The 220149-nt window shown below is 67.0% G+C and carries 206 protein-coding genes (1 of these 206 only partly in view); 89 read left to right on the forward strand and 117 right to left on the reverse strand.

The genetic code is table 11. The features are described from left to right. Positions 1-656: the 3' portion of an MFS transporter gene (locus tag IU448_RS08000; RefSeq protein WP_195054765.1), read on the forward strand. Its footprint begins 571 nt before the window's first position; only the last 656 of its 1227 coding nucleotides appear in the window; its start codon lies off the left edge, out of view; the stop codon is at positions 654-656. A gap of 316 nt (positions 657-972) precedes the next feature. On the opposite strand, the gene IU448_RS08005 is transcribed toward IU448_RS08000, so the two are convergent. The 4 genes from IU448_RS08005 to IU448_RS08020 all read right to left on the reverse strand — a co-directional run bounded on the left by IU448_RS08005 (position 973) and on the right by IU448_RS08020 (position 5160). Continuing rightward, a complete protein-coding gene (locus IU448_RS08005) occupies positions 973-1575 on the reverse strand; it encodes a Uma2 family endonuclease (RefSeq protein WP_195054766.1) in 603 nt (200 codons plus the stop codon). A 106-nt stretch (positions 1576-1681) separates the two neighbouring features. Beyond that, complete coding sequence (locus IU448_RS08010; RefSeq protein ID WP_195054767.1) at positions 1682-2689, reverse strand: 3-isopropylmalate dehydrogenase; 1008 nt, start codon at positions 2687-2689, stop codon at positions 1682-1684. 246 nt (positions 2690-2935) lie between these two features. Beyond that, complete coding sequence (gene serA / locus IU448_RS08015; protein ID WP_195054768.1) at positions 2936-4534, reverse strand: phosphoglycerate dehydrogenase; 1599 nt, start codon at positions 4532-4534, stop codon at positions 2936-2938. A 422-nt stretch (positions 4535-4956) separates the two neighbouring features. After that, positions 4957-5160, reverse strand: a complete 204-nt coding sequence (locus IU448_RS08020) for a cold-shock protein (protein ID WP_063059615.1) — start codon at positions 5158-5160, stop codon at positions 4957-4959. A 345-nt stretch (positions 5161-5505) separates the two neighbouring features. On the opposite strand from IU448_RS08020, the gene IU448_RS08025 reads away from it, so the two are divergent. Continuing rightward, the gene (locus tag IU448_RS08025; protein WP_195054769.1) at positions 5506-5832 is read left to right on the forward strand and encodes a hypothetical protein; all 327 of its coding nucleotides are present in this window, start codon (positions 5506-5508) and stop codon (positions 5830-5832) included. 324 nt (positions 5833-6156) lie between these two features. Continuing rightward, on the forward strand, positions 6157-6522 hold the full coding sequence (locus tag IU448_RS08030) for a helix-turn-helix domain-containing protein (protein WP_195054770.1): 366 nt from the start codon (positions 6157-6159) through the stop codon (positions 6520-6522). A gap of 253 nt (positions 6523-6775) precedes the next feature. Here the strand turns inward: IU448_RS08030 and IU448_RS08035 are convergent, their stop codons facing one another. The 3 genes from IU448_RS08035 to IU448_RS08045 all read right to left on the reverse strand — a co-directional run bounded on the left by IU448_RS08035 (position 6776) and on the right by IU448_RS08045 (position 9238). Further along, a complete protein-coding gene (locus IU448_RS08035) occupies positions 6776-7576 on the reverse strand; it encodes an alpha/beta fold hydrolase (protein ID WP_228812065.1) in 801 nt (266 codons plus the stop codon). 195 nt (positions 7577-7771) lie between these two features. Further along, complete coding sequence (locus IU448_RS08040) at positions 7772-8362, reverse strand: ClpP family protease (RefSeq protein ID WP_195054771.1); 591 nt, start codon at positions 8360-8362, stop codon at positions 7772-7774. A 270-nt stretch (positions 8363-8632) separates the two neighbouring features. Then, positions 8633-9238 (reverse strand): ClpP family protease, encoded by a 606-nt coding sequence (locus IU448_RS08045; RefSeq protein ID WP_195054772.1) that lies wholly within the window; start codon positions 9236-9238, stop codon positions 8633-8635. 304 nt (positions 9239-9542) lie between these two features. On the opposite strand from IU448_RS08045, the gene urtA reads away from it, so the two are divergent. The 9 genes from urtA to IU448_RS08090 all read left to right on the forward strand — a co-directional run bounded on the left by urtA (position 9543) and on the right by IU448_RS08090 (position 23201). Further along, the gene (gene urtA, locus IU448_RS08050) at positions 9543-10847 is read left to right on the forward strand and encodes an urea ABC transporter substrate-binding protein (RefSeq protein WP_195054773.1); all 1305 of its coding nucleotides are present in this window, start codon (positions 9543-9545) and stop codon (positions 10845-10847) included. A gap of 5 nt (positions 10848-10852) precedes the next feature. After that, positions 10853-11740: an urea ABC transporter permease subunit UrtB gene (gene urtB, locus IU448_RS08055; protein WP_195054774.1), complete on the forward strand. Its 888-nt coding sequence runs from the start codon at positions 10853-10855 to the stop codon at positions 11738-11740. Next, positions 11737-12855 (forward strand): urea ABC transporter permease subunit UrtC, encoded by a 1119-nt coding sequence (urtC, locus tag IU448_RS08060; RefSeq protein ID WP_195054775.1) that lies wholly within the window; start codon positions 11737-11739, stop codon positions 12853-12855. The genes urtB and urtC overlap by 4 nt, the downstream gene beginning before the upstream one ends. Next, positions 12852-13781 (forward strand): urea ABC transporter ATP-binding protein UrtD, encoded by a 930-nt coding sequence (gene urtD, locus IU448_RS08065; protein WP_195054776.1) that lies wholly within the window; start codon positions 12852-12854, stop codon positions 13779-13781. The genes urtC and urtD overlap by 4 nt, the downstream gene beginning before the upstream one ends. Positions 13782-13783: 2 nt before the next feature. Further along, on the forward strand, positions 13784-14476 hold the full coding sequence (gene urtE, locus IU448_RS08070) for an urea ABC transporter ATP-binding subunit UrtE (RefSeq protein ID WP_195055112.1): 693 nt from the start codon (positions 13784-13786) through the stop codon (positions 14474-14476). A 10-nt stretch (positions 14477-14486) separates the two neighbouring features. Then, positions 14487-15188 carry a GntR family transcriptional regulator gene (locus IU448_RS08075; protein WP_324188527.1) on the forward strand — a complete coding sequence of 234 codons (702 nt, stop codon included), beginning with the start codon at positions 14487-14489 and terminating at the stop codon, positions 15186-15188. A gap of 50 nt (positions 15189-15238) precedes the next feature. After that, positions 15239-18898, forward strand: a complete 3660-nt coding sequence (gene uca, locus IU448_RS08080) for an urea carboxylase (RefSeq protein WP_324188528.1) — start codon at positions 15239-15241, stop codon at positions 18896-18898. Continuing rightward, a complete protein-coding gene (atzF, locus tag IU448_RS08085) occupies positions 18895-20865 on the forward strand; it encodes an allophanate hydrolase (RefSeq protein ID WP_228812066.1) in 1971 nt (656 codons plus the stop codon). The genes uca and atzF overlap by 4 nt, the downstream gene beginning before the upstream one ends. A gap of 317 nt (positions 20866-21182) precedes the next feature. After that, complete coding sequence (locus tag IU448_RS08090; RefSeq protein WP_416382964.1) at positions 21183-23201, forward strand: serine/threonine-protein kinase; 2019 nt, start codon at positions 21183-21185, stop codon at positions 23199-23201. A 36-nt stretch (positions 23202-23237) separates the two neighbouring features. Here the strand turns inward: IU448_RS08090 and IU448_RS08095 are convergent, their stop codons facing one another. The 3 genes from IU448_RS08095 to IU448_RS08105 form a co-directional block, all read right to left on the reverse strand. Continuing rightward, positions 23238-24128 carry an alpha/beta fold hydrolase gene (locus IU448_RS08095; protein ID WP_195054778.1) on the reverse strand — a complete coding sequence of 297 codons (891 nt, stop codon included), beginning with the start codon at positions 24126-24128 and terminating at the stop codon, positions 23238-23240. Further along, a complete protein-coding gene (locus tag IU448_RS08100; RefSeq protein ID WP_195054779.1) occupies positions 24125-24808 on the reverse strand; it encodes a TetR/AcrR family transcriptional regulator in 684 nt (227 codons plus the stop codon). Before IU448_RS08100 ends, IU448_RS08095 begins: the two co-directional genes overlap by 4 nt. Positions 24809-24871: 63 nt before the next feature. Continuing rightward, positions 24872-25255, reverse strand: coding sequence for a VOC family protein (locus IU448_RS08105; RefSeq protein WP_195054780.1), 384 nt, complete (start codon positions 25253-25255; stop codon positions 24872-24874). Between the two features lie 73 nt (positions 25256-25328). Between IU448_RS08105 and IU448_RS08110 the strand changes: the two genes are divergently transcribed. The 12 genes from IU448_RS08110 to IU448_RS08165 all read left to right on the forward strand — a co-directional run bounded on the left by IU448_RS08110 (position 25329) and on the right by IU448_RS08165 (position 35214). Next, positions 25329-25793 (forward strand): MarR family winged helix-turn-helix transcriptional regulator, encoded by a 465-nt coding sequence (locus IU448_RS08110; protein WP_416382965.1) that lies wholly within the window; start codon positions 25329-25331, stop codon positions 25791-25793. A gap of 123 nt (positions 25794-25916) precedes the next feature. Next, on the forward strand, positions 25917-27464 hold the full coding sequence (locus tag IU448_RS08115) for an MFS transporter (RefSeq protein ID WP_195054782.1): 1548 nt from the start codon (positions 25917-25919) through the stop codon (positions 27462-27464). Positions 27465-27474: 10 nt separating this feature from the next. Beyond that, on the forward strand, positions 27475-28035 hold the full coding sequence (locus IU448_RS08120; protein WP_195054783.1) for a TetR/AcrR family transcriptional regulator: 561 nt from the start codon (positions 27475-27477) through the stop codon (positions 28033-28035). 167 nt (positions 28036-28202) lie between these two features. After that, entirely contained in the window at positions 28203-29081 is an 879-nt protein-coding gene (locus tag IU448_RS08125) for a CPBP family intramembrane glutamic endopeptidase (RefSeq protein WP_195054784.1), read from the forward strand. Positions 29082-29086: 5 nt separating this feature from the next. Then, complete coding sequence (locus IU448_RS08130) at positions 29087-30271, forward strand: sensor histidine kinase (RefSeq protein ID WP_195054785.1); 1185 nt, start codon at positions 29087-29089, stop codon at positions 30269-30271. Continuing rightward, a complete protein-coding gene (locus tag IU448_RS08135) occupies positions 30268-30948 on the forward strand; it encodes a response regulator transcription factor (RefSeq protein ID WP_195054786.1) in 681 nt (226 codons plus the stop codon). Before IU448_RS08130 ends, IU448_RS08135 begins: the two co-directional genes overlap by 4 nt. 79 nt (positions 30949-31027) lie before the next feature. Next, positions 31028-31393 (forward strand): type II toxin-antitoxin system RelE/ParE family toxin, encoded by a 366-nt coding sequence (locus IU448_RS08140; RefSeq protein ID WP_195054787.1) that lies wholly within the window; start codon positions 31028-31030, stop codon positions 31391-31393. Next, entirely contained in the window at positions 31393-31728 is a 336-nt protein-coding gene (locus tag IU448_RS08145) for a helix-turn-helix domain-containing protein (RefSeq protein WP_195054788.1), read from the forward strand. The genes IU448_RS08140 and IU448_RS08145 overlap by 1 nt, the downstream gene beginning before the upstream one ends. Before the next feature lie 198 nt (positions 31729-31926). Continuing rightward, complete coding sequence (locus IU448_RS29695) at positions 31927-32436, forward strand: Imm49 family immunity protein (RefSeq protein WP_228812528.1); 510 nt, start codon at positions 31927-31929, stop codon at positions 32434-32436. Between the two features lie 78 nt (positions 32437-32514). Next, the gene (gene sigJ, locus IU448_RS08155; protein ID WP_228812530.1) at positions 32515-33474 is read left to right on the forward strand and encodes an RNA polymerase sigma factor SigJ; all 960 of its coding nucleotides are present in this window, start codon (positions 32515-32517) and stop codon (positions 33472-33474) included. 81 nt (positions 33475-33555) lie between these two features. Then, positions 33556-34740, forward strand: coding sequence for an NAD(P)/FAD-dependent oxidoreductase (locus IU448_RS08160; RefSeq protein ID WP_195054790.1), 1185 nt, complete (start codon positions 33556-33558; stop codon positions 34738-34740). 201 nt (positions 34741-34941) lie between these two features. Further along, the gene (locus IU448_RS08165; RefSeq protein WP_195054791.1) at positions 34942-35214 is read left to right on the forward strand and encodes a hypothetical protein; all 273 of its coding nucleotides are present in this window, start codon (positions 34942-34944) and stop codon (positions 35212-35214) included. Positions 35215-35344: 130 nt separating this feature from the next. On the opposite strand, the gene IU448_RS28795 is transcribed toward IU448_RS08165, so the two are convergent. Then, a complete protein-coding gene (locus IU448_RS28795) occupies positions 35345-36277 on the reverse strand; it encodes an SGNH/GDSL hydrolase family protein (RefSeq protein WP_324188530.1) in 933 nt (310 codons plus the stop codon). A gap of 1577 nt (positions 36278-37854) precedes the next feature. Between IU448_RS28795 and IU448_RS08175 the strand changes: the two genes are divergently transcribed. The 7 genes from IU448_RS08175 (at position 37855) to IU448_RS08205 (ending at position 53205) form a co-directional block, all read left to right on the forward strand. Continuing rightward, on the forward strand, positions 37855-42564 hold the full coding sequence (locus IU448_RS08175) for a sacsin N-terminal ATP-binding-like domain-containing protein (RefSeq protein WP_195054793.1): 4710 nt from the start codon (positions 37855-37857) through the stop codon (positions 42562-42564). Further along, positions 42543-44081 (forward strand): NERD domain-containing protein/DEAD/DEAH box helicase, encoded by a 1539-nt coding sequence (locus tag IU448_RS08180; RefSeq protein ID WP_324188531.1) that lies wholly within the window; start codon positions 42543-42545, stop codon positions 44079-44081. The genes IU448_RS08175 and IU448_RS08180 overlap by 22 nt, the downstream gene beginning before the upstream one ends. Beyond that, positions 44078-47245, forward strand: coding sequence for a helicase-related protein (locus tag IU448_RS08185; RefSeq protein ID WP_195054794.1), 3168 nt, complete (start codon positions 44078-44080; stop codon positions 47243-47245). Before IU448_RS08180 ends, IU448_RS08185 begins: the two co-directional genes overlap by 4 nt. Then, entirely contained in the window at positions 47226-49064 is a 1839-nt protein-coding gene (drmB, locus tag IU448_RS08190) for a DrmB family protein (RefSeq protein ID WP_195054795.1), read from the forward strand. Before IU448_RS08185 ends, drmB begins: the two co-directional genes overlap by 20 nt. A 168-nt stretch (positions 49065-49232) precedes the next feature. Further along, complete coding sequence (locus IU448_RS08195; RefSeq protein ID WP_228812068.1) at positions 49233-51335, forward strand: helix-turn-helix domain-containing protein; 2103 nt, start codon at positions 49233-49235, stop codon at positions 51333-51335. Between the two features lie 110 nt (positions 51336-51445). Next, positions 51446-52321 (forward strand): hypothetical protein, encoded by an 876-nt coding sequence (locus tag IU448_RS08200; RefSeq protein WP_228812069.1) that lies wholly within the window; start codon positions 51446-51448, stop codon positions 52319-52321. Beyond that, complete coding sequence (locus IU448_RS08205) at positions 52318-53205, forward strand: DUF6339 family protein (protein WP_195054798.1); 888 nt, start codon at positions 52318-52320, stop codon at positions 53203-53205. Before IU448_RS08200 ends, IU448_RS08205 begins: the two co-directional genes overlap by 4 nt. Here IU448_RS08205 and IU448_RS08210 read toward each other — a convergent pair. From IU448_RS08210 to IU448_RS08240, 7 genes are all read right to left on the reverse strand, one after another. After that, on the reverse strand, positions 53174-54490 hold the full coding sequence (locus IU448_RS08210; protein ID WP_195054799.1) for a DNA cytosine methyltransferase: 1317 nt from the start codon (positions 54488-54490) through the stop codon (positions 53174-53176). The two genes, IU448_RS08205 and IU448_RS08210, sit on opposite strands and share 32 nt — an antisense overlap. An 11-nt stretch (positions 54491-54501) precedes the next feature. Further along, complete coding sequence (locus IU448_RS08215; protein ID WP_195054800.1) at positions 54502-55488, reverse strand: DNA cytosine methyltransferase; 987 nt, start codon at positions 55486-55488, stop codon at positions 54502-54504. 402 nt (positions 55489-55890) lie between these two features. Beyond that, complete coding sequence (locus tag IU448_RS08220) at positions 55891-56283, reverse strand: hypothetical protein (protein ID WP_195054801.1); 393 nt, start codon at positions 56281-56283, stop codon at positions 55891-55893. A gap of 9 nt (positions 56284-56292) precedes the next feature. After that, a complete protein-coding gene (locus tag IU448_RS08225; protein WP_195054802.1) occupies positions 56293-57786 on the reverse strand; it encodes a hypothetical protein in 1494 nt (497 codons plus the stop codon). Continuing rightward, a complete protein-coding gene (locus IU448_RS08230) occupies positions 57783-58118 on the reverse strand; it encodes a WXG100 family type VII secretion target (RefSeq protein ID WP_195054803.1) in 336 nt (111 codons plus the stop codon). The genes IU448_RS08225 and IU448_RS08230 overlap by 4 nt, the downstream gene beginning before the upstream one ends. 18 nt (positions 58119-58136) lie before the next feature. After that, complete coding sequence (locus tag IU448_RS08235) at positions 58137-58466, reverse strand: WXG100 family type VII secretion target (RefSeq protein ID WP_195054804.1); 330 nt, start codon at positions 58464-58466, stop codon at positions 58137-58139. Between the two features lie 377 nt (positions 58467-58843). Continuing rightward, positions 58844-59653 carry a hypothetical protein gene (locus IU448_RS08240; RefSeq protein ID WP_195054805.1) on the reverse strand — a complete coding sequence of 270 codons (810 nt, stop codon included), beginning with the start codon at positions 59651-59653 and terminating at the stop codon, positions 58844-58846. Between the two features lie 142 nt (positions 59654-59795). Here IU448_RS08240 and IU448_RS08245 point away from each other — a divergent pair, with 142 nt between their 5' ends. From IU448_RS08245 to IU448_RS08255, 3 genes are read left to right on the forward strand one after another with little or no spacing between them, the layout of a single operon-like run. Next, positions 59796-60689 (forward strand): helix-turn-helix domain-containing protein, encoded by an 894-nt coding sequence (locus IU448_RS08245; RefSeq protein ID WP_195054806.1) that lies wholly within the window; start codon positions 59796-59798, stop codon positions 60687-60689. After that, positions 60686-60877: a DUF397 domain-containing protein gene (locus IU448_RS08250; RefSeq protein ID WP_195054807.1), complete on the forward strand. Its 192-nt coding sequence runs from the start codon at positions 60686-60688 to the stop codon at positions 60875-60877. The genes IU448_RS08245 and IU448_RS08250 overlap by 4 nt, the downstream gene beginning before the upstream one ends. Before the next feature lie 51 nt (positions 60878-60928). Further along, entirely contained in the window at positions 60929-61120 is a 192-nt protein-coding gene (locus IU448_RS08255; protein WP_195054808.1) for a DUF397 domain-containing protein, read from the forward strand. A 39-nt stretch (positions 61121-61159) separates the two neighbouring features. Here the strand turns inward: IU448_RS08255 and IU448_RS08260 are convergent, their stop codons facing one another. The 7 genes from IU448_RS08260 to IU448_RS08290 all read right to left on the reverse strand — a co-directional run bounded on the left by IU448_RS08260 (position 61160) and on the right by IU448_RS08290 (position 66459). Next, positions 61160-62059, reverse strand: a complete 900-nt coding sequence (locus tag IU448_RS08260) for an SMP-30/gluconolactonase/LRE family protein (protein ID WP_195054809.1) — start codon at positions 62057-62059, stop codon at positions 61160-61162. 68 nt (positions 62060-62127) lie between these two features. After that, the gene (locus IU448_RS08265) at positions 62128-62790 is read right to left on the reverse strand and encodes a QsdR family transcriptional regulator (protein ID WP_324188532.1); all 663 of its coding nucleotides are present in this window, start codon (positions 62788-62790) and stop codon (positions 62128-62130) included. 155 nt (positions 62791-62945) lie between these two features. Beyond that, positions 62946-63785, reverse strand: a complete 840-nt coding sequence (locus tag IU448_RS08270) for an alpha/beta fold hydrolase (protein WP_195055119.1) — start codon at positions 63783-63785, stop codon at positions 62946-62948. 144 nt (positions 63786-63929) lie between these two features. Further along, the gene (locus IU448_RS08275) at positions 63930-64514 is read right to left on the reverse strand and encodes a DUF1214 domain-containing protein (RefSeq protein ID WP_195054810.1); all 585 of its coding nucleotides are present in this window, start codon (positions 64512-64514) and stop codon (positions 63930-63932) included. Positions 64515-64525: 11 nt separating this feature from the next. Continuing rightward, entirely contained in the window at positions 64526-64996 is a 471-nt protein-coding gene (locus IU448_RS08280) for an RDD family protein (RefSeq protein ID WP_195054811.1), read from the reverse strand. 235 nt (positions 64997-65231) lie between these two features. Then, complete coding sequence (locus IU448_RS08285; RefSeq protein WP_195054812.1) at positions 65232-65660, reverse strand: hypothetical protein; 429 nt, start codon at positions 65658-65660, stop codon at positions 65232-65234. Between the two features lie 76 nt (positions 65661-65736). Then, on the reverse strand, positions 65737-66459 hold the full coding sequence (locus IU448_RS08290; protein ID WP_195054813.1) for an alpha/beta fold hydrolase: 723 nt from the start codon (positions 66457-66459) through the stop codon (positions 65737-65739). An 84-nt stretch (positions 66460-66543) separates the two neighbouring features. Here IU448_RS08290 and IU448_RS08295 point away from each other — a divergent pair, with 84 nt between their 5' ends. Together IU448_RS08295 and IU448_RS08300 are read left to right on the forward strand one after the other, a co-directional pair. Then, positions 66544-67128: a TetR/AcrR family transcriptional regulator gene (locus IU448_RS08295; RefSeq protein ID WP_195054814.1), complete on the forward strand. Its 585-nt coding sequence runs from the start codon at positions 66544-66546 to the stop codon at positions 67126-67128. A 328-nt stretch (positions 67129-67456) separates the two neighbouring features. Further along, positions 67457-68869: an MFS transporter gene (locus IU448_RS08300; RefSeq protein ID WP_228812070.1), complete on the forward strand. Its 1413-nt coding sequence runs from the start codon at positions 67457-67459 to the stop codon at positions 68867-68869. Between the two features lie 108 nt (positions 68870-68977). Here the strand turns inward: IU448_RS08300 and IU448_RS08305 are convergent, their stop codons facing one another. Further along, on the reverse strand, positions 68978-70357 hold the full coding sequence (locus IU448_RS08305) for a caspase, EACC1-associated type (RefSeq protein WP_195054815.1): 1380 nt from the start codon (positions 70355-70357) through the stop codon (positions 68978-68980). Then, positions 70354-70731, reverse strand: a complete 378-nt coding sequence (locus IU448_RS08310) for an effector-associated constant component EACC1 (protein ID WP_195054816.1) — start codon at positions 70729-70731, stop codon at positions 70354-70356. Before IU448_RS08310 ends, IU448_RS08305 begins: the two co-directional genes overlap by 4 nt. Before the next feature lie 315 nt (positions 70732-71046). Between IU448_RS08310 and IU448_RS08315 the strand changes: the two genes are divergently transcribed. Further along, the gene (locus IU448_RS08315) at positions 71047-71925 is read left to right on the forward strand and encodes an ABC transporter ATP-binding protein (RefSeq protein ID WP_195054817.1); all 879 of its coding nucleotides are present in this window, start codon (positions 71047-71049) and stop codon (positions 71923-71925) included. Between the two features lie 53 nt (positions 71926-71978). Next, positions 71979-73190 (forward strand): ABC transporter permease, encoded by a 1212-nt coding sequence (locus tag IU448_RS08320; protein ID WP_195054818.1) that lies wholly within the window; start codon positions 71979-71981, stop codon positions 73188-73190. A 130-nt stretch (positions 73191-73320) separates the two neighbouring features. Here the strand turns inward: IU448_RS08320 and IU448_RS08325 are convergent, their stop codons facing one another. The 5 genes from IU448_RS08325 to IU448_RS08345 form a co-directional block, all read right to left on the reverse strand. Next, on the reverse strand, positions 73321-73668 hold the full coding sequence (locus IU448_RS08325; RefSeq protein WP_324188533.1) for a DNA-binding protein: 348 nt from the start codon (positions 73666-73668) through the stop codon (positions 73321-73323). Positions 73669-73745: 77 nt separating this feature from the next. Beyond that, positions 73746-74030 carry a hypothetical protein gene (locus IU448_RS08330; RefSeq protein WP_195054820.1) on the reverse strand — a complete coding sequence of 95 codons (285 nt, stop codon included), beginning with the start codon at positions 74028-74030 and terminating at the stop codon, positions 73746-73748. Between the two features lie 105 nt (positions 74031-74135). Then, positions 74136-75137 (reverse strand): ketol-acid reductoisomerase, encoded by a 1002-nt coding sequence (gene ilvC / locus IU448_RS08335; RefSeq protein WP_195055121.1) that lies wholly within the window; start codon positions 75135-75137, stop codon positions 74136-74138. A 111-nt stretch (positions 75138-75248) separates the two neighbouring features. Beyond that, positions 75249-75752 carry an acetolactate synthase small subunit gene (gene ilvN / locus IU448_RS08340; RefSeq protein ID WP_030521893.1) on the reverse strand — a complete coding sequence of 168 codons (504 nt, stop codon included), beginning with the start codon at positions 75750-75752 and terminating at the stop codon, positions 75249-75251. Further along, positions 75749-77674: an acetolactate synthase large subunit gene (locus IU448_RS08345; RefSeq protein WP_195054821.1), complete on the reverse strand. Its 1926-nt coding sequence runs from the start codon at positions 77672-77674 to the stop codon at positions 75749-75751. Before IU448_RS08345 ends, ilvN begins: the two co-directional genes overlap by 4 nt. 394 nt (positions 77675-78068) lie before the next feature. Between IU448_RS08345 and IU448_RS08350 the strand changes: the two genes are divergently transcribed. Together IU448_RS08350 and ilvD are read left to right on the forward strand one after the other, a co-directional pair. Then, complete coding sequence (locus tag IU448_RS08350) at positions 78069-78602, forward strand: PH domain-containing protein (protein WP_228812071.1); 534 nt, start codon at positions 78069-78071, stop codon at positions 78600-78602. A 411-nt stretch (positions 78603-79013) separates the two neighbouring features. Beyond that, positions 79014-80855 carry a dihydroxy-acid dehydratase gene (gene ilvD / locus IU448_RS08355; RefSeq protein WP_195054822.1) on the forward strand — a complete coding sequence of 614 codons (1842 nt, stop codon included), beginning with the start codon at positions 79014-79016 and terminating at the stop codon, positions 80853-80855. A 259-nt stretch (positions 80856-81114) separates the two neighbouring features. Here the strand turns inward: ilvD and IU448_RS08360 are convergent, their stop codons facing one another. Next, complete coding sequence (locus IU448_RS08360; protein ID WP_280456646.1) at positions 81115-81975, reverse strand: DoxX family protein; 861 nt, start codon at positions 81973-81975, stop codon at positions 81115-81117. A 473-nt stretch (positions 81976-82448) separates the two neighbouring features. Between IU448_RS08360 and IU448_RS08365 the strand changes: the two genes are divergently transcribed. Continuing rightward, on the forward strand, positions 82449-83558 hold the full coding sequence (locus IU448_RS08365) for a PQQ-dependent sugar dehydrogenase (RefSeq protein ID WP_195054823.1): 1110 nt from the start codon (positions 82449-82451) through the stop codon (positions 83556-83558). 269 nt (positions 83559-83827) lie between these two features. On the opposite strand, the gene gatB is transcribed toward IU448_RS08365, so the two are convergent. From gatB to IU448_RS08400, 7 genes are all read right to left on the reverse strand, one after another. Beyond that, entirely contained in the window at positions 83828-85336 is a 1509-nt protein-coding gene (gene gatB, locus IU448_RS08370; protein ID WP_195054824.1) for an Asp-tRNA(Asn)/Glu-tRNA(Gln) amidotransferase subunit GatB, read from the reverse strand. Between the two features lie 44 nt (positions 85337-85380). Continuing rightward, on the reverse strand, positions 85381-86763 hold the full coding sequence (locus IU448_RS08375; protein ID WP_195054825.1) for an alpha/beta hydrolase family protein: 1383 nt from the start codon (positions 86761-86763) through the stop codon (positions 85381-85383). A gap of 468 nt (positions 86764-87231) precedes the next feature. Next, a complete protein-coding gene (locus IU448_RS08380) occupies positions 87232-88266 on the reverse strand; it encodes an ATP-dependent 6-phosphofructokinase (RefSeq protein WP_195054826.1) in 1035 nt (344 codons plus the stop codon). Positions 88267-88357: 91 nt separating this feature from the next. Beyond that, complete coding sequence (locus IU448_RS08385; protein ID WP_324188534.1) at positions 88358-89263, reverse strand: hypothetical protein; 906 nt, start codon at positions 89261-89263, stop codon at positions 88358-88360. Positions 89264-89398: 135 nt separating this feature from the next. Next, positions 89399-91996 (reverse strand): serine/threonine-protein kinase, encoded by a 2598-nt coding sequence (locus IU448_RS29700; protein WP_416382966.1) that lies wholly within the window; start codon positions 91994-91996, stop codon positions 89399-89401. A gap of 72 nt (positions 91997-92068) precedes the next feature. Continuing rightward, positions 92069-92749 carry a response regulator transcription factor gene (locus IU448_RS08395; RefSeq protein WP_195054827.1) on the reverse strand — a complete coding sequence of 227 codons (681 nt, stop codon included), beginning with the start codon at positions 92747-92749 and terminating at the stop codon, positions 92069-92071. 54 nt (positions 92750-92803) lie between these two features. After that, on the reverse strand, positions 92804-94477 hold the full coding sequence (locus IU448_RS08400; RefSeq protein ID WP_324188535.1) for a sensor histidine kinase: 1674 nt from the start codon (positions 94475-94477) through the stop codon (positions 92804-92806). A gap of 196 nt (positions 94478-94673) precedes the next feature. On the opposite strand from IU448_RS08400, the gene IU448_RS08405 reads away from it, so the two are divergent. Both IU448_RS08405 and IU448_RS08410 read left to right on the forward strand, forming a co-directional pair. Next, on the forward strand, positions 94674-94979 hold the full coding sequence (locus tag IU448_RS08405; protein ID WP_195054828.1) for a hypothetical protein: 306 nt from the start codon (positions 94674-94676) through the stop codon (positions 94977-94979). Between the two features lie 38 nt (positions 94980-95017). Then, entirely contained in the window at positions 95018-95728 is a 711-nt protein-coding gene (locus IU448_RS08410) for an ABC transporter ATP-binding protein (RefSeq protein WP_195055126.1), read from the forward strand. 101 nt (positions 95729-95829) lie between these two features. Here IU448_RS08410 and IU448_RS28800 read toward each other — a convergent pair whose 3' ends face one another. The 3 genes from IU448_RS28800 to IU448_RS08425 form a co-directional block, all read right to left on the reverse strand. Further along, positions 95830-97968: a serine/threonine-protein kinase gene (locus IU448_RS28800; protein WP_280456652.1), complete on the reverse strand. Its 2139-nt coding sequence runs from the start codon at positions 97966-97968 to the stop codon at positions 95830-95832. Between the two features lie 106 nt (positions 97969-98074). After that, complete coding sequence (locus IU448_RS08420; protein ID WP_195054829.1) at positions 98075-98737, reverse strand: response regulator; 663 nt, start codon at positions 98735-98737, stop codon at positions 98075-98077. 118 nt (positions 98738-98855) lie between these two features. Next, a complete protein-coding gene (locus IU448_RS08425) occupies positions 98856-100124 on the reverse strand; it encodes a sensor histidine kinase (protein ID WP_228812072.1) in 1269 nt (422 codons plus the stop codon). Positions 100125-100265: 141 nt separating this feature from the next. Between IU448_RS08425 and IU448_RS08430 the strand changes: the two genes are divergently transcribed. The 4 genes from IU448_RS08430 (at position 100266) to IU448_RS08445 (ending at position 104404) form a co-directional block, all read left to right on the forward strand. Next, the gene (locus IU448_RS08430; RefSeq protein ID WP_195054830.1) at positions 100266-101171 is read left to right on the forward strand and encodes a hypothetical protein; all 906 of its coding nucleotides are present in this window, start codon (positions 100266-100268) and stop codon (positions 101169-101171) included. After that, complete coding sequence (locus IU448_RS08435) at positions 101168-102880, forward strand: alpha/beta-hydrolase family protein (RefSeq protein ID WP_228812073.1); 1713 nt, start codon at positions 101168-101170, stop codon at positions 102878-102880. Before IU448_RS08430 ends, IU448_RS08435 begins: the two co-directional genes overlap by 4 nt. A 124-nt stretch (positions 102881-103004) precedes the next feature. Beyond that, positions 103005-103928 carry a hypothetical protein gene (locus tag IU448_RS08440; RefSeq protein ID WP_195054831.1) on the forward strand — a complete coding sequence of 308 codons (924 nt, stop codon included), beginning with the start codon at positions 103005-103007 and terminating at the stop codon, positions 103926-103928. 32 nt (positions 103929-103960) lie between these two features. Then, positions 103961-104404, forward strand: coding sequence for an SRPBCC family protein (locus IU448_RS08445; RefSeq protein ID WP_195054832.1), 444 nt, complete (start codon positions 103961-103963; stop codon positions 104402-104404). Between the two features lie 536 nt (positions 104405-104940). Here the strand turns inward: IU448_RS08445 and gatA are convergent. After that, a complete protein-coding gene (gene gatA / locus IU448_RS08450; RefSeq protein WP_195054833.1) occupies positions 104941-106413 on the reverse strand; it encodes an Asp-tRNA(Asn)/Glu-tRNA(Gln) amidotransferase subunit GatA in 1473 nt (490 codons plus the stop codon). A gap of 26 nt (positions 106414-106439) precedes the next feature. Continuing rightward, a complete protein-coding gene (gatC, locus tag IU448_RS08455; protein WP_195054834.1) occupies positions 106440-106739 on the reverse strand; it encodes an Asp-tRNA(Asn)/Glu-tRNA(Gln) amidotransferase subunit GatC in 300 nt (99 codons plus the stop codon). Between the two features lie 248 nt (positions 106740-106987). On the opposite strand from gatC, the gene IU448_RS08460 reads away from it, so the two are divergent. After that, a complete protein-coding gene (locus IU448_RS08460; RefSeq protein WP_033241261.1) occupies positions 106988-107638 on the forward strand; it encodes an amino acid-binding protein in 651 nt (216 codons plus the stop codon). Positions 107639-107651: 13 nt separating this feature from the next. Here the strand turns inward: IU448_RS08460 and IU448_RS08465 are convergent, their stop codons facing one another. After that, a complete protein-coding gene (locus IU448_RS08465) occupies positions 107652-107981 on the reverse strand; it encodes a hypothetical protein (RefSeq protein WP_416382967.1) in 330 nt (109 codons plus the stop codon). A gap of 538 nt (positions 107982-108519) precedes the next feature. Between IU448_RS08465 and IU448_RS08470 the strand changes: the two genes are divergently transcribed. Next, positions 108520-108723 carry a hypothetical protein gene (locus tag IU448_RS08470; protein ID WP_228812076.1) on the forward strand — a complete coding sequence of 68 codons (204 nt, stop codon included), beginning with the start codon at positions 108520-108522 and terminating at the stop codon, positions 108721-108723. A 24-nt stretch (positions 108724-108747) separates the two neighbouring features. On the opposite strand, the gene IU448_RS08475 is transcribed toward IU448_RS08470, so the two are convergent. The 5 genes from IU448_RS08475 to IU448_RS08495 form a co-directional block, all read right to left on the reverse strand. Then, positions 108748-109992: an AAA family ATPase gene (locus IU448_RS08475; RefSeq protein WP_195054836.1), complete on the reverse strand. Its 1245-nt coding sequence runs from the start codon at positions 109990-109992 to the stop codon at positions 108748-108750. Positions 109993-110263: 271 nt separating this feature from the next. Further along, positions 110264-112408, reverse strand: a complete 2145-nt coding sequence (gene ligA / locus IU448_RS08480; protein WP_195055130.1) for an NAD-dependent DNA ligase LigA — start codon at positions 112406-112408, stop codon at positions 110264-110266. 179 nt (positions 112409-112587) lie between these two features. Beyond that, complete coding sequence (locus IU448_RS08485) at positions 112588-113622, reverse strand: methionine synthase (protein ID WP_195054837.1); 1035 nt, start codon at positions 113620-113622, stop codon at positions 112588-112590. After that, positions 113619-114719 (reverse strand): tRNA 2-thiouridine(34) synthase MnmA, encoded by a 1101-nt coding sequence (mnmA, locus tag IU448_RS08490; RefSeq protein WP_195054838.1) that lies wholly within the window; start codon positions 114717-114719, stop codon positions 113619-113621. Before mnmA ends, IU448_RS08485 begins: the two co-directional genes overlap by 4 nt. A 3-nt stretch (positions 114720-114722) precedes the next feature. Then, positions 114723-115949: a cysteine desulfurase family protein gene (locus tag IU448_RS08495; protein ID WP_195054839.1), complete on the reverse strand. Its 1227-nt coding sequence runs from the start codon at positions 115947-115949 to the stop codon at positions 114723-114725. Here IU448_RS08495 and IU448_RS08500 point away from each other — a divergent pair. Further along, on the forward strand, positions 115909-116049 hold the full coding sequence (locus IU448_RS08500) for a hypothetical protein (RefSeq protein ID WP_195055147.1): 141 nt from the start codon (positions 115909-115911) through the stop codon (positions 116047-116049). The genes IU448_RS08495 and IU448_RS08500 overlap by 41 nt on opposite strands. Before the next feature lie 75 nt (positions 116050-116124). Here the strand turns inward: IU448_RS08500 and IU448_RS08505 are convergent, their stop codons facing one another. Next, entirely contained in the window at positions 116125-116277 is a 153-nt protein-coding gene (locus IU448_RS08505; protein WP_195054840.1) for a hypothetical protein, read from the reverse strand. Between the two features lie 284 nt (positions 116278-116561). Beyond that, the gene (locus IU448_RS08510; protein ID WP_195055131.1) at positions 116562-117776 is read right to left on the reverse strand and encodes a fatty acid desaturase family protein; all 1215 of its coding nucleotides are present in this window, start codon (positions 117774-117776) and stop codon (positions 116562-116564) included. 473 nt (positions 117777-118249) lie between these two features. Here IU448_RS08510 and IU448_RS08515 point away from each other — a divergent pair, with 473 nt between their 5' ends. After that, positions 118250-118834 (forward strand): hypothetical protein, encoded by a 585-nt coding sequence (locus IU448_RS08515; RefSeq protein WP_195054841.1) that lies wholly within the window; start codon positions 118250-118252, stop codon positions 118832-118834. Positions 118835-118944: 110 nt separating this feature from the next. Here IU448_RS08515 and IU448_RS08520 read toward each other — a convergent pair whose 3' ends face one another. The 3 genes from IU448_RS08520 to IU448_RS08530 all read right to left on the reverse strand — a co-directional run bounded on the left by IU448_RS08520 (position 118945) and on the right by IU448_RS08530 (position 121847). Continuing rightward, a complete protein-coding gene (locus IU448_RS08520) occupies positions 118945-119808 on the reverse strand; it encodes a lysophospholipid acyltransferase family protein (RefSeq protein WP_195054842.1) in 864 nt (287 codons plus the stop codon). Positions 119809-119869: 61 nt separating this feature from the next. Further along, positions 119870-120697 carry a GNAT family N-acetyltransferase gene (locus IU448_RS08525; protein ID WP_195054843.1) on the reverse strand — a complete coding sequence of 276 codons (828 nt, stop codon included), beginning with the start codon at positions 120695-120697 and terminating at the stop codon, positions 119870-119872. A gap of 292 nt (positions 120698-120989) precedes the next feature. Then, positions 120990-121847 carry a LysR family transcriptional regulator gene (locus tag IU448_RS08530; protein WP_195055132.1) on the reverse strand — a complete coding sequence of 286 codons (858 nt, stop codon included), beginning with the start codon at positions 121845-121847 and terminating at the stop codon, positions 120990-120992. A 110-nt stretch (positions 121848-121957) separates the two neighbouring features. On the opposite strand from IU448_RS08530, the gene IU448_RS08535 reads away from it, so the two are divergent. After that, positions 121958-123262, forward strand: a complete 1305-nt coding sequence (locus IU448_RS08535; protein WP_195054844.1) for an NAD(P)/FAD-dependent oxidoreductase — start codon at positions 121958-121960, stop codon at positions 123260-123262. Between the two features lie 388 nt (positions 123263-123650). Further along, complete coding sequence (locus IU448_RS08540) at positions 123651-124268, forward strand: hypothetical protein (RefSeq protein WP_195054845.1); 618 nt, start codon at positions 123651-123653, stop codon at positions 124266-124268. 91 nt (positions 124269-124359) lie between these two features. Here the strand turns inward: IU448_RS08540 and IU448_RS08545 are convergent, their stop codons facing one another. Continuing rightward, positions 124360-124683, reverse strand: a complete 324-nt coding sequence (locus IU448_RS08545; protein WP_195054846.1) for a hypothetical protein — start codon at positions 124681-124683, stop codon at positions 124360-124362. 116 nt (positions 124684-124799) lie between these two features. Beyond that, positions 124800-126980 (reverse strand): putative bifunctional diguanylate cyclase/phosphodiesterase, encoded by a 2181-nt coding sequence (locus IU448_RS08550; RefSeq protein ID WP_195054847.1) that lies wholly within the window; start codon positions 126978-126980, stop codon positions 124800-124802. Between the two features lie 136 nt (positions 126981-127116). Here IU448_RS08550 and IU448_RS08555 point away from each other — a divergent pair, with 136 nt between their 5' ends. Beyond that, on the forward strand, positions 127117-127923 hold the full coding sequence (locus IU448_RS08555; RefSeq protein WP_195054848.1) for an SAM-dependent methyltransferase: 807 nt from the start codon (positions 127117-127119) through the stop codon (positions 127921-127923). Between the two features lie 247 nt (positions 127924-128170). Here IU448_RS08555 and IU448_RS08560 read toward each other — a convergent pair whose 3' ends face one another. Next, positions 128171-129370: a lipase family protein gene (locus IU448_RS08560; protein WP_195054849.1), complete on the reverse strand. Its 1200-nt coding sequence runs from the start codon at positions 129368-129370 to the stop codon at positions 128171-128173. Positions 129371-129705: 335 nt separating this feature from the next. Then, complete coding sequence (locus IU448_RS08565) at positions 129706-130101, reverse strand: RidA family protein (protein WP_324188549.1); 396 nt, start codon at positions 130099-130101, stop codon at positions 129706-129708. A gap of 103 nt (positions 130102-130204) precedes the next feature. Between IU448_RS08565 and IU448_RS08570 the strand changes: the two genes are divergently transcribed. Continuing rightward, complete coding sequence (locus tag IU448_RS08570; RefSeq protein ID WP_195054851.1) at positions 130205-131182, forward strand: helix-turn-helix transcriptional regulator; 978 nt, start codon at positions 130205-130207, stop codon at positions 131180-131182. A gap of 196 nt (positions 131183-131378) precedes the next feature. Further along, a complete protein-coding gene (locus IU448_RS08575; RefSeq protein WP_195054852.1) occupies positions 131379-133019 on the forward strand; it encodes an AMP-binding protein in 1641 nt (546 codons plus the stop codon). 81 nt (positions 133020-133100) lie between these two features. Here the strand turns inward: IU448_RS08575 and IU448_RS08580 are convergent, their stop codons facing one another. The 4 genes from IU448_RS08580 to IU448_RS08595 form a co-directional block, all read right to left on the reverse strand. Then, positions 133101-133943 carry an SDR family oxidoreductase gene (locus IU448_RS08580; RefSeq protein WP_195054853.1) on the reverse strand — a complete coding sequence of 281 codons (843 nt, stop codon included), beginning with the start codon at positions 133941-133943 and terminating at the stop codon, positions 133101-133103. Between the two features lie 292 nt (positions 133944-134235). Continuing rightward, on the reverse strand, positions 134236-135585 hold the full coding sequence (gene gdhA / locus IU448_RS08585; protein ID WP_195054854.1) for an NADP-specific glutamate dehydrogenase: 1350 nt from the start codon (positions 135583-135585) through the stop codon (positions 134236-134238). A 296-nt stretch (positions 135586-135881) separates the two neighbouring features. Next, positions 135882-136838 (reverse strand): electron transfer flavoprotein subunit alpha/FixB family protein, encoded by a 957-nt coding sequence (locus IU448_RS08590; RefSeq protein ID WP_195054855.1) that lies wholly within the window; start codon positions 136836-136838, stop codon positions 135882-135884. Positions 136839-136877: 39 nt separating this feature from the next. Beyond that, positions 136878-137663 carry an electron transfer flavoprotein subunit beta/FixA family protein gene (locus IU448_RS08595; protein WP_195054856.1) on the reverse strand — a complete coding sequence of 262 codons (786 nt, stop codon included), beginning with the start codon at positions 137661-137663 and terminating at the stop codon, positions 136878-136880. A gap of 195 nt (positions 137664-137858) precedes the next feature. On the opposite strand from IU448_RS08595, the gene IU448_RS08600 reads away from it, so the two are divergent. From IU448_RS08600 to IU448_RS08615, 4 genes are read left to right on the forward strand one after another with little or no spacing between them, the layout of a single operon-like run. Then, positions 137859-138644, forward strand: a complete 786-nt coding sequence (locus IU448_RS08600; RefSeq protein WP_195054857.1) for a class I SAM-dependent methyltransferase — start codon at positions 137859-137861, stop codon at positions 138642-138644. Further along, on the forward strand, positions 138641-140182 hold the full coding sequence (locus IU448_RS08605) for a 1,4-alpha-glucan branching protein domain-containing protein (RefSeq protein WP_195054858.1): 1542 nt from the start codon (positions 138641-138643) through the stop codon (positions 140180-140182). The genes IU448_RS08600 and IU448_RS08605 overlap by 4 nt, the downstream gene beginning before the upstream one ends. After that, positions 140179-141441 carry a glycosyltransferase family 4 protein gene (locus tag IU448_RS08610; protein ID WP_195054859.1) on the forward strand — a complete coding sequence of 421 codons (1263 nt, stop codon included), beginning with the start codon at positions 140179-140181 and terminating at the stop codon, positions 141439-141441. The genes IU448_RS08605 and IU448_RS08610 overlap by 4 nt, the downstream gene beginning before the upstream one ends. Beyond that, positions 141438-141683 carry a hypothetical protein gene (locus IU448_RS08615; RefSeq protein WP_195054860.1) on the forward strand — a complete coding sequence of 82 codons (246 nt, stop codon included), beginning with the start codon at positions 141438-141440 and terminating at the stop codon, positions 141681-141683. Before IU448_RS08610 ends, IU448_RS08615 begins: the two co-directional genes overlap by 4 nt. 33 nt (positions 141684-141716) lie before the next feature. Here IU448_RS08615 and IU448_RS08620 read toward each other — a convergent pair whose 3' ends face one another. Beyond that, positions 141717-143027, reverse strand: a complete 1311-nt coding sequence (locus IU448_RS08620) for a PQQ-binding-like beta-propeller repeat protein (RefSeq protein ID WP_324188536.1) — start codon at positions 143025-143027, stop codon at positions 141717-141719. 195 nt (positions 143028-143222) lie between these two features. On the opposite strand from IU448_RS08620, the gene IU448_RS08625 reads away from it, so the two are divergent. Continuing rightward, positions 143223-143972 (forward strand): acyltransferase, encoded by a 750-nt coding sequence (locus IU448_RS08625; protein ID WP_195054861.1) that lies wholly within the window; start codon positions 143223-143225, stop codon positions 143970-143972. A 43-nt stretch (positions 143973-144015) separates the two neighbouring features. Here IU448_RS08625 and IU448_RS08630 read toward each other — a convergent pair whose 3' ends face one another. Beyond that, the gene (locus tag IU448_RS08630; protein ID WP_195054862.1) at positions 144016-144564 is read right to left on the reverse strand and encodes a DUF1697 domain-containing protein; all 549 of its coding nucleotides are present in this window, start codon (positions 144562-144564) and stop codon (positions 144016-144018) included. A gap of 156 nt (positions 144565-144720) precedes the next feature. Here IU448_RS08630 and IU448_RS08635 point away from each other — a divergent pair, with 156 nt between their 5' ends. From IU448_RS08635 to IU448_RS08645, 3 genes are all read left to right on the forward strand, one after another. After that, entirely contained in the window at positions 144721-144951 is a 231-nt protein-coding gene (locus tag IU448_RS08635) for a hypothetical protein (RefSeq protein ID WP_195054863.1), read from the forward strand. A 265-nt stretch (positions 144952-145216) separates the two neighbouring features. Further along, positions 145217-147250, forward strand: coding sequence for an ATP-binding protein (locus tag IU448_RS08640; protein ID WP_195054864.1), 2034 nt, complete (start codon positions 145217-145219; stop codon positions 147248-147250). Then, positions 147247-148710 carry a hypothetical protein gene (locus tag IU448_RS08645; protein WP_195054865.1) on the forward strand — a complete coding sequence of 488 codons (1464 nt, stop codon included), beginning with the start codon at positions 147247-147249 and terminating at the stop codon, positions 148708-148710. The genes IU448_RS08640 and IU448_RS08645 overlap by 4 nt, the downstream gene beginning before the upstream one ends. Positions 148711-149020: 310 nt before the next feature. Here the strand turns inward: IU448_RS08645 and IU448_RS08650 are convergent, their stop codons facing one another. From IU448_RS08650 to ctaD, 11 genes are all read right to left on the reverse strand, one after another. Then, positions 149021-149638, reverse strand: coding sequence for a GNAT family N-acetyltransferase (locus IU448_RS08650; RefSeq protein ID WP_195054866.1), 618 nt, complete (start codon positions 149636-149638; stop codon positions 149021-149023). Between the two features lie 286 nt (positions 149639-149924). Further along, the gene (locus tag IU448_RS08655; RefSeq protein ID WP_195054867.1) at positions 149925-151328 is read right to left on the reverse strand and encodes a THUMP-like domain-containing protein; all 1404 of its coding nucleotides are present in this window, start codon (positions 151326-151328) and stop codon (positions 149925-149927) included. Then, entirely contained in the window at positions 151329-152303 is a 975-nt protein-coding gene (locus IU448_RS08660) for a class I SAM-dependent methyltransferase (protein WP_195054868.1), read from the reverse strand. It lies immediately after the preceding gene. Between the two features lie 141 nt (positions 152304-152444). Beyond that, entirely contained in the window at positions 152445-153233 is a 789-nt protein-coding gene (locus IU448_RS08665; protein ID WP_195054869.1) for an enoyl-CoA hydratase-related protein, read from the reverse strand. 11 nt (positions 153234-153244) lie between these two features. Then, positions 153245-154078 carry an NUDIX hydrolase gene (locus tag IU448_RS08670; protein ID WP_228812550.1) on the reverse strand — a complete coding sequence of 278 codons (834 nt, stop codon included), beginning with the start codon at positions 154076-154078 and terminating at the stop codon, positions 153245-153247. A 102-nt stretch (positions 154079-154180) separates the two neighbouring features. Beyond that, complete coding sequence (locus tag IU448_RS08675; RefSeq protein ID WP_324188537.1) at positions 154181-154489, reverse strand: type II toxin-antitoxin system PemK/MazF family toxin; 309 nt, start codon at positions 154487-154489, stop codon at positions 154181-154183. An 8-nt stretch (positions 154490-154497) separates the two neighbouring features. Next, the gene (locus tag IU448_RS08680) at positions 154498-154701 is read right to left on the reverse strand and encodes a hypothetical protein (protein ID WP_195054871.1); all 204 of its coding nucleotides are present in this window, start codon (positions 154699-154701) and stop codon (positions 154498-154500) included. A gap of 47 nt (positions 154702-154748) precedes the next feature. Continuing rightward, complete coding sequence (locus tag IU448_RS08685; protein WP_195054872.1) at positions 154749-155582, reverse strand: ABC transporter ATP-binding protein; 834 nt, start codon at positions 155580-155582, stop codon at positions 154749-154751. Between the two features lie 38 nt (positions 155583-155620). Beyond that, complete coding sequence (locus IU448_RS08690; protein WP_195054873.1) at positions 155621-156457, reverse strand: aminoacyl-tRNA hydrolase; 837 nt, start codon at positions 156455-156457, stop codon at positions 155621-155623. 246 nt (positions 156458-156703) lie between these two features. Continuing rightward, positions 156704-157921 carry a phosphoserine phosphatase SerB gene (serB, locus tag IU448_RS08695; protein ID WP_195054874.1) on the reverse strand — a complete coding sequence of 406 codons (1218 nt, stop codon included), beginning with the start codon at positions 157919-157921 and terminating at the stop codon, positions 156704-156706. Between the two features lie 426 nt (positions 157922-158347). Then, positions 158348-160096, reverse strand: coding sequence for a cytochrome c oxidase subunit I (gene ctaD / locus IU448_RS08700; protein ID WP_195054875.1), 1749 nt, complete (start codon positions 160094-160096; stop codon positions 158348-158350). A gap of 471 nt (positions 160097-160567) precedes the next feature. Here ctaD and IU448_RS08705 point away from each other — a divergent pair, with 471 nt between their 5' ends. From IU448_RS08705 to nrdF, 3 genes are all read left to right on the forward strand, one after another. Beyond that, positions 160568-161659 (forward strand): ABC transporter substrate-binding protein, encoded by a 1092-nt coding sequence (locus IU448_RS08705; protein ID WP_195054876.1) that lies wholly within the window; start codon positions 160568-160570, stop codon positions 161657-161659. 171 nt (positions 161660-161830) lie between these two features. Beyond that, entirely contained in the window at positions 161831-162052 is a 222-nt protein-coding gene (locus tag IU448_RS08710) for a hypothetical protein (protein WP_195054877.1), read from the forward strand. Between the two features lie 214 nt (positions 162053-162266). Beyond that, positions 162267-163229 (forward strand): class 1b ribonucleoside-diphosphate reductase subunit beta, encoded by a 963-nt coding sequence (gene nrdF / locus IU448_RS08715; protein ID WP_195054878.1) that lies wholly within the window; start codon positions 162267-162269, stop codon positions 163227-163229. Between the two features lie 66 nt (positions 163230-163295). On the opposite strand, the gene IU448_RS08720 is transcribed toward nrdF, so the two are convergent. Continuing rightward, positions 163296-163451, reverse strand: coding sequence for a methionine/alanine import family NSS transporter small subunit (locus IU448_RS08720; RefSeq protein WP_195054879.1), 156 nt, complete (start codon positions 163449-163451; stop codon positions 163296-163298). Next, a complete protein-coding gene (locus tag IU448_RS08725; protein ID WP_228812077.1) occupies positions 163451-165031 on the reverse strand; it encodes a sodium-dependent transporter in 1581 nt (526 codons plus the stop codon). Before IU448_RS08725 ends, IU448_RS08720 begins: the two co-directional genes overlap by 1 nt. Before the next feature lie 330 nt (positions 165032-165361). On the opposite strand from IU448_RS08725, the gene IU448_RS08730 reads away from it, so the two are divergent. Further along, complete coding sequence (locus tag IU448_RS08730; protein ID WP_195054880.1) at positions 165362-165805, forward strand: nitroreductase family deazaflavin-dependent oxidoreductase; 444 nt, start codon at positions 165362-165364, stop codon at positions 165803-165805. A gap of 39 nt (positions 165806-165844) precedes the next feature. On the opposite strand, the gene IU448_RS08735 is transcribed toward IU448_RS08730, so the two are convergent. Both IU448_RS08735 and IU448_RS08740 read right to left on the reverse strand, forming a co-directional pair. Further along, positions 165845-166351: a nuclear transport factor 2 family protein gene (locus IU448_RS08735; RefSeq protein WP_195054881.1), complete on the reverse strand. Its 507-nt coding sequence runs from the start codon at positions 166349-166351 to the stop codon at positions 165845-165847. A gap of 298 nt (positions 166352-166649) precedes the next feature. Further along, positions 166650-167606, reverse strand: coding sequence for a helix-turn-helix transcriptional regulator (locus tag IU448_RS08740; protein WP_195054882.1), 957 nt, complete (start codon positions 167604-167606; stop codon positions 166650-166652). Between the two features lie 62 nt (positions 167607-167668). Here IU448_RS08740 and IU448_RS08745 point away from each other — a divergent pair, with 62 nt between their 5' ends. Then, the gene (locus IU448_RS08745) at positions 167669-168256 is read left to right on the forward strand and encodes a TIGR03086 family metal-binding protein (protein WP_195054883.1); all 588 of its coding nucleotides are present in this window, start codon (positions 167669-167671) and stop codon (positions 168254-168256) included. A gap of 376 nt (positions 168257-168632) precedes the next feature. Continuing rightward, complete coding sequence (locus IU448_RS08750; protein ID WP_195054884.1) at positions 168633-169433, forward strand: MFS transporter; 801 nt, start codon at positions 168633-168635, stop codon at positions 169431-169433. Positions 169434-169950: 517 nt separating this feature from the next. Here the strand turns inward: IU448_RS08750 and IU448_RS08755 are convergent. Further along, complete coding sequence (locus IU448_RS08755; RefSeq protein WP_228812078.1) at positions 169951-171096, reverse strand: methyltransferase; 1146 nt, start codon at positions 171094-171096, stop codon at positions 169951-169953. 347 nt (positions 171097-171443) lie between these two features. Between IU448_RS08755 and IU448_RS29705 the strand changes: the two genes are divergently transcribed. After that, positions 171444-171797: a hypothetical protein gene (locus IU448_RS29705; RefSeq protein ID WP_416382976.1), complete on the forward strand. Its 354-nt coding sequence runs from the start codon at positions 171444-171446 to the stop codon at positions 171795-171797. On the opposite strand, the gene IU448_RS08760 is transcribed toward IU448_RS29705, so the two are convergent. Both IU448_RS08760 and IU448_RS08765 read right to left on the reverse strand, forming a co-directional pair. Then, positions 171689-172360 carry a hypothetical protein gene (locus IU448_RS08760; RefSeq protein ID WP_195054885.1) on the reverse strand — a complete coding sequence of 224 codons (672 nt, stop codon included), beginning with the start codon at positions 172358-172360 and terminating at the stop codon, positions 171689-171691. The two genes, IU448_RS29705 and IU448_RS08760, sit on opposite strands and share 109 nt — an antisense overlap. A 135-nt stretch (positions 172361-172495) precedes the next feature. Beyond that, positions 172496-173368, reverse strand: a complete 873-nt coding sequence (locus IU448_RS08765) for a LysR family transcriptional regulator (protein WP_195054886.1) — start codon at positions 173366-173368, stop codon at positions 172496-172498. 70 nt (positions 173369-173438) lie between these two features. Here IU448_RS08765 and IU448_RS08770 point away from each other — a divergent pair, with 70 nt between their 5' ends. After that, positions 173439-174674 (forward strand): YbfB/YjiJ family MFS transporter, encoded by a 1236-nt coding sequence (locus IU448_RS08770; RefSeq protein WP_324188538.1) that lies wholly within the window; start codon positions 173439-173441, stop codon positions 174672-174674. 49 nt (positions 174675-174723) lie between these two features. On the opposite strand, the gene IU448_RS08775 is transcribed toward IU448_RS08770, so the two are convergent. Both IU448_RS08775 and IU448_RS08780 read right to left on the reverse strand, forming a co-directional pair. Then, positions 174724-174942: a hypothetical protein gene (locus IU448_RS08775; protein ID WP_195055148.1), complete on the reverse strand. Its 219-nt coding sequence runs from the start codon at positions 174940-174942 to the stop codon at positions 174724-174726. Between the two features lie 120 nt (positions 174943-175062). Continuing rightward, on the reverse strand, positions 175063-176013 hold the full coding sequence (locus IU448_RS08780) for a GlxA family transcriptional regulator (protein ID WP_195054887.1): 951 nt from the start codon (positions 176011-176013) through the stop codon (positions 175063-175065). 135 nt (positions 176014-176148) lie between these two features. Between IU448_RS08780 and IU448_RS08785 the strand changes: the two genes are divergently transcribed. Beyond that, complete coding sequence (locus IU448_RS08785) at positions 176149-176796, forward strand: cysteine hydrolase family protein (protein ID WP_195054888.1); 648 nt, start codon at positions 176149-176151, stop codon at positions 176794-176796. 100 nt (positions 176797-176896) lie between these two features. Here IU448_RS08785 and IU448_RS08790 read toward each other — a convergent pair whose 3' ends face one another. Next, the gene (locus tag IU448_RS08790; RefSeq protein ID WP_195054889.1) at positions 176897-177790 is read right to left on the reverse strand and encodes an NADP-dependent oxidoreductase; all 894 of its coding nucleotides are present in this window, start codon (positions 177788-177790) and stop codon (positions 176897-176899) included. 70 nt (positions 177791-177860) lie between these two features. On the opposite strand from IU448_RS08790, the gene IU448_RS08795 reads away from it, so the two are divergent. Then, positions 177861-178502, forward strand: coding sequence for a TetR/AcrR family transcriptional regulator (locus IU448_RS08795; RefSeq protein WP_195054890.1), 642 nt, complete (start codon positions 177861-177863; stop codon positions 178500-178502). Positions 178503-178638: 136 nt separating this feature from the next. On the opposite strand, the gene IU448_RS08800 is transcribed toward IU448_RS08795, so the two are convergent. Continuing rightward, positions 178639-179364 carry a DUF6882 domain-containing protein gene (locus tag IU448_RS08800; RefSeq protein WP_228812079.1) on the reverse strand — a complete coding sequence of 242 codons (726 nt, stop codon included), beginning with the start codon at positions 179362-179364 and terminating at the stop codon, positions 178639-178641. 119 nt (positions 179365-179483) lie between these two features. On the opposite strand from IU448_RS08800, the gene IU448_RS08805 reads away from it, so the two are divergent. The 4 genes from IU448_RS08805 (at position 179484) to IU448_RS08820 (ending at position 182671) form a co-directional block, all read left to right on the forward strand. Continuing rightward, positions 179484-180305 (forward strand): SH3-like domain-containing protein, encoded by an 822-nt coding sequence (locus tag IU448_RS08805; protein WP_195054891.1) that lies wholly within the window; start codon positions 179484-179486, stop codon positions 180303-180305. A 30-nt stretch (positions 180306-180335) separates the two neighbouring features. Then, positions 180336-181058 (forward strand): thiocyanate hydrolase subunit gamma, encoded by a 723-nt coding sequence (gene scnC / locus IU448_RS08810; protein WP_195054892.1) that lies wholly within the window; start codon positions 180336-180338, stop codon positions 181056-181058. 19 nt (positions 181059-181077) lie between these two features. Then, positions 181078-181455 (forward strand): thiocyanate hydrolase, encoded by a 378-nt coding sequence (locus IU448_RS08815; protein ID WP_195054893.1) that lies wholly within the window; start codon positions 181078-181080, stop codon positions 181453-181455. Between the two features lie 91 nt (positions 181456-181546). Then, positions 181547-182671 (forward strand): serine hydrolase domain-containing protein, encoded by a 1125-nt coding sequence (locus tag IU448_RS08820; protein ID WP_228812080.1) that lies wholly within the window; start codon positions 181547-181549, stop codon positions 182669-182671. A gap of 271 nt (positions 182672-182942) precedes the next feature. Here the strand turns inward: IU448_RS08820 and IU448_RS08825 are convergent, their stop codons facing one another. Then, positions 182943-183365, reverse strand: coding sequence for a MerR family transcriptional regulator (locus IU448_RS08825; RefSeq protein ID WP_195054895.1), 423 nt, complete (start codon positions 183363-183365; stop codon positions 182943-182945). Positions 183366-183420: 55 nt separating this feature from the next. On the opposite strand from IU448_RS08825, the gene IU448_RS08830 reads away from it, so the two are divergent. Continuing rightward, positions 183421-184389 (forward strand): SDR family NAD(P)-dependent oxidoreductase, encoded by a 969-nt coding sequence (locus IU448_RS08830; protein WP_195054896.1) that lies wholly within the window; start codon positions 183421-183423, stop codon positions 184387-184389. A 109-nt stretch (positions 184390-184498) separates the two neighbouring features. Here the strand turns inward: IU448_RS08830 and IU448_RS08835 are convergent, their stop codons facing one another. After that, positions 184499-184711, reverse strand: a complete 213-nt coding sequence (locus IU448_RS08835; RefSeq protein ID WP_195054897.1) for a DUF397 domain-containing protein — start codon at positions 184709-184711, stop codon at positions 184499-184501. Beyond that, complete coding sequence (locus IU448_RS08840; protein ID WP_195054898.1) at positions 184708-185583, reverse strand: helix-turn-helix domain-containing protein; 876 nt, start codon at positions 185581-185583, stop codon at positions 184708-184710. The genes IU448_RS08835 and IU448_RS08840 overlap by 4 nt, the downstream gene beginning before the upstream one ends. Positions 185584-185787: 204 nt before the next feature. On the opposite strand from IU448_RS08840, the gene IU448_RS08845 reads away from it, so the two are divergent. Both IU448_RS08845 and IU448_RS08850 read left to right on the forward strand, forming a co-directional pair. After that, positions 185788-186171, forward strand: a complete 384-nt coding sequence (locus IU448_RS08845) for a hypothetical protein (RefSeq protein WP_195054899.1) — start codon at positions 185788-185790, stop codon at positions 186169-186171. Further along, on the forward strand, positions 186168-186755 hold the full coding sequence (locus tag IU448_RS08850) for a hypothetical protein (RefSeq protein WP_195054900.1): 588 nt from the start codon (positions 186168-186170) through the stop codon (positions 186753-186755). Before IU448_RS08845 ends, IU448_RS08850 begins: the two co-directional genes overlap by 4 nt. Before the next feature lie 92 nt (positions 186756-186847). Here IU448_RS08850 and IU448_RS08855 read toward each other — a convergent pair whose 3' ends face one another. The 14 genes from IU448_RS08855 to IU448_RS08920 all read right to left on the reverse strand — a co-directional run bounded on the left by IU448_RS08855 (position 186848) and on the right by IU448_RS08920 (position 199823). Continuing rightward, a complete protein-coding gene (locus IU448_RS08855; protein WP_195054901.1) occupies positions 186848-187621 on the reverse strand; it encodes an ESX secretion-associated protein EspG in 774 nt (257 codons plus the stop codon). Positions 187622-187747: 126 nt separating this feature from the next. Then, a complete protein-coding gene (locus IU448_RS08860) occupies positions 187748-188878 on the reverse strand; it encodes a hypothetical protein (protein ID WP_228812081.1) in 1131 nt (376 codons plus the stop codon). Beyond that, entirely contained in the window at positions 188875-189348 is a 474-nt protein-coding gene (locus tag IU448_RS08865) for a hypothetical protein (protein ID WP_228812082.1), read from the reverse strand. The genes IU448_RS08860 and IU448_RS08865 overlap by 4 nt, the downstream gene beginning before the upstream one ends. 37 nt (positions 189349-189385) lie before the next feature. After that, entirely contained in the window at positions 189386-189937 is a 552-nt protein-coding gene (locus tag IU448_RS08870) for a DUF3558 domain-containing protein (protein WP_324188550.1), read from the reverse strand. A gap of 337 nt (positions 189938-190274) precedes the next feature. Continuing rightward, positions 190275-191345 carry a hypothetical protein gene (locus IU448_RS08875; RefSeq protein ID WP_195054903.1) on the reverse strand — a complete coding sequence of 357 codons (1071 nt, stop codon included), beginning with the start codon at positions 191343-191345 and terminating at the stop codon, positions 190275-190277. Further along, the gene (locus IU448_RS08880) at positions 191342-191977 is read right to left on the reverse strand and encodes a hypothetical protein (RefSeq protein WP_195054904.1); all 636 of its coding nucleotides are present in this window, start codon (positions 191975-191977) and stop codon (positions 191342-191344) included. Before IU448_RS08880 ends, IU448_RS08875 begins: the two co-directional genes overlap by 4 nt. Continuing rightward, a complete protein-coding gene (locus tag IU448_RS08885) occupies positions 191974-193290 on the reverse strand; it encodes a hypothetical protein (RefSeq protein ID WP_195054905.1) in 1317 nt (438 codons plus the stop codon). The genes IU448_RS08880 and IU448_RS08885 overlap by 4 nt, the downstream gene beginning before the upstream one ends. Continuing rightward, positions 193226-193762, reverse strand: coding sequence for a hypothetical protein (locus tag IU448_RS08890; RefSeq protein WP_195054906.1), 537 nt, complete (start codon positions 193760-193762; stop codon positions 193226-193228). Before IU448_RS08890 ends, IU448_RS08885 begins: the two co-directional genes overlap by 65 nt. A gap of 51 nt (positions 193763-193813) precedes the next feature. Next, positions 193814-194686: an aldo/keto reductase family oxidoreductase gene (locus IU448_RS08895; RefSeq protein ID WP_195054907.1), complete on the reverse strand. Its 873-nt coding sequence runs from the start codon at positions 194684-194686 to the stop codon at positions 193814-193816. Between the two features lie 124 nt (positions 194687-194810). After that, positions 194811-195707 (reverse strand): DUF2268 domain-containing protein, encoded by an 897-nt coding sequence (locus IU448_RS08900; RefSeq protein ID WP_195054908.1) that lies wholly within the window; start codon positions 195705-195707, stop codon positions 194811-194813. Between the two features lie 388 nt (positions 195708-196095). After that, positions 196096-197460: a magnesium transporter gene (mgtE, locus tag IU448_RS08905; RefSeq protein WP_195054909.1), complete on the reverse strand. Its 1365-nt coding sequence runs from the start codon at positions 197458-197460 to the stop codon at positions 196096-196098. A 296-nt stretch (positions 197461-197756) separates the two neighbouring features. Beyond that, positions 197757-198290, reverse strand: coding sequence for a hypothetical protein (locus IU448_RS08910; RefSeq protein ID WP_195054910.1), 534 nt, complete (start codon positions 198288-198290; stop codon positions 197757-197759). A gap of 7 nt (positions 198291-198297) precedes the next feature. Next, the gene (locus IU448_RS08915) at positions 198298-199029 is read right to left on the reverse strand and encodes a hypothetical protein (RefSeq protein ID WP_195054911.1); all 732 of its coding nucleotides are present in this window, start codon (positions 199027-199029) and stop codon (positions 198298-198300) included. Next, complete coding sequence (locus tag IU448_RS08920; RefSeq protein ID WP_195054912.1) at positions 199026-199823, reverse strand: MerR family transcriptional regulator; 798 nt, start codon at positions 199821-199823, stop codon at positions 199026-199028. Before IU448_RS08920 ends, IU448_RS08915 begins: the two co-directional genes overlap by 4 nt. A 368-nt stretch (positions 199824-200191) precedes the next feature. Here IU448_RS08920 and IU448_RS08925 point away from each other — a divergent pair, with 368 nt between their 5' ends. Next, positions 200192-201217, forward strand: a complete 1026-nt coding sequence (locus tag IU448_RS08925; protein ID WP_195054913.1) for an LLM class F420-dependent oxidoreductase — start codon at positions 200192-200194, stop codon at positions 201215-201217. Here IU448_RS08925 and IU448_RS08930 read toward each other — a convergent pair. Next, the gene (locus IU448_RS08930) at positions 201204-201707 is read right to left on the reverse strand and encodes a carboxymuconolactone decarboxylase family protein (RefSeq protein WP_195054914.1); all 504 of its coding nucleotides are present in this window, start codon (positions 201705-201707) and stop codon (positions 201204-201206) included. The two genes, IU448_RS08925 and IU448_RS08930, sit on opposite strands and share 14 nt — an antisense overlap. Before the next feature lie 76 nt (positions 201708-201783). Here IU448_RS08930 and IU448_RS08935 point away from each other — a divergent pair, with 76 nt between their 5' ends. After that, positions 201784-202266, forward strand: a complete 483-nt coding sequence (locus tag IU448_RS08935) for a MarR family winged helix-turn-helix transcriptional regulator (protein WP_195054915.1) — start codon at positions 201784-201786, stop codon at positions 202264-202266. Positions 202267-202333: 67 nt separating this feature from the next. Here IU448_RS08935 and nrdE read toward each other — a convergent pair whose 3' ends face one another. From nrdE to IU448_RS08955, 4 genes are all read right to left on the reverse strand, one after another. Next, positions 202334-204493, reverse strand: a complete 2160-nt coding sequence (nrdE, locus tag IU448_RS08940; protein WP_195054916.1) for a class 1b ribonucleoside-diphosphate reductase subunit alpha — start codon at positions 204491-204493, stop codon at positions 202334-202336. Continuing rightward, the gene (gene nrdI / locus IU448_RS08945; protein WP_195054917.1) at positions 204490-204942 is read right to left on the reverse strand and encodes a class Ib ribonucleoside-diphosphate reductase assembly flavoprotein NrdI; all 453 of its coding nucleotides are present in this window, start codon (positions 204940-204942) and stop codon (positions 204490-204492) included. Before nrdI ends, nrdE begins: the two co-directional genes overlap by 4 nt. 43 nt (positions 204943-204985) lie before the next feature. Next, positions 204986-205216: a redoxin NrdH gene (locus tag IU448_RS08950; RefSeq protein WP_195054918.1), complete on the reverse strand. Its 231-nt coding sequence runs from the start codon at positions 205214-205216 to the stop codon at positions 204986-204988. A 606-nt stretch (positions 205217-205822) separates the two neighbouring features. Next, complete coding sequence (locus tag IU448_RS08955; RefSeq protein ID WP_195054919.1) at positions 205823-206392, reverse strand: NAD(P)H-dependent oxidoreductase; 570 nt, start codon at positions 206390-206392, stop codon at positions 205823-205825. A 208-nt stretch (positions 206393-206600) separates the two neighbouring features. Here IU448_RS08955 and IU448_RS08960 point away from each other — a divergent pair, with 208 nt between their 5' ends. The 3 genes from IU448_RS08960 to IU448_RS08970 all read left to right on the forward strand — a co-directional run bounded on the left by IU448_RS08960 (position 206601) and on the right by IU448_RS08970 (position 208735). Next, positions 206601-207206 carry a TetR/AcrR family transcriptional regulator gene (locus IU448_RS08960; RefSeq protein WP_195055140.1) on the forward strand — a complete coding sequence of 202 codons (606 nt, stop codon included), beginning with the start codon at positions 206601-206603 and terminating at the stop codon, positions 207204-207206. A gap of 11 nt (positions 207207-207217) precedes the next feature. Then, positions 207218-208042, forward strand: coding sequence for an ammonia-dependent NAD(+) synthetase (gene nadE / locus IU448_RS08965; protein WP_195054920.1), 825 nt, complete (start codon positions 207218-207220; stop codon positions 208040-208042). Between the two features lie 267 nt (positions 208043-208309). Next, positions 208310-208735, forward strand: coding sequence for a VOC family protein (locus IU448_RS08970; protein WP_195054921.1), 426 nt, complete (start codon positions 208310-208312; stop codon positions 208733-208735). A gap of 33 nt (positions 208736-208768) precedes the next feature. Here IU448_RS08970 and IU448_RS08975 read toward each other — a convergent pair whose 3' ends face one another. Next, positions 208769-209011, reverse strand: a complete 243-nt coding sequence (locus IU448_RS08975) for a MoaD/ThiS family protein (RefSeq protein ID WP_195054922.1) — start codon at positions 209009-209011, stop codon at positions 208769-208771. Continuing rightward, complete coding sequence (gene moaA / locus IU448_RS08980) at positions 209004-210062, reverse strand: GTP 3',8-cyclase MoaA (protein ID WP_195054923.1); 1059 nt, start codon at positions 210060-210062, stop codon at positions 209004-209006. The genes IU448_RS08975 and moaA overlap by 8 nt, the downstream gene beginning before the upstream one ends. Before the next feature lie 155 nt (positions 210063-210217). Here moaA and glp point away from each other — a divergent pair, with 155 nt between their 5' ends. The 3 genes from glp to IU448_RS08995 are packed head-to-tail and all read left to right on the forward strand — an operon-like array spanning position 210218 to position 213064. Then, positions 210218-211441 (forward strand): gephyrin-like molybdotransferase Glp, encoded by a 1224-nt coding sequence (gene glp / locus IU448_RS08985; protein WP_195054924.1) that lies wholly within the window; start codon positions 210218-210220, stop codon positions 211439-211441. Then, complete coding sequence (moaCB, locus tag IU448_RS08990) at positions 211438-212625, forward strand: bifunctional molybdenum cofactor biosynthesis protein MoaC/MoaB (RefSeq protein ID WP_195054925.1); 1188 nt, start codon at positions 211438-211440, stop codon at positions 212623-212625. The genes glp and moaCB overlap by 4 nt, the downstream gene beginning before the upstream one ends. Then, entirely contained in the window at positions 212618-213064 is a 447-nt protein-coding gene (locus IU448_RS08995) for a molybdenum cofactor biosynthesis protein MoaE (RefSeq protein ID WP_195054926.1), read from the forward strand. Before moaCB ends, IU448_RS08995 begins: the two co-directional genes overlap by 8 nt. Positions 213065-213071: 7 nt before the next feature. On the opposite strand, the gene IU448_RS09000 is transcribed toward IU448_RS08995, so the two are convergent. The 5 genes from IU448_RS09000 to IU448_RS09020 all read right to left on the reverse strand — a co-directional run bounded on the left by IU448_RS09000 (position 213072) and on the right by IU448_RS09020 (position 219849). Then, positions 213072-214112 (reverse strand): CobW family GTP-binding protein, encoded by a 1041-nt coding sequence (locus IU448_RS09000; RefSeq protein ID WP_195054927.1) that lies wholly within the window; start codon positions 214110-214112, stop codon positions 213072-213074. Between the two features lie 133 nt (positions 214113-214245). Continuing rightward, a complete protein-coding gene (locus IU448_RS09005; RefSeq protein WP_195054928.1) occupies positions 214246-214707 on the reverse strand; it encodes a PaaI family thioesterase in 462 nt (153 codons plus the stop codon). Between the two features lie 22 nt (positions 214708-214729). Beyond that, positions 214730-216001, reverse strand: a complete 1272-nt coding sequence (locus IU448_RS09010) for an MFS transporter (protein ID WP_195055141.1) — start codon at positions 215999-216001, stop codon at positions 214730-214732. A 304-nt stretch (positions 216002-216305) separates the two neighbouring features. After that, positions 216306-218105, reverse strand: coding sequence for a GMC family oxidoreductase N-terminal domain-containing protein (locus IU448_RS09015; protein ID WP_195054929.1), 1800 nt, complete (start codon positions 218103-218105; stop codon positions 216306-216308). An 85-nt stretch (positions 218106-218190) separates the two neighbouring features. Beyond that, entirely contained in the window at positions 218191-219849 is a 1659-nt protein-coding gene (locus IU448_RS09020; RefSeq protein WP_195054930.1) for an alkaline phosphatase D family protein, read from the reverse strand. Between the last annotated feature and the right edge of the window lie 300 nt (positions 219850-220149).

Genomic DNA, 220149 nt, shown 5'->3' on the forward strand with positions numbered 1-220149 from the left:
CAGGTCTGGCGGCCGTGGGCTGCCTGCTGGGCATAGTCGACCCGCCCCGCCCGTCACGTGCGGGATCCACCGGCGCCAACCCGTACCGCGCCGCCGGCACCCTCTGGCGTATCCACGGAGTGTCCATTCTGCTGGTCATTCCGCAGGGCACCGTCTGGACCTTCGCACTGCTGTGGTTGCACCGCGATATCGGGTGGTCCCTCGCCGCCGCCGGCGCCCTGGTCACCGGTAGCCAGGTACTCGGTGCACTGGGCCGGATCGGTGCGGGCGCCTGGTCCGATCGCGTCGGCAGCCGGATGCGCCCGCTGCGCCTGATCGCCGTCGCCGCGGTCACCACCATGGCACTACTGGCCTTGACCGCCTGGACCGAATGCTGGTGGGCCGCCATACCGTTGATGGTGATTGCTTCGGTGGTCTCGGTCTCCGACAACGGCCTGGCCTTCACCGCCATCGCCGAACTCGCCGGTCCCTACTGGAGCGGCCGTGGGCTCGGTATCCAGAACACCGGCCAGAACCTGATGATCGCCGCTGTCCCCCCGGTCTTCGGCGGACTGATCACCGCAACCGGTTTCCCGGCCGCCTATTTGGCGGCGGCCGCCTTGGCCGCGGTAGCCATCCCACTAGTCCCTCTCGGTTCAGAGAATCCTCGGGAATAACCCAGCCGCCGGGGCCATCGCGACGACGATGCGATAGCACCACGTTTCCTGCCCCCGGCCGGCCATCGGCGGTCTCGCGGATCGCCGTGGGCGCGGAGGTCCCGGACCGCCACAACGGCCGGTATCGGCTAGCCCGGCCCGGCTCTGCGGGCCGGGCTACTTATCCCGCGACGCGGACAGCTGCAGATGCGACTGCGCCGGACCACACAGGGGGCGATGTTCGTGAACGACCGAGTACGGCGGGTGTCCGGTCGAACGACCACTGCCGAACGGCCGGACCGCATATCGCGGGCCTGATCCGGCGACCGAAACCCGGTCAGATATCGATGAGGGCCGCGGGATCGAAGGACACCCGAACGGGGATATCGAGATCGAATTCGGCGGAAAATTCGCGACTTTCGCCCACCGGTGGCTCCCACCGATAGGCATCACCGTCGAGAAGGCCCCGGTGGATCCGGATCTTGGGCTGATGTTCGACGATCCAGTACTGCGGGATACCCAAACCGGCATACTCCCGGACCTTACGAACCCTGTCGGTACGTTCACTGCCGCTGCCCGGCGAGACCACCTCGACCACCAGCTGCACGTCCATGCCGGGGATCAGCTTCGGCGACTCGTCGACTATGGCGGCTCGGGCCACAGCCATGGGTATCACGAAAACATCGGGCTTACGGACACCCGACGGTGTACTGATCTCCCACCCCCCGCCATCGCAGACGAATGCGTCCGCGCCCTCCGCAGCGCTACCGATCCGCCGAGCCAGCGACCAGCCGATGTAGTTGTGTCGTGCCCCCGCGGCCACCTCGACCAACCACCCGTCTTCGAGTTCGAACCCTTTACCGTCTTCCGGCAGATCGTAGAGATCCAACACCGTGTACGGGCCGAAGCCTGCATCGCTGGTGGCGTGCCACGCGGTCATGCTGCCCTCCAAGCGCTCGGGCCGTCCATCGGGGATACGCCCAGGTATCCCCGATGGTAGCGGACAGACAACCCGGTTTCGTTGCCGAAAGTACGGAACGTCCAGGTCAGAGCGCGGACGCGATCCGGTCGCCGATTTCGGTGGTGGAGGCGGTACCGGTGCGGCTGGACAGGTCCTTGGCGACCGCGTCCTGGATGCGGGCGGCGGCCGCGGTTTCGCCCTTGTGCTCGAGCAGCAGGGAGACCGAGAGAATGGCGGCGGTCGGGTCGGCCTTGGACTGGCCGGCGATATCGGGGGCGCTGCCGTGGACCGGTTCGAACATGCTCGGGTTGGTGCCGGTGGCGTCGATATTGCCGCTGGCGGCCAGGCCGATACCACCGCTCACCGCGGCGGCGAGGTCGGTGATGATATCGCCGAAGAGGTTGTCGGTGACGATCACGTCGAAGCGGGCCGGATCGTTGACCATATGGATGGTGGCGGCGTCGATGTGCTGGTAGGCGACCTCGACATCGGCGAACTCGGCGCCTACCGCGTCCACCGTGCGCTGCCACAGCGAACCGGCGAAGGCCAGAACGTTGGTCTTGTGCACGAGGGTGAGGTGTTTACGGCGAGCCTGCGCCTTGGCGAAGGCGTAGCGGACCACGCGTTCGACACCGAAGCGGGTGTTGGTGCTGACCTCGGTGGCGACCTCGTGCGGGGTGTCGACGCGGATGGCGCCGCCGGTGCCGGTGTAGGGGCCCTCGGTGCCCTCACGGACGACCACGAAATCGATCTCCGGGCTACCGGCGAGCGGGCTGCCGACGCCCGGGTACAGCTTGGACGGCCGCAGGTTCACGTGATGGTCGAGCGCGAAACGGGTGCGCAGCAGCAGGCCGCGTTCCAGGATGCCGCTGGGCACCGACGGATCGCCGATCGCGCCGAGCAGGATCGCATCGTGCTGTTTCAATTCCGGCAGCACCGATTCCGGCAGGATCTCGCCGGTGGCGTGGTAGCGCTTGGCGCCGAGATCGTATTCGGTGCGTTCCACGCCGGGCAGTACCACATCGAGTACTTTGAGCGCCTCGGCGACGACCTCCGGGCCGATACCGTCACCGGGGATCACGGCGAGCTTCATGACACAACCACGCTTTCTGGATACGACGTGCCGCGAGCGGGCCGCGGCCGGGCGGTCCGGGTGCGGCCGCCGCTGGGACAGTGTTTGTGCGCGGGCCGCCCAGGCGCGGAACACCCGGGGGATTCGCACGGGCCGCGCGCCGCCCCGCCGGAACTCGGTGCGGGCGAGCCGGGCCCGGAGGAGCGTAGCGTAACCACGCGGGGCCCTCGCCCGCCCCGTCGAACGACGCGGCGGCGCACCGCTACATCAGAACAGGTCGACCAGCGCGACCTTGCCGGCGCCCACGGCGTCCGCGATTTCGGCGCGCACCGATTCGGGCACTTCCTTGTTGACCCGCAGTACCACGGTGGCGCCTTCCTTGTTGGCGTCCTGGGTGAGCTGGGCGGCGAGGATATCGATCTCGGCGGCCCCCAGGGCGGTGCCGACCTTGCCCAGTGCGCCCGGCTGGTCCGCGTAGTTGAGGACGGCCAGGTTGATGCCTTCGGCGCGCATATCGTAGTTGCGGCCGTTGATGTTGACGATCTTCTCGACCTGGGCCGGTTCGGTGAGCGCGCCGGCGACGTTGAGGGTGCGGCCGTCGCCGAAGACCGCGCGCAGATCCACCAGGCTGCGGTGGCTGGGACTTTCGGTGACCGTGGTGACCTCGGCGCTGATCCCGCGGTCCTGCGCGAGCGCCGGAGCGTTGACGAAGGTGACCTGATCGTCGACGTGGGCAGAGAAAACCCCGCGCAACGCGGCCAGTTGCAGCACCTCGACCTCGGAGGCGGCGAGCTCGCCGCGGACCTGCACCTCGAGGCTCACCGGCAGTTCGTCGGCCAGCGCACCCAGCAGCGCACCCTGTTTGCGGACCAGGTCCAGCCAGGGCGCGACTTCGTCGCCGACCACACCGCCGGTGACGTTCACCGCGCCGGGAACGAATTCGCCGGCCAGGGCCAGCAGCACCGATTTCGCCACATCGGTACCGGCCCGGTCCTGCGCTTCGCTGGTAGAGGCGCCCAGGTGCGGGGTCACCACGACCTGCGGCAGTTCGAACAGCGGGCTGTCGGTGCAGGGCTCGGTTTCGTAGACGTCGATACCGGCGGCGCGTACATGACCGGACTTGATGGCCTCGGCCAGTGCGGCCTCGTCCACCAGGCCACCGCGGGCGGCGTTGACGATGATCACGCCCGGCTTGGTCTTGGCGATGGCCTCCTTGCCCAGCAGACCCTTGGTTTCGGGGGTTTTCGGCAGGTGGATGGAGATGAGGTCGGCGCGTTCCAGCACCTCGTCCAGGCTCATCAGTTCGATACCGAGCTGGGCGGCGCGCGCCGGAGAGACGTAGGGGTCGTAGGCGATGACCTTGGTTTCGAACGCCGCGAGACGCGCGGCGAACAGCTGCCCGATCCGGCCGAGGCCGATCACGCCCACGGTTTTGCCGAAGATCTCCACGCCGTTGAAGCTGCTGCGCTTCCAGGTGTGCTCGCGCAGGGTGGCATCGGCGGCCGGGATCTGGCGGGCCGCGCTCAGCATCAGCGTGACGGCGTGCTCGGCGGCGGTGTGGATATTGGAGGTGGGCGCGTTGACGACCATGACACCGCGTTCGGTGGCGGCGGGGACGTCGACGTTGTCCAGGCCGACACCGGCCCGGGCGACGATCTTCAGGTTCTTGCCGGCCTCGAGGACTTCGGCGTCGACGGTGGTGGCGGACCGCACGAGCAGCGCGTCGGCCTCCGGCACCGCCGCGAGCAGGGCGGGCCTATCCGGGCCGTCGACCCAACGGACCTCGACACCGTCACCGAGCGCATCGACGGTCGACTGGGCGAGCTTGTCGGCGATCAGAACTACAGGACGGCCTGCTTGGCTCACGGTGGGGTTCTCCTGGATGAAGGGGACGGCCAGTTGACGCGGCCAAGCTTAGTTCCAGCGAATCCGGCTGTGGCCCGCCCCCTCACCGTCGGGCGTATCCGGACGTGGCGTCACCTGTGCGGACCCGGCCCGGCGGGTGGGCGGAATCACGCTCATGACCGGCCCCGGACGGTTGTGCGACCGCTCAGGACGGCGGATGTCCCGGCCACCGGCACAGTCGGAGATCGAGGCATCGGTTCGGCGGATCAGCCGAGACAATGGCCGCAAAGGATCTCGGGCGCGGGCTCCGTGGGCCGGTTCCGGCCGACTGGGCGGAACCCGACCGGAGAACCCCTGGACACGACGAGGGCGGCCGCATCTCCCCGGACACGGCGAGGGCCCCGCACCGTGCGGTGCGGGGCCCCGTCATTTCGTCACATCACTCAGATGGCGCGAACATCCTGAGCCTGCGGACCCTTCTGGCCCTGGCCGATCTCGAACTCCACCCGCTGTCCCTCTTCGAGGGTCCGGAAGCCGGAGCCGGCGACTGCCGAGTAATGCACGAAGACGTCAGGACCGCCCCCGTCTTGCGCGATGAAGCCGAAGCCCTTCTCGCTGTTGAACCACTTCACGCTGCCTTGAGCCATGATACTTACTTCATACTTTCTGTTGCGAGCCAGCCGGACCTCGGTCGATCCGACTGATCTCTCTGACAACGATGCCACGTCCCGGGAAGTTCCTGCACGTTCGAAACCGCTGTTTGTGAGGCAGAACGCGGTGATATCGCGCACGATATGACCAGCACAGAGCGCCACTTGCCGCGCATTTCCCGGTTCGCGGGGGTGAACCCAGGGATACCCCGTAGTTCAAAGGGATGATTTCCTCGAAAATCGGTGACATTCCGGCTTCGTTTGCGCGAGGGTTGAAGCCCAATCGCCGTATCGGCGCGGATACTCCTGCCGCGCCGCGGCCGGAGTTCGAGAGGATACGAAGTGTTCCGCACGAAACGCGCCTTCGCGACCCGCCGGGTCGTCGTCGCGGGCGCCATTGCCCTACTCCCCTTGGCGGCACTCGCCGCCCCCGCCGCGGCCGACCCCGCGGCCCCCGCTCCCGAGTACACGGCGGTCGACCGCGATCACCATCGCGATCGGGACCGGGGCTGGGACCGCGACCGCGGCTGGGACCGCGACCATCATCGCGACCGCGGCTGGGACCGCGATCACCATCGCGACCGCCACTGGGACCGCGGCCACCACGGCTGGGACGATCCGGCGGACTGGCTCCGCCATATTCTGCGCGGGGTATTCGGCAGCAGCTGATCGCGCACGGGCCCGCATTCCGTATTCGCCGGAATGCGGGCCCGAGCTTTTCCGCATTCGGAGCCGGCGGAAAGGCGGCAGCTTTTGGCCGTCCGATACCCGGTGAAGTACGTGACGCTCCGACATTCGAACGGTCCGCACAGCGCGCTCCGGTGCTCTCGGTGAGCTGAAACTTCCCTGACCCGAGGTCCTGCCGTTGTGCGCATGGCAATCGGCCGCCGAACAGCACGGACAAACAGCGCGGGACGGCAACAGTCGCGCAGCGATTTACGCCCAGAGCGGAATCGGCGCCGACCGCCCCGCCCCCGAACATAGGCTCGACACATGACCGAGCCGCGCAGATTGATCGCGATCCCCGGTGGCCGGGACGAGCCGCCGCGCCGCCGGCCGGCGGAGGAACCCGAGCCACTGTGGCGCGAGGTGCTCGGCGGCCGGCTACGCGCCCTGCGCAACGATCAGCGCGAAACCCTGGCCGAAACCGCGCAACGGGCCGGGATCTCGCCGCAGTACCTCTCCGAGGTCGAGCGCGGCCGCAAGGAACCGTCGAGCGAGATGATCGCCGCCTTGGCCGGCGCACTCGGCACTTCGCTCGGCGCACTCACCGAGCAGGTCGCCCACGAACTCCGCGTGCGCCGGTGCCCCGCCGAGCGTCCGGGCGCCGCGCAGGTTCCCATGCTGCGCGCCGCCTGATCCCGTCCACCACGGCCCGGCGAGCGAGCAGCAACAGCACGCGGCAGCGGCAGCGGCAGCGGCAGCGGCAGCGGCAGCGGCAGCGGCAGCGGCAGCGGCAGCGGCAGCGAGCACGGTGGCGACGACTGGGCCCCTAGCGAATGCGCGGTTCGACGAAAAGTGCTCAACTGCACGCGCGGTTCGGCGAAGAGCCTGAGCCGGCTGTGTCGATCCGGTTCGGTGACGGAACCGATCGACGGTGCCGGCCGGGTTTCTAACGGCCTGCGGTCTCGCGTACCACGTCGGCAACGGCAGCGAAATCTTTGCGCAGGATCTTGGAGTGGTTGCTGGCGACCTTGGCGCTGATCGTGACATTCGGATTGTGCGCGACGATCGGGTCGAGTACGGCCCGGCCCTGCTCCATTTCCCCATCCTTGCTCCCGAGGCTGTCTCCGGTGGCCACCACGAAGCGCATCGGGCGGGTAGCGCGTTCGAGGACCGGCACGCTGGCCGCGGCGATCTCGTTGAGTTCGATATTGGCCTCGGCATGCTCGGCGGCGCTCATTCGGGCTGCCATGCCGAACGGGCGGGCCAGCGGCAGCAGGAACCGCATCTTGTGGAACAGGGCCCGGATCCGCTCGGTGCCTTCCTCGCCGGTCAGTCCGTGGGGAAAGGCATCCACGGTTACCACTCCACGGACGCGATCCGGGTTGCGGTCGGCCCAGTGCCAGCTCAACACCCCGCCGTAGGACCAGCCCACCAGGACGATCGGGCCTTCCACACCCCTGGCGGCGAGCACGGCGTCGATATCGCGTAGGCATGCCTCGAAGGAGTAGTCCGCGGATTGCTTCGATTTGCCGCGGGCGCGCTCGTCGAAGGTGATGTGCCGGTATCCGGGGCCGAGTTCGGCGATCACCTTCTTCCAGTGCGATTGGTCGGCGTAGGCGCCGTTGAGGTAGACGACCGGCCGGCCGGTGCCGCCGGTATCGCTCACCGCCAGCGCGGTGTCGTCGACCGGCACCATGCCGCTCCAGGCCGAGGTGGTCGAGGTGGTGGTGGTTTCTGCGTTGCTCATGTGAATACTGTCGCCCGAACGGCTGATGCCGCCCTGACACCTGCCTGATACACCGCTCCCGGCTCGTCAGGGCAGGTGTCAGGGCGAGACCGTTCTGGCTCGGCGCACTGCGCCACCGTCACGGCAGCCGACCTCGCCTCGATCACCGAGTCCGGCCGGCCCGAAACCCCAGTGCCCCGGAAACTTCCGCGGTGTTCACGCCCGCGGTGCCAGAACGGTGTCCGCGAGGCCGTAGTCGACGGCGGCGGATGCGGTGAAAACCCGGTCGCGGTCGGTATCGCGTCGCAGTTGTTCGGCCGATTGCCCGGTATGCCTCGACAGGATCGATTCGATTTCGGCGCGCATCCGGACCAGTTCGTCGGCCTGCAGGATCAGGTCCGGGATGGCGCCCTGGCCGCGGGCGGCCGGTTGATGCAGCACCACCCGGGCGTGCGGGAGCATCGCGCGCTGTCCGGGGGCGCCACCGGCCAGCAGGACCGCGCCGACCGCGATGGCCTGCCCGACACAGGTGGTGTGCACGGGCGCCCCGATGTGCTGGATGGTGTCGTACACGGCCAGCATCGACGGCAGATCGCCACCTTCGCAGTTGATATAGAAGTCGATCTGCTGTCCGGGGCTTTCCGACTCGAGGTGCAGGAGCTGCGCGATCAGCGCATTGGCGACCCCGGAGTCGATGGGTGTGCCGAGGTAGACGATCCGCTCGGCCAGCAGATGTGAATAGATATCGGTGATGCGCTCGCCGCGCGGATGCTGGGCGATCACATTGGGAATTGTGTAGGTACTCATCGGTTATCCCCTTCGTATCCGGGTCGCCGGACTTTCAGGTGCTGCCTGCTCATACGTTCTCCACTGGGCCCGGCCGCGAACCGGTCTCACGATGACGAGGGTTGGCACCGCTCGCTGCCCACTCGTACCGCCACCACCCGGCACGACCGCGAACCGGCCTCGTGGTGGCATAAGCTGCTGCCGCCGGGCGGTAACCGATGGTGCTGCGCTGCCGCATCTGAAGGAGCCCTGAGTGGTTGCGCGCCGGTACCACCTCCGGACCCGACCCACTCATACGGAGATCCCCACGCGCCGGCGTTGCGGGACGATCTGTCCGAATTCGCCGACGATATGGTCGATGAAGCCGTATTCCTTGGCCTGAGTGGCGCTGAACCAGCGGTCGTGCAGCGAATCCTCGTAGATCTGGTCGTAGGGCCGGCCGGTGTCCTCGGCGATCAGGCCGAGCACGGTTTCCACAGTGTGGCGCAGATCGTCGGCCTGGACCTCGACATCGACCGCGGTACCGCCGATTCCGGCCGACCCCTGGTGCATCAGGATGCGCGCGTGCGGGAGCGCGAAGCGTTTTCCGGGGGTGCCGGAGGAGAGCAGGAACTGTCCTGCACTGCAGGCCAGCCCGAGTGCGAGCGTGGAGACGGGGCACGGCACCAGGCGCATGACATCGCGGATGGCGAGCATGGCCGGTACCGATCCGCCCGGTGAGTGGATCCACAGGGAGATTCCCGCGTCGGCGTCCTCGGCGGCGAGGGTGAGCAGTTGAGTGGCCAGCAGGGTGCCGTTGTCGTCGTCGAGCGGGCCGTCGAGCACGAGGATGCGGCGGGCCAGCAGTTGTTCGCGGGCGCGCCAGCTGAACAGCGGGGATTTATCGTCGTGAGCCATGGTTTCACGGTGCCCGGTGCGGGCGCGTTGCGGAACCGTCTGCTGCTGTGAGCGGATCTGCTCTCGGCAGCGAAGCCGGAACCGGTTCGGGCGCACGGTGTGAGCAGGCGGTGCCCGCCGGCGGACAGCGCCCGACGGTGGCGCATGGTCACGCCGAGAGGAAACCGATACTCGGGTTTCACGCTGGGATACGCCACCGAAACACCGCGTCTTTAGCGTCATTTCTCGTATACGCCGCTGTATACAGCGAGCCGATAGCGAGTCAGCGGGCCTGACTTTTTTCTGGAGTGGAGGCCGAACAGTCATGAATGCAGCCAGAACCGAAGAACCCACCGGCACTGCGGCGATCCGCCGGAATGGAGGGAGCCGGCGGCGCAAACTGCTCGCCTTGCCGGTCGCCCTCTGCGTTACCGCGCTGACCGCCGCCGCCTGCGGTAGCTCGGCCTCCGAACAGGCCGGTTCCCACGCCGAATCCTGTGTCGATACAGCAGGCCCCACGATCAAGGTGGGTTCGCTGAACTCGCTGTCGGGCACCATGGCCATCTCGGAGGTCACCGTCCGCGATTCCATCCGGCTCGCCGTCGATCAGATCAACGCGGCCGGTGGAGTGCTGGGCAAGCAGATCGAACTGGTGGGTGAGGACGGCGCCTCGGAACCGACGGTTTTCGCGGAGAAGGCCGAGAAACTGATCAGCAGTGACTGTGTCGCTGCAGTTTTCGGCGGCTGGACCTCGTCGAGCCGTAAGGCGATGCTGCCGGTTTTCGAGGACCGCAACGCGCTGCTGTACTACCCGGTGCAGTACGAGGGCCTGGAATCGTCGGCGAACATCTTCTACACGGGCGCCACCACCAACCAGCAGATCGTGCCGGCCTTGGACTATCTGACGGGCCGCGGCGTGAAATCGCTGTACCTGGTGGGTAGCGACTACGTGTTCCCGCAGACCGCGAATCGCATCATCAAGGCGTACGCGCAGGCCAACGGTATCGAGATCGAAGGCGAGGACTACACCCCGCTCGGGTCCACCGATTTCTCGACGGTCATCAACAAGGTCCGGGCCGCCGATGCCGACGCGGTGTTCAACACCCTCAACGGCGACTCCAATGTCGCGTTCTTCCGCGAGTACCGGAATGTCGGCCTGACAGCGCAGGATATGCCGGTGGTATCGGTGTCGATCGCCGAGGAGGAGATCGGCGGGATCGGCGTCGGGAACATCGCCGGCCAGCTGACCGCCTGGAACTACTACCAGACCGTCGACAGCCCGGCGAACAACTCTTTCGTCAAGGACTACAAGGCGAAATACGGTGCGGCCAAACCCACCTCCGATCCCATGGAAGCGGCCTACACCTCGGTCTACCTGTGGAAGAACACGGTGGAGAAGGCGCAGTCCTTCGCGGTCGAGGATGTGCAGAAGGCTGCCGGCGGTGTGAGCTTCGAGGCGCCCGAGGGCACGGTCACGATCAACGGCGAGAACAACCACATCACCAAGACCGCCAGGATCGGTGAGATCCGTCCCGACGGCCTGATCTACACGGTGTGGGATTCCGGCGAGGCCATCGAACCCGACCCGTACCTGGCCGGCTACCCGTGGGCCGAGGGACTCGGGGGCTGATCCGAATGGAAGCAGTTGTCGGGCAGCTGTTCACCGGCCTGAGCCTGGGTTCCATTCTGCTGCTGGCGGCCCTCGGGTTGTCGCTGACCTTCGGGCAGATGGGCGTGATCAACATGGCCCACGGCGCGTTCATCATGGCGGGGTCCTATACCGCCTACACGGTGCAGACCTACCTGGTGTCGAATACCGACGTATCGTTGATCGTCTCGCTGTTCGTCGGATTCCTGGCCGGCGGTCTCATGGGTGTCGTCCTCGAAGTGACGCTGATCAAACGGATGTACGACCGGCCGCTGGACACCCTGCTGGTGACCTTCGGTGTGGGCTTGATCCTGCAGCAGGCGGCCCGCGACATCTTCGGTGCACCCGCGGTCCGCGTGGTGACACCGGAATGGCTCGGTGGCGGGGTGGAGATCCTGGGGGCCGTGGTCCCCAGGACCCGGATCTTCATCATGCTGCTCGCGGTGCTGTGCGTGACGGCCATCGCGGTGACCATGAAATACACCGCAATGGGCCGGCGGATCCGGGCCGTGGTTCAGCATCGTGATCTCGCCGAAACGAGCGGTATCTCCAGCCGCGGCACCGATATCACGACATTCTTCATCGGTTCGGGTCTCGCCGGGGTGGCCGGTGTGGCGCTGACATTGATCGGCTCCACCAGTTCCAATACCGGTGCCAACTATCTGGTCGACGCCTTCCTGGTGGTGGTGATCGGCGGTCTCGGGCAGATCCGGGGCGCAGTACTGGCCGCGGTGGCGCTGGGGCTGCTCAATTCGTTCATCGAATACAGCACCACGGCCTCGGTGGCGAAGGTGATCGTATTCGTCGTCATCGTGATCTTCCTGCAGGTCCGGCCGCAGGGACTGTTCATGATCCGGTCGAGGAGTCTGGTATGAGGGAATTCCTGACCACCCGCTGGAAGGTCTATTCGGGGTTCGCGCTGGCCGCTGTGCTGTTGTTCGCGGTGGCGCCCGCGGTGCTCTCCGATTTCCGGCTCAACCTGCTCGGCAAGTTCCTCTGCTTCGCCATCGTGGCGGTCGGGATCGGTTTGGCCTGGGGCCGGGGCGGAATGCTCACCCTCGGTCAAGGTGTGTTCTTCGGGCTCGGCGCCTACATCATGGCGATGCATCTGAAGATCTCCGACGCCCAGCTGCGCGGTGACGAGGTACCCGATTTCATGCAGATCGCGGGAATCGGTGAGCTGCCGGCGTATTGGATTCCGTTCTCGTCGCCGGTGGTGACGATCCTGGGCATCCTGATCGTTCCCCCGCTGGTGGCGGTGCTGCTGGGACTCGGTGTATTCAAACGCAAGGTCAAGGGTGCCTATTTCGCGATCCTGTCACAGGCGTTGGCAGCGGCCTTCGCGATCCTGCTGGTGGGTCAGCAGTCCACCGGTGGCAGCAACGGGCTCAACCGGTTCCGCAGTTTCTTCGGGCTGGCGCTCAACGATCCGATCAACCGGCGGCTGCTGTTCTTCATCGCCGCGGGCACACTGCTGGTGATCGTCGCGCTGACCCGGCAGCTGATGTACAGCCGGTGCGGCGAACTGCTGGTCGCGGTGCGCGACCAGGAAGAGCGGGTGCGTTTCCTCGGCTACGACCCGGCCAACGTGAAGGTGGTCGCGTATGCGGTGGCCGCGCTGTTCGCCGGTATCGCGGGGGCGTTGTTCGTACCGATCGTGGGCATCATCTCCCCCGCCGATATCGGGATCGTGCCGTCCATCGCGTTCCTCACCGGGGTTGCGATCGGTGGCCGCACGACTCTGCTGGGCCCGGTACTGGGTGCGATCGCGGTGGCCTGGGCGCAGACCAGCCTCTCGGAAAGCTTCCCCTCGGGCTGGGTGTATGCGCAGGGCGTCCTGTTCATCGTCGTGGTCGGGTTCTGCCCGGCGGGCCTGGCGGGCCTGGTCACCTTGCTGCGACGGCGGAAACGGGGTGCGGACGAGGATCCGGCACCGCCCGGGCCGACGCCGCAGCTCGCAGCCGCCACCCCGGTAGGAGTGCCGTCATGACTCAGGAAACGACCACCGCACCGGTCGCCGGTGGTAACGCCGGAATGCACAGCGATTACCTGGAGGTCCGGGGGCTGAGCGTCGAATTCGACGGATTCAAGGCCGTATCGAATGTCGATCTGACCCTCTTCCAGGGTGATCTGCGGTTCCTCATCGGACCCAACGGCGCCGGAAAAACCACCATCATCGACGCGATCACCGGTTTGGTGCCGGCCACCGGGTCGGTGCAGAAATCCGGGGTCGAACTACTGGGCAAGAAGGTGCATCAGATCGCCCGGCTGGGTGTGGGGCGCACCTTCCAGACCGCCAGCGTGTTCGAGGAACTGTCGGTCCTGCAGAACCTGGATATCGCCGCCGGGGCGGGCCGATCGATGTGGACCATGCTGCGCCGCCGCCCGGCCGAGGTCTCGGAATCGATCGAGCGGGCGCTGGAAACGATCGGGCTCACCAAGTTGCGGAACAAACCCGCCGGAACGCTGGCCCACGGCCAGAAACAGTGGCTCGAAATCGGCATGCTGCTGGTTCAGGACGCCTCGGTGCTGCTGCTGGACGAACCCGTCGCCGGGATGAGCCAGGAGGAGCGGGAGGAAACCGGGAACCTGTTACGCCGCATCGGTGGTGAACGCACGGTCGTGGTGGTCGAACACGATATGGATTTCATGCGCAACTTCGCCACCTCGGTGACGGTGCTGGCGCGCGGCGCGATCCTCGCCGAGGGGTCGGTGGCCGAGGTCCAGGCCGATCCCGCCGTGCAGGAGGCGTACCTCGGCACCGCCGCTGCGCCGAGCCCGGAGGAAGCGAAACGCAACCGCACAGCACTCCCGACCGGAACCGGTGTGCAGCCCCCGGCAGAGCCGGACGCCGAAGCTGCGGCGAGACGCAACGGCGTCGCATCCTCGCGGGGGCACGAAGGACAAGGAGAGTGACGGTGCTGGAACTCATCGATGTCCATGCTGGTTACGGCCGCACCGAGGTGGTGCACGGGGTCGGGATCGAGGTCCCGGCCGATGGAGTCGCCGCGATCATGGGACACAACGGGGCCGGAAAGACCACCTTGCTGCGTGCCGCGGTGGGGCTGGTGCAAACTGGTCGGGGCCGGATCCGCTTCGACGGCGCCGATATCACCTCGTTGCGGCCCAGTGCGCGGGTAAAACGGGGAATCGCCTATGTCCCCCAGGGCCAGCAGTGCTTCGGTCATCTCACCACCGCCGAGAATCTGCGCGTGGTGGCCGACGGCCGTAAACGGGGCGCGGCGTTGATCGACGAGCAGCTGGATCTGTTTCCCGCGCTGAAGGATCTGCTCGGCCGCCGGGCCGGGTTGTTGTCCGGCGGGCAGCGCCAGCAGCTGGCCATCGCCCGCGCGCTCATCACCGAACCGCGCATGCTCATCCTCGATGAACCCACCGAGGGTATCCAGCCGTCGGTGGTGGCCGAGATCGAGAACACCATCACCGAACTGGTGGGTCGCGGTGGGCTCGGAGTGCTGCTGGTGGAACAGCACATCGGTTTCGCGTTGCGGGCGGCGAGCCGGTATTACGTGCTGGAAAGCGGCAGGGTCACCTCGACCGGGGAGGGTGGCGCCGGTGCCGTCGACACCGTTCGCGCCGCCATGACTCTTTAGGCTGCGCGTCGTGACCGAACCACGAAGCAAACGCGAATCCCGAAGCGACACTGTGTACAAGGCGTTGCGCGACGAACTCATGGGCGGTGCGCTGGCACCGGACGAACGGCTCGGTGAGGAACGGCTGGCCGACCGGCACGGCGTTTCCCGCACCCCGGTGCGGGAAGCGCTGGCCCGGTTGCAGGCCGACGGGCTCGTCGAACGCCGTGACGCCGGCCTGTTCCCGTACCGGCCGCGACTGGACACCCTGGGTGACTACTACGAGCTGCGGATCACCTTGGAAGTGCAAGGCATCGCCCGCGTGCTCGATGATCCGGATCTGGGCCACGACCGTGCCGTACTCGGCCCGGAGATCGACCGGTGGCGCGCCTTCCGCACCGCACCGCCGGACCCGGACGCCGGTTTCGTCGACGCCGACGAACAGTTTCACACCGTCCTGCTGGAATCGTCGGGCAATCACGCCCTCACCGAGGCCCTGCGCACGGTGAACGCCCGGATCCGCCCGGTTCGGATGTTCGACTATCTGACCCCCGACCGCATGCTCGCGACCATCGACGAACACATCGCCATCGGCGCGGCCGTCCTCGACCGCGACCTCACCGGTGCCCGCGAGCAACTCCTGGCCCATATCGACCAATCCCGCCGCGTGGTGGCCGACCGAGCCGGTCAGGTGCTCCAGCTGACCCGCCTGGCCCGCGCGACCAAAACCTGAATTTCCCGGCTACCCGGTAGCCGGCACTGTCCACGCCGAGAGGATCGACCGTGACCGAGACCGCACCGCAGTTGTATACACCACTGCATACACCACTGCCCGAATGTTTGCTTATCGCCAATCGCGGTGAGATCGCCTGCCGTATTCTGCGCACCGCGCGGCGGCTGGGGATCGATACGGTCGCGGTGTTCTCCGATGCCGACGAGGGTTCCCGGCATGTGCGGATGGCCGATCGCGCGGTCCGGCTGGGGCCCGCCCCGGCGGCGGAGTCCTATCTTCGCGCCGAGGCGGTGATCGAGGCGGCGCTGTCCAGTGGAGCGACAGCGATTCATCCCGGCTACGGGTTCCTTTCCGAGAATGCCGATTTCGCGGCGGAGGTGGAGGCAGCCGGGATCGCGTTCGTCGGTCCGGCAGCCGAACATCTGCGGCTTTTCGGCGATAAGCACAGTGCCCGGCAGGCCGCCGCGGCGGCGGGTGTGCCGCTGGTCGCCGGGAGCGGGTTGCTCGCGGGGCTCGACGAAGCGCTGGCGGAGGCCGACCGAATCGGCTACCCGGTGATGCTCAAGGCGGCCGGGGGCGGCGGCGGTATCGGGATGGCGGCCTGTGCGGGTCCCGCCGAACTCACTTACACCTACCAGCGTGTGATCCGGTTGGCGCAAAACAACTTCGGGTCGTCTTCGGTATATCTGGAGCGGTTCGTCGCCCGAGCCCGGCATGTGGAGGTGCAGATCTTCGGTGACGGACGGGGTCGCGCGATATCCCTGGGTACGCGCGATTGCAGTTTGCAGCGGCGCAATCAGAAGGTCATCGAGGAGGCACCGGCGCCCGGGCTCCCCTATACCGTGAGCGAACGGCTGCTCGAATCGAGCCGGAAACTGCTCGGCGAGGTCGGCTATCGGTCCGCTGGAACCGTCGAATTCATCTATGACGTGGACCGCGGCGAGGCATCGTTCCTGGAAGTGAACACTCGCCTGCAGGTGGAACATCCGGTCACCGAGGCCGTTACCGGCGTCGATCTGGTCGAGTGGATGCTACGGCTGGCGGGCGGAGATTCCACTTTCCTCGACAATGTCCCCGATGCCGGCCCGCCCGTCACCGGGTTCGCCGTGGAAGCCCGCGTCTACGCGGAGGATCCCGGTAACGACTACCGCCCCGGCGCCGGCACACTCACCGGCGTCGAGATCCCCGGCGCGGAGGCGCGGGTGGAGACCTGGGTCGAAACCGGCACCGAGATCAGCCCCTACTACGACCCGCTGATCGCCAAGATCATCACGTCGGGTGAGAGCCGCACCGAGGCCCTGCACCGGCTCCGCACGGCGCTCGACAACACCCGCATGTTCGGTATCACCACCAATCTGCCCCAGTTGCGCGCCGCCGCCACGAGCTCCCCCATGCTCGACGCCCGGCACACCACCGCGACCCTCGGCAGCCTGGCCACCATCCGGCCCCGCCTGGAGATCTTGCGCGCCGGCGTCTCCACCACCGTCCAGGACTATCCCGGCCGCCTCGGACTCTGGAACGTCGGCATCCCACCGTCGGGCGCCTTCGACGATCTGTCCTTCCAGCTCGCCAATCACGCCGTCGGCAACTCCCTCGGCGAGAACGGCCTGGAGGCGACATTGCTCGGGCCGCGCCTGCGCTGTACCGACACCACGATCGTCTGCGTCACCGGCGCCGAGGCTCCGGTCACCGTGGACGGCGCGCCCGTGCCCATGTGGGAGCCGATCACCGTCCCCGCCGGTTCGGTTGTCGATATCGGCGCCCCCTACGACACCGGCCTGCGCACCTACCTCGCGGTCCGCGGCGGTATCCTCGCCCCCGACTATCACGGCAGCGCGGCGACTTTCACCCTCGGCGGGTTCGGCGGTATCACCGGCCGGGCCGTCGCGACCGGCGATATCCTCGGCATCAAACCCGACGCCGGCGGTCTGCTCGACCCCGCACCCATCCCGGCGGAGGAACGCCCCGAATTCGGCCACACCTGGTACGTCGGAGTCGGCGAGGGCCCCCAGCCCGCACCCGACTATTTCACCCCGGCCGATATCGCCCAGTTCTACGACGCGACCTGGCAGGTACAGGCCCATGCCAACCGCACCGGCCTGCGCCTGGCGGGCCCGAAACCGACCTGGTCGCGCACCGACGGCGGTGACGCGGGGCTGCATCCGTCGAATCTGCACGACTGTCCGTACAGCGTCGGCGCGCTCAACCTCTCCGGCGACACCCCGATTCTGCTCGGCCCCGACGGCCCCAGCCTGGGCGGTTTCGCCTGCCCGCTCACGGTGGTCTCCGCGCACCGCTGGAAGCTGGGCCAGATGCGCCCCGGCGACCAGGTGCGTTTCGTCCCGGTCGCCGATGACCGCACCGCCGAGTTCCGTGCTGCACCGGCACTGCGCGGCCGGAACATATCCACTCCCGAACTTCTCGGCTCCCGCGAAGAGGACAACGGTGTCCTGGGCCGCCGCGATGCCGGTGCCGGCACCCCCGAGGTCAAGTACCTACGCGGGGGCGACGACAACGTTCTCGTCGAATACGGCCCGATGGAACTCGACCTCGGCCTGCGTATGCGCGTGCACGCCTTGGGCAAACGGCTCGACAAAGCCGCCATTCCCGGCCTGATCGATATCACCCCCGGTGTGCGTTCCCTGCATCTGCATTTCGACGCCGACGTGATCGATCAACGCACCGTGGTCCGCCTGCTCGGCGAGCTCGAGGACGATATCCCCGATACCGCCGACCTCCGCGTCCCGAGCCGCCATATCGAATTGCCGCTGTCCTTCGACGATCCAGCCATCGCGCAGGCCATCGAACGCTACAGGCACGGCGTCCGCTCCGAAGCGCCCTGGTTGCCGTCGAATATCGAGTTCATCCGGCGCATCAACGGCCTGGACAGTGTCGAGGAGGTCCGCGATATCGTCTTCGACGCCCAATACATGGTGCTCGGGCTCGGCGACGTCTACCTGGGTGCACCGCTGGCCGTCCCACTCGACCCCCGCCACCGCCTGGTGACCACCAAATACAACCCGGCCCGCACCTGGACCCCATCCGACGCGGTCGGTATCGGCGGCAAGTACCTGTGCGTCTACGGGATGGAATCCCCCGGGGGCTACCAGCTCATCGGCCGCACCGTCCCCATCTGGTCCGGGTACCGGCAGCGCGCCCCGTTCGAAACCGGCAAACCGTGGCTGTTCCGGTTCTTCGACCGCATCAGCTGGTACCCGGTCTCGGCCGAGGAACTTCTCGACCTGCGCGCCGATATGTCGGCGGGGCGCTTCGAAATACGTACCAGCGTCGGCGAATTCGCGATGGCCGAACACCTCGGGTTCTTGGCGGAGCACGCCACCGATATCGCCGGCACCGAGGAAATCCGGCAGATCGCGTTCACCGCCGAACGGCAGCGCTGGGAGGCCGGCGGTGAACTCAGTGCGCAGGCCGAACCGGATCCCGCACCGGAGACCGCCGATACGCTCGACCTTCCCGAAGGCTGCGAGGTCGTCAGCGCTCCGATGATGGCGAATGTGTGGCGAGTGGAGGTCGCCGAAGGTGATCGCGTCGAGGCCGGCGCGACCCTGCTCGTCCTGGAGGCCATGAAAATGGAGCTGCCCGTGGCGGCGGAGGCCGCGGGGACAGTCCGCGCGCTCATCGCCACCGCCGGCGACCAAGTGACCACCGGCGCACCGCTGGTCGTCATCGAAACCGAAGGAGCGGCATGACAATGGCGAAACTACCGCTATCCGACTCCGGCACCGGGTCGCCCACCGAGTCCGGCACCGCCCGCGGCGCAACCGGCACAACTGCCGCTGCCCCCGACACCACCGCCACCGCCCACGGGAAGCCCGGCGCCCGCCCCGACACCACTGGCACCGCATCAGGCACGACCGCGACCGTTTCCGGCGGGGCCGGCCACGCCGCCGCCGCAGGGAATACCGGTGGCGCCGCCTACTCCGCCCGTGCAACCCGGACCATCACGGAGACGGCGGGTAATGCACCGGCAGTTGTCGACAGGGTCGCCGCCGCCTATCGGATCATTGCGGAGCAGGACCGCCCCGAGGTCTGGATCTCGCTACGCGCCGAAGCCGACGTGCTGGCCGAGGCCGCGGCGCTCGACGCCCGGGTCGAACAGGGCGATGAGCTGCCTCTCGCAGGAGTTCTCGTTGCGGTCAAGGACAATATCGATATCGCCGGTATCCCTACCACCTGTGCGTGCCCCGGTTTCGCCCACACCCCGGAACATACGGCTCCCGCCGTGGCGCGGTTGACCGAACACGGCGCTATCGTCCTCGGTAAAACCAATCTCGACCAGTTCGCCACCGGCCTCGTCGGTACCCGCAGCCCCTACGGCGCTGTCCGCAACAGCCGCTTCCCCGACCGCGTCGCCGGCGGCAGCAGTTCCGGTTCGGCGGTTGCGGTCGCCCTCGGTATGGTCGATGCCGCCCTGGGTACCGATACCGCCGGTTCCGGCCGGGTACCGGCCGCGCTGAACGGCATCGTCGGTATCAAACCGACCCTCGGACTCATCCCTGCCACCGGGCTTGTCCCCGCTTGCCCCGACTACGACGCCATCTCGGTGTTCGCCCGCGACCTGGCGCTCGCCACAAAGGTCGCGAATATCATGATCGGCCCGGACCCGGCCGATCCCCGCTCCCGGGCCTGGCCCGCCGATACGCCTCTCGGCGCACCGGCGCGCACCACCCTTGCCGTTCCCACCGACGACAACCTGCAATCCCTGACCACCGCCTACCGCGCCGCCTTCGACGCCACCGTCGCCCGCTGGCGGGCAGATGGCGGTGAAATCGCCACGGTCGATATCGCCGAACTGCTCGACGCCGCGAAACTGCTCTACGACGGTGCGATCGTCGCCCAGCGCTATACCGCCGTCGGCGAGTTTCTCAGTGGCGCGCCGGAAGGCGCCGACCCGCTGGTCTCCGCCATCATCACCGGTGGCGCACGCCCCGCCGCGCATTCCTATGTCGCCGACCTCGATCGCCTCACGCACGCCGCGGCCACCGCCCGCCGCCTGTTCACCGAATACCCCGCCCTGCTGGTGCCCACCACCACAGAGCATCCGACTCTCGAAGCGGTTGCGGCCGAACCCCTGTCGATCAACAGCCGGATGGGCACGTTCACCAATTTCTGCAATCTCCTCGACCTGGCCGCGGTCGCGGTGCCGGGCGAGAACACCGCCGGGGGCGACCCGTTCGGCGTCATGTTCGTCACGCCCGCCTTCGCCGATCAGATCGGTATCGACCTCGCCGCCCGGCTGCTCGGCGAACCGTCTCCCCTGCTCACCGGCACCGGCACCGATCTCCTGGTGGTCGGCGCCCACCTGCGCGGCCTCCCCCTGCACCACCAGCTGGAACAAGCCCGCGCCCGTTTCCTCGGCGAGGTGCGGACGGCGGCGGCCTACCGCATGGTCGCACTGCCCGCCGCCCCGCCGAAACCCGGGATGCTTCGCGTCGGTTCCGGCGGCCACGCCCTGCCCGGCGAACTGTATCGCCTCTCCCCCGCCGCTCTCGGCACGTTCCTGAGCAACCTGCCGTCGCCGATGACACTGGGCAAGGTCGAACTGGATTCCGGCGAATGGGTCACGGGTTTCGCCTGCGATTTCGAATCATCACGTGACGCCACAGATATCACCGAGTACGGGGGGTGGCGGAACTATCTGAACGCCGATCGGTGACCGTGGGTCCCGATCATCTCTTACAGCGGCAGCGAATCCGGCCACCGTACCGATGAGGGGCGCGGTGGCCCGGTCGCGGCCTCGACCCGCCGTCGCGCGGATGCCGACCGGCCGATGCGTGCGGCACTGTCCGGCCACCGTATCGGCCCGATCGGCGGCAGTCATGCGGCGAAGGCACACGGCCGGCGACCGTTATCCCCGCGACGGTTCCGAGAACGGGCGAGATGCGTGAAACAGCGCACGTGCCCGATGATGTACCCGTGGGCGATACGGATACGTGCGCCCGCGCCGCTGCCGGATGGTCGGGGAGGAAACTTTTGGACGAGATATTCGGGCGCTACCGGCTGCGCGAAATGATCGGTGCCGGCGGTATGGGCGAGGTGTATCGCGCCCACGACACGGCCACCGATCGGATCGTGGCGATCAAGCTGCTCCCCCGGCATCTCTCGGCCGACGCCGAATACCGGGAGCGGTTCCGCCGCGAGGCCCACGCCGCGGCCCGGCTGCGGGAACCGCATATCGTGCCGATCCATGATTTCGGCGAGATCGACGGCCGCCTGTACCTCGATATGCGGCTCATCACCGGTACCGATCTGTCGACCGTCCTCACCGCCGGTGGACCGCTACCGCCCGAGGTGGCGGTCGATATCGTCGACCAGATCGCGGCCGCTCTCGGCGCGGCGCACGCCGAGGGCCTGGTGCATCGCGATGTCAAACCTTCCAACATCTTGCTCGCCGAACGGAATTTCGCCTACCTCATCGACTTCGGGATCGCCCGCTCCACCGCTGATACAGGTCTCACCGGCACGGGAACCACCGTCGGAACACGTGCCTATATGGCGCCGGAACGCTTCACCACAGGCCGGGCAGATCCTCGAGCCGATATCTATTCGCTGGCCTGTGTCCTGTACGAATGTCTCACCGGCAGCCGGCCGTTTCCGGGCGACAGCGCCGAGCAGCAGATCGCGGCCCACCTCACCAGCCCGCCGCCACCGCCGGGAGCATTCCGGCCGCAACTGCAGCCTTTCGACGAGGTTGTCGCACAGGGCATGCACAAGGACCCCGAGCGGCGCTACGCCAACCCCGTCGAGCTCGCGGACGCCGCCCGCCGGGCGCAGCGCTCGCTCGCCGCGACCCCGCATTCCGGGGATTCCTCCTCCGTGGGCGGGGTTCGATCCGTACCCCGCTACTCGCGCACCGCGGAAACTGCCGTCGCTCGGGGCGCCGCCGGAGTTGCGCACACTGCCGACCGGCGCAATGCCGTCACCGAGGTCGCGGGTCGGTTGCGTGCGGAAAATGGTCCGGACGCCGGTCTCATCTCGCCGCGACCGCGCCCGGTCTCCACCGGATACGTTGTCGTATTCGCACTGCTCGTCGTCACCGCGGTCGTCGTCGCGGCGCTGGCCGTCACCACCTCGGATTCCGAGGGAAAACCCCGAACTGTCGGTATCACCGAAACCCTCCGGCTCGATACGACGGCGAGCCAGATCGCGGTGGACCCGGATACCCGCACCCTTTACGTCACCGGTTCGTCCGACGCCACAGTGTCGATGATCGACACCGGCACCCGCCGAGTGGTGGCGACTGTTCCGGTCGGCGGGCGGCCCGGTTCTCCCGTTGTCGATCCAGCCACCCACAACGTCTACGTCCCGCACCCGAATTCCGAGGACGTATCGGTGATCGACCCCCGCGCCCGCACCGTCGTGGCCACCGTTACGGTCGGCTTCCGCCCCCGGGATGTGGTGCCCGATCCCGGGAACCGAACCGTCTACGTCGTCGGCGGGGACAAGGTGGCGGTGATCGATACCGATACCCATACGGTGACGGCCACCGTGCCCGGGGAGGCGATCTCGGGAAACGAGCAAGCGACTCTCGACCCCGGCGCGCACGCCCTCTATATCACCGGCCCCGAGGGTCTGACAGTGCTCGATACCCGGACCCTCACCCTGGCGGCACCCATTTTGCCGGAAAAGTCCGGACGCCCACTGGATGTGGCAGTCGACCCCACCACTCACACCGTCTACGCCACTTTTTTGAAAGATCTCGACGACGGCGGGGACGAACGGTGGTTGTCGATCATCGACGGAAGTTCCCGGAAGACCGTCGCCTCCGTACCGGTGCTCGGCAATGCACTCGATATCGCCGTCGACCCTGCTGCCCGGACCGTCTACGTCGTCAACTATCACGACATGTTGGCGATCGACACCGAAACCCGAACCGTCACCGACACCATCGATCTCCCTTCCGACGGCTCGGGCGAAGCCATCGCGGTCGACTATTCCGGCAGTATCGCCTACGTTGCCCAGGGCAGCGTCATCTCGGTGATCGGCCGCTGACTGGTGGAGGCCCGGACTCGCGGAACGCGCCCGCAATCACCCGGCGGCCCGGCCCCCGACAGCCGAGGTGAGGAATTCGTCGGCCAGCCGGAAGAATTCGGCCGGCTGATCGTAGGTGACGATATGCCCCGCCTCGGGAATTGCGGCGAATCGGCCGCCGGGTGCCGCCGCCGCGGCCGCGGCGAGTTCCGGATGCCCCACGAGTGGATCGTTCTCGCCGCGGATCCACAGGCTGGGGACCGCGAGCCGGTCGAGTTCGGTCAGATAGTCCCAGCGCATCCGGCGGGGACCGTAGGCGTCCACCATCCAATCGTCGAGCGCCGGTTCGCCGAACCGCGCCTTGGCCTGCGCTTCGGCGCGGACCAGTTCGAGGATGACGCCGAAGTCGGCGGTGGCGGCCCCGGCGGTCAGATTGGTGATCAGCGAGCGCCGGACCGTTTCGGGGTTGCGGGCGAGATACTTGCTGGTGAGCGTGAGGACGCCCGGAGTTCTCATCAGCGCCCAGGTAGCGAACTGGGCCCGGCGTTTCGCGCCCAGCCCGCCGGGCCCGATCGCAATCAGCGCCGAGACCCGGCCGGGGTTGCGTAACGCGTAGCCGATTCCGAGTCCCCCACCGAGGGACAGTCCGACGATGGCCGTAACCGGCAGTTGGAGACTGTCGACGAGATCGTCGAGGAAACGATCGAAGAACTGCCGGTCCAGGCGTCCCGGCCACGGCCTGCTGGCGCCGTGCCGAGGGAGATCTATCGCGTGTACCTGGTATTTCGCGGCCATCCGGTGCGCGATATCGCGCCAGACGCCTTCGGCGGTGTCCATCATTCCCCCGTGCAGCAGCAACACCGGCGGTCCTTGGTCACCGGAACGGTAGTGCCGGATGGGACCACCGCCGATCGTCAGGTCGGTGCAGCGTTCGAATGCGGAGGTCATACCGGCTCCTCGAGTTGGGTGAGTTGATCCGACAGCTGTTCCAGCAGCGCGATCTGGGCCTGCCGGGCGGCGGCGGCATCCACCGGCCCGGGGCCGCGCAGACCGGCGCCGACCAGTTCCGCGAAGAGCGCGACCGTCCCGGTCAGCCCCTCCTCGGTGTCTGCACCGAGGAGGCCGGGGGCGTTGACCAGACCGATTGTGAAGACGCTCAGCATGCGGGTGATGGTGTCGCCGGCCAGATCGTTCGCAATCACTCCCGCGTGCTGCAGCTTTTCGATGTAGTCGGCGAGCCAGCCCATCCGGACGGAATAGCGGCGATCGCCGACCTCGCGAACGTGGTCACCGAGGACCGAATCATCGCCCAGGTACAGCGCTCGCATCAGCGGCTCCGACAGCAGCGCTTCCACACCGAACCGGTACACGGCGGGCAGGTCCACCAGTTGGTCGGAGTCGGTCACCCGCCGGTGCACCTGCGCGGTCATCCGCCGCATGCTGCGGTTGAGTACCGCGCCCAGGATTTCGTTCTTGCCGTCGAACTCTCGGTAGACCGCACCCTTACCGATTCCCGCCCGTTCCGCGATATGCGCGACCGTGGTGCCGGGCCAGCCGGATTCGAGGATCAGTTCAGCGGCTGCGGTCAGTATCTTTCCGCGGCGATCAGGAACAAGCGGGCGCGGCATCCGACTCCATCTTCGTAGTGACCGATTTTCAAATATTGGTCACTACGATACCGCACTCCTTTCTCATTCCGTCACATCGGGGACCGCAGTGAAGACTTCGTAGCTGTGACCATCGGGGTCGCGGACGTAAACCCCACGACCACCGGACAACCGGTTGATCCGACGATCCCAGCCACCCTCCGGGCCGGACCCGTAGTCGACGGCGGGCCACTGCTCGAGCCGGTCGAGCACCGCGTCGAAGGTCGCATCGTCGACAAGAAAGGCATAGTGACCCGGTTCGACGCGACCGCGATCGTCGAAGTCGAGGGTCAGTTCGCCGTTCACGCGCACGGGAACGAACGGCCCGGCAGGCGGGGATACCGACAGACCCATCAATTCGGCGAAGAACGTCGCCGAGGCGAGTTTGTCGACCGCGGGGACGATCGTGTGGTTCAGCACGATGGCCATACCGACTCCTTCCGGACGTAATTATATGCGTTTTGCATGCAAAAATACGTGTGGAACGCATACAATGTCGAGGGTGTGCGACTCCTCCGACCCCGCCGACGGCGGACCGGCACTCTTCCGCCTGGTCCGCTTCTGGTCCCGCCGCTGGAGCGGCCGAGTTCTCGATGGACGGGCCACTTCACCCGCCGATACCGGCCGCATCCAGCACATCCAGGTCCTCGAAGCCGTCGCCGCCGCCCGCCGCCGCCACGCGGAAGCCACCGTCACCGATATCGCGACCCAACTCGGCATAGACCACTCCGGCGCCAGCCGCATGGTCCGCGACGCCACCGCCGCCGGCTACCTCACCCGCGCCACCTCCTCGCAGGACCGCCGCCGCGTAATCCTCGCACTCACCGAATCCGGCACCCATCTCCTGGACGCGGCGCACGCCTGGCAACGCGATTGCTTCGACCACCTCACCGCCACCTGGCCCGCCGACGACCGGCACCGATTCGCCACTTACCTCCAACGCCTCGCCGACGAAACGGCCATCTGACCCGAGCCCGGCCCGAATCGAGGACATCGGACCGTCCGCTCCGGGGCTGAACCACACCCACTTCCCGATCATCTTGAACGATGGTACAACTAGTACGTTCGTTCAACTAGATCGGAGTTCGCGATGGACACACGCCCGGCGCCCGTCCCCAGGTGGCGGCAGTGGGCCGGTCTGGCGGTGCTGATGTTGCCGACAGTGCTGCTGGGTCTCGATGTCACGGCGCTCTACCTCGTCGTCCCGAATCTGGCCGCGGACCTGCAACCGACCGCCACCGAGACGTTGTGGATCATGGACGCGTACGGATTCCTCATCGCCGGCTTCCTGATCACGATGGGGTCGCTGGGCGACCGGATCGGGCGCCGGCGCCTGCTGATGATCGGTATGGCCGCATTCGGCGCGGTCTCGGTCTTCGCGGCCTTCGCTACAAGTGCGCCCTGGCTCATTGCCGCGCGGGCGCTGCTGGGCGTAGCCGGGGCGACGCTGATGCCCTCCACGTTGTCCCTGATCAGCAATATGTTCGCCGACGCCCGGCAGCGGGCGGCGGCGATCGGCCTATGGGCAACGATGTTCGCCCTGGGAATGGCGGCCGGACCGATTGCGGGCGGTATCCTCATCGCCCATTTCTGGTGGGGTGCAGTGTTTCTGATCGCGGTGCCTGTCAGCGCGGTGACGCTGGTGACGGCGCCGGCGCTACTGCCGGAATTCCGTAGCGGAACCACCCGGCTCGATCTGTGGAGCGTCGCGTTATCGCTGGCAACGTTGCTTCCAGCCATCTTTGCGATCAAGCATGCCGCCGCGCACGGTATCGATGCCCAGGCTCTGGCCGCCGCCGCGCTGGGTGGTGCCGCGGCCGTTGCCTTCGTTCGCCGTCAACTGCGCCTCCGCGAGCCGCTGCTCGACATCGAGCTCTTCACCCACCGGACCTTTGCCGCCGCCCTGTCGGTCCTGCTGATCGGCTTGGCCGGATTCGGCGGGGTGATGTACCTGGTCACCCAGTACCTGCAGTTCGTCGACGGGCTCTCGCCGCTGGTAGCCGGATTGTGGATGGGCCCGCCTGCTCTGGCGATGCTGATCGGCGGGATCGGTGCGCCGGTGCTCGCCGGCCGCGTCCCGCCGGGGATCGTCATGGCAGGCACGCTGGCACTGTCGTTGATCGGATACGTCTTGATTGCCGTTGCGGGAACGGACAGCAAGCCCACGGCTGTGGCCGGCTTCGGATTCGTTTATCTGGGACTGGGTGTCATCGCCGCTCTCGGCACCGAAATCGTCGTGAGCGCGGCACCCGCGGAAAGGTCCGGTTCGGCGGCCGCATTGTCGGAGACGGTGCAGGAACTGGGGATCGCGGCCGGGGTCGCGCTGCTGGGAAGCCTCACCACGGCCGTCTACCGGATCATGGTGGAAGCCCCGCCCGGCGCACCCCGCTCGGTGGCCGAGTCCTACGACGACAGCCTCGCCGGCGCTATATCTGTGACCGAACAGCTACCGGCGGACACTCTTCGACCTGCCCGGGAGGCGTTCACCAACGGCCTCAATATCGCCGCGATCGCGGCAGGTACCGCCGTCGCCGCTGCCGCCGTGGTCTGTTTCCGGATGCTGCGCCGACTCCACCCGATCGGCTCCACGGGCCGTCCTGTGGAACCGATAGCCTCGTCCCACGGCGACGGACGGTGAGAGGACCACGATGACCGAACAGGACACTGTCGACGGCCGCAAAATGCGCGGCCGGCAGCGCCGAGCTCAGATCATCGAGGCAACGCTCACGATCGTGCACCGCGACGGCGCCGCCGGCGTGACCCACCGAACCGTCGCCAAGGAAGCCGGTATCACCACCAGCCTCACTCTCTACTACTTCGCCACCCTGGACGACCTTCTGGTCGCCGCCCTGACCAGCATCACCGACGCCTACACACAGCGCATCCGCGAACTCGTCGGCACCGCCGACGACCCGTTGGACGGGCTCGCCCGGCTGATCGCCGACTCCGCAGGTCCAGGCCGGGAGCGCGCGCTCGCCGAACGGGAACTGTCCACCCTGGCGGCTCGCCGGCCCGCACTGCGCCCGGCGGCGTGGAGTTGGCGCGACAGCGTCGCGGAACTTGCCCGGACACGATCCGACGACCCCGATGTCGTCGAGGCTTTCGTCGCGCTCTGCGACGGATTGTGCGCGGCGATCCTGCTCGGTGACCAGGGCGCCGACCCTGAACATATCCGCGGACTCCTCGACGACGCGCTGCGGCGCCCATAAGCCCCTGGAATGCCTGCGCCGACTGCTCCACCCGCAGGGGCGGCGATGTCGATTACCATCGCGCGCCGGTGCCCGCCCGCAGAGCATTTGCGGGGTAGCGCATACGCGACCATGAATCGGTCCCGTTCACCACCGACTTCGCGCGGCCGCCACCGTGTAATCGAGGCATGACTACAGCATTGACCGATCGGGAGCCGTTCGCGCGCAGCACCGCAAGGCGTCGGAAAGGCATCCTCTGGTTCGTGCTGCTCGCGTTCGCGGGCGCATGGATCCCGTGGGGTATCGCCGGAGCGGCCGGGTACACCCTCGACAATCCGGTCGTCCAATTGCTGACCGGCGCTTTCACCCCTGCGCTCGCGGCGATCATCACCCGCCGGTGGATAACCCGGGAAGGTTTCGCCGATTCCGGCCTTCGGCTGCACCTCCGCACGCAGTGGCGGTCGTATCTGACCGCAGCTGTGCTACCCATCGGCATTCTCGCCGTCGCGCTCACAATTGCGGTGCTGCTGGGAATGTGGCGTCCCGCGCTGCACGATTTCGGTTCCGGCACCTTGCTGTTCCTGGTACTCGCCCCGCTCATCCCGATAGTGGCGGCCCCGATTTTCTTCGGCGAGGAGTTCGGCTGGACCACCTATCTCCGCGACCGTCTCCTCCCCGGCCGCCCCGTGGCCACCACCTTCGCGACCGGCGTGATCTGGGGTGTGTGGCATTGGCCGCTGCCGTGGGTGGGTTACCTGGGTTCGGGCGGTTCGGCCGCGGATGCGTTCATCGCCATGCTGTTGTGGCTGCCGCTGTCGATCGAATTGGAGTTCCTGATCGGCTGGTTGTGGACGCGCAGTGGGTCGGTGTGGCCGCCCGCGCTGCTCCACGGCGGCAGTAATCTCGTAGTCGCGCTGGGACTCGAACTGTTCGTCGGTAATGCAGGACCCTCCGGCGCTTCCATTACCCTGCTGATGTGCGCAGCGTATTTGCCGGTAGTCGCGTGGATCGTCGTGACGACGAGACTCGGCGGTCCGCGCAGGGCACACCCGAAGACCGGACGGTGACGGCGATGGGATCCGCACTCCGCACCGGCCCGCGCTTTCTGGTCTCCCGGTGGCCGTGGCGGGCACTGCTCGCGGTGGTGTGCGGCGGTGTCCTGTCGGCATTGACCGTGCTCGGTTCCGTACCGGTCGTACTGCTCGGCCTCACCCGTTCGCTGCGGGCCGCCCTGTGGGAGCCGATGCTGCGACTGCACTGCACTCGGCTCCGGTTGATCGACCCCGATACGGCCGCCCGCGCCGATAGCCGCGTGCGGGAGGCGAGCGCCGCGCACCGGTTGCCCACATTCCGGCACGTCACCTATATCGTCACCACCGCAGTGTGTGGTGCCGTGGTGTTCTGCCTGGCAGCGCTCGGGTTTGCCGTCGCCGCGGTCCTGCTCGCCGCGCCGGTCATCGTCCGGGACGACTATTTCGACCTCGGGCCCTGGGTGATCGACGAGAAGTCGCAGGCCTGGACCGCCGCGGGCGCGGGACTGCTCGCCCTTCTCTTACTGCTGGTACTGCTCGGCGCCTGGTCGGCACTCGAGGCGCTGTTCGCCCGCAGCCTGCTGACCCCCGACTCCGACCGCTGGCGCCACGAGGCCGTCCGGATCGAGAGCTCCCGTTCGGCCCTGCTGGAAGCGGAGGGTTTCGAGCGCGAACTCCTCGAATCCGAACTGCACGATCGCGTCCAGCACCGCCTCGTCGCACTGTCGATGAACCTGGGCCTGACCGAAGCGCAGGACGCGCACGGCCCCGCCGGCCGTCTCGCGGCCGACGCCCACCGGCAGGTCGACGAAACCTTGAGCGAACTACGGGCCGTCCTGCGCGGTTTCTCCCCCCGGGTGCTGTCCGAACGCGGACTCGAACCGGCTCTCACCGACCTCGCCGCCGACCTGCCGCTGGATATCGATATCGACCTCGACACCGACCGCCTGCCACCCGCCGTCGAGCACATGTCCTATGTCCTGGTCGCCGAATGCCTCACCAATGTCGCCCGGCACACCGCGGCCGCCCGGGTCGATGTGCGCGGCACCCGCACCGCTTCGCGGTGGATACTGAACGTCACCGACGACGGCCCGGGCGGTGCGCATATCGTCGACGGCCACGGCCTCGACCGCCTGCAACGCCGGCTCGCAGCCCTCGACGGACGGCTCACGGTGACCAGCCCGCCCGGCGGCCCGACAACCATCCGGATGGAGTGCGCAGTGTGACACCCCCACCCACCCGACTACGGATCGTGCTGGCCGAAGACAGTCCCCTACTACGGGCCGGGCTGGAGAGCGTGCTCACCTCGGCCGGCCACGAGGTGAGCGCGGCGGTCGGCGACGCCCCCGGACTGATCCACGCCTACGCGGCCCACAAGCCGGACCTGGTGATCACCGACGTCCGGATGCCACCCAACGGCACCGACGACGGCCTCCGCGCCGCCGCCGACCTACGCCGCCGCGACCCCCACCTACCGATAGTCGTACTGTCACAGTACGTTTCGGTCGCCTACCTGGACGACCTCCTCGGCGACGACTCGACCGCCGGTGTGGGCTACCTCCTGAAGGAACGAGTAGGGCACGTCCGGCAGTTCCTCGACACCGTGGCCCGGGTCGCCACCGGGGAGACGATCGTCGACCCCGAGGTAGTCCGAGCTCTCGTCAAATCCGGTCGCCACCGCACCCCCCTGGCCGGTCTCACCGCCCGGGAGCGTGAAGTTCTCGCGCTGGTGGCGGAGGGGCGCACGAACGCCGGAATCGCCGAGGCCCTCACCGTCTCGGAAGCCGCCGTCCGCAAACACATCGGTGCCATCTTCGCCAAACTCCCCCTCCACGACGGCGACCGCCGAGTCCAAGCAACCCTCATCTACCTACGCTCACTCGCCCAACCCCCGACCCACTGACCCATGTAAATGCGAGATCCGGCATCGGGCAAAGATTTGCCCCGGGACTCGTTATGACAATTAGGTTATAATAGGTGCGGTGAGCTGGGAGATCAGTCTTCATCCGGAGGTGGAAGCGTGGTATCTGGCCATATGCGTGAGCGACCCCGACACCAGCGATCTGATCGCTGATGCACTCGACCAACTCGAGCACGAGGGGCCGGCGGCGGGTAGACCACTGGTGGACAGGATCAAGAGCAGTTCCTACCACAATATGAAAGAGTTGCGACCTCCGTCGACAGGCTCGACGGAGGTCCGGATGCTGTTCGCGTTCGACCCATTGCGTGAGGCAATAGTTCTCGTCGCCGGGGACAAATCCAGACAATGGCAACAGTGGTACCGAGAAGCTGTCCCACTCGCCGATAAGCGCTTCGCTGAACACCTGGCAGCGTTGAAGGAGAAATAATGACCGAGCCGAAGTACTCGAAATGGAGCGACGTAAAAAAGGCTGCCCGCGCCGTAGACCCTCGGACCGACGAGGAGCGCGCCGCCGGCGCCGACCGTGCGAAGACTCGCCGTGAAGCATACGTGCGGGGCCACCAGCTTGCTGAGATGCGACAAGCGGCGGGTCTCTCGCAAACGGAACTCGCGGATATACTCAGCGTTTCCCAGGCACGAATCTCCAAGATCGAAAGCGGTGAAATCTCCGGTATCGACACGATTCGGGCATATGTCGCAGCCCTGGGCGGATCCGTCGACATCGTTGCCAGTCTGGGTGACCGCACCTGGCGGGTGGCCTGAGCGCACCGGTTCGCGATCTGCTGCCACCGGCCGCACCGCGTCACCGGTGATGGTCTCGCGTCGATCAACTGGTCGCGCTGGTACGTACGGCGGTAACCATGGCACCGGCCTCCCGCCAGGTGACCATGGCACCGGCCTCCCGCCGGCGGTCTCGACCTCTATCTCGCCGCCACGGTCGACCGGATGCGCTCGGTCAACATGTCCCATATCCTGCTGCTGCGACTGGTTTCTCGATTCCGTTGGCCAGCGGGACGGCAGTCGGCCGGGTTCCCGGGAAAGGCAAGACGTGCGGGAAATCAAGTGTCACAGCGTCGATCAGCACGCGGTGCGCGATCTCGACGGTCTCCACATAACAGTGTTCCAGCAGTGGTACCGCGTCAGGTCCGAGGGCTTGTCGCCGGCGATACTGCACCCACCACCCACGAACGCTCGGTGGCAGCCCGGTTGCTGGACACCTTCGATGATCTGTCTCCGGAAGCACAGCTGCTGCGCACCCTGCTCGATGATAATCAGCCCGCGTTCGAACAGGCCCTGATCGATCGTCTCGAGCGATACCGGGCCGAGTCCGAATCCGACGGCCGCCCGCGCAGCCTGCTGCCGATCGGCACGATCGCTGTCGCCGCACTGGCCGTTCGAGTGCACGGATGGCTTTTGGGCGTCAGCTCCGGCTACCTGCCGGAAGGCATGCTGCGAAACCCCGACAGCTAGCTGCCTGCGGTGCGGATCGCACCCCCGACGCGACGACGTCGAGCAGTTCCGAGTGCGGAGTGGACGCGCCCAGTGTGCATGGCCGACGATAGCGGCATGCTGCTCACGCGCGAGGCCGATGTGTTCGAAGGCTCCAGGGCCCGTCTGGAGGCAATCGCCTATCGCCTGCTGGGCTCGGCCAGTGATGCCGAGGACGCGGTGCAGGAGACGTACCTGCGCTGGCAGGCCGCCGACCGCGAGTACGTGGAGACGCCCGAAGCGTGGCTGACCAAGGTGCTCACCAATCTCTGCCTCAACCAGCTCACCTCGGCCCGCGCCCGCCGGGAGACCTATGTGGGGCAATGGCTACCGGAGCCGGTGCTGGCCGGGGGCTCGATGCTGGGCCCGGCCGACACCGTGGAGCAGCGGGAATCGGTGTCGATCGCCATGCTCACACTCATGGAACGGCTCACCGCGAAGGAGCGCGTGGTGTACGTGTTGCGCGAGGCGTTCGGTTACCCGCACCGCGAGATCGCCGACCTGCTCGACATCACCGAAGCCAACTGCCAGCAGGTCGGCCGCCGCGCCAAACAGCATCTCTCGATGGAGCGGGCGAGCATCGAGGTCGATGCGGCCGCAGCTCGACGGATTGTGGCGGAATTCCTGGCCGCAGCGGTCAGTGGACAGACCGAGACGCTGGTAGCACTGCTTACCGACGACGCCTCCATCGTCGGCGACGGCGGCGGATTCATCGCGACGCTGAGCCGGCCGCTTCTCGGCGCGGAGCGCATCGCGCGGTTCGTGCGTCTCGCGATCAAGCCTTCGAACGGCACGTGGGAAAAGCTCGGCGGCAAGCCGGAGATGTTCGCGGCCGTCACCAATGGCATGCCCGCGCTGGTACTGGTGTCCGGGGATCGGGTCGTCGGAATCGTGGTCCTGCAGATCACCGTCGACGGTATCGCCGCCGTGTACGCCCACGTCAACCCCGACAAGCTGGCATATGCCAACCGGCAGTGGGCCTCTTTCGCGCCGGGAGCACCGCTACCCGAGCTGTGGTGACTCACATCACAGCCGGCAGCTGTCAGCATTCGTGACCCTGTCCGGTTCAGGTATCGAACCCACCGAGACAGGAGCAAAACCATGAAGCACCGCATCGTCGTCCTCGGAGCCGGGTACGCCGGAGCCACCGCCGCCGGCCGCCTGGCCAAGCGACTGCACCGCGACGATATCGAGATCACCCTGGTCAATGCCGACCCCGATTTCGTCGAACGGGTCCGCCTGCACCAGCTCGCCGCCGGCCAAGACCTGGCCGTCCGCCCGCTGCGGAAGGTGTTCGCCGGCACCGGCGTCCAGGTGCGTATCGCATGGATCGATTCGGTCGACGCGGATCGTAAGACGGTCGCACTGACCGGCGAGAACGGCGCCGAGACGCTGGCCTACGACACCCTGGTCTACGCCCTGGGTAGCACCATCGCCGATTTCGGCGTGTCCGGCGTCGCCGAGCACGCTCACAATGTGGCGAGCAAGCAGGCCGCACTGCGGCTGCGGGAGCGCCTGAACGAGTTGGCGGCGGGCGAGACTGTGCTGATCGTGGGCGGCGGTCTGACCGCTATCGAGACCGCGACCGAGATCGCCGAAGCGCGCCCGGATCTGAAGGTCGCCATGGCGGCGCGCGGCGGCGTCGGCGACTGGCTCGATCAGAAGGCGCAGACCCACCTGCGCGCCTCATTCGAGCGTTTCGGCATCACCGTGCACGAACGCGCCGACGTCACCCGCGTCACCGAGGGCGGCGTGGTCACCCGCTCGGCTGCGGAGATTGCGGCCGGTGCCACCGTCTGGACAGCAGGTTTCGCCGTGCACCCGATCGCGGCCGCCAGCACGCTCACCGTCTCCGCGGCCGGGCGCATCGTCGTCGACGCCACCCTGCGCTCGGTCTCGCACCCGGACGTCTACGCCGCCGGTGATGCCGCGCACGCCGCCGGGGTGGGCGGCAAAACGCTGCGCATGGGCTGCGCCACTGCCTCCCCGATGGCCTGGCTGGTCGGCGACGTCATCGCCGCCCGGCTGACCGGACGCGAAGTCCCGGACGCCCCGATCGGCTACCGCAAACAATGCATCAGCCTCGGCCGCCGCGATGCCATCGTGCAGAAGGTGACCGAAGAAGACCAGCCGACCTCGAAGGTCGATGCCGGCCGCAAGGGCGCGCGCGTGAAGGAGCTGATCTGCAAGGCCACCATGTGGAGCGTCAACCACCCGACCCTGATGGCGCCGAGCCGGCGCCGCCGCCTGGTCGCGCCCGCCGCGGGTCCGGTCGCGACCGCCTGAGTACGCGACGAGCGCCAGAAGGCCCAGATGTCCCCCGCCGCGGCTGCTACCGGCGCGAAGCGAACCGGTTCGCGGCCCACTCGCCCCGCCACTACCATGGCACCGGCTTCTACGACCGGCCGTTCCGGACGCAGGCGACGCACTCCGGCCGCCCCGGGCCGCAGGGCCGACCCTGCACGAATGTCGAACGGAGAGGCGTCTATGAAAAAAGCCGGCGTGATCACAGCAATGTCCTTGGCAGCCATGGGTTTCTCGGGGGCCACCGCCGCCGCGCTCCCCTCCGGCAGCGCCGACCTCCCCGGGCTCCCGGGCGTCACCCAGCCCGGCCCGCCCGCACCGCCGGACGGCAAGAAGGTCGGCGACCCGTGCACGCCCGGTGGCGGTGTACCGGGCCATTATGAGTGGGTGCACCTCGACGAGGATTCCGCTGCACACTACGGCACCGAATGGATGTTCGTCTGCCAGGCGAACTGATGTCGTGACCGCGGTGGTACGGCGTCTCCACACCGGAGCAGCCCTTCACCCGTAATGGCACAGGGTGAAGGGCTCTCGCCGATAGTGACCGCCACGCTGTCAGGCGGTGTCGCGCGCCGCGTCGAGTCCATCAGAGGACAGCCAGCGTAGCCGCGGCCATGGCCGCGTAACCGGCAGCGTTGGGGTGCTTGTGGTCACCGGGGTCGAACGCCGCGTTCAAGCGTTCCCCATCTACGGGATCGGCCAGTGCCGCGTTGAAATCGACCACTGCGTCGTACTCGCCGCTGGTGCGAATCCAATGGTTGACGGCCCGAATCTTCGCCGCGGAGGTGTCATTGTAGTATTCGGCGCCCTTCATGGGCAGCAAGGTGGCGCCGATAACCGTGGCCCCGGCGGCGTGCGCGCGGGCGATCAGGTCGCGGTAGCCGTCGATGAGTTGCTCCACCGATACGTCAGGGTTGGGCTTATAGGTCGGTAAGTCGACTTCGGAGAACCCGATATCGTTGAGTCCGGCCAGGATGATCACCGTCCGCACTCCCGGCTCGGCGAGCACATCACGTTCGAAGCGGTGCAAGCCGCTGTCTCCGTACCAGGCCGAATCGCTGAGCATCATATTTCCGCCGATTCCCGCGTTGAGCACCGGCCGCGGAGTACCCCGCGCGGTGAGCCCGTCGGCGAGGGCGTCGGGGTAACGGTTGTCGGCGTCCTTATCCGAGCCGAAGCCGTCGGTGATGGAGTCACCGAACGTCACGATGGTGTCCGCGGCCGCGGTTCCGCCGGACATTTCCAGGTCTGACAGGTAGTACCAGGAATGGGTGGTTTCGGTGAATGCGGTTCCGTCGGTGTCGTCGAGCCGGTTTCCCGTGCCGCGATAGGTACTGGCGTAGCCTTGGGCGTGGAAGGTCGCCGGGCCGGTCGGGTCGGCGAGGAACAAGGTTATTGTCGCCGATTCCAGTGCGGCCAGGGTCAAATCGGCTACGCCGCTGGTGATTTGTTCACCCGCCGCGATGACCACCGACTCCGCGCCGTCGAACCGCAAGGGCCGGACCGTCTCCGCCTGCACGCCGGCACCGTCACTTGTCCGGGCGTCGACGGAGAACACCACCGACCCGGTCGCCAGGCGGGATGCCCGAGAAAGCGTAGTCGCGCAAACGAGCGCCAGTGTGTGGCCGGCTCGCAGCAGGTTCGTGCCGTCGGCGAATACGTGGAACTCCGCATGGACCGGGATCCGTGCCGCCCAACACCACTCACCCTCGACCACCGTGACGTAGGCACCGTCGACCCCGGGCGCGGTCTCGCTCCCGCTCTCGGGGCCGGCTGCTGCTGTGCTCGAGGGTCGGCGTGATCGGCGGCGTTCCCGAGGCGGCGCTGCTCCGGGCTACTTCCAGGTCATGTCGGCGCCGGGATACTCGGCGCAGCTGTTCATCGTCGCCGAACATCCCCCACGCTCCGATCACCGCAGACCGTGCTTGCGCTGGACACCGAACTGACTGTGCAGTCGTCATGAGCCTCGGCGTAGTCGATAGATCGCGAATACCACGCTTGGCCGATTGTGCTGTCGAAGTCTCCCTCGTCGGCTGCACTGAAGGCCAGATCTTCGGGGTTGTCCGAAGAGTCGGTCCAGTCGTAGCGAATCGTAGGGTCGAAGCCGAACAGCACCCTTTCGGAAGGTCTGTTGACCCACCGCCCTGCACCCCAAGGATTTACCGGCCGAAGTTATCCAATCGGCGGGTACCCGCAACAGCGTGTCGGTGAACAGTCCGGCCGCCCCGTCTCGACCTGGCTCCGTCACACCACCCACTCCGGATCGTCCTGCGCCGCCTTATCGATGTCGTCGTCCACTGCCGTCGAGTCTTCCCCTTGCTGCCGACCGATTGAGAGTCGCAATGCATCAAGCGGTACGGCGCAGCAGTCGAACATGGCAACGAATTGGACGCGACCTGCCGGTACGAGTTCCCCCGGAACCCGTGGGCACCGCGCGGGTCAGAAAATTGCTCGCGCGTCGTCGGACAGGATCCGAGGCCGTCGCTGTTTTTGGTGTTCGCGCCCCGAAAGATACCGAAGTGCCGATATGAAAGACTGATGTTTGAACTAAATCGAATGCCCATTCGAAGGCCGCAGGGGCATGTACCAGACTGTACCAAACACGATTGATCCTGCTCCTGAAGCCTCTTCAGCACTATCCTCGCACACTCTCTATCGCTCCAGCCACCGAGAGGCCCTACCCGAGTTCGGCCGTTGTCCGTCAAATTGCCGGGGGATCTGGCACTATCGGGACATCAGGGGGTAACGGCAGTGCCACTGATGGCGATCACCAAGTCGATGCTCCCAGCCCGCTGCGGTGTTGCCGCGACGTAACAAACAAACAGGACCGAGGAGTTTGGACCCGGTGGCGAACCACGAAGTCGACCGCACCGATCTGCACGCGATCGTGCGGACGCCGCCTAGGCAGGACTCCAGGTCGCGGAATCGCCTCAGGATTTCTCCGGCCGCGCGCCGGTATTGACCACCACCTCCTCCACCACAGCCGTTCTCGACATCGGCGCACCTCAGCAACGCCGATCGAGATGCGCCCCACCAGTTCGCCACCTGCGATCCAGAATTTCAAGCACCAAATTGACTCAGGAAAGAGCATGAGCTATGGCGCCATGGACCCATGACAGCGGCCTTGCCAGGGAGGTCGATGCACAGTTCCGCAGGGCGATCGAGTCGTACGAGGCGAACAGCAACCTCATCACCGAGCATGCCAACCACGAGGAGATCATTCGGGTTGGCGGTTACGCGAACCGGACGCTCCTGGAACTCGTACAGAACGCGGCCGATGCAATGGCGGGCGATCACACCGACACAGGCAGGGTCGAGATCATCCTGGATCCCGACAACAGGGCACTCTATTGCGCGAACGCGGGCCGCCCCTTCTCGAAGAACGGGCTCGTCGCGATCGCGCATGCACACCTGAGTGGCAAACGCGGCGACGAGATCGGACGATTCGGCCTCGGCTTCAAATCGGTTCTCGCTGTGACCGAAACACCTCAGGTCTTCAGCAGGTCGGTGTCCTTCGAGTTCAATTCACCGGAAGCAAAGACCGCGATCGCCGGTGTCGGAGCCCAGGTCAAGCGATACCCTGTCCTACGCACACCGACCCTTGTCGACGCTCAGGCTCATTTCGCCCAAGACACCATTCTCGAAGAGCTCTCAGAATGGGCGGCAACCGTCGTCAAGCTTCCAGATGCCATGAACCTCGACCGTCTGCGGAACGAGATCGAGTCCTTCTCCTCGGAATTTCTCTTGTTCGTCAGCTCCGTACGAGAAGTGAGGCTCCGCGTACTCGGCGAAGACGGTTTCGAGACGAGCCACGTGTCCCGGAAACTCGGGAACGGCAACTTCAAGATCGAGCGTCCGGATGGCACCGGCGACGAGTGGCTCGTCGAAGACCGAATGCATTCGCCGTCTCTAAGGGCCCGGAAGGAAGTTGGTGAGGCCGTCTCGCGCTCTGCGGTCAAGGTAGCCGTGGCCGTACCAGTGAACCACAGTCAGCTTCGCGTCGGGCAATTTTGGTCGTACTTCCCGCTCCAAGACCAGACGTCGGCATCCGCACTGTTCAATGCCCCCTGGAGTGTGAATGATGACCGCACCACTCTGCTGCGCAACGACTACAACCGCGAGATACTCAGGACGCTGGCGGAGATGTTCGTCGACCTCTTGCCCCGCCTCAGTACCCCCACTGATCCCGCTGCTCACCTGGACTACCTGCCCGCGCGTGGGCGCGAGGAGCGTTCGTTCGGCGACACCGTCTTGTATGCGGCGATCCCACGCCAGTACGCCGGGGTTGCATTGATCCCCGACGCGAACGGAGACCTCGCGCGAGCCGAAGATATCCGTCCACTCGATTTCCGGACGGAGGTCACAGTCAACGAAAACGACCATCGCGCATGGATCGAATCCCCCAATACGGGCGACGATGTTCCCCACTGGCGTTGTTACACCTCACCTCAACGAGCGACACGCCTCCGTCAACTGATGGCCTACGGTTTCGATCCCAGCCTCGCCGAGAGCGATGACCACGACATGAAGCGCGCACTGGAGAATATGCCGGCACGTGGGATCCTTTCATGGCTGAGGGAATGGTCGGAAGGCAGCGACTTCACCTCTGCTGCCCGAGCTTTGAGGTTCATTCTGAACCAGAAGAACCCGTCCGGGTTCGCGCAAGCGAAGGTGATCCCGACCACGGCTGGGTTATGTGGATTACATAACAAGGACAGTGTCTTCCTCGAACGCGAAGAAGATATCGACATCGAAGATGCCGAGTTCGTGGAACCCCTGTTTCTTTCGCAGCCGGGTATCAAAGCCTTGCTGATCAAGGCGGGGTTCCGAAACCTCGATCCCGTTGCGATTTTCAATGCTCGTGTATACCAATTGCCGGTCGAACCCGACGACCGCCAACTATCCCGACTTTGGGACGCCGCACTCAACCTCACTGTCCAACAGGCGATAAGCGTGATCAGGGACCACTCCCGAACCGTGGTGAAGGTTCCCACGTGCAACGGTGAATGGTCGTGGCCACAACAGGTCATTGACATAGACGAACCTCTCGATGCGGAGTACGCCCATTTACAGCTCGATCGGTCACGATGCGTTCCCGATGTCGCGCACGCTATCGGGGTTGTCCGCGAGCCCATCGGGGAATACAACATCGAAGACGAACCGCTCTATGATCAATACCGTTCATCGGTCTTGAAGGCCGTCAACCAGGCTCTCGGCCCTGGCGAGCGTCCGCTCGACCGTATTTCCCTCCAACCGAGGCACGGTGGATCGCCGGGGCCGTTTTCGATGCTTATCCTCCTCGATGAAGCTCAAGCATCGTTCCGACTGCGCGTCGCGTGGACATACAAGCTCCTCAGCTTCGGCGATGCGGAATGGGACTGCGAGGACCTCGACTCGGGCAACGTATTTTCCGTCCCCTCTCCTGTGCGATGGGCCTTAGAAAAGGCCGGCCTGGTGGAGTCAATGAAAGGAATACGGTACCCCCGCGAGGTGGTGGCTCCATCGCTGATGAAATATGGAGAGTTCCTCCCCCTATTCATGGGACCACGTCCCGTGGTAGATATTCTAAACCTTCCCGACAAACTTGAAGAAGTCCCCCCAGCACTTCTCCGGGAAGGACTCGAATCCGACTCCGTATCCGACAAGATAAGCGATCTTACCCTTACTGAGTTCATCGTTTCAGCCAGCCGTATAGCATATCCCGAAAGAAAACCACCTCGCATCCCTGCTCGAGTGGGACGTGCAATAGAATTACGTTCGACCAAGTCGGTTTTCGTGGCCGTGACGGACGAGGAGCGCGAGTTCCTCATATCCCGGCAACGACCGTATTTGGTAGCCACAGAGGAAACAGTCGCAGACGTTGTGGAAACTGTGGGATGCCGAAAGTTCGAAGATGCCTTCTCATTCTCCGTTGTTCCGGAAGGACAACAGGCCAGCGAGTCGATACTCGACGTACTCACTGGACTTCGGAAGACCGCTGCAGCCGATCGATTGATGCCGGCAACAGTCACTCGCGCTGCAAACATCACGAAGTACACCACTACGGAGCATGGTGTCGAGGAGGAGTCACTCGAGTGGCATCTGACGGATGGAGTGCGACTCTTCGTCCAAAGCGCGACCGGCGAGGAGCGTCTACTCAAGATCGTCAATGAGGGGTTCGAACTGCATTTGAGCAATGCAGAACTCGCTAAAGTGCGCCAGGTCGGCCTTGACCATCGCCTCGAGCAAGCCCGCCAGGCTGCCCAGGCTGCGACCACCGACGCAGAGCGGCTCGAGATCTACTTCGGCGAGGACGACCTCCGTGAGGAACTCCCCAAGGGGCTGTGGCAAGCGCTTGAAGCCCAGGACCTGGTGGATTCCTCGACTTCCGTCGGGGAGCTGTACCTGACGGTCCGCGGCTCGGATTCCATCAAGTTTCTTGCGGAACCTTTCAGGCGGGAAGGTTTCCCAGACGTACCGCAGACGTGGGCCGGCGGGGCCGCCACGATTTCCTGGCTCCGAAAGATGGGCTTCAGCGCCAAATATGCCGGCCGTAGAACTCAACGCCAAGATGCCGAGTTCGTCATCCCCGGAGTCACCGAACTCAGTCCATTGCACGATTTCCAGGCGGATATCAGCCTGAAACTGCGCGAAGTACTTACCAAGCCGGACGAGAGAGGACGGGCACGCAAAGCGATGGTCGAACTCCCGACGGGGGCGGGTAAGACCCGGGTTGCCTCGGAAACGATCCTTCGCCTGTTCCTCGAAGGCGAGATGAGCGGCAACATCCTCTGGATAGCTCAGTCTCAAGAATTGTGTGAGCAAGCTGTCCAGACTTTCAGTACGGTGTGGCGGGGGATCCGTGCCGAGCATCCGCTGACGATCGGTCGCCTCTGGGAAGGGAACGACGTTCACCGTCCCGAAACGGAATTCGGTGTGATCGTAGCTACTGACGCACAGCTCGACGAAATAATCAACAACGACGACAGCGAGTACTCCTGGTTGAAAGAGCCGGCCGCGGTGGTTGTAGACGAAGCACATCGCGCCGGCGATTCGGAACGCTACACCAGAATTCTGGCTTGGCTGGGAGTCGCGGGCCGAGGCTGGGAGCGACCACTTGTCGGGTTGTCAGCGACCCCCTTCAAGGGCAGGTCAGAAGCGGGAACACGCAGCCTTGTCAGCAGGTTCGGTGACACCAAGATCAGCGCATTCGGTGAGAATCCCTACAAGATCCTGGCCGAACGCGGATTCCTGGCCCACGTAGAACATGACGTGCTCCCTGGCGCCGAAGTGACGCTCTCAAAGGTCGAGCGTGACCAAATGACGCGTATGGGACGCGTCAATCAAGGTGTCCTGGACAGGATTGCCAAAGACCGTGCACGTATGTCGGTTTTGCTCAGCCATATCCTGGATCGGGATCCGGAGTGGCCGATACTTGTGTTCACTCCGAATGTCCTATCGGCCCAGGTCCTTGCGGCGATGATTCGTTACCAAGGTCGCAGTGCAGCATCCGTCAGTGGTCAGACGGGGCGACAGGAACGCCGAGAGATCATTCAGCAGTTCCAGGACGGTGAGATCCGTGTGCTTACCAACTGCGATGTGCTGATCCAGGGGTTCGATGCGCCTGGTGTCCGCGCGCTCTACATCGCACGTCCGACGTTCAGCCCCAGCGCATACATCCAGATGGCGGGCCGCGGACTCCGCGGTCCGTTGAACGGCGGCAAGGAGAAATGTCTCATCGTCGACATGGAAGACAACTTCGGGGATATAAACGATCTGCTCGGCTTTCGCGAGTATGAGGACCTGTGGAACAGGGGGCGAAATTGATTTTGATTCCGGACCTGCCGGAGATTCTGCGCAACGCCGAGAGCGACGCGGAACGTCGAGTTGCCTCGCTCCTGCATCGGATCGCGGGCCCGCCGGATGGAGTGGCTTTCTACTCGGTGAAGTTGCGGTCACACGCGCATAAGCAACAGGCCGAAGCCGACTTCGTGATCTTGTGGGACAACATGATAATCGTCGTAGAAGTCAAAGGCGGCGGTGTGAAGAAGTACGACGGGGTCTGGTACTCCGTCGATCGCCGAGGGGATTGGAACAAACTCACCTCCTCCCCGGTGGACCAAGCACGCTCGGCAATGTTCGCTCTGCAGGACATCCTCCGAGGCGAAGGGGTCGGGTGGTTCGCCCACGAGGCGGTCGTCATCACTCCTGACATCGATTCTCCGCCTCATTCGATCGAGTGGAAGTCGACTCACTGGCTGGCGAAGGACAATATAGGCGTCGACGCGCTGACCGACGCATTCGCTGCGATTGCCGAGGCGAGACGAGAGGCACCGTACGGCGAGAAGAAGGCCCGCAGTCAGGATCTCCGGGATCGGCTTTTCGGCGAGTTCACCCGTATGCCGGTGATCGATGCTCAACGAGGTGCCGTGCTGGAAGAGCAGAACAGAGCCACCAAGGAACAGGCGCGAGTGCTCGCATCGCTGGCCCGGAATCGTAGGATGCTGGTGCTGGGAGGTGCCGGAACCGGAAAATCGCTGGTGCTGGCCGAGGCGGCCAAACAGGAAGCCAACACCGGCCGGTCAGTTCTGATCACATTCCATTCCCCGGCCCTCACCAAGCTTTTCACGCCTCTCATTGCAGGCCGAGATATCGACCTCGTACCATTCGACGCGTTGACTGACAGCAAAATCTACGACGTTGTTTTGATCGATGAAGCACAAGATCTCATGAATGCCGAGGCAATGGATCGGCTGGATACGGTCATTGCGGGCGGCCGTTCCGATGGCCGATGGCGTATGTTTCTCGATCCGAACAACCAGGCCCATGTCGATGGCCGCTTCGACCAGGACGTGTACGACTTGGTCGAAACCGAGGCTCCGTCGTTCGACCTGCAACGGAACGTTCGCAACACGAAGGCGATCGTGCATGTGGTGCAAGAGTATCTCGGCGCAGATGTGGGCGATTCGGGCATCGTCCACGGCGACAGAGTCCAATGGCGATGGCCCGAGGGCGCCGCTGACGTCGAGCAGGCGGCAGATGTTGCACGCCGCCTGATCGGCGACGGATGCTCCCGATCGGGGATCTGGATAATCAGCACCTCGTCAACAGCGGAGCCCTCATCGACGCACGACCGGATCACCGTAACCAGTCCTCGGTACACCAAGGGGCTCGAAGCAGAGCACGTCATCGTATGCGATTTGCCGGAGGTTTACGACGACACGGGGATCGCTGCGTTCTATGTCGCAGTGACGCGTGCGCGCGTCTCCCTTCACATCGTCGCGTCCGTCGAGGACAAACGGCGCCTTCAGGAACTTCTTCGACGGCAAAGGGCAACGCAATGACCCTCACCAACGGACAAAAAGTCGCTCTCGACCACCTTCGCGCTGCCTATGTCGGGCCCGAGCACGGCGAAGACGAGGTGCTGCAGAACCGACCGAATCTGCAGTATTCGATCGGAATGTTGTTTCCAGTCGAGTCGAAACCGCCGCCCTCGGAAGTCACAGACGAGGGCGCCGTCCTCTCCTCAGCAGTCCCGACCGGCGATGTGGAAGAGGACGGCGCCGGGGTCCCACTGCCTGAGGACTGGCGGCCCTCTTCCATCGCTATCTCATTCGTGACCGATTCGGATACCGCCGTCTGCGACTTCTCGGGAGGCACGTACGAGGCGATCTCCGACGATGGGCCGCCTCGATGGCGCCGCCGCCCGTTCGAAGTCCTTGACGTGGCAGTCAGCGCCGACCGGCCGCCACAACGTTTTACGGCAGGACACGTGCCCTTCGAGATCGGATCGCGCTGGCGACGTTACGGTGATGCTCACCTGGTCACTGTCCATGTACGACTGACCGAAGCCTCGACCGGCAACGATAAGCTGGATATCGACCGTATGCTGTTCCAGGTCGATCTTGCGGTCCGCGCCGCCGACGGCGCCAAGTTCATCGAATACGACACATACCGCACCCTTGATCTGGACGAGGAGTCCGCCGAACTGCGCCTTCGCTATCGGAACCGCACGGTCTACGCCGTAGGCCACGGCATGGCCACCGGCTGGGAATCCGAATCCGGCCACTGCACCAAGATATTCCTGACACCGCTTCCGTCTTTCATAGTTCCGAGCGTAGAGACCACCGGATTCGATGCAGACACGGAGGAAGCCCGTGCTCTGCGTCTCGACGTGCTGTCGCGTATCGACAGCGATCCCGATGCGGTGCTGCGATTGCTCGACGCGTTCGTTGCCGCGTTCTCGACGTGGGTGGCGGTTCAGGAGTCTCGCGTCGAGACATTCGGCGACCAAACCAAGGCCGCACGTGATATAACCAGCCGCTCGCGGGTAGCGGCTGACCGGATGGCTGCAGGCGTCGAACTGCTGCGGAAATCGGACCAGCCCGCTCTCCGCGAAGCCTTCGCGCTCGCCATGGCAGCCATGAGACTTCAGATGCAACAGGCTGCCGTAAACCGGGGCAATACTGGGGGTGAGCCTGCCTGGCGCCCCTTCCAGCTCGGATTCTTGCTGGTGTCCCTGGCATCAACCGTCGAGGAAGAGCACCCTGATCGCGCGCTGGTCGACCTGATCTGGTTTCCGACTGGCGGCGGAAAGACTGAGGCATATCTGGGTCTCGCGGCGATCGAGATATTTCGACGCCGTCTCCTCTATGGCATGAAGGGTGCCGGCACTGCGGTTATTACGCGCTATACCCTGCGACTCTTGACCGCCCAACAGTTCCAGCGGGCCGCCGCCCTCATCTGTGCGATGGAGATCCTCCGTGGTTCCGACCCCAGGGTAAAAGGTATGGCCCGGTTCACCATCGGTCTGTGGGTCGGCAACGAAGCGACTCCCGCTACGCGTCCCGATGCTAAGGCCGCCCTCGAACGGTTACTCAAGGCAACTCGACCCGAGGAAGCAAACAAATTCCAGGTTGAGAGTTGCCCTTGGTGTCTGACACCGCTCATACCGCGCCAGAGGTCGGATGACCCGGGTCGGTACGGTATGAAGTTGGTCGGTCGGGATATCATTATCCACTGCACAGACAGGAATTGCCATTTCGCCGCGGAGTTGCCCTTGGCTGTAGTCGACGACCTCCTGTATGACGAACCGCCGACCATTCTCCTCGCAACGGTCGACAAGTTCGCGCGATTGCAGTTCAAGCCCGAAGCCGGAAAATTGCTCGGACTCGATACGAGCTACCGCCAGCCGTCCATGGTCATCCAGGACGAGCTGCACCTCCTATCCGGGCCACTCGGGACCACAGTCGCCGTGTTCGACGCGGTTATTCAGCTTCTGTTGAGCAAGACCGGCACCAGACCAAAGATCGTCGCATCCACTGCGACCATTCGGGCCTCGCAAGAGCAGATCAAAGGGCTCTATGGTCGTGATGTCGCACTGTACCCCCCGGCGGGTCTCGACGATGACACGACGTTCTTCTCGCGGCCGGTGGAGAATGGTGCAGGACGTCTCTACGTCGGTTTGATGCCCCAATCTCTTCCGCAGGTGACCGCCTTGGTGGCCGCAGCAGCACCCTTGGCTGAACTGCCTGCTGTCGTCGATGCGCAGCTGTCGCCGCCCACCTCACATGACGCCTACTGGACGCTGGTCATGTATCACAACTCTCTTCGAGAGCTTGGACGCACCGGCACCCTCGTCGTCGATGACGTTAACGGCCGCTTGGAGACGCGCGCAGAGCGGATAGGGATTCCGCTGCGACGTATTCGAAAGGACAAGGTACTGGAACTGACCAGTCGCCGACGGCCCGAGGAACTGCCCAATGACCTCCGGGAACTGCGTACGAGTGCGGACGATTCGAAAGAAGCAATCGATGTGGTCCTTTCCTCGAACATGCTCTCCGTAGGCATAGACATCCCCCGCCTGGCACTCATGCTCATGGTCGGACAGCCCAAGACCACAGCGGAATACATCCAGGCGACCAGCCGTGTCGGGCGAGGCGAGAACAGCGGCATCGTGGTGACTCTGTTCCGATCGAATCGCGCGCGCGACCGTTCGCACTTCGAGACGTTCCGCGGCTACCACGATGCCCTGTATCGCAGCGTGGAACCCACCAGTGTCACTCCGTGGTCCCTGTCCTCACGGCAGCGCTCGCTGGCAGGGGCCCTGGTTGCACTGATAAGGCATTCTTTCCCGTCGCTCGCCGCGGACACCTCTGCCGGCGCGCTCGACCTGGAGCACTCCAGGCTGGCCGAGGCCATCGACAAGCAGGTCAACCGCTTCCTCGAACTTGTATCCCGATCCGACGCTATCGAAAAGGACGAGACCGAGGACGAACTGAGGAGACTTCTGCGGGACTGGGACCGGCGCGCCGCAGAGGCCCGCGAGCAGAACAAGCCGCTACGTTACGACCGCCGTTCAGGCACGGACGAATCCTTGTTGAAGCGATTCGGTCAACCCAACGAGGGTTGGCTCGTCGCCGACTCCATGCGTTCGGTCGAGCCGAATGTCGCAGTTTCCGTCCAAGAGCCACGTGAGGAGGTCATCCGTGGAGAAAATCAAGCATGACCTGCGACTTTCGGAGACGATCACGCCATTCGGCGTCGGGGCGATCGTCGACGTGCGAGGGGAATCCCTCATCGCTCCCGACACATCGTGGTGGGATCGAAAACGCTCCCCCCGGATCAGCTGCGATCGGCTTCTCGCACGACTCGGCCCCGGCGAGCTGAGGCAACCTTCGACCCACGCCGGCCGGGCAGCGAAGGAGACAGAGGGGTTGCTGTACTGGCGCTTTCCTGCCTGGCGGTTCTGCGAGCGGTGTTCCAAACTTTCAACGCTTACGGGCAAATACAAAGGCCGCTGGACCAATACCTGCAACTGTGGCGGCGGACTCGTTCCCATGCGATATATCGCGGTCTGCACGAATGGTAGTCACGTACAAGATATTCCATGGTTCATGTGGGCGCACCGAGGTCGTGACGCCGGCGTGACGGAGGAAGTCCGATTCTGTCGCGCCTATAAGGAGCTCACATTCGTCCGATCGGCGAAACACGGGGAAGGTCTCGCCTCACTGCGCATCAATTGTGGTGGATGCAAACGTTCGCGACCGCTGTCCGAACTCGTCGGGAAAGACGCACTTCACAGAGACGGCATCAAGTGCGGTGGCCGCCAGCCTTGGGAGGACGAGGAAGCTGCCAGAGATGTGTGTGACCACCACCTGGTTGCCGTGCAGCGTGGTGCGACCGGAAACTATATCGCTGAGCGCGTCTCGGCCCTGGATATCCCGGAAGAGACCCCGCAGTCGGAAGAGTTGGTGTCGGACATACGAAGCCACGTCTACTTCGACAAGGTCGTGGCAGACAACGGCGGACCGCAGGCAGAGGTCGTCGCCGGTTGGATCGCCGAAGAAATTGGTGTGTCGCCCGAAGCTGTCCTCGCCATTGCCGCAGGCGACGGTATGTCGGTGGAAGAATCAATCGCCGGTCTGCGTGACGGAGAGTGGGCGGCATTTGTCAAGAAACTGAGCAGCGGCCGGGACCGCACCGGAGGCGACTTCGTCGTAGACGGGTGGAAAGTGTCGGGCGAGACTCCCGGACCGAGGTCACTGATCGACGCAATGGCCGGAATCGGGCAAGTGCGGCGCGTGAGGGAGGTCCGTGCTTTGCGCGGGTTCCGGCGACATTCCCCGGACGCAGCGCTCATCCACGTCGATCTCGGGCCGGACCAGAAGAGGCAACCGTTGTATCCCGCCATCGAGTTGTACGGCGAGGGAATCTTTTTTCAGTTCGACGAGGATGCCGTAGCGACTTGGGAACGCCTCGACCGGGTCCAGGTCCGTGCCGCCATTCTCGGGAAACGCCGCCAGGAGACACCGTGGGCGCAACGACTCGAAGTACCGACACCCCGGTTCGTTGCCCTGCACACGCTCGCCCATCTCCTCATCCGTCGCCTGGCGTTCGCCAGCGGCTACTCGTCGGCAGCTCTTCAGGAGAAGATCTACGCCAACGCAGACGGGCCAGATCCCATGGCGGGCATCCTGATCTACACTGCAGCAGGTGATGCTCAGGGAACCCTGGGAGGCCTCGTGCGGCTCGGTGAGCCGAAACGAGTTATCCCGCTACTCACCTCGGCTCTTGATGATGCCGATGTCTGTTCCAACGACCCCGTCTGCATCGAAAGCGACAGGCAGCGCAGCGCACACCTCAACCTCTCTGCCTGCCACGGCTGCACACTCATCAGCGAGACGTCATGCGAATCAGGCAACCGTCTGCTCGACCGTCAATTGGTACTCGGCGGCAGCACGGTTCCAGGACTCCTGGAGGCGGTACTACCAGAGGTACGGCAGTCACTAAGCATTCACGTCAGCGGCTTCCCCGTGATCGACTGACGGCAGCATGAGCATCTAAGCCGTGTGGCTCGCGAGAATACATTTGAAATGCAGGAGAGACCTGTCGACGCCGTGTTGTAGCAGCACACCGACAGTGCAGCAACACGGGGACATACCGGCAGGCGAGGAGGAGCGTTGGACTCGAACAGAACCGAGCGAGGTCAATGGTTGGCCGAGCGTCTTCGACGCAAAGGCACAGACCCGAAAGACCTGGCGCAGCGGCTCGAGGTACATCCGGCAGTCATCAGCGCCTGGTTGGACGGGCGGTCCGAGCCTCGCCCGGATGTCGTGGCCCAGGCGGACAAGATCATGAGAAACGAAGGCGAGATCCTTCCGGCATCCGGCAGTACCGCCGCCGCGGCGAGCGGTCCGGAAACCACGTGGTATCACCGCCCAGGACATCGAGACGGTGGCCGGGAGTTCGGCAATGCAGCGGCTTTCGCCTTCGAGGCCGATCTGGAGATCCTGGCACGTGAGGCGACTCAGAACAGCTTGGACGAACGAATCAAGCAAAATGACGAGCCGGTCCGAGTCCGTTACACCCTTCATGAGTTGACCGGTGCCGCGCTCGACCGGTTCCGCACTGCCATCCGCTGGGACGACCTCCTCCCGCACTACAGAGCAGCGGCCGCACAAGACCAGAAAGTCGGACGCATCATCGGCTCGGGGCTCCGGGACATGATGGGTGAGCGCGACCGCCTGGTCCTGCTGCGCATAGATGACTACAACGCGACAGGTTTGACCGGCGACGACTACGGCGATGGGCGCTTTGCCGCCGTTGTCCGTCGCCAACTCGAGAGTCGAAAGACGGATTCGTCCGCTGGCGGATCGTATGGGCTGGGCAAGGCTACGCTGTGGGGCACCAGCAGACTCGGGCTCGTTCTCATCAACTCCACCCTTTCCGAACCGCACGAGGGACGCACCCAACGACGTGTCATCGGACGACTCGACCTTCCGTGGCGCGAAGTGGACGGAAAAGGTTTCGCGGGCCCGGGCTGGCTGGGCACGCCGGATCCGGAGAAGGGAGATTCGAAGGTCGTTCGGTCGTGGTGGGCAACCGAAGATGCGGTAGAAGAGCTGCATCTGACACGCGACGGCGAAGAACCTGGCACATCCTTCTTGATCGTAGGGGCCCACGATGTGGCCAGTCTCGCCACGACGGGTCTGGAACTCGACGGTGACGCCGAGGACGACGAAGACAATCTGGAGCGTATGCACCGCAGACTGGTACACGCTCTCGGGCGCAATTTCTGGGCTGCCATGACAGCGGGAACCGATCAGCTTCCCCTGCTGGAGGCATCCGTGCGGACCTTGCGCAACGGCACAGAATTCCTTCCGGAAGAGCGCGTCGAACCGCATGTACATCAACCCGCCCGGACCCGCGCGCTGGAGGCGTTTCTCAACGGCACCACAGTGGACAGGCTCGTTGAGGCGGGCCAAGTGGCACAGACCACTGTAGCTCTGCGACTACCCCATCGTGATGGCCGAGCCGGCACTGCCGGTGAGCACCGAGCCGTCCTACTCGTCACCGACGCCACCGATGCCGACGGCAAGATCAATCAGGTCACTGCCATGCGTGGCAACCGTATGACCGTCAAGACCAGCCGGGTCACCGATCTGCCAGTGGGCACCAACCCATTTCAGGCAGTTTTACTCACCGGCCTTGCCGCAGGAAAAGATGCCCCTTTCGCCGACGACACAGAGATATTCCTCCGTGCCGCCGAACCGCCCGAACACAATAAGTGGGGCCAGACAGAGGAGTTGCGCATGCGCTACTCCCCCTCGGCCCATCGCCGAATCGCTGTATTGACCACCGAAACCAATCGCGCTGTACGCGACCTGGTCGCCATTCCGAAGGAGAAGCGCAACGGCACATCTAGCGTGCGTGGCCGGCTCAAGATCTCCGGAAAGGCACCGGCCAAGACAAGGGGGAAATCAACTCCGCCCGAATTGACCGAGTTGGAGGCCGAGGTCGACACCTCGGGCGCCTGGAGTGTTACAGCGGAAGTCAAAGTGCCCTCCGATGACGAGGTATGGCGCATGTACCCCGTCGCAAAGCTCGAGGTGCGCTCCGGCTCTCGCCCCGTGGTGCAATGGGCCGAACTCGTCCCTCTCCGAAATTGCGAACTGAACGACGGCGCACTGGAATTCAAGCCGAACTCCCGTCGAGCGATATTCCAGGGGACCACCGATGTATCCACGCATCCGGTGCGGGCCGGACTCACTGGTCTCGTGGTGGAACTGCAGGAAAGCAAAGGGGGCGATCGATGAGGGTCTACCCATACCCGCGGCTCTCCGGGCCGGTGACGGCACGGGTGACAGCCGTCCGGTTACGCGGTCCCGGAGAAGCTCGTGAACAGCTGGACACCAAGGCGTACTCGGTGATCGAACAGGTCGTCGCGCTCGGTCGCGCCGAACGTAGCGACTGGCACACCGCTCGAATCGTCTTGGCCGCAACCGTGCCCGATCGTGAATTAGCGCGAACGAACGACTGGACCGACATTTCGGTTGTCGCGGTTCTCTCCGAGGGAGCCACCAGCACCCGCACAATAACCCACTTGAGACTCGATACATCCGGCAAGGAATGGACAGGCGAGCTCGAATTCGAGCGCGATGATCACTTGGACCGAGCCTCCCTGGCCGTCCACGTTGTGGCGACCGTCAAGGGCGTCGCAGGCCGGATCATCGGCTCCAGCGACCGGGAGTGGATTGTCGACCTGACCTCCGACAACCCGATCAGAGAACGTGAGATCGAAGTCCACACGGTGAGTTTCGCCCGCAGCACCGAATGGCTCGCGAGCCTGCGGGACACACCGTGGGTCGTGGATACGTCGGGCAGTATGCCTGTGCTCCGCGTGAACTCGGATTTCGATGGTTTGGTCGCACTGATCGAAGGTCAGGGCTCGAAGGCAGAGCAGATGATAGGGAAGATGCTGCTGGCCCAGGTGTGCGCCGACGTCTGGACATCCGTCTTCCACACTGCTATCGGCGACCTGGAGATCGAAGACGACGGGACTCCGCTGTTTCCAGCCGACTGGCGAGGTGCGGTACTGCGCGAGATGCTCCCGGATATCTTCCCTAGTCGATCCCTCCAAAATGCGCTGCGCGAGGTGCACGCGCGCCGGGCCGGTAACGGAAACTGGGCAGACCTACAATCGCGCATTCAGTATGCCGCCGCACGTCGAGCCGAGGTTCCTACGACCCTCGCGGCGACTGTCCGTGGCATCGCACAACTCGATCAGGAGATTCACCCATGACGGGGTGCCCCGAATATCTTCCAGAACGGCTGGCACTGCTGTCCGACGCGCAGGCTGCCGAGTTCCTCTCGACGGGACTGCTCGAGGGGCAGGAAGACGTCAAATCCATCGCGCTCAACAAGGTCGCGGACGAACTTCCGATCAATGATCGACGCATGGAGACACGCCGCGTCCGTGAGTTGATCCACGATGCGATGAACAGGTTTCGCAATGAACGTCCCACCACCGCGGATGCCTGGCTGGCACCGCGTCTACACGAAACCCTTCGGCTAACTCGACGGGAAGCGGCCGACAGGCGCTTCTGGGCCTACATCGCTCTCGGGGTCGCGCCGGACTATGTTGTCTGGCGACATATGCCCGAGCCGAAGTCGAACGGCCGACGCAGCAGTGTTGCCCGAGACAAGTTCGTTGGCCCCCACTTCAAGCAGGCCTTCGCACGACTGTGGTGGGCGGCCGAACTGTTCCGCGACGGTTCCGACTATCAACCGGTCGTCATGGCGTGCAGCAACCAGGACATGCTCAACTCCGCTCTTCGTCTCGATGTCATCGACCATCGTCCGACCGCGCTGGCGCTCGTCGAACTGATGACACGGGGAACCGTGCGTACCGGCCGTGAAGTCAACGCTCTGACTACGGCTGTCAATGCCGCAGCAGCAACGCTCATGTACGACGTCCTAGCTCCCGATGTGGAGCGAGATGGCGAGGCACTTCGCAACTGGATCGCAGATGCAGAGAGAGCGTTGCCCTCACCGAGGAACGACCTGCCCGAAGGGCCGGAGGAAGAACAAGCTCCGGCCGAGTCGGTCGAGAAACTCGTCGGCCACTTCGCTGAGCTGTTCAACGAAGCTCCGGTCAGGGGGCGGAATCCTGTTCCGAGTGAATAGCCTTGTGTGCCTCGGGAGGACATTGGCTTCGATCACCGCACCCGAGATGCCGCAGTTCCTCGGAGGTGCTTTCGGATACCTCCGGCCAGGTATTCGCCGATGCGAGCTGCTCCGGAGCGGGCGCGCAGTCATGCAGTACCGTACTGAGTACGTGCATACCCAGCAAAGGCGGAACAGCATTACCGATCTGCTGCGCCTGGTCTTTTCCAGACCACGGAAAGTTATGAGGGAAGGTTTGCAGAACTCCGGATTCCGGCAGCGTGAAACGATCCCAACGCTCGGCATCGTAATCGTCTCGACTCTTATATATTCTGTTTCGTGAGACTTTTCCAGTGACTGTAAAAGCTGGTTCAGATGATTGGCGTTGGCCTCTGTTCGTTGAAATTCCACCCGAACCATAGTTTGACACAACGAAAAACTTCAGATCGTCGCCTGTTTGCAACCGGGATATATCTACGGGCGAATCAGGCAGCTGGCTAGCAGATTCCAGGGCCTCTGCCATGGAAACCCAGTTTGCCGGGCTCCGAGGAGCCATAAAGTCGCTTAGCAATGATTCGGCTTGCACGGTGCGGCGCTTACGCCGAGTTACATCGAAAGCGTCGTGTGTCCGCTCGATCCTTGCAATGGGTCCGCGTTCCACGCGACGTGCTGCAAACACCGCCCGTGTCCGAGTCTGCGGCACCCCGAACTCCTCGGTCTTCAACTTCCAGGTCTCAGTTTCGTACTTGACACCAGAGAGCCGCCCTTCACCGCCGCGGAGCAACTCTGCATAGAGTTCCCAAAGCGGCATGACCTGAGGTACCTGCTCGAGGACGACCACCTCGTACGGATCGCGACCATCAGTTTCGAGGGCCTTGATGATCCATCGCAGCGGCTCCAGGACCAGCGCGGTACGAGGGTCATCGAGATCACGCAGCTCTTTGTTGATCTGCGCCTCGTCTTCACCGTCGACGAGCCGCGACATGAACTTTTTCACGGTGTCCAGAGCCCGACGACCGGCTCCCTTCCCGGCGACAGAAAATGACTGACACGGTGGCCCCCCAGTGAGGATGTCGACCGACCTGGGGATCTCGTCGAAGCGGGTCTCACGCATCACGGTCACGTCCGCATGGATTGTCGGCAGCCCCGCCGCGTAGCGCGTCTCGCACGCATTCGAATCCAGCTCGATGCCGATGCTTCTATACCCCAGAAAGTGCGCCGCCACATCGAGTCCCCCCGGCCCCGCGAAAAGGTCCAGAACGCGAATGTCACTCATGTGGCTGGATCGTGCTTCCTGGTCGGTCATGGGCGTGAAGTCTAGCCGGCGACAACGCTTTTCGGTTCATTCAGGACCGCCTGGATCGCAAGGCCGAGCGCCTTACCCACCGGCGGTGGCGAAGCATGTCCGATCTGTCTGTACCGCGCCGTCTTCCTGCCAGCGAATTTCCATTCTGGTGGAAACCCCTGGAGCAACGCAGCCTGGTCCACCGTGATTCTTACCATACCGCTGCGACCTTGTCCTGGATCCCAGACGAAGTCGGGGCCAGGCACCTTATCAGCAAGAACACTCCCATCGACGCCGATACCCGCCCACGCCCTCCTCGAACCCGTTGGACCGAGGTCCGCGCCACCTCGCCTCTCGGAGCCACCCACGAGAGTCGGGGCGACGCGATTTGCCTGGGCCGCCCATTGCTCGGCTCGAGACCACCCCCGGGAAGCCATGGACGGTGCCAGCGCGGCGCCGACCGACCGATGCTCCCGCACGGTTGGCACCGGCGGACGAAACGCTTCGAAATACGGTTCCGCGAGAGCGACGAGGATACCCTGCTTGCGATCTTGCGGAACGCCGTAGTCGGCCGCATTCAGCACAAACCACATGAACTGATATCCTAGATGCTCGAGTTCCTCACGAACGAATGTACGAATATTTTCGTACTCCTGTGCTGTTGCAAGATTCGGCATATTTTCAAGCAGTAGAGCCTTCGGCTGAATTTCATGCATCAGAGATACGGCCGCCTTCACCAGCGACAGTTCGCCGTCACAGTTGGGTCCAGCCCCGCCCGCATTCGATTTCACCCGCGGCAAGCCCGCCGATAAGAGATCCACGTCCCGCAGGTTCGAGGAAGGGACATACACTCGCAAATCGTCCTCGACAACTTCCCATGTCGGCCGATTCGAGCGAAGTGTGTCACACGCCACCCGCTTGTTATCCAGGAGAAGCACCGGTTCGAAACCCGCCTGTTCTAACCCCAACGCCAGCCCCCCGGCGCCCGCACACACATCTATGAATCGTGGTCCGACCATCAGGCCCCGCCCTTCCTGACTCGCCTACTCCTTCTCTACATACTCGCATCTGCGGCGGTGCCGCGCGCGGATCATGTGAGAGACCGAACGCCCTATCACCCGGGTAGCCCATGAGCTGGGTACTAACGAGGGCACACTGACGAATTGGATTCCCGGTACCCCGGCAGCCCGGCGGCGAGGCGGGTCGTCCAGGTGCTGAGGGAGGCGACCGAGTGAGTTGGCCTGGCCCACCGCCTTCCGCAAAACCGAGCCTAGCATCCCGCATACTGTGGCCGGCAAAGCCTTGACAGTGGGCGAATCCCGGCTCTACTGCGGACCGACACCACGGCGACAGCTACGCAAGGACATCCGTGTATTTTCGAAACCTCTGCAAGACCGACGTATCCAGCTCCTGGTCGCAGGTCATTGGGGGCCGCGAGGTTGCGGATTACTAATCCGCTTGTACATCAGGTCGTAGATGCGGGTTCCGTTGTTGTCGTACCAACCGTCCGGACCGCGGGTGTAAACGATATTGCCGGCGCCGTCGTACCAGTGGTCCGCGTCCTGGTGCCACCCTTCGGTTTCGGGAGTGACCATGTCGTTGGCGCGGTCACGCAGTTTCTGTAGCGTTTCGGGGTCGATATCGGCGAGGGTTTCGCGATTCGGGTCGGCTTCTCGCGCCGCGCGGCGGGTGCGAATATCGGCGTTGAGCTGATCAAATATGGCCTGGTAGCGGGCGTTTTCGTCGCCGTTGAAATAGTCGGTTCCCGACATCGTGGATCCCTTCTTGATACGGCTGATGAGCCGGCGGAACATTGCGGCCTCCTAGATTTCGGTCATCTGGACGATCCATTTCCCGTCCGGGCCGGGGAAGCTGTTGCGCACCATGAACGGCGTCCCGCTGGCGAAGAGGACTTCGTCGTCCATTCCGGAGTATTCGCCGACCGGTTTGCCGGTCTTGCTCACGATCTGGAATTCGACGTTCTGGGTATCAGCAAAGGCCGGGTTTGCGCCGTCCGGCTTCAACGAGGTCGAGGTGAACCCGTTTTCGGTGATCGGTTTTCCTGGTTCGTAGCGCGCGAGTTGTTCCGGGGTGAGGTTCATATGCCGCACCACGGGGCCCTCGTGCGACGGGAGCTTGCCGAGCGCTTCGTTGAGCGCGCGAACGTGTGCCTGCTCCTCGGGGGACAGCGGTGTCCCGCGGAAGAGCAACTGATTCAGCGTAGTGCCGTCCGGCCTGCGCGGCATCTGCCCGTCTTGCAGGGCCTTGATGTCCTCGGGTGTCAGTGACCAGTTGGTGCCGGTGGGTCGGCGCCCGGTCGGGGATTTCTTGTTGATCATCTGCCAGATCCGGTCCATCTCCGCCTTGTGGCCGGAAAAGTCCGGTACGTCCTTGAAGCCCCGACCCAGACCTCGGGATTTGAATACCGCGATGAACGGCCGGATCTTCGGCCCGTACTTCGCGCACAGGGCTGCGAGCCGCGACGCACCGATCGCGGCTCCGACCGGGGCGGCGGCGCCGAAGGTGATGAACGAGGCGGCGATGGTCACCACGCCGGTAACCGCGACTTCTACGGCCGAATCGATGACGAACTGACGCAGGGTGTCTTCGATTTCCTTGCGCATCGTCTGCAGGGCGTCATGGTGTTCGCCGGTGGTGGTGGCCATCGCACCGAAGCCGAGCACAGTTTCACCGGCCGCGGCCGCCAGCACCCGCAGATCTTCGTCGATATGGTCGAGTTCGGGCGCAGTGATCGGTGTGAACATGCCGGCAACGCGCTTGATTTCGTCGGCCAGCCCTGCCACTGCGGATTCGGCGGCGATATCGCGCCAGATCGCGGCCACGGTCCACAGTTTGTCGGTGTCACCGTCGGGTACGGTGATCCCGATCTCGCTGAGTAACCCGATACCGTCCTCGACCAGCCCTTCACCGGGTCCACCGGCCGAGGGCAGAGGCGGACGGGCCGGGGCACCGTCCGCCAGCGATGGATATACCGCGGGTTCGCCCGGCGGCGGGCCGGGTTTCATATTGGCGTTGTGGTCGCCCAACGCATGCAACCAGGCCAGTTCGTGCAGCACGTTGCCGTAGCCGTTGACGTTCTGCGCCAACGCACGGACCTGGGTGAGCAGGTCGTTGGCTTTGGTGTCGTAACCGGTGGCCCAGGTCCGAGCTTCCTCGTACGAGCCGCACATGCTTTCGCCGGTTTCGGCGAGTTTGGGCCAGTGTTTGTCGACTGCGAGATAGAAGTTGTCAGCGGCTGCGATCAACGCATCGGCCGCTTGCTGGTAGACGTCGGTGTCGACGTCTACCACTGTCACCGTGGGCCGCCTTCGGGCGCGGGGCCGCGATCGAGGCGGGCCAGGATCGCAGCGAACGTACTGGTGTAGGAGTCGTGCGCGGTCTTGCCGGCGGCTTCCATTTTCGCCAGCCCGTCGCGCATTTTCTGTGCGCCGGCGTTCCAAGTATCCATGGTCGTCCGCGCGGCATCGGCGGTGTCCCCGGTCCACGGCCCCGACGTGCCGTGGCCGTTGTGTAGCAGGTTCATCCGTTGCTGAATCTGAGTCAGCTGGTCGTCGGTGAAACCGAGCAGACCGCGTAGCTGGGCGTTGAGCGCGTCGAGTGCCTCTGTGTCCACGCGATGGCGCGACATACGGTGATCCCTCTTGTTTCAGATGTTGAGCGAACTGGTCTGCGGTTCCGTATCGGCCAGCTCGCCTGCCAGCGATTCGTCCACCTCGGCGAATTCGCTGCCCTGCACACCCAGCAACTCGGCCATGCCCTCCAATGAGGACAAGACTTGCACTGCGCCTGCGCTGGCTTCCTGCCATCCGGCTACGAAGGCTGTTGCGGCCGGCCCATCCCAGTACGCGGTCATCGCATCAATCTCGGCATCCATCCGGATGAAGCCGTTGCCCAAGGTGCTCGCGATTCCGTGCAGGAAGGTCCCTGCGTCGGCCATCGAATGCGAATTCACGCCGATAGGGCCGGGCTCAGCCATCTGTCCACCTCTGTCGTCCGCTCACCATCGTCAACGATCTTCACAAAATCCGCGGACGCGGCGCACACCGGGTAGGTTGGCTGCATCCCACCGACCACACCGCCATAGCGGTCGCCCGCCATCTGCCGATGCAGTGCGCAGCACCTGGCGGTATCGGGCCGGTCAAGAATCGAGAAAGAGGCGTTCGCAGGGCAGGCGTGGAACGCTGCGCGGAGCGTCGGACAGAAGAGCGGCGGTGTGGGGGCCGTGGCGTGCCGTCCACTCCTGAAGGAAGAGCTGGGCAGCGGTCGGATGGGCTTTGTATTCGAGACGGAGGCCGTGGAGAAAGACGCTGATGTGGACGTCGAGACCAGCCCGCCGGCTGGAGTGTTCGCCGGTCAAGACTGTTCTACTTGGGCCAGGCCCGCGAGGACGCGGCGGAGCGTTGCCATCGACGGGCCTTCAGGTTGGGTTGCGGGTTTACTCGAGGGATACGGGATTCCGCGGGCTGCGGCGCGTTCGCGGGGACTACGGCCGGCGGGGACGAGTTTCCCGGTCTCGATGAGCAGGGCGAAGGCGGCGGCTTTTCGCGGGCAGTTCAAGGGGCTGCAGGTACGGTGGGTCTGCATGATTCGCTGCGCGTCGGCGATGCGCAGTCGGGTGTCGGGTTCGCTGTGCCGGGTGTCGGGCAACCAGATGTGTTCGGAGGGCACGTCGTGGGTGGTCGTGCCGGTTTTCATCCAGAGCTGTTCCGGGCAAACCGTGATGAGATCGCAGGTATCGCAGGCGCGACCGGGGTGGTTTTCGAGGTGAGCGAGGTCCGGGACGACCAGCGTTGTCGTCGTGGTGGCACGGACGATCTCGAGGACGTGCCCGATCGGATCCGGCACCGAGTCGGGGCCGAGACGCACGATATAGATCAGCCTGTGGGCCACGCGCTTTGCGAGTCGGCGGATGGCCTCGACATGACGAGCCTGGTCTGGTGAGAGATCGGTTCGGAGATATCCGACCGCACGGGGGCGCTGCATTTGCCGTGCGTCGCTTCGGGTGCGCATTGTCATATATTCGAATCCTTTTCGGATCTGGTGATGAATCCGCTGGCCGGACACGACAGTTTCTGCCGGCCCCCGAAATTGGGTTCTCGGCGAATTTTCTGAATATTGGGGAAGAAAGCGTTCGCGCTCAGGTGTTTCCGAGCTTCCCGCCATCCGGGTGGATATAGTAGACACCGAAAAGGGTTCGCTGAGAAGCTCATTCGGGACGATCCGCAGATGTTGCCGGGGGTCCAGTATGGGTAGGTCCAGAAAACATAGGTCCGTTCTGGACCGCAACGAGATAGCGAGGGTGGGCATGGCTATTGGATCGACACTTCCGCGTCGGGCTTTGGGGCGGCGGTTGCGGGAACTGCGGTTCAAATCGAAGAAGAGCCAGTTGGCCGCGGGGCTGGCAATCGAAGTGTCCAAGCAGGGCATTGGGCGACTGGAAGAGGGTCAGCCGGTTCGGATCAGCACGGCGCAGTTCCGGGACCTGCTGGACTTCTACGGAGCCGACGAAGGGGTGCGCGATGAAGTTCTGGGTCTACTTCAAGAGGTAAAGGCGGCGAAGGGCGATCCGTCACGGGGGTGGTGGCGGGCCTACGCCGATGTGGTGAATCCGCACTTCGATCACTTCATGAGTCTGGAACAGGCGTGTTCCCGGATGACCGCATTCCAGCTGACCCTTTTGCCCGGTTTGCTGCAGACCGCAGAGTATCGCCGGTGGCTGGTCCTGACGGAAAACCCCGGAATATCACAGGTGGACATCGACCGGCGTCTGGAACTGATGGTGAGAAGGCAACGCAGAATCACTGAGACCCCAGGTCTCACGGTAGATGTCCTTCTGTCGGAGGCAGTGTTACGGCACCAAGTAGGTGGACGACATGTGATGGAAAGCCAGGTCCGGCGCCTGGTTGAGCTGGGAAGGCTGCCGAACGTATCGGTCCGGGTAATCCCGTTCGGCGTTGGTGGACACTCGGGATTGATAGTTCAGTCGTTCACTTTGTTCGAGTTTCCCGCCCTGCGTGCAGGGCGTACACCCGAACCCCCTGTGGTCTTCGTGGAGGGCTTCACCGGCGCACTGTTTATGGAAGATACTGGCTCCATCGAACGCCATCGGCAGGCATCCGTCGATCTTCACGGGGTAGCGTTGAGCGCAGACGATAGTGAACGTCTGATGCAGGAGATCGCAGAGGAGTATGCCGCGTGACCAGGGACCTATCCGGCGCAAGCTGGTTCAAGAGCAGCTACAGCCAACCCAGCGGGGATTGCGTGGAGGTCGCACACCTCTACGGCGTGGTCGGTGTTCGTGACTCGAAAAACGTGTCCGGTCCCGCGCTTGTTTTCGCGCCGCGCGAGTGGGAGGCGTTCCTCCGCGCAGTCTCGGCCGAGAGCTGAACACCGTCCCAAGAGCCGACAAGGGCAGGAAGCAGCAAGGGAGCAGTGGAGATGAGGGCTGACCTATCGGGTGCGAACTGGTTCAAGAGCAGCCACAGCCAGCACGGAGGCGACTGCGTGGAGGTCGCGCACACAGCCGATGCGGTCGGTGTTCGAGATTCCAAGAATTCCACCGGCCCCGCACTCGTCTTCGGGGCCGGGGAATGGGCAGCGTTCCTCCGTGCAATTTCGGCCGGTAGCTGAGCCCCAGCGGGGATGCTTCCGCGCGTACCGGAAAGCTGTTCAGGGGCGCCCGCCCCGCGGAACATCCACTCGGACGGCGAGTAGCTGACCTTCACGAACCGGCCGGCGTTCGTGCTCGAAGAAAGACGGAGCAGCACACATGAACAAGGTGCGACCGTCCGAGCCGCCGAGCATGCAGGCGAAAACGCCGGTACCGGCCTGGATTTCGTCGACGATTCGGCCGCCGGCCACGCGCACCACTCGGCCGTGCAGGCAGTCCGCGGCCCAGACGGCCCCTTCGGCGTCGGCGCAAATGCCGTCCGGCGAGACGGTGAGTTGCGACATGGCTTCTGCGACGTCGCGGGTTTGCGGGACCGGCCCGAACTCCGCCCAGACCCGCCGGTTCACCAGGTCTCCGTTATCAGCGATATCGAAGGCCGTGAGCCCGTTGGCAAGGGATTCGGCGAGTACCAGCTCGCCGCTGGGCAGGATCGCCATACCGTTGGGGAAGGCGAGATCCTCGGCGACCACGGTGACCGAACGGTCGGGGTCCACCCGGACGAGGTTGGCGGTGCGGATTTCGGCGCCACCCATCAGATCGAAACCGAAGCTGCCCACATAGGCGCGGCCCAGATCGTCGACGAGCATATCGTTGGCGCTGCTGTCGAGCACTTTCGACAGGTCGGCGTATTCGCTCAGCGTGCCGGCGTGGTCGCGGACGAGCAGGCGGCGGTCCTTCATGGATACGATCAGCAGCCGGCCGTCCGGCAGGAATCCCAGACCGGACGGCTGGTTCGGTACTTCGGCAACCACCTCGACAGCGCCGTTTTCGTCGGTCGCGATAACGCGGCCGGTGTAGAAATCCGACAACCACAAGCGGCCGTCGTGCCAGCGTGGGCATTCCAGGAAGGAAAAGCCGTCCAGTACGACCTTCGGTTCACGATTCTGCTCGGATCCCATCCGTATCACTCCTCTTTCACCAACTGGAACACCTGCCTGCGCAGTGGCGCGGACAGCGCGTGGTCGATCTATTCCGCTCGATGCTCGTCGGGGTTCGGCAATACGCCGAGTAGCGCGCCGACTGCGATGGCCACCTTGTCCGGAGCCGGGTTCTCACCGATGATGAGATCCGCGTAGACGAACGATTCACCGATCCGGACGATCAGATATGCCAGGTCGCGCGACGGCAGCGGGTACGCGCCCAGCACCTCGGGTGCTTCGCTGATCAACAGCTCCTCAACCAGGGAAACCACCCGGCTCTGCACAATTCCCGCGCGAGTGGTGAGCAACCGCAGGGCGCGTTCCGGTTCCCGGCGCAGGAATTCGTTGAGATAGCCCGAACTACTGATGAGATGAGCGAACCGTGTGATCACCTCGACTACCCGTCGCGGCCCCGCTCCCCCGGCCTGACGCTGCGCTTCCTGGAACGTAGGCCGGGTGAGCGACCAGATCACCTCGGCGATGAGCTGATCACGATCGCCGATCCACCGGTAGAGCGTGGCGCGATCGACGCCGAGAGTAGCTGCCAGGCTGCGCATCTCCACCCGTTCACCGGCTGTGAACTGTTTGCGAGCGAGTTCGAACGCCGCAAGCGGGCCCGGCTTGGCGGCTGCACCGGGGGCGTGCAGGGCACGTGCCAAAGGGGTCATCGCCGGATTACCCCCGGGCTGTTCGCTGTCTACGTCGACCACCCGCGCAACACTATTGGATGTGTCGCAGTTCTGCATCACTTTTGGAATGTGTAGCAGCGTGACGGCAGGCGAATCCTCTCCGAGCCCACCTCGTCGAGGACGCGTTGTGACCGCTCCGCCCGGGCGGACCCGGGCGACGGAGGCAGCGACTCCGCTTACAGGGCGACCATGGCGGCAGCGATCCGGTCGGCCGCGGTGGGTCGCAGGGCGGTGCCCATATCGTCGAGGACGAGCAGTCGCGACCCGGGAATTTCGGCGGCGAGGGCCGCACCGTTGCCGACCGGGAAGAACGGGTCGGCGCGGCCGTGCACCACCAGCGTGGGCAGATCGAGCTCGCCGAGCCGCTCCCGCCAGCGTGGGGTGCAATCGATCCGGGAGAACACCATCCCGAGCTGGTTCGCCTGATGTACTGCGGGATCGCTCGAGGGCGTCCGGTCCCAGATCCGGGCCGCCGTCTCCCGTGCCTGCTCCGGATCGTTGCCCATGGACTCGGCGCCCTCGGCGGCGAACGCCGCGACAGCGTCTCGATCGGTCCAGTCCGGCCGTGGTCGGGAGAACATCGCGCTCATGACCGCATGGTCGTGGTCGGGCAGGTCCTCGTCGACCGGGCCCGGCGCCACCGGCCGAGTGCCGACGAGCGTCAGCGCGGAGAACACGTCCGGGTGGTCCAGCGCGGCGACCTGAGCGACCATCCCGCCGACGCCGATTCCACCGAGATGGGCGGTGCCGGCGTCGAGTGCCTCGACCAGCGCGACCGCGTCGGCGGCGAGATCGCGCAAGTCGTAGGCAGGATTCTCGGGGTCGAGCGTTGTCGACGCGCCGGAGTCGCGCAGGTCGTAGCGGACCACTCGCCGCCCGGCCGATGCGAGCCGCTCGCACAGCGCTTCCGGCCAGGACAACATCGTTGTGCCGCCGGCCAGCAGGATCAGCGGATCGCCTTCCAGGCCGTAGCTCTCGATGCCCAGGTCCACGCCGTTCGCCCGCACCGAGGTCATGCCCGGTCGAAACGGTCTCGTCATGTCAGGACTCCTATCTGTCGGTGCACCCAACGAAATCGACGACGGTGCCACCCGGAAATCATCGGTGCTGCCGAAATCCCGCCCAAGCACCCGACTGCGCGTTCCGAACGCGACGCGATGTCATCGTCGACCGGGCCGCCGGCGTACCGGCGGCGGCCGCCACTGCCCGGTCGTGGCGGCGGCCGTCGGCCGGTACATCCGCAGGACCAGAAAGAACGGGTACGGCGGGCAGGGCAACCAGGTGCTCGAGTCCGTGGGCGGCGCAGTACTCACTGTGATCAGCGCCGGCCCCTCGGGTGATCCCGGGCCGCCACTTCCGACCGAGTACCGGGCGTCCGGCGCGTCGTAGAGCCGGCCGGATTCGGCCTCGTAGACAGTGATGCTCCAGAATGCCTCGGCGGGCGGCGGGTCGGCGAGATCGATACGGTAGGTCCGATCGCCGGCGCCGGTGAGGGGTTCGCCGGTGGCATCGACATAGGTGTTGTAGGAACAGTTTTCCTCGACCACATTCGCGGCGAGCCCGACGAAGTTCATTACGGCGCGCGCCAGGAAGTTGTCCCCGTGGGCGCCCTTGTCCAGGACCTGTGTCCAGCCGGTACCGACCGGTTCGCCGAGAAGTGGCCGCGACTGCGCCAGCAATGTCGGAGCGATAACGAAACTGACCGGAGAGCAGACGGTTTCGGATTTCGGTGACCGGACGGACAATGCGGCCGGAATTATTCGTCGATGACCTGGGTGCCACCGGCCACGCGATCGTGCCAGCCCTGTTTCGTCGGGCTCGAGCTCACCGTGAACGCGATCGCGATGGCCGCGACGAACCACAGGATGCCGCCGATCCACGGAATCACGTTGAGCAGCATGTAGGCGTTGCGGACCGCCGAATCCTTGAGGCTGGGCTTGGTGGCGCCGTCCGATCCGTTGACGTGCAAGCCGACGAGTTTCTTACCCGGCGTCGACCCGGAGGACACCTCGAAAACGACGAAGTAGAGCCAGCCGAACGCCGCGCCGGGCAGGACCGAAACCCAGTCGGGAACGTCGGCGACGACGCCCAGCAGCCAGAAAAAGATACCGCCGATAATGGCCGCGATGATCCAGTCCACGAACCTCGCGACGGCACGCTTCCCCAGACCACCCGGTTTGATCCCGGTCGCCTGGCCGTACATCGGATCGAAACCACTTGTGGTCATGACGCCTCCTACCGAACACTGTGGCGGGTTTGCCAGTTATGTGCTAATCGGTCGACCATCAAGAATGGCACAGCACAATCCCCCACCGGCGAGACCGACACTAACTCGTGTCCGGAACGATTCTCAGGTTCAACCTGGATGTATCGCCCCACACGGAACGATGAACCGGCTATCCACGTAAGCCACCGAAAACAAGCCGAAGGTTTGCCACAGTTCGACCACTGCTGAATCGCGGTCATCGCTGGACGAAGGCGAGGACTATCGCCATGGCCATCGAGAGAAAAGCCAGGGCCACACTGCCCACTCCCACAACGGTCATCACCGTATTGGCGGTTTTGCCGGCTCGTTCCTGCGGCTCGAAACCCGCGGCGCCGCGGTGATAGATCGTGTAGGGCACGGCGTAGTGAAACAACACCGGGCCGCGGGTGGTGTCGATATCGATGGTGGCCTTACCCACCCGCCAGAACGCGTACTGCGACCACAACTGGACGCGATAGCGCCCCGGCGGAAGCGAGAAATCGTTGCGGCCGGGGGTCAGGAGGTGCCTGCGGTCAGGTTCGAACTCGGCCAGGGTCGGAAGGCGGGCAGGGCGAACGCCCGACATTTCGGTCACCTCGACACGCACGGGCACCGAGTCCGCGTGCTGCGCCGCGCGATTCGCCATACCCACGGATATTAAAGGGAATGCGGCATTCGTGTACTGCCACCGGTGAATACGAGAATCGCTGCGTTCGCCACCGTCATTGCGCCGGGGCGAGCCGGGTATCGCAACTGTCGGCGATATCGCGGACCAACCGGGCGAACCGCTGCGGTTCGGCGAGTGGCAGATAGTGACCGGCCCGGGGCACCACGAGCAGCCGGGCGCCGGGCGTGGCAGCGGCGAACTGCTGCTCGTGGGCGCGGAAATGATCGCGGCTGCCGTTGACCAGCCACACCGGGCCGCGGTACCGGCCGAGTCCGGCGAGCGGATCGAAATGTCCGATAGCGCGCAGTACGTCGGGAATCACTTCGGTGGCTATCCCGCCCTCCGCGATGGGGGCGGCGATCCGCGCCGGCAGCACGGCCTCGAATATCCGGCCGCTGATTCGCTCGCCGCCGTCGGGCAGGGCCGAAAGGAATCGGTGGGCCAGGCGGAATGGGACCATCGTCGCCTTGCGGGGCACACAGGTGGAACCCGCGACCACCAGACCCGCTGCCCGCTCGCCGAGTTCGGCCGCCGCGGCGATGGCAACGTACCCACCGAGTGAATGGCCGACGAGCACAGCGCGGCCGCCGGATCTTTCGACGGCCGCGCGGACGGCGTCGACGGCCGCGGTCATCGTGAAAGGTTCACCGCGGCGCAGGCCGTGCCCCGGAAGGTCGACAGCGGTGACCGGACGTTCGGCGGCTATTTCGTCGATCACGCCGGCCCAGCACCGGCCACTGAGCCGGATGCCGTGCACAAGGACAACGGGCAAAGTCATGAGACCTCCAATTGCTACGCAACGTTGCGTTGCAAATTACCCGCACTCAGCCCACAACGCAACGTTGCGTTGTACTGTCTCGGCATGGCTGCCGAATCCGACGCACGCACGAACGCCCGGCCGCGACGCGCCGACGCGATCTTCACCGCCACCCTGGAACTTCTCGCCGACACCGGTTACGAGGGCCTCACCATGGAGGCGGTCGCCGCGCGCGCCGGGGTCAACAAGACCACGCTCTACCGCTGGTGGAAGTCCAAGGACGAAGTACTCGCCGCTGCCCTCACCGACTCGGATCTACTCGCCTTCCCCGTGCCCGATACCGGCAGCCTCCGCGGCGACCTCCTCGAAACGATCCACAGCATCCACACACTCCTCACCGACCCCGCCACCGCCCCCATCGCGGCCGCCGTCCTGGCTGCCGCACCGCGCCGCCCCGCACTCACGGCAATCGGCCGGGCCTTCTTCGCCGACCGCGCCGAACGCGAACACCCGATCTTCCGCCGGGCCACCGACCGCGGCGAACTACCGGAACACGCCGATCCCCGCCTGATCATGGATATGCTCGCGGGAGCCATCTGGTTCCGCCTTTTCCTGCGCGCCGAACCGGTCGGCGATGAGGACCTTTCGGCGGCCGTCGATCTCGTACTGGTTGGCGCCGCGGCACACTGACCCGCCGAGTTTTCGACGAGACACGACTGCTTCGGTGCACCGACACCGGTGACCTCGTATTCCCACTGTTCTAGGTCCATGCCATTGTGCCGATGCACTCCGACGAACTGAAGCCGGTATACCGAGCCGGCAACCGGTGCTGATAGGGTCCAGGACATGTCAGGCGCTTCAGCTTCCGCCGCTTGCGCGGCAGTGACCAGGACGTCCCGCTAGCGGCGGGACGTTCGATTCACAGACCTCCTCCTCTGGGACGTCCGGCCGCTTCGTGATCAGTCCGGAGCGGCACCTTTGTGCTGCTCGGTTACCTCTCTGAGCAACGGAGCATTCGATGTTCTCAGGTATTCTCTCGTCACGCGGGCACAGCCGGGCCGATCTGCGCTCATGGCTTGTGCTGGGCGCGATGGCGATGCTGCAGTTCTTCATCGCGGTCGACGTGACCGTGGTCAATATCGCGCTGCCCTCGATCGGCGCGGACTTCGGAGTGGATGATCACTCTCTGACCTGGGTCGTGGTCGGCTACACCATCGTCGGCGGCGGGCTGCTGATGCTCGGCGGGCGGCTGGGCGATCTGCTCGGGCGGCGGCGCGTACTGCTGACCGGCACCACCGTGTTCGGTGCGGCCTCACTGCTGGCGGGGCTGGCGCCGTCCTTCGGCCTGCTGGTGCTCGCCCGTCTGCTGCAAGGAGCCGGTGAGGCCATTGCGCTACCGGCGGCGATGGCCACCATCGTGCTGATTTTTCCCGAAGGCCGGAGCCGGACACGGGCGTTGAGCGTATGGGCGGCGGTGGCCAGTTGCGGGCTGGTACTCGGTTTCGTGCTGTCCGGAATCATTACCGCACATCTCGGCTGGCGGTGGATCTTCCTGATCTCGGTGCCGTTCATCCTGGTGGTTGTGGTGGCAGCGCTGGTCCTCGTCGAACGTGACCGGCCGGTGGTCCGCGAATCCGGTCCGCTCGATATTCCGGGAGCGCTGTTGCTGATGGCATGCCCGCTGCTGTTCACGTTCGGCGTGGTAGAGGCCGGTGAACCCGGAACGTCCGTGTGGGTGCCCGTGGTGGCGCTGGCGGGGGCGGTGCTGGCCGGTACGGGATTCGTACGGGTGGAAGCGCATTCGGCGAACCCGCTGGTGCCACTGGGCTTCTTCGCCCACCGGGCCCGGGTCACCGCGAATCTGACCACGATACTGCTCAGCGGAGCACTGTCGACCTCGTTCCTGCTGTTCACGTTCTATCTCCAGGACTATCTGGGAATGGGGCCGCTGGGCGCCGGATTCACTATGCTGCCGCTGGCGGTCTCGCTGATCGCGTTCTCCATGCTCGTGCCCCGGCTGCTGGGCAGATGGGGGGCCGGCGCCTGTGTGCTGGCGGGACTCGGTTTCACCGCGGGCGCGATGGCCGTCATCGGGCTCGTGGCCGCCGTGGACGCGGGAGCGCCGTGGCTGATTCCGGCGATGCTGCTCGTCGCGGCCGGAATGGGCTTCGGGATCGTGGGGCTGCAGTACATCGCGGTCAGCGGTGTGACCGACGACGACGCCGGAATCGCCTCGGGCGTGCAGCGGGCCGCCGACCAGCTCGGCGGCGCCACCGGTGTCGCGGTGTGCGTGGGAATCGGTTTCGCTCCCGCCCTGCACACTGCCGACCCGTTCCTGATCGCCACGCTGCTGGCAGGCGCCGGGCTGGTCGGGGGCGCCCTGGTGATCCGGCGCGCGCCCGAACCGTCCGCCGCGAACCTGCCCGGATAACGCACGTGAACGGCCCCGCCGTCCGCCCGAACCTTCGGTGCGGGCGGCGGGCGAACTATCCGCGCAGCCGGCGCAGGGATCGTCCATCGCCATGGGCGTGTGACCGGATCACCCAGCCGGTTCGATACCGCGTTTTCTCGCTGCTGCACGCGCGCGAACGGTGCATCGTTCGGTGTTCAGGGTCGCGTCGTGCTTCACACCGAGAACCCGGCGGCGAGCAGCGAGGACCTTCTCGAAAAGCTGTATCGCCTCCTCGACCCGGCCGGCCTGCTCGTAGCTCTCAGCGATTTGTTGCCCGGTGTTGAGGGTGGCCGGGTCATCGTCACCGAGCACCCGGCAGCGAACAGCGAAAACCTCCTCGAACAACCGCAACGCCGCGCTGCCCCGCCCCACCTTCCGATACGTCGACGCCAAGTGGTGCCCCGTCACCAATGTCGCCACCGCATCCTCACCCAACACCCGGCGACGCGCAGCGAAAACCTCCTCGAACAACCCCAGCGCCTCACCGTCGCGCCCCACCTTCCGATACGCGAAAGCCAAGTCGTGCCCCGTCACCAACGTCGCCACCGCATCCTCACCCAACACCCGGCGACGCGCAGCGAAAACCCTCCCGAACAACTCGACCGCTTCGGCGTCCCGGCCGACCCGCGCGTAGCCGTGGGCGAGTTTCTGGGCGGCGACCAGGGACTCGGGATGATCGGTTCCGTGGGTTCGGCGTTCGTCGGCGAGGGTGCGCTCGAGTTCTCCGATGGTCGGTGGGGCGGGGTTCGTGTTGGGGAAGAGGATGACGTGGCCGGCGGCGTTGGTGCTGCGGCGTTGAGGTTCGGGGTGCCCGTGGCCGCGAAGGCGGCGCCGGGTGTGGACGTAGAGGTCGTCGAGGGGAAGCCCCGGAGAGCTGGTGGTCGTCGCGAGCAACGCACCGGTGAAGGCGGTGTGGCGATCTCCCGCGGGCGCGAAAGACGGTTCGTTTCTGGCAGAGGAGGTGATGGTGTAGGTGCCGGCGATATCGGCTTGGCCGAGAACGGCGTCGGGTCCGTCGGTGAGGGCCTCGAACGCGCGACCGGAGAAGCAGCAGTCCAGAATGAGGATTCGGGTGGCGGCAGGACTGTCGAGTATCGCTTCGCGCAAGGTGGCGAAGGGCAGTGCGGTCCAGCGGGCCCGGTCGGGGCGGGTGCCGGTCAGCGCCAGATAGAGGCGGCCGCGGCCGTCGAGTAGGCCATGGCCGGTGTAGTACACCAGCAGGGTGTCGCCGGCTTGTTCGGCGGCATCTTCGAGAATGTGGCCGATACGAGCGCTGCTGTCCGGATCGGCGATACTCCAGCAGTTTTCCGGCTTCAGGATGCCGTCGGGGGCGGTGAGCAGTCGGTGCAGATCGGTGAGATTGTTGGCGGCGGCGGGGATATGCGGTAAGCGCTCGTGCTGGTCGTAGGCGCCGACACCGATCAGAACAGCGCGGGAGTTCTCCCGGTCCGGGCGCCGGGGGCTCACTGCGGGGCGTCGGTGGAGTCGGCCAGATCCTGAATCCGGCGGAGCACATCGGCGGCATCGACCCGTTTGCCGCTGAACTCGACCGAGTCGCCACCTGGCCGGGTGACGGTGACGGTGACGTCGGAGCGCCGGTGGGTCAGCCAGGTGGTCAGGGATCGAGCCAGTGACGCGACGATGCCGACGGTGGCGCCCGAGCCGAGCGCAACGGTGACGACTTCGGACACCGCACCCATATCGCCTTCGCGAACCGGCCTGTCCTGCAGGTGTGCCCGGCCACGCAGGTCATCGTCACCGGACAGCCAGTCCAGCAGTTGCCCGGCGGTATCAGGACCGTCGTCGGTATGAATCAGCAGCTGCCCGTCGGGTTGCGGCATTTTCGGTGTCCTCCCCGTCGTCGTCTTTCCTGCGCGAGTTCCGGTGCCGCGCAGCGGAACTGTCCGCGGCACAGTCATGAACAAACCTTAGGGCGTGGACACGATCTGCCTTGGGGGTTCGGGGTGATCCGTGCGGCTCGCAACATACCTTCTCGGGTAGTGGTGCTGGAACAGCCAGGCGGCCCGGCCCCTCACGACCCCCTCGGTGTGTCGGCGGCGGCGGGACGATCGTCCGTCGCCGGCGGCAGGCTTCGTGCCCCTCCGGTACGGCAGCAGCCGGGTAGAGTCGGCCCGGTCCACGACTGCGGAGGTTCGATGCTCGAGGTAACGCATCTGGTGCGCCGGTTCGGCGACAAAACAGCCGTCGACGATGTGTCGTTCAGTGTGGAACCGGGTGCGCTCACCGGGTTCGTCGGCGGCAACGGCGCAGGCAAGACCACGACGATGCGGATGATCATGGGTGTGCTGGCCGTCCACGGCGGCCAGGTGCGCTGGAACGGGCGTCCGGTGACGGTCGCCGATCGGCGTTCGTTCGGGTACATGCCGGAGGAACGCGGACTGTACCCGAAACAGCCGGTGCGGGATCAGTTGGTGTATCTGGCCCGGTTGCGGGGGCTTTCGGCGGCCGAAGGCAGGCGGCGGACCGCGGACCTGCTGGAGCGGTTCGGGCTCGCAGACCGGGGGAAGGACAAGCTGGAATCGCTGTCGCTCGGCAATCAGCAGCGGGTGCAGATCGCGGCGGCGGTGGTGGCGCAACCGGCAGCGCTGGTACTGGATGAGCCGTTCTCCGGGCTGGATCCGGTCGCGGTGGATTCCATGGCGGATCTGCTGGCCGAATACGCCGGGCAGGGGGTGCCGGTGCTGTTCTCCTCGCACCAGCTGGATCTGGTGGAGCGGCTGTGCGACCGGCTGGTGATCCTGGCGAACGGGCGGGTCGTCGCGCAGGGCTCGGCGGCCGAACTCCGGGCGGCCGGTGCGCTGCGATACCGGTTGCAGACCGGTTCGGATACCGGCTGGTTGAACGAGTTCGCAGGGGTGAGTGTGGTCGAACGCAACGGGGCGGCAGTGCTGCTCGAGCTGACCGGCGCGACCACCGACCAGGTGCTCACCGAGGCGCTGGCGCGCGGGTCGGTACACGAATTCGCCGAGGTGCGGCCGTCGGTCGCGGAGATCTTCCGGGAGGTGACGGCATGAACGGGTCGGGCCCGGAGGCAGCCGCGGAGCGTGACCACGGAGGAACCCCGGTCATGCCGAATGGCAGGGCAGGCCGAAAGGCGGCAGCGGAGACGGCGCCGCGGGGCGTGTGGCGGATCGTCACCGAACGTGAGGTCATGGTCAAGCTGCGCGACCGCAACTTCCTGATCTCGACGGTCATCACGATCGTGGCGATCATCGGATCGCTGGCCGTCAGCGGTTTTCTGAGCGGCCGCGCCGAAACGGTCGAGATCGCGGTCACCGGAACGGACGCCGGCCAGGTGGTGCGGACGGCCGGCGGACTCGCCGAACTCGCCGACAGCAATGTCACCTTCACCACCCGGCCGGTCGCCGACCGCACCGCCGTCGAACAGCTGGTGCGCGACGGGGAGGCCGACGCGGGCCTGGTGGCCGGATCCGAGGGGTGGCGGCTTATCGGCAAGGAATCGGTGAACGACGAGGTCAACACCTATGTGACGACCGCCGCGCAGCAACTCGCGCTGCAACGCAACGCCGAAGCGGCGGGCACCTCACTCGAAGAACTCGGCCGCGGCGGCCAGGTGACCTACGACGTACTCGACGAATCCGCGGTCGACCCGGCTTTCGCGCAGATCATGACATTCGTGTTCGCGTTCCTGTTCTATGTCGCCTCGCTGCTGTTCGGGATGTCCATCGCGCAGAGCGTGGTCGAAGAGAAGCAGAACCGGATCGTCGAAATCCTCGCCAGCGCGATACCGCTGCGGCAGTTGCTGATCGGCAAGATCGTCGGCAACACCCTGATGGCATTCGGGCAGCTCGTACTGTTCGCGGCCGCGGGGCTGGCCGGGCTGGCGATCATGGGAAGCAGCGAGCGCATCACTCAGATCGCGGGCGCGGCAGGCTGGTTCATCGTCTTCTTCCTCGTCGGCTTCCTCGCCCTGGCCAGCCTGTGGGCCGTCGCCGGTTCGCTCGCGACCCGCAACGAGGATCTGCAATCGACGTCCACCCCGCTGAGCATGCTGATCATGATCGTGCTGTTCCTCGGCATCTTCGTATCCGGCACAGCGCAGACCATCTCGTCCTACGTACCGATCGTCTCCATCGTCACCATGCCCGCCCGCCTCGCCGAAGGCACGGCCGCATGGTGGGAGCCGCTGGTCTCCCTCGCCATCATGGCGGCAACCGCCTACGCAATCGTGGTCGTCGCGGAACGCATCTACCGCCGCTCACTGATGCAGACCCAAGGACGCCTGACGTACCGCCAGGCGCTCAACGTCGAGGATTGACACTCGATTCCAGCCGAGCCGCCGCCGCTTCGTCGCGGCGCAGGGGCGGTGGCGGTGGCGTCGAGACGCCCACAGACTTCCAGGACGGCGTACAACAACTATCCGAGCCGAGCCGGGGTCACGGAGGGGATCAGAGGGGAATGATGCGGACAGCCGGACCGCACAGTGTGGACATATCGTCGGCATCGCTGGTCAGCACGACCACTGGAGCGGGCTGACGTAACACCATTTCCGCGACCACGGCGTCGATGGCGTACTTGTGGCCGTGGAGTCCGGTATCGAGCAGTATCGCCGAGGCGGCCCTTGCCGCCGTCTCGTCGACGTGTTCGATCCGAATACCGGACAACAGCCAGTTCAGGCGCGTCCGGTTCGTTTTCCGGTGCGTCGCCTCGATGATGGTCAGCGCGCTCACGACGACCTCCATACCACGCGCCCGCGCTTCCGCAATCAGTGCGACGACCGGCGGGGAATCGTCCACCAGCCGGGAAAACCCCTCAGAGTCGAGGACAGCAGTACCGCCCTGTGCAGCGGGCGGGCGACGGGACACGGGTGGGTTCAGCTTGCCGTGGGCCATTGCCCCGGCTCGGCCAGCGCACGATCGAACGCTTCCTTTGCTCGCTGCCTTTCGCCGGCCGGCAGCGGGCCACTGCGCTGCTCGTAGTCGGCGAGGTATTCGTCGAGGATCAGGCCACGCAATTCACGCTCCACCGCCGAAGCCACGAACGAGGAGAACTCCCGTTTACCCACTCGCTGCCGGATGGCTTCGGCAGTGCCCTCCGACATCGACAGGCTGATCCGCGTCGCAGGCCCCTCACCGATGCCGTATTCCTGCTCACCCATGCCGCGATATTATCAAACCGATTAGGAAACGAAGGGTACCCACGAGAAAAGGGGCCCTTCCGCGGTTGCGGAAGGGCCCCTTTCAGCGCTGGATCAGCGAAACGCTCAGGCGGTTTCGGTGATCGGCCGGTCGACCCAGCTCATCAGGTCGCGCAGCTTCTTGCCGGTGACCTCGATCGGGTGCTCGGCGTTCTGCTTGCGCAGGCCCTCGAGCTCCTTGTTGCCGCCCTCGACATTGGCGACCAGGCGCTTGACGAAGGTGCCGTCCTGGATGTCCTTCAGGATGTCCTGCATCCGCTTCTTGGTGTCGGCGTCGATAACCCGCGGGCCCGACAGGTAGCCACCGAATTCGGCGGTGTCGGAGACCGAGTAGTTCATGCGGGCGATACCGCCCTCGTACATGAGGTCGACGATGAGCTTCAGCTCGTGCAGCACCTCGAAGTAGGCCATCTCCGGGGCGTAACCGGCCTCGACCATGACCTCGAAACCGGTCTTGACCAGTTCCTCGGTGCCACCGCAGAGCACGGCCTGCTCACCGAAGAGATCGGTTTCGGTCTCTTCCTTGAAGGTGGTCTTGATGACGCCGGCGCGGGTGCCGCCGATGCCCTTGGCGTACGACAGCGCCAGGGCCTGGCCCTCGCCCTTCGGGTCCTGCTCGATGGCGATCAGGGCGGGCACGCCCTTGCCGTCGACGAACTGGCGGCGCACCAGGTGGCCGGGGCCCTTGGGGGCCACCATGCCGATGGTGATCTCGGCGGCCGGCTTGATCAGGCCGAAGTGGATATTGAGGCCGTGGCCGAAGAACAGCGCGTCGCCGTCCTTCAGGTTGGGCTCGATGTCATTGGTGAAGATCGACGCCTGGGCGGTGTCGGGGGCCAGCAGCATGATGACGTCGGCCCATTCCGAAACCTCGGCGGGGGTGCCGACGGTCAGGCCGGCCTCTTCGGCCTTGGCCCGCGACTTGGAGCCTTCCTTCAGGCCGATGCGCACCTCGACGCCGGAATCGCGCAGGCTCAGCGAATGCGCGTGCCCCTGGCTGCCGTAACCGATCACCGCGACCTTACGGCCCTGGATGATCGACAGATCGGCATCGTCGTCGTAGAACATCTCGACTGCCACTTGGTGGTATCCCTTCTGACTTATTCGAACCCGCGAAACGCGGGAAACGGTAAACGAGGCACGGAAGACGGCCGGGCGCGGGGTGCGCCCGGCCGTGGATCAGCGGGTGGCGGTGATCGATTTGGGTCCGCGGCCCACGGCCACCACCCCGGATTGCACGATCTCGCGGATGCCGTACGGCTCGAGCATCCGCAGCAGGGCGTCGAGCTTGGAGCGGGTGCCGGTCGCTTCGACGGTGAGGGCGTCGGGCGAGACGTCGATCACCTTGGCGCGGAACAGGTTCACCGATTCGATGACCTGGGTGCGCACGCTGGCGTCGGCGCGGACCTTCACCAGGATCAGTTCGCGGGCCACCGAGGTCTCCGGGTCCTGCTCCACGATCTTGATGACGTTCACCAGCTTGTTCAGCTGTTTGGTGACCTGCTCCAGCGGCAGATCGTCCACGGTGACCACGATGGTCATCCGGGAGATCTCCTTGACCTCGGTGGCGCCCACCGCCAGGGATTCGATATTGAATCCGCGGCGGGAGAACAGGCTGGCCACCCGGGCCAGCACACCGGGCTTGTCCTCGACCAGGACGCTGAGGGTGTGGGTTGTGCTCACTGGGGGTTCCCCTCGGTCTCGTTCTGCTCCCGGGTCATGGCCTCGTGGATGACGGCCGGTTCGGCGGCCTGCTCGTCCTCGTCGAACAACGGGCGGATCCCGCGGGCGGCCATGATCTCGTCGTTACTGGTACCGGCCGCGACCATCGGCCACACCTGGGCGTCCTTGCCGACGATGAAATCGATCACCACGGGCCGGTCGTTGATCGACTGCGCCTCACGGATCGCGGCCTCCACGTCCTCTTCCTTCTCCACCCGGATGCCGTGGCAGCCCAGCGCCTCGGCCAGCTTCACGAAATCGGGGATGCGCAGACCGTGGGTCTTGAGGTCGGTGTTGGAGTAGCGCTGGTCGTAGAACAGCGTCTGCCACTGCCGCACCATGCCCAGATTGCCGTTGTTGATGAGCGCGACCTTGATCGGCACACCCTCCACGGCGCAGGTGGCCAGTTCCTGGTTGGTCATCTGGAAGCAGCCGTCGCCGTCGACCGCCCACACTTCGCGGTCGGGCATACCCATCTTGGCGCCCATGGCAGCGGGCACGGCGTAACCCATGGTTCCGGCGCCGCCGGAGTTCAGCCAGGTGCGCGGCTTCTCATACTTGACGAACTGGGCGGCCCACATCTGGTGCTGGCCGACGCCCGCGCAGTAGATGGCCTCCGGACCGGCGAGGCGACCCAGGGTTTCGATGACGTACTCCGGTGAGAGCGCACCGTCCGAGGGCGCGGTCCAGCCCAGCGGGTAAGCATCGCGGATGCCGTCGAGGTAGGTCCACCAGGCAGTCAGGTCCAGCTCGATACCGGCCGGGTCGGCGCGCAGGGTTTCGATCAGTTCGGTGAGCACCTCGCGGCAGTCGCCCACGATCGGGACATCGGCGTGGCGGTTCTTCCCGATCTCGGCGGGGTCGATATCGGCGTGGATGACCAGCGCATCCGGGGCAAAGGAATCCAGCTGGCCGGTGACGCGGTCGTCGAACCGGGCGCCGAGGGTGATCAGCAGATCGGATTTCTGCAGCGCCGCCACCGCGGCCACCGTGCCGTGCATACCCGGCATACCGAGGTTCAGCTTGTGACTGTCGGGGAACGCGCCCCGCGCCATCAGGGTGGTGACCACCGGGATACCGGTGAGTTCGGCCAGCTCCAGCAGTTCGGCCGACGCCTCGGACTTGATCACACCGCCACCGACGTACAAGACCGGCGCGGTGGCCTCGGCGATCAACCGGGCCGCCTCCCGCACCTGCTTACCGTGCGGTTTGGTGACCGGGCGGTACCCGGGCAGCCGCATCTCCGGCGGCCAGCTGAAGGTGGTCTGCTCCTGCAGCACATCCTTCGGGATATCCACCAGCACCACGCCGGGCCGCCCGCTGGAGGCCAGATAGAAGGCCTCGGCGAGGATGCGCGGGATATCGGCGCCTTCCTTGATCAGGAAGTTGTGCTTGGTGATCGGCATGGTGATGCCGGAGATATCGGCTTCCTGGAAGGCGTCGGTGCCGATCAGGCTGCGCCCCACCTGGCCGGTGATCGCGACCATCGGCACCGAATCCATCTGGGCGTCGGCGATGGGGGTCACCAGGTTGGTCGCGCCCGGGCCGGATGTGGCCATACACACACCGACCTTGCCGGTGGCCTGCGCATACCCGGTAGCGGCGTGGCCGGCGCCCTGCTCGTGCCGGACGAGCACATGGCGGACCTTGGTGGAATCGAAGAGGGGGTCGTAGACGGGCAGCACCGCGCCGCCGGGAATGCCGAATACGGTGTCGACGCCGAGCTCCTCGAGGGAGCGGACGACGGACTGCGCGCCGGTGACCCGCTCGGGCGGTACCTGGCGGCGGTTCGCCGGGGTGGTCGGAGCACCGGCCGAGGCCGGCGGGTTCGAAGGCGCGGGCTTGCGGGCCGCGGGCCCGGGCCGGGTAGTTGGTGCGCTCACCGTCTTGGTTCCTTACTGCTTGTCGTTCACTTGTCCCGACATAAAAAATCCCCCGACAGCCGGTGGCTGTTCGAGGGTGGCGCGTCGCAGTGCGAGCTGACGTATGCGGATCGTCTGGCTCAGCGCTGGACGCGCCGGCCGATTACGAGCAACTCGATTCGATTCACGCGCATGACGGTATGTGTGCGTGTGGTGCAGAGTCAAACAGCTGACCGCTGTCTTCTCATTATGTGAGAAGGTAGCGGGTGCTCACGCCCGTCCACCATGATGCGAGGATGGTGGTGTGTCATCACCGCATCAGTCCGTGCCACCACCGGAATCGTCCCATATCCCCGCGGCCGCGGAGGTAACGGGTGGGGATACTGCGCCGCCGGGGCCGACTCGTGTGATCCGCATGACACGTCTGGCCTTCCTCGGGGTTTTCATCCTGGCGATGTGTGTGTTCTTCCCGATCGTCGGCTGGCCGGCCGCGCTGTTCTGGCTGGCGCTGATCCCGATCGCCGCCATCGTCTGGATCCTGCGCACCCAGACCACGGTGTCGCCGAACGGCCTGGACCTGCGTTCGGTGTTCTCCTCCCGGCATATCGACTGGGAGCAACTGAAGGGCGTGAGCATTCCCAAACGCGGCTACGTGCGCGCGCACCTCGACGACGACACCGAGGTGCCGCTCCCGGCCGTGAGCTACGACCGGCTGCGCGATCTGGTGGACGCCTCCGGCGGGCGGATCCCCGATCCGTTCGCACTTCCCGATCCGGACGCGGCGCCCGAATCCGGCACCGACACGGCGTCCGCCGACGAAGATCCGCGCGACACCGGCAAGGCGCGCAACACCGGGCCAGGGGACGACTCACGCAGCCCGGACGCCGGTGACGACTCTCCCAACCCGCCCGCCGCGGACAGCGGCAACGACTCCTCGGCCACGAACTAGACCCACCTCCGCACACTCGCACCCTGTCGATGACGCGTTGCCGATAACGAACTCGCCGGCCATCGGCACGCCCGATACGACGATCTTCCCGGCGAACTCACTACCGGATACGAGGCCGGGGCAGCACCGCGATCCGGTACCTGCCGCCGGCGGCGGGGCGTCCGAGAAACCGATGACCCCGGCGCACACACGCCCCCGCCTGCCCGCGTCCGGGACGACGGCGTCGATCGACCCCGGTCCGAGGTCCGGCGCCGGGGTTCGTTTCGTCCGGGCCGACACCGGCCCCGAGCGGGCTTGCGGCCGGGAGTAGCCTGAGAAAACGCCGATCGCACCTCCAGCAGCGGGCATCCGCGGCCGGGCGATACGGCGTCGTCGCATTGTCCAGCCCCCGCGACCAGACCGAGGACACCCATGCCAGCGCTTCGCTCCCGCACCACCACTGTCGGCCGTAATGCCGCCGGCGCCCGCTCCCTGTGGCGGGCCACCGGTATGACCGATTCCGATTTCGGTAAGCCGATCGTCGCGATCGCCAACTCCTACACCCAGTTCGTGCCCGGGCACGTGCACCTCAAGGATGTCGGCGAGATCGTGGCGGACGCGGTCCGGGAAGCGGGCGGGGTACCGCGCGAATTCCACACCATCGCCGTCGACGACGGAATCGCGATGGGCCACGGTGGCATGCTTTATTCGCTGCCCAGCCGTGAAATCATCGCCGACTCGGTGGAATACATGGTGAACGCGCACACCGCCGACGCGCTGGTGTGCATCTCCAACTGCGACAAGATCACCCCGGGCATGCTGAATGCCGCCATGCGGTTGAACATCCCCACCGTGTTCGTCTCCGGCGGGCCGATGGAAGCCGGTAAGGCCGTGGTCGTCGGCGGGGTCGCACAGGCGCCCACCGACCTGATCACCGCCATCTCCGCCAGCGCGAACAGCGAAGTAACCGACGACGGGCTCACCGAGGTCGAGCGCAGCGCCTGCCCGACCTGCGGTTCCTGCTCCGGCATGTTCACCGCCAACTCGATGAACTGCCTCACCGAAGCGCTGGGCCTGGCGCTGCCCGGCAACGGTTCCACCCTCGCCACGCACGCCGCGCGGCGTGCTCTGTTCGAGCGGGCCGGCCGGGTCGTCATCGATATCGCCAACCGCTGGTACCGCGAAGACGATGCGTCGGTGCTGCCGCGCAGCGTGGCGAACGAGAAAGCCTTCCGCAACGCGATGGCGCTGGATGTGGCGATGGGCGGATCCACCAACACCGTCCTGCACATCCTGGCCGCGGCGCAGGAAGGCGAGATCGACTTCGACCTGCAGAGCATCGAAGAGATCAGCCGGCGGGTGCCGACCCTGTCGAAGGTCGCGCCGAACTCCGACTACCACATGGAGGATGTGCACCGCGCCGGTGGAATCCCGGCGATCCTCGGCGAACTGCATCGCGGCGGACTGCTGGAAACCGAGGTGAGCACCGTGCACACCCCGACCATCGACGAATGGCTCGAGACCTGGGATATCCGCTCGGGTAAAACCTCCGAGGAAGCCCTGGAGTTGTTCCACGCGGCCCCCGGCGGCGTGCGCACCACCGAACCGTTCTCCACCGACAACCGCTGGTCCTCGCTCGACACCGACGCCGCCGGTGGCTGCATCCGCGATATCGAACACGCCTACACCGCCGAGGGCGGCCTGGTGGTGTTGCGCGGCAATCTCGCCGTGGACGGCGCGGTCCTCAAGACCGCGGGTATCGACGAGGAACTGTTCACCTTCGAAGGCCCGGCCGTGGTGGTCGAATCCCAGGAGGAAGCCGTTTCGGCGATCCTCGGTAAGAAGATCCAGCCCGGCGATGTGGTCGTCGTGCGGTACGAAGGCCCGGCCGGTGGGCCCGGCATGCAGGAGATGCTGCACCCCACTGCCTTCCTCAAGGGCGCGGGCCTCGGCAAGGTGTGCGCGCTCATCACCGACGGCCGGTTCTCCGGCGGCACCTCCGGTCTCTCGATCGGGCATATCTCCCCCGAGGCGGCCAGCGGCGGCACCATCGGGCTGGTGGAGAACGGCGACCGGATCCGGATCGATGTCACCACCCGCACCCTCGAGGTGCTGGTCGACGACGCGGTACTGGCCGAACGCCGCGCCAAGATGGACGCTCGGGAACGCCCGTGGCAGCCGGTGGACCGGCAACGCCCGGTCACCACGGCGCTGCGCGCCTACGCAGCCCTGGCGACCTCCGCCGACAAAGGTGCGGTCCGGCACGTGCCCTGAGTTTCCCGATCGCGAACAGCGGCCCCAAACGATACGGCGGCGTCCCGCTCCAGGTGAGCGGGACGCCGTCGGCGTTGAAGTGCGGCAGCACCCGGCCACCGCGCCGCGACCGACCGGCGTTCATCGTCGAATCATTCGCCGTTCCCGGATACCGGGCGGATGCACCCGCCTCGGCCGCTATCGGAAGGCAATGCTCGGCTGCCCGACGCCATGCCGTGCTGCCGGCCATGAGGCATCCTTCCGTGTCCGTGGCCGGGAACTAGTCGAAGGGGCCGATACCGGTGAGTGGGTTGCCGTCCTGGAGGTACCAGTAGGTGAAAATGGCGGCGGCGAACGCGAGGACGAGCACTACCAGCGAACCGGCGCCGGGGCGGGTGGCCCAGCTGCGACCGCGGTCCAGCGCCCACCGCCCGGGGCCGGTGAAGATGAGGGCGATCGCGGCGCCGGCGAGGATGGTGTCCAACTCGACCGCGCCCGGACCTTGGCTGTATTGGAAGTCCGGGTGCATACCTTGTTTGAACATCCAGGCGTTCAAGATCACCGCCAGCACCGCACCGGCGGCCAGCGGAGTCGCCAGCCCCAGGATCAACAGGGCGCCACCGCCCACCTCGCCCGCGGTGACCAGCGCGGCGGCGATCGACGGATGCTTCCAGCCGCCCTGCTCCATCATCTCCTTGGTGCCGTCGAGGCCCGGTCCGTCGAACCAGCCCGTCAGCTTTTGCAAACCGTGGTACAGGAAGCTCCCGCCGACCACGAGACGCAGGATGAACAGGCCGAAATCGAGAGTGCCGCGGCGACCGTCCCCGTTCCGGCGCCGCAGTCCCCCGCTGGGCTGGGTGCCTGCCGGGGGGATGCTCGCGTAGGAGTAGGTCCTGTCGTCGTCGCCCCCCGCCGGTCCGTTCGGGCCCGGGGTATCGGTCGGTTCATCGCCCGGAGCAGCAGAAGCCATCGCCGGTATCTCCTTGGTCATGGCCACCTTCGGGAACTGGCCGGTAGGGGAATCGTAGGGGCTGCCGACGCCGCCCGCCGTCGTCGATACCGCGCGCTGTTCGGCGGTGGACGGATCACCGGGCCGCACGGATTCGGACGGCGCGGAGCCGTTTCTCGGCTTGGCACTCACCCTTCAACAGTAGGCCGATACCGCGTCGCGGTCCCTCTGAATCCGCGGCGTGTCCGCGCCACCCCGCGCCTGGTCCGTGTCCTTCCGCGCTCCCTTCTCGGACCGGCGCAGTGGGGTCGCTCCGTACCCACTCGCCCTCGGCGGCGCACCGTCCCGGCGGTTGTCGATGCCCGAAGCCGAGGGCGACCGGCATCGACGACAGTGGGTCCATAGCGTGGTTGTCCTACGGCGACGAACCAGGGCGGCTCGGCTACCGGGCAGTGAGCTACCGGTGACGTGCCGCACCGCGCCAGAACACCACGGGACGAGCCGGCCGCTCGCGCTCGCTGTGCCCGGTCGGAGGCCGAACGATCACTCGGACCGCAGATAGACCGGCCGACAACTCGGTGGCCCGGCGGTCCGCACCTGCGGTGTCCACCGCGGGCGGGGGCGTGGGGGCACGGCCGGAGGGATTTCCACTACGTTGGGGGGTTATGAGGTCGGTTGGCGCGCGGCGCGTGACGGTGGGGCTGGTATGCGGGGCGTTGATGCTCAGCGGGTGCGCGCGTTTCGACGATTCCGCGTCCAGTCCGTTCACCGAGGAACCGACCCTGGACGCCGCGGAACTCGAACCCCCGAAGCAGCGAGCACCCGAATCCTCGACCACCCGGCCGAGCGGTCCGTGTATCGATCCCGACCCGGCCGTGGTGGTCAGCTGCCTGGACACCACCGGTGGGCTGATCGAACTGGGCGGCTACGCGCTGGTGACCGAACGTCGCACCGGGCGCATCCTGAAGGTGGCACCGGAACAGCCCCCGGTCGAGGTCGCCCGGGTCGATGTCGATCCCGCGGGGGACGGCGGGTTGAGCGATATCGCGATATCGCCCACCTATCACGAGGACGGGCTGCTCTACGCCTACGTCACCACCGCGAGCGACAACCGGGTGGTCCGTATCGCCGAGGGCGGCGGACCGCCGAAACCGATCCTGACCGGGATCCCGAAGGGCGCCACCGGGAATCGCGGCGCCATCGAATGGTCTTCGCCGAACCAGATGCTGGTGCTCACCGGGAACGCCGGTGATCCGGCGGCCGCCGCCGATCCGGCCAGTACGGCCGGCAAACTGCTGCGGGTGAAAAACCCGACCTCGAACGGGAATTCGCCCACCGAGGTCGCGGTCTCGGGTATCGGTTCGGCCGGCGATATCTGCCTGGGCGGCGACCAGATCTGGATCACCGACCGCACCCCCGCCCTGGACCGCCTGCAACGCATCGGCCCCGACGGCATCGTCACCACCGCGTGGACCTGGCCGGATCGTCCCGGCGTGGCCGGCTGCGCGGTCACTCCCGAAGGCGTCGCCATTGCGCTGACCGACGCGAAGGCCCTCGCCATGGCGACCCCGGACCCCACGACCCACGCGGTGACCGCGCCCCCGAGCGTTTTCGTCGCCAACAAGTACGGCCGGCTGCTCGGCGCCTCCCCCGGCATGGACGGCACGATCTGGGTCTCCACCGCGAACAAATCCGAGGGCGGTCAGCCCACCCCGAACGATGACCGCGTCGTCCGCATCCCGCCGCCCACCGGCGGCACCAACGGCCCGGACTGATCGGCTCGCAGGACGGCGGCTCAGCGATCCGGACCACCGGTGATCAATCCGGCCCCCGGTGATCGACCCGGCCGTCCGCGACTCCGCCGCGAGTACACGCAGGCGGCAACCGTCGCTACCTTCAGCCGACCGACCCCGCGGTGCGACGTCGGTGCGGCGTGGTTTCGCTGCTGTCGAGGGAGCGCGGCAGCCGAACAGTTTTGCACCTGCGCGTTGCCGGTGCGCTTTCCATCCCGGTCGCGCTCCTGCAAACCGCGACGGCTACCCGGTCACGCTCCGCAGGCCGCGAGGACGAGTTCGCGGACTCGGGCGGCGTCGGCCTGCCCACGGGTCGCCTTCATGACATCGCCGACGATCTTGCCGGCGGCCTGGACCTTGCCGGAGCGGATCTTGTCGGCGATATCGGGGTTCGCGGCCAGTGCCTTGTCCACCTCGGCCTGCAGGGCGCTGTCGTCGCTGACCATGCCCAGGCCCTTGCTCTCGACGATCGCGCCCGGATCGCCTTCGCCGTCGAGCACCAGATCGACAACCTGTTTGGCGACCTTGTTGTTCACCGTTTTCGCCTCGACCAGGCCGATCACCTCGGCAACCTGAGCCGGGGTGATCGGCAGATCCTCGAGGGCGACACCGCGCTCGTTGGCCTTCTCGGTGAGGTAGGCGACCCACCAGGAACGAGCTTCCTTGGCGGGGGCGCCGGCATCGACGGTGGCGATGATGAGGTCCAGGGCGCCGGCGTTCACCAGGTCACGCATGACCTCGTCGGAGACGCCCCAATCCGATTGGATCCGCGCGCGCCGCAGCCACGGGTATTCGGGGATGGTGCCGCGCAACTGTTCCACCCACGCCGCGTCCGGGGCGACCGGCTCCAGATCCGGCTCCGGGAAATACCGGTAGTCCTCGGCGGTTTCCTTGCGACGCCCCGGGGAGGTGGAGCCGTCGGCTTCGTGGAAGTGGCGGGTCTCCTGGATGATCTCCCCGCCGGTCGCGAGAACCGCTGCCTGACGGCGCATCTCGAACCGCACCGCGACCTCGACACTCTTCAGCGAGTTCACGTTCTTCGTCTCGGTACGGGTGCCGAACACGTCCGCACCGACCGGCATGAGCGAGACGTTGGCGTCGCAGCGCAGCGAACCGTGTTCCATCCGCACATCGGAGACGTCCAGCGATTTCAGCAGATCCCGCAGGGCGGTGACGTAGGCGCGTGCCACCTCCGGCGCCCGGTCACCCGCGCCGGTGATGGGTTTGGTGACGATCTCGATCAGCGGGACACCGGCGCGGTTGTAATCGAGCAGCGAGTGGCTGGCGCCGTGGATCCGGCCGGTGGCACCGCCGACATGCACCGATTTACCGGTGTCCTCCTCCATATGAGCGCGTTCGATCTCGACCCGGAAAGTGGTGCCGTCGTCCAGCGGAACATCCAGGTAGCCCTCGGTGGCGATGGGCTCGTCGTACTGGCTGATCTGGTAGTTCTTCGGCTGATCCGGGTAGAAGTAGTTCTTGCGCGCGAACCGCCCCCACGCAGTGATCGAACAGTTGAGGGCCAGCCCGATACGCACGGCCGACTCCACCGCCTGCTGATTGACCACCGGCAGCGAACCGGGCAAACCCAGGCAAACCGGGCAGACCTGGGTGTTGGGCTCGGCGCCGAAGGTGGTGGGGCAACCGCAGAACATCTTGGTCGCGGTGGACAGCTCGACATGGACCTCCATGCCCAGCACCGGCTCGTACCGGGTCACGACATCGGCGTAATCCATGAGTTCGACGGTGGGTGCGCTCATGCAGCACAGTCTATGCGCGCAGGTGTGACCGCCCGGCGGTCACCTCAACCTGCCGGTATCCGCGCACCGAGCCAGCCGGTGACGGCATCGAGTACCACAGGGTCGACGGTGGTCTCGATGGATTCGTATTCGCTGGGCAAGCCGGTGTAGGCGGGCTGCATGAGATGGTTCAGCCCGTCGAAAACCCGGATCTCCGAGTCGGGGTTGCCGGCCAGCAGAGCACGCATGGTCGCCACGTTCGGGTCCTCGGTCACCTGAGCGTCCTTCGACCCGTACAGCGCCAGGACCGGCATCTCGAGCGCGGCCAGGGCCGGCGCGGGATCGTAGGACACCAGCGCGGCCATATACGGCGTGTTCTGGGTGGTGAGCAGTTCACTGGCGGTACGCAACTCGGCCGGCAGCCCCCGGTTGTAGGTTTCGCAGAGCCGGGCTGCTTTGGTGAGCCGGCCGGCGCGCAGCGCGGCGGTCCAGTCGGTGAGGAAAGCGCGATGGTCGTCGACCTGCTCCGGGGTCGCGCCGGCGGCCTCGAATGCCCGGGTGCCCTGGTCGAAGACGATATCGGTACCGGTGATCGCCGGCCCGGCCATGAGCACCACGAACGCAACCCCGTTCGCGGGCCGCGCGGCGACCAGCGGCGCCAGATAGCCGCCCTCACTGTGCCCGAGTATCCCGATCCCGGCCGGGTCGATATCCGGACGGCCGCGCAGGTAGCCGAGACCCGCCTCGATATCGGCGGACAGATCGGCGTAATCGGCCTGTTCCAAGTTGCCGCCCGTACCGCCCACACCGCGGTCGTCGGTGCGCAACACCGCGTAACCCGCGCGGGTGAGGCTATCGGCGAGCAGCAGAAACGGGCGATGGCCGGCGATCTCCGCATTGCGATCCTGCGGACCGCTCCCGCTGACGAGGACGACGGCCGGCACCGGCACCGGCGTATCGGGCCTGGTCAGCGTGCCCGCGACGGTGATGTCGCCGCTCTGGTACGAAACCTCCTCCAAGAGATAGGGATACGGTGGCCGCGGCTCCTGCGGACGGGCCGGCGGCGGCACCGGTGCGCGATTCAAGGTCAGCCCGAAAGTCTGCCCGGAGCGGCGGAAATCACCGACGATCGTCCCGGCGGATTCGTCCAGCCGGCCGTCGAACCGGGCGTCGCCGGGGATATCCCGGATCCCGAACCGCACCTCGTCGGGTTCGGCCACCACGTCGGTCAGCGGATGGCTCGCCACCTGCCGGGCGGGGATATCGATGACACCGCTGTGGCGGCCGGTGAACTCCACCCCCACCACCAACGGAGCGCCGGGGACTTCGACGGCACCGTGCCACCGGCCGGCCACGCGATCGTCGGCCGGCTCCGCTCCACAGCCGGCCAGCATCGCAACGAGCGACCACACAACCACTACCGGCAACGCTCCCCTGCCACGGCGCATGGTCAGACTGTAACGCCGCGGCCCTTGCCCGCAGCCGTCTTCGGCGGTCGACAGCGCGGGCGGGGTCGCGAGTGGACTTCGCCGCCGTGTGATCGGTGTAGTCCGGGCAGCGGACTTCCCGACAATGTGGGCTGTGCAGAGGGGCGGAAAAACTGACAGAGGGGGCCCGGTTGTCCGCTCGGCCCACACCGCGGCGCGGTGGGGATCCGACCGGCGGCGACTCAGGTCGGGTGGTGCTGGAGGCCCGGCCCGACGCGCTGGCGTCCCTCGCGGGCCGACACCGCGCCGAGCTCATGCACTGCCGAGCGCGCACCGCGGCGAGGACGTCGTGCGGCAAGGTCGCGTGCGGCTGAGACGTTTACGGCGGATTCGGGAAACTTCACCGGGACCGCGTTGCGGATGCACCGGTTCCTGCTCGATTTTGCGGGCCGGGTGCTTCTCGCGGACACGTGGGCCGTAGGGCGGAGGCTAGCCGAAGAATGCCTGTGCTTCGTCGTAACGGTCGGCGGGGACCCGTTTGAGTTGTTTCGTCGCTTCGTGCAACGGGACCAGGCCGATCTCGGTGCCGCGCAGCGCCACCATCTGGCCGAAATGGCCGGCGTGTACAGCCTCGGCGGCGTGCAGGCCGAAGCGGGTGGCGAGAACGCGGTCGTACGGGGAAGGGCTGCCGCCGCGCTGGACGTGACCGAGCACGGTGGTGCGGACTTCTTTGCCGATCCGCCGCTCGATCTCCATTCCGAGCTGCTGGGCGACCCCGGTGAACCGTTCGTGCCCGAACTCGTCGACACCGCCCTCGCGCAGGGTGAACCCGGAATCGGGGGCCGGATGCGATCCTTCGGCCACCACGCAGATGAAATGTTTGTCCCCGCGCTGGAAGCGGCGTTTGATCAGCGCGCACACCTCGGTGACGTCGAACGGCTGCTCGGGCACCAGGGTCAGGTGCGCGCCCGCCGCCATCCCGGCGTGCATCGCGATCCAGCCGGCGTGCCGGCCCATCACCTCGATGAGCATCACCCGCTGGTGGGATTCCGCGGTGGTGTGCAGCCGGTCGATCGCCTCGGTGGCGATGGACAGTGCGGTGTCGTGGCCGAAGGTGACATCGGTGCAATCGATATCGTTGTCGATCGTTTTCGGTACGCCGACCACGGGAACACCTTCCTCGGACAGCCAGCTGGCGGCCGTGAGGGTGCCTTCCCCGCCGATCGGGATGAGCGCTTCGATGCCGTTGTCGTCGAGGGTCTGCCGGATCCGGCTCAGACCAGCCCGCAACACGTCCGGGTTCGTGCGGGCGGTACCGAGCATGGTGCCGCCCTTGGCGAGCAGGCGGTCGGTGCGGTCGTCGTTCTGGATGCGGATCTTGCGGTCCTCGAGCAGTCCCCGCCAGCCGTCCTCGAAGCCCACGACGGCGTCGCCGTAGCGTCCGTTCGCCGTGCGGACGACGGCACGGATCACCGCGTTCAGTCCCGGACAGTCCCCACCGCCGGTCAGGATTCCGATGCGCATGGCGCCCATCTTGCCCGCTTCCGGCCCGCCGCGCCGCCCCGGGCCCGTGAATGTCGGGTAACGCCTGCGCCGGCGCGCCCGCACGCCGCTGTCAGGCCGGGCAGGACCCGCCGGTGAATTCGGCCAGATGCTGCGAGATCAGGCCCGCCATCTCGTCGAGCATGTTCATCCCGTCGGAGAAGGTGCCCGAATCCGGTTGTGCGGCAAGAGCGACCGCGATCATGCCACCGGTGACGGGAACCAGGCCGAACTGGCGCACCAGATAGGCGCCGTCGGGGTCGGGACCCCAGCCGCCCTTGAATTGCGCCTCGGCGAAGGACGAACCCAGCCCCCACTGCTGATTCGCGTTCACCGAACCCATCAGTTCGATCACCGTATCGGCTCCGGGCAGGCAGGGCAGTTCGGCCGCGAACCGCACCTGATCGGCCAGCGACCATTCGGATTGGCCGAAGGCCGAATACCCCGACCGGACCGGTTTCTCCTGGACCACTGTCGTCTCGTCCCCGCCTTCGCGCAGGACCGCCTGCACCGCCGCCGCGGCAGCACGCGGGGTGCCCAGTGCCGACCAGAGACTTTCGGCAGCGGAGTTGTCCGAGGCGGTGATGGCCGCCGACGTGGCATAGGTCTGCCCGCCGGGGTTCTTGCGCTCGGCGGCGACAACCAGCGGAACCTTCATCGTCGACCAGGCCGGGCCGGTGGTCCATTTCCCCATTCCGACGAGGCGCTCCCCACCGACCGGCATGATCGCCAGCCCCAGTTCGCCTTTCTGCGCCCGCTCCAATTCGACGAAATCGGCGGCCAGCGTGCCGGGAACGGTGATCAGCACTTCCGCGCCGGGTGAATCGGCCGCGGCCGCCTGGGTGACCGAGGTGGCCGGCGCTGCGGGTTCGGCGGCATCGGAACCGCAGGCGGTGACGACTGCGGCGGTGAGCAGGCAGCCGAGCAGGGCGAGCGGGCGCCGGGCCGGAAAGAGTTCCCGTTTCTTCTCGGTCGACACAGCTCTGCGCATGACTATTGCGATCTCCCACAGTTTCGTACCCGGTCGAAGCACCGTACTTCATCGGCGACCATAGCCCGGCCCGGATGGACCCGCGAACTTTGCGCGGGCCCGCGCATCCCGCGTACCGGCCGATCAGTACAGGTACACGACGGCGTTGTTGCCGCCGCGGCAGGTGACCAGGCCGTCGGCCGCGACGCATTCGAGGGTGTACGCCTGTCCGGTGACCGGGCTGGTGGCCTCGACGGAAACCGGTTCGCCCTCGGCGGAGACCACCGCGGGATCCAGGTAGGCCTGCCGGACCGCTTCGGCGAATTCGCAACTGGTCACCGTGGTACCGGCCGCCGCCGAACCGTAGGCCCCGCCGCCGGACGCGGTCGTACAGGGCTGCGCTCCGGCCGGCAGCTCGGCGCGGGTGGTGGTGGTTGTGGTGGAGGTGCGGGTCGGCGCGGTGGAGGTGGCCGGCGCGCTGCTGCGCGCGGCGGTGGTCGTGGCGCCACCGGTGGATTCGGCGGCGCTCGGCGATGCGTCGTCGCCGGACCCGAGAAAGGCGAACCCGGCAATCGCGATCAGCACGACGATCAGGAACACCCCGGCGCCGGCCAGGATCGGCACCGCGCGGGACCGCCGATCCTCCTGGGCAGGCGCGGGCGGGCGGGCCGCGTTCGCCAGATAGCTGTCGCGGTAACCGGCCTCGTAGGCGGCGGCATAGGGGTCGGGTTGCGGGGCGGGCCCGGCACCGTAGGAGTCGGGCGGTGGCGCCACCGGATCGGGGCCGGCGCCACCGTAACCGAACAGGCCGGCGGGTCCCGGCGGGACCGCGCCGGGCGGGTACTGGTCGTCGGATGCGTCCCCGCGCTCGGCGGTCCACCAGTCCCCGGCAGCGGGGTCGGCCGCACTGCCCGGCCCGGGCGTACGCTCGTCCGGCGCATAGGCGTGCTCGTCGGGACCGTACGCGCGGCCGGTCGGAAGGTGGGCCTGCTCGTCCATCCGCCGGGTGTCGTCCTCCGGCCGGTAGCCGTGCTCACTCGGCCGGAAAGCGCCGTCGGCGTGTGCGTCCATCGGGTACTCGCCCGATCGGTAGCCGCGTTCGTACGGCCGGAAGCCTTGTTCACCCTGACCGTGAGCGCGGCCTTCGAGCGGGTGGCCGGTCGGAGAGTAGTTCTCGTACTGCTCGGACGGCTGCTCGTCCCGGACATACGGATGCCGGTCCGAGTAGTCCGGACCGTCCGGCCCGTGGGCATACCCGGCCGGCGGCTGATCGCCCGCTCCGTAATCGCGTTCATGCGGATCGGCAGACGGGTCGGCCGGGCCGTATGTGTGCTGGTCCGAGCCGTAGGCATGGTCGTCGGGCCCCGGTGGAAGCCGGTAGGCGCGCGTGGCATCGGCCCCGGCGGGGTCCGGGCCCGGGGCGGCGGGCGACGGCTCGAAGACGTTGGTGGTCTTCTCGGCGCCGGGCGCGGTGCGGGCAAGGCCCTGGCCGTAGATGCGGGTCGCCTGGTCGGGCGGGTAGAAGTCCGCGACCGGCATCCCACCGGTGGCCGGCGCCGCATCCGGGCGCGCCGCGGGATCGGCGGCCGGATGCAGCTGCTGATCCTGGTACAGATGCGCGTCGGGGAACGGGCGGATACCGGCCGCCGGGGCTTCGGGTTCGGCCGGCTCGTCGGCGGCGATCGGGGTGAACTCGAATTCGGCCGGGCGCACCGAGGTGGGATCGCCGGGGATGATCGCGGGCAGGGTCGTGGTCTGGTCCGGGGCGCCGTCTTCGTCCCGGTTCGGGATACGGACCACCAGGGTGGGTATACCGCCGGTCGGCGGGGCCTCCGCGGCAGACGCGGGGGTTGCGGGGAATTCGCCGGTTCCCGGTGCGGATGCCGCGTCGGGATGCGGCGGACGTGCCGGGGAGTTCAATGCGGTACGGGCTGCGACAGCTAGTTCTCCTGCCGTAGCGAAACGCTCGTGCGGATCCTTGGCCATACCGCATGCGATCACATCGTCGAATGCCGCCGGCAACCCGGTTCGCTGAAGGCTTGCCCGAGGCGGCGGTTCGGCCAGATGCGCCCGGATCAGCATGCCGATACTCGCAGCGTCGAACGGTTGCGCGCCGGTGAGACATTCGTGCAGGACACACGCCAGCGAATAGATATCGGCACGTGCGGTGACCGGGACACGCTCGAACCGTTCGGGCGCCATATAGGTGTAGGAACCGACCGCGACCCCCGCCTGTGTCACGGCCGAATCGCCGGCATGGTGGGCGATCCCGAAATCGGCGAGGTAGGCGAAATCGGCGTCGGTGACCAGGATGTTCGCCGGTTTCACATCGCGGTGCACCAGCCCGTCGGCGTGCGCGGCGTCCAAAGCGGCGGCGATCTGCTCGATCACGGTGACCGCACGCTGCGGGGTCAGCGGACCGCCGGACTGCAGCACGGCCCGCAGATCGGTGCCGGCCACCAGTCGCATATCGATGAACAGCCGGCCATCGATCACCCCCCAATCGTGGATGGGGATGATATGCGGTTCGGCCAGCCGCGCCGCGGCCTGCGATTCGCGGCGGAACCGGGTCTGATAGTCCGGATCGCCGACCAGACCGCCGGAGAGCAGTTTGAGCGCGACCACCCGGTCCTTGACGGTGTCGTAGGCCTCGTAGACCTCGCCCATCCCGCCGCTACCCAGCAGGGAACGCAGCTCGTAAGGACCGAACCGTCCGCCGACTTCGGAACCTGGCGCCTGCACCCGTCCATCCTCTCCACGTCGCGGGCGCCGTATCGACCCGGCCGCGTAGTCGCGCCGGGCTGCCCGTCAAACCTAGGATTGTCCAGGGGAAACCACACCCCGGTCAAACGCGTACACGATGGCCGCGGCACGGTCCCGCAGTCCCAGTTTGCCGAAGATATGGCCCACATGGGATTTCACGGTGACCTCCGATATTCCCAGCGCGTGGGCGATCTCACTGTTGGCCCGGCCCCGGCCGATCAGGGCCAGCACCTCGTATTCGCGGCCGGTGAGCTCCCCACCGGCGGGCGGCACGACCGGAGCGACCGCGGAGGTGCGGTAGGCCGACAGGACGCGGCCGGTGACGGCGGGATCGAGCCACGCCCCGCCCGCGGCGACGGTGCGGACCGCCCGGATCAGATCCTCGGCGGGGGAATCCTTGAGCAGGAACCCGGCGGCGCCGGCGCGCAGGGCCCCGGACAGCAACTGGTCGTCGTCGAACGTGGTGAGCACGAGCACCGGCGGTTCGTCGGCGCGGGCCCGCAGCAGCCGGGTGGCCTCGATCCCGCCCACCCGCTTCATCCGAAGATCCATGAGCACGATATCGGGCGTATGCGTCGCGACCGCGGCGAGTACTTCGTCCCCGTCGGCGCATTCGCTGATCCGGAACCCGTCGCGGCGGCGCAGAATCCGGCGCAACCCGCCGCGCACGAGTTCCTGGTCGTCGACGATCAGCACCTCGAGAGGTTCCGGATCGCTATCGGCCCTGGTCATTGTTCCTCCTGTGCACAGGCGGCCGGTACCGGCAGGTTCGCTTCGGCGCCCATCTCACCCGCTACGAAGCCGGGGAACACCGACCGATTTCGTCAGCGCACAGTGTTGCTCGCGGGCCGCGGGGGCGGAACCGCCGACCGGCTGCGCGCGGTCGTGCAACGGAAATTCCGCCCGCACGATCCAGGTGCCGACTTCGGGGCCGATGTGGATCCGGCCGCCGAGCCCCTCCGCCCGCTGCCGCATTCCCGCGACACCGGTGCCGTGCCCGATACGCGCGCCCGGCGGGAGCTGATTGCGCACCCGTACGACCGCCGACCGCGCGCCGACCTCCAGCGCGAACTCGACAGCCGCGCCGGGTGCGTGTTTGGCGATATTGGCCAGTGATTCCTGGCAGATGCGATAGAGCGCGAGGCCGACCGCCGCGGAGATCCGGTCCAGCTCACCGGTCACCCGGCGGCGTACGGTCACCCCGGCGTTGGCGAAGTCGTCGATCAGGTCGGAGATATCGTCGGCGCCCGGCTCCGGGCCCGCCGCGGCCCGCCCGGAATCCAGCAGTCCCACCGTGCGCCGGATATCGGCCATGGCCTGACGGCCCAGGCGTTCGGCGTCGGCGAGCGCGTCCGATGCCTCCACCACATCGCTGTCGGTGGTGAGCGCATGCCGCGCGGCGGTCACGTGCAGCAGGGTCACGGTGAGCGAATGGGCGATGACATCGTGCACCTCGCGGGCGATGCGGTTGCGTTCGGCCGCCGCGGCCTGCGCGGCCCGCACGTTCTGGTTCTCCCGTTCCTGATACAGGTACAGCCGCTGATACTGCAGCATCACCCCGACCAGCCAGCCGAGCAGGATGCCGAGCGCGTACATCGGGACCCCGGTGCGCAGGTAGTCGTTTTCCCACAGCGCCTGACTCAGCACCGCGAAAGCGACCAGTTCCACGGTCGCCAGCAGGGCCAGCGGGATACTCACCCGTTTCGGCGCGATCGCCGCGATCTCGGCGGCCACCACCATCAGCACGAACGGCGCGAAATCGGATTCCACCGGTTGCGCGAAGAACAGCGCCGCCGCAACCATCGTCGCCAGCCCCAGCGCCAGCGGCCGCGGCACGATCCCGAACAGCACATACGCCGGTACCGACAGGAACAGCAGCACTACGGCGAGCAACGGCAGCACGGTCGGGAAGTACTCGTGCCGTTGCAGGCAGGCGACAAGACCGAGGACGAGCAGCGCGAGATCGGCGGACAACACCACCTTCGGCGGGTAGTCGAACGGCAGGTCGCCCAGCGGGTGCCAGCCGGGCCGCAACCGCCCGCTCGGCCACCGGTCCGCGAACCGGCGCCACGCCCGGCCGATCCGAGCTGCCACCGACCGGCGATCATCTAGTGCACCGGCATCCGGGCCGCTACCCGCCCCAGCACCGTCACCAGCGCCCCCGCTCAGCCCGGCCGCAGCACCTTCGACACCTCCCGCGACCTCGTCCGCATCAGCACAGCCGAAACCCGCCGCCGGAACCGCCGCGGCACATGCGCCGGCAACAGCATCCCCGCCCTGCCCCACCGCGGCACCTGCATCACCCCCCGCGACCCCGTCCGCACGGCCGGGGCGGTCGATGGCCTTCATACCGCCCACGACCTCGGTACGGCCGTCCGCCGTGTTCGCACGGCTGCCCTCCTCCACGCGCCGCCGGGCACTGCCCGCCGCGGAACCGGCTGTGAGGTAGCTCTCAGGCACGTTTCCAGGGTAATCAGCCCGGCCCCCGGAAACATCCACCCGAGGCCGGGGCTCGCCTCCGACCCCGGTAGGAGATCGATTCACGCCTGCCGCACGACGAAAAGCGGGAGCCCGGTCCGTAGCGTGGAACGCGCCGACGCCGCACCGGATCGCACCGGTCGGCGCACCCCAGGCCCCGACCGAAAGGGCACGGATCATGTCCTGGACAGAACAGCATCTGCGCACCGAAATCCTGCGCACGGTTCTCGACCGCGCGGCCGCCGATCCGGCCCGTGCGGACCTGTTCGACGATATCCCCGGCCTCGACCGATTGTTCGGCGGACCGCACGGAGTACTTGCGGCCCTGCGCTATCGGTGGAACATTCATCTGGACGCCAAGCTGGAACTGGGTGCGGCCCAGAGCCGGACCGTGGACGAGGCATACCTCGAGCTTGCGGCCGAACAGCCGGTGCTGCGTGCAGTGCTGGATGCCCGGACGGCGTCGCGGGTGCTGGTCGCGTGAGCCACTCCCGGCCGATATCTGTGGAAGACGGGGTGGCGATGACGCAGCCGGCCATGCTGGAACTGACCGACGTCGTGAAGGAGTACCGGGTCGGCGAACAGCCGGTGCGGGCGCTCGACGGAATCGGCCTGCGCCTGGACGCGGGCGAGTTCACCGCCGTGATCGGCCCGTCCGGATCGGGCAAGAGCACGCTGCTGCATATGCTCGGCGCGCTGGACCGCCCCGACTCGGGGTCGATCCGGTTCCAGGGTGCCGAAATCGGCGCGTTGAGCGAGGACCAGCAGTCGGAATTCCGCCGGCACCGGGTGGGGTTCGTATTCCAGTTCTTCAATCTGCTGCCCACCCTGTCGGCGTGGGAGAACGTCGCGGTCCCGAAACTGCTGGACGGCCGAGCGCTGCGCAAGGCCAAGCCGCGGGCGCTGGAACTACTGGACCGGGTCGGGCTCGGTGCGCGCGCCGAGCACCGACCCGCCGAACTGTCCGGTGGACAGATGCAGCGGGTGGCGGTGGCGCGTGCTCTGATCATGGACCCGCCGCTCATCCTGGCCGATGAACCCACCGGCAACCTGGACTCGAAAACCGGCGCTTCGATCCTCGAGCTGCTGGCCGAGGTCGCGGGGTCGGGTAATTCGGTGGTCATGGTGACCCACGACCGCGGCGCGGTGGACTACTGCGACCGCGTGGTCACCCTCGGCGACGGACGCATCGGATCGGACGAACGCACCATCGCCCACACCGTCGGCGCGTAACAACCGGGGCAGCCCGACACCGGGCGCGAGCGCCGAAACGCTCGTGCGGCCCCGGGCACGGGGCTGGTGACCGGCGATCCGGGTTCAGCGGCGGGCAACTACTACAGGGGCGCGTCGGCCCACCAGAGGTGGATGTCCTGCCGTGCGGTCGGACTCCATTTCCGGACGAACAGCAGCGAGTTGCTGCGCGGCGAGTCCCCGCCGGAGCCGAAGGAAACCAGCATGTTCACAGTGAACTGGCCGCGAGTGCCGGTATCTTCCCAGACATGCGAGGTGTACGCTTCGCCGGATTTGGTGCCCACCGACGTCTCGTGTGCGGGGAGTCCGGCGATCACCTCGCGGACGGCTTCGGCGTCCGGGTAGGTGACGATCGTGTAGTCCATCCGGGTGGGATCCAGCTGAATCTGCCGGCAATCCCAGATCGCGTCCCAGGGCCGGCTGTCCAGCACATCGTCGAAGACCGGCACATCCGGTAGCAGCGGGATCCGATCGCCGGGACCGAACCGGCTGCACCGCGCATCCTGGTAACCGAAACCGTCGAGTTCCGAACCCTGCGGCAGCAGGCTGGGGAACAAGCGGCGGGTGCGGTCGCCGGGCTCGCCGCCCGGCGAATCACCGGGGCCTGCCGTACTGGTGGGCTCCCGTTCCAGGGTGGAGGTCTGCGGCGGGGCCGATGCGCTGCCGGAGTCCGAATCGTCGGCGCCCAGGAGCACCACCACCACCGCCGCGACCAGCGCGAGCACGATGAGCGGCACCAGAATCGCCACGGCGATCCACGGTGCCCGGTTGCGCCGCATCGGCGGTGCGGTATTACCGGGCGGGGCGTATCCCGGGGGCGGCGCGGAATAGCCGGGTGGGCCGGGCGCGTAACCGCCGTGCCGCATGGTCGCCGTGGCGCCGCTGGTTTCCACCGATTCGCCCGCGTAACCAGCCGGTGCGCCGGCGTGCTCGGGTCGCGCCCCCGGCACCACCGGTATCCCACCGGTATGTTCGCCCCCTGCCGGTACCTGCGGATTCGCGCCGGTCCGCTCCACGTTCGCCGGTACGGCGCCGAACCCACCGGTCTGCTCCACCGCCGAACCGGGTGAGCGGGCGGGCGGCGCCGGTCGCGTTATCGCGACAGTGGGTTGCGCGCCGGTCGGATCGGCCTGTCCCGCCGTGGTATCGGCACGGGCCGGCGCCACCGCACCGCCGGTCTGTTCCACAGACGGCCCGCGCGACGAGCCCGCCGGCTGCGGCGGTACCGCCGAGGGCGAACCGCCCGCATATCGGCCGTCGGCCGGATAACCCGGCGGCCCGGCAGCCGGCGCACCCGGCGGAACGGGTGGCGCGGGAGCGTAACCCGGTGCCGGCGCGCCGAATCCGAGGCCGGGTCCGGTCGTTTCCGTCACCGGCGCGGGCGCAGGCGCCGTCAACGCGTGCTCCGCGGCCGCGGCGAATTCCGCACATGTCCGGTACCGGTGCGCGGGATGTTTGGCCATCGCCTTGGCCAGCACCGGATCCAGGCCCGGCGGCAGACCACGCCGTTTGACCGCCAGCGGCGGCGGTGCCAGCTGCAAATTCCCGTGGATGATATCGGCCGGATTCGGGGAATCGAACGGCGCCATTCCGGTCAGCAACCAGTACAGCGTGCAGGCGAGTGAATACTGGTCGGAACGGCCGTCCATATCGCCGCCGGTCATCTGCTCCGGGGAAGCGAACGCGAGGGTCGCGGTGAACATTCCGGTCTGGGTCAACCGGACCGTTTCCGCACGTAACCGCGCCAGCCCGAAATCGGTCAGGAATACCCGCTCCCCCTGACCGGTATTGGCCCGAGCGAGCAGGACATTGGACGGTTTCACATCCCGGTGCAGAACACCCATTCCGTGTGCGTAATCGAGCGCGTCGGCGACACCGGCAATGATGTGCACCGCCTTCTCCGGGGGCAGTGTCAGGGCATTCACGGTACCCGCGTCGGCCCCGTCGATGTACTGCATGCACATCCACAGGTGCTCGTTTTCCGCGCCGCGGTCGTACACCGTGACGATACTCGGATGATCCAGTGCGGCGGCCAGATCCGCTTCCCGCTCGAAACGTGTGCGGATGGCGGCGTCGGCGAACAACTCCGGTTTGAGCAGTTTGAGCGCGGTCAATTTCCCGAGCCGGGGATGCCGGGCCAGATACACGGCACCCATTCCGCCTTCACCGAGTTGCCGCTCTATGGTGAACCCGGCGAACACGTCACCGCTGTTGAGCAACACGACCCCCTTCGGGTGACTGACAGACTCGTGAGCCTACCGGGCACACACCGCCGGTTCCGTCGTGACAACGGTAATCCGCGCATTCCATGAAAATCTGACGATCCGATCAGCCGGGGGTGACCAGACCCGATTCATAGGCCAGCACCACCGCCTGCGCCCGATCACGCAGATCCAATTTGGTGAAGACCTTCGACACATGGGTTTTCACCGTCTGCTCGGCAATGAACAGGGACTCGGCGATTTCGGTATTCGACATCCCCCGGGCGACCAACTCCAGAATTTCGCGCTCCCGCGGTGTGAGCGCCGCCAGCGCGGGCGAGGGGGTGCGGCGCGCGGACCGCCGCATCGTCACCTCGGCGATCAACCGCCGGGTCACGGTCGGCGCCAGCAGCGCCTCCCCGGCCGCCACCACCCGCACCGCGCGCACCAACTCCTCGGCCGGTGCGTCCTTGAGCAGGAACCCGCTGGCACCGAGTCCGAGCGCCTCATAGACGTAGTCGTCGATATCGAAGGTCGTCAGCATGAGCACCCGCACCGGCGGATCGAACCCCGCGGACAGGATCGAACGCGCCGCATCCAGACCGTTCATCTCCGGCATCCGGACATCCATGAGCACCACATCGGGTCGTAACCGCGCCGCCTCGGCGACCGCCACTTTCCCGTCCGGCGCGTCACCGATCACACTGATATCGGGCTGCGCGGCCAGTAATGCCCCGAACCCCTGCCGGACCATGGCCTGATCGTCGGCGATCAACACGGTTATTGCCACGCGCTCAGCTTATTTGTTCGCGCCGCCGCCGGCAGCGCGGGTTCGGGGCCCCTCGGTCCGGTCGAGACCGAGCCGCCTGCTTCCTGCACCGTCGTGCGGTCGTTGCAGCCGACTCACCCTATCCGGGCGTACCGAGTTGGGTGACGGTCGCCGTGGTCAGGTCCACGGCGACCGTGCGAGGCAGCAGCGCACTGACCCGGAATCCACCGTCTGCCGTCGGTTCCGCGGTCAGCCGGCCGCCGACCGCGAGCGCTCGCGCCTGCATGCCCGCAATCCCGTGTCCGCCGTTTCCGATGGCGGCCGGACCGGTACCCGGACCGTTGACGACGCTGAGCGTGACCGTATCGGCACAGTCGATCCCGATCCGGACCGCGGCGCCGGGCGCGTGCCGGCCGGCGTTGGCCAGCGATTCCTGCACGATCCGGTACAGCGCGGAGCCCACGGTATCCGGTATCGCCGTGAGCGTGCCCTCGACCGACCAGGTGAGGTCCACACCCGCCCGGGTCGCGGAGAGGAACAATGCCTCCAGATCGGCCGCGGTGGGTTGCGGGGTGTGCTCGGCGAGCTGACCGTCGCTGCGCAGCACACCGAGCAGGCCCCGGATCTCGTTGAGCGCTTCCCGGGCGGTGGCGCCGATCGATTCGAATTCGGCCCGCGCCGCCTCGTTCACACCGCTCACCCGGTACGGGGCCGTCTGCGCCTGCACGACCACCAGCGACATATGGTGCGCCACCACATCGTGCAGATCGCGGGCGATGCGCGCTTTCTCCTCCAGAATGGTGCGCCGCGCACGTTCGAGTTCGCTGACTTCGGTCTGCCGGTTCAATTCGGAGCGTGAACGGATCAGCGAACGCAGCAGCGCCGCGACGAACACGGTCGCGGCCAGCGAAACCGGCCAGGCCCACGGATCGGCGCCGACCCCTTCCTCGGCGAGCGCCGCGCCCAGCAGCAGCGAGGTCGCCGCCCACACCACGGCCACCAGCGGCGGCGGCGACCGCAACGCCACCCCGAACACCAGGAAGTAGAGAGCGAGGATGTGCACTACCTGAAACGGCAGCGCCTCGCCGGGTTCGTTCGGTACGGCCAGGGCGATGAGCAGCGCCGAACCGGCGGAGACAGCCCAGCCCAACGGTGCGTTGCGGCGGATCAGCAGGACCGGCAGGGCCGCGAAGGCCGCGACGAGCGGCGCGATCGACCAGGGCACGTCATGGGTCAGGTGCAGGGTGGGCCAGGCGACTGTGAACAACACCAGCGCCACGAGGACCGTGCCCGCATCCACCCACCATCGGGGTCCCAAGCGGGCGAGCCGGCTCCGGAGAGGCGGCGACTTCGCGGCCGGTTGCGCGGCACTGAACTCCATCATGGCCCCGACACTACGAACCGCCATCTGGTTCCACCTCATACCGTGGGGTGAATTCCGGCCCGTACACCCGGGGTAGATCCCGCCCGTCCTCCCCGCCCGGAGCGGGCCCGAAACCCCTCCTGAGCGGGACGTCTGCGACCGTGCACGATTCATACCGTCACGGCCATGGTTGTCTCGAACACTGCCGCGCGCCGCCGGGCACCGGTGCGCCGCCGGCCCGCCGCGCTTGCCGTAGCGGGGGCCGCCGTGGCGGCATCGCTGCTGACGGTACCCACGGCCGATGCCGCCGGACCACCGGCCGACGCCACTCCGGCCGCAGCCGCCGTGCGCGCGCTGACCGCCGCGGACGCCGCGGACGCATCGCGGCTTCCGGACGATTTCCGCGCCGTCACCGGATACCGCCCGAGGGTCGTCGAGGGAATCCTGGTCGCTCCGCAGGGCTCCTGCTCGTCCCCGGTACCGCTGCCGGCGGAGTTCGAGACTCCGTGCAAGGCCCACGACCTCGGGTACGACCTGCTGCGCTACGCCCAGCACACCGGGCATCCGCTCGGCGAGTGGGCCCGCCGCGACCTCGATCGCGCACTCGCCGACCGGATGTTGTCGGCCTGCCGGCACCGCCCCGACCCACTTGCCCGCACCCGCTGCACCGCCATGGCCGGGATCGCGGCGACAGCGGTGGACCTCAATTCGCGGCGGCAGGGTTACGGGGTTCCGGTGGTCGAGCATTTCTCGTTCGCCGAAACGACCACGACCTGGCTGCCGCGCGTAATCGCGCTGGTATTCGCCGCTTTCGCGGTGTTGCTGACCCGGCGCACCTTCGCGGGCGCCCGGTTCCGCCGCCCGGCGTGGGCCGTCGTGGCGCGCCGGACCGGCAAAGCCGCACCGGCTGCGGCCGGGCCGGCGCAGCGCGGCGCACGGCAAGAACAGACCGGCCCGCAGACACGCCCCGAGCTGCCGACCGGCGGCCTCCATTCGCGGAAGCCGTTGGGCGCGCGGCCATTGCACACATCACCGGCGGTTTCGGCACGCGCCGCGTTCTCGGTGACCCCGTTCCGGCAGGAGTTCGCATGAAAGACATCGCCCCCGCCGCATCGGTCCAGTCCCTCCGGCCACCGGCACTGTTCCTGCTCCGGCCGTTCGCACCACCCCGTACCGGGGTAGCGGCTCCCCCGCTCTCCCCGGCCGCAATCGCGACAACCGCGCGCGGAAACTTCCGCCGCCTGCTAGACCGCGGTTTCCCCGTCGGCGCCACCCTCGCCGTTGCCCTGGGCACGATGCTGTCGCTGACCCCCGGCCTGCTTCCGCGCTCGGCTGCCACTCAGGCCGTCCTCACCTCGGTACTGGTCGTCGCCCTGCTCGGTATCGCACGAATCTGCGGGGTCTTGCACTCCCGTCGCCGGCGCGGCGCCCCGGGCCGGCGACTGCCACACGGCGGAATCGGCTTCCGCGGCCTGAGCCCGTCCGGCGCCCTGTCCACCGACGGACCATTCCCTGCGTCGCCGGCTCGCGACGGGCAACCTGCCAACACACTCATCGACGGAATCGGCGGCCGGCCGCGGCGGGCGCTTGCCGACCGGCCGGCACACCTGCTGATCGGGCGGCGCGCAGGTGCTTTCACCGGGGACCGAAGCCGGGCGGCCGCAGACCTTATGGCCGGTGTGCCGGCAGTGCGGCATCTGGTGCTGAGCGCGGCTGTTTCGGCTGCGGCCGTCGCGGTGTTGCACGCGGTGTCGTGGCAGAACACGCTGCGCGATGCCATGGGGGTCGCGCGGACGGGACCGGAGCACTGGTTCTTCTGGGCGATCGGGTCGTTGGTGCTCAGCGTCGTCCTGGTGGCCGCGGCATCGGGGGCCGGCCGGTTGCTGCGGCGGATCGGCTGGTCGCGCGGGTTGGTGATGGCGGTGGTGGCGACGCTGCCGCTGGCCTTTTTCGGGGTGCCGGCGGCGGTGAGTGGTGGTGGTGGTGCGGATTCCGGTCTCGTGCGACCCGCCGCGGTGACTCGATCCGGTAGCGCCGAATCGCTGGTGAGCTGGGCTTCGCTGGGGCGGGAAGGGCAGCGATTCGTCACGAACGGCCCGGCTGCAGCGGTGCGGGTGTATGTCGGGTTGCGGTCGGCACCCGATCTGGCGTCCCGGACCGAGCTGGCCGTCCGCGAGCTCGAGCGGGCCGGCGCGTTCGACCGTTCGCATCTGGTGGTGGCTGTCCCGACCGGTTCGGGCTGGGTGGACGCGCGGGCTCTGCGCGGGTTCGGGGCCCGGTTCGGAGCCGATTTCGCGGTGGCGGCGTTGCAGTATTCACACCTGCCGAGCTGGGCGACGTTCGTGCTCGGCCGGGATTCCGCCGCGGCTTCGGCCCGTGCGCTGTTCACGGCCATCGAGGAACATGCCGCGACCTTGCCGGACCCGCCGCGGCTGTATCTGTACGGGCAGAGCCTGGGTGCGCTCGGCGGTAGCGCAGTGTTCGCCGGGGCGGCCGAGCAGAACCGCCGGGCGTGTTCGGTGCTGTGGGCGGGTATGCCGGGCGGCGGTGGGCCGGAGCCCGGGGCACGGACGGCGGTGCTGGCCAACACGTCCGACCCGGTCGTGCACTGGACACCTGACCTGCTGTGGCGGCCACCGGACCTGACCGGCGCACGTCGAGATGCCCCGGCCCCCGGATGGCTGCCGGTGGTGAGTTTCGTCCAGACCACCGTCGATCTGCTGGGAGCCCTGGCCGCGCCACCCGGTCACGGCCACCGCTACGACGTGGACCAGGGCACCGCACTACCCGGCTGCGAATAACGGCGGACCACGCGGCGCCGGGGTTTGCCCGCCGGATGCGGGCGCGCCACCACGCTCGCACCGGCCCGCACCGCCTACGGTGCCGTTCGGAAACGCACAGGTTCTGCCCTTAAGGTGTCCCACCATGGCTTCACCCAGTGACGATCACCGGCGCCGGAAACGGCACCGGCTGCGGCGGATATCCCCGCCCGTGCTCGCCGGCGCCGCCCTGCTCGGTCTGGCGATCACGGCGGTATCGGCGCCCGCCTCCGACGCCGTCGGTTTCGACGGTTCGATCACGGGCCCCACCGGACTGGCGGTGGTAGATCTGACCTCGGGTGATCCGGGCCGGGCGGCCGCGACGGCCATACCGCGCGGCTTCGCGGCCCACTCCGGTTACAACCCCGTACTGCGGCAGGGGGTGCTGGTGGCACCCGACGGTGACTGTTCGTCACCGGTCGAGCTACCGCCGGAATTCGATACCGCCTGTATGGCCCACGACCTGGGCTACGACCTGCTCCGCTACGCCGACAGTGTCGGCGCCCCGCTCGGCCCGTGGGCCCGGCAGGAACTGGACCGCGCCCTGGGCGTGCGGCTGCACCAGGCCTGCGACGCGCATGCCGAGCCGATGGTGCGGACCCGCTGCGAAACCCTCGCCTCGGTCGCGGCCACCGCGGTGGAGCTGAACTCCCGCCGCCAGCACTACGGGGTCCCGGTGGTGGAAACCTTCACGCAGGCGGCGACCCAGGCCGCCACCGAACATCCGACCCAGCCGTGGCTACTGCGGCTGCTCGCTCTCGGACTGTCGGCCATCGTGGCTCTGGTCCTGGGCGCGCGGCGGCTGCATCGGCGGGTCCGCCGTCCGGCGATCGTCGGGGTCGGCGATCATCGCGGCCTACCGGCGCATCCCGGGCATATCGTGGCGTCGGCCCGGACCGCGCGGCGCCGCCCGCGGTTCGTCCTGCCCGGCCCGATACGGCTGCCGGCGGACCCGGTTCCGCTGCCGCAGCTACCGTTGCTTCCGGTGCCCGGGAAATCGCCGGTCCGGCACGGCCGCGCGGCCGGTTGACCCCCGTCTATAACACGTTCTAGTTTGGGGGCGTGATTGTTGTGGACGACGTGGTCGAAGTGGACGCCCCCACCGAGGTGGTGTGGTCGGTCCTCACCGAATTCGACCGGTACAGCGACTGGAATCCCTTCATCGGCCGCTGCCGCGCCGAGCTGACCGTCGGCGCGCCGATCGATATGCGGGTCCAGCAGCTGATGCCGCTGCCGATCCCCATGCGGGAATTCATCCACACCGTCACCGCGGGCCGGGAATTCGGCTACTCCATGAAACCGCTCCCCTTCGGCGCGCTACGCAGCAACCGCACCCATACCCTGACCCCGCTCGACGGCGACCGCACCCGCTACGAATCGCATTTCGAACTCGCCGGCCGGCTGGCGCCGCTGGTGGGCCTGCTGTTCGGCCGCGGTTTCCGCCGCGGTTTCCCGGCTATGACCACCGCGGTGGAACGCGAAGCCGAACGCCGGCATACAACCTGACTCTCTCCTGGCCTGCTCCCACCGTCCGAGCGACCCCACGCGGCCCGTTCCCACGGCCGGCACCACCCACGACTCGAGCCCTACACCGGGAGCGAACCACGCCGACACCGCCGGCACACCGGACCGGCACGAGCGACTCGGCGCGGTGGATCCCGGGCACCCCGACGCCCGACGGGGCGGCGTGTTCGCACCACCAGGCGCGCGTGCCGATCGCGCTTCCGACCGCCCACACTCGGCTTGCGCCCCTGGAGGTGGCCCGCCCGCGGCGCCCGACGTCGCCGAAAACATCGCCGCCGAGGTCGATCGGACGCGAACTCGACCGTATCGACCTACCGGACGTGCACGCAGCTACTGCGCAGGAGCAGAGGCCCGGCAGAGAACGCTCGCCGTCCCGACACCGGACCCGCCCGGCACCCGCGATACCGGTTCGCCCGGCAGCACACCGAGCGACTGCCGCCGCGTGGCGGGGCCGACGGATACACCGCGGGCGGCGACCCGCAAAGGGTCACCGCCCGCGACTGTAGACAGAGGACTGCTCAGGCGATCGGTCCGCGCGCCGCCTCGTAGGCCGCGCCGACCCGGTACAACCGGTCGTCGGCCAGCGCGGGGGCCATGATCTGCAGACCCACCGGCATCCCGTCGTCCCGGCTGAGGCCCGACGGTACCGACATCGCCGGATGCCCGGCCAGGTTGGTGGGCAGGGTGCACAGGTCCGACAGGTACATGGCCAGCGGATCGTCGACCTTCTCCCCCAGCTTCCACGGGGTGAACGGGCTGGTCGGCGACACCAGGACATCGACTTGCTCGTAGGCCCTGTCGAAGTCGCGCGCGATGAGCGTGCGCACCTTGAGCGCCTGACCGTAGTAGGCGTCGTAGTACCCGGCCGACAGCGCGTAGGTGCCGATCATGATGCGCCGCTTCACCTCGGGCCCGAACCCGGCCGCCCGGGTGGCGGCCATGACCTGCTCGGCGCTGTGGTGACCGTCGTCGTCGACGCGCAGGCCGTACCGCATGGCGTCGAACCTGGCCAGGTTGGACGAGACCTCACTGGGCATGATCAGGTAGTAGGACGCCAGCGCGTACTCGAAGTGCGGGCAGGACACCTCGACCACCTCCGCGCCGAGATCCTTCAGCACACCCACCGCGGCATCGAACGAGGCCAGCACACCCTGCTGGTAGCTGTCGGAATGCAGTTCCTTGACCACGCCGACCTTCACACCGCGCAGATCCCCGCCCGCACCCCGGCGCGCGGCCTCGACCACCGGCGGAACCGGTACGTCACGGGAGGTGGAATCGCGCGGATCGTGTCCGGCGATCACCTCGTGCAGCAGTGCGGTGTCCAGTACCGTGCGGGCGCAGGGACCGCCCTGGTCCAGCGAGGACGCACACGCGACCAGCCCGTACCGCGAAACCGTGCCGTACGTGGGTTTGGTGCCGACGGTCGCGGTGACCGCGGCCGGCTGCCGGATCGACCCGCCGGTATCGGTGCCGATCGCCAGCGGCGCCTGATACGAGGCCAGCGCCGCCGCCGAACCACCGCCGGAGCCACCGGGGATACGCCCGGTGTCCCACGGATTCTTGGTCGGCCCGTAGGCGGAGTTCTCGGTGGAGGACCCCATCGCGAACTCGTCCATATTCGTTTTCCCGAGAATCGGGATACCGGCGGCCCGCAGCCGGGCGGTCAGCGTGGCGTCGTACGGCGCCACCCAGCCCTCGAGAATTTTCGACGCGCAGGTGGTGGGCATATCGGTCGTGGTGAACACGTCCTTGAGCGCCAGCGGCACCCCGGCCAGTGGCGAGGCCGGCGCTTGCCCGCCGGCCAGTGCCGTATCGACCTCGGCGGCGGCCGCGAGCGCCTGTTCACCGGCGATATGCAGGAACGCGTGATAGTCGCCGTCGACCTCGGCGATCCGGTCCAGATGCGCCCGGGTCACCTCCACCGACGACACTTCCCGGTCGTGGATCTTGGCGGCGAGTTCGGCCGCGCCGAGCTGGGTCAGCTCGCTCATGCTGTGTTGCTCCGGGCCTGACTCGCTCATTCGCCCTCTCCCAGGATCTGCGGAACCAGGAAACGCTGGTCCTCGCTGGCCGGTGCACCGGACAGCGCCTGCTCGGGGCTGAGCCCGGGACGGACTTCGTCGGGGCGGGTCACGTTCGTCACCGGATCGGGTGTGGACGTGGCCGGAACATCGGCGGCGGCCACCTCGGAGATGGTCGCCACATGGCTGAGGATCGAATCCAGCTGTCCGGCGAACTGATCGAGGTCGGCCTCGGACAGGGCGAGCCTGGACAGCCGGGCGAGGTGTGCGACCTCGTCGCGGGAGATGGCGGTCACCGCGAACCCCTTTCGGCGTGTAGTTCGGATACGGATCACGAGCAACGAACAGCCTAATGGTGCGGCCGGCCGGGGTCGGTCGCGAGGCCACGCCGGGCACCTCCGGTCACCCGATTCTCGCCGTCCGCTACCGTTGCGCGGCGGTCAGCGCGCACAATTCGAGTCGATAACCGCCCGAAATGGGTGTAAGGATGGGCAGACCGGGTATTCGTTCAGAGCCTCGGCCGCAGAAGGAAAGGGAAACGCACGTGTCATATCTGCTCCGCGTGCAACTTCCGGATCGTCCGGGAAGCCTCGGATCATTGGCGGTGGCGCTCGGGACTGTCGGCGCCGATATCCTCTCGCTGGATGTGGTCGAACGCGGCGCCGGGTTCGCCGTCGACGATCTGGTGGTCGAGATAGCCCCCAACGCGCTTCCCGATACGCTCATCACCGCAGCGGAATCGCTCGGTGATGTGCGAGTCGATTCGATCCGGCCCTATTCCGGTGTCCTCGACACCCACCGCGAACTCGAACTCATCGACAATGTGGCCAATGCCCGCGACGACCGCTTACAGGTGCTGGTCGACGGTATCCCGCGGGTGCTGCGGGTGGGGTGGAGCACGGTGCTCGATATCGGCCCGCAGGGTGCCTACCGGCTGGTCGGCAGCCAGAGCGCACCGCAGACCCAGGCGGCCTCGGTGCCGTGGATGCCGTTGCAGAAACCCCTCGCTCTCGACGCCGACGCGGATTGGGTGCCCGAGATCTGGCGCGATATGGACACCAAGATGGCGGCCGCGCCGCTGGGACCGTCCAGTAAAGCTCTGCTGCTGGGCCGTCCCGGCGGACCCGATTTCCGGCCTTCGGAGGTGGCGCGCCTCGGCTATCTGGCCGGGATCGTCGCCACCGTTCTCGGCTGAGGCCGCTCGGTAGCTACTTCCCCGGTTCGACGATCCGCCACCGATCCGGTTTACCGGGCGGGTAGGCGACAGTGAGCGTATCGCCGATGGCCGGCCAGTAGGCCGCATCCCAGACCAGCCGCCCGTACACCACTTTCCCCGGTTCGGAAGGGCCGGAAAGGTTCCCGGTGACGGTGACGAACTGCTCGCCCATCGCCTCGGGCCGCGGGCTCACCCCGGTGAGATACAGCGATCCGACCTCGGCGTCCTGCGGCAACGCGGTACCCCGCCGCCCCCGGAACACCAGGACCAGCATCCCGACCAGTGCGGCCACCATGACCGCCAGCATCGCCAGTTCGAACACTCCCCCATGGTAGGCGTACCTGCGCCGCACCCTCACCTACGCACATCGACACGCCCACGACGGTGCAGTCTGCGCCGGCCTCGATACGTGTCCGTACACCGGCCGACGCGATCCGGGGCAACGACAGGCGCACCGCGCCGTTCGGGACATCCGGCTGTCCGTGGGCCGGCAACACTCGGTACGGAGCACGCCGACGCGCACCCCGCACGCGGCGAGTGACCGGCGCGGGACACACGGAAGGAGCGTCACGGAACGACCGGCCGGCTCCGTGACGTCCGGCTCGGTCGGACTCGGCCGAATCGTGCATCACCGCTCCGGCCGGGGCACCCCCGCCCGGCACCGGACCGCCGAGCCCGGAGGCGGAATGTTGCTGCCGAACCCGTTGCGCTGAAGAAAAAACGGCCGCCCACGTCGATAACCCCCATATGTGCGAGACCGGCGCCACCGGCGCATCAGCCCGCCACTACCGGGTATTCGGAGAGTACCGATGTGGAAGGAAACGACCGACATGCCGGACTCATCGATTCGAGCAGGTGCCATGGGTAGCCGAGTAGTAAGTATTGTCATCCTCGTCTGGTTCGTGGCGGGGCTGGTCGCCGCCGGGCAGCGTGGCTATTTCAACGAACCGCCGGCCCAATGTTCCCACGTCACGACCCTGGCGGTCACAGTCCTCGCCGGACCGCTGAACTACCTGGGAATGAACCCGAAGATGGGTTGCACACTCCCGCAACCGAGCAACTAGCCGGTGCCGGCGTACGCCGGCTTCTCAGGACATCGCGAGGGTGCTCGTACCGGCCTCGGATCGGCGGACGGTCCAGACGCCGGTCCGGGTCCGCGCCGAGCGGCCGTTACCACGGTCGACGAGGGCGCGGTCGCCGGTCGTGTACACCAATTGCGCACCGCGGGTGTTGGTTTCCGGGTTCTGGAACAGCTGGATCAGCCGGTCGGCCTCCTCGACGGTCAGTTGCGCGCCGATATCGTCGACGACGAGCACCTTGCCCGCGTCCAAGGCGTCGAGCAGCACCGGTAGCAGCCGCAGCAGCGCCACGGTCGCCGAGGATTCCTCGGCCAGGGTGAACACCGGTTCCACACCCGTGTGCACCAGCCGCAGCCCGACTCCGCGCCGTGCGACCATCCGCGTGTACAGGGCGTCACGCGCATTGCGCATATTGGTCAGTTCACGTGCCAGCTGCGCCGCGGTGAGCCCACTGTCCTGTTCCAGTTGTGCCGCGTACGCGGCCGAGCCCGCCGCGCGATCGGTCTGCTCGCTCAGTGCCGCGATGTCGGCGTCGAGGTCGCGCAGGTAGTCAGCGTAACCGGGATCGTTCTGGGCGATGAGCAGATCGGTGATACCGAGATCGGCGGTCTGCAGCAAGGTCAGCACCCGGGCAGCGTTCTCGGTGGACCGCGACAGATGCGAACCCACCCGCAATTCGACCGAGTCGATATCGCCGGTGCCGCGCAGCACCTCGAGCATCGTCTCGAACCAGCGGTAGGCGGGCACCAGCGCCTCGGCGTACATTTGCCCGGCCAGGCTCAACAGCAGCGCGTTCGGCCGCACCAGCGGTATCAGCGCGGTGATCCCGAACCGCGCGGCTTCGAACATGGGCCCGACCCGCACCGCCTCGCCCTCGCGTTCGAACACGATCCGCTTCCGCGACCGCGGATGACTGTAGAGCCATTCGGCCGCCACATCCGCGGCATCCAGCCGGAACCCGTAGGTGTAGGGCGTCTCCTCGGCGATGAACACCGCCTCGAACTCCGCCGGCCGGCCGGTATGCCCGAGATGCGGCGCACGCTCGGGTCCGGCGTAGGGATCCCAGCCGGTCACCGAACGCAATACCGCCTCGCGCATATGTCCCAGCGCGTCGACCAGATTCGATTTACCGGCCGCCGGGCCGCCGTGTACCGCGGTCACCGGGACCGCCACCGGCGCACTGCCGCGGGTCAACCGTAATTCCTGTAGGTCGGCCAGTGATTTGTGGTTGGACACCCGAAAACTGCGCAGCATCCCGCCATCCTGCCGTGCCCGGCCCCGATTCCGCGGGACCGGGATACCGATCGTGTCGAATGCACGTGTCCGCGAGATCGAGAACACTTGCGGCACAAACGTTGGAGCGCTGCGGTTGCCGGCCTTGACACTGTTGCCCGGTTCGTCGGATGATCTTCCGCACCGCCGGCCCGGCCCTTCTACTCGGTGCGGCGAGCGCGGGCTCCCGAACGGCTCCGGACAAGCGGGCGGAAGCTACAGTTCTCGATGAGCCGGCCTGCCTGCCGGACGGCTATCCGTCCAGAGCTTCCGGGCCGGTTGTCGATACCCCCTGCGGGCGCACCGCATCCGGACCGGATTCGAGCAGCGTTCGGAAACCGTCCTCATCGAGGATCGGTACACCGAGTTCCTCGGCCTTGGCGGCCTTGGAACCGGGGGAATCGCCGATCACGACGAAAGCCGTTTTCTTGGAAACCGATCCGGCGGCCTTTCCGCCGCGCTGCAGGATCGCTTCCTTGGCGCCGTCGCGGGAAAAACCCTGTAGCGACCCGGTGACCACGATCGACAGGCCCTCGAGGTTACGCGGAATGGACTCGTCGCGTTCATCGGCCATCCGGACCCCCGCGGCCCGCCACTTGTCCACGATCGCACGATGCCAGTCGACGGTGAACCATTCCGCGACCGCTGCCGCGATGGTGGGCCCGACGCCTTCGGCACCGGACAGTTCCGCCAGGGAAGCCTGCTCGATCCGTTCGAGACTGCCGAACTCGGCGGCCAGGGCACGTGCCGCCGTCGGCCCGACATGGCGGATGGACAGGCCGACCAGCACCCGCCAGAGCGGAACGTCCGCGGCGGCGGCGAGATTGTCGAGCAGGCGGCGGCCGTTGGCCGAGAGGCTGCCGTCCTTGTTGACGAACAGCGAGACATTCCGCAACCGCTCGGCGTCGAGAGCGAACAGGTCGCCCTCGTCGGCGATGGCGCCGGCATTCAGCAGCGCGACCGCCGCCTCGTAACCGAGCGCCTCGATATCGAACGCACCGCGACCGGCCATATGGAACACCCGCTCCCGCAACTGGGCGGGGCAGGTGCGCTGATTCGGGCAACGGATATCGGCAGCGCCCGCTTTCTCGTAGGCCAGTTCGGTACCGCATTCCGGACAGTGGGTCGGCATCACGAATTCGCGCTCGTCGCCGGTGCGGGCATCCACCACCGGCCCCAGCACTTCCGGAATCACGTCGCCGGCCTTGCGGATGGTGACGGTATCGCCGATCAGCACGCCTTTGCGCACCACCTCGGCGGCATTGTGCAGGGTCGCCATCGAGACCGTGGACCCGGCGATGACCACCGGTTCCATCACCGCGAACGGGGTGACCCGCCCGGTGCGCCCGACGTTCACCGCGATATTGCGCAGTTTCGTGGTGGCTTCCTCCGGCGGATATTTGTAGGCGATGGCCCAGCGCGGCGCCCGCGAGGTGGAACCGAGCCGGCGTTGCAGCAGCAGTTCGTCGACCTTCACCACCAGTCCGTCGATCTCGTGCTCGATATCGTGGCGGTGTTCGGCCCAGTAGGTGATCCGGTCCAGCACGGCCTCGATCCCGCCGACCAGCTCGGTATGCGCCGACACCGGCAACCCCCAGGCCGCCAGTGCCCGGTAGGCCTCGTGCTGGGACCGTGGCGTGAACCCCTCGGTACGCCCGAGACCGTGGCAGATCATCCGCAATCGCCGCCGCGCGGTGACCGACGGATCCTTCTGCCGCAGCGAACCGGCCGCGGTATTGCGTGGATTCGCGTACGGCGGTTTGCCCTCCGCCACGATCGCGGCATTGAGCGTTTCGAAATCCTCGAGCCGGAAGTACACCTCACCGCGCACTTCCAGCAGTTCGGGTATGGGGAATTCCGCCGTGGCGGTCAATTCGCCGGGAATATCGGAGACGGTGCGCGCATTCAGGGTGACATCCTCCCCGGTGCGCCCGTCGCCGCGGGTGGCGCCGCGGACCAGTTTGCCGTGGCGATACACCAGGTTCAGCGCCACCCCGTCGATCTTGACTTCACACAGATAATGCAGATCCGGGCCGGTTTCCTCCTCGACCCGTGCGGCCCACGCCCGCATATCGGCAGCGGAGAAGGCGTTGTCCAGGGAGAGCATCCGCTCGAGATGATCCACGGGGGTGAAATCGGTGGCGAACCCGCCGCCCACCAGCTGGGTGGGAGAATCCGGGGTCCGTAGATCCGGGTACTGCTCCTCCAGCGCCAGCAACTGCTGGAACAGCCGATCGAATTCGCCGTCGGAGATGATCGGCGCATCGCGGACGTAGTAGCGGAACTGATGTTCGCGCACCGTATCGGCGAGCTCCTGCCAACGCGCACGCTCTTCGCCGGCAGCCGGCGGTGGCGCGGCCTCGCCGGTGGAAGTATCCCGTTCGGTGGGGGCCTCGATCTCGCTCACATCTCGCAGATTAGTCCAGCCCACCGACACTTCCACGCACCGTAATGGCAGGTCGCCGCCCCGGATGGGCAGAATCGGCCCGCACCCCGAACAACGCCCTCGCCGGAAAAGTCCTGCTTCGGCCGCACCCCGCCCGCGGGCGGCGGAACCGTCACTTCACCGGCTCACGGCTACTGCGGTACCAGCGATTCCGGGTCCTGTTCGAAGGCTTTTGCGGTATCGGAGACCAGTCGCAGTGCGTCCCGGGCCCAGCTCTGCGAGGCACCGGCGAGTCCGCAGGCCGGGCTCACCGCCGCCTGCCGCGCCAGGGTCGCGCGGGGGAAGCCGAGGCGGTCCATCAGGCGCGCACCCGGTTCCGCGAGATCGCGCCATGTCACGGGGGCACCGGGGGCGCTCGTGGGCACCAGCCCGAGCACCAGGCGCTTACCGGCGTCCAGCGCCTGTCCCACTGCGTCGAGGCCGGCGGTTCCGGACAGCGCCGCGAGATCGAATCCGAGCGCACCGGCCGCGGATCGGCGCAGGAAATCCAGCGGTGGCCGCTTTGCGCAGGTATGCACCAGGGTGGGCACTCGCTGCGGGGTCAGTACCGCGTCGAGAATCGCCAGCGCTTCCGGTTCGGGCAGGGCAGGGATCGTATTCAGGACGCTGGCCCCGTGCAGCGAACCGTTGAGCACCTCGGCTACCGAAGGTTCGTCCAATTGCAGCACGACCCCGGTTTCGAGCCGGGCGACGATCTCGGCAATATGCGCGGCCAAACCTTCGGCGAGCGAATCCGCGAGGTCTCGTACGGCTCCGCGATCGGTGAGTACCCGGTGTCCGCCCGGCAGTTCCACCTGCGCCGCCAGCGTCAGCGGGCCGGCCGCCTGTACCTTCACCGGCCGTCCCGACCCGCGCAGCCCAGCGTTCTCCCATGCCTCCTGCAAGGCGTCCAGATCGGTGCGCAGCAGATCGTGTGCCCGCCGCGAAACCCCACCCGGCCGCGCTGCCAGCCGGTAGCCACGCGGGGTCGTGTCGAAACGCATATCCACCAGCAGCGCCGACACCCGCCCGACAGTATCCGCGCCCACGCCGCGGGCGGGCAGTTCCACCAGGTGCGGCAGCCCGGGCAGCTCGCCGGCGATCACCGCGGCGGCTTCACGCGGGTCGGTCCCGGGCCACGATCCGACCCCCGTCGCCACCCCGGCCGGGAATTCGGCCTGGTTCATCGGGACGCGCCGGCGGGTGCCGTACGCGCGGTGGCGGCGATGGTGCCGCTACCCAGAACCATGTCACCCGCGGTATCCGGCCGATACAGCACGGCGGCCTGGCCGCGCGCGACACCGCTGAGCGGTTCGTGCAACCGCACTCGCAGCCCGTCGCCCACGGCTTCCGCGGTGGCGGGGGCGGTGCCGCCGTGCGCCCGCACCTGCACCACGCAGTCCACGGGGCCGGTGGGTGCCGCACCGCTGGTCCAGACGGCCCGTTCGGCGTCGATGGACCACACCTGCAGATCATCGGCCGACCCCACGTGCACGGTGCCGGAGTCCGGATCGATCTCGGTGACGTAGCGCGGTTTGCCGTCGGGGCCGGGCCCGGGCAGGCCGAGTCCCTTGCGCTGGCCGATGGTGAATCCGTGCACGCCGTCGTGGCGGCCGAGTTCGGCGCCGCCGGAGTCGACGATCGCACCCGGCCGGATGCCGATTTTCGCGCCGAGGAAGGCGCGGGTGTCACCGGAGGGGATGAAGCAGATGTCGTGGCTGTCGGGTTTGTCCGCCACCGCGAGGCCGCGATCGGCGGCTTCCGCGCGGATCTGCGGTTTCGGGGTGTCCCCCACCGGGAACATGGCTCGTTGCAACTGCTGGGCGGTCAGTACTGCGAGGACGTAGGACTGGTCCTTGTCCGCGTCCACGGCGCGGCGCAGCACACCGTCGGCCAGTCGCGCATAGTGCCCGGTGACCACCGCGTCGAAGCCGAGGGCCACCGCGCGGTCGGCGAGCGCGGAGAACTTGATCTTCTCGTTGCAGCGCAGGCACGGGTTCGGCGTCTCGCCCGCGGCATAGGCGGCGACGAAATCGTCGATCACGTCTTCTTTGAAGCGGTCGGCGAAATCCCACACATAGAAAGGGATACCGAGCACATCGGCGGCCCGGCGGGCGTCACCGGCGTCTTCCTTGGAGCAGCAGCCCCGGGAACCGGTTCGCAGGGTGCCCGGCGCGCTCGACAGCGCCAAATGGACCCCGACCACCTCGTGACCGGCGTCGACAGCCCGGGCCGCCGCCACCGCCGAATCGACTCCACCACTCATCGCGGCGAGTACGCGCATACGCTACGCACCTCCTCTCGCACCGGCCAGGCCGGCAGCTCTGGCTCGTTCCACCACTTGCGGTAATACATCCAGCAGGGCCTCGATATCGGACCGCTGTGAGTTGTGCCCGAGCGAGAACCGCAGCGATCCGCGCGCTTCCCTGGGCTCGACCCCCATCGCGATCAGGACATGGCTCGGCGAGGCGACCCCGGCCGTGCACGCCGAACCGGTGGAGCATTCCACTCCCGCGGCGTCCAGCAGCATCAGCAGCGAATCGCCTTCACACCCGGGGAAGGTGAAATGGGCGTTGCCCGGCAGCCGGCGATCGTCGTGCGGGCCGTTGAGCACGGCGTCCGGAACGATCCGGCGCACCCCGGCGATGAGTTCGTCGCGCAGCGCGAGCAGTTCTGCTGTCCGGCCGGGCATTTCCGCGACGGTCTGTCGCAGCGCGGCGGCCAGTCCGGCCACGGCGGCCACATCGGAGGTTCCCGACCGCAGATCCCGTTCGTGCCCGCCACCGTGCAGCAGCGGAATACAGCCCACCTGCCGCCCGAGCAGCAGCACCCCCACACCGTGCGGGCCGCCGAGCTTATGCCCGGCGAAACTCGCCGCGGCCAGCCCGCTGGCCGCGAAATCGATGGGTAGCTGGGCGGCGGCCTGGACGGCGTCGCTGTGCATCGGCACTCCCGCGGCGCGCGCGATGGCCGCCAGTTCTTCGACCGGCTGGACGGATCCGACCTCGTTGTTCGCCCACATCACGGTGACCAGGGCCACCTCGCCGGAATCGCCGGCGAGTTCGGCACGCAGCGTTTCGGGCGCGACGATGCCGTCGGAATCCACCGGCAGCCAGGTGACCCGTGCGCCTTCGTGGCGTTCCAGCCATTCCACGGCGTCGAGCACCGCATGGTGTTCGGTGGCACCGGCGAGGATCCGGGTACATCGCGGATCGGCATCGCGCCGGGCCCAGAAAATACCCTTGACCGCGAGGTTATCGCTTTCGGTCCCGCCGGAGGTGAGGATGACCTCGGAGGGCCGGGCCCCGAGATCCGCGGCGATGGATTCGCGGGCCTCCTCCAGCCGCCGGCGGGCCGCCCGGCCCGATCCGTGTAGCGAGGACGCGTTCCCGGCTGTCCCGAAGACAGCGTTCATCGCCTCGATGGCGGCGGGCAGCATCGGTGTGGTCGCCGCATGATCGAGGTAAACCGTCGTGGGCACACCGTTGACCGCACCCGGAAAAGCCGACTTCATGACCGGTAAAGCCTATCCCACCGTTGACCTGCATATCTTCCGGGCATCCCCGGCGTACTACGGGATCCCCACATCCGGCGAACATCCGCCCGGCCGCTGATATTCCCCGCACCGGACCGGACAACCGACCGCACGTGTGGCAGCCGGTCGCCGGTCCGTGGCCGGCTTCGTGCTTTCAGGAACGCTCGGCACCGTCTTCGGGTGTGGCGTCGCCCGCGGCCCGGTTCTCGTTCGTGGCGCTGGAGAACACCGGTTGGTTCGCGACGGCCGAAGCCGGATAGACCTCGGGTTCCGCGGGGACGTGACTGAACAGATTGCTTTCGTGCATATCGATACTCCGGTCGTAGAAGGTTTCGCAGTCGGTGCGTGGTGTGCGGTGGTCGCCGGCGGCGACTCCGCCCGCATCACCGAGCGAGGCGCCCGCCCGTGGGACGGCGCCGGTCCACCGCGCACCGAACCGCCCGATCGGGCGTAGTGGGCAGCGCCCCGGTCCCGATCGGATCCGGTGCTGTGCTGGATACTCCTGACTCGGCCCGAACGGACCGGATTGCTCATCATCCGACGGTCCGGGCCCGCGCCGGAACGGGTCGCGGGGCCAGGGCCCCCTCCACCTTACGCGCCGGCGGGCCGGGAAGTCGCCTTTCGCAGTCGCAGGGCGGTGCGCAGACCGCCTGCGCCGGTGTGTTGTCCGGTACCGCCCACGGCGTCGAATCGGCGTTCGGACGCGGTCTCCGGCGCATCGTCGGAGGTCGCGGTGAGCAGGCTGTCGGGTAGCGCGAGCTTGTGGATGGTGCGCAGGCTCAGCACGGCCTGGCGCGGTAGCGGCCCGGTCGTATACGGCAGGTCGTATTTCTCGCACAGCGCCCGGACCCGCACCGCGATCTGCGGGTACCGGTTACTCGGCAGATCGGGGAACAGATGGTGTTCGATCTGATGCGACAGATGCCCGCTGAGAAAGGCCAGTACCGGTCCGGCGTCGAAATTCGCGGTGCCCAGCATTTGCCGGAGGTACCAGTGCGCCCGGGTCTCGCCGGCCAGCACCTCGGGTTCGAATTTCTCCGCGCCGTCGGGAAAATGACCGCAGGCGATCACCACATAGGCCCACAGATTGCGCAGCAGATTCGCCGTCGCGTTCGCGGCCAGTGTCCGGCGCCACCGGCGACCGCTCAACGCCGGGAAAACCACGTAGTCCTTGCCGATCTGCCGGGCGATTTTCGCCGCCAGGGCCCGCGCGGACCCTTTCCCGTCGGCCGGGACCCGGCCGAACTTCCGCTCGAGGTACCAACCCTGCGAGGCGATACCCCATTCGAAGGTGACCGCCAGCAGCAGATTGCGCAGCGGTTGCAGCAGATGCCCGGGCTGCCAGCGTTCATCACGCGTCACCCGCATGACGCCGAATCCGATATCGTCGTCGAGGCCCAGCACATTCGTGAAAACATGGTGCCGGTAGTTGTGGGAATGCCGCCACTGCGCGGACAGCCCGGCCATATCCCACTCCCAGGAGGTGGAGTGGATTTCCGGGTCGTTCATCCAATCCCATTGGCCGTGGCTCACATTGTGGCCGATCGCCATGTTCTCGACGATCTTCGCGAGCGCCAGCCCGCCGGTTCCGGCGAACCAGCCGCTGCGGCGCCGGCTGAATCCGATCGTCGCCCGCGCGACCGCGTCCAGGGCCCGCTGAAAGGCGATGGTGTGCCGGATATACCCGGCATCGCGGGCCCCGAGCCCGTCTTCGACATCCCGTCTGATCTCGTCGAGTTCGCGCCCGAGGCACTCGATCTGGTTGACGCTCAGGTGCGCATACACCGCCACCTGGCTGATCGCCATAGTTCTCTGCCCCACATTCCTGGATAGTCGCCCGGATCCGGAGCCGGAGCCGTCGTGGAAGCACCGGTGACCGTGGTCAGCGGTGCACCTGCCGAAGCCGCCGCGCCCGGCTACGCCGGAGCCTTCCGGGCAACCCCTGGGCACGCTCGGATGCGGCGCCACCGATTTCGAGAGCAGAACAGCAGGTTCGACCTGTTCGGGTCCACCGTAGCCGCATTCGTTCACGGCGGTCCACAACGCCGGGCCGCGGGGCGTCGCGCCGGTTGCGGTGTCGGCCGCACCCGTGCCCGGCCGGCGAATCTGCCGGTCGCGGGGATATCGGCGCGAAGTGAAGCAGAAGTTGCTCAATCTTTTCGGAAACCTATTGAATGTGCCGTTGGTTAGCGGTACGGTAGTGAATGTATCGATAAAGCGCTCTGGAAGCGCTACCGCCCCGCAGGTCCAGCGGAGCGAGACGAGTGAGGACTCCACCGATGAACCGAACCCCCGAACAGCGCACCCGCCGCATCGCCGCCCGGATCGCCACGATCGCGGTCCTCGCCCTCGCGCCGCTGGCTCTCACCACCGGGAATGCCCTCGCCGACCCCGTCGCCGCGGCGCCGATCAGCGATTCGGACGATTCCGGCGGCTTCGGCAACGACGACAGCCACGGCTTCGGCGACGACGACTCCGGCTTCGGCAACCACAGCGCCGGCTGGAACGACAGCGATTTCGGCTGGGACGACAACGGCCAGTACGGCTATCGCGACCACAACCAGCACAACTACGACGGCTGGAACGACCAGTTCAACAGCGGCCACACCGATCGCGAAGACCGGGATTCGCATGCCGGTTACGGCGGAAACCGCGGTAGCGACTACGACGCTCCGGCCGACTGGAACCACGAGAACCACCGCGGCGGCACCCAGAACCAGACCTGGAATGTGCCCAACCCCTACATTCCGCCGGCTCCCCCGGCCCTGTTGCCGACCCCGCCGGTGCATCTGCCGCTGCTGCCGCACCTGCCGCTGCCGTTGGTAGGGCTCCCGGGCCTGCCCGGGACCGGCAGCGCCTTCTGATTCCGCAAGATATGTTGCCGTTGCTCAGCGGTACATTTGCAAGCGTGACACCAGATGGAACGACACGGCCGGGTCCGTCACCCGGATCCGGCCGTAAACCGATTCCCCGATCAGACGGGCGCCGCCACCGCCGCCTTCGTCAACTGCCGATCGGCCGCGGCGAGCACCGCATGCGCCGAATCGGAGAGTTCCTCCGCCCGGACTGCCCGTTCACACCGCCGCGCGAGATCGATCCGATCGTCGCCCGCCGGCTCGACCGGCGCGAGCACGACCTCGGCTGTCAGACCCCGGGCTCGCAACACCCGGATCACCGAGCCGATCAGCGTATCGTCACCCACGAAACCCGGCACGGTCGATCTGTTGCCGTGCGGATCCAGATACCGCAAGCGCACCGGCTGCACCGGAGTCGCCGTATCCACCGCGGCCTGGAAAATCGCCGGCCGTAGTTTCCCGTAGGCCCGGCCGCACCAGGTGGTGCCCTCCGGGAAGAAGCCGATCCGCTCGCCCGCGGCCAGTCGCTGCCCCACCTGCTCCACCACCGCCGGCAACCGGCGTAGGCGCTCCCGCTCGATCGGCACGACCCGCATGATCCGGGCCAGCCGCCCGAGCAGCGGCCAGTCGATCAGATCCGCCCGCGCAACGAACGCCAGTGGCTGCACCGAAGCCAGCACGATGATGTCCGCCCAGCCTATATGCCCGCAGGCCACCAGGACGCCGGCGCCGGCCGGCGCGAACTGCGGCCGGCCCGGCACCGGCCGGCGATCCACCACTCGAAGCCGGATCCCGCAGCTGCGCAGCAGCATCCCCGCAAAGCGGCGCTGCACGCCGGATCGGCGTGCCGGCGGCGTAACGATATGCGCGAACGGATAGGCGGCCAGCACCGACAGCGCACCCACGGCCCGGGCCCCGGCGCGCAGCACACCCACCTCGGCACTGCGCTGGACGCATCCGGCCCCGCACGGACTGACAGGCATCCACGAATGCTGCGGCGCGGTTACTTCGATGTGTTCGTCCAGCGTCCGAACCGGCATCGGGTCACCGCCCACCGTCGAAATTCGCCGCCGCGCCGCGTAACCGGTCCAAGTAGCGAGTGTTGATGGTGTCCAACCCCAGCAGCACCACGAAATCGGCGACCGCGAAATCCGGATCGTGCGCCGGTTCGCCGCAGATCTCCGCGCCGAGCCGCAGATATCCGGTGAGCAGTGGCGGAATTTTCGGGCGGGTGGGCGCGGGCAGATCGTCGAGCGCCACCGTGTCCACCACGACCGGGCGGTACGGCCGCACTCGCTTCTCCGGTGCGCACGCATGTTTCGCGAGCAGGAAATCGCGCACCCCGCGCACATTGACCCCGGCCGGATCCTCCGGGCGGTTTCGCATCGGCACCGAGGCGCAGCCCATCACCCAGTCGTAACCGGTGAGCTGGATGTAGTGCAGGATCCCCGCCCACATGAGTGTGAGCACCGACCCGTTGCGATGTTCGGGCACCACACAGGCCCGGCCCATCTCCACGATCCGCATCCCGGCCGGATCCAGCCGGGACAGGTCGAATTCGGTGGCGGTGTAGTAGCCGCCGGCCGCCGCGACCCGGTCCGGTGGCAGCATCCGGTAGCAACCGACGAATTCGCCGGTGACCTCATCGCGTACCAGCATGTGGTCGCAGTGTTCGTCGAAGCGGTCGACGTCCAGACCCGTCCCGTTGTCGGGGATCCGGAATCCCGGTTCGCCGGCGAACACGTTGTACCGCAGGCGCTGCGCCGCGATGCGGTGGTCGGTATCGGAGGAAACGATCAGTGCGTATCGGGACCGGTGATCCTCGCCGCCGGCCGGTCGAGCCGGCGCGGTCAGCACGGATGTAATAGCCATAAGGCTCAGGAGGCCAGTTCGACACTGCGTCCGGGCATCCGGGGAGTGTCGTCGGTATGCCGGTTCGGTTAACGAGATGCAGCTCACACCGGCCGTTTACCAGCAGCTTCCTTCGAGTTCGCTCCCCTGCCGACCACGGGCCGCATCCCGCCGGGAACCGGACGGACCACCGGCATCGTTGACAATGGTCGCGATTCGGACGAATCACCCCGCCGTTGGCCGGTTCGGCGCGATCCCATCCCGCCGCATATCTCGGCGGGAGCGGCCGTTTCGACCGGGCCGGCTCCGGATGCTATGCCACGTGCAGTCCATCCAGCAGCGTCGCGAGGATGGGCGTGCGGCGCGTGTCGGCGCGTAGGACCGCCGAGACAGGGATGCGCAGACGCTGGTCGGCCAGGGAAAGGGTGGCGATACCTTCGGTGGAGCTGTTCGCGTAGAGGGCGGTCCAGGCGTCGGGGTGGTTGATCAGCTCCATGGTGGCCGTGTGGTCGGGGGGAATGGGCGGGCCGTAAGTGGGTCCGACGGGGAGGTCGGCGAAGGCGGCGCGGATGACATTGTGGATGAGGACCTGCTCGGATTCCGGGGGGAGCAGCAGCGGGTAGTCGCTCAGTTCGGACAGGGTGACATCGGTGCGGCCGGCGAGCGGGTGAGCAGGGGCGGTGGCGAGGGTGAGATCCTCCACCCAGAGCTGTTCGACGATCAGTCCCGCCTGCTGCACACTGCCGCGGATCAGGGCGAGATCGCAATCGCCGTCGGCCACCGCGGCCACCCGCTGGCGGAAGGGTTTGATGACGAATTCGATCTCGGCTCCGGGATGGGCCTCGCGGGCACCCGCAATAGCCGACAGCGATCGTGTGGCGAAAGACATATTCGCGGTGAGCCGGATTCTGGGGCCGGTGGTGCGGATGGAAGCCCGGATCGCGGATTCGAGACCTAGCATCTGCTTCGCAAGCGGTAGTAACCTTGTGCTCGCGTCGGTGGGGACGACCGATCGGGTCGAGCGTTCGAAGAGCTGGACGCCGAGGTCGTGTTCGAGCCGGGCGATCTGATGACTGATCGCCGATTGCGAGATGAAACAGCGGGCGGCGGCCCGGCTGAAACTGAGTTCCTCGCACACCGCGACGAAGTACGTGAGCTGGCGAAGTTCCATCTTCACCCCATTCATGACGAGATCAGATAAGAGTCATCTCAATTATGCGCCCTGAACCTTGAAATATCTGCGTTCTGGATGACGGTTAGTCATGAGTGAAGGAGGCTGTCATGCAGAACGTCACGGAAATCGGCGCCGGCGTCGAGTACGCGGATGTCGTGATCATCGGATCGGGGTTCGGTGGGCTCGCCGCCGCCAAGCAGTTGGCGAAGGCGGGCGTCGATTATGTCCTTATCTCGAGCACACCCGAACACCTGTTCCAGCCGCTGCTGTACCAGGTCGCCACCGGGGTGTTGGCGTCCGAGGAGATCGCGCCCCCCATCGCGAACATCCTGCGCCGGCACGAGGAGGCGGATGTGCGGCTCGGTCAGGTCACCGCCATCGACCCCGATGCCGCGATCCTCACCTACGAGACCCCCGAGGGGGCCCGGCGCATCCGTTACGGGTCGATGATCGCCGCCACCGGCGCCAGCCAGTCGTATTTCGGACGTGACGATTTCGCCGACAAGACCTATTCGCTGAAAACCATCGACGACGCCAAACTGCTGCGCGCGCAGATCGAACGTGTTTTCCGGGAGGCCGCCGACGCCGACGAGCAGACCCGCCGCCGGCTGCTGTCCTTCGTGGTCGTCGGGGCCGGCGCCACCGGTGTCGAGGTGGCCGGACAGCTGAAAGAACTCGCGAAGCGGCACTTCCACCAGGAAGTCTCGGTAACCCTCGTGGAAGGCGCGGGCGCCGTCCTGCCGCCGTTCGGCGGCGGGCTCTCGGAATACGCGAAGAAATCACTGACCCGCAGCGGCGTGGAGGTGCTGCTGGGCACCTTCGTCACCGATATCGAGGACGGGCAGGTCACCGTCAAGGACAAAGACGGTCAGCAGCGGCAGATCGACGCCGAAACCATCGTCTGGTCGGCCGGGGTGCAGGCAGGCGGGTTCGCGAAACTGCTGGCCGCCGCCACCGGATGCGAGACCGACCGGGCCGGGCGGCTGCTCATCAACCCCGATCTGACCGTCGCCGGCTATGCCGATATCTATGCGATCGGCGATATGACCTCGCTCAACGGCTATCCGGGACAGTCGCCGGTCGCCATGCAGGAGGGCCGGCACGCCGCCGATATCATCAGCCGCGATAAACACCCGGGTACACCGTTCGTGTACTGGGACAAGGGCAGTATGGCGGTGATCAGCCGGTTCAGCGCGGTCACCAAACTCAACGAGCGGATCACCTTCCGCGGCACGATCGCGTGGTTCATCTGGCTCGCGGTGCACCTGTTCTACCTGGTCGGTTTCCGGAACCGGTTCGCCGCGGTGCTCTCGTGGCTGGTGGCATTCATCGGAACCGGCCGGCCCGGATTCGACGAGGTCGACGAGCAGTGGCGCGCCGCCGTCCGGGAACCGGAGCGGTTTGTCGCTTGATCTCCTCCCCGTGCCTGGCAGGCGGTTCGATAAAGACGTCGGGGACAATGGGGTCGCGTGCGGATCGTGATGAAACTGCTCGGGCGGGTCAGGACAGCGGCGAGTTCGAGCGGCCATGGGTGAGCGCCGGCGTGACAGGTGTTCGGCCGAATCCGCTCGCCGGCTTCAGCGACAGCTACCGGCCGAGATCACGCCGGGGCTGACCGTCGGCGAATTCGACACCATCGAATCCCGCTACAGTTTTCGATTCGCCGACGACCACCGCGCCTTCCTGGCGGCCGGACTTCCCGTGGACAGACCGGGCGAGTCCGGCCGGCGAGGCTGGCCGGACTGGCGACACGGCGACCCGGAAGTCTTGCATGCATGGCTCGCCCAACCCGCCGCCGGTGTGCTTTTCGACGTCGAATACAACGGTTTCTGGCACCCGGTATGGGGGGACCGGCCCGCCGAGACGATCCGATGTCTGGAAATCGCACGCCGCGAGCTCGCGAACGTGCCGCAGCTGGTTCCCGTGTTCGGTCACCGGTTCCTGCCCGCCATCGCGGGGCAATGGGGTCACCCCGTGCTGTCGATCGTTCAGACCGACGCGATCTACTACGGCCTCGACCTTTCCGACTATCTTCGGCACGAATTCTTGGGACGACCCAGCGATCTCGCGTCGGCTCACGCGACGGTTCCGTTCTGGAACTACCTTCTCGGCGACAGTGGCGGACCACCGGACTCGGCGGCCGTCGAGCCATCGGACCGCTACGCTGTCAGCCCCGGCCAAGCCGTAGAACAGTTACGCATGCTGGCGCTGGAACGTCTCAGCGGACGCCCGGTGGACCCGGAAAAGCTCATCGAAGCTGCCCTGGTCGCGCTGGTTCTCGACATCGACAGCGAATCCTTGCCTCTCCTCGGCGGGCTGACCAGAGCAGAGATCGACCGAGCCGAGGACCTGTTCGACCGGGTATCGAACGAACTCGGCATCGTGCCAACGGTTGCCACCGATGATGGTGATGTCTAGGCGCCACTGATCGGATGCACCTCCGGATCCGCTCACGTGGTGCCCCGGCACCCGGCGCAGCCGACTCTCCTCGTACTGTGCGGCCGTGCAGTCAGCCGCAGCAGAAATCATCGTCGCAAGGCCGGCCGGCCTCGCTGCCGTAGACGGTGAAATCGCGCAGGGGCGCCAGCAAGCTGTCGGCGGTCCACGGGTCCAGCGGTGGCGCAGACCACGGAGCGAGACGACCCCAGCCGGGCGGCGCGTCGTCGAGGTCGTAGCGAGCGACGCCGTCGACGAACAGTGTCCACAGGCTGTGGTCGGGGAACGGGTTCAGCCGCAATACCCACCAGTGTCCGTCGACCTCGGCGGCCAGCGGGAACTTGCGATCACCTGTGCCGCGCCACTGCGGTGGTGCCTGCGATTCGTATCGCGCCATTCTCCGAGTATCCGCCGCGGCCCGTCCCACCACCGCCCGACGGACTGCACCGCCCTTCCCAGCCCGACCGCCCCGGCGCTACCGCCCGCGCCACCACGATGCCGACGCTTTCACCGTCATTTCCCGTTTGCCCATCGGCCGGCTCCGGCGGCCCCGGCGGCGAAACCGTGCAGACCGGATCGCTGCCGCTCGAGCAGTTCGGTCACTTCTTCCTCGGGCAGCGGCCGGTGGAAGTACCACCCCTGCGCGGTATCACAGTGCAGGGCGCGCAACTGTTCGGCCTGGAACCGGGTCTCGACACATTCCGCGGTGGCCGTGAAACCGAGCGCGTGCGTCAGACCCACGATCGTTTCCAGCACCACGAAATCGGTGGCGTCGGCGCTGTTGCTGTCGCGGATCCGCTGGACGAACGGACCCGCCAGCTTCACCACCTGCAGCGGCAGCCGGCCGAGATACGCCAGATTGGAGTAGCCGGTGCCGAAATCGTCCAGTGCGATACGCACTCCCGCGTCCGCCAGGGTCCGCAGGGCCGCGAGCGGTCCGCCGTCGTCGGCCATGAGCGCCCGCTCGGTCAGCTCCAGTTGTAGCCGCTGCGGCGGGATCCCGGTGTCGCTGAGCGTGTTCTCCACCCGGGTCAGCCAGGCCGGGTCGGCCAACTCCACTGCGGAGACGTTCACACTGATTACCGGGGCGCTCTCGGGGTCGAGGTCGTGCCAGCGACGGGCGGCGCGGCAGGCGTGCCCGAGCACATAGGCGCCCAGGGCCGGGATATGGCCGTTGTCCTCGGCCAGGTCGATGAATTCGACAGGTGCGAGTACACCGAGGTCGGGATGACGCCACCGCACCAGCGCCTCCACGGCCTCGATCCGGTCTCCGGCCAGGGGGACGATCGGCTGATATTCGAGGAAGAATTCCCCGGCGGCCAGCGCCTCGGGGATCGCGGCGGACAGTTCGGCACGGGCGTGCTCGCGACGGCCTCGGTCGGGGTCGAACACCGCGTAGCAGCCGCGACCGGCCGATTTGGCCCAATACATGGATGTGTCGGCGGCTTGCATGAATTCGTCTGCATCGGCGCGGTCGGGGCGTTCTTCCATCACCCCGACGCTGGCGCTCACGCGCAGGTGCTGACCGTTGATGTCGAAAGGTTCGGAGAACGCCGCCAGCACGGTCTCGGCCAGCGCTGCCACATCGCCGGGGCGGGCAGGGTCGGGCACCAGGATCACGAACTCGTCGCCGCCCATCCGCGCGACCAGTTGCCCGGGCTCGGTGACGCATTCCCGCAGCCGGGCCGCGGCCGCGACCAGCAACTCGTCGCCGACCGCGTGACCGTAGGTGTCGTTGACGGTCTTGAAATGGTCCAGGTCCACGTAACACAGGCCGACGCCGGAGTCCCCGGCGGCGAACGCCTCGGCGAGCGCATCGAAGAACCGGGACCGGTTGGCCAGACCTGTCAGCTGGTCGTGGTGGGCCCGGTAGCGCAGGCTCGCCTGCAGTGCTCGCTGCTCGGAGATGTCCTCGACCAGCACCAGGGTGTACTGCGGGGCGCCCCGCTGGTCCCGGATCAGCGAGACGTTCAGGTTGGTCCACACCGCGTGCCCGTCCCGGTGCGGGTATGCCTTCTCCAGCCGGACACTGTCGCAGCCGCCGGCCATCAGCGCCCCGTACAACTCCCACATCCCGGATTCGTCCTCCGGGTGCGCGAGGTCGGTCACCAGCATGCCGCACATCTCCTCGGGCCGGTACCCGAGCATCTCCGCGAATGCCGCGTTGACCTCGATGATCCGGCCCGTCATATCCGACAGCCCGGTACCGACACCGGCCTGCGCGAATACGCCGCGCATCCGTGCTTCGCTGGCGCGCAACTGTTCTTCGGCGACCCGCCGGGCCGCGATCTCGGCGGCCCGGACGCTTTCCTGCTCGGCCAGCAGCCAGGCCCGGAAGGCGCGCAGATAACCGTTGGCGAAGGCGCCCAGTGTCGTGGCCACACGCGGTGCCGGGACACCGATGGCGGCGAGATGGGCGCCGAGCACACCGAGGCTGCGGCCGAGTACTTCCTCACCCACGAGGTGGGCGCGGGCCAGTTCGGCGCCGGCCTCGGCCGCCCGCTCCGGGGCCGGCGGCGGTGCGGCGGCCGCGCAGAGCTCGGCAGCCAGCCGGGTCAGCAATTCGGTGGTTTCGGCGGCGCTCATCGGCACGATGTGATCGCGTGCACCATCCCGCAACGCTGTCATCCATCGGCCGGCCAGGTCGGCATACGAGCCCTGGGGTAACGCACCGGGCCCGGCATCCCAACCCATGGGGTTCGATGCTAGCCGTAAGCGGCCGCCTATGTGGAACGTACCCGCTTCCCACCCCGATCGGATACCATGACCGCCATCCGGGTCCCGGCATCGCCGACACCGAAAACGTTGGCGCGAAAGGAATTACCGACCGATGACCAGACCGAGTTGGGCCCCCGAAGGTATCGACCTGGATCGACCCAGCGCATCCCGCGTCTACGACTATTTCGTCGGCGGTATGCACAATTTCGAGATCGACCGGCAACTCGCCCAGCAGATCGAGACCTTCACCCCGAATGTCGCCGAGACCATGCGCGCGAACCGGGATCTGTTGCGCCGCTGCGTCCGGTTCCTCACCGAGCAGGGAATCGAGCAGTTTCTCGATATCGGCTCCGGTATTCCGACGGTCGGTAACGTGCACGAGGTGGCACAGGCGGCCAACCCGTCGGCGCGGGTCGTCTACGTCGATATCGACCCGGTCGCGGTGGCCCACAGCACGGCCATCCTGGCCGATAATCCGAACGCTGCCGTGGTCCAGGCCGACGCGGGCCGCCCGGAAACGATCCTCGCCGATCCGCTGGTGCGCAGCCTGATCGACTTCGACAAACCGGTCGCGGTGTTGCTGCTGGGCGTCCTGCATTTCGTCACCGACGATGCCGACCCCGCCGGCTGCGTCACCCGGCTCGGCGCGGCGGTCCCGGCGGGTAGTTACCTGGCGATCACCCATGCCACCGCGGATGGGCAGCCGGCCGAGGTTCTGGAAGCCCAGAAGCTGTCCGGCCGCACGTCCACCGAGATCGTGCTCCGCACCCGCGACGAGATCGCCGCCTACTTCACCGGCTGGACGGTGGTCGATCCCGGGCTCGTCCACCTCCCGCTGTGGCGGCCCGAGCACCCCGACGATATCGGCGAGCATCCGGAACGGTCCGGGGCATACGGCGCGGTCGCCCGCAAGGACTGAGCCGAGCCCACTCGGACTCGGTCCGCCGGCGGCCGTCCGGCCGTCACTGCGTCACCGCGACCGCACAGCCGGCCGGGCCTCGAGCGTGCCGGCTGTTGCGAATGACCTACGCAGCACGTCGAGAACGCGGGGCCGGGACGACATGTAGAGACGTACGGCGTGGAAACGCCGTACGTGGCGAAGATCCGCAGCGCGGGAGCGAAAACGCCCGCGCACCCCGTCGCGGGTGCGCACGCCGGCGGAGCCGTCATGTCCCGCATGTGGCGCCGGGTTGTTCCCCGGCGAACAGGGTGCGCAGGAAGGCATCGACGTCGTCGGCCGCGGCCGTGAGGACAGCGCGGTGATCGGCGCCTTCGTAGGTCCGGTAGTCCACAACGGAACCGCCCGCGCACAGCTTTTCGGTGATCTGCGTGGTGATCGGGGCGCCGACCAGGGCGTCGTCGGTGCCCTGTGCGACCAGCGCCGGGACCGTGAGGTGCAGCCCTTCCGGTTCCTGACCGGCGAAGTAGGCGGTGAGGGCGGCAGTGTCGGCGCCGGGCGCGAACAGATCATCGGCCGGGATCCTGGCCGACGCTGCTTTGATCTGGTCCATACAACCCGTGCGGGCCGCGTCGAGCAACGGCCGCGCCGCATCACTGATCATGTTCTCGGCCGAAAGCGCCGGATCCGCGGCTTCGGCACCGAGCAGCAGTACCGGCAGGAACGGTATCGCCGCACGCACCCCGGGACCACCGGCTGCCATATACGCGGCGGTATCGCTGGTGCGACTACCGGGCGCGTAGGACACGGCGCCCACGAGGTCGAGCTCGGGAGCGTATTCCGCGCCCTGAGCGGCGGTGAACAAGGCGGCGTGCCCGCCCTGACTATGGCCCGCCACAGCCCATTTCGCCCCGATCCGGGAATCGAGCCCGCGCGCGGCACGCACGATATCGGTCACGGTGTGCGCGGCGCTGACACCGTTCATATAGGGATGTTCGCCGGGGGTTCCCAATCCCTCGTAATCCGTGGCGGCTACCGCGTAACCGGCGGATACCCACCGGGCGATCACCGGATCCGTGACCGCGAGATAGTCGCGCGCCGGCCCGCCGACGCTGTGCGCCGACGGGGCGCAGGCATCACCGACGCCGGTGGTGCCGTGCGCCCAGCTGATAACCGGCCAGCCGCCCTCGGGCGGTTCACCGGCCGGAACGGTTACCGTGCCGGATACCAGGATCTGCCGGCCGGCCGCGGACTGCGACAGGTAGGTGATCCGCTCGGTCCGGGCATCCTCGGGTATCACCGAATCCGGCGAGACCCGCACCGGTGTGGCCGTGATCAGTGCGCCCGGCGTGGCGCTTGCGGCCTGGTCGGAGCCATCACCACAGGCAGTGGCGATCAGGGCAGTCGCCGCGAGCACGATCGCCGCACGCCATTTTGCCGTACCGCGGCGGGACAGAACTGTTCTCATATCACGCTTCCAACCCTGCACGGCCGCGTGATTTCGCTCCATCGGAAACCGGCCGCCGCACTAAAACTGAAATTCATTCTAGAAGCTAACACGGCATACGGTGCCGATGGCGCGAATCGGCAAGTTCGCCGGCCACGGCCGACCGATACCTGCGTCCGGCCACTGCCCCGTACGGGCATCCGACGCCTTTCCCTCGGTCCAGCCGTGCCGGCGCGAACAACCGAACCATGACGCCGTGGCACAGTCGGATTCCGGTCCCGAACCGGAGAGTCAGCGTTTCCCGGGTCGGCGGACGGCTGCCGAGCGCAGCGCCCGGACCGGCCCGGACGCCACGATCACGCGACAGCGGTTGCTTCGAGTTCGACCAGCTGGCCCGGTATCGCCAGCCGGGTCACCCCGAGCATCGTGGTGGCCGGCGCCACTTTCGCCGCGCCCAACCGCGACGCGAGGACACCGTAATGCCGGAAGAGCAGGTCGACATCGGTGGTGTAGACGTTGAGCCGTACCAGATCGGCCACGGACATCCCCGCCTCGCTGAGTACCGCTTCCAGATTGTCGAGACTCAGTGCCAGTTGCGCCGCCATATCGCCATCGTGCCGGGGTTCACCATCCGGGCTCATGGCGGTCTGGCCGGAGCAATACAGCGTCCGGGTGTGCCCGGAAACGAGCGTGCCTTGATCGAAGCCCAACTCCGCCGACCACGTCACCGGATTGATCGCTGTACGTTCCACTGCCATTTCGGCTCCATTCGATTCATCGGAAAAGTCCTACGCCGACGAGTCTCCCGAGAAATCACGACATCCCCGGTCAGGTATTCCGGGTAGATTTCCCGGCATGCGCGCCGACCGGTTGGTCTCGCTGGTGCTGCTGCTGCGCCGGCACGGCCGGTTGTCGGCAGCCACGCTCGCCCGCGAGTTGGAGGTATCCACCCGTACGGTGCTGCGGGATATCGAAGCCCTGTCCGCAGCCGGCGTCCCGGTGTACGCCGAGCGCGGCCGGCACGGGGGTTTCGCACTGCTGCCCGGTTTCCGCACCGAACTCACCGGACTCAACCACGAGGAGGCGCTGGCCCTGCTGGTCGCCGGAACACGGCGCGGAGCACAGCTTTTCGGATTGGGTTCGGCGCTCGCATCGGCCATGCTGAAAGTGGTCGACGCCTTGCCCGAAAGCTATCGGACCGCAGCGAACGAAGCGGCCCAGCGGTTGCTCATCGAACCCGGGACCGATCTACTCGCGCGCCGGGTGACCGAGGACGACATACCCGACGCCGTGGTGGCCGCGGTCCGGCGTGCGGTGCTGGCCGGGCACAAGCTGCGGATCCACTACGCGGCCGTGGACCGGGCGCCGGACTGGCGCACTGTGGACCCGATCGGCCTGGTCATGGTGCGCGGCCAGGGATATCTGCTGGCCACCCGCTCGGGCGCGGACCGCACCTACCGGCTGTCGCGGCTGCTGGCCGCCGAAGAACTGGACGAACCCGCACAGCGAAGCGACCGGGTCGACCTGCACGATGCCTGGCGGGAACGCAGCACACGGTTCCGGGTGGGTGGTAACCAGGTCACAGTACTGACCCGGGTGGATCCGGGCCGCCGAGACGAGCTGGTGGATACAGCCCTCGCCGTGCGCAGCGAAGAAACCGAAGCCGACGGCCGGTTGCGGATGGAGGTGACCTTCCAGGACTCCCGGCATGCCGAATGGGCACTGTGGCAACTCGCCATGGACGCCGAAGCCCTGGCCCCGCAGTGGTTACGCATCCGCCTGCACGACCGCGCCGCCGCGATCACCGCCCGCTACAGCGAGCACACCGCCTAGGGAATCCAGCGGGGTACGTACCGGCGATTACGAGAGGCAGCCGCGACGTCACCGGCCCCAGGCCCGTTGCACCCCCATTCGGGGGTGGCCGCGCAACAGTGACATGTATCACTATCTCATCGGGTCACGCGGCCGAAAGGTACGCCTACGGCCCTGGATACAAGGCGTCCGCACGGGCGCCGGGAGAGGACCGGTGATGAGTACAGCGCAGAAGAGCTATGCCTCCGGCGCGTGGGATGTTCCACTGCTCGGAGACACGATCGGTGACAACTTCGATCGCACGGTGGCCACCTTCCCCGATAACGATGCCCTGGTGGATGTGGCCGGCGGCCGGCGCTGGACGTACCGCGCGCTCGCTACGGAAATCGACGCGCTGGCTTCGGGATTGCTCGCGGCAGGAATCGGCAGCGGAGACCGGGTCGCGATCTGGGCGCCCAACTGTCCGGAATGGGTTTTCGTCCAGTACGCGACTGCCAAGATCGGCGCGATACTGGTCACCGTCAATCCCGCCTATCGCGCGCACGAACTCGAATACGTGCTCCGGCAGGCCGGCGTCCGGATGGTGTTCGCCGCGGCTTCGTTCAAAACCTCCGACTACGCCGCAATGCTGGACGAGGTCCGGCCGAAGTGCCCGGCCCTGGAACGGGTGGTACTGCTCGGCAGCACGGACTGGTCCGATGTGCTGTCGACGGGACGCGATGCCGACCCGGCCGCGCTCGCCGCCGCCCAGGGCAGATTGGCCGCGGACGATCCGATCAATATCCAATACACCTCGGGCACCACGGGTTTCCCCAAGGGGGCGACGCTGAGCCACCACAATATCCTCAACAACGGGTTCTTCGTCGGCGAGATCTGCGGCTATACCGAGCAGGACCGTGTATGTATCCCGGTCCCCTTCTACCACTGCTTCGGCATGGTCATGGGCAACCTGGCCTGCACCAGTCATGGGGCGACGATGGTCATCCCGGCGCCGGCGTTCGATCCCGCGGCCACTCTCGCCGCGGTACAGCAAGAACGGTGCACATCGCTGTACGGAGTGCCGACCATGTTCATCGCCGAACTCGCCGAACCCGGCTTCGGCGACTACCGGCTGTCGACGCTGCGGACCGGGATCATGGCGGGGTCGCCGTGTCCGGTGGAGGTGATGAAGCAGGTCATCGAGCGAATGGGAATGAGCGACGTGACCATCTGCTACGGAATGACCGAGACGTCACCGGTTTCCACCCAGACCCGGGCGGGCGACAGTATCGACCAGCGCACGGCGACGGTCGGGCAGGTCGGCCCGCATCTGGAGATCAAAATCGTCGATCCGGTGAGCGGCCGGACGCTGCCGCGCGGGGAACCGGGTGAGGTATGCACCCGGGGTTATTCGGTCATGCTCGGCTATTGGGAGGACCCGGAGAAAACCGCGGAGGTCGTCGACGCGGCCCGCTGGATGCACACCGGCGATCTCGGGATCATGGACGACGCCGGTTATGTGTCCATCACCGGGCGCATCAAAGATATGGTGATCCGCGGCGGGGAGAACATCTACCCGCGCGAAATCGAGGAGTTCCTCTACACCCATCCCGATATTCTCGACGCGCAGGTGATCGGTGTCCCCGACGCCGGATACGGCGAGGAACTGATGGCCTGGGTCCGGATGCGGCCGGGCGCCCCCGCCCTCGACGCCGCGGCGCTGCGCTTATTCTGCGACGGCCGGCTGGCGCACTACAAGATCCCCCGCTATGTGCACGTGGTCGACGAATTCCCGATGACGGTCACGGGGAAAGTGCGCAAGGTGGAGATGCGTGAGCAGGCCCTGGCCCTGCTCGAGGGTATGGCCGAGGACCAATGACCGCGCCTTGTGAGCAAGCGATCGGGCGGGGGCCTCGCCGGGCCGGAATTGCAACCGGCCCGGCGAGGTCGCCGATCCGGTTCAGGCCGGGGTACCGAAAGACTCGAGAATCGTATCGATCCGCTCCCGAGCAGCGGCCGCCATCTCCGGATGCGTGGTTTCGTACAGCTTTCCGGATTCCACCGCACCGAGGATTATTTCCGCCGCCCGGGACGCCGGGATCATCTCCTTCGCCATTTCGGCGACGCCTTCCATCATTGGTGCCAGCTTGTCCATTACTTCGGGCGGCAACGTCTCCGCGTCCGGTGCCCGGTCCTCCGGCGCAGTGGCGAGCTCGGCGAGACCTCGGAACATCTGGGTGTCCACCGGGCCCGGACACAACACTGTCACGCCGACCTCCGGCGCGATCAGGTCCAGTTCACCCCGCAACGATTCCGACATCGAGATGATCGCCGCCTTGCTCGCCGCGTACGGCGCACCGAACAGACCGACTGTCAGCCCCGCCAATGAAGCCGTGTTGACGATATGCCCTCGTCCGGCGGCAATCAGATGCGGCGTGAATACGTGGATACCGTTCACGACTCCGCCGACATTCACGGCCCAGACTCGGTGCCAGTCGGCGAGGGTGATTTCCCAGCTCGGCCCACCCGCCCCCATTCCGGCGTTGTTGAAAACCAGGTCGATGTGGCCGAATTCGGCGAGCGTCCGGTCGGCGAGCGCACGGACCTGCTCGATATCGGCGACATCGGTGGGCACGGCGATCGCCCGGTCGCCGAGCTCGGTAGCGGTTTTCGTCAGCGCCTCGGAATCGATATCGGCCACGATCACCCGCAGCCCCCGCTCCACCAACGCGGCGGCGGTCGCCGCACCGATACCGTTCGCGGCGCCGGTGACGACAGCAACCTGCCCGGCTTCCAGTTTCATATGCCCTCCAGTCGGATGCCCGCCTCGGCGGCGGGCTTCCCACCATTCTCGCGATCTCGGCTGCCGACCACATCGGTCTGCGGGCCTACGCGCGTTTCAACCTCGAGTACCATTGCGCGGCAGGCGAGACGCTTGCACGATCGGGCCCGGACCGGAAAACGATCGCCCCGGTACCGCGGGTCCCGAGATCGAGCGGCACCGTCCACGAGCCGGACGGCCCCCTTCCGCCACACGGTCCCCCCGGCGTCGTGACATCGTCGGCCGGCGGCGAGGAGACCGTCCGATCTACCGATCAGATGACACCCTGGGCGAGCATGGCATCCGCGACCTGGATGAAACCGGTGATATTCGCGCCGACGACATAGTTGCCGGGGGAACCGTATTCGTCGGCGGTCGCGAGGGTGCGATCGTGCACCCCGCGCATGATCTCGGCGAGGCGTTCCTCGGTGTATTCGAACGACCACGAGTCCCGGGAAGCGTTCTGCTGCATTTCCAGGGCACTGGTCGCGACACCGCCCGCGTTGGCGGCCTTACCCGGCGCGAACCCGACCTTCGCCTCTCCGAACACGCGCACTGCTTCGGGCGTGCACGGCATATTCGCGCCTTCGGCGACGACCGTGCAACCGTTGCGCACGAGAGTGGCCGCATCCCGGCCGTTGAGCTCGTTCTGGGTGGCGCAGGGCAGCGCGATATCGCATGCCACATCCCAGACCGACCCGTCTTCGACGAACCGCGCCGAGCGACCCCGTTCGTCGGCATAGCAGGAGATCCGGCCCCGGCGCTGTTCCTTGACCTCCTTGAGCAGATCGAGGTCGATACCGGCTTCGTCGACGATATAGCCGCTCGAATCGGAACAGGCGATCACCGTGCCCCCGAGCTGCTGCACTTTCTCGATCGCGTAGAGGGCCACGTTCCCGGAGCCGGAGACGATGACCTTCTTACCGTCGAAGCCCTCGCCCCGGGTCCGCAGCAGTTCGTCGACGAAGAACACCACCCCGTAACCGGTGGCTTCGGTGCGGACCTGCGATCCGCCCCAGGCCAGCCCCTTACCGGTGAGCACACCGGATTCGAAGCGGTTGGTGATGCGTTTGTACTGCCCGAACAGGTAGCCGATCTCCCGGCCGCCGACGCCGATATCACCGGCCGGGACATCGGTGTGCTCGCCGATATGCCGGTAGAGCTCGGTCATGAATGCTTGGCAGAAACGCATCACTTCGGCATCGGAGCGGCCTTTCGGATCGAAATCGGATCCGCCTTTGCCGCCGCCGATCGGCATACCGGTCAGCGAGTTCTTGAAGGTCTGCTCGAATCCCAGGAATTTCACGATCCCGACGTTCACGGTCGGGTGGAAGCGCAGGCCGCCCTTGTAGGGGCCGAGCGCGGAATTGAACTCCACCCGGAATCCCCGGTTGATCTGCACCTGGCCGGAATCGTCGACCCACGCCACCCGGAAGATGATCTGCCGTTCGGGCTCACACAGGCGGCGGATCACCGCCGCATCGGTGTAGGCGGGATGTTTGGCCACTACCGGAGCGAGACTGTCCAGCACCTCGTGCACAGCCTGATGGAACTCGGTCTCCCCCGCATTGCGGAGAAGTACCTCGTCGTAGATCTCCTGTAGCTCCTCGTGCAGAACGGGCATGGATCCGGTACCTCCTCATCATCGGTGACCTCGTGTCGGCCGGCCCCCTCGGGCCGCGCTCGGGCTTTCGGATCCGCCACGAACTCACTGCCACGAGGTCACCGTTGTGAGCCTAACTGTCGGCCCGATCGGGCCTGCGACCTGGATACACTCAACGCGGTTCAAACCTACTTCTGAGTAATTTTCGCCACAGATATCCGGGCATGCGCTCGCCGAGGGCCCGAAAAGCGAACGCCCGGCCGGATGAACCGGCCGGGCGTCGGTCGTGAGCGGACGCGGACGTGGCCGCGGGGCGCTCAGCCCTTGTGCTTCTTGACCTCTTCGGTCAGCTGCGGGGCGACGTTGAACAGATCGCCGACGATGCCGTAATCGGCGATCTCGAAGATCGGCGCCTCTTCGTCCTTGTTGACCGCGATGATGGTCTTCGAGGTCTGCATACCGGCCCGGTGCTGGATCGCGCCGGAGATGCCCAGGGCGACGTACAGCTGCGGGGAAACCGTCTTACCGGTCTGGCCGACCTGGAACTGGCCCGGGTAGTAGCCCGAGTCGACCGCGGCACGCGAGGCGCCGACGGCCGCGCCGAGCGAATCGGCCAGAGCCTCGACCACGGAGAAGTTGTCGGCGGAACCGACACCGCGACCACCGGAGACGACGATATTCGCCTCGGTGAGCTCGGGCCGGTCACCCGCGACGACGGGCTCGCGGCTGGTGACCTTGACGACACCCTCTTCCTGCGCGGGGACCTCGACGGTGACCTTCTCGCCGGCGCCGGCCGAGGCCTTCGCCTCGATCGAACCCGGGCGCACGGAGATCACGGGCACATCGCCGGTGGCCTTGGCGTCGACGGTGAAGGCGCCACCGAAGATGCTGTGCACGGCCGAGCCGTCGGCTTTGACATCGATGACGTCGACCAGCAGGCCGGAACCGATACGGGCGGCCAGGCGGCCGGAGACCTCTTTACCCTCGGCGCTCGCGGCGACCAGGACGGCCGCCGGGGAGGCGGATTCGACCAGGCCGGCCAGCACATCGACCTTCGGGGTGATGAGGTAGTTCTCGACATCGTCGGATTCGGCGACGTAGATCTTGGCGGCGCCGGCCGCGGCCAGCGCATCGGACAGTTTGTCGGCGGTGCCGGGCACACCGAGCACCACGGCCGACGGCTCACCGAGAGTCGCGGCGGCGCTCAGCAGTTCGGTGGTCACCTTCTTGACCGCACCGTCGGCGTGCTCGACGAGCACAAGTACTTCTGCCATTTGTCTCTTCTCCTAGAAGTTGCTGCGGGTGCGGGGGACTCAGATGATCTTCTGGCCGACCAGGTACTGGGCGATCTTGGTGCCGCCGTCGCCCTCGTCGGTGATCTTCTCGCCCGCGGTGCGCGGCGGCTTCGGGGTGGACGCGGTCACCGCGGTGCCCGCATTGGCCACACCCACGGTCGACGGGTCGATGCCCAGATCTTCCAGGGTGAAGGTCTGCACTTCCTTCTTCTTGGCGGCCATGATGCCCTTGAAGGAGGGGAAGCGCGGTTCGTTGATCTTCTCGGTGACGCTGACGATGGCCGGCAGCGTCGCCTCCAGCTTGAACACGCCTTCGTCGGTCTCCCGCTCGCCGGTGATCTTCTCGCCGTCGACGGTGAGCTTGCGCAGATGGGTGAGCTGCGGGATGCCCAGGTATTCGGCGATGACGGCCGGGACGGCGCCGGAGCGGCCGTCGGTGGCCTCGTTACCGGCGATGACCAGTTCGACGCCCTCGACCTGCCCCAGCGCACCGGCCAGTACCCACGCGGTCTGGACGGTATCGGAGCCGTGGATGGCGGGATCGTTGATGTGGATGGCCTTGTCGGCGCCCATGGACAGGGCCTTGCGGATGGCCTCGGTGGCGCGATCCGGTCCGGCGGCCAGCACGGTGACCTCTCCGCCCTGCGCCTCCTTGATCAGGAGGGCTTCTTCGACAGCGCGCTCGTTGATCTCGTCGAGCACCGCGTCGGCGGCTTCACGGTCGAGGGTGAAGTCACCGTCGGTCAGCTTGCGCTCGGACCAGGTATCGGGCACCTGCTTGATGAGTACGACGATATTCGGCATCGGTCTTCGTCGACCTCCTGTTCTGGTTACCTGTATTGGCGGTCGCACGATCTCCAGCGGCCGTACGTCCATGTGAGTAGCTCAGGCCGAGACATTACCCTACGTTAAGTTACTGACGGGTAACTTACAAGCGCGGGCGGCCCCAGAGCCTCCCTGCGGACCCGTGTACCGGGCAGTACCAGTAACCTCGTCGCAATGAGCGAGGCTGTGATTCCCGCCGCACCGGCCATCCCTGAAGCACTGGAGCCGCTGCCGTTGACCGGTGAGCGGACGGTGCCGGGTATCGCGGAGGAGAACTACTGGTTCCGCCGGCACGAGATCGTCTACGACCGGCTGCTGTCGCGGTGCGCGGACAAGGTGGTACTCGAGGCGGGATCGGGTGAAGGGTACGGCGCGAATATGATCGCCGAGGTCGCGGCCGCCGTGATCGGCCTGGACTACGACCGCGGCGCGGCCGCCCATGTGCGCGCGCGCTATCCGCGGGTGCGCATGATCCGCGGCAACCTGGCGGCCCTTCCGCTGCCGGACGACACGGTCGACACCGTGGTGAATTTCCAAGTGATCGAACATCTCTGGGATCAGGTGCAGTTCCTGCGCGAATGCCTGCGCGTCCTGCGCCCCGGCGGTGAACTGCTCATCAGCACGCCCAACCGGATCACCTTCTCCCCCGGCCGTGACACCCCGCTCAACCCGTTCCACACCCGCGAACTGAACGCCGCCGAATTGACCGGACTGCTCGAAGAAGCCGGCTTCCGGGTGGACCTCATGACCGGTGTGCACCACGGACCGACCCTGCGCGCGCTGGACGAAAAGCACGGCGGCTCTTTCATCGACGCGCAGATCGAGCGGGCGCTGGCCGGTGAGCCCTGGCCGGCCGATCTCACCGCCGACGTAGCGGCAATCACCGTCGACGATTTCGCGCTGACCCCCACCGATATCGACGCCAGCCTCGACCTCGTCGCCCGAGCGGTGAAACCGTGAGCGGCAACAACACCGGCAACTCGGTACCCGGGCAGTTCACCCTCGTCCTGCACTCACATCTCCCCTGGTTCGCCCATCACGGCCGGTGGCCGGTCGGCGAGGAATGGCTCTACCAGTCGTGGGCGGCCTCGTATCTGCCGGTCGTCGAGGTGCTGCGCACCCTGGCCGCGGAGGGCCGCTCGCATCTACTGACGCTCGGCATAACCCCTGTTCTCGCAGCACAACTCGACGATCCACATTCACTCGCGGGCATGCACCACTGGCTCGGGAACTGGCAGTTGCGGGCCGATGAGGCCGCCATGGCCGGCAACCGCACGCTCGGCCGCCACGAACACCGGCTCGCGGCGGCCGCCCTGGCCGAATTCGAACAGAACTGGCGGCACGGCGCGGCCCCGGTCTGGCGGCAGCTGCTGGACGCCGATGTGATCGAACTGCTCGGCGGCCCGCTGGCCCACCCCTTCCAGCCGCTGCTCGACGAACGGTTGCGCGATTTCCAACTGCGCGAGGGACTCATCGACGCGCGCCTGCGCTGGGGCCACACCCCGGCGGGCATCTGGGCACCGGAATGCGGGTTCACGCCCGGAATGGAAGACGGCTACGCCGCCGCCGGTGTGACACATTTCATGGTCGACGGCCCCGCGCTGCGCGGGGACACCTCCCTCGGACGGCCGGTACGCGACTCCTCCGTCGTCGCGTTCGGGCGCGATCTCACGGTCAGCTACCGGGTGTGGTCGCCCAAATCGGGTTACCCCGGCAACGGCGCCTACCGGGACTTCCATCACTACGACCACGCCACCGGTCTCAAACCCGCCCGGGTCACCGGGAAAGCCGTCGCCGGGCCGGACAAAGCGCCCTACGACCCCGAACTGGCCGCGGCGCAGGTCGAACGAGACGTCGCCGATTTCGTCGCCACCGTGCGGGAGCGGCTCATCACCGAATCCGAGCGGATCGGACGCCCCGCCCTGGTGGTGGCGGCCTTCGATACCGAGCTGTACGGGCACTGGTGGCACGAGGGCCCGCAGTGGCTGGCCCAGGTGCTGCGCGCGCTACCGGAGGCCGGGATCACCGTCGGCACCCTCGCGGATGCGCGCGCACGCGGGTTCGTCGGCGATCCCGTTCCGCTCACCGATTCTTCGTGGGGGTCGGGTAAGGACTGGCGGGTCTGGGCCGGTGACCAGGTCCGCGACCTGGTGGAACTGAACGACGAAATCGTCCGGCTCGCACTCGACACCACAGCGAAGATGCGAGCCACGGCACCCACCGGCCGTGACCGGGTGGCCGATCAGCTGCTGCGCGAAGCCATCCTCACGGTGTCCAGCGACTGGGCGTTCATGGTCAGCAAGGATTCCGCCGCCGGCTACGCCCGCGACCGGGCCCACCAGCATGCGCACGCCGTCCGGGAAATCGCGGGCGCCGTCGGCGCCGGACAACTCGCCCGCGCACGGGAACTGGCGGCCGGATGGGCGGTGGCCGACGGCGTGTTCGGAGCCCTGGACGCGCGTAGGCTACGCGTCAATCCAGCAGAAGGACCGCGATGAAGATCTTGATGGTGTCGTGGGAGTACCCACCCGTGGTCGTCGGGGGTCTGGGCAGGCATGTCCACCACCTCGCGACCTCGCTGGCGGCGGCCGGGAACGAAGTGGTGGTGCTCGCCCGGCGCCCCACCGGAACCAGCCCCGCCACTCATCCCACACATTCGTTCGTCGCCGAAGGCGTGCTGGTGGTGGCGGTCGCCGAGGATCCGCCGATCTTCGATTTCGGCGAGGATATGCTCGCCTGGACCCTGGCCATGGGGCACGCGATGGTGCGCGCCGGGGTCGCTCTGGACAAACCCGGTATCGGCGAGGGCTGGACCCCCGATGTGGTGCACGCGCACGATTGGCTGGTGGCCCATCCGGCGATCGCGCTGGCCGAGTACTACGACGTCCCCCTCGTTTCCACGATCCACGCCACCGAGGCCGGCCGGCACAGCGGCTGGGTCGCGGGCCGGGTGAACCGGCAGGTGCATTCGGTCGAATGGTGGCTGGCCAACGAATCGGACGCGCTCATCACCTGCTCGACCTCCATGCAGGACGAGGTGGAACGGCTCTACCGGCCGGACCGGGTTCCCGTACACGTGATCCGCAACGGAATCGACGTGGGCGCCTGGTCGTTCCGCGCCCGCTCGCCACGTAGCGGTCCGCCGCGCCTGTTGTATGTAGGACGGCTCGAATACGAGAAAGGTATCCAGGACGCGATCGCCGCGCTACCCCGCATCCGCCGCGCCCACCCCGGCACCACACTGACCATCGCCGGGGCCGGCACCCAGTTCGAATGGCTGCGGGAACGCGCCCGCGTGCACCGGGTGGCGCGCGCGGTGCATTTCACCGGGCAGCTGGACCATGCGGAACTGCTGGGCTGGCTGCACGGGGCAGACGCCATCGTGCTGCCCAGCCGGTACGAACCGTTCGGGATCGTCGCGCTGGAAGCGGCAGCCACCGGAACACCGCTGATCACCTCGACGGCGGGCGGGCTCGGCGAAGCCGTGATCGACGGCGTAACCGGTGCCTCGTTCGAACCCGCGGACGTCGACGGTCTGGTGGACGCGGTCATCGCGGTTCTCGACGACCCCGCCGCCGCGCAGCAACGCGCACGAGCCGCCCGGGACCGGCTCACCGAGGATTTCGCCTGGGATGTGGTCGCCGCCGAAACCGCCGGGGTGTACTCCGGCGCGAAACGCCGCGTCCGCACGCCGCTCGGCCGGCCCGAAATCGACCGCCGCCCGCTCCCGGAACGGGATCCGGCGCAGCCGTTGTGAACTGCTCACGTTTCGCTGTTGTCCCTGCGCTCGCCGCCGCCGGTCTGCTGTTCACCGGCGCCACCGCCGGAGCTCTCCCACAGGTCGGTGTCGACGCCGGAACCTCGGCCGGAACCGAGGCCGAGGTCGACCGCTCGGGTGTGGACGGCAGTGTGGAAGGCAATGCCGACGCCGGCGTCACGGTGGGCCACCGGCACCTGGACACGGAGGGCGGCGGTTCCGGATCACTCGGGCTGGGCTGATCCGATCGGCAACGGCGTCGTCGAATACCGGGGTCAGGGTTTCTCGCGGAAGGTGAAGATCTCCCCGATCCGGGTGGCGACCACGACCTCGCCCTCGGCGCCCACGGCGGTGCCGGTCGTGGTGCCCGACGCACCGGGCAGGACGTCGGAGTCGACGGTGGCGCCGGTGGCGGTATCGAAGGTGATCAGATTCAGGCCGTCACCGATGGCGGCGGGGACGTAGCCGGTTCCGCCGGCCGTTTGCACGGGGGCGCCGCGCAGGGCCAGGTCCTTGCGCTCCCACACTGTTTCGTAGCTGGTGCCGGTATCGCGCAGGGCCATCAGGTAGCCGTCGTCACCGGCCGGGATGATCAGGCCGTCGTCGGAGACCGAAATCCCGCGGCGCGGCTCCCAGTCCAGGTGGGCTTCCCATTTAGGTTTGCCGTCGGCCGTATCGACGGCCAGCAGTCGCCGGCTGTTGTCACCGATGTAGAGGGTGGCTCCGTCCGCCGAGAGGGCAGGATCGGTGGCGCTGCCCCCGGCCAGGATATCCCGGCTCCACTCCTGCACGACCTTGCCGTCGGCGTAGCGCAACGCCACCAGGGCGGCATCGGGTTCGCCGGGTTTGCGCACCGTGGCGTAGATCCGCCCGGAGTCGACGTCCATCGCGGCGATGGTGGCCACCGCGCAATCCGGGCCGCCGGTCGCGCAGTCCTCGAGACCTTCACCGGCCGGCGGCCAGTCGAGGTTGGGGGTTTGCAGGAAATCGGGGGTCGGCAGCAGTTGCTGGGTCGGCACCATCCGTTTGCCGGTCTGCCGTTCCAGCACATCCACCTGACCCGATTGAGTGATCACCAGCAGATGACCGTCGCCGGTGAACTGCATCCCGGCCGGCACCCCGGCCACCGGAGTGCGCCAGCGCGGCTGGCCGAGCAAGTTCGCCGATTCCACTGCGCTGTCCAGCCCCACATACACATTGCTGGCGCCGTCGAGCAGGGTGGGCGAGTAGATGGCATTCGGGCCCAGCGGGTTGCAGAAGCGTTTCCGGCCCGTCGGCATCTGGTAGGAGAAGATGTCGCAGTTCGCGTCGGTGCGGGTGGTCACGAAGATCTGCCCCTCCGACCCCACCGTCACCGGCTGCGCGATGGGACCGCCCACAGGACGCGACCACCGCAGGCTCAACGCCCGGGACCCGGTGACCGGAGTATTGCTGCTGTTGCGGGCCTCGTGTCCCGCCGCGGGCCAGCCCAGACCCCGGCCGACAGTGATGTCGTCCACATCGGTCCCGCACGCGGTGAGTACCCCCACCGCCGCGACCATCACCGCGAGCCAGGACCCGGTCCGTACGCCGCCGCCGATACGCACCTGCTGGTCTCCTCCGTCGTCCTGTCGCCCCGGCCATGTGTGAGATTAACGGAAGGGTATAGGCCGGGCCCGCGGAGCACGAAAGTAGGCTGTTCGGCGGTAGGGGGCCGCGGCATACCGGCACGAGCAGGCAGCGGCTTGCGTGAACCACGGAGCGCGCCGACCGCTCGTGCCCAGAGATTCAGGAGAGACGTCGTGACGAGCATGTGGGGCGCACCGTTGCGCACACGATGGCAGGGTTCCCGGCGCCGGGACCCCAGGCAGGCCCGTTTCCTCACCCGCGATTCGCTGCGCTGGGTCGTGGCCAACCGTGCCTACACACCCTGGTATCTGGTGCGGTACTACCGGTTGCTCAAATTCCGGCTGGCCAATCCGCATGTGATCCTGCGCGGCATGGTTTTCTTCGGCAAACGGGTCGAAGTGCACGCCACCCCCGGCCTGGGCCGGCTCGAAATCGGACGCTGGGTCCATATCGGCGACGGTAACGCCATCCGCTGCCACGAGGGCTCGCTGCGGATCGGCGACAAGGTCGTGTTCGGCAAGGACAACGTGGTCAACACCTACCTCGATATCGAGATCGGCGAATCGACACTGGTCGCGGACTGGTGCTACATCACCGATTTCGACCACCGCATGGACGACATCACCATGCCGATCAAGGACCAGGGCATCGTGAAGAGCCCGGTGCGGATCGGGCCCGACACCTGGATCGCCGCGAAGGTCACCGTCCTGCGCGAGACGCGGGTCGGACGGGGTTGCGTGCTGGGCGCGCACGCGGTGGTGAAAGGCGACATCCCGGATTACAGCATCGCCGTCGGCGCTCCCGCGCGTGTGGTGAAGAACCGCAAATCGACGTGGGAGGCGGGTGCCGCCGAACGCGCGGCCCGTGAGGCCGCGCTCGCCGATATCGAACGCAAGAAGAACGGAGTCACGCAGGACGCGTGAAAACGCGGCCCGCGCGGTTGCGCCCGCCACTTCTCGAGCCGCGCTATTTCACCGATTCCATCTTCTTCACGATGCGTTGCACGGTGAGCCAGGTGCGGGTGGTGATGTCCTTGCCGTAGTTCCGTTCCAGCCACACCATGAAATTCGGGGAGTTCGGCGAGGAATTGTCGGTGATCGAGAGAAAGGCCCGCGCCTGCTCGTCGTAGCCGACAACCTCGGTACGCGGATCGGTATCGACGGGCATCTCGACGCGGGAGTGCGCACCGTCCTTGAAGAAGGTCACGGTCAGATAGGTTTCGCGGCCGTGGGTGTAGCCGGCGAAGGGATCGCGGTCCAGCAGGGCGCGTAGCTCGGCGTGGGTACGGATCATCGTGCCGCCCGCGATCCCGAGCTCGGCGTTCAAGGCCGCCTGGATACGGGCCTCGAGCTCCGCACCGGGGGTCTCCTCGGTGGCGAACACGATATTGCCGCTGGACAGCACCGACGCGACCGATTCGTAGCCGAGCCCGGTGAACACACCGCGCAATTTCTCGTTGCTCATATTCGGATTGCTGGGCATGATGCCGCGGAGCAACGCCGCGTACCTGGTCATGGGCAGACCGTACCCCGGCGCCCGGACATCTTCCCGAGCCCGCACAGGCGTCCTGCCCACGAAACCACGGGCAGGGCAACCCGGGGCTGGGCCGCATCCGGAATCGACGCTATCTTCGCTCGTGATCGGTACCTCCCGGTCAGGAAGGAAGTAAGCATGCGTCGCACTCTTCGGGCCGGCCTGCTGGCCTCGGCTCTGCTGATAACCCCGGTTGCGGGCGCGGCCACCGCCGCGGCCGTGCCGCTCGTGCCGCAGTCACACCCCGCGGCCGAACGAGCGGCGTCCGCCGATATCGGGCTCGTCTGCACCATGCAGTACCCGCCGACTCCCCTCTGCTGGCTGTCGTCGTTGTCGGCGTCGATTTCGGGACCGTCCACGGCGGGCTGACCCGCCACCCGGCTCGCCCCGGGGTAGTGCGCCGCCTCCCCGGGGCACCGATCGTGTGCGAAACGGCAACGGCAACGCAATTCGCGTCTGCCCGTTTCGTATTGCGATCTCGTGGCTACTCCAACAGCCTGGGCGGAGTTGCCTACGATGGCTGCACCGATCGATATCGTCCAGCAGTTCACCCGGTCTGCTCCCGAGCGCCGGTTCACACTGTGGTGCCGGACACCGATATGCCGGATATCGATTGCCGAAGGCGGGAGGGGCGATGCCAGGAGAAGGCCCGGTCTTGCATGGGCTGGAACCGATCACCGGGCAGCTGATCGAACAGTTGGTCCAGCGGCCGGACGGCCGGAGCCGGTTGCTACCGGTGATTGTCGCGGTGGGGCCGCCCGGCAGCGGGAAAACCGTTCTCCTGCAGGCACTCGCTCAACGCTGCGCCAAATTGCCGCTCGCCCAGGTCGATCTGGGGCGAGGTGAGCGCGCCCCGCGCGAAGTCTTCGGTGAACTCGCGTTCGAACTGGGCCGCAAACGATCACAGTTCGGCAGCATCACCTTTCCGCAATTGTGGCTGTGCCTGGTGGCGGTCGGCAGCACACTGCACATGCAGGCCGACAACCGCCGGGCGGCGCTGCAGAGCCTGCGCCAGGTCGTCTCCAGCGCCCAGCCCATGGAAGCGCGCAGCCAGAGCGTCGCCGATATCCTCGAGGCCGCCGGACAGGTTCCCGAAGGTTTGTCGCCGTGGGTGGGTATGGCCGTGGAAAGCCTGCTGCAGAGCCTGAACCGGCTCAGTATCCGGCGCCGTATCAAACGCGGGCCGCGGCTCACCGGTGATCAGGTCGAACGTGCGGATATGCTCATCGACCTCGCCAAATGGGCGCACGGTGACGAGGAATCCCGCGCCGAAGCCGACGCCATCTTCGGAATGGCATTTCTGCACGATCTACGGCATGCCTACAGCGGTATGCGAGGAACGGGGCGCACCCTCAATTCCGTCCTGCTGCTGGACAATGCGCACACCCCCGCGGGCAGGCTGTTCCTGCAGACACTGCGCGAGGCGCGGCGGCGCAACGGCGCCGAACCCGATCCGCTGGTGGTCGTCGCCACCAGCGCGCAATGGCTGCCTGCCTGGAGCGAATGCTGGCACCGGCCCGGAATGCACCGTTTCAGCGATATCGCCGAACGCCGCGAACCGGAGCACCGGACCGGGGGTATCGACTGGCCGGAACCGCGCACGCCGCCGGATATCTTCACCGACTGGGCGTCCGCCGAGAATCCGGCGGCCTCCTGGTTTCCCTGGTACCTGGTGGACCTGAGCCGGATGAGCGCGCAGACCACCGGGGATCTCGCCGCCGACCAGCGGATGCGCTCGGTGCCCCGGGTCGCGGATTTCGTCCGTGCCCTGACCGGCGGCAACGCCGCCGCCACCGCCGATGTCCTCGCCGCGCTCGCCCGGACCGGGGACGACGACCCGCTCGCCGGCGCGCGAACCGTCCTCACCAGCGCCGTAGGCACCCACCACGATCCCCTGCAGGAACCGGTCGACGACCCCGGCACGGTACTGGAACGGGCCCGCGAACGGCTGCTGGGCGATTTCGCGGACGCCGAAAGCCTGCGGGATCTGGTCACCGCCGCTGCCGGCCGCACCGTGGATGTGCTCTATCAACGGGAGATCCTGGACACCGCCCTGCCGGACGGGGAGGCGTTGCTCCAGGAACTGCGTAACCGGCTGTGGATCCGGACCACCGGCGCCCCGGAACCGGAGATGGTGCTCGATACCTGGCTACGCCGGATCCTGCTGTGTGAACTCGCCGATCGTGCACTCGACGATCCCCGGAACTGGGAGGCCACCCATACGATCTGCCGGGATGTCTACCGGCGCAAATTCGCGGAAGGCGAGGCCGCGGCCGAAATTGCGGCCATCTACCACGATCTCGCCCTCGGCGAACTCGGATCGGCCATCGAATACCTCGAGCGGCCGTTCCTGCCCGGGCAGACGGAGTTCGGCCATACCACCGCCACCGCCTGGCTCTCCGATCTGGACCTGATCACTTCGGCGCCGCGCCGCCCGGATGCCGACGGAACCCCGTTCACACAGGTCGAAGCGATCGTCCGGGACAACGGTCTGGAACCCGAGCACGAGATGGCGTGGCTGATCGCCGCGCTGTGGGTGTCCAACGATCCGCTCGGTGATCCGCAACGCAGTCTCGACCGCACCATCGAGAACGAATTCCGGCAGCTGGCCCGGGGCCTGGGCCGCGGGGCATTGCTGCTGTACGAACGAGCGGAGAGGTATCGATGACCACCCTGATCCAGCCGCCACCGCCCGGCTACCGGAAATGGTGGTGGATTCCCGCCGCGCTCCTGGGGGTGGCGCTGCTCGTAGCCGCGGCGATCTGGCTGCCCGGCCGCTTCGCAACGGACAACCGTTGCGCGGACGGCGTCGTCCGTACCGCTGAGGGCGGCGAATGCGTCGGAGTCACCGACGGCAGCTACAAGTTCGCCGACGAACTCACCGATATCGAGAATCGCATCCTCGCCCAGAACTCCGCGGTCGAGCAATCCGGGGAGCCGTATGTGAGCATCGTCTTGCTCACACCGATGACATCGGGCAGCAATGCCGAAGGCAACGTCACGATGGCGGGAATCCTGCACCGGCTCGCCGGCGCGCATCTGGCTCAGCTCGCCGCGAACGAGACCAGTATCTGGCAGCGCACCCCGAAGATCCGGTTGCTGCTGGCCAATCCCGGCGTTGATTTCGCCGCCTGGCCGACGGTCGTCGACGAGATCGAGGCACGTCGCGTGGACGAGCGGATCGTCGCGGTCACCGGGATCTCATTCAGTTTCCAGAACGCGCTGGACGCGATCGGAGAACTCACCCGCCGGGAGATGCCGGTGATCGCCTCCACTCTCACAGTCGACAATCTCCCACCCTGGCGGGGCTTCTTGAAGGTGTCGCCGTCTGCCTCGGAACACGCACGCGCCGCCGCCGAATTCCTCGCCGGAAGCGACGACCGGATCCTGATCGTTCGCGACGACAGCCCGGCCGACCAATACGGCCGCACCCTGGCCGAAGCCTTCCAGGCCCGATTCCCCGACGATCCACAGCGTCTCGTGGAACGACCGGAGACCTTCGATTCCAAAGCCGGCGATGTATCCATCGCGTTCCACATGATGATGCCGAATATCTGCCGGCTCGCACCCCGCACGATCTATTTCGCCGGCCGGGGCGCCGAGGCGCTGGAATTCCTCACCGCGCTCGCCACGCGTCCGTGCAACGACGCTCTGGTCCACGTGGTCACCGCCGACGATATGCCGTACTACCAGCTCGCGGAGGTGCCCGCCGGGAAGGCATTGGAAACGGGCGTCCGGGTGCTGTACACCGGTCTCGTACATCCGCAGGCGTGGGAGGATCACCCCGATCGGTTCAATCCCTTCTCGGTCGAGCAGTTCTCACCCGATTGCGAGGGACCCATCTGCTATCGGAACTTCTCCGACGGCAGTCTGGACGATTTCGCGGCCATCATGGAGCACGATGCCGTGGTGACAGCTGTCCAGGCGATCCGGAATGCCGCCGCGTTCGTGCCGGAGGTCAAGGATTCGGGCCCGGTCCTGCAGGCGATGAAGGGACTGCACTCGGACCGGAAGTTCCTGGGCGCCAGCGGGACTCTTTCGTTCGAGAACGGGCTGCCGATGGATAAACCGATCCCGATCCTGGAGGCGAAACTCGGCGCTCCACCGGAGTACATCGGTTTGCCTTGACCCTTTCCCGCACTGCGGGCCCGGGATTGCTGCCGGCCTCGTCACGACCGACACGGAGTACCTGGAGCCCGGCCGGCATGCGCTGGTATCCGCCGCGTCGCCGGCCCTCCGTCGTCGGCGATACGCTCATCGACGGCACCCCGGCCGGGCCGGCGCGCCCCTGTTCGTGATACGACCTCCGCTGCCGCCGCACTGTGGTCCGTGCGGGCGGTGCCTCTCCGCCGGCGCTTACCGGGTCGACCACCGTATCGCGACGGCCGCAGTCGCGGCGCTGCGAGCTGCGGGCCGTCCGAACCGGATTCCGGCCGGGTTACCGCGGATCCAGCGGCGCACCGTGTGCTGCGCGGTGGGCGATCCGGGCGGTCAACCGGTCGCGAGCCCCGGGCCATTCGGCGGCGAGGATCGAGTAGACCACCGTGTTCCGGCGGCTTCCGTCCCGCCGCACGGCATGCTGGCGCAGGACCCCCTCCTGAACCGCGCCGAGCGCGGTGACGGCCTCGCGGGAACGCGTATTGCGGTCGTCGACAGTGAATTCCGCGCGCAGGGCGCCGAGCGTGCCGAAAACATGGTCCAGCAGCAGCAGTTTCGCTTCGGGATTTATCACAGTGCCGCGGACTCGTTGCGAATACCAGGTGAAACCGATGGTCACCCGGCCGTGCCGCTCGTCGGTGTTGTAGAGCGAGGTGGTGCCGACGATCCGGTTGTCGCGCAGGTCCACCGCGACGAGCACCTGACGCCCCGAAGAAAGGGCATGGGCCACGGTTTCGGCCGACGGAGGCTGTGACTCGATACCTTCGGGGAAGTAACGCAGGGTGTCGGGATCGTCGTATGCGGCGGTCAGATCGCCGGCGTCGCCGGGTTCCAGCGGACGGAGCAGCACATGATCGCCGCGCAGGTGTGGCGGGCGCTCCCAGTACTCGTTTCCCATGGCACTCCTCGGGTCGGCTGCCTGCTTTCTACACCGATAGAACAGTCGGCACCAGTGTATTTCGGCTGGTCCAGGCGAATGCCCGGGTCTACCGGGCCGCCCGCCGCGACCTCGGCCCGGTAGACCCGGGTGACCTCGCCGGGAACAGCCCGCACAACCCGAGATCTCTCCGAGGATGCTGCGGCACCGGGCACAGCGCGCCCTGTGCCGGTACAACCGGCACGGAGCACCGACGCCGGAGACGGGCGCGGTGCGGATGAGATCACCGCGCAGCCGCCGGCGCAACTCATCGGGACGCACGGCACAGAAAGGCAGCGGCGGTGCGGCCGATTCGGGTGACCACCAGTGTGTAGGGCTCGGAACCGCTGGGCTTGAGACGGCGACGCAGCGCGTCCGGGTCGGCGTCCACACCGCGCACCAGGATTTCCAGCGGCCCGCAGTTGCGGCGCCGGAGTTCGGACCGCAGGGTCTTCTCCCGGAATTCGAGCCGATCGACGATCCGGAAACCGCGGACACCGGCGGGCAGCCGGTCGCCGGTGAGATAGGCGATCCGGGGATCGAGCTGCCATAAGCCATGGCGGGCCGCGTAGTGCCGGACCAGCCCGGCACGGACCACCGCACCGTCCGGGTCGACGATCCACTCCCCCGGCGCCCGGTCCGGGATCTCATCGGGTTCGGCATCGGTGAGAGTGGTGATCGTGCCCGCCCCCGTGAGCACCGTGGCCCGGCGGGTGACACCCGGTTCACCTAAGCCCGGCGACCACAGACATGCTTCGCGGACCGCCCCGTCCAGCGAGACCACCTCGACCTCGCCGGGCCAGCCCAGCCGATCGAAATCCAGTCCCGGCGCACATTTCACGGCCATATCCCGACCGGGATAGGCGGCCAGCAGATCCGGTAACGGCGGTTGCAGTGCGGCCGGGTCGAACGTGCGCTTACCGCCCGCCCGGCGAGCCGGGTCCGCGATGATCACCGTGCCGGCGGTACACGGCGCCAGCGCATCGGCGCGGACCACGAGCGTATTCGACAGTGTTGCTTCCGCCACGTTGCGAGGTTCCGGTTCCGGCGCGGTATCGGGTTCCGTTCCCGATGCGCTGCGAGATACGGCAGCCGAGCCTGGGTGCCCAGGAACCCACTCCGCATTCGGCGACTCCGAAACCGATCGATCCGGCGCCGACTCGTTCCTTCCGTCCGTCTGCCCTGCGCTGGGCCGCGATACCGGCCAGTGCTCACCACGGGCAGCGGCCGAGAAGCGGGCCGACGCCGGGCGGGACAGGTTGTGCCGGGCCATGGCGAGCCGGACCGGATCGAGGTCACTGCCGACCACGCGGGGGCACACCCGCGCCAGCTCGACCAGTTCCGCGCCGATCGAGCAGGTCACATCGTGCACATCGCGGCCCGCCAGCCGGGCGGCGCGATGCCGTGCCACCAGAGTCGGGGTCGCTTGCTGGAGCGCGTCGTCGGTGAACAACCAATCCTGCGTTCCGGACAGCTTGGCCGCTGCCCGGCGGCGCAGGCGCACGGTTTCGATCAACGCGGGCGCCCGGTCCCCGTGCGCGCGGCGCACCGCCGCCACATCGGACAACTGTGAGGCCGCCGTGAGCTCCCGCTCCGCGACCTCGGCCAGCGCGGCCGCGCCCGGCGGCGACGCCAGATAGGCGATATCGGCCGCGCTGAAGCCGTACCCCATCTACTTGCCGGCGGCCGGCTTCACCCCGGTGATCATGGCGTTGTAGAAGAACTGGCGCGGAACCACCCGGCGCATCACGTTCTCGTCCACCCAGCTGAGCCCGAGCCACGCCCGGTACATCGCCATCCGGTAACCCCAGGTGAGCTTCTCGTCGGGCACCGCGGCCTCGAACGTGCGCACCGGCCAGCCCCACAGGGCGGCGGCGAATTCCTCGGTCTGCGCGGCCACGTCCACGGCGCCCGCCGAACGGGCCATCTCCTCGAGCTGGGTGGGATCGAAGGTGTGCAGATCGACCACGGCCTCGAGGGCCGCGGCCCGCGACGACTCGTCCAGTTCCTCCTGCGGCCGGCGCCAATCCCGCAGGAACGGGAGCTTGGTGATGGCGGTGGTGGCCTTCCAGGTGATGTTGCCCAGGTTGCGGGCGTAGAAGTTGCCGATGGTGGTGGGTTCACCGGCGAAGACGAACCGGCCGCCCGGCTTCAGCACCCGCAGGCATTCCCGCAGCGACTGTTCGACGTCGGGGATGTGGTGCAGCACCGCGTGACCGACCACCAGGTCGAAGGTGTCGTCGTCGTAGGGGATGGTTTCGGCGTCCGCCACCCGGCCGTCCACATCCAGGCCCAGATGCTCGGCGTTACGCAGCGCGACCTTCACCATGCCGGGCGACAGATCGGTCACCGAACCGGTCTTCGCGATACCGGACTGCATCAGATTCAGCAAGAAGAAACCGGTTCCGCAACCCAGCTCCAGGGCCCGCTCGTACGGCAGATCCGCCTCGCCGACCGCGGCGTCGAACCGGCCGCGGGCGTATTCGATACAGCGTTCGTCATAGGAGATCGACCATTTGTCGTCGTAGGTCTCCGCTTCCCAGTCGTGGTAGAGCACCTGGGCGAGCTTGGTGTCGGAGAATGCTGCTTCGACCTCGGCGGCGGTGGCGTGCGGATGTGGTGCGGGGTCGTCGGGGCGTACCGTCATGGTCGGAGAGCCTAATGGGTGCTGCTGGGCGGAGCCCATCCGCAGTCCGCGCACGGCCGGAGCGAAGGCGGAGGTATCGCCTATCCTCTGCTTCCGGGTGGTTCGATACCACCGGGTGGGTCCGGGTGGCCCATGCCTCGCTCAGGTGCCGGTGAACTCGGCGGACCCCGGCCCGTCCCGCAGGTAGGACCGTGTTCCCAGGCGTTGATCGGCGGTATCGAACAGCTGCACCCATTCGGCACGGGCCCGTTCGCAGCCGTGCTCTCCCGCTTCGAATACCGCTTTGGCCGCCGCCAGCGCGCGGGCCGGTCCGGTGACGAACTGCCGGGCCCAGGTGATCGCCGATTCGAGCACATCGTCGGGGGCGACCACCTGATCCACCAGACCCAGTCGCGCGGCCTCGTCGGGTTCGACGAAACGCCCCGTGTAGACGAGATCCTTGGCGGCGCCGGGTCCGATCAGCGACGACAGCCGGTGGATACCGGCGAGCGGGATCATCCCGGTGCCGATCTGCGGAAGGCCGAGTTTCACGTTGTCACCGATGATCCGCCGGTCCGCGCCCAGCGCGAGTTCCAACCCGGCGCCGAGCGCATACCCGCTGATCGCCGCGACCGTAGGCTGCGGGACCCGGGCCAGGCAGCCCAGGGCCGTCTGTAGATCGGCGGCCATGGCGGCGGCCTGTTGCGCCGGAAGGCCGGCGAGTTCGGCCAGATCGTCACCCGCGCAGAACACCCGCTCGTCGCCGTAGACCACCAGCGCCGCGATACCGGAATCCGCGCCGCAGGCCGCGGCGGCTGCGGCGATCTCCCGGATCAACTGGGTGCCGAGCAGGTTCAGCGGCGGCCGGGCGATCCGCAGCACCGCCACGCAGCGACCGGAGCCGCCCGCGTGGTCGGGTTCGAGCCGGGACAGGGATACGAATTCGGCCATGGGCCGATACGCTACCGGGCGCCCGAACCGGCGCCGCCGCGCCCGGAACCACCCAGCAGCGAAGGGTCGGTATCGCGCATCCCTTTCGACCCCTGTAGCCGCGACGCATCCGGTATATCCGCGAAATAGCTCATGTTGTCGGGGAATTTCAGCAGCATCTTCCCGTCCACCTCGCCGAATTCCGGCTGGATCGGTGCGATCGGGGGTTCGGCGGCGAGGATCTGCGCGGTACCGGGGTAGTCGCCGAGCGAGGTCAGCTGCGACCAGGTCGGCGGCAGCAGCACCTGTTCGCCGGCTTTCCAGGTGGCCAGCGCGGCGGCCGGGGTGGACCAGTGCACGCCGTCGGATTCCGAGGTCGCCCCGTCGGCCAGCTGACCCGCGGGCAGCAGCGCGACGAAGAAGTGGGTGTCGTAGCGGCGGCGCTCCACAGTCGGGGTGATCCACCGCGCCCACGGCCGCAGCAGATCGGCGCGCAGCACCAGCTTCTCCTCGGCCAGGAACTCGGCCAGCGTCAGATCACGGCCCTCGATCCGTTCCCGCTGCCGCCGGTAACCGGTGGTATCGGCGACCACCGTATCGGCGGTGGGACCGGCCAGCAGAACCCCGCACTCTTCGAAGGTCTCCCGCACCGCCGCGCAGACGAGCGCCTTGGCCCGCCCCTCGGATATCCCGAATCGCTGCCCCCACCAGCTCGGCGCCGGCCCGGCCCAGTCGATATCGACCTCCGCGTCCACCGGGTCCACCCGGCCGCCGGGGAAAGCTGTCATCCCGGCCGCGAATTCCATCGCCCCGGCCCGCCGCTGCAGGAAGACCTCGGGACCGTCCACACCGTCACGCACCAGCATCACCGTCGACGCGTCCTTGGCCTCGGGCACATCGGCAGGTTCCGGCACAGTCGTCTCACTCACACGTGGCACACTAATCGTGGGATGAACAGACCGTCCATCTCACCCCGGGCCGAGGCGCAGATAGTTGTTGATGACCGAATCGAGCCGCGTCATATCGTCGAGTGAAAGATAATCGACGGGATCCCCGACCAAGTACCGGGCGTCGATCGAGCGCACCTGGTCGACCAGCAATCGCGTAGCTGTGCCGGCAATAGTCACCTCCAGGCGCGAGCGCGCAGGCGCGGCGCTCGTCGATGACGGCACTACAGTGACCATCGACCAGTTGGTGCGTGACAGAACCACTCCATAACGTCGGCCACGCTGCTCATGTCCACGCTTGGCGTCACCGAGGTCGATGCGGTAGACCATTCCACGGATCACCAGGCATCGGGTTCTGCGTTGAGATCCTCACCGACAGCTTCGATGCGGTCGGCATCGGCCTGCATCTCCTCCTGCCAACGTTCCCGGCGCAACACTCGTAGGGCATGACGCAGCACATCACTGGTCGTCTCACCCTCACGCATCAATTCTTGGACGAGCGCTTGATCTTCCGCAGTGGCACGGAAAGCGATGGTGCTCATACCGGCAGTCTACGTCTGTTTTACAATTGTGCAACATTCGGTGGCGGTCAGCGGGAGCGGTGCCGGCCCAGGCGGCGGGCGCGGCGGGCGAAGTAGCGGTCGTCGATCCGGTCCAGGGCGATCGATTGGCGGAACGCCTCGCTGAGGTTCTCGGCGGTCAGCACATCGTCCAGCAGGCCCTGTTTCACGACCTCGCCCTCACTGAGCAACATGCAGTGGGTGAAACCGGGCGGGATCTCCTCCACGTGGTGGGTGACCAGAACCAGGGCCGGCGCGTCGGGGTCGGCGGCGAGATCACCGAGGCTTTCCACCAACTCCTCGCGACCACCGAGATCCACCCCCGCGGCCGGTTCGTCGAGCAGCAGCAGTTCCGGATCGGTCATCAGGGCGCGCGCGATCAGGACCCGTTTGCGTTCGCCCTCCGAGAGCGTGCCGTAGGTGCGGTCCAGAAGGTGTTCCGCACCCAGGCTTTCCAGCATATCGATCGCGCGATCGGTATCCATATCGTCGTACTTCTCGCGCCACCGGCCGAGGACCGCATACCCCGCGGAGACGACCAGATCGGCCACCCGTTCCTCGGGCGGGATCCGGGCCGCCAGCGCCGCCGAGGACAACCCGATCCGCGGCCGCAGTTCGCTGATATTCGTCCGGCCGAGACGTTCGCCCAGGACATACGCGGCCCCGTAGGAGGGGTGGGTTTCCGCGGCCGCGATCTGCAGCAGCGATGTCTTACCGGCCCCGTTGGGCCCCAGTATCACCCAGCGTTCGTCGAGTTCGACCTGCCAGGTGACGGGCCCGACGAGAGCGTGCCCGTTGCGGCGGATGGAAACGTTGGTGAAGTCGATGAGCAAATCTGGATCGGGGTGCGCCACGGCCTCCATCTTGTCTCGAGACGTACTCGGTCGCGGCACCGGGCACGCTACCGCTGGCCGAGTCGCGCGGGGCGGGTGGCGATCACCGTGGTCGAGCCGGGGGCCACCTCGGTGAAACCCGCATCGCGCACCGCGGTCGCGGCGCTGCGCGCCACCGCGCTGCGCAGCATCTCCCATTCCTCGGGTTCGGCTTCGCGGACCGCACAGGCGAATCCGCGTTGCGCCCAGTCCCGCGCCTGCTCCACGGGCAGTGCGCCGGCGAACAGCATGCTCGCATGCCCGACCTGTGCGGCGGCCTTACCGACCGTCATCCCCAGCGCGGCGTTCACCCAGAACACCGGCACATCCAGCGGCACCGGACCCGGATCGTCGGATTCCAGGTCGGTACCGCCGATCTGGAGCCGCCGGATCCGCGGATCCACCGCCCCCACCGGCCCGGGCACCAGCGCCCGCACCAGCGCCCCACCGCTTTCTACGGTCACCCCGGGCACCTCGTTCGCGGCCGCCCACTGTGCGCCCCGCGCCCGCCGGGCGACCTTCCGGATCCGCGACCGCTTCCACGCCAGATACGGCTGCTCCCATTCACCCCCGGCGCCCACCCGCGGGTCCAGGCACAGCGCCACCGCCGCACCGGCCGCTGCGGCGAGCAGATCACTGCGCGCCGGCGGATCGGTCTTGGGCAGATGCAACACCATCTGCATGGCCTGTACCTGAGCGGGATCGTCGGGATCTCCCGAACCCCCGTAACCCGCGGCGAGTTCCGCGTGGCGCTCGGAAAACCCTGGGTCACCGAAGAAATCGGCACCCGGGTCCGGCGGCGGGTCAACCACCCCGTCCCATTCGTGACCGCGCGCCACCACATCCGCGCCGCTATCCGGCAGCATCACACAAAGCCTCCAAGCACCCGACCAACACCGGGCGACAGCCTACCTACGCGCCTACGTCCCGCCTGCCGTGGTCCTCCACTCCGGTGGCGCAGGTGCACACCGGGCGCCGCAACCGGGCACCCGGAACATGTGGAAATTCCCGCGCGGATCCCCACTCGACCAGCACCGCTGCTGAGTCTTACGAGGCCCGGAAAGGTTTCGGCCCGAAACCCGCGCCGCCGCAAGCGGCGCCGGAAAATACAGCTACCCCAGGGGTACCCGCCGCAGCAGACCGTCTTCCGCGTCCGCGGCCTCCACCTCGTCCCGGGTGACCCCGAGGATGAACAGCACCGCATCGAGGTAGGGATGGGACAAGGCCGTATCGGCGACCTCTCGCAGCGCCGGTTTGGCGTTGAACGCCACGCCCAGGCCCGCCGCGTTCAACATATCGATATCGTTGGCCCCGTCGCCGACGGCCACCGTCTGCTCCATCGAGATCCCGGAATCGGCCGCGAACGCCCGCAGCGCTGTCGCCTTGTAGGCACGGTCCACGATCTGCCCGACCACCCGGCCGGTGAGTTTGCCGTCGGCCACTTCCAGCACATTGGCCTGGACGAAATCGAGATCGAGTTCGCGGGCCAACGGGTCGATCACCTGCCGGAAACCACCGGAGACCACACCGCACCGGAACCCGAGGCGTTTGAGCGTCCGGATGGTCGTGCGCGCACCGGGGGTCAGGGCGATGGTCGCCGCCACCTCCGCGATCACCGATTCGTCCAGCCCGGCCAGGGTCGCGACCCGCTGCCGCAGCGATTCCGCGAAATCGATCTCACCGCGCATCGCCGCCTCGGTGACGGCCCGCACCTGCTCCTCGACGCCCGCGTAGGCGGCGAGCATTTCGATGACCTCACCCTGGATGAGAGTGGAATCCACATCGAACACGATCAGCCGTTTGGCCCGCCGGGCCAGCCCGGCCCGCTCCACGGCGATATCGACACGCTCGGTGACCGCGACCTCGGCCAGCGCCGTCCGCAGCCGCGAATCGGTATCCCGCGCCCGGTCCGGGGCGGTGACCATGAGCTCCATACCGGTGACCGGGTAATCGGCGATACCGCGGATCAGATCGATGTTCACGCCGAGCGCGGCCAGCTCCCGCGATACGGCACTGAACGCCCGCGCAGTCACCGGTGACCCCAGCACCACCACGGCGTGCGTGGAGACCGGCGCTCGGGCGGCATCGGCGTCGACATCCACATCGACCTGCATCCCGACGGTGTTCATCGCCTCTTCGAGCTCGTCCTGCAAAGCCTCGGGATCGGACGGGCAGCTCACCAGCACGCCCAGGGTGAGCCGGCCGCGGATCACCACCTGCTCGATATCGAGCAGACTCACCCGATGCCGCGACAGCGCGGCCAACAGCACCGAGGTGACCCCCGGTCGATCGGGCCCGGTGACGGTGACGAGAACGGTCGTCTCGGCCAACACTAGCTCACTCTCTGTGACAAAGCGCCACTCCGGCGCCGCGGGTACGGGGCAATCAGGCCCGAAAATGGGCGAACCCGGGTTCGCCCTCCGCTGTTTCCTCCGCTTCGCGCTGTATTATCTGCGCCGCCTCCGGCGGCGCGGGGTTCGGGGCCCCCTTGGTCTCGTTCTTCACTCCGACGCTCCTCCGCTTCACTCCCCCGCTCTGTCGCTCCAGAACGAGACGGGCCCCGAACCTTGGAGGTGGGCGGATTCAAGGCTCTGCGTTGCGCCGTGTCGGAGGTTCGGAGACTGTGCGCGGGCCCTTCACAATCTAAGCGTCCCGGCCTCGGCCCCCTGCCGACGACCCCCTCGGTTCCGGGTGCGGAAACGCAGCGCGCCCGCCGACCTGGGCCGACGGGCGCGTCTGTGTCATGCGGGAGCGGGTCAGGATTTGACCAGCTTCTTCTCCACTTCGGGATCGTGATGTTTGGCTTCACCGCTGAGCCCGACGTGCGCTTCCGTGCGCATCCGCTCGATCATATGCGGATAGTGCAGTTCGAAGGCGGGACGTTCGGACCGGATCCGCGGCAGTTCGTAGAAGTTGTGCCGCGGCGGCGGGCAGCTGGTGGCCCATTCCAGGGAGTTGCCGTAGCCCCACGGATCGTCCACCGTCACCACTTCGCCGTAGCGGTAGCTCTTGAAGACGTTCCACAGGAACGGCAGCATCGAGGCGCCGAGGATGAAGGCGCCGATGGTGGAGACGGTGTTCAGCGTGGTGAACCCGTCACCGGCCTGGTAGTCGGCGTAGCGGCGGGGCATACCTTCCGCACCCAGCCAGTGCTGCACCAGGAAGGTGAGGTGGAAACCGATGAAGGTGGTCCAGAAGTGCCACTTCGCGAGGCGTTCGTCCAGCATGCGGCCGGTCATCTTCGGGAACCAGAAGTAGATACCGGCGTAGGTGGCGAACACGATGGTGCCGAAGAGCACGTAGTGGAAGTGCGCGACCACGAAGTAGGAGTCGGTGACGTGGAAGTCCAGCGGCGGGCTGGCCAGGATGACACCCGACAGACCACCGAACAGGAAGGTGACGAGGAAGCCCACCGAGAACAACATCGGTGATTCGAACGTCAATTGCCCCTTCCACATGGTGCCGATCCAGTTGAAGAACTTCACACCGGTCGGGACCGCGATCAGGAAGGTCATGAACGAGAAGTACGGCAGCAACACCGCGCCGGTGGCGTACATATGGTGCGCCCATACGGCGATGGACAGGGCCGCGATACCGAGGGTCGCGTAGACCAGGGTGGTGTAGCCGAAGATCGGTTTCCGGCTGAACACCGGGAAGATCTCGGAGACGATACCGAAGAACGGCAACGCGATGATGTACACCTCGGGATGCCCGAAGAACCAGAACAGGTGCTGGTAGAGCAGGATGCCGCCGGTGCCTGGATCGTAGATGTGGCCACCCAGGTGCCGGTCGTAGAACAACCCCAGCAGAGCGGCGGTCAGCAGCGGGAACGCGAGCAGTACCAGCACGCTGGTGACGGCGATGTTCCAGGTGAAGATCGGCATCCGGAACATGGTCATACCCGGAGCGCGGAGGCAGACCACGGTCGTCAGCATGTTCACACCACCGAGGATGGTGCCCAGACCGGAGACGGCCAGGCCCATGATCCACAGATCGGTGCCGACACCCGGCGAATGCAGGATATCGGTGAGCGGTACGTACGCCGTCCAGCCGAAGTCGGCGGCGCCGCCCGGGGTGATGAAGCCCGCGGTCGCCATGGTGGCGCCGAACGCGTACAGCCAGTAACTGAAGGCGTTCAGTCGCGGGAAGGCGACGTCGGGGGCGCCGATCTGCAGCGGCAGGATGATGTTGGCGAAACCGAACACGATCGCGGTCGCATAGAACAGCAGCATGATCGTGCCGTGCATGGTGAACAGCTGGTTGAACTGCTCCGGCGAAAGGAACTGCAGGCCCGGGCGAGCGAGCTCACCGCGCATCATCAGCGCCATCAGGCCGCCGATGAGGAAGAACGCCATCGAGGTGGTCAAGTACATGACACCCAGGACCTTCGGGTCCGTGGTTGTCACCGCCTTGTATATGAACGACCCCTTCGGCCCCAATCGTGCCGGAAATGGCCGAGTCGCTTCCACCCCCTGCGGGACTGGCTTGGGCTCTACGGCAGTCACTGATCCTCCTGAAGGTGCCTTTAGGTCGCTCCGCAGGCTCCACTGTTTGCCCGCTGCCCCGTCGCGCGGGGCAGCCAACGGTTAGCTTGCGCTTCTCGAATCGTAAACCGTCCGCCGAACGGCGTCCGAACGGGTCCTACTCTGTGTCGTACTACCGGCTCGGCCGGTACCGGATCGAGGGGCGCGAAGTATGCCGTTCCACGGACCTACCGGGGCATCGTCTCACCGGGACAGCGGGCCGAAGCCCGGCTGGATACCGCACACCACGCGCCCGCGCCGCCGGCCCCGCGTTCCTCCGGCAGGCCGGCAACCCGCACGTTATGAGCTTCCTGCGCACAGCCCTGATCCGCCGGCCGCACCTCGTCGCACACCGGCTTCCGGCAGGCCGGTTGTTCGCAGGTGGCGCACGAAGGACAGCGCCCGGCAGGCGCTGGCGCGCAGCGGATCCGGTGGGCATGTACCCTTCCCGGCATGCCGGTGAGCCCTGCCGTCCGTACCCCAGCCGTGCGCAAACCCCGGACCCCCGCCCGGGCGCGGCGTGCCCACCGGATCGTGGGCGCCGCGCTCGCCTGTATCGCGGTCGCGGTGGCGGGTTGCGCGAGCGAACCCGATAACTCGGCGTCGATCATCCGCACCACCACCAAGATCGCCGGCGCGGGCGTGGTCGGGATCGAACGCGACACCACCCAGGCGTGTTCACTGCCCACTTCCGCCGATCCCGCCGACGGCCCCACCCGCACCGTCCGGCACGCCTCGGGTGAATCGCGGGTGCCGGCCGATCCGCAGCGCATCGTGGTGCTCGGCACCTCCGCACTCGACGCCACCTGCGCTGTCGGCCTGTGGGAACGTGTTGTCGGCGCGACCACCGTGCCCGGCCCGGCGCCCCAGCCGGGCTACCTCGGGTACGGGGTGCTGGAGATCCCCGGCGTCGGTGTCGCCACCGACCCCGATCCCGCACTCATCGCCCAACTGAACCCCGATCTCATCCTCGGCGAGGTCCCGGCCGGCCGGGCCGACTACGCCGCCCTGAGCGATATCGCCCCGACGGTGCTGATCGGCACGGACAAGACCTGGGAAGAGCAGTTCAGCGCCTTCGCGGGCGCCATGGGTCGCGCCGCTGCCGGGCGGGCGGCGCTGGACAGCTACCGCACCGAGGCCGCCGATACCGGCAAGTCGATCAACGCGGCATTCACCGAGGCGTCCCTGGTCCGGTTCACCGCCACCGGCAGCGAGATCATGGGCAGCGAAACCTTCGCGGCGCAGGTTCTCGCCGATACCGGCGCACAGCGGCCGACCGCGCAGCGGGAGGAGTCCGAACCGCTGGACGAATCCGATCCCGTCGCCGCCGAGGGCGACCTCATCTATGTCATGTTCGCCGGGCCGGAGGGCCAGGAGCACGGCGAATCGGTGATGCGTTCGGCGGAGTGGAAGGAGCTGGGCGCGGCCACCGACGGCCGCACCTTCGTGGTCGACGACGCGCTCTGGCACACCACGGGCCTGACCTCGGCACGCGCAGTGCTCACCGATATCCGGGACAGCCTCAACTCCTACGTGTTGGAGTGACCCGGCGGCCGGCCGGACAACCACCTGCCGCCTCGCCGCCGGGCAACTCGAACCGGCGGTCGGTCACAGGCCCGCGATACCGTCCCCGAACACCCGTTCGCAACCTCGCCGAGACCATCCCGGAATACTGAAATCGCAGGTGAGCGCACCTGGCGCCGGTACCGTCGAAGTATGGGCGCGGGCGGTGATCGCTCACTCGGCTACCGGTTGAGTATCGGGATCGTCATCGGACTGGCGATCGGGATCCCGCTCGGCCTCGCGGTCCTCGGCAATCTCGCGCTGGGGGTGGGGCTCGGTATCGGTTTCGGTCTGGCGTTCGGCCTGGCCATGTCGCCGTCGTCGTCGGGCGACGACGGCTCGGGCGGCCGCCGGAAACCGCGCGGCGACGACTGAAGTACGCTCGGCGGCGCCCGGAAGTCACGGCGCGCCGAAGTTCCGCTCTCCAGCCCATCCGGCGCGACGAACACAACTTCTGGTAACCGCTCGGCACTCCACCCCCAAGGGATAGTGGCTATTCCTTGCCACGGGGGTAGTGTTACGGCGCGCGGAGCGCTGGCAGAGTCGTACTGAGTCGTAGTCGGAATCGTTGGGAAAGGCGTGGAAAAGCATGAAGCTCATCGATCGGGTTTCGGCCATCAATTGGAATCGGGTACCCGACGAGAAGGACGCCGAGGTCTGGGATCGGCTCACCGGTAACTTCTGGCTCCCCGAGAAGGTCCCGGTGTCCAACGACATCCCGTCCTGGAACACCCTCACCGCCGATGAGAAACAACTCACCATGCGGGTGTTCACCGGCCTCACACTGCTGGACACCATTCAAGGCACGGTGGGCGCGGTCAGCCTCATCCCCGATGCGCTGACCCCCCACGAAGAGGCGGTGCTCACCAATATCGCGTTCATGGAATCGGTGCACGCCAAGAGCTACAGCTCGATCTTCTCCACGCTGTGCTCGACTCGCGAGATCGACGATGCCTTCCGCTGGTCGGAGGAGAACCGCAACCTGCAGCGCAAAGCCGAGATCGTCCTCGACTACTACCGCGGCGACGATCCGCTCAAGCGCAAGGTCGCCTCGACACTGCTGGAGAGTTTCCTGTTCTACTCCGGCTTCTACCTGCCGATGCACTGGTCGTCGCGGGCCAAGCTCACCAATACCGCCGATATGATCCGCCTGATCATCCGCGACGAGGCGGTGCACGGCTACTACATCGGCTACAAGTATCAGCGCGGCCTCGAGCAGGTCACCCAGGCCGAACGCGACGAGCTGAAGAACTACACCTTCGAGCTGCTGTTCGAGCTGTACGACAACGAGGTCGAATACACCCAGGACCTCTACGACGAGGTCGGCCTCACCGAGGACGTCAAGAAGTTCCTCCGCTACAACGCCAACAAGGCGCTGATGAACCTCGGTTACGAGGGGCTGTTCCCGAAGGACGAAACCGAGGTCAACCCGGCGATCCTGTCGGCGCTGTCCCCCAACGCCGACGAGAACCACGACTTCTTCTCCGGCTCGGGTTCCAGCTATGTGATCGGCAAGGCCGTCAACACCGAAGACGACGACTGGGATTTCTGATCCCCGCACACCGGCACGGGCTCCCGAGGAACTCGGGCCCGTGCCGGTGGCGTTCGGATCGTCGGACTACGTGCGGTGGCCGGTCGACTCTGCCGCCGCGGCGCGATTCTCGTCGTCGTCCGGAGTTTCGGGATGACGCCGGATCAGCAACAGCGCCCCGGCCAGACCGCCCCACACCACAACAATCGAAATGATCAGCATGATGATCGCTCCCGTGGACATCAGCTCTCGTCCTTTCCGGCCGGAGTAACGGCCTCGTGTGACGGGTCGCCGGGTGCGTCCGTGACGGGTGCGGGACCGGCGTTACGCCATGGGATCAGGGCGAGCACGATGCCCACCACGATGGCGCCGAGCGCCACGCCCCAGCCGGCGATCATCAGAAAGCTGCCGGAGTAGCCGCTGTAGTTCTCGGCGAACTCAGCACGCAGCGAATCGATCATCATCCAGCCGAGCACGACCGGGGTGACGACGCCCAGGGTGATCTTCCAAATCCAGCCCAGGCGCACCACCGATACCGAGTCGACGTGGGCCTGCAGCAGCGGCAGTTTCCGCAGTCCCCAGGCCACCACCACGACCGCGACCAGAGCGGCGAGCGCCACCCCGTAGGCGTTGATGAAGTGATCGACCGCGTCGAGCAGGAACAGGCCACCGCGGGTCGGGAAGAGGGCGATGGAGACCGCCGCGGCAGCGCCGCCGACGATGAGCACGGTCGGCACGCGGTCCATACCGGTACGGTCCTGCACCGCCGACACCAGCACCTGCACAATGCTGATCAGCGAGGTCAAACCCGCGATCAGCAGGGAGCTGAAGAACAGGATGCCGAACCAGGCCGCCCCGCCAGTGAGTTCGGAGATGATGGCGGGAAACGCGACGAACGCCAGCCCGACACCATCGGCCACCACCTCGTCGATCGCGGTGCCGGCCTGGGTCGCCATGAACCCGAGGGCCGCGAAGACACCGATTCCGGCAAGGATCTCGAACGAACTGTTGGCGAATCCGGTGACCAGTGCCGACCCCGTCAGATCGGCCTTACGCCGCAGATACGAGGAATACGTGATCATGATGCCGAACCCGACGGACAGCGAGAAGAAGATCTGACCGTAGGCCGCCACCCAGACCTTCCCATCGGTGATCGCCGACCAGTCCGGCGAGAAGAACGCGTCCAGGCCGCTCGCCGCACCGGGCAGGAACAGGGCCCGCACCACGAGGATGCCGAACAGCACCACCAGCAGCGGAATGAAAACCTTACTGGCGGATTCGATCCCGCGGCGCACCCCGAAAGCGAGCACGCCCAGGGTCACCAGCCAGACCACGATCAGCGGTATCGCAACCCCCGCCACATAGGAGGTCCCGAAGGACGGTTCGTCGGCTCGGTGCAGGAATTCGCTGAAAAAGGCATCGGGATCGTCGCCCCACTGCTGACCGACCGAGAACCCCACATAGCGGGCCGCCCAGGCGATGATCACCGCGTAGTAGGTGGCGATCACGAAACAGATGGCCACCTGCCACCAGCCCAGCGCCGTCACCCGCCGGGACAGCCGGTGGAACGCCAGCGGTGGCGAGCCCCGGAATTTGTGGCCCATCGCGTAGTCGAATATCAATACCGGAATACCGGCTGTGAGCAGCGCTATCAGGTAGGGCACCAAGAAGGCGCCGCCACCGTTCTCGTAGGCGACATAGGGGAATCGCCAGATATTGCCCAGTCCCACCGCCGAACCGATGGCTGCGAGCAGGAATCCGGCTCGTGTACCCCACTGTTCCCGGGGTCGGTCGACCTGACCCATGGTTCCTCCGTTCCTCATCCGAACCACCACGCGGCGAGGTCCCCGCGAGTGGTGCCGCTACCTGCTTCCGGTTCCGCGAGCCAGGTAACGATACGACTCGGGTACCCCGGTGGCCGGTGCGCCGAACCCGGGCGAGGCGCACCACCTGGGACCGAAGCGTGGCGGAACAGCCGGACGCGGTGGCCAGCGCAGCACGCGGCAGATCTCATCCGCCGGTCGCCGCGGGCCCGGACCTCCGGCGGGACGGCGGCCCTCACCCACAACCGCTATGCTGCCGGAGCGAGCCGCATCGGCGGCTCGCTCCGGTCCCGGCGCGGATGCGGCGCCCGTTTTGTGTAGGAGTGCGTGATGGCAGGCGACACCGTCAAGATTCCCGGCTGGCTGAAACCGATGAACCGGGCGATGGTCGCCGTCAGCCGGGTGGGAGTCGCGCTGCCGATGGCGTTGCTCACCGTTGCCGGCCGGAAATCGGGCAAGCTCCGCACCACACCGGTGACACCGTTCGAATACGACGGCGCCGAATACGTTCTCGGCGGTATTCCCGGCGCGGATTGGGTGAAGAACGTCCAAGCCGCCGATACCGCTGAACTGAAGGTCGGGCGGCGGAAACGGACAGTGCGCCTGGTGGAGATCCCGGCGGCCGACAGCGAACCGGTGCTGCGGCAATTCCCGCGACTCGTGCCCACCGGTGTACCGGTCATGATCAAGTCCGGGGTCGTGACCGGCGACGACCCCGACGAGTTCGCCGCCCTGGCCGGCCGGTGCACGCTCTTCCGTATCGAGGATGCCTGACCTCCTCTCCGCGCGAGCGCATCGACCGGCTCGCGCTCCCTACTGCGCGACCCGGCAGGTGTCGTCGACCGGGCGGGTGATCGACCAATACTGCTCGAACCGGCAGGCGGCGATCTTCCATCCGCCGTCCTCGACGACGTATTCGTCGTCGTACTCCCCGGTCATCACCGTCTCGGTGTTTTCGATCAGGTTGACCTGCCGGAATTTCAGCGTCCATTTCCCGGAAGCACGCTCCGGGCCGTGGACGGTGATATCGGGATGGGTCCCGTGATGCATATCGAGGATCACGTTCTTCCCGTCGATCTTCTGCAACGCGATCTTCTCGAATACCGCCGCCATACCGTCGGCATCGAACGAGCCGAGCACCCCGTAGTCGACCGCGGCGCCCGCGGCGACGAAACACTCCCGGAAAGCCTCCGGGTCCTTGGCATCACACGCCCGCAGGTAGCGGTGCTTGAGCGCCTTGATCGCCTCGATCGCCTCCAAACGCGCCACCCGCCGCGTCAGATCGGTTTCCTCGGATCGCGATAGCGGTGCAGACGGCATACTGGCCCTCCTCGTACAAGGGTTCGGCCGACCGGAGTCGGCGGTTCGGTCCGGGGCGCAGTGTATCCCCGCGCCCGGTTCGGGCAGCCCGGTCTCTGCTCCATCACGCCGCCGCGTGGCGACGTACGGTGGCTGCCGGGCGGCGGACCCGCTGAGGCGCGATCGTGGTCAGCGCTACTGCGGCAGGGCAAAGGGCCGGCGAGAGTGGCGGCGTAGCCAGCACGATCCGGTAGGGCCGGGTCGGGTGGAGTTCGCAAGAGTACGAGGTGGTAGCAGAGGGGGCGGTGTGGGTGGGAGTTCACCTGCGGTGGTGTTCTCGGGAACTTTCTGCGATCGCGACGATTTCCCCGCGCAGCGCATCCGGGGCGATCACCTCGACCTCGGGTCCGAAACCCACCAGCATGGCGGCTGCGGCCCGCAGACTGCGCACCTGCATGCTGAACACTTCCGGATCGCCGGCGGCGGGTTGCGGGTCGGCGAGCATGGTGACCGACAGCGATCGCAGCACCATCGGCAACCGCGGCCGGTGGATCCGCAGCGTGATCTCGGTGCCGGGCACACTGCGGAAGTCGTCCCGCATCTGCTCCCATACGCTGCGCAGATCCAGGTCCGGCGGCCGGTTCGCGGGTGTGCCGAGTCGGTGGACCGCGCTGATCCGGGAGATGCGGTAACTGCGCGGGCGGCCACGGTGGGCGGCGACGAGATACCACGTCGTTGCGACCTGGAGCAATCCCCACGGGTCGACGGTCCGCTCCCCCGGCACGGCGGCTCCCTTGGACTGATACCGGATGCGGATCCGTTCGTCGTCCAGCACAGCCGCTTGGACCTCGGCCAGCGCGCCGAGGGTGTCGGGGTCGCGATGCCAGCCTCCGGCGTCGAGGACGATCCGGTCCCGGACGTGGTCGACCAGGCGATGCTCGTGCTCGGGCAGTGCGGAGGCGAGTTTGCGCAGCGCACTGCTGAACGATCCGCCGAGACCGAGTGCCTCCGCCGTGCCCTGGCCGCCGGCCACGAACAAGGCTCGCGCTTCCGCGCTGGTGAGCTGCTCGACATCCGGTTCGTAGCCGGGTACCAGGGCGAATCCGCCACCGCGGCCGTGTTCGGCGTAGACCGGGATACCGGCGGCCGACAGCGCGTCCATATCGCGCAGCACGGTCCGTTTGGTGACTTCCAGCCGGCCGGCCAGTTCCGCGGAACTCATCTGCCCGTGCCGGCGCAGCAACTGGACGATCTGAAGGAGCCGGTCCGCACGCACCTGTCCAGGATTTCACAAAAAGGTGACAGGAGATGTCACCGCTGAGCCCCGAGACTGGTGTCATGACACAGATTCCGGATTTCCGAGCAGATCTCGCCGCGGCCCAGCAGTGGGTCGCCGGACTCATGGACGCTATCCGCCCCGAGCAATGGGCCGCGCCGACCCCGTGCGCCGATTTCGATGTCCGCGCCCTGCTGGAACACCTGTCCTGCCACCCGGCCAAAATCGCGGCCACCGCCACCGGCGCGGACCCGCGACCACTGCCGGCGCGCACCGAGATCGACGCGAGCGACCCCGGCGGGGACTACCTGAAACGGGCAACCGCCGCACTTGGTGAATGGGCCGACGATTCGCTCCTCACCCGCACGGTAACCGCCCCCTGGGGTCCCGCCCCCGGTGGTGTCGCGCTCGGCGGCTATCTGCTGGAAACCGTCGCCCACGGCTGGGATCTCGCGGTAGCCACCGGCCAGGACCCGGAAGCCGACCCGGCTCTCGTTGCCAAGGCACAGGCCGTCGGTGAACGCGCCGTCACCGATGCCGTCCGCGGCCCCGGCGCTCCCTTCGGCACTCTCGTCCAGCCGCCCGCCGACGCCGGCCCCACCGAACGACTTGCGGCCTTCCTCGGCCGTTCCCGGTCCGTGAATCGCTGATCACCCGGTGTGGCCGCCCTGTCGGCCACACCGGGTGGCCGGGACTGAGTTTTCCGAGCTACTACTACTCGCCGAGTGCCTGCGTTCGAGCGCTCGGCGAACGACCGGGCCCGGCCGGCCTCGGCACCCCTCGCCGGCAACGGAACCGGTGACCGTTCGCTCGGCGAGCGGCAGCGGTATCACCGGCCGCATCCGGTGCGGCACACCGGCTCACACGGCACATCGATACACCCGCACGACACCCGTTTCCACGCGCAAATGGCATCCCACCACGAGTCCCGAGATCTCTCACCGGGCTGTTCGCACCGCCCACCGAGGCGCGAAAGTGTCCGCGCTTACCGCACACCGGGCAGCGATCGGCGGCTATCGTGAGGGCATGGCCGCTTTACCGCCTACGGGGGATCACCTCTCCGAGGCCGATCTGCCCTGGTGGATGCTCATCGGGCCCGGAATCGCGACGATCACAAGCTTGTTCACGCTCACCTCCGTGTACGAGGCCGGGCGCCTCTCCCACATGATGATGGCATTCGGCTTGTTGCCCCGGGATTTCTTCTTGATGGGTGTCCTCCCCTACCTGATCGCCGCCTCGGTGACGTTCACGCTCGGTTTCCTTCTCGGCGGGCGCTTTCCGACGGCACTGGTCCTGCCCGCGCTCGGCGTCATGATCGTCGGGGTGCTCCTCACCTCGTTCGCCACCGGTGGCGCCATGTTGCTCGCCGGGCGCGCGATCAGCGGACTCGGGGCGGGTGTCGCGGTGGGTGTCACCCTCGCGGTGGCGCGGCGAGTCCGGGGCTCGCGGGCTGTCGCAGCCACAGTGGTGGTGGTTCTCGGTGTCCTGGCCGCAGTGGCCGCTCCGTTCGTCAATCGTGTGGTTTCGGAGATGCTCGGCTTCCGTGTGGCGCATCTGGCGACGGCGCTCTTCCTGTTCGCCGCGATACTCGCCGGCACGGTCAGCGGAATAGCCCGGACGGCCGGCGCGCGAGGCAGGGCCGGTCCGGCGCCGTACGGCATGCCCCACCCGTACCCTGCTCCACAGCAGCCGATGGCCGGGTACCCGGCACCGCAATATCCGATCGCGCACAACCCGATTCCGCAGGCGTCGCAGTATCCGGCTCCGCAGTACCCGGCACCCCGGTATCCCGCGGCACCGCACCCACCCGGAAACCCGGGCCGCTGATCCACGACGAAGGCTCCGGCCGCCGCACGATCCGCACCTGTCCGGTAGATCGGCGACCACACCGGAGCACCGTCCGGCTATCGTGATTCCCCCGGCGACGTTCAGATCGTCGGCGAGCCCGGCGCGTACGCCGGGTGGCAGGAACTCGGCGGTCACCAGGGAGAAGCTGCCCAGGAACATGATGAACAGGGCCGCCCGCCGGGCCGATTCCGATATCGCCGCGCCGGGCGGCAGAGTGCTCGTTGTCAGGCCCGATGCAACAAGCCGGCAGCGCCGGGCACGCGCCCGAAACGCCACAGCAGCCGACTCGAACGCCACGGTTCCGCCACTGCGAACCGCACCGGCCACGGCGTTGCGAGCCCCGGCACTCGTCCGGACGCCGGTGTTCCTCCCGGGAGGGAGCCGAGGGGACTGTGCAACCGGGCACCGAGCGCCTCGGCACCGCTGCGCGGGTCGATGACGGTGCGGCCCGTCGTAAGCACGGACCTGCCTGTCTTCGGCGCCCACAGGTAGGCGCTCAGTCCGGCACCAGCCTCCACAGGGAGGTGATCTCCTGCCGCCGGGCTTCGTGGAGAGGGTCGGCGGTGTCGGTGGCCCGCGGGTGCCGTGGCACGGTGTCGTAGCGGCCGGCCACGCGCAGACCGGCCGCGGCGATATGTGCGCGGAGTTCGTCGCGGGTGCGCAGACCGAGGTGTTCGGCGAGATCGGACAGGATCAGCCACCCCTCGCCGCCCGGGACGAGGTGGTCCGGGAGTCCGCGCAGGAAGCGGCGCAGCATATCGGAATCCGGGTCGTAGATGCCCAGTTCGAGCGCGGAGGTCGGCCGCGCGGGCAGCCAGGGCGGATTGCAGACGACCAGGTCGGCGCGGCCGTCGGGCCACAGGTCGGCCTCGACGACTCGGGTCCGGTCGGCGACGCCCAGACGGTGCAGGTTCGCGCGGGCGCAGGTCACCGCACGCGGGTTGATATCGGTGGCGACCACCCGGGCACCGCGGCGGGCGAGGACGGCGGCGAGTACTCCGGTGCCCGTGCCGAGATCGAATACCAGCGGCCGCTCGGCCCCCGCCGGCAGCGGTGCCCGGGCGACGAGGTCGATGTATTCGCCGCGAACCGGCGAGAAGACGCTGTAGTCCGGGTGAATACGGGCGCCGAGCGCGGCGATATCGACACCTCGTAGATGCCACTGGTGGGCACTGAGCACACCGAGTAGTTCCGGAAGCGATATACAGATCCGCTCGAGGCCGCCGCCGGCCGGGCCGGCGGCGGAGGTGCCGTAGGCGTGCTCGCAGGCCGGCCGCACGTCCGGTGCCCGGCGCAGGCGCAGGCGATAGCCGGGCTCCAGGACCACCAGGACCCGGCCGAGTAGTTCTGCGCGCGCGGCCCGTTCGGCCCGCCGGCTGTCGAACAGTGACGCTGTCTCCTGTCCGGCTGCGGCGACTCGCGGATTCCGCTGCCGACGTTGCATCGCTCGGATGAGCTGGCGCGCATTGTGGAAATCACCCCGCCACAACAGCCCTGTCCCGGCCCGGGCAAGGCGGTGGGCGGCGTCGGCGGTGGTGCGGTCGTCGACGACGACAATGCGACCGGGGGCGGGGGACGCGTTCTCGGAATGCCAGCGCGCCGAGTGCGTCGATTCGTGCTCGGTCCAGCCGATGGTGGTCAAGTCGTACTCCTGGGGGAACGAAGGTGCCTCGGGACGGCATCGCTTCGATGCAGGAGTACGGCAGGGACTACCCGGAGGCAGACGTGCGAACCGGGCAGCACACACCCCGCAGCGAAGCGCGGGGGCGGCGATCGCCCAGCACCATACCCATGCCCACCGTCTGTTCCCTCCGTCGTGTACGCCTATCTTCGCATGCACTTCGGTTCCCGGCGCGACCGCGTGCGAGGAACCAGCACGAGAGTGGGCTCGAACCGCCGTCCGCAGGCATTCTCTGCCCGGCATCACGGCCGGTTTCGGCCGGCATGTGACGCGCACTGCGCCGCGACCGCGGAATCACCGTCGCCGACCTGGCGAGGAAGACCGGGATCGCCGAGAACATCCTGTCGCGGCCGGCGACCGGGCAGCGCCGGGCCACCTTGGAACTGCTACCGCCGGCGCGCACCTATGGCGTTCCGCTCGACGATCTCGTGGACGCCCCGCGCACCGGCGAACCCCGGATCCATCCGACCGATCCAGCGGCCCGGCACGGTGTACATCCCGCTGAACCGCCGGCAGCAATTCCCGCCTGCCTGCAGATCCCGGAGGTACACGCTCAACCGGCGCGTTCGGCAAGCGCTTCCAGCGCCGCCCGGGCCGCGCGGTCGGCGATATATGCCGAGTCGGTGCGGTCCGGTGGGTTACCGCCCGAGTCGACTCGGTAACCGGCTGCGACGAGATAGCTGTCGTGCACCGCGAACGTCACCGAGGTTCGGGTACCGAGGATTTCGTTACCGGCGGTCACCGTGAACGCTCGAGCCGGCGCATACGGCGAGCCGGTGCCGGTTATCGGGGATCGGCGGAAGAATTCCCAGGCGATCGAATCGTGGTCGAGCGGGCACTGCCCGTCGAACAACGACCGGAGTGCATCGAACGCCCGCACCGTACGAGCCGGGGATTCATAGGCGTAGGCATCGACACCCACGGTGCCCGCGGGGCCGGTGACGCCCATTGCGGCGAACCCGGTGACCGGGTATTCGCGGCCGCGGTGCGCGGCGGGGTGCGAGTACTGGTCTTCGACCGTGGCCGGCGCGCACGCCGACGGATACAGCACGCGCCCGGCGGCTGTTTCGTGGAACTCGTCGGTATTGCGCAGGAAACCCGCATATCCCAGAAGGGAATCCGGCATCTGCCCGGGCGTGATGGTGTCCGCTCGGGCGGCCACGGCCGGCGTCAGGAAAGCCGCGGCGGTCGCGATGAACACAACGATATATCGCCGGAATTTCATATCCGCACCTCCGAGTTCCGGGCAGCGCGGCCGCGGTACACCGCCGGCCGGCACAGCCGCGACGCCATAGCCGGGCACGACCGCCGCCGGGCCGATACACCCGATACCGATCCATCGGGTGCGGGCGAAACCACGTTAACCACGCTGGGGCCCGGCCACTGTGGCATCGGGGCGCAGGGCGATATCGAGGAAGCGGCGGAGCGTACGAGACGGCGGCGGTATGCGGCGGCAGCCCAGATACAGCGGCGAATCGGGGATATCCGGCAGCTCCCGGTAGACCACGCCCGGGTGGGGTGCGCGATGGACCGCGATCGCCGGGACGGCACCGATCCCGCGGCCCGCACTCACCAGTTCGAGCCATTCGTCGAAGTTGCGGCAGGTGACGATTTCCCGCGCGGGGTGCGGCTCGGGCCAGTTGTCCGGCATGGTCGTGCCCGACCGTGGATTGACGACCAGCGGCTGGTCGGCGAGCTCGCACCAGCGGAGGCCGGCGCGGTCGGCAAGCGGTGAATCCGCGGCCATCGCCAGCACGCGCCGCTCGGTGCCGATGCGGTGCCAGGTGAGCGTGTCGTTCCCGTTGCGAGTGTTGCGGACCAGCGCGAAATCGAGGCGACCGCGTGCGAGATCACCGACCGGGTCGTCGGTGCGGTGGATGGCTAGACGACCGCCGAGACCGTCCCAGGCGGCGCGCACCCGGCCGAACCATTCCGAGGGCAGCAGCCAGGCGAAGCCGAGGCGTACTTCGGCGCGACCGCGCATATCGGTTTCGAGTTCGCCCAGCTCGGTGAGGATCTGCCGGGCCCGGGCGTGGAACTCGCGGCCGTCGCCGGTCAGTTCCAGCCGGCGGGCGGCACGGTCGACGAGGGCGATACCGAGGATTCGTTCGAGGTCCTGCACGGTGCGGGTGAGCGAGGGCTGAGTGAGGTGCAGCCGCGCGGCGGCGCCGGTGTAGGTGCCTTCTTCACAGAGGGCGACGAATGCGGCGAGGTGCCGCACCTGCAGATCCATACGTTCAGCGTATACCTCATGATCAACCGTCATTTCCCGCCGCTATCGCAGGCTCGTAGCGTGGTGGGACGTGAACGAGGTACGGGTGGCCGCTCCGCTGCTGCGGGGCAAGACAGTGGGTGTGGCAGCGGCGGCAGGGCTCGCGGCCGCGATGGGGGTGGGCCGGTTCGTCTTCACCCCCCTCCTGCCGATCATGACCGCGTCGGCGGAAATCAGCGCCGGTGACGGGGCATTGATCGCGACGGGTAACTACGCCGGCTACCTGGTGGGTGCGCTGCTGCTGACCCGCCGCCCCGGCCTCGCCACCCGCTCGCTGTTCCTGGCTTGGTCACTGCTGCTGGTCGCAAGCGAGGCCGCGATGGCCACGACAACTGCGGTCTGGATCCAGATCGCACTGCGTTTCCTCGCCGGCGCCGCCAGTGCCGCGATCTTCATCGCCTGCGCGACCACCGTCGCGCAACACCGGGCCGAGGGCGCGTCCCCTGGTGTCGCCTTCGCCGGGGTCGGCGCGGGTATCGCCGGCACCGGAATCTATACGTTGCTCGCGGCACCGCACCTGTCCTGGCAGGGTTTGTGGATCGGCTCGGCCGTGCTCACGGCGGCCCTGCTGGTCCCCGCAGTGCTGCTGGATATCCGACCGGAAACTCGCGCTGCCGATACTGCCGGTACCGGCGGCAGTCCGGCGGCACGGCGGTCATCGCGGCTCCTCCTGGGCTCCTACTTCGCGGAGGGTGTCGGCTACATCATCGTGGGCACCTTTCTCGTCGCCGCGGTATCCGGCACCGGCAGTGCGTCGGCGGGCGCACTGGTCTGGATGATCGTCGGCCTCGCCGCGGCGGTGAGCACAGTCGCGTGGCACGCCGTGGCCGGGCGGATCGGCACCGGCCCGGCCCTGGTGACCGCCCTGCTCGTGCAGGCCGCCGGGACCGCGGCCGCCGCCGTCTCCGACAGTGTCGCCATCGCCGTGGTCGCGGCCGTGGCGTTCGGCGGCACCTTCATGGCCGTGGTAGTCCTGACTCTGGATGCCGCCCGCCGACTCGGTATCGCCCACGCGGCCGCCATGCTGACCGCCGCCTATGCGACCGGCCAGGTCATCGGCCCGCTACTGGTCGTCCCCCTCGTCGACACCTCCTACACGTCGGCGTTCGCCCTCGCCGCACCGATCATCGCCCTGTCGGCGGTGCTGGCCCGTGCGGCGCATCCGGGACCGCGGGTCGGGCCGACCCCCGCCGCACCTCGGCTCGTGCGGCCGGCACACCGTTGTCCAGGCCGTACGGCCGGGCGGCGGTCAGAATGTGGTCCGTGATTGCGGCCGTGGCCGTCGGCGAGCCGGGTACCGCTGCGCACAGGTTTGGTCAGCTGCCGGTTTCGCGTTCGTCCCGGTCTTGCGCGTCTTCGCCGGAATCTCCTTGCATCGCCAGGCCGAACGAAACTCCGGTGGCGACCCCGATCGCCACACCGATCGCAAGGTTGCCCAGCGCAAACCCAACGGCCACGCCGATCGCAAACCCGATCGCCAGCCCGGCACCCATACCACCGTTCAGCAAACCGTTTCGTTTCGCAGGACCGACCATGGCCCGATGCTACGTGCCGGGTTCGCGGTGACGACGCGCCGGACCGGCGCCTCACCGGTGCGGGCGCTGCCGGTCGCATCCGGCACCGGGTCCGAGCGTCGGCACCGAGGACTGGGCTGCTCACCGATCGGCGGCGAACCGCCGACGGTAGGCGGTGGGGGTGGTACCGAATGCGGCGGTGAAGTTCTGCCGGAAGGTGATCGCACTACCGAAACCGCATGCCGCAGCCAGGCTTTCGATGCCCCAATCGGTGGTTTCCAGCAGCGCCCGCGCTTCGTCGAGCCGGCGTTCGAGAATCCAGCGGGCCGGTGTCGTGCCGGTGGTCTGCTGGAAATGCCGGACGAAGCTGCGCCGGCTCATGCACGCCTGTTCGGCCAGCAAGTCGACGGTGAGCGGCTGGTCCAGCCTGGCCAGGGCCCAGTCCAGTACGTCCCCCAGCGCGTTCCCGGTGGCGGGCCGGGCCAGGGGACGTTCGATGTACTGCGCCTGGCCGCCCTCCCGATGCGGTGCGACCACCAGCGACCGCGCCACCCGGGTGGCGGCGGCGGCGCCGAGGTGCGTGCGGACCAGGTGCAGGCAGGCGTCGAGCGCCGCGGCGGTCCCCGCCGAGGTGAGGACGTCGCCGTGATCGATGTAGAGCACCGAGGTATCCACCCGGACTCCGGGGCGTCGCTCGGCCAGCAGCGACATCGCCGTCCAATGGGTGACGGCCGCGCGCCCGTCGAGCAGGCCCGCGTCGGCGAGCGGGAACGCGCCCAGGCACAGGCCGGCGATCGTCGCACCGCGCCCGTGCGCCGCGGCGAGCTGTTCGCGCAGTTCGGGACCGGTCGGCGCGATCGGTAGCGTCCAGGAGGGAACGATCACGATATCGGCGTCCTCGACGATCTCCGGACCGGAGATATCGCCGATCGGGTACCCCTCGGCCGTCCGGATCGATCCACCGTCCGACGACCAGAGCCGGGTCTCCCAATCGGTCGCGAGCCCGAGACGGCTCACCTCGCCGAACACCATCAGCGGTACGGACAGATGGAACATGGTGATCTCGTCGAAGGTGAAGATGGCGATTCGCATACGGGCTCCCTTTGTGGCCTGATCTCATCGAAAGTATGCATTCGTGCCACTCACGGTGGTCGCGCCGGGCGGCGAACAATCGAAGAGGACGCCCTCCCGGCGTTCGATCCCGACCTTCCGAGGAGCAGATTCCCCATGCCGACCGCCCGCCGCGCCCTCATCGTCGTCGATGTCCAGCAGGAATACTTCACAGGCCCCCTGGAGGTCCAGTTCCCGCCGCGCACCGAATCACTCGCCAATATCGTCCGCGCGATGGATACCGCCCGCGCCCACGGTATTCCGGTGGTCGTCGTTCAACACCGCAGTCCCAGCGGCGCACCGGCTTTCGTGGAGGGCACCCCGGGCTGGGCACTGCACCCCGCCATCGAGGAACGCACCGCCGCCGCGAGCAAACATCTGCACAAGCAGTACAGCAGCGTCTTCGCCGGCACCGACCTCGCGGAGTGGCTGCGCGCCCACCATATCGACACCGTCACGATCGTCGGTTACATGACCAACAACTGCGATCTCGGCACCGCGGTGGAAGCGGAGGGTCACGGCTTCACCGCGGAGATCCTGTCGGACGCCACCGGCGCCATCCACCTCGCCAACGAGGCCGGGCAGGTTTCGGCGGAAGTTCTGCACACGACGCTGATGGTGCTGCTGCAATCGAACTACGCGGCCGTCGCCACAACGGCCGAATGGATCGAAACCTTGCCCTCCGGCACACCTTTGCCCAAGAGCAACCTGGTCGCTTCGGCGATAGCAGGCTGCTCGGCCGCCGCACCCGTCCCCAGCTCCTGACGACCGGCCCCTGCCTGCGACAGTCGCTGAACGCCTCGGGCTCCTCCAGAACCGTAAGCGGGACTTCGGAGGAGCCCGAGAACTCAGGACCGGATCGTATTCAGATGACTACAACCCGACGCCCACGCGTGTGACCGGCTCGACTGTCGATATGGGCGGCCGCGGCATCGGCGAGCGAGTAGGACTTCGCGATCGGAATGTGCAGCTTTCCCTGGGAGATCAGGCTCGCGGCCTCGGCCAGCGCATCGAACAGATTCCCGGCCACACCGGAGAATCGCACGCCGAAGTCCGCGGCACCGAATTCGGCGATGGAGATCACCTTCTGCGGATCCCCGGTCAGCTCGACGAGATCGGGGAGCACACCCGAGCCGGCCAGATCGAGAGCGGCGTCCACGGGGCCGTGCTGTCGCACCCGTTCGACCCAGCCCGTGTCGTACGTGGTGGCGACGGCACCCAGGCTGCGCAGGTAATCCTGGTTCGCGGCCCCGGCTGTGCCGATCACCCTGATGCCGCGGTCGCGGGCAATCTGCAGGACCGCCGACCCGACTCCCCCGGATGCGCCGCTGACCAGCAGCGTCTGCCCCGGCTGCACACCGGACTCCCGAAGAATACGCAGTGCGGTCTCCACAACCGAGGGGTAGCCGGCCGCCTCTTCGAAGGACAGCCCCTCGGGCATCCGGGCCCACGCCGACAGCACGGCGAATTCGGCATACGTGTCGACGCCTTCGCCGAACACATGGTCACCGACTTCGACCCCTTCGACACCGGGCCCGACCTCGTCCACGACCCCAGCGGCGTCCAACCCGACCCCCGCAGGCAGCTCAGCCGGACGGGTCTGCCGGAACTGGCCTTCCCGTATCCGCCAGTCGATGGGATTCACGCCCGCTGCCCGCACGGCGATGCGGATCCGGCCGGGGCCCGCGTGAGGTTCTTCGGCATCGACGAGTTGCAGGACATCCGGGCCGCCGAATTCGGCGAAGGTCACCTTCTTCATATCGCCGACACTAACACTAACGGTTAGCGTTTTGAAACTGTTGCACTTTTGGCCTTGATAGTGTTAGCGGATGACCGAGCCGCCCGGACGTCGCGAACGCAAGAAGGCCGCGACCCGCCAGAAAATCGCCGATACCGCCCTGCGGCTCTTCCTGGAACGCGGGTACGACGAGGTGGGAATCCGCGATATCGCCGCCGAGGCCGACGTCGCCGTCACCACGCTGTTCTCCCACTTCGCCTCGAAAGAAGCCCTGGTGTTCGACCAGGATCGGGACTTCGAACAACGCCTCACCCGAGCGGTCGCCACCCGCGCACCCCACGACCCACTCATCCCGGCGTTACGCACCGAAATCCACGCGCTGGTACGACATTGCACAGCCGAGGGCGCCGCCCCGATCTGGCGCATGATCGACGAATCCCCGGCCCTCCGGAAATACGAGGACTCCATGCGGCTACGCCATGCGGAATCGCTGGCCACGGCCATCGCCGCCGACCCGGAGCTGGCCCAAACCTCTACGGCCGCCCGAACAATCGCCAGATTCGTGATCGACGCCTACTCACTTGCACGCGAAGCACCCGACCCCGGCGCCGCCGTGGACGAAATATTCCGCATGATCGAGGCAGCCTGGGAAGTAACCCGCCCCTCTCCACAGTCACCCGATGGTCGCGGGTCCGGTAATGGAAACGATCGGGCTGTTCATCGGACCGAGTGAGCCGGCGTGGCAGTTCCATCAGCACGAAGCCTCGAGCAGTGGAGTGACACTGCGCGACGAGACCGGAACCCGCTCGACGAGGAAAACCTCTCCGGCACCGCGAGGTACTTCTCGAGAACACAGGTGTGGGCCGGTTCTATCGAGACCCGGGCCTCGTCAACTCGAGGGAGGCCGCAACACCGTGCTCGTCGAATCCGATCGTCCCGGCGAGGACCGGTGAGTCGACGATCAGCTGACTTTCGTCGGCCGAGAACACCGGATTCAGACCGCGTAGCGCGAGGTAGCTGTTCAGCGCGCGGCGCTGGTCGTACAACGCCAGGCCGGACAGCCCCTCGGTCAGTGTCCGCATGATCCGCGCCCCCTCGGCCGGTGGTAGCCGGAAATCAGGATGGTCCACGAGAAATGCCGCGCGGGTCCCGTCGTCGCCGGCGGGCCCCTGATAGCCGGTCCAGTGGGCGGTGACAGCCTTGGCCGCTTCGGTCAGCACAGCCGCGACCTGGTACGGCTCCGGCTGGTCGAAAGGGAGGGTGTCGAAGGGCAGTTCCGGGACAGACAGTTCGCTGATCTCGTGCTCGACTCCGAACTTGCGGACGGATGCCGCGAGCGCGGCCACCGATTCCGGGAACCCGGACCGGTTGGCCCACGACCACAGCCAGGAACTCGGGCCGGGTGCCGCGGTCCCGAGAAAATGGAAGTCGGTGCATTCGACGCTGCCGCGCTCGGTGTCGAACGTGAACGACCTGGTCTGCAGGTTCACCTGCCACGAATGCTCGCCCAGCACGTCGGCCAGGTGCAACTGGTGTTCGAGGGAGAGGAAGGCGGCGTCGTCCAGCAGGTTCACGAAGGCAGGTGTCGGGCGCACCTCGGGAAGCCTAGCCGGGTCGGAACCGAGTCACAGATTTGACGATATCGAAACCCGGAAACCCGGCCTGCTCCCATTAAGGTTGGGAGCGGCCTACCCATTTCAGGGAGATGGTTGACATGGCAAATTCGGTTATGGACGACTACGTCAGCCAGTTGCGCGTAGCGCTCCATCAGATCCGCGATTGGCCCTACCCCGATCAGATAGATCACGAACTCTTCCGCGCATTCATGAAAACCCCGCACGATGTGGGCGGCGAACCCGATGCACCGGCTGTTTTCGAGGACAAAGAGGAGGAGGTCTGGGAGCTCAATACGTTCGTCACCTGCGAAGTGCTCGGCTGGCGGGGTATCTGGACGTCCGAGGAACGCCGGCGGATCGGCAACGTCGATATCGGACGGACACAGTATCTCGGGTTTCCCTATTACGGCCGCTGGGTGCTCGCCATTGCCCGCTGTCTCATCGACAAACGGCATATCACGCTGCGTGAACTGCTCGAACGCACCGAGGAGGTCCGCGAGCGGTACGCAGGCCGGCCCGGCCCGTTGGAAGCCGCACCCCGTAGCACCGGGGACGGTACCGCCGTGGCTCGCAATACTCATCACCGGGACGCGGTCGGTCTGGGCGACCCCCAATGCTTCGCCGGACAAGCCGGTGCTCCCCGGTTCACGGTCGGTGACCAGGTTTCGGTGCGGGAACTTCCGACAATCTTCTACACCCGCACCCAGGAGTATCTGCGCGGAAAACAGGGCACCGTCGTCAAGGTGTCCTACGAAAGCCCGATACCGGAGGACGAGGCGTTCGACCGCGAGGATCGGCGGCCCGAATGGTTCTACATCGTGCGCTTCGATATGACAGAGCTGTGGGGCCCGTATCGAGGGTGCGCCGGCGACACTCTACAAGCGGAAATATCGGAACCCTGGCTTCAGCCGATCTCGTAGATCCCGTGACACCTCGAGGAAAGGAACACGATGGGCGGGATATCGAACGAAGGTGAAAACGACGCAGCCCCTCGGCATGCGGCACCGATGGTCGAGGAGGTCACCGATTTCGAGGTGCTCGAAATCGCGCTACGCGAGCTGGCAATCGAGAAGGGATTGTTCACCGCCGAGGATCACCGCCGGTACACGGAGTATTTCGAGCAATTGGGACCGGCGCCGGGCGCCCGGTTCGTCGCCAAGGCGTGGTCGGACCCCGATTTCAAGCAGCTCGCGCTGGAAGACGCCGTCACCGCCTGCCACGAAGTCGGTATCGACTGGTTGAAGCCGACCGGGTTCGGGACGCCCAGCGATTTCACCGCGCTCCACATTCTCGAAGACACCCCGACGCTGCATCACGTCATCTGTTGCAGCCTGTGCTCCTGCTATCCCCGCCCACTGCTCGGAAATTCGCCCGAGTGGTATCGGACGCCGAACTACCGCCGCCGGCTGGTCCGCTGGCCGCGTCAGGTTCTCGCCGAGTTCGGCCTCTATCTCACCGAGGACGTCCGGATCCGAGTCGAGGATTCCAATTCCAAGCACCGGTTCATGGTGTTACCGGTGCGCCCGGACGGTACCCAGGGATGGAACGAGGAGCAGCTCACGCAGATCGTGACGCGTGACTGCCTGATCGGGGTCGCCCTGCCCAAGCCTGGAAGAACCGCGGATGTGGATCGCCCGGTACATGCCGCGGTCCACCCGGTGCAGAACCGCTGACCGACCGGAAGGACAACAGATGCCAGTGGACCAGGATGTCACCCGGATCAGGGTTCGGCTGCTGGAGGAAATGATCAACCGGGATCAGGTGTGGTCCCGGATGGCCGACAAGTACGGTGTCGAGAATCCCTCGCCGCCTTGGAAATCGAGCCTGGACGGCGTGTGCGACGCCCTCGATCGGGAAGGAACCGCACTGCCGCTGCTCGCCCGGCGCGAAGAGGAGGATCGTCTCACCGGGGAGGTGTACCCGGCGCTACCCTTTCCCGAGAATCAGCTTGTCGCGCTGGCACATTCGTTGATCGCCCGGAAGGTCATCGACGAAGACGAACTGGCCGAACATATCGCGGAGGTCCGGGCCAGGCTGGAAGCGGACGGCGTCACCCGGCCCAGCTCCTGAACCGAGCCCCCTCTCGTCGTACTCCGGTGCCACACCGATGTCGTACTGCAGTCCGGTGCGCGCGGCGGTGGCAGTTTCCTACCGTCGTTTCATGCGTATACAGGCTGCCGCTTTCTCGATCTGTACCGGCGCGGTTTTGCTCACCGCCTGCAGCACCGCCGGGGAATCCACTGCACCTCTCGTGTCTGCCGATCGCGTGAACAGTGTGCAAGCAGACCTGGATTCAGCGGTCGGTTCAGGCGCTGTCGGTGCCATTGCCACACTCACCGAAGGCGACTCCGAAACCGTATTGACCTCAGGAGTCGCCGATATCAGCGCCCGGTCACCGATCCCCGCCGACCGTCCGCAGCATGTCCGGGTCGGCAGCGTCACCAAAACATTCACCGCTGCGATCGTGTTGCAACTGGCTGCGGAGCACAGAGTCGATCTCGACCGTCCGATCGCCACCTACCTGCCCGACCTGTTCACCGGCACCGGCGTGAACGGGCAGGCCGTCACCGTCCGTCAGATCCTGGGCCACCGAAGTGGTCTGCCCGAACTGACCGGTTCCCCTGGAGAGAGCGAATACAGTGCCGCGCACGAGGGCCGCACTTTCGACCCGGATCAGGTGATTACGCAGGCGTTGCGCAACCCCGCACAGTTCGCCCCCGGCGCACGGTTCGAATACACCAACACCAACTACCTCGTCGCCGGCCGGCTGATCGAGGTGGTGACGGGCCACCGCTACAGCGACGAGCTGCGCGACCGCATTACCGCGCCGCTGAACCTGTCCGACACCTATCTGCCGGCTGCCGGTGACACCGATCTGCGCGAACCACATCCCATCGGATACCGGACCATCGACGGCGAAATCACAGACGTCACCCACATCGAACCGTCGCTGCCGTGGAGTGCGGGCGCGCTCGTCAGCACCGGCGCCGATCTGAACCGCTTCTACACCGCCCTGTCCGCCGGACAAGTTGTGCCGCAACCCCAATTGCAGCAGATGCTGGACGGTGTGGATATGGGCAACGGTGACGGCATGTTCTACGGTCTCGGCCTCGGATACACCGAACTACCGTGCGGCGCACAGTTCATCGGGCACAACGGTGGGATCTTCGGGTTCACCGCGCTCTCCGGCGCCACCTCGGCCGGGCGGGCGGTCACCCTCTCTTACACCGGGACACCCGCCGATACCGATAGCCGCAGCATGCTCACGCACGCCCTGTGCGACTGATGTGGAGTGGCAGGCGTGTCGGCCCCTGAAACCGGCTACCTCGACCCTCCCGTTGCCTGTGTACTCGCCACCAACCCGACCGAAACGACCTCGTAACTGCCGGCAACCCGAGTTCGGACCCCGGCAGACCACGAGTAATCGTGGCGCACGAACTCGCCGGCTACTGGGTGTGGCCGCTGGTCAGCGACCGAACTCGGCCGTTGTGGACTACCCGGAGGCACCAGAAGTCGCTGCCGGCCGAGGAGAGTTCACCGACGCGGTGGCCCTTGCTTCAGATCGTCGGGTCCCAAAGTCCGTCGGCTTCACCGCGGGCAAGGTGCTCGGCGTAGACGCCGACCTTCCAGCAGATGACGGACCGGCACTCCTCCAGCGCCTGGATCTGTGCGTCGACGCGCTGCCGATGGGCGTCCAGCAGTCGCAAACGTTCCTCCTCGTTGCCCGGTCCTCGGCGCACGAGTTCGGCGAAGTGCTCGAGGTCGGCGAGCGGCATGCCGGATTCGCGGAGCTTGACGCAGATCAACAACCACTCGACATCGACAGAGGTGTAGCGCCGTCGGCCGCCCGACGTGCGCTGGACCGGCCCGACAAGCAGGCCCTTGCGCTCATAGAAGCGCAGCGCGTGCACGCTCAGTCCGGTCCGCTCGGCTACCTCGCCGATGCTCAGCGACTGCCCGGCAGCCTCGGTGGTCGTCATCCCGCTCACTCCTGGATTTGATCTAGACCTCGCTCTAGATCGTAGCGTCGGCGGCATGACCATTTCTGATCAGCAGCCGCTCGGCTCGGCCTTCTCCGCGTCCACTACCGCCGCGGACGTCGTGGCCGGCCTCGATCTCTCCGGAAAGACGGCCGTGGTGACCGGGGGCTACTCCGGGCTCGGCCTGGAGACCACCCGGGCTCTGACGGCCGCCGGAGTCCGGGTCATCGTTCCCGCCCGCCGCCCGGATGTTGCCCGTGCTGCTCTGCAGGAGATGAAAAACTGCGAGGTCATCCCCATGGACCTGACCGACATCCACAGCGTCCGTTCAGCCTGCGCGCACATCAGCGACCGGGTCGACGCGCTCGATCTCCTGATGGGCGTTGCCGGAGTCATGGCCACCCCCGAGCGGCGGGTCGGGCCCGGCTGGGAAGGCCAACTCACCGCCAACCACTTCGGGCACTTCACCCTCGCCTGCGAGCTCTACCCGCTCCTGGCCGCCGCAGACGGCGCGCGCGTCATCGTCAACAGCTCGGCCGGGCACACCCTGACCGGCATCCGCTGGCACGACCCGCACTTCCGTACCGGCTACGACAAGTGGCTGGCCTACGGCCAGGCCAAAACCGCCAACGCTCTGTTCGCCGTGCACCTCGATGCCCTCGGGAAAGGCGACGGCGTCCGGGCATTCGCCCTCCATCCCGGAAAGATCATCACCGGGCTCCAGCGGGAGATGCCTCTCCAGGAGCAGATCGACCGCGGCTGGGTGGACGAACACGGCAACGTCATCGGCGATGGTTTCAAGACTCCCTCCCAGGGGGCCGCCACCGGCCTGTGGGCCGCCACGTCCCCGCTCCTCGACAACCACGGCGGCCTCTATCTGGAGGACTGCGACGTTGCCTATGTTTCGGCCCCTGGCACCCCCATGGATGACGGTGGCGTCCGCGCATACGCCATCGACCCGGACGAGGCGGCCCGGCTCTGGTCCCTGTCTCTCGCCGTGACCGGCGCGACGCCGATCAGTTGATAACACCACTCTCTAGCCGTGATGCCGTCCTTGTCGATGAACTCGCGGGCGTACCGAAGCTCGTCGGCCGAGATCCGCTACTTCCCGTGATAATCCCGGCCGATGGTGATCAGCGCGAAAGGCGGAGGCCCCCATATCCCTTCATCCCGGCAGTGAAGGCCGTCCACTCTGCCGGGCTGAACACCAGTGCGGGCCCGGTCGGGTTCTTGGAATCGCGAACACCGACAAGCCCGGCGTCGAGCCAGGCAGCTTCGACGCAATCTCCACCACTCCCGCTGTGTGATGACTTGAACCACTCCGCATTCGATAGATCGTTCGTCACTGGTCGTATCTCCTTGCTATCTTTCTGATTCGATCCCGCGAACTCACGTCGTCCAGAGTTGCCGACCGGAGTGTGTCGTACAGCGCCCGGAACCGTTGGACATCATCGTTGTCTTCGAAAGTCATCGAGCCGATGGCGCCCTCGGTGTGCACTACCGACGGCTCACTGTCCGCAAAGTCCAGCACGATGAACGGCGGGACTACGTGGCCGGTCGGGAGACCCGCACCGAATGGAACCACTCGGACCACGGTGTTCTCGTGCGTGCTCACATCTGCCATATGCCGACACTGCGCAGCCATGATGCGATTCGAGCCGACCACCGTGTGCAGCACACTTTCGTGCAGCAAGAACTCGAGCTCAACCTTCCAGCGCCGCTGTACAAGTCGGGCCCGGCGATGAACTCGCATCTCGACCCACTTCTCGACTTCCGATTCCGGATCGTCCGGTGCTGACGCGCGGTAGACAGCCCTGGCGTAGTCGGGCGTTTGCAGAAGTCCAGGGATCAGCAGGGGTTGAAAGAAGCGGAATTCCGTGGCATAGGATTCGAGTTCGAGATACGAGCTGAAACCCTCGTGAAGGAAGTGCCGGTAGTTCTGCCACCACACCTTGGTGTTCGATTCTGCCGCCACAGCCATCAAGTAGGCGGTCCGCTCCTGCGGCAGGCAGTAATAGCGGCAGAGGTATTCCACCTCTCTGACCTTGATCTTCTCGTACTGTCCCAGCTCGATCCGGCTGAGCGTCGCCCGGCTGAACTCGGTCTCCCGCGCCACTTGGTCCAACGTGGACCCGAGTGCATGGCGGGCATCGCGCAACGCCCGCCCGAGTTGCCGACGCGGCAGTGTGGTGCCGCTGAGATCCGCCTTGCTCGGCATAGCGCCTCCCCTGTTTCTCAATGGAATCGCTCGGCGTTTCTCAGGTCGAGAATCATCGTAGGCGTGCCCTGGGAGTCGTGCTGGGCAGATACACCAAACCTGCGAAGGCCCCTCATCGAGATATTCCAAGCCTCTGACGTGCAGCAACATAACCACATGCCCGAGAGACACGGAAGCCGTTGGCGCAAAGGAGCATTACCGCGGATGCGCAGTACCGGCCGAGCGAACCGGACCTGGTTCGGAATCAACGCGAATGGGTTGGCGGCCCCAGCGCACACCGGTCCGCGCAGTGGAGCATTCGCCGACCGGACCATCACAAGGTTCCCGCGCGCGACACATCCGGCAGATCAAGGCACCCGGTACACCGAGGTCGACGGCTGGTCGGCCGCATGGCGCTGCGATCGCGCGAGTATCCGCATCCTCCGGGTGCGCTTGTCGTCCGGCGCCCCGGTCGAGCTGTCGATAGTCGGCCCGTACATTCCGGACCTGGCCGAGATGCGTGAACGGTTCCCCGAGCACACCCGTTTATGGGATGCGATCCGCCACGAGTTCTGGGCGAATGCCATGCCGGAAGGCCGCACCGGATGAGTACCATCCAGTATCCGGACGACGAATCCATCGCGGAGATCACCGCGCACTATCTGCTCGCCATGCCCGCTGGACTGTTACCCATGCTGTACGGCTTCCGGTTCGACGGCCACTCGATCGACACCGACTGCGTACGAGTCGAATTGGATCACGATCGCAAGGCGGACGAGCCTAATCCGCTTCACGTGAAAGCAGCCCAACTACGAACCATTCTCGGCGCCGGCATGTTCGGATTCGGATTCGTCTTTCCGGTGTTCGCCGATCAGCTGGACCCGAGTGCGAATAACCGCCATATTCCCGAGCCGGTCCGGACCGTGGCCGACCGGTTACCCGACACCGAGGACCTGATTGCGGCCGTCATCATCGACGCAACAGGTCGGCAATGGTGGGCGGTCGTTCGCCGGCACGTCCCCGACCTGGAACCGATCCTCCTCCACCTGCCTGCGACCCCACCGGAGAGCTGGCGGATCCCCGAAAGCCTGGATGCTTCCCTGTGGACCGCCGCGCTCGCCCTCGACGAGAACAACCATGCCGCGCTGCTACGCCTGGGTACCACGCACCCGGATTCGAGTTCGGCCCGGTGAGCGCCGTAACGGAAGGACACGGCGGCGACGGCCGGCGTTCGCGCGCCGGCGGCGGCAGATTTCGAGCAGCGGAACCCGCGCTGCCGGGCAGCTCACCAGACGTCGGCGCGTTCCTCTTCCAACCGCTTCCAAGCGAAGTCCAGCCACGTGCTGAAATGCCGGGTGAACTCTGCCGGTGTAGCCGGACGCACCGTCACATGATTGCCACGCTGTTCGGTGTAGCGGCCGTCGCCGGTGATGTCGTACCACTCCAGGGTGCGAATCGGATCCGTAGCCGCGTCGTACCGCCCGATACGCAGGACCGCGCACCCTCCTCCATCGGCTTCCCGGCCGACCAGCCGCCGGTACGCGTCACGCGAGCGAGTACGCCGGGGATCTTCGAACTGCTCCGTGCGCGGTTCGAGATCGCCGGGATGAAAGGTCGCTGGTTCAGCGGACCCCGGTGCGCAGCCGGGCAATGCGGAGACCAATCGGGCCGCAAGATTCTCCGGACGGAACAGTCGCAGCTGGATGGAACCGAAATCGTCTGCGTTTCCGGCCTGGGTCAACGTTACGGCATGGGCGTCCGTGCGGGCGCCGATGATTCGGTAGTCACGCATATCAGTACGTCCGGTGCTGCGTTTGTGCGCAACGGTGCCGCCGAATATTGCGATACGCATTCCCGATGTACCCAGCGTGTCCAGCGCCACCTGGATCGCGGCGCGCTCTTCGCGCGAATACCGTTCCCGCACTGCGACCCGATGCGCGCGGAGTTCATCGTTGAACGTGAATCGGCTGGTGTAGCGCAGCGGGCTGGGAAATCTGTCGTAGGCGTCGCTGTACCACAGCGCTGCGAAATCGTCTTGCTCCCAGGTCCACTCGGACATCTGTCGTTCCCTTTTCCAGATCCGAAACAGCGCTTCCGGCAAATCGGCAATGCCCGGGCGCGCCCGCGCCGGAGGAGGCGCTCCCGGTGGCCGGGCGATCCTCGGCCCTATCGAAAACCGCCGCAATTACTCCGGATTGGAGCCGATCACGCCGCCCTCGATGGTCGGGGGAATATCACCCAAGAGTTCGTCGGTATTCTCCTGATTGATCAGGTAGTCGGGTATCGAGCGGTTCGATTCGTCGTCCTGGCCGCCGCCCCGACCAGCGCCCGCCCCTCCCATGGGCATACCGGTCATACCGCGTGTTCCGGCTGCCGTGGTCCCGGTGGCGGCAGCGACACCAGCCGGGCCGCCAGGAGCAGCGTTCGGGGCACCAGGGACCGTACGCCCCGGCCCAGGGGTCTCTGTTCCAGGCGGTGCGCCACCCGGCGAACCCGGCCCGGTGGTGACCCCAGCCGGCGTCGTGCCTGCCGGAACCGTGGGCGTGGTCGGTGGTTGGGTCCCGGCCGGTGCGGTAGCTGTTTCACCCGGAGATGTGGTGGTCGATGGGGTCGTCGGGTCGTCCCCGGGAGTTTTGCTCTGCGTCTCTTCCTCGGTGGTGCCCGGCGTTTCACCGGTGGGGGTTTCGCCGGGCGCGGTGCCGTTGGGGTTGCCCGAGGGGTTTCCCGTATCGGTGTTGTAGCCGCCGGGCGGGGGTGCGGGGATATCGGCGGTCGAGGTGGGGCCGATCGGGACGGGAATCACCGGGATCTGGGTATCGAGTGTCCCGAACGGTTCAACGTATCGGCTCTTCATCGCCTCACGCGCTTCATCGGTTCGCCGACTGATCTCTTCGTCGTGCCAGAACCCGTTCCACGTCCTGTTTACCCAACTATCTCCGGCGTCCATCGGTTCGGGGATGCCCTTTTTCGTATTCTCGATGGAAGTAGCTGCACTGCGAACACCTTGTGACAGCATTTCGAGCGCGGGGGTCACCGGACGGGCATGCTTATCGATGTAATTCTTGATGGCTTGTTTGGCCTGTTCAGCGGCCGGGCCGGACCACGCCTCGGCAAGCGATGCCTCAGCAGATCGGACAAAGGTCTCGACGCCCTGCTCCCACAGGTTCCGCATCTGCCAATACTTGTCGGCCTGATCCGTCGCGTCTTTGATGACGAGCGGACTGAACGCCCTACTGATCTTGGGGTGGTCCCAGCCTTCAGGAACCTCCCCGCCGCCGGAAATGATCGGTTTCTCAAAGTCGGGCACGTTGTTCACCTGGTGGATCCGTCAGGGAGGATATGTGGGCCGGGAGTTGGTCCGACTGGCGGACGTTCGGGTAGCGTGGCGCTCAGCGCGTTGTACGCGGCCGCCCATTCACTATCGGCCTGCATTATCCGATCACGCATGCTCCGGTAGGTATTCTGAATATCCTCGACGATCTTGAAGTGCTGATCCATGATCAGGTGCACACTGTTGCCGTCCGGCGCTCCCATGGCTTTCACCTTGTAACGACCCACCATTGCACGCGCAGAATACAAATCATCATTGGCCTCCCCCAACCCCCAGTGGGACTGCTCCCCGATCTCCTTCGCAAGGTTTTGAATCGTCCGGATCGTGATTTTGAATGTCTCACAATCGCGGTCAAGATAGATGAACTCCTCCGGAGACATCTGAACTGAAATCTGTCCTTCGTTCGCCGCTGCAAGCATATTAGCCATCGGCCGCGGAGCTGGCTCGTCACTCATAGTATCTCCCTCCCTGGACGCTGAATCCAACGAATCGCTATACGCCCGCGGGAATCGACGGCTCAACCTCGCCAGCCAGCTCCCTGGCCAGATCACAGGAATCCAGATGCCCCGTGTCAGGGGCGGACGCCGGGTTGGTCAACCGGAATTGCAAGCTACCACCGGCCATTTCTACATTGACGTAGCAGGACTCTTCCGGGTTCCCTTCCGACCTCCTCGTGGACAGAGCTTGCCGGGAGCCGAGCGTAAATTCTTCGGTCTCGGGGAAAGCTTTATCCCGCACCATATCGAGGGTGAGATTCGTCGTCTGGATACCCACCGCATACCCGTCCGCCGAGGCCCAGATACACCCTCGCCACTTCGCTCCGCCAGATAATTCCGTATCGTCCGGGGTCGGCATTTTCAAGCCTTCCGCGTCAAGCACGCTCTTCGGCACATCTGTACAAGGGTTGAACCCGGCAGGTACGTCCGGCGCCATACTCGGAGCGACCGGAGCCGAAGTCCCCTCGGTGGACGATTCACACCCCGTCATCGCCAGCACCGCCCCGCTGACCAGCGCAACCAGCAACCGTCGCGTCCCCGCGATCACCAATGCCGACCTCCACCGCCGATGACCACTATTCGTCCGACCCCGGGGAGGACCGGCGTCTCCGCCCCCTGCTGCCGGCTGGGCAGACGTTACCGACGGTCACGAACCCGCGCAACCGCCGCACCGGTCCGGCCCGCACACCGCAATCCAGCAAGACTGCACAACCGACCCACCCCGGAGCAGAACAGCGAGCTGATCCATCATATCCACCGGAACAGCACCACTCCCCGGCCTGCCGCATTACCGCCACCCGGCAACGAGGTGCTTATCGTGCGGCCGGCCGGAGCAGAGCGCCGAAAAACTGTGCCGTTCCGAAGAACCGGATGACTCGGTCAGCTCAGGTGTCGATCGCTGCGGCCGATGCCGCGGAACCCACCTCATCGAGATCGTCACGCCGAATAGCCGGGAGCAGGTACCTCTTCGGCTCGTCCGGTCCGGGAACATCCGAGAATGTCACCACGCACAGCGGTAATGCGATGGACAGGTAGAGCCCGACGAACCATGCCCCTGTCAACCTCCCGAACGTCGGAAACCTCAGCGTCTCGGGGTCGAGCACATAGAGACCGAATACCGCCTTACCGAGCGTGGTTCGGGCCACGGATTGGAGCAGCACCCGGTCGATGAACGAGGCACCGGCCCAGGCCCCGAGGAGCGGAAGCACCGCGCGCCCGAAATCGAAGTCGAGGGCGATCAGCGCATGTGCCGATGCCGGCTTGGTCACCGCAAGGGCAGCAGCGATTCCGCACCCGAAATGGATCAGTACATCCAGGCAGAACGCGGCCGATCGTCCGGCCCGTCCCGGTCGGAGGCTCGGGGGCAGAGTCACCGGAAGTTCGGGTTTCCTCGGTTTCGGCACGATGCCGGTTCGCTTTATGGGCGAACCGAATACATAGAGCGGATACGCGCCACCGGGGCGAGCGATCACACCGCGACGCAGCGGATCGCCGGCGAACCACACATGAGTGGACTTCTCGTCCACGACCGCGCGGCGCTGCCGACCCGAGCTGCTGATGGTGAGCCGGGAGATCCGCGTGTTCTGGGCGTCGCGCAATACGATCGTCTCGGTGGGATCGCACTGGTAATCGACTCGCAATACGACCCATGGATGGGTTCGCAGAATGCGCTGGATCCGGCGTTTACGCCACATGTAGAACGACGTCAGCGGCCCGAGAAAGAACAGCAGGATGCACAGCACCATCCCGTACCCGGCCATGCGACGCGCCAGGGCCGGATACTCGGAATCGCCGAGCTCGATGCACAGAACTACGCCGGGGACGGCGAGCACTCCCCCGATCAGCCCGAACCACAGCAGGACCAGTCGACCGAAACCATTGCTGCCCACGGCGGCCGATGTATCGGGATACGAAATCGCCGGCGCCGAGGTCGGCGTATCAGCTGAAACGTTCATAGCCTGAGAGAGGAATTCATGGCACCGTTGACGGTGCCGGGGCGGAAGGAAACCGAACGAGCCGCATCGATGACCATCCGTCGGAACTGTGGTCCTTCGGCGACGAAACTCGTCGATAGTTGTACTGCGGCGAGGGCCTCGCCCTTATCGGATGGCACCAGCGCTTCCAGTTGATAAACCTCGGCCCGCCCATCGGACGGAGGCGCCCCTGCGATCGCGGGATCCGGCAACTCCGCCACACGCTCGGTGACCAGCATCGGCCTACCGTCCACACTTCCGAGCCAGGAATCGCCTTTTTCACCGGCAGCGGATCTCGACTCGATCAGATGGGCGAGAGTGAGGCGAGGGTTTCCCTTCTCGCCGTCGGTTACACATACCGCGAGTACCGAGGTGACGGTCGCTCCGCCGGTAGACAGGTGGCGGCCTATTCCGCAGTATCTGGTGTCCCTGACGGCCAGCCCGGTGAGAAGGGCCCCTGCCGCCGGTAGCACAACCGCTCCCATCGTCTTCGCCTGCGGCGCCGGCAGATCCCGAATTATGCTCTCGGCCAGACGCAGCCGCTCAGGGATATCGGTCAGTGGCATCTCCATGTAGCCCTCGGGAATCGAAAGTTCGATCGAAATATTCGTCATTCGAGGTAATTTCCGATCACTTCCCCGATCGATGTCATCCCGAGTCCGGCTTTGGCGCTCCTGGATACGAGTTCGATCCCGGCCAGGGCATCGCCTCCACGCTGGCCCAGTTCGCCGAACTCGGTGAGCCATACTGTCGCCGAATCGGGTACAGGGATCGAGTTCAGTCCTTTGGACATGAGTCCCGGGGCCGCCGCTCCTTCTGCGAAGGCCTTTGAAACTGCGCCGAGGTCGCCGGCCGCGTTGAGAGCTTGGACTCCTTTGACAGCACCGGTCACACCAGGAATTACGCTCAGTGTGTCGAGTCCGACAGTGAGGCCGACCTTCTTCAATGCCTCTCCATTCCAGTTGCCGTCGAGCGCATCACCGGTGAAGTCACCGATCGCCTGCCGTACTTCGGGGTCGAGGAAGTCCGTAGCCAGAGCCCCCGCACCGGCCGTCAACGCGATGATTCCGAACACCACATCCGCCGGTGGCGGCGTCACCAGCGCCAGGAGACCTGTGACCGCGGAAACTCCTGCCAGGACATCGTGGATCTCCTGCCGGTGTTCGCTGATCCAATCGCCGATCCCTTCGATAGCATCAACCAACTGATCCCAAATGCTCTTATCGGGTTCACTCGGGGCATGATTCGCTGCAGCAGCGTCGAGATCTGTGGCGATTCGCTTGGCCAGGGTGTTGTGATCGCCCTGCAGCGTGGCTGCCCGTTGCCGGATGGTGGTGAGCTCATTGTTCCAATGGTTGAGAGTATCGGTCGCGGTCCGGACGGCCGTGGCTGCAGCGTCGAGACGCGCCTGCGCGCTCGCCAGAGCAGACGGGTCGTCGAAGGTCTTGTCGGCGAGTTGCAGGTCCGGGTTGGCTTGCGCCTGGCGTAGGGCTGTGGTGGCCTGGGTCTGCTGGCCGACCGCGTTGGCGGCTTCGATTTCCAGAAGCCGGGCGGCGTCCTGGAAGGTGACGAGGTTCCGGTGCCACTCGTCGAGGAGACCGACAGCCTCTTCCAGCGACGACTGGGCATGGCCGAGATCTTGGGCGAGCGTCGCATCGAAACTCGCCCGGAAAGCATTGCCCGCTTCGCCTTTCCAGACCTCATCGTTACTATTGCGAAGCCTGGTCAGGACCGCATTCGTATCTCGAATCGCCGCGGCCGCCGCATCGATCCGTGTGCGCAGCTGATCAACGTCGGCGGGAAGACCGGGACCGGGTTGAAACCCAGGTTGGGATAGGGGTTTTCGGCCACAGAAACGTAACCTATACAGTCGGTTGACTTGCAGTGGTATTCCCGGTCTCCGCGAGCGCCAAGGCCACCACGTCATCGAGCTGCCGGTAGGCATTCGCACAGGCCGTTATGCCATCGGCTGTGACCGTGGCCGCGTCGCCGATCCGTTCGATGCCGAACTTCCATCGTGTCCGAAAACTGTCTGCGGCGTCGTTGAGCTCGGGCGTGCCGATATCACCATGCCCGTCTTCGCCCATCGATGCCATCGCGTCCGTGAGTACCTGCTCGGCCCCGCGTACCGACTGGGCCGCCTTGTCGAGCAGATCGATATCCACCTGGAGCGGCGAACTCATTTTCCCCCCTTCATGAAGGCCACACACCATCAGACGCGCGCCCGGCCCGATCAGTTGATGACACCGATCGTCCGTCTTGCAGGAGGTCTGGCGTGCCCCCTGATTGCCGGCTCGGCAGACATTACCGACGCTAACGACGCCACGCAACAGAACAAACGCGCTGAGGGATTCGCGAAGATCTGGTATCCGATCGACGAGACACGCACCGAACAGCATGGATCGCGATAACCCCGCAGGACGGTGAGGTAACCGACCGAAGCCGACGGACTACTCCGCGATCCTGTTCAGGGCAGCGAGGTCGTCGGCGGTGAGCGTGATTGCCGCGCCGGCGAGGTTCTCCCGGAGGTGAGCCACCGACGAAGTGCCGGGGATTAGCAGGATATCCGGCGACCGCTGCAGCAGCCAGGCCAATGCGACCGCCATCGGCGTCGTATTCAGGCGGGCTGCGACGGCGGAAAGCGTCGAGGATTGCAGAGAGCTGAAACCGCCGAGCGGGAAGAACGGCACGTACGCGATGTTCTCGCGGGCGAGACGATCGATCAGGTCGTCGTCGTGCCGGTGCGCGAGGTTGTACATGTTCTGCACACAGACGATCGGAGTGATCTGCTGCGCCTCGGCCACCTGCTCGGCGGTCGCGTTGCTCAGGCCGAGGTGCCGGATCACTGCCTGCTGCTGAAGATCGGCCAGCGTCTCGAACGATTCGGCGATCGAACCCGATTGCGGTCCTGCGGCATCGCCGAGGCGGAGATTCACCAGGTCCAGCACGTCGAGCCCGAGGGTCTCCAAGTTTTCCCCGACCTGGCGGCGCAGCTCGTCGGGTTGCCGTGCCGGCGGCCAGCCGCCCTGCTCATCCCTGTTCGCGCCGACCTTCGTCACGATATGCAAGCCCTCCGGGTATGGGTGCAGGGCTTCGCGAATCAGCTGATTGGTGACGACGGGCCCGTAGGCGGCGCTGGTGTCGATATGGGTGATGCCGAGATCGACCACCTCGCGCAGAACCGCCAGCGCTCCGTCCCGGTCTGCCGGTGGCCCCATCACGCCGGGACCGGCCAGTTGCATCGCCCCGTACCCGAGCCTGGTGACGGTGAAATCTTCCGATGTCCAGGTACCTCCGGGCAGTGTTGCCGGTGTGACAGGCACGCGTCGACCCCATCCTCGCGGTCTCGTTCTCCAGGGCTCGGCGGCCCTGGCCACGAGTGTCGGGCAACAGGGTTACCAGAAGTAAGTAGGCACCCCGAAGTGCGTAACGCACCTGAGCGACCCGCTACCGGGGCCGGCCGGCCCGCGGCAACGCCGTGGCGATGATTTCGGCACTGTCGGCGTGCAGGGCCTGCGCCGCGGTCTTACCGGTTTCCGCGAGATAGGCATCGGCCAACCTGTTGCCGGCCGAGTAGCCCGCTCCCGTCGGCACTCCGACCGGGGTCACGCCCAGATGTTCGGCGATGGTGTCGCCGTGCACCCACGCCGTGAAGTTCTGCATACCGGTGACACCCAGTCCCGAAATGACTTTCGCGAACGCCTCGTCGTCGTGCAAGGTGGGCACCCCGAGACGGGCGTAGCCGAGTTCGTCACCATAGAGTTCGCGAGCGAAAGCGTCGGCCAGGCCCTCGCCCACCACATGCTCGCCGACGGTGACCGCCATCGGATCCCACACCACACCGCCTGGGCTGTAGCGCAGGTTGTGGTGGAGTTCGTGCACCGCGGTGCATTCCAGCCGTTCCAGGTTCTCCGGGTAGGGCCACAATGTGATGGTGATGTAACCGGAGATTCCGCCGAAGCCGGTGACGCCGAGGCTCGGGACCATGAAATTGGTGTCGCCCGGGTCGCCGAGGACCAGAAGCACGGTGATGTCCGGGGCCTGGAATCCGGGTGTCGCGGCGAGCAGTACCGCCGCCGCCTCGTCGACCGCGCGCTGCATACGCTGCCAGGCGTCGGCCGCCGCGAGCGTTTCGAGGGCGTCGAGGCAACGCTGCTCGTCGCGGTCGAGCGGGAATCCGGCCGACTGCCGGTGGAACGCCACCAGATCGACCTCTCCCGGGAAGTACCGGTACATCCCGGTCGTCGGTTCGAGCATCGCCCGCAGCAGGTCTTCGCGGTCGGCTACCGGTGCTTGCAGGACCTTCTTCATTGCCGAGTAGGAGTCGAGAACAGTGATGGTCACCGGGCCGACGGTAAACCCTGACGTCGCGTGAGGCGCAAGTCGCGAACCGACGGCCCGAGACGGGCCGAACACTTCGGGCCGGCACCTGCGGTGATTATGCGCCGTATTCGCCGCATCGAAGACGACTGGAGTTACAACTTGCTGGGCAAACCCGCCTCACTGTCACCGCCGGCGCGGCGCTGGCGGTCGTCCGAGATGCCTGGGCGCTGGTCGGGCAGAGCGAATAGGGCCGGGCCGTGCGGCGTCGGCGGTAATCGCGCCGGATACTGCGGTATAGCGCCGGGTATTGCGGTAGACAGAGCCGCTTCTGTAGATAGGCTCGAATCAGTGACTATGCATTACGTAGGTTGAAACCCTACGTAATGCATAGGCACGCGCGGGTACACGCTCAGATTCCCAGGACCAGTTTCGCCGTGGTGAAGTAGATGATCAGCCCGGTCGCGTCCACGAGAGTGGTAACCATCGGCGCCGATACGACCGCCGGGTCGATCCGCAACCGCTTGGCCAGCAGCGGCATGGTGCCGCCGATGGTGGCGGCCCAGGCGCAGATCAGGATCAGCGTGACTCCGACGACCACCGCGACCTTCGGGCCCACGAACAGGCCCCCGATCACCAGGCCGACGACGGACAGCATCCCGCCCAGTACCAGGCCCACCCGGCATTCGCGCCAGATCACCTTGAACAGGTCACCACCGCGGACCTCCCCCACCGCGACCGCGCGCACGCAGGCGGTGGCGGCCTGGGCGCCCGCGTTACCGCCCGCGCCGATCAGCAGCGGAATGAACAACGCCAGCTGGGCTGCCTGTTCGAGGGTGGCCTCGAAGAAACCGGTGACGCTCACGGTGAGGGTCGCGGCCACCAGCAGCAGCATCAGCCACAACGCGCGATAACGGGCGAGCTGGAAAACGCCCGCCGCCATGTAATGGCCCTCCCAGGGCGCCGAACCCGCCTGTTTGGCGACGTCCTCGCTGTCGGCCGCTTCGATGACCTCGACGGCGTCGTCGATGGTGAGCAGCCCCACCAGGCGATCCTCGCTGTCGACGACCGGCAGGTTGATGTCGTTGGTTTCGCGCATCAGGCGCGCGGCCTTCTCCGCCGAATCGGTGGCGCGGACGAACGCGGGTTCGGTGACCACCAGGTCCGCGACCATCGTGTCCGGGCCGGTGAGCACCAGTTCCCGCAGTTCCACGATGCCTTGCAGGCGGCGCCCGGCATCGACCACCGGCAGGGTGTACACGGTTTCGGCGTTGCCGCCTTTGACCCGTACGATCCGCAGCGCATCGGCGACGGAGAGGGTACCCGGGATCGCCACCACCTCGGGGGACATGTACCGGCCGACCGACCCCTCCGGGTAGCCCAGCAGCGCGGCGGTCATGCGCCGGTCGCGGGGGCTCAGCCCGGCCAGCACCTTCTTCGCCACCTTGGCGGGGGCTTCGCGGAGCATGCGGGCGCGATCGTCGGGGGCCATCCCCTCGACGAGTTCACGGAAGCTCTGATCGCGTAGACCCTGCAGGATCTGCTGCTGATCTACGGGTTCGAGTTCTTCGAACACCGCCAGCGCCAGATCCTTGTCCAGCAGGCGGAATGCCACACCGGCCTCGACCGCGTCCATGCGCGCGAGCTCGTCGGCGATGACGTGCGGCGGATGATTGTCCAGCCAGTGCAGCGCGGCGTCGACGCGATGGCTTTCGACCACGTTCTGGAGGGATTCCGACAGCGTCGTCGGCGCTTCGATGAGTTCGATCTGCGACATGAGAAGTCCTCGGCACAGCGTTGATTTGCGAGTGATTCGAAAGAAGTCACACCGCGTGGCGCCGAGCCGGACCGCTCCGCAGACAGATATCGCTAGCGGAAACGCGGACGGACGGCGCCGCGCGGCCTTCGACTAGGAGGTTCGCTATGCATTGCGATACCACCTCCTTCTCGGGCGCTGGCGCGCAGTTACACGCCGCTCATCCGGATCAATAGTCTATGAATGCGAACGCATCCTTGTGCAGGATACATCCCCGGGCCGGAAAGCTCGCATCGCAACGTTCGTCACACGGCGTTTCACACACTCGGGCGTGTCTGCCGGGTCACCGGCGGCAAGGTGGCAACGACCGCAGCCTCGGCTTCCGGCCACGACGGGGTGTGGTGGACCCACTGCGGCACCGGCCCGGACTGGATCCCGAACAGGAACAGATGTGGCACCAGGCCGCGCAACGCCTCCTGCACTTCGAGACGGTCGTCGATCATATGGGTGATACCCAGTTCAGCGCAGTGCCCCGCTTTGTCCGCGCGTTCACGACAGAAGCGCACATTCTCCCGGGGCACACCGGTGTGCCGGTAGAAATCGTGGTGGTCGAGCCATTGCCTGGTGCGCTGCTGGACACGGGGCCCGCATTTGGAGATCACCCAGGCCCGCCCGCCGAAAGATGCCACCAATCGGGCCAGCGCCTCGAAAGCGCCGTCGGTGGGCGGGGTTTGCATCGCTTCGGCATCACCACCCGCCAGGAAAGTCGTATCGGCACCGCCGTCCGGAAGAGCCGCCCCCTGGATCACTCGGCCGAAATCGACTCCGAGCCTCGGTTTTCGTGTATTCATTTGCACTTCAGTGTGCGCTGCCGGACGCCACCCGGCCAGTTCTTTGCCGGGGCGCAGCCGTAGGCGGCGTGCGGCTCTTCTGGCTTTTCTCCCGGCTCGGCCGAGCATCCGCGGCCGGCGCGGTGCTCGGCACGGTCGGCCGGGAGCTCGGCGCGGGGGTCGGTGCGTTCAGCGCGGTGCGCAGCGTGGCGGGGTCGTCGAGGAAGAGGCTGATCCGGGTCGTCTCGGCCATGATGCGGCCGCTGGGTAGCAGCGAGTCGATGTGCACGGCGACGGGGTCGCGCAGGGTCAGGTCGGCGTTGGTGCCGTCGGGGCCCGCGAGGAACAGTCTGCCGCCCTCGAACGCGGCCGCGGTGTGGTTGTAGCGGCGGCATTCGGCGACCGCCGCGACGCGCTCGCGTGGTATCCGGGCGACCACGCGGCCGGATCGGCGCAGCACTACCTCCTGTCCGGTCACATAGTGCGGATAGGCGATATCGGCGACGACCACAGCGAACAACGGCACCAGCGACCACACCGACAGCGCGGCCAGCGTGACAGCGAGCCACGCCCAGGGGATCAGCAGATGCAACACGCCTACTTCGATCAGAGTCGCCGCGAGGAAGGCCGACGGCAAGGCGAGTACGCCGCGGGTGGCGGTGAGCGGCTGCTGCTCGCGACTGTCGCGATCGGTGGTGCGGCGCAGCCACAGCCACAGGCCGCGGTACAGGCGGGCTCGATTGCGGAGCAGTCCGGTCACGACGGTTCCCCGCTGGTGTCTGTCAGCAGTTGCATCGCGCGGCGGACCGCCTGGCGTTGTGCGGGGTCGGGCACGAGGGTGTCCTCCGACAGCGACAGTCCGTCGTGCGGGATATTCGCTGTCGCGGCGGCCACGCCGGCGAAATCGAGCCGCCGCAACTGTCCGGCGATATCCTGCGCCAACTGCTCGATCAACTCGGCGGACTGTGCCACCGGGCGGCCGTGCAATCGTTCCCAGCCGCGCAGGAGCCGGCGGTAGTCGGTGCGGGCGGCCGGGTCGTCGAGGGCGCGAGTGAACCAGGTGAACATTTCGGCGGGTGTGTCACCGGAGAGGGAGAACATTTCCAGCATGTCGCGTTCCTGGTCGAGCGCGGCGCGCTCCGCCTCGTCGGCGTGCTCGCGGGCCCGGTCGAAGGCGTCGGCGACCTCGTCCGGGAGTGCGGTCAGGCGGCGGCCGGCATCGACGGCGGCCAGCATGCGGGCCACGCCTTCCTGTTTGCGAGTGAGCTGGGTGATGCGCTGGGTGATCTCCTCGTGCAGCGCGGCGAGATCGGCCCGCAGGTCCTCGGTATCCGAGGCGCCGTGCTCGTTGGCGAAGACGGCGGCCACCGCGCCGAGCGGCAGACCGTTGCCGGCGAGCCAGCGGATGCGCATGAGCCGGGTCAGTTCCGCCATACCGTAGTCGCGGTAGCCGTTGTCGGGGCGGACAGGCTCCGGGAGCAGGCCCAACCGGTGATAGTGGCGGACGGCGCGCGGAGTCGTTCCGGCAGCCGCGGCGATTTCACTGATCCTCATGTCGCCAAGCGTGCGGTGTGACGCTACGTCGCAGTCAAGGCAGGCCGGGAACCACAGCCGGCATGGTTCCCGCAGACCTCGACCGCTACCGGGTCGAATACGCTCGGCGCACCCGAAGGAGTTCGGCCACAGCGCGCTGAACAATGCCGGCGACAAGCGCATCGGCCAGTTCATCACTGGATACCGCCGCAGCCCATCGACACCGCGGAGGCTGCGGGGCACCGGATACCGGGCCGGGCTTTCTTACCCACGATGCCCGCTCCCGCGCGTCGGCGACGACGGATTGCCCGAATGCCGTTCGGCCGACAGAGTGGAGACCGAGGTGTTTCTCATGCGGCCCGCGGGGGCCGGAAACGGAGGAGGGTGCTGTGCGCTTCGGAATCTTCATCCCCCAGGGCTGGCGGCTGGATCTGGTGGGTATCGAACCCGCCGCGCAGTGGGAGGTGATGCGGGCTCTCGCGGCGCGCGCCGATGCGAATCCGGTGTGGGAATCGCTGTGGGTGTACGACCACTTCCACACCGTCCCCGAGCCCACCGAGGAAGCCACTCATGAGGCGTGGAGCCTGATGTCGGCGTTCGCCGCGACCACCTCACGGGTGCGGCTCGGGCAGATGTGTACGGCGATGAGTTACCGCAATCCGGCCTACCTGGCGAAGGTCGCGGCGACCGTCGATCTGATCTCGGGCGGCCGTACCGAGATGGGGATCGGCGGCGGCTGGTACGAGCACGAATGGCGCGCCTACGGGTACGGCTTCCCCACCGCCGGGGAACGGCTCGGCCGCCTCGACGAGGGCGTGCAGATCTTCCGGCAGGCCTGGAGTTCGGGCACCGCCACCCTGGACGGCAAGTACTACCAGGTGAACGGTGCGATCGTCCGGCCGCTGCCGGTACAGGAAGGCGGGATCCCGCTGTGGATCGCCGGCGGCGGTGAGAAGAAAACACTGCGTATCGCCGCGAAGTACGCGAACTACACGAACTTCGCCGGCAACCCCGACGAGTTCGCCCGCAAATCGGAGATCCTGCGCGACCACTGCGCCGATGTCGGCACCGATTTCGACGCCATTGTGCGCAGCGCCAACTTCAACGTCGTCATCGGCGCGACCGAAGCCGAAGTGGAGCAGCGCAAAGCCGAGAATGTCGCGCGGCTGATCCCGGCCCTGGGCGAAGAGAAGGCCCGCGCCTATCTCGACAACCTGGCCACCGGCGCGGCCGTCGGCACCCCGGAACAGATCGTGGCGAAATTGTCCGCCGTGCGCGATCGCGGGCTGGGATACGCCATCTTCAACTTCCCGGAAGCGGCCTACGACACCAGCGGGATCGAACTCCTGGAACGGGAAGTGCTTCCGGCACTGTCCATACCGACCCCGGCGAGCCGCCGTCTTACGCAGCCCTGACCAGCCGATTTGCGAATGTCGAGATGGTATAGGTCCCGACACCCAAGACGACTTCGAGCGCATTGCGCTCGGTGTAGCCCTGCGCCGCGAAGGCATCGACCGACCGGGTGTCCACAGCCCCGGCGGTGGCCATGACTTCGAGGGTGAAGACCCGGACCGCATCGAGGCGCTCGTCGTCGAGTGCGCGTTTCTCGCGCAGAGCTGCGGCCAGTTCCGGCGCGGCGCCGAGTTTGCGCAGCTTCCCGGTATGCATGGCGATGCAGATATGGCAGTCGTTGTGGACCGCCACTGTCATGATGACCACTTCCCGCGCGATCGGGTCCAGCGTGCACTGATCGAACCGGGCGGACATATCCAGGAATCCGGTCAGCAGCTCCGGTGAGGCGGCCAACTGGGCGACAGCTTCGGGCACCACCCCGGCGTCGGCCATGGCCGCCATCGTTGCGCGCGATCCCTCCGGGGCGGTTTCGAGTGTATGCGGGGCGAACATCTCGGCCTCCTATTATGGACAACATGGTTGACGAAACGATGGTAAACCAGGTTGTCCATAATGCCAAGGCAGTGGGATGACCAGGGAAAACAGGAACCACCCCCGGGCGGGCTACGAACTCCCGCTGCTGCTCCTAGCGGGCTTCCGCACCCTCATCGACGAAGTACACGACGAACTCGCACGCCGGGGCCACCCGCAGGCGCGCCCCGCCCACGGTTTCGCTATGCAAGCGATCGGCCCCGACGGAGCGACCGCCAGCGATATCGGCCGCCGGCTCGGCGTCTCCAAACAGGCCGCGGGCAAGACCGTCGATCGCCTCATTGCCCTCGGCTACGCAGAACGCGCCGCCGACCCTGCCGACGCGCGCCGCCGCCTCGTTCGCCGCACCACACACGGAGACGACATGCTCGCTCTCTCGGCCGCGATCTTCGACCGGCTGCGTACGCAGTGGGCACAGACACTGGGCGAGCAACAGCTACGTGCGATGGAGGACGGTCTGCGCACCGTCGCCGCACCGAATGCGTTCCGGCTCGACGCGACGCGATGGCTGGGCGACTGAGCCACGAACAGCAGTGGCGCGCAACAGCTTCCGGTGCTGTTACGCGCCACTGTATTTCGCGGGCGGATCAGAGCATGCAGCTCACGCAGCCCTCGACCTCGGTACCCTCCAGCGCCATCTGCCGGAGGCGGATGTAGTAGAGGGTTTTGATGCCCTTGCGCCAGGCGTAGATCTGGGCCCGGTTCAGGTCGCGGGTGGTGGCGGTGTCCTTGAAGAACAGCGTCAGCGACAGGCCCTGATCCACATGCTGGGTGGCCGCCGCATAGGTATCGATGATCTTCTCGTAGCCGATCTCGTACGCGTCCTGGTAGTAGTCCAGGTTGTCGTCGGTCATGTACGGGGCCGGGTAGTAGACGCGGCCGATCTTGCCTTCCTTGCGGATCTCGATCTTCGACGCCACCGGGTGAATGGAACTGGTGGAGTGGTTGATATAGGAGATCGAACCGGTCGGCGGAACGGCCTGCAGGTTCTGGTTGTAGAGGCCGTGTTCCATGACCGCAGTCTTCAGCTGCCGCCAGTCGTCCTGGGTGGGGATATGGATCCCGGCTTCGGCGAACAGCTGGGCAACCCGGCCGGTTTTCGGCTCCCACACCTGATCGGTGTACTTGTCGAAGTACTCACCACTGGCGTACTTCGACTCCGGGAACCCACCGAAGTAGGTACCGCGTTCCTGCGCAAGCAGATTCGAGGCCCGGATCGCGTGGTAGACGACGGTGTAGAAGTAGATGTTGGTGAAATCCAGCCCCTCTTCGGAACCGTAGTGGATCCGTTCCCGCGCCAGGAACCCGTGCAGGTTCATCTGCCCCAGGCCGATGGCGTGCGAGGAGTTGTTGCCCTGTTCGATGGAGGGCACCGAGTAGATATGGGTCTGGTCGGAGACCGCGGTGAGCGCCCGGATCGCGGTCTCGATGGTCTGCGCGAAATCCGGGGAGTCCATCGTCTTGGCGATGTTCAACGACCCCAAGTTGCAGGAGATGTCCTTGCCCACCTTCGCGTAGGTGAGGTCGTCGTTGTACACCGACGGAGTGGAGACCTGCAGGATTTCCGAGCACAGATTCGAATGGGTGATCTTGCCGGCGATCGGGTTGGCCCGGTTCACCGTGTCCTCGAACATGATGTAGGGGTAGCCGGATTCGAACTGCAGCTCGGCGATGGTCTGGAAGAACTCGCGCGCCTTGATCTTCGACTTGCGGATCCGCTTGTCGTCGACCATCTCGTAGTACTTCTCGGTGACGTCGATATCGGCGAACGGCTTACCGTAGATCCGCTCCACGTCATAGGGCGAGAACAGGTACATGTCCTCGTTCTTCTTCGCCAGCTCGAAGGTGATATCGGGGATCACCACACCGAGGGAGAGGGTTTTGATACGGATCTTCTCGTCCGCGTTCTCCCGTTTGGTGTCGAGGAACCGGTAGATATCGGGGTGGTGAGCGTGCAGGTACACCGCACCCGCACCTTGGCGCGCCCCGAGCTGGTTGGCGTAGGAGAACGAATCCTCGAGCAGCTTCATGATCGGGATGACACCCGAGGACTGGTTCTCGATCTTCTTGATCGGCGCGCCGTGCTCACGAATATTGCTGAGCAGCAACGCAACTCCCCCGCCACGCTTGGACAGCTGCAGCGCCGAGTTGATGGAGCGCCCGATCGACTCCATATTGTCTTCGATCCGCAGCAGGAAGCACGACACCGGCTCGCCGCGCTGCTTCTTGCCCGAGTTGAGAAAGGTCGGAGTGGCCGGCTGGAAGCGGCCGTCGATGATCTCCTCGACCAACTGCTGCGCCAGCACCTCGTCACCGGCGGCCAGCGTGAGCGCGACCATGCACACCCGGTCCTCGAAGCGTTCGAGGTAGCGCTTCCCGTCGAAGGTTTTCAGCGTGTAGGAGGTGTAGTACTTGAACGCGCCGAGGAAGGTCGGGAACCGGAACTTCTTGTCGTAGGCCTGCTGGAACAGCTTCTTCACGAACGCCCGGCTGTACTGTTCGAGCACCTCGGGCTCGTAGTAGTTCTCCTCGACGAGATAGTCGAGCTTCTCGTCGAGGTTGTGGAAGAAGACGGTGTTCTGATTGACGTGCTGCAGGAAGTACTGGTTGGCGGCTTCGCGATCCTTGTCGAACTGGATCTCACCGTTGGGCCCGTACAGGTTCAACATCGCGTTGAGGGCGTGGTAGTCCATGACCTCACCGGATTCGCCGGCCCGCTGCGGGGGCTGCTCGAGCCGGGCCGTCATACCTGCTGGTGCTGTCGTTGTTGCTGCCAAAACAATCCCAATCCCTCTCGGACGCGGGCCACGTCCTCAGCGGTTCCCATGAGTTCGAAGCGGTACAGGTAGGGCACCCCGCATTTGCGGGATATCACCTCACCTGCGAAGCAGAAGGTGTCGCCGAAGTTCGTGTTCCCAGCGGCGATCACCCCGCGCAACAGGGCGCGGTTGTGCGGATCGTTGAGGAACTTGGCGACCTGGCGCGGTACGAATTCCTTATCGGAGCGAGCCGAACCCAGAACGTGCCGACCGCCCCCATAGGTGGGAACGATCAGCACGTAGGGCTCGTCGACGCGCAGCGTGTCGTCGGCGGTGCGCAGGGGAATCCGGAGAGCCGGGAGATCCAGCTTCTCGACGAATCGGTGAGTGTTCTCCGAAGCGCTGGAGAAGTAAACCAGCGTATGCGTCTCGGACATTTCACCTCCCCTGCGCCCGGCCGGAACGGGCGCGCGGTTGCGCTCAGGCGGCGACTGCCGCCAATGCCTTGATGCGGTCGGGCCGGAAGCCGGACCAGTGCTCGTCACCGGAGACGACGACGGGCGCCTGCAGGTAGCCGAGCGCCATCACGTAGTCGCGGGCATCGGCGTTCTCGGAGATATCGATGACCTCGTACTCCACCCCGGCCTTGTCGAGAGCCTTGTAGGTGGCATTGCACTGGACGCAAGCGGGCTTGGTGTACACGGTGATCATTCGAGTCCCTCTCTCCTGTGCCAATGTGCGGTGTCTCGCGGTCTCGTCGTGACGGACCGCCGCCTCCGGATCGAGCCCTCCGCGTGGCTGATCCACAGCCGGTGATTCCGTCTGCGGGGCGCGGTGCCGGCACGATCGGATGATCCTGCGCAAACTCCGAGGACCGACCTCGAAACCCCATGTCCGGGCCGGTTCCGCCCGCCGTCGGCAGGTTCTTCACGCTGCCGCCTTCGGGTACCGATGACACTACACCTAGTGGCCGACATTCCGAAACGACACGAGATGTTGCGAGTCACAAGCATGTGATTTCACGGCCGTAAGCCGCAGGACAGCGTTGCGACACGCCGCGTTCACCGTGGTCCAGATCACAACCGGGGCGATCCAGTTCCTTTTCAGCAAACGCAACAGCACCGCCTGTCACACCTGTCGCCGGAACCTCAGCAGACCCTCGCGACCCGCCCGGAACAGTTGCGGCAACCTCAACACGGCAGCAGGCCGCCCCGTCCGCGACGGGGCGGCCTGCTGCGAAGCCGGGCACACCGGCTTCCGGGCCGTGAGCGACAGCCCAGTACGATCGCACGCACCGAGGCCGGACCGCTCGTACGATCAGGCGTCGACGAGTTTCCCGCTCGCCGCATCGACCAGCGCGCGCAGCGCCTCGCCCAGCTCGCGCTGCGTCTCGGCATCCTCGCGAGGATGGTTCGCACCGAAACGATCACCCCAGGTGGCGAAGTGCAGATGCGCTTCGTCGACGATCTTGCCGCCGGCGATACCCACCGACTTGACCGCGTCGGCATGCGCCCACTTGGCAGCGTTCGGGCTGATGGACCCGCTCAGGATCGCGACCGGCTTGTCCTTGATCGCACCCGCGCCGAAGGGCCGCGACAGCCAATCGATCGCGTTCTTCAAAACCGCGGGCAGCGTCCCGTTGTATTCCGGGGTGATCAACAGCAGGCCGTCGCCGGCGTCCACCGCGTCGCGCAGCGCCGCCGCGGCAGCGGGGACCGAACCCGGCACGTCGATATCCTCGTTGTAGAACGGAATATCGCCGATACCCTCGTAGACGGAGACATCGACACCCTCCGGCGCGGTTCCCACCGCGGCCTCGGCGACCTGTTTGCTGAAGGAAGCGCTGCGAAGGCTGCCGAAGAGGACGACGATACGGGTCCGGCTCATATTCACTCCTGAGGTACTAGTTGTGTGATGATCGCACTGCCCCAGATCAACCGGACCACGGTCCGCTACATTCCCCGGAGGCCCCCGACCCGCCGTGAACTACGACACACCCTGCCCGGGCCCGGCGGACGATCCGCGCCCGGACGAGACACCTCGGCCGCATCCGGCAGACGAACTCGACCTCGCCCCCTTCCGGCCGGTCCACCGAGTGGGCCCGCCACTACCCGGCACCGCCGAACCCGCTGAACGCGCCGATGCCGCCCGCAACCGGCGGCGACTGCTCGACGCCGCCCGCGAACTCGTCCGCGCACACGGTGTGGACGCACTCACCATGGACGCCCTCGCCAAACGCGCCGGCGTCGGCAAAGGTACCGTGTTCCGCCGCTTCGGCAGCCGCACCGGCCTCATGTACGCGCTCCTGGACCATTCCGAAACCCTGGCCCAGGAAGCGTTCATCTTCGGCCCGCCGCCGCTGGGCCCCGGAGCCCCGCCCGTGGACCGCCTCATCGCCTTCGGACGAGCCCGGCTGCTCGATATCGAGGTAGAGGGCGAACTCCATCGGGCCGCCGAACTGGGCTCCCCGGAACGGCATTACTCGAGCCAGCCCTACCGGGTGCTGAAAACCCATGTGACCATGCTGCTCCGCGAGGCGGACACACCCGGCGACAACGGCCTGCTCGCCGATGCACTGCTCGGCATACTGGCAGCCGGACTCGTCCTGCACCAGCTGCGCACCCTCGGCTACACCCGCGAGCAGATCGCGGGCAACTGGGAAGCCCTGGTTCGCCGGGTCGCCGGACCGGCGGCGCAGTAGAGTGGTCCGGCATGGGAAACGTGCGTGATCAGATCATCGCCGAGCTGGGTGTACAGCCGAGTATCGACCCCAAGGACGAGGTGCGGCGCCGCGTCGATTTCCTGAAGGAGTATCTGTGCGCCACCCCCGCAAAGGGTTTCGTACTGGGTATCAGCGGTGGTCAGGACAGCTCACTCGCCGGGCGGCTGTGCCAGCTGGCCGTCGAGGAACTGCGCGCCGAAGATGCCGAAGCGCGATTTGTCGCGGTGCGCCTGCCCTACGGTGTACAGGCCGACGAGGCCGATGCCCGGGCCGCCATGACCTTCGTCGCGCCCGACGAATCCGTGGTGGTCAACGTCCGGCCGGGCGCGAACGCGGTAGCGGCCGAAGTGGCTTCGGCCCTGAAGGTCGGCAAATTACGCGATTTCGTACGTGGCAACATCAAGGCACGAGAACGCATGGTGATCCAGTACGCCATCGCCGGCCAGGAAAACCTCCTGGTGATCGGCACCGATCACGCCGCCGAAGCGGTCACCGGATTCTTCACGAAATTCGGTGACGGCGGGGTGGACCTGACCCCGTTGACCGGCCTGACCAAACGCCAGGGCGCCGCCCTGCTACAGGAACTGGGCGCGCCCGAGCGACTGTGGTCCAAGGTGCCGACCGCCGACCTCGAAGACGACCGCCCGGCACTGCCCGACGAGGAAGCACTCGGCCTGCGCTACAGCGAAATCGACGACTATCTCGAAGGCAAAGATGTCACCGCCGAGGTGGCCGAGCGGATCGAATCATTGTTCCGCAACACCCGGCACAAGCGGACGGTGCCGGTCACCCCGCTCGACGACTGGTGGCGCTGACCCGGCACCCGCTGACGGAGTGCAGTTTCGGCAACTTCGGGCCGGGTGTCGAGGCCACCCGTGATTCGGCCGCGAGCGCGGGATGACAGCGTGTCGGCCCCGGCGTCGCTCGGGTTCGGCATTCCGTGGGCCCGGACCGTGCGGCGGTGGGAAACAGCGCGCGAACTCCTGTCGAGAAACACGACAGGAGGTGTCGTGAATCGCCGAGAACATGGTTCGACGACCGGCGGACAGTCCGAGCGGTCACCGACACGAGAGGATTCCCGAATGGGGTCTCGGCTCAATCCGTGCATCACCTTCGACGGCAATGCACGGCAGGCGATGGAGTTCTACCAGCGCGTCTTCGGCGGTGAGCTCGAGCTCGGCACCGTCGCGGACTTCGGCGCACCGGATGCACCCGACGCCGACAAGGTCATGCATTCCCGCCTCGACACTCCTACCGGTTACACACTGATGGCCTGCGACTACCCGCACCACCGGCCGGGCCACCCGCCGTATCGGCCGGGGAACGACGTCGCGCTCTTTCTGGACGGCGACGACGGCACCGAATTGCGCACGTGTTTCCAGAAGCTGTCCGAGGGCGGCACCGTGACGCTGCCGCTGGAGAAGCAAGTCTGGGGTGACGAGGCCGGATCGGTCGTCGACCGGTTCGGGATCAGCTGGATGTTCAATATCAGCGCCCGGCGTGAGTGATCGGCAGCCGGTTCGTTGCGAACGAACGCAACGCTAGCCGCCGGCGAAGGGCGGGAGAACGTCGACCCGTGGGGTGAGCGAGACCGTGGTGTCGCGGGTGAGTTCGTCGCCCACCAGGTAGGCGCAGACGGCCAGCATCTTGTCGAGATCCGGGCCGTAGGCGGCTGCCAGGTGGGTGCGCAGGTCGGCCACGGTCGCGCCGGGCGGCAGGTCCAGGGTTTCGGCGTCCTTGCCGACCGCGTCGGCGATGGCGGCGAAATAGCGGACCTCAACCACCGATTGCTCCCATCGTGCGTTCCGGGGGGACGAAGTCCGCGGCGTCGATACCGTGACCCGCCCATTTCTGCCACATCGCGCCGCGCCACAGCTGCGCCAGTTCCTCGTCGCTCGCGCCCGCGCGCAGCACACCGCGCAGATCGAACTCCTGATCACTGAACAGGCAGGATCGGAGCATACCGTCGGCGGTGAGGCGGGTGCGGTCGCAGGTATCGCAGAACTTGCGGGTGACCGAGGCGATGATGCCGACGGTGGCGGGCCCGCCGTCCACCAGCCATGTCTCGGCGGGGGCCGACGGGTCTTCCCGGCCCACGGCCGTGAGCCGGTAGCGGGCGCCCAGCACATCGAGCAGTTCCGCGGCCGTCACCATATTGGCCCGTGCCCATTCGTGATCGGCATCCAACGGCATCTCCTCGATGAACCGCAGTTCACAACCCTCGTCGAGACACCAGCGCAGCAGGTCGGGGGCACCGTCGAGGGTTTCTCGCATGAGCACCGCGTTCACCTTCACCGGCGCCAATCCGGCCGCGCTCGCGGCCCGGATACCGGACAGCGCCGATTCCAGGCGGTCGCGACGGGTGAGCCGGGCGAATCCGGCCCGGTCGACGGTATCCAGGGAGATGTTGACCCGGCTCAGGCCGGCGGCGGCCAGCCGGGCCGCGCGATGGCGCAAACCGATGCCGTTGGAGGTCATCGCCAGGGGGATCTCCGGGGTGGCGGAATGGCAACCGGCCACGATTTCTTCCAGATCGCGCCGCATCAGCGGTTCGCCGCCGGTGAAGCGGACCTCGCGAATCCCCAGCTCACGTACCGCGAGGGTGACCAGCCGGACGATCTCGCCCGCGGTGAGCAGTTCTTCCTGCGGTATCGCGGGCAGACCTTCTTCGGGCATGCAGTAGGTGCAGCGCAGCGAACATTTCTCGGTAATGGAAACCCGCAGGTCGCGCGCGGTGCGGCCGAAGCGGTCCACCAGCAGCGGGGTATCCGGACGCCCGTCCAGCGAGGGGCGCCCGGACCGCACGGTGGGTATCCCCATATCGACCAGCGTCACCCCACCATTATGGACGCCGGATCGCCATCCGCACTCCTCCTGCGCCGGATCGCTGCATTTTGCCCGGCCCACCTGCCATGCGGGCGTGGCGCGCGGCACCGGACAGCAGGCGATACGGCGACGCCGGTCCCGCCGCCGCCATTAGTCTGAAGCGCATGATCTCTCGGCCCGCCAGTCCTCCGGTCCGGTCGGCGGACGACCACCGCGACACCATCGAACAGCTGTTGCGCCCACTCGCCGCCCGGCCCGTCGACACCGTGCCGGTCGCCGAAGCGCTCGGCCGGCAACTGGCCGAGGATGTGCACGCACCGATCGATCTGCCGGTGTTCCGGAACTCGGCGATGGACGGCTACGCGGTGCGGGCACAAGATGTGGCCGGCACACCCGCCGACCTGCCGCTGACCGGTGTGGTGGCCGCGGGCGACCCCGGATTGCAGCCGCTCGCCCCCGGCACGGCACGCAAAGTGATGACCGGAGCGCCGCTGCCGCCGGGCGCGGACTGTGTGGTCCCGGTGGAAGATACGACCGCCGGAACCGATACCGTCCGCATCGAACGCGGCCGGGCGGCAGGCGAATTCGTCCGGGAACCGGGCAGCGATGTGCGCGCGGGCGCCGAACTGGTGACCGCCGGTACGCACCTGGCGCCCCGGCATATCGCGGCATGCGCCGCGGCGGGACTCGCCCGGTTACCGGTTTTCGCGCCCGTACGGGCCGTCGTCATCAGCACCGGCGACGAACTGGCGGCACCGGGCAACCCGTTGCGGCCGGGACAGATCTACAACTCGAACGGTATCGCGCTGGCCGCGGCGCTCACCGCCAACGGTGTCGAGGTGGTGGCGATCCAGCACAGCGGTGACGACCCCGGACAGTTCCGGCAACTGCTCCGCACCGCCACCGCGTCGGCCGATCTGGTGATAACCACCGGCGGAGTCTCCAAGGGCGATTTCGAAGTGGTGCGGGAGGTATTGATCCCGCTGGGCGGCGAATTCGGTCCGGTCGCCATGCAACCGGGCGGCCCCCAAGGGCTGACCGTGGTGGATGGTGTGCCGGTGCTCAGTTTCCCGGGGAACCCGGTCAGCGCGGTGGTGTCGTTCGAGGTACTCGCCCGCCCGATCCTGCGCCGGCTGACGGGGCTGGGGCCGGTGCCGGAATACGAGCTTCCGCTGCTCGGCGCGGTCCGCCGCTCGCCCGAGGGGCGGCGGCAGTTCCTGCGCGGCAAACTGGTGTGGAAGGGTTCGCGGCCACGCGCGGTGGAAGTGGTTTCCGGGCCCGGATCGCATCTGGTGGCGAGTATGGCGGCAGCCGATGTGCTGATCGATATCCCGGCGGCGGTTACCGAACTTCCGGCCGGGGCGACTGTGCGAGTGTGGACGTTATGAGCGAATTGTCGCATGTGGATTCCGCGGGCCGGGCCCGGATGGTGGATGTGAGCGCCAAGGCCGACACCGCCCGGATCGCCGTGGCCGGCGGGGAACTGCACACCACTGCCGAGGTGGTCGCGCTGGTACGTGCCGACGATATGCCGAAGGCCGATGTGCTGGCCACCGCCCGGCTGGCCGGTATCGCGGCGGCGAAGAAGACCTCCGAACTGATTCCGCTGTGCCATCAGCTCGCGCTGTCCTCGGTGAAAGTGGACTTCGGTTTCACCGGCTCCGCGATCACGATCGAGGCATCGGCGAAGACCACCGGCCCGACCGGGGTGGAGATGGAGGCGCTGACAGCGGTCGCGGTCGCGGGGCTCACTCTGCACGACATGGTGAAGGCGGTGGATCCGGCGGCAGTCCTCAACGGCGTGCGGCTCCTCACCAAGGAGGGCGGTAAACGCGGGCACTGGACCCGCCCGGACACCGCCGCGGATCGCGCGCCCGAGGCCGGCGCCCACGCCGGCGACACCGCCCCGCCCTCCCCCGCGGGCAGCGCGGGCCGGGACCCGCACGCACACCCGCACGGCGGCGATATCCCGACCCCGGGGACGGGTACCAGCGACCGGAAGCATGATCCCGAACACGCCCGCGTCGATCCGTCCGGCGCTGAACCGAGCGGCACCGCGGTGGTGGTGGTTGCGTCCACCGGGTCCGCGGCCGGAACGCGGACCGATACCACTGGACCGCATCTGGTGGCGTGGTTGCGGGCACTCGGATACTCGACGCGAGGTCCGTTGGTGTACGCGGACGCAGATATCGTCGAGGGGCTGGCCGAGGCGCTACGGACCGCGCCGGACCTGGTGGTGACCACCGGCGGGACCGGTGCGTCGCCGTCCGACCGGACTCCGGAAGCAACTCTCGCCGTGCTGGATCGGGAACTGCCCGGGGTGGCCGAGGCCATCCGGCAGCGCGGTACCGCGAAGTTCCCGCTCGCAGCGTTGAGCCGGGGCGTCGCGGGGCTGGCCGGACGATCGGTGGTGGTGAACCTGCCCGGCTCACCGGGCGGGGTGAAAGACGGTATCGCGGTGCTCGAACCGTTGCTGGAGCATCTGCTCGCGCAGGTGGCGGGTGGCGGGGCACACGAGGGCGGCCAGGGGGCACCGCGGGCCGAGAGGGGAAACGAGAGCGCTCATGCCTGAAGAATCTGTACAACGTTCCGACGGAGTCCGGCTTGCCGAAATCAGCGACCGGCCATTGGATCCGGCTGTGGTGGATGCCGCGGTCCGCGGGCCGAGTTTCGGCGCGGTCGTCGTGTTCACCGGGCTGGTCCGCGATCACGACGGCGGCCAGCCGGTTTCGGCGCTGGAGTATTCGGCGCATCCGCAGGCGGACCGGTTCCTGCGTGAATGCTGTGCCACGATAGCGCAATCCACCGGCCTGCCGGTGGCGGCCGTGCATCGGGTCGGGAATCTGGCGGTGGGCGATCTGGCGATCGTCACGGCCGTGGCGGCACCGCATCGCGCCGAAGCGTTCGCGGCCTGCTCGGCGCTGGTGGACCGGATCAAACACGAGGTGCCGATCTGGAAGCGGCAGATGTTCGCCGACGGTATGTCCGAATGGGTGAACGCCTGCGGGTGATCGCGGTTCAGGCCGTGCTCTCCGCGGGAACGTACCGCCAGATACCGAGCATCTCCTGCTCGTCGAGCGGTTCCGGGCCGGTGTGCACGGTTGCGCGTAACCGCTCGAGTGCCGCGCCGGTGTCCAGGCCGGTGCCGATCAGCACCAGTTCGGTATCGCCGGAGCGGGAGCGGCGGGCCGGTTCCACCGTGATCGCCCGGCCCACCAGATGCACCACGTACCGCTCGGCCTCCGGCACCGCGAATGTCACGAGCCCTTTGGCGCGGAACAGACCCGGTGGCGGGTTCTCCAGGAACTCGATGAGCCGGCGTGGGTGCAATCCGGTGGCGGTGGTGAACACCGTGCTGGTGTAGTCGTCGTGCAGATGGCGGTGTTCGTCGCCCGCGGGGTGCGCGTCGTGGTCGTGCAGGAGTTCGTCCAGGCTCAGTTGTTCACCTATCCGGGGTGTATCGCGGGCGCGGGGGTCGAACAGCAGACCGGGGTCGATACGGCCGCGGGTGGTGGCGTATACTGGTGCGCCGCCGGTGATCGTCGCGATCTCCGACCGCAACCGCGCTGTGTCGCCGGCGGCGAGCCGGTCCACCTTGTTGAGTACCACCAGATCCGCCAGGCGCAGATGATTCGCCAGTTCCGGATGCCGGTCGCGGGTGGTCGCGAATTCGGCGGCGTCGACCACTTCGAGCAGGCCGCCGTAACGAATACGGGGGTTCTCGCTGCCCACCACCATCCGCACCAGATTGCGCGGTTCGGCCAATCCGCTGGCCTCCACCACGATCACGTCGATCCCCGCCCGCGGATCGGTCAACCGGGTGAAGAGTTCGTCGAGTTCGGCGACGTCCACGGCGCAGCAGACGCAGCCGCTGCCCACCGACACCATGGCGTCGACCTGCCCGGCCACCAGCATCGCGTCGATATTGACGGCGCCGAAATCGTTGACCACCACACCGATCCGGGTACCCCGGTTGTTGTACAGCAGACCGTTGAGCAGGGTGGTCTTCCCGGCGCCCAGGAATCCGGCCACGATCACCACGGGTATGCGCTCAGCCACCCGATCACCTTACTGATTCCGGCCCGGCGCCCGGCCGCCCGGCCGACCGGCCGCCCGAAGCGAATTGATCATGTTTCGGAATTCTGCGTTGTCCGGGCTCCCGTTCACCGGACTCGCCGGGTGAACGGCCGTCTCAGGTGTGTGCACGCAACTGATACAAGCCCTCGGTTTCGGCGACGACCACGCCGTCGACATCGGTGAGCACCGCGCGTAACGTGAAATCGGCTTTACCGTTCGCCTCGGCCTCCGCGCTGACTCGCTCGATCTCGGCGTCGGCCAGGGTCGCCTCCGCCCGTACCGCCGTGGTGGCGGGCCGGCGGAACGCGATCCGCAGATCCTTCACCAGCGGATAGAACTTCGCGGTGTCGAAGCTGGCCACGGCGATGGCCCCGCCCAGGATCTCCCCCACGGTGAACAGCACCCCCGCGTACATGACGCCGAAATGATTACCGTTGCCCTCGGCGGGCACGGTGGCCGCGGCGTAGCCGGGCCGTACCTCCTCGGCTTGCACACCCATCCGGTGGGCGACCGGGATGGTGTGCTCCAGCGCCGAGTTCACGATCTCGGCGACGGTCGGGTTGCGGGTATCGCTCATGGCAGGACGAGCCCTTCCGGGATCACGCGACGGATTGCTTCTCCGCGGTCGAATGGTTCGGATCGGCGTCCGGTAGTTCCGTGCCACGCAGCGACGTCCCCGCGGTCTCCCGCAGGAACGCCCAGGCGACCAGACCGATGAGCGCGGCCCCCACCATGTAGATCGCGGGGAACAGCGTCCAGCCGGTGCCCTCGATCACCGCCTCGTTCACCAGCGGCGCGGTACCGCCGAAAGCGGCCGTGGACACGTTGTAGCCGAGCGCGAAACCCGCGTAGCGAACATGGGTCGGGAAGATCGCGGGGAAGGTCGCGCTGATGGTCGACAACTGCGGTACGTACAGCAGGCCCAGCACTACGAACCCGATGACCGCCCAGCCGGTGCCCTGGCCCATCAGCCAGTACATGGGCACGGCGAGCACCGCGAGACCCACCAGCGAGAACAACCACATGGGCCGGCGGCCGACCCGGTCGGAGAAGCGGCCGAAGAACGGTACGCACAGCATCATGACGACCTGACCGATCAGCATCATGGCGGTGGTGGTGGATTCCCCGAGACCGATGGTGTTCTGCAGATACGTCGGCTGGTAGGTGAGTAGCGTGTAGTTCGCCACGTTCAGCGCCACCACGAGACCGAACAGGACCAGCACCTCGCGCCAGTACGTGGTGAGCAGGACCCGCAAACCGCTCTCGGGATGCTCCGACTCGTTCACCTCGGTGAAAACCGGGGATTCGTCGAGTCTGGTCCGCAGATACCAGCCGATGGCGCCCAGCGGGATCGCGATCAGGAACGGAATCCGCCAGCCCCAGTCGTGCATCGCATCGGAACCGAGGATCAACTGGCACAACAGCACGACCGCCGACCCCCCGACGAACCCGCCGAGCGTGCCGAACTCCAGGAAACTGCCGAAAAAGCCGCGTTTGCGGTCACTGGCACATTCGGCCAGGTAGGTGGCGGCGCCGCCGTATTCGCCGCCGGTCGAGAAGCCCTGCACCACCCGGAGCAGGATCAGCAGGATCGGGGCGAGCACACCGACTTGGCCGTGCGTGGGCAGGACACCGATCAGGCCGGTGGCGGCGGCCATCAGCAGGATGGTGGTGGCGAGCACGACCTTGCGGCCCACCCGGTCGCCGAGCGGGCCCCACACCATGCCGCCGAGCGGGCGCAATACGAAGGAGACGGCGAACCCGAGCATGGTGCCCAGGGTGCCGAGGTCACCGGGGAAGAACGCGTCGGTGAGGTAGGTGGCGGTCGCGGCGTAGACGCCGTAATCGAACCATTCGGTGGCATTACCCATGGCCGAGGCCGCTACCGACCTCTTGAGATGGGGCGTTTCCTGCGGTTTCTCGAGGTGCGCCCCGCCCGGGTGCTTCTCCAATTGTGGTGTATCCGGCTGCTGCTCCGTCACGGTCAGTCCTCTCCGGCGTGCGCGGCCAAGTCGGCCCGGCCGACCCATCACGTCGCGCCCGCCGGCGACCGGGTTCCGGCGAGTATCGACCTCAAACCGTTACCCGGGATTTGCCCTGGGTAAACGCGGACCAACTTCAGGCCGACCGGACCGATGGCATTGATCAGCTATTTCCCAGCTTATGTGAAGGCGGTCACGCCTGCTCTGCGCCGGGCCGTCGACGCACCGCAAGATCAGGCGCCGACAGCGGGCGCACCTCCACCAGCGGCAGGCGCAGCGCGGCCGGTGCCGAGGCGGGAACCACCGGAGCCACCGGTTCCACCGGCGCGATCCGCGCATACGGCGAACCCACCGGCGGGCGCGGATCGGCCTCGCCCTTGTTCGGCCACAGCGCGACGGCCCGCTCGGATTGCGCGGTGATGGTGAGCGAGGGATTCACGCCGAGGTTCGCCGAAATAGTGGAACCGTCGATCACATGCAGGCCCGGATACCCGTAGAGCCGCTGGTAGGCGTCGACCACTCCCGCTTCGGGGCTGTCGCCGATTACGCAGCCGCCGATGAAATGGCCGGTCATCGGGATATTGAAAACGCTGCTGACCGGCCCGCCGGGAGTTCCGTCGATCTTTCCGGCGACCCGCCGCCCCACCTCGTGCCCGGCGGGGATCCAGGTCGGGTTGGGCGCGCCTTCGCCCTGGCGCGTGGTCATCTTGCGCTTGAACAGACCCCGTTTGGTGTAGGTGGTGATCGAATTGTCCACCGACTGCATCACCAGCAGGCCGATCGACTGCTCCGACCAGTGCCGCGGATTCTGCAGATGCGGCATATCGCGACGGTGCCGCCACATCTCCCGCAACCACAGCCGCCGCTTGGAGACACCCGGCTCCTCGCTCACCATGATGCTGCCCAGCAGGGCGATCACATTGCTGCCCTTGCCGTAGCGCACGGGCTCGACATGGGTATCGGCGTCGGGATGGATCGACGAGGTGATCGCCACGCCCTTGGTGAAATCGTTGTCCGCCACGCGGCTGCGGATAGCGAGCAGTTCCTCGGAATTGGTGCGCGACAGGAACCCGAGCCGGCCGGAGATATCGGGCAGCGACCCGGAATCACGCAGTTTGTGCAGCAAACGCTGAGTTCCCAGCGAGGCCGCCGAGAAGATCACCTGTTCGGCGGTGTAGGTGGTGCGTTTCTTCCGCACCCAACGGCCCGTGACCACGGTCTCGACCGCGTACCCCCCACCCGGCAGTGGTTTCACATCGGTGACGGTACGCAACGCATGCACTTCGGCACCGGCCTGTTCGGCCAGGTACAGGTAGTTCTTCACCAGAGTGTTCTTGGCGTTGTGCCGGCAACCGGTCATACATTCACCGCAATGGGTGCAGGAGCGGCGCGCCGGGCCCGCCCCGCCGAAGTACGGATCCTGCACCTCCTCGCCGGGCCGGGCGCCAGGGCCGCCGAAGAACACGCCGACCGGGGTCCGCTGATAGGTATCGCCGACCCCCATCTCCTCGGCGACCTCGCGCAGTACCCGGTCGCTCGGGGTGGTGGCCGGGTTGGTGCTCACGCCCAGCATGCGTTTCGCCTGGTCGTAGTAAGGACCGAGCTCGTCCTTCCAGTCGGTGATATGCGCCCACGGGCCGTCCCGGAAGAACTTCTCCGGCGGCTCGTACAACGTGTTCGCGTAGACGAGGGAACCACCGCCGACCCCCGCCCCGGCCATGATCAGGGTGTCCTTCAACAGCGCCAGCCGCTGGATACCGAAGCATCCGAGGTAGGGCGCCCACAGGTACTGCCTGGCCCGCCAGGACGTTTTCGCGAATTCGTCGTCGGCGAAGCGCCGCCCGGCCTCGAGGACACCGACCCGGTAACCCTTCTCGGTCAACCGCAGGGCGCTCACACTGCCGCCGAATCCGGAGCCGATGACGAGTACGTCGTAGTCGTAGGTCTGGCCGGGCCCGGCGCCGGTGCCGGGACTCGTTGCGGAACTGGACATTCTTCCGAGACTATGGCCTGGGTCACCCCGGGGCGAACACACCCGCGGTCAGGAAATCGGCTTTTTCGGCCAAGTCGGGATCAGCTCATCTACCCGCATCGATCTCGGATCCGTGATCGGCCTCCTCTCCCTGCGGCGGAACCGGCGCCGGCGCGGGATCCGCGGCGGATTCGGCGCCGGGCCGGCCCTGCTCGACCACGAAACTCGCGCGGGTGACGATGGGGGCGCCGCGCTCACGGACGAAAGGAACCACCCGGAAATCACTGCGCCACAACTGGTGATCAACCTCGACCCGGACGTAGCCCCGCTGCCCGTTGAAGAACTTCATATCGGGATTGGCGGCCAGCAAGGTTCGGCCGCGCGGGGTCAGATCCGCGCCGTCCCGGCCGGTAGTGATCGAGGTGCCGGTGAATTCCGTGGCCACCACCGCCGACCCCGGATCGCGATAGTCCGCCCGGATATCGACCACATAGTTTTCGTGCCGGTCGCCGGTGAGCACCACCAGATCGCCCCGTCCGCGGGCCGCGGCCGCCGCCAGAACCGTATTGCGGTCGGCCACATAGCCGTCCCAGGCGTCGGTACCCACCGCCACGGCGGGACCGGGGTCATAGTCGGATTGCGCCATGGCGACCTGGTTGCCCAGGATCTGCCAGCGCACCGGGGAGCGGGTGAGACCCTCGATCAGCCAGTCGCGCTGTTCGGCGCCCAGGATCGTGCGGCCGGGGTCGAAGCGATCCGGGCAGTCGACGACGAGATTCGCACCGTCGCCGCAGACCAGCGGTGAACGGTACTGGCGCGTGTCGAGCACGGTGAGATCGGCCAGATCACCGAAGGAGTACCGGCGGTGCATCCGGGCGTACGGGCCCACCGGCAGTTGTCCGATCCGCAGTGGCAGATGTTCGTACATCGCCTGGAAGGCGGCCGCACGACGCCGCCGGAACAGGGCGGGCAGCAGATGGATATCGATCCCGGCGCCGGGTTCGAAACCCGCCCAGTTGTTGTCGATCTCGTGATCGTCGAAGGTGCAGACCCAGGGGAACGCGGCGTGCGCCGCCCGCAGTTCCGGCTCGGCCTTGTACTGCGCGTAGCGGAGACGATATCCGGTGAGGTCGGTGGCCTCGGCGCGTAACGTCTCGGGGATCGCGACTCCCACTCGGCCGCGCCCCCATTCCATTTCGTAGATGTAGTCGCCCAGATGCACCACCAGATCCAGGTCCTCGGCGCACAGATGCTCGTAGGCGGTGTAGTAGCCGGAACTCCAGTGCTGGCAGGAAGCGAACGCGAACCGCAGCCGATCGGTCCGCGCTCCGGCCGCGGGCGCGGTGCGGGTGCGCCCGACCGGTGATATCGCCGAACCGGCCCGGAATCGGTAGAAATACCAGCGGTCCGGCGCCAGCCCGCGCACCTCCGGATGCACACTGTGGCCCAGTTCCCGGGTGGCGACCGCGCTACCCCGGGCAGCGATCCGGCGGAACTGCTCGTCCTCGGCGACCTCGTACTCGACGGTCACCGGCGCCAGCCCGGTACCGCCCAGCCCGTCCGGGGCGAAGGGGTCGGGTGCCAGCCGGGTCCACAGCACCACCCCGTCGGGCAGCGGATCACCGGAGGCGACTCCCAATGTGAACGGATCCCCGAGTAGGCGCGGTGCCCGCAACGGCGCGCTGCTCACCAGCCCCGCCCCGGCCAGCACCGCGACGGCACCGGCCGACCCCGCATGCAGCAACCTGCGACGAGATAGGGGCATGCAGCAGATTATTGCCGGTCGCCGGTCGATCCGCCCACGGGCCGACACTGGGTGGGTCGCCCCCCGCCCCGTGCGACCCACCCTGCCGGCCCCCGGGCGAGACCGCCGCCGAACCACAGCGGGCCCCCGAATCGACAGCGCCGAGCGCCTGGAAGCCGGCCACTCAGCACGCTCGGCCACTCAGCACGCTCGGCCACTCAGCACGCTCGGCCACTCAGCACGCTCGGCCACTCAGCACGCTCGGCCACTCAGCACGCTCGGCCACTCAGCACGCTCGGCCACTCAGCACGCTCGGCCACT

It is taken from the genome of Nocardia flavorosea (assembly GCF_015477805.1).
Classification (GTDB): Bacteria; Actinomycetota; Actinomycetes; order Mycobacteriales; family Mycobacteriaceae; genus Nocardia; species Nocardia flavorosea_A.

Excerpts from the sequence above, each read along its gene's own strand:
- IU448_RS08005 (WP_195054766.1), bottom strand. The coding sequence starts at position 1,575 with ATGACCGCGTGGCACGCCACCAGCGATGCAGGCTTCGGCCCGTACACG.
- IU448_RS08010 (WP_195054767.1), bottom strand. The coding sequence starts at position 2,689 with ATGAAGCTCGCCGTGATCCCCGGTGACGGTATCGGCCCGGAGGTCGTC.
- IU448_RS08020 (WP_063059615.1), bottom strand. The coding sequence starts at position 5,160 with ATGGCTCAAGGCAGCGTGAAGTGGTTCAACAGCGAGAAGGGCTTCGGC.
- IU448_RS08030 (WP_195054770.1), top strand. The coding sequence starts at position 6,157 with ATGACCGAGCCGCGCAGATTGATCGCGATCCCCGGTGGCCGGGACGAG.
- IU448_RS08035 (WP_228812065.1), bottom strand. The coding sequence starts at position 7,576 with ATGAGCAACGCAGAAACCACCACCACCTCGACCACCTCGGCCTGGAGC.
- IU448_RS08040 (WP_195054771.1), bottom strand. The coding sequence starts at position 8,362 with ATGAGTACCTACACAATTCCCAATGTGATCGCCCAGCATCCGCGCGGC.
- IU448_RS08045 (WP_195054772.1), bottom strand. The coding sequence starts at position 9,238 with ATGGCTCACGACGATAAATCCCCGCTGTTCAGCTGGCGCGCCCGCGAA.
- urtA (WP_195054773.1), top strand. The coding sequence starts at position 9,543 with ATGAATGCAGCCAGAACCGAAGAACCCACCGGCACTGCGGCGATCCGC.
- urtB (WP_195054774.1), top strand. The coding sequence starts at position 10,853 with ATGGAAGCAGTTGTCGGGCAGCTGTTCACCGGCCTGAGCCTGGGTTCC.
- urtC (WP_195054775.1), top strand. The coding sequence starts at position 11,737 with ATGAGGGAATTCCTGACCACCCGCTGGAAGGTCTATTCGGGGTTCGCG.
- urtD (WP_195054776.1), top strand. The coding sequence starts at position 12,852 with ATGACTCAGGAAACGACCACCGCACCGGTCGCCGGTGGTAACGCCGGA.
- atzF (WP_228812066.1), top strand. The coding sequence starts at position 18,895 with ATGACAATGGCGAAACTACCGCTATCCGACTCCGGCACCGGGTCGCCC.
- IU448_RS08095 (WP_195054778.1), bottom strand. The coding sequence starts at position 24,128 with ATGACCTCCGCATTCGAACGCTGCACCGACCTGACGATCGGCGGTGGT.
- IU448_RS08100 (WP_195054779.1), bottom strand. The coding sequence starts at position 24,808 with ATGCCGCGCCCGCTTGTTCCTGATCGCCGCGGAAAGATACTGACCGCA.
- IU448_RS08105 (WP_195054780.1), bottom strand. The coding sequence starts at position 25,255 with ATGGCCATCGTGCTGAACCACACGATCGTCCCCGCGGTCGACAAACTC.
- IU448_RS08115 (WP_195054782.1), top strand. The coding sequence starts at position 25,917 with ATGGACACACGCCCGGCGCCCGTCCCCAGGTGGCGGCAGTGGGCCGGT.
- IU448_RS08120 (WP_195054783.1), top strand. The coding sequence starts at position 27,475 with ATGACCGAACAGGACACTGTCGACGGCCGCAAAATGCGCGGCCGGCAG.
- IU448_RS08125 (WP_195054784.1), top strand. The coding sequence starts at position 28,203 with ATGACTACAGCATTGACCGATCGGGAGCCGTTCGCGCGCAGCACCGCA.
- IU448_RS08130 (WP_195054785.1), top strand. The coding sequence starts at position 29,087 with ATGGGATCCGCACTCCGCACCGGCCCGCGCTTTCTGGTCTCCCGGTGG.
- IU448_RS08145 (WP_195054788.1), top strand. The coding sequence starts at position 31,393 with ATGACCGAGCCGAAGTACTCGAAATGGAGCGACGTAAAAAAGGCTGCC.
- IU448_RS29695 (WP_228812528.1), top strand. The coding sequence starts at position 31,927 with ATGTCCCATATCCTGCTGCTGCGACTGGTTTCTCGATTCCGTTGGCCA.
- sigJ (WP_228812530.1), top strand. The coding sequence starts at position 32,515 with ATGGCCGACGATAGCGGCATGCTGCTCACGCGCGAGGCCGATGTGTTC.
- IU448_RS08160 (WP_195054790.1), top strand. The coding sequence starts at position 33,556 with ATGAAGCACCGCATCGTCGTCCTCGGAGCCGGGTACGCCGGAGCCACC.
- IU448_RS08165 (WP_195054791.1), top strand. The coding sequence starts at position 34,942 with ATGAAAAAAGCCGGCGTGATCACAGCAATGTCCTTGGCAGCCATGGGT.
- IU448_RS08175 (WP_195054793.1), top strand. The coding sequence starts at position 37,855 with ATGGCGCCATGGACCCATGACAGCGGCCTTGCCAGGGAGGTCGATGCA.
- IU448_RS08185 (WP_195054794.1), top strand. The coding sequence starts at position 44,078 with ATGACCCTCACCAACGGACAAAAAGTCGCTCTCGACCACCTTCGCGCT.
- IU448_RS08205 (WP_195054798.1), top strand. The coding sequence starts at position 52,318 with ATGACGGGGTGCCCCGAATATCTTCCAGAACGGCTGGCACTGCTGTCC.
- IU448_RS08210 (WP_195054799.1), bottom strand. The coding sequence starts at position 54,490 with ATGACCGACCAGGAAGCACGATCCAGCCACATGAGTGACATTCGCGTT.
- IU448_RS08215 (WP_195054800.1), bottom strand. The coding sequence starts at position 55,488 with ATGGTCGGACCACGATTCATAGATGTGTGTGCGGGCGCCGGGGGGCTG.
- IU448_RS08220 (WP_195054801.1), bottom strand. The coding sequence starts at position 56,283 with ATGTTCCGCCGGCTCATCAGCCGTATCAAGAAGGGATCCACGATGTCG.
- IU448_RS08230 (WP_195054803.1), bottom strand. The coding sequence starts at position 58,118 with ATGTCGCGCCATCGCGTGGACACAGAGGCACTCGACGCGCTCAACGCC.
- IU448_RS08235 (WP_195054804.1), bottom strand. The coding sequence starts at position 58,466 with ATGGCTGAGCCCGGCCCTATCGGCGTGAATTCGCATTCGATGGCCGAC.
- IU448_RS08240 (WP_195054805.1), bottom strand. The coding sequence starts at position 59,653 with ATGGCGGGAAGCTCGGAAACACCTGAGCGCGAACGCTTTCTTCCCCAA.
- IU448_RS08245 (WP_195054806.1), top strand. The coding sequence starts at position 59,796 with ATGGCTATTGGATCGACACTTCCGCGTCGGGCTTTGGGGCGGCGGTTG.
- IU448_RS08255 (WP_195054808.1), top strand. The coding sequence starts at position 60,929 with ATGAGGGCTGACCTATCGGGTGCGAACTGGTTCAAGAGCAGCCACAGC.
- IU448_RS08260 (WP_195054809.1), bottom strand. The coding sequence starts at position 62,059 with ATGGGATCCGAGCAGAATCGTGAACCGAAGGTCGTACTGGACGGCTTT.
- IU448_RS08270 (WP_195055119.1), bottom strand. The coding sequence starts at position 63,785 with ATGACCTCGGTGCGGGCGAACGGCGTGGACCTGGGCATCGAGAGCTAC.
- IU448_RS08280 (WP_195054811.1), bottom strand. The coding sequence starts at position 64,996 with ATGACCACAAGTGGTTTCGATCCGATGTACGGCCAGGCGACCGGGATC.
- IU448_RS08285 (WP_195054812.1), bottom strand. The coding sequence starts at position 65,660 with ATGGCGAATCGCGCGGCGCAGCACGCGGACTCGGTGCCCGTGCGTGTC.
- IU448_RS08290 (WP_195054813.1), bottom strand. The coding sequence starts at position 66,459 with ATGACTTTGCCCGTTGTCCTTGTGCACGGCATCCGGCTCAGTGGCCGG.
- IU448_RS08295 (WP_195054814.1), top strand. The coding sequence starts at position 66,544 with ATGGCTGCCGAATCCGACGCACGCACGAACGCCCGGCCGCGACGCGCC.
- IU448_RS08300 (WP_228812070.1), top strand. The coding sequence starts at position 67,457 with ATGTTCTCAGGTATTCTCTCGTCACGCGGGCACAGCCGGGCCGATCTG.
- IU448_RS08310 (WP_195054816.1), bottom strand. The coding sequence starts at position 70,731 with ATGCCGCAACCCGACGGGCAGCTGCTGATTCATACCGACGACGGTCCT.
- IU448_RS08315 (WP_195054817.1), top strand. The coding sequence starts at position 71,047 with ATGCTCGAGGTAACGCATCTGGTGCGCCGGTTCGGCGACAAAACAGCC.
- IU448_RS08320 (WP_195054818.1), top strand. The coding sequence starts at position 71,979 with ATGCCGAATGGCAGGGCAGGCCGAAAGGCGGCAGCGGAGACGGCGCCG.
- IU448_RS08330 (WP_195054820.1), bottom strand. The coding sequence starts at position 74,030 with ATGGGTGAGCAGGAATACGGCATCGGTGAGGGGCCTGCGACGCGGATC.
- ilvC (WP_195055121.1), bottom strand. The coding sequence starts at position 75,137 with ATGTTCTACGACGACGATGCCGATCTGTCGATCATCCAGGGCCGTAAG.
- IU448_RS08350 (WP_228812071.1), top strand. The coding sequence starts at position 78,069 with ATGACACGTCTGGCCTTCCTCGGGGTTTTCATCCTGGCGATGTGTGTG.
- ilvD (WP_195054822.1), top strand. The coding sequence starts at position 79,014 with ATGCCAGCGCTTCGCTCCCGCACCACCACTGTCGGCCGTAATGCCGCC.
- IU448_RS08365 (WP_195054823.1), top strand. The coding sequence starts at position 82,449 with ATGAGGTCGGTTGGCGCGCGGCGCGTGACGGTGGGGCTGGTATGCGGG.
- gatB (WP_195054824.1), bottom strand. The coding sequence starts at position 85,336 with ATGAGCGCACCCACCGTCGAACTCATGGATTACGCCGATGTCGTGACC.
- IU448_RS08375 (WP_195054825.1), bottom strand. The coding sequence starts at position 86,763 with ATGCGCCGTGGCAGGGGAGCGTTGCCGGTAGTGGTTGTGTGGTCGCTC.
- IU448_RS08380 (WP_195054826.1), bottom strand. The coding sequence starts at position 88,266 with ATGCGCATCGGAATCCTGACCGGCGGTGGGGACTGTCCGGGACTGAAC.
- IU448_RS08395 (WP_195054827.1), bottom strand. The coding sequence starts at position 92,749 with ATGACCAGGGCCGATAGCGATCCGGAACCTCTCGAGGTGCTGATCGTC.
- IU448_RS08405 (WP_195054828.1), top strand. The coding sequence starts at position 94,674 with ATGTCCTGGACAGAACAGCATCTGCGCACCGAAATCCTGCGCACGGTT.
- IU448_RS08410 (WP_195055126.1), top strand. The coding sequence starts at position 95,018 with ATGACGCAGCCGGCCATGCTGGAACTGACCGACGTCGTGAAGGAGTAC.
- IU448_RS08425 (WP_228812072.1), bottom strand. The coding sequence starts at position 100,124 with ATGGCGGTTCGTAGTGTCGGGGCCATGATGGAGTTCAGTGCCGCGCAA.
- IU448_RS08430 (WP_195054830.1), top strand. The coding sequence starts at position 100,266 with ATGGTTGTCTCGAACACTGCCGCGCGCCGCCGGGCACCGGTGCGCCGC.
- IU448_RS08435 (WP_228812073.1), top strand. The coding sequence starts at position 101,168 with ATGAAAGACATCGCCCCCGCCGCATCGGTCCAGTCCCTCCGGCCACCG.
- IU448_RS08440 (WP_195054831.1), top strand. The coding sequence starts at position 103,005 with ATGGCTTCACCCAGTGACGATCACCGGCGCCGGAAACGGCACCGGCTG.
- gatA (WP_195054833.1), bottom strand. The coding sequence starts at position 106,413 with ATGAGCGAGCTGACCCAGCTCGGCGCGGCCGAACTCGCCGCCAAGATC.
- IU448_RS08470 (WP_228812076.1), top strand. The coding sequence starts at position 108,520 with ATGGGTAGCCGAGTAGTAAGTATTGTCATCCTCGTCTGGTTCGTGGCG.
- IU448_RS08475 (WP_195054836.1), bottom strand. The coding sequence starts at position 109,992 with ATGCTGCGCAGTTTTCGGGTGTCCAACCACAAATCACTGGCCGACCTA.
- IU448_RS08485 (WP_195054837.1), bottom strand. The coding sequence starts at position 113,622 with ATGAACCAGGCCGAATTCCCGGCCGGGGTGGCGACGGGGGTCGGATCG.
- mnmA (WP_195054838.1), bottom strand. The coding sequence starts at position 114,719 with ATGCGCGTACTCGCCGCGATGAGTGGTGGAGTCGATTCGGCGGTGGCG.
- IU448_RS08495 (WP_195054839.1), bottom strand. The coding sequence starts at position 115,949 with ATGAAGTCGGCTTTTCCGGGTGCGGTCAACGGTGTGCCCACGACGGTT.
- IU448_RS08505 (WP_195054840.1), bottom strand. The coding sequence starts at position 116,277 with ATGCACGAAAGCAATCTGTTCAGTCACGTCCCCGCGGAACCCGAGGTC.
- IU448_RS08510 (WP_195055131.1), bottom strand. The coding sequence starts at position 117,776 with ATGGCGATCAGCCAGGTGGCGGTGTATGCGCACCTGAGCGTCAACCAG.
- IU448_RS08515 (WP_195054841.1), top strand. The coding sequence starts at position 118,250 with ATGAACCGAACCCCCGAACAGCGCACCCGCCGCATCGCCGCCCGGATC.
- IU448_RS08520 (WP_195054842.1), bottom strand. The coding sequence starts at position 119,808 with ATGCCTGTCAGTCCGTGCGGGGCCGGATGCGTCCAGCGCAGTGCCGAG.
- IU448_RS08525 (WP_195054843.1), bottom strand. The coding sequence starts at position 120,697 with ATGGCTATTACATCCGTGCTGACCGCGCCGGCTCGACCGGCCGGCGGC.
- IU448_RS08530 (WP_195055132.1), bottom strand. The coding sequence starts at position 121,847 with ATGGAACTTCGCCAGCTCACGTACTTCGTCGCGGTGTGCGAGGAACTC.
- IU448_RS08535 (WP_195054844.1), top strand. The coding sequence starts at position 121,958 with ATGCAGAACGTCACGGAAATCGGCGCCGGCGTCGAGTACGCGGATGTC.
- IU448_RS08545 (WP_195054846.1), bottom strand. The coding sequence starts at position 124,683 with ATGGCGCGATACGAATCGCAGGCACCACCGCAGTGGCGCGGCACAGGT.
- IU448_RS08550 (WP_195054847.1), bottom strand. The coding sequence starts at position 126,980 with ATGGGTTGGGATGCCGGGCCCGGTGCGTTACCCCAGGGCTCGTATGCC.
- IU448_RS08555 (WP_195054848.1), top strand. The coding sequence starts at position 127,117 with ATGACCAGACCGAGTTGGGCCCCCGAAGGTATCGACCTGGATCGACCC.
- IU448_RS08560 (WP_195054849.1), bottom strand. The coding sequence starts at position 129,370 with ATGAGAACAGTTCTGTCCCGCCGCGGTACGGCAAAATGGCGTGCGGCG.
- IU448_RS08570 (WP_195054851.1), top strand. The coding sequence starts at position 130,205 with ATGCGCGCCGACCGGTTGGTCTCGCTGGTGCTGCTGCTGCGCCGGCAC.
- IU448_RS08575 (WP_195054852.1), top strand. The coding sequence starts at position 131,379 with ATGAGTACAGCGCAGAAGAGCTATGCCTCCGGCGCGTGGGATGTTCCA.
- IU448_RS08580 (WP_195054853.1), bottom strand. The coding sequence starts at position 133,943 with ATGAAACTGGAAGCCGGGCAGGTTGCTGTCGTCACCGGCGCCGCGAAC.
- gdhA (WP_195054854.1), bottom strand. The coding sequence starts at position 135,585 with ATGCCCGTTCTGCACGAGGAGCTACAGGAGATCTACGACGAGGTACTT.
- IU448_RS08590 (WP_195054855.1), bottom strand. The coding sequence starts at position 136,838 with ATGGCAGAAGTACTTGTGCTCGTCGAGCACGCCGACGGTGCGGTCAAG.
- IU448_RS08595 (WP_195054856.1), bottom strand. The coding sequence starts at position 137,663 with ATGCCGAATATCGTCGTACTCATCAAGCAGGTGCCCGATACCTGGTCC.
- IU448_RS08600 (WP_195054857.1), top strand. The coding sequence starts at position 137,859 with ATGAGCGAGGCTGTGATTCCCGCCGCACCGGCCATCCCTGAAGCACTG.
- IU448_RS08610 (WP_195054859.1), top strand. The coding sequence starts at position 140,179 with ATGAAGATCTTGATGGTGTCGTGGGAGTACCCACCCGTGGTCGTCGGG.
- IU448_RS08630 (WP_195054862.1), bottom strand. The coding sequence starts at position 144,564 with ATGACCAGGTACGCGGCGTTGCTCCGCGGCATCATGCCCAGCAATCCG.
- IU448_RS08635 (WP_195054863.1), top strand. The coding sequence starts at position 144,721 with ATGCGTCGCACTCTTCGGGCCGGCCTGCTGGCCTCGGCTCTGCTGATA.
- IU448_RS08640 (WP_195054864.1), top strand. The coding sequence starts at position 145,217 with ATGCCAGGAGAAGGCCCGGTCTTGCATGGGCTGGAACCGATCACCGGG.
- IU448_RS08645 (WP_195054865.1), top strand. The coding sequence starts at position 147,247 with ATGACCACCCTGATCCAGCCGCCACCGCCCGGCTACCGGAAATGGTGG.
- IU448_RS08650 (WP_195054866.1), bottom strand. The coding sequence starts at position 149,638 with ATGGGAAACGAGTACTGGGAGCGCCCGCCACACCTGCGCGGCGATCAT.
- IU448_RS08655 (WP_195054867.1), bottom strand. The coding sequence starts at position 151,328 with ATGGGGTACGGCTTCAGCGCGGCCGATATCGCCTATCTGGCGTCGCCG.
- IU448_RS08660 (WP_195054868.1), bottom strand. The coding sequence starts at position 152,303 with ATGACGGTACGCCCCGACGACCCCGCACCACATCCGCACGCCACCGCC.
- IU448_RS08665 (WP_195054869.1), bottom strand. The coding sequence starts at position 153,233 with ATGGCCGAATTCGTATCCCTGTCCCGGCTCGAACCCGACCACGCGGGC.
- IU448_RS08670 (WP_228812550.1), bottom strand. The coding sequence starts at position 154,078 with ATGCTGGTGCGTGACGGTGTGGACGGTCCCGAGGTCTTCCTGCAGCGG.
- IU448_RS08675 (WP_324188537.1), bottom strand. The coding sequence starts at position 154,489 with ATGGTCTACCGCATCGACCTCGGTGACGCCAAGCGTGGACATGAGCAG.
- IU448_RS08680 (WP_195054871.1), bottom strand. The coding sequence starts at position 154,701 with ATGAGCACCATCGCTTTCCGTGCCACTGCGGAAGATCAAGCGCTCGTC.
- IU448_RS08685 (WP_195054872.1), bottom strand. The coding sequence starts at position 155,582 with ATGGAGGCCGTGGCGCACCCCGATCCAGATTTGCTCATCGACTTCACC.
- IU448_RS08690 (WP_195054873.1), bottom strand. The coding sequence starts at position 156,457 with ATGCTGCCGGATAGCGGCGCGGATGTGGTGGCGCGCGGTCACGAATGG.
- IU448_RS08705 (WP_195054876.1), top strand. The coding sequence starts at position 160,568 with ATGCCGGTGAGCCCTGCCGTCCGTACCCCAGCCGTGCGCAAACCCCGG.
- IU448_RS08710 (WP_195054877.1), top strand. The coding sequence starts at position 161,831 with ATGGGCGCGGGCGGTGATCGCTCACTCGGCTACCGGTTGAGTATCGGG.
- nrdF (WP_195054878.1), top strand. The coding sequence starts at position 162,267 with ATGAAGCTCATCGATCGGGTTTCGGCCATCAATTGGAATCGGGTACCC.
- IU448_RS08720 (WP_195054879.1), bottom strand. The coding sequence starts at position 163,451 with ATGTCCACGGGAGCGATCATCATGCTGATCATTTCGATTGTTGTGGTG.
- IU448_RS08725 (WP_228812077.1), bottom strand. The coding sequence starts at position 165,031 with ATGAGGAACGGAGGAACCATGGGTCAGGTCGACCGACCCCGGGAACAG.
- IU448_RS08730 (WP_195054880.1), top strand. The coding sequence starts at position 165,362 with ATGGCAGGCGACACCGTCAAGATTCCCGGCTGGCTGAAACCGATGAAC.
- IU448_RS08735 (WP_195054881.1), bottom strand. The coding sequence starts at position 166,351 with ATGCCGTCTGCACCGCTATCGCGATCCGAGGAAACCGATCTGACGCGG.
- IU448_RS08745 (WP_195054883.1), top strand. The coding sequence starts at position 167,669 with ATGACACAGATTCCGGATTTCCGAGCAGATCTCGCCGCGGCCCAGCAG.
- IU448_RS08750 (WP_195054884.1), top strand. The coding sequence starts at position 168,633 with ATGGCCGCTTTACCGCCTACGGGGGATCACCTCTCCGAGGCCGATCTG.
- IU448_RS08760 (WP_195054885.1), bottom strand. The coding sequence starts at position 172,360 with ATGAAATTCCGGCGATATATCGTTGTGTTCATCGCGACCGCCGCGGCT.
- IU448_RS08765 (WP_195054886.1), bottom strand. The coding sequence starts at position 173,368 with ATGGATCTGCAGGTGCGGCACCTCGCCGCATTCGTCGCCCTCTGTGAA.
- IU448_RS08775 (WP_195055148.1), bottom strand. The coding sequence starts at position 174,942 with ATGGTCGGTCCTGCGAAACGAAACGGTTTGCTGAACGGTGGTATGGGT.
- IU448_RS08780 (WP_195054887.1), bottom strand. The coding sequence starts at position 176,013 with ATGCGAATCGCCATCTTCACCTTCGACGAGATCACCATGTTCCATCTG.
- IU448_RS08785 (WP_195054888.1), top strand. The coding sequence starts at position 176,149 with ATGCCGACCGCCCGCCGCGCCCTCATCGTCGTCGATGTCCAGCAGGAA.
- IU448_RS08790 (WP_195054889.1), bottom strand. The coding sequence starts at position 177,790 with ATGAAGAAGGTGACCTTCGCCGAATTCGGCGGCCCGGATGTCCTGCAA.
- IU448_RS08795 (WP_195054890.1), top strand. The coding sequence starts at position 177,861 with ATGACCGAGCCGCCCGGACGTCGCGAACGCAAGAAGGCCGCGACCCGC.
- IU448_RS08805 (WP_195054891.1), top strand. The coding sequence starts at position 179,484 with ATGGCAAATTCGGTTATGGACGACTACGTCAGCCAGTTGCGCGTAGCG.
- scnC (WP_195054892.1), top strand. The coding sequence starts at position 180,336 with ATGGGCGGGATATCGAACGAAGGTGAAAACGACGCAGCCCCTCGGCAT.
- IU448_RS08815 (WP_195054893.1), top strand. The coding sequence starts at position 181,078 with ATGCCAGTGGACCAGGATGTCACCCGGATCAGGGTTCGGCTGCTGGAG.
- IU448_RS08820 (WP_228812080.1), top strand. The coding sequence starts at position 181,547 with ATGCGTATACAGGCTGCCGCTTTCTCGATCTGTACCGGCGCGGTTTTG.
- IU448_RS08825 (WP_195054895.1), bottom strand. The coding sequence starts at position 183,365 with ATGACGACCACCGAGGCTGCCGGGCAGTCGCTGAGCATCGGCGAGGTA.
- IU448_RS08830 (WP_195054896.1), top strand. The coding sequence starts at position 183,421 with ATGACCATTTCTGATCAGCAGCCGCTCGGCTCGGCCTTCTCCGCGTCC.
- IU448_RS08840 (WP_195054898.1), bottom strand. The coding sequence starts at position 185,583 with ATGCCGAGCAAGGCGGATCTCAGCGGCACCACACTGCCGCGTCGGCAA.
- IU448_RS08845 (WP_195054899.1), top strand. The coding sequence starts at position 185,788 with ATGCGCAGTACCGGCCGAGCGAACCGGACCTGGTTCGGAATCAACGCG.
- IU448_RS08850 (WP_195054900.1), top strand. The coding sequence starts at position 186,168 with ATGAGTACCATCCAGTATCCGGACGACGAATCCATCGCGGAGATCACC.
- IU448_RS08855 (WP_195054901.1), bottom strand. The coding sequence starts at position 187,621 with ATGTCCGAGTGGACCTGGGAGCAAGACGATTTCGCAGCGCTGTGGTAC.
- IU448_RS08865 (WP_228812082.1), bottom strand. The coding sequence starts at position 189,348 with ATGAGTGACGAGCCAGCTCCGCGGCCGATGGCTAATATGCTTGCAGCG.
- IU448_RS08875 (WP_195054903.1), bottom strand. The coding sequence starts at position 191,345 with ATGAACGTTTCAGCTGATACGCCGACCTCGGCGCCGGCGATTTCGTAT.
- IU448_RS08880 (WP_195054904.1), bottom strand. The coding sequence starts at position 191,977 with ATGACGAATATTTCGATCGAACTTTCGATTCCCGAGGGCTACATGGAG.
- IU448_RS08885 (WP_195054905.1), bottom strand. The coding sequence starts at position 193,290 with ATGACGTGGTGGCCTTGGCGCTCGCGGAGACCGGGAATACCACTGCAA.
- IU448_RS08890 (WP_195054906.1), bottom strand. The coding sequence starts at position 193,762 with ATGCTGTTCGGTGCGTGTCTCGTCGATCGGATACCAGATCTTCGCGAA.
- mgtE (WP_195054909.1), bottom strand. The coding sequence starts at position 197,460 with ATGTCGCAGATCGAACTCATCGAAGCGCCGACGACGCTGTCGGAATCC.
- IU448_RS08910 (WP_195054910.1), bottom strand. The coding sequence starts at position 198,290 with ATGAATACACGAAAACCGAGGCTCGGAGTCGATTTCGGCCGAGTGATC.
- IU448_RS08920 (WP_195054912.1), bottom strand. The coding sequence starts at position 199,823 with ATGAGGATCAGTGAAATCGCCGCGGCTGCCGGAACGACTCCGCGCGCC.
- IU448_RS08930 (WP_195054914.1), bottom strand. The coding sequence starts at position 201,707 with ATGTTCGCCCCGCATACACTCGAAACCGCCCCGGAGGGATCGCGCGCA.
- IU448_RS08935 (WP_195054915.1), top strand. The coding sequence starts at position 201,784 with ATGACCAGGGAAAACAGGAACCACCCCCGGGCGGGCTACGAACTCCCG.
- nrdE (WP_195054916.1), bottom strand. The coding sequence starts at position 204,493 with ATGACGGCCCGGCTCGAGCAGCCCCCGCAGCGGGCCGGCGAATCCGGT.
- nrdI (WP_195054917.1), bottom strand. The coding sequence starts at position 204,942 with ATGTCCGAGACGCATACGCTGGTTTACTTCTCCAGCGCTTCGGAGAAC.
- IU448_RS08950 (WP_195054918.1), bottom strand. The coding sequence starts at position 205,216 with ATGATCACCGTGTACACCAAGCCCGCTTGCGTCCAGTGCAATGCCACC.
- IU448_RS08955 (WP_195054919.1), bottom strand. The coding sequence starts at position 206,392 with ATGAGCCGGACCCGTATCGTCGTCCTCTTCGGCAGCCTTCGCAGCGCT.
- nadE (WP_195054920.1), top strand. The coding sequence starts at position 207,218 with ATGGGAAACGTGCGTGATCAGATCATCGCCGAGCTGGGTGTACAGCCG.
- IU448_RS08970 (WP_195054921.1), top strand. The coding sequence starts at position 208,310 with ATGGGGTCTCGGCTCAATCCGTGCATCACCTTCGACGGCAATGCACGG.
- glp (WP_195054924.1), top strand. The coding sequence starts at position 210,218 with ATGATCTCTCGGCCCGCCAGTCCTCCGGTCCGGTCGGCGGACGACCAC.
- moaCB (WP_195054925.1), top strand. The coding sequence starts at position 211,438 with ATGAGCGAATTGTCGCATGTGGATTCCGCGGGCCGGGCCCGGATGGTG.
- IU448_RS08995 (WP_195054926.1), top strand. The coding sequence starts at position 212,618 with ATGCCTGAAGAATCTGTACAACGTTCCGACGGAGTCCGGCTTGCCGAA.
- IU448_RS09005 (WP_195054928.1), bottom strand. The coding sequence starts at position 214,707 with ATGAGCGATACCCGCAACCCGACCGTCGCCGAGATCGTGAACTCGGCG.
- IU448_RS09010 (WP_195055141.1), bottom strand. The coding sequence starts at position 216,001 with ATGGGTAATGCCACCGAATGGTTCGATTACGGCGTCTACGCCGCGACC.
- IU448_RS09015 (WP_195054929.1), bottom strand. The coding sequence starts at position 218,105 with ATGTCCAGTTCCGCAACGAGTCCCGGCACCGGCGCCGGGCCCGGCCAG.
- IU448_RS09020 (WP_195054930.1), bottom strand. The coding sequence starts at position 219,849 with ATGCCCCTATCTCGTCGCAGGTTGCTGCATGCGGGGTCGGCCGGTGCC.